Annotated in this window: 195 protein-coding genes, 1 tRNA gene and 1 pseudogene (1 of these 197 running past the window's edge); 93 read left to right on the forward strand and 104 right to left on the reverse strand. The window is 63.6% G+C overall.

Annotation, left to right across the window (positions count from 1 at the left end):
* The 7 genes from AB7C87_RS12900 to AB7C87_RS12930 form a co-directional block, all read right to left on the reverse strand.
* A protein-coding gene (locus AB7C87_RS12900) for a cbb3-type cytochrome c oxidase subunit I (RefSeq protein WP_369729882.1) crosses the window boundary here: on the reverse strand, positions 1-102 show its 5' end (the start). It extends 2,355 nt beyond the left edge of the window; the window shows 102 of its 2,457 coding nt (coding positions 1-102); it begins with the start codon at positions 100-102; the stop codon falls past the left edge of the window.
* 115 nt (positions 103-217) lie between these two features.
* On the reverse strand, positions 218-1,252 hold the full coding sequence (gene phnE, locus AB7C87_RS12905; protein WP_369729883.1) for a phosphonate ABC transporter, permease protein PhnE: 1,035 nt from the start codon (positions 1,250-1,252) through the stop codon (positions 218-220).
* Positions 1,249-2,097, reverse strand: coding sequence for a phosphonate ABC transporter ATP-binding protein (phnC, locus tag AB7C87_RS12910; RefSeq protein ID WP_369729884.1), 849 nt, complete (start codon positions 2,095-2,097; stop codon positions 1,249-1,251). The genes phnE (AB7C87_RS12905) and phnC (AB7C87_RS12910) overlap by 4 nt, the downstream gene beginning before the upstream one ends.
* A 17-nt stretch (positions 2,098-2,114) precedes the next feature.
* Positions 2,115-3,185, reverse strand: a complete 1,071-nt coding sequence (locus AB7C87_RS12915; protein WP_369729885.1) for a PhnD/SsuA/transferrin family substrate-binding protein — start codon at positions 3,183-3,185, stop codon at positions 2,115-2,117.
* A gap of 291 nt (positions 3,186-3,476) precedes the next feature.
* Complete coding sequence (locus AB7C87_RS12920) at positions 3,477-4,181, reverse strand: cupredoxin domain-containing protein (protein ID WP_369729886.1); 705 nt, start codon at positions 4,179-4,181, stop codon at positions 3,477-3,479.
* Between the two features lie 254 nt (positions 4,182-4,435).
* On the reverse strand, positions 4,436-6,889 hold the full coding sequence (gene ppk1 / locus AB7C87_RS12925; protein WP_369729887.1) for a polyphosphate kinase 1: 2,454 nt from the start codon (positions 6,887-6,889) through the stop codon (positions 4,436-4,438).
* A gap of 15 nt (positions 6,890-6,904) precedes the next feature.
* The gene (locus AB7C87_RS12930) at positions 6,905-7,573 is read right to left on the reverse strand and encodes a metallophosphoesterase family protein (protein WP_369729888.1); all 669 of its coding nucleotides are present in this window, start codon (positions 7,571-7,573) and stop codon (positions 6,905-6,907) included.
* Between the two features lie 685 nt (positions 7,574-8,258).
* Here AB7C87_RS12930 and phnD (AB7C87_RS12935) point away from each other — a divergent pair.
* From phnD (AB7C87_RS12935) to phnE (AB7C87_RS12950), 4 genes are all read left to right on the forward strand, one after another.
* Positions 8,259-9,263, forward strand: coding sequence for a phosphate/phosphite/phosphonate ABC transporter substrate-binding protein (gene phnD, locus AB7C87_RS12935; protein ID WP_369729889.1), 1,005 nt, complete (start codon positions 8,259-8,261; stop codon positions 9,261-9,263).
* 771 nt (positions 9,264-10,034) lie between these two features.
* The gene (gene phnC, locus AB7C87_RS12940) at positions 10,035-10,823 is read left to right on the forward strand and encodes a phosphonate ABC transporter ATP-binding protein (protein WP_369729890.1); all 789 of its coding nucleotides are present in this window, start codon (positions 10,035-10,037) and stop codon (positions 10,821-10,823) included.
* A 1-nt stretch (position 10,824) separates the two neighbouring features.
* A complete protein-coding gene (gene phnE / locus AB7C87_RS12945; protein ID WP_369729891.1) occupies positions 10,825-11,643 on the forward strand; it encodes a phosphonate ABC transporter, permease protein PhnE in 819 nt (272 codons plus the stop codon).
* Positions 11,643-12,437: a phosphonate ABC transporter, permease protein PhnE gene (gene phnE / locus AB7C87_RS12950; protein WP_369729892.1), complete on the forward strand. Its 795-nt coding sequence runs from the start codon at positions 11,643-11,645 to the stop codon at positions 12,435-12,437. Before phnE (AB7C87_RS12945) ends, phnE (AB7C87_RS12950) begins: the two co-directional genes overlap by 1 nt.
* 498 nt (positions 12,438-12,935) lie before the next feature.
* On the opposite strand, the gene AB7C87_RS12955 is transcribed toward phnE (AB7C87_RS12950), so the two are convergent.
* From AB7C87_RS12955 to AB7C87_RS12965, 3 genes are all read right to left on the reverse strand, one after another.
* Positions 12,936-13,259: a hypothetical protein gene (locus AB7C87_RS12955; protein ID WP_369729893.1), complete on the reverse strand. Its 324-nt coding sequence runs from the start codon at positions 13,257-13,259 to the stop codon at positions 12,936-12,938.
* Between the two features lie 251 nt (positions 13,260-13,510).
* Positions 13,511-14,353 carry a phosphonate ABC transporter ATP-binding protein gene (phnC, locus tag AB7C87_RS12960; RefSeq protein ID WP_369729894.1) on the reverse strand — a complete coding sequence of 281 codons (843 nt, stop codon included), beginning with the start codon at positions 14,351-14,353 and terminating at the stop codon, positions 13,511-13,513.
* Between the two features lie 712 nt (positions 14,354-15,065).
* Positions 15,066-15,677 carry a histidine phosphatase family protein gene (locus tag AB7C87_RS12965; RefSeq protein ID WP_369729895.1) on the reverse strand — a complete coding sequence of 204 codons (612 nt, stop codon included), beginning with the start codon at positions 15,675-15,677 and terminating at the stop codon, positions 15,066-15,068.
* A gap of 168 nt (positions 15,678-15,845) precedes the next feature.
* Here AB7C87_RS12965 and phnD (AB7C87_RS12970) point away from each other — a divergent pair, with 168 nt between their 5' ends.
* Both phnD (AB7C87_RS12970) and phnE (AB7C87_RS12975) read left to right on the forward strand, forming a co-directional pair.
* Positions 15,846-17,054, forward strand: coding sequence for a phosphate/phosphite/phosphonate ABC transporter substrate-binding protein (gene phnD, locus AB7C87_RS12970; protein ID WP_369729896.1), 1,209 nt, complete (start codon positions 15,846-15,848; stop codon positions 17,052-17,054).
* A gap of 27 nt (positions 17,055-17,081) precedes the next feature.
* Entirely contained in the window at positions 17,082-18,731 is a 1,650-nt protein-coding gene (phnE, locus tag AB7C87_RS12975; protein WP_369729897.1) for a phosphonate ABC transporter, permease protein PhnE, read from the forward strand.
* A gap of 357 nt (positions 18,732-19,088) precedes the next feature.
* Here the strand turns inward: phnE (AB7C87_RS12975) and AB7C87_RS12980 are convergent, their stop codons facing one another.
* From AB7C87_RS12980 to phnG, 9 genes are all read right to left on the reverse strand, one after another.
* Entirely contained in the window at positions 19,089-19,874 is a 786-nt protein-coding gene (locus tag AB7C87_RS12980; protein WP_369729898.1) for an HpcH/HpaI aldolase family protein, read from the reverse strand.
* Between the two features lie 1,013 nt (positions 19,875-20,887).
* Positions 20,888-21,661, reverse strand: coding sequence for a sugar phosphate isomerase/epimerase family protein (locus tag AB7C87_RS12985; protein ID WP_369729899.1), 774 nt, complete (start codon positions 21,659-21,661; stop codon positions 20,888-20,890).
* On the reverse strand, positions 21,658-22,821 hold the full coding sequence (locus tag AB7C87_RS12990; protein ID WP_369729900.1) for an alpha-D-ribose 1-methylphosphonate 5-triphosphate diphosphatase: 1,164 nt from the start codon (positions 22,819-22,821) through the stop codon (positions 21,658-21,660). The genes AB7C87_RS12985 and AB7C87_RS12990 overlap by 4 nt, the downstream gene beginning before the upstream one ends.
* Positions 22,818-23,576 (reverse strand): phosphonate C-P lyase system protein PhnL, encoded by a 759-nt coding sequence (locus AB7C87_RS12995; protein ID WP_369729901.1) that lies wholly within the window; start codon positions 23,574-23,576, stop codon positions 22,818-22,820. The genes AB7C87_RS12990 and AB7C87_RS12995 overlap by 4 nt, the downstream gene beginning before the upstream one ends.
* 53 nt (positions 23,577-23,629) lie before the next feature.
* Positions 23,630-24,499, reverse strand: a complete 870-nt coding sequence (locus AB7C87_RS13000; protein WP_369729902.1) for an ATP-binding cassette domain-containing protein — start codon at positions 24,497-24,499, stop codon at positions 23,630-23,632.
* Positions 24,496-25,632: an alpha-D-ribose 1-methylphosphonate 5-phosphate C-P-lyase PhnJ gene (locus tag AB7C87_RS13005; RefSeq protein WP_369729903.1), complete on the reverse strand. Its 1,137-nt coding sequence runs from the start codon at positions 25,630-25,632 to the stop codon at positions 24,496-24,498. The genes AB7C87_RS13000 and AB7C87_RS13005 overlap by 4 nt, the downstream gene beginning before the upstream one ends.
* On the reverse strand, positions 25,625-26,716 hold the full coding sequence (locus tag AB7C87_RS13010; RefSeq protein WP_369729904.1) for a carbon-phosphorus lyase complex subunit PhnI: 1,092 nt from the start codon (positions 26,714-26,716) through the stop codon (positions 25,625-25,627). Before AB7C87_RS13010 ends, AB7C87_RS13005 begins: the two co-directional genes overlap by 8 nt.
* Complete coding sequence (phnH, locus tag AB7C87_RS13015) at positions 26,716-27,270, reverse strand: phosphonate C-P lyase system protein PhnH (protein ID WP_369729905.1); 555 nt, start codon at positions 27,268-27,270, stop codon at positions 26,716-26,718. Before phnH ends, AB7C87_RS13010 begins: the two co-directional genes overlap by 1 nt.
* Positions 27,267-27,710, reverse strand: a complete 444-nt coding sequence (phnG, locus tag AB7C87_RS13020; RefSeq protein WP_369729906.1) for a phosphonate C-P lyase system protein PhnG — start codon at positions 27,708-27,710, stop codon at positions 27,267-27,269. Before phnG ends, phnH begins: the two co-directional genes overlap by 4 nt.
* A 393-nt stretch (positions 27,711-28,103) precedes the next feature.
* On the opposite strand from phnG, the gene AB7C87_RS13025 reads away from it, so the two are divergent.
* Positions 28,104-28,742 (forward strand): DapH/DapD/GlmU-related protein, encoded by a 639-nt coding sequence (locus AB7C87_RS13025; protein WP_369729907.1) that lies wholly within the window; start codon positions 28,104-28,106, stop codon positions 28,740-28,742.
* Positions 28,743-28,946: 204 nt separating this feature from the next.
* Here AB7C87_RS13025 and AB7C87_RS13030 read toward each other — a convergent pair whose 3' ends face one another.
* Entirely contained in the window at positions 28,947-29,813 is an 867-nt protein-coding gene (locus AB7C87_RS13030; protein ID WP_369729908.1) for a PhoU family transcriptional regulator, read from the reverse strand.
* A 194-nt stretch (positions 29,814-30,007) separates the two neighbouring features.
* Between AB7C87_RS13030 and AB7C87_RS13035 the strand changes: the two genes are divergently transcribed.
* Positions 30,008-31,012 carry a PhoU domain-containing protein gene (locus tag AB7C87_RS13035; protein ID WP_369729909.1) on the forward strand — a complete coding sequence of 335 codons (1,005 nt, stop codon included), beginning with the start codon at positions 30,008-30,010 and terminating at the stop codon, positions 31,010-31,012.
* 120 nt (positions 31,013-31,132) lie between these two features.
* Here the strand turns inward: AB7C87_RS13035 and AB7C87_RS13040 are convergent, their stop codons facing one another.
* From AB7C87_RS13040 to AB7C87_RS13065, 6 genes are all read right to left on the reverse strand, one after another.
* On the reverse strand, positions 31,133-32,146 hold the full coding sequence (locus AB7C87_RS13040) for a PhoU domain-containing protein (RefSeq protein ID WP_369729910.1): 1,014 nt from the start codon (positions 32,144-32,146) through the stop codon (positions 31,133-31,135).
* Positions 32,147-32,209: 63 nt separating this feature from the next.
* Entirely contained in the window at positions 32,210-32,869 is a 660-nt protein-coding gene (gene phoU, locus AB7C87_RS13045) for a phosphate signaling complex protein PhoU (RefSeq protein ID WP_369729911.1), read from the reverse strand.
* A 3-nt stretch (positions 32,870-32,872) separates the two neighbouring features.
* Positions 32,873-33,703, reverse strand: a complete 831-nt coding sequence (gene pstB / locus AB7C87_RS13050) for a phosphate ABC transporter ATP-binding protein PstB (RefSeq protein ID WP_369729912.1) — start codon at positions 33,701-33,703, stop codon at positions 32,873-32,875.
* Position 33,704: 1 nt separating this feature from the next.
* Entirely contained in the window at positions 33,705-34,610 is a 906-nt protein-coding gene (pstA, locus tag AB7C87_RS13055) for a phosphate ABC transporter permease PstA (RefSeq protein WP_369729913.1), read from the reverse strand.
* Positions 34,610-35,614 (reverse strand): phosphate ABC transporter permease subunit PstC, encoded by a 1,005-nt coding sequence (gene pstC, locus AB7C87_RS13060; protein ID WP_369729914.1) that lies wholly within the window; start codon positions 35,612-35,614, stop codon positions 34,610-34,612. Before pstC ends, pstA begins: the two co-directional genes overlap by 1 nt.
* A gap of 15 nt (positions 35,615-35,629) precedes the next feature.
* The gene (locus tag AB7C87_RS13065) at positions 35,630-36,682 is read right to left on the reverse strand and encodes a PstS family phosphate ABC transporter substrate-binding protein (protein WP_369729915.1); all 1,053 of its coding nucleotides are present in this window, start codon (positions 36,680-36,682) and stop codon (positions 35,630-35,632) included.
* A 393-nt stretch (positions 36,683-37,075) separates the two neighbouring features.
* Here AB7C87_RS13065 and AB7C87_RS13070 point away from each other — a divergent pair, with 393 nt between their 5' ends.
* Positions 37,076-38,071, forward strand: a complete 996-nt coding sequence (locus AB7C87_RS13070; RefSeq protein WP_369729916.1) for a PhoU domain-containing protein — start codon at positions 37,076-37,078, stop codon at positions 38,069-38,071.
* A 265-nt stretch (positions 38,072-38,336) separates the two neighbouring features.
* Here the strand turns inward: AB7C87_RS13070 and AB7C87_RS13075 are convergent, their stop codons facing one another.
* Together AB7C87_RS13075 and AB7C87_RS13080 are read right to left on the reverse strand one after the other, a co-directional pair.
* The gene (locus AB7C87_RS13075) at positions 38,337-39,806 is read right to left on the reverse strand and encodes an eIF2B alpha/beta/delta subunit family protein (protein WP_369729917.1); all 1,470 of its coding nucleotides are present in this window, start codon (positions 39,804-39,806) and stop codon (positions 38,337-38,339) included.
* A 184-nt stretch (positions 39,807-39,990) separates the two neighbouring features.
* Positions 39,991-40,671: a hypothetical protein gene (locus tag AB7C87_RS13080; RefSeq protein ID WP_369729918.1), complete on the reverse strand. Its 681-nt coding sequence runs from the start codon at positions 40,669-40,671 to the stop codon at positions 39,991-39,993.
* A 272-nt stretch (positions 40,672-40,943) separates the two neighbouring features.
* On the opposite strand from AB7C87_RS13080, the gene AB7C87_RS13085 reads away from it, so the two are divergent.
* The 6 genes from AB7C87_RS13085 (at position 40,944) to AB7C87_RS13110 (ending at position 48,192) form a co-directional block, all read left to right on the forward strand.
* Positions 40,944-43,031, forward strand: a complete 2,088-nt coding sequence (locus tag AB7C87_RS13085; RefSeq protein ID WP_369730070.1) for a hydantoinase/oxoprolinase family protein — start codon at positions 40,944-40,946, stop codon at positions 43,029-43,031.
* Positions 43,028-44,689, forward strand: coding sequence for a hydantoinase B/oxoprolinase family protein (locus tag AB7C87_RS13090; protein WP_369729919.1), 1,662 nt, complete (start codon positions 43,028-43,030; stop codon positions 44,687-44,689). The genes AB7C87_RS13085 and AB7C87_RS13090 overlap by 4 nt, the downstream gene beginning before the upstream one ends.
* Positions 44,690-44,794: 105 nt before the next feature.
* The gene (locus AB7C87_RS13095; protein ID WP_369729920.1) at positions 44,795-45,361 is read left to right on the forward strand and encodes a TlpA family protein disulfide reductase; all 567 of its coding nucleotides are present in this window, start codon (positions 44,795-44,797) and stop codon (positions 45,359-45,361) included.
* Entirely contained in the window at positions 45,358-46,029 is a 672-nt protein-coding gene (locus tag AB7C87_RS13100; protein WP_369729921.1) for a cytochrome c biogenesis protein CcdA, read from the forward strand. The genes AB7C87_RS13095 and AB7C87_RS13100 overlap by 4 nt, the downstream gene beginning before the upstream one ends.
* 171 nt (positions 46,030-46,200) lie before the next feature.
* Positions 46,201-46,971, forward strand: a complete 771-nt coding sequence (locus AB7C87_RS13105) for a coenzyme F420-0:L-glutamate ligase (protein WP_369729922.1) — start codon at positions 46,201-46,203, stop codon at positions 46,969-46,971.
* 228 nt (positions 46,972-47,199) lie between these two features.
* Entirely contained in the window at positions 47,200-48,192 is a 993-nt protein-coding gene (locus AB7C87_RS13110) for a 5,10-methylenetetrahydromethanopterin reductase (protein ID WP_369729923.1), read from the forward strand.
* 105 nt (positions 48,193-48,297) lie between these two features.
* Here AB7C87_RS13110 and AB7C87_RS13115 read toward each other — a convergent pair whose 3' ends face one another.
* A complete protein-coding gene (locus AB7C87_RS13115; protein ID WP_369729924.1) occupies positions 48,298-48,492 on the reverse strand; it encodes a DUF8024 family protein in 195 nt (64 codons plus the stop codon).
* Between the two features lie 86 nt (positions 48,493-48,578).
* Here AB7C87_RS13115 and AB7C87_RS13120 point away from each other — a divergent pair, with 86 nt between their 5' ends.
* From AB7C87_RS13120 to yciH, 6 genes are all read left to right on the forward strand, one after another.
* The gene (locus tag AB7C87_RS13120) at positions 48,579-48,842 is read left to right on the forward strand and encodes a DUF7573 domain-containing protein (RefSeq protein WP_369729925.1); all 264 of its coding nucleotides are present in this window, start codon (positions 48,579-48,581) and stop codon (positions 48,840-48,842) included.
* Positions 48,843-48,966: 124 nt separating this feature from the next.
* Positions 48,967-49,161, forward strand: coding sequence for a cold-shock protein (locus AB7C87_RS13125; RefSeq protein WP_124194573.1), 195 nt, complete (start codon positions 48,967-48,969; stop codon positions 49,159-49,161).
* Between the two features lie 253 nt (positions 49,162-49,414).
* Complete coding sequence (locus tag AB7C87_RS13130) at positions 49,415-50,389, forward strand: AAA family ATPase (RefSeq protein ID WP_369729926.1); 975 nt, start codon at positions 49,415-49,417, stop codon at positions 50,387-50,389.
* Between the two features lie 28 nt (positions 50,390-50,417).
* Positions 50,418-51,497 carry a DUF58 domain-containing protein gene (locus AB7C87_RS13135; protein WP_369729927.1) on the forward strand — a complete coding sequence of 360 codons (1,080 nt, stop codon included), beginning with the start codon at positions 50,418-50,420 and terminating at the stop codon, positions 51,495-51,497.
* Complete coding sequence (locus AB7C87_RS13140) at positions 51,494-53,806, forward strand: transglutaminase TgpA family protein (RefSeq protein ID WP_369729928.1); 2,313 nt, start codon at positions 51,494-51,496, stop codon at positions 53,804-53,806. Before AB7C87_RS13135 ends, AB7C87_RS13140 begins: the two co-directional genes overlap by 4 nt.
* A gap of 231 nt (positions 53,807-54,037) precedes the next feature.
* The gene (gene yciH, locus AB7C87_RS13145) at positions 54,038-54,331 is read left to right on the forward strand and encodes a stress response translation initiation inhibitor YciH (protein WP_149080772.1); all 294 of its coding nucleotides are present in this window, start codon (positions 54,038-54,040) and stop codon (positions 54,329-54,331) included.
* A gap of 94 nt (positions 54,332-54,425) precedes the next feature.
* Here the strand turns inward: yciH and AB7C87_RS13150 are convergent, their stop codons facing one another.
* The 5 genes from AB7C87_RS13150 to AB7C87_RS13170 all read right to left on the reverse strand — a co-directional run bounded on the left by AB7C87_RS13150 (position 54,426) and on the right by AB7C87_RS13170 (position 59,349).
* Positions 54,426-54,791, reverse strand: a complete 366-nt coding sequence (locus tag AB7C87_RS13150; RefSeq protein WP_369729929.1) for a rhodanese-like domain-containing protein — start codon at positions 54,789-54,791, stop codon at positions 54,426-54,428.
* 461 nt (positions 54,792-55,252) lie between these two features.
* A complete protein-coding gene (locus AB7C87_RS13155; RefSeq protein ID WP_369729930.1) occupies positions 55,253-56,020 on the reverse strand; it encodes an ABC transporter ATP-binding protein in 768 nt (255 codons plus the stop codon).
* A 2-nt stretch (positions 56,021-56,022) separates the two neighbouring features.
* Positions 56,023-57,099 (reverse strand): FecCD family ABC transporter permease, encoded by a 1,077-nt coding sequence (locus AB7C87_RS13160; RefSeq protein WP_369729931.1) that lies wholly within the window; start codon positions 57,097-57,099, stop codon positions 56,023-56,025.
* A 64-nt stretch (positions 57,100-57,163) separates the two neighbouring features.
* Positions 57,164-58,276 carry an ABC transporter substrate-binding protein gene (locus tag AB7C87_RS13165; protein WP_369729932.1) on the reverse strand — a complete coding sequence of 371 codons (1,113 nt, stop codon included), beginning with the start codon at positions 58,274-58,276 and terminating at the stop codon, positions 57,164-57,166.
* A 95-nt stretch (positions 58,277-58,371) separates the two neighbouring features.
* Complete coding sequence (locus tag AB7C87_RS13170) at positions 58,372-59,349, reverse strand: NAD(P)/FAD-dependent oxidoreductase (RefSeq protein ID WP_369729933.1); 978 nt, start codon at positions 59,347-59,349, stop codon at positions 58,372-58,374.
* 361 nt (positions 59,350-59,710) lie between these two features.
* On the opposite strand from AB7C87_RS13170, the gene AB7C87_RS13175 reads away from it, so the two are divergent.
* Both AB7C87_RS13175 and AB7C87_RS13180 read left to right on the forward strand, forming a co-directional pair.
* A complete protein-coding gene (locus AB7C87_RS13175; RefSeq protein ID WP_369730071.1) occupies positions 59,711-59,950 on the forward strand; it encodes a ribbon-helix-helix domain-containing protein in 240 nt (79 codons plus the stop codon).
* A 10-nt stretch (positions 59,951-59,960) separates the two neighbouring features.
* Positions 59,961-60,257 (forward strand): type II toxin-antitoxin system RelE family toxin, encoded by a 297-nt coding sequence (locus AB7C87_RS13180; RefSeq protein WP_369729934.1) that lies wholly within the window; start codon positions 59,961-59,963, stop codon positions 60,255-60,257.
* Between the two features lie 89 nt (positions 60,258-60,346).
* Here the strand turns inward: AB7C87_RS13180 and AB7C87_RS13185 are convergent, their stop codons facing one another.
* The 6 genes from AB7C87_RS13185 to AB7C87_RS13210 all read right to left on the reverse strand — a co-directional run bounded on the left by AB7C87_RS13185 (position 60,347) and on the right by AB7C87_RS13210 (position 64,834).
* Positions 60,347-60,565: a HalOD1 output domain-containing protein gene (locus AB7C87_RS13185; RefSeq protein ID WP_369729935.1), complete on the reverse strand. Its 219-nt coding sequence runs from the start codon at positions 60,563-60,565 to the stop codon at positions 60,347-60,349.
* 729 nt (positions 60,566-61,294) lie between these two features.
* Positions 61,295-61,864 carry a hypothetical protein gene (locus tag AB7C87_RS13190; RefSeq protein WP_369729936.1) on the reverse strand — a complete coding sequence of 190 codons (570 nt, stop codon included), beginning with the start codon at positions 61,862-61,864 and terminating at the stop codon, positions 61,295-61,297.
* Positions 61,861-62,235, reverse strand: coding sequence for a hypothetical protein (locus tag AB7C87_RS13195; protein ID WP_369729937.1), 375 nt, complete (start codon positions 62,233-62,235; stop codon positions 61,861-61,863). The genes AB7C87_RS13190 and AB7C87_RS13195 overlap by 4 nt, the downstream gene beginning before the upstream one ends.
* A 115-nt stretch (positions 62,236-62,350) precedes the next feature.
* Positions 62,351-62,947 (reverse strand): uracil-DNA glycosylase, encoded by a 597-nt coding sequence (locus AB7C87_RS13200; RefSeq protein ID WP_369729938.1) that lies wholly within the window; start codon positions 62,945-62,947, stop codon positions 62,351-62,353.
* Positions 62,948-63,092: 145 nt separating this feature from the next.
* Positions 63,093-63,539, reverse strand: coding sequence for a DUF7344 domain-containing protein (locus tag AB7C87_RS13205; protein WP_369729939.1), 447 nt, complete (start codon positions 63,537-63,539; stop codon positions 63,093-63,095).
* A gap of 365 nt (positions 63,540-63,904) precedes the next feature.
* Positions 63,905-64,834: a twin-arginine translocation signal domain-containing protein gene (locus AB7C87_RS13210; protein WP_369729940.1), complete on the reverse strand. Its 930-nt coding sequence runs from the start codon at positions 64,832-64,834 to the stop codon at positions 63,905-63,907.
* A gap of 533 nt (positions 64,835-65,367) precedes the next feature.
* Here AB7C87_RS13210 and AB7C87_RS13215 point away from each other — a divergent pair.
* Positions 65,368-65,441 (forward strand) — tRNA-Phe (locus AB7C87_RS13215).
* Positions 65,442-65,722: 281 nt separating this feature from the next.
* Here AB7C87_RS13215 and AB7C87_RS13220 read toward each other — a convergent pair.
* Positions 65,723-66,409, reverse strand: a complete 687-nt coding sequence (locus AB7C87_RS13220; RefSeq protein WP_369729941.1) for an SOUL family heme-binding protein — start codon at positions 66,407-66,409, stop codon at positions 65,723-65,725.
* 185 nt (positions 66,410-66,594) lie between these two features.
* Positions 66,595-67,341 carry a type IV pilin N-terminal domain-containing protein gene (locus AB7C87_RS13225; RefSeq protein WP_369729942.1) on the reverse strand — a complete coding sequence of 249 codons (747 nt, stop codon included), beginning with the start codon at positions 67,339-67,341 and terminating at the stop codon, positions 66,595-66,597.
* Positions 67,342-67,614: 273 nt separating this feature from the next.
* Here AB7C87_RS13225 and AB7C87_RS13230 point away from each other — a divergent pair, with 273 nt between their 5' ends.
* The 3 genes from AB7C87_RS13230 (at position 67,615) to AB7C87_RS13240 (ending at position 70,026) form a co-directional block, all read left to right on the forward strand.
* Positions 67,615-68,121, forward strand: coding sequence for a DedA family protein (locus AB7C87_RS13230; protein ID WP_369729943.1), 507 nt, complete (start codon positions 67,615-67,617; stop codon positions 68,119-68,121).
* A 214-nt stretch (positions 68,122-68,335) separates the two neighbouring features.
* A complete protein-coding gene (locus AB7C87_RS13235; protein WP_369729944.1) occupies positions 68,336-69,049 on the forward strand; it encodes a hypothetical protein in 714 nt (237 codons plus the stop codon).
* Positions 69,050-69,258: 209 nt separating this feature from the next.
* Complete coding sequence (locus AB7C87_RS13240; RefSeq protein WP_369729945.1) at positions 69,259-70,026, forward strand: hypothetical protein; 768 nt, start codon at positions 69,259-69,261, stop codon at positions 70,024-70,026.
* A gap of 200 nt (positions 70,027-70,226) precedes the next feature.
* Here the strand turns inward: AB7C87_RS13240 and AB7C87_RS13245 are convergent, their stop codons facing one another.
* Complete coding sequence (locus tag AB7C87_RS13245; RefSeq protein ID WP_369729946.1) at positions 70,227-71,567, reverse strand: outer membrane protein assembly factor BamB family protein; 1,341 nt, start codon at positions 71,565-71,567, stop codon at positions 70,227-70,229.
* An 869-nt stretch (positions 71,568-72,436) separates the two neighbouring features.
* On the opposite strand from AB7C87_RS13245, the gene AB7C87_RS13250 reads away from it, so the two are divergent.
* The 6 genes from AB7C87_RS13250 to AB7C87_RS13275 all read left to right on the forward strand — a co-directional run bounded on the left by AB7C87_RS13250 (position 72,437) and on the right by AB7C87_RS13275 (position 76,485).
* Positions 72,437-73,069 (forward strand): PH domain-containing protein, encoded by a 633-nt coding sequence (locus AB7C87_RS13250; protein ID WP_369729947.1) that lies wholly within the window; start codon positions 72,437-72,439, stop codon positions 73,067-73,069.
* A gap of 184 nt (positions 73,070-73,253) precedes the next feature.
* Positions 73,254-73,511 (forward strand): DUF8593 domain-containing protein, encoded by a 258-nt coding sequence (locus tag AB7C87_RS13255; protein ID WP_369729948.1) that lies wholly within the window; start codon positions 73,254-73,256, stop codon positions 73,509-73,511.
* 84 nt (positions 73,512-73,595) lie between these two features.
* Positions 73,596-74,261: a class I SAM-dependent methyltransferase gene (locus AB7C87_RS13260; RefSeq protein ID WP_369729949.1), complete on the forward strand. Its 666-nt coding sequence runs from the start codon at positions 73,596-73,598 to the stop codon at positions 74,259-74,261.
* A 98-nt stretch (positions 74,262-74,359) separates the two neighbouring features.
* On the forward strand, positions 74,360-75,541 hold the full coding sequence (gene cofG, locus AB7C87_RS13265; RefSeq protein ID WP_369729950.1) for a 7,8-didemethyl-8-hydroxy-5-deazariboflavin synthase subunit CofG: 1,182 nt from the start codon (positions 74,360-74,362) through the stop codon (positions 75,539-75,541).
* A gap of 159 nt (positions 75,542-75,700) precedes the next feature.
* Entirely contained in the window at positions 75,701-75,829 is a 129-nt protein-coding gene (locus AB7C87_RS13270; protein ID WP_369729951.1) for a hypothetical protein, read from the forward strand.
* Between the two features lie 104 nt (positions 75,830-75,933).
* Entirely contained in the window at positions 75,934-76,485 is a 552-nt protein-coding gene (locus tag AB7C87_RS13275) for a hypothetical protein (RefSeq protein ID WP_369729952.1), read from the forward strand.
* Positions 76,486-76,900: 415 nt separating this feature from the next.
* Here the strand turns inward: AB7C87_RS13275 and AB7C87_RS13280 are convergent, their stop codons facing one another.
* The 3 genes from AB7C87_RS13280 to serS form a co-directional block, all read right to left on the reverse strand.
* The gene (locus tag AB7C87_RS13280) at positions 76,901-77,926 is read right to left on the reverse strand and encodes an AI-2E family transporter (RefSeq protein ID WP_369729953.1); all 1,026 of its coding nucleotides are present in this window, start codon (positions 77,924-77,926) and stop codon (positions 76,901-76,903) included.
* A 440-nt stretch (positions 77,927-78,366) separates the two neighbouring features.
* Positions 78,367-78,663: a DUF5518 domain-containing protein gene (locus tag AB7C87_RS13285; protein ID WP_369729954.1), complete on the reverse strand. Its 297-nt coding sequence runs from the start codon at positions 78,661-78,663 to the stop codon at positions 78,367-78,369.
* Positions 78,664-78,863: 200 nt separating this feature from the next.
* Positions 78,864-80,243, reverse strand: coding sequence for a serine--tRNA ligase (serS, locus tag AB7C87_RS13290; protein ID WP_369729955.1), 1,380 nt, complete (start codon positions 80,241-80,243; stop codon positions 78,864-78,866).
* Between the two features lie 155 nt (positions 80,244-80,398).
* Here serS and AB7C87_RS13295 point away from each other — a divergent pair, with 155 nt between their 5' ends.
* The 6 genes from AB7C87_RS13295 to AB7C87_RS13320 all read left to right on the forward strand — a co-directional run bounded on the left by AB7C87_RS13295 (position 80,399) and on the right by AB7C87_RS13320 (position 86,487).
* Complete coding sequence (locus AB7C87_RS13295) at positions 80,399-81,607, forward strand: potassium channel family protein (protein WP_369729956.1); 1,209 nt, start codon at positions 80,399-80,401, stop codon at positions 81,605-81,607.
* Between the two features lie 195 nt (positions 81,608-81,802).
* Positions 81,803-83,029, forward strand: a complete 1,227-nt coding sequence (locus tag AB7C87_RS13300) for a carboxylate--amine ligase (protein ID WP_369729957.1) — start codon at positions 81,803-81,805, stop codon at positions 83,027-83,029.
* A 35-nt stretch (positions 83,030-83,064) separates the two neighbouring features.
* Positions 83,065-84,303, forward strand: coding sequence for a YyaL domain-containing protein (locus AB7C87_RS13305; protein WP_369729958.1), 1,239 nt, complete (start codon positions 83,065-83,067; stop codon positions 84,301-84,303).
* 131 nt (positions 84,304-84,434) lie between these two features.
* On the forward strand, positions 84,435-85,451 hold the full coding sequence (locus AB7C87_RS13310) for a GNAT family N-acetyltransferase (RefSeq protein WP_369729959.1): 1,017 nt from the start codon (positions 84,435-84,437) through the stop codon (positions 85,449-85,451).
* Between the two features lie 241 nt (positions 85,452-85,692).
* Positions 85,693-85,950 carry a hypothetical protein gene (locus AB7C87_RS13315; protein ID WP_369729960.1) on the forward strand — a complete coding sequence of 86 codons (258 nt, stop codon included), beginning with the start codon at positions 85,693-85,695 and terminating at the stop codon, positions 85,948-85,950.
* Positions 85,951-86,289: 339 nt separating this feature from the next.
* Positions 86,290-86,487 carry a hypothetical protein gene (locus AB7C87_RS13320; protein ID WP_369729961.1) on the forward strand — a complete coding sequence of 66 codons (198 nt, stop codon included), beginning with the start codon at positions 86,290-86,292 and terminating at the stop codon, positions 86,485-86,487.
* A gap of 31 nt (positions 86,488-86,518) precedes the next feature.
* Here the strand turns inward: AB7C87_RS13320 and AB7C87_RS13325 are convergent, their stop codons facing one another.
* From AB7C87_RS13325 to AB7C87_RS13330, 3 genes are all read right to left on the reverse strand, one after another.
* Positions 86,519-87,280 (reverse strand): DNA alkylation repair protein, encoded by a 762-nt coding sequence (locus tag AB7C87_RS13325; RefSeq protein ID WP_369729962.1) that lies wholly within the window; start codon positions 87,278-87,280, stop codon positions 86,519-86,521.
* Between the two features lie 26 nt (positions 87,281-87,306).
* A complete protein-coding gene (locus AB7C87_RS24255) occupies positions 87,307-87,630 on the reverse strand; it encodes a DUF8011 family protein (RefSeq protein WP_502260423.1) in 324 nt (107 codons plus the stop codon).
* A 91-nt stretch (positions 87,631-87,721) separates the two neighbouring features.
* Positions 87,722-88,576: a proline dehydrogenase family protein gene (locus AB7C87_RS13330; protein ID WP_369729963.1), complete on the reverse strand. Its 855-nt coding sequence runs from the start codon at positions 88,574-88,576 to the stop codon at positions 87,722-87,724.
* A gap of 194 nt (positions 88,577-88,770) precedes the next feature.
* Between AB7C87_RS13330 and AB7C87_RS13335 the strand changes: the two genes are divergently transcribed.
* Positions 88,771-89,550, forward strand: coding sequence for an endonuclease/exonuclease/phosphatase family protein (locus AB7C87_RS13335; protein WP_369729964.1), 780 nt, complete (start codon positions 88,771-88,773; stop codon positions 89,548-89,550).
* A gap of 141 nt (positions 89,551-89,691) precedes the next feature.
* Positions 89,692-90,348: a phospholipase D family protein gene (locus AB7C87_RS13340; protein WP_369729965.1), complete on the forward strand. Its 657-nt coding sequence runs from the start codon at positions 89,692-89,694 to the stop codon at positions 90,346-90,348.
* A gap of 57 nt (positions 90,349-90,405) precedes the next feature.
* Here AB7C87_RS13340 and AB7C87_RS13345 read toward each other — a convergent pair whose 3' ends face one another.
* On the reverse strand, positions 90,406-90,987 hold the full coding sequence (locus AB7C87_RS13345; protein ID WP_369729966.1) for a magnesium transporter: 582 nt from the start codon (positions 90,985-90,987) through the stop codon (positions 90,406-90,408).
* The gene (locus tag AB7C87_RS13350; RefSeq protein ID WP_369729967.1) at positions 90,987-91,556 is read right to left on the reverse strand and encodes a magnesium transporter; all 570 of its coding nucleotides are present in this window, start codon (positions 91,554-91,556) and stop codon (positions 90,987-90,989) included. Before AB7C87_RS13350 ends, AB7C87_RS13345 begins: the two co-directional genes overlap by 1 nt.
* A 189-nt stretch (positions 91,557-91,745) precedes the next feature.
* On the opposite strand from AB7C87_RS13350, the gene AB7C87_RS13355 reads away from it, so the two are divergent.
* From AB7C87_RS13355 to AB7C87_RS13370, 4 genes are all read left to right on the forward strand, one after another.
* Complete coding sequence (locus AB7C87_RS13355) at positions 91,746-91,913, forward strand: hypothetical protein (RefSeq protein WP_369729968.1); 168 nt, start codon at positions 91,746-91,748, stop codon at positions 91,911-91,913.
* A complete protein-coding gene (gene mgtE / locus AB7C87_RS13360; protein WP_369729969.1) occupies positions 91,900-92,931 on the forward strand; it encodes a magnesium transporter in 1,032 nt (343 codons plus the stop codon). The genes AB7C87_RS13355 and mgtE overlap by 14 nt, the downstream gene beginning before the upstream one ends.
* Positions 92,932-92,993: 62 nt before the next feature.
* Positions 92,994-93,440, forward strand: a complete 447-nt coding sequence (locus AB7C87_RS13365; RefSeq protein WP_369729970.1) for a universal stress protein — start codon at positions 92,994-92,996, stop codon at positions 93,438-93,440.
* Positions 93,441-93,463: 23 nt separating this feature from the next.
* The gene (locus AB7C87_RS13370; RefSeq protein ID WP_369729971.1) at positions 93,464-93,937 is read left to right on the forward strand and encodes a hypothetical protein; all 474 of its coding nucleotides are present in this window, start codon (positions 93,464-93,466) and stop codon (positions 93,935-93,937) included.
* Positions 93,938-94,008: 71 nt separating this feature from the next.
* Here AB7C87_RS13370 and AB7C87_RS13375 read toward each other — a convergent pair whose 3' ends face one another.
* On the reverse strand, positions 94,009-94,401 hold the full coding sequence (locus tag AB7C87_RS13375) for a fluoride efflux transporter FluC (RefSeq protein ID WP_369730072.1): 393 nt from the start codon (positions 94,399-94,401) through the stop codon (positions 94,009-94,011).
* A gap of 38 nt (positions 94,402-94,439) precedes the next feature.
* Entirely contained in the window at positions 94,440-94,868 is a 429-nt protein-coding gene (locus AB7C87_RS13380; RefSeq protein ID WP_369729972.1) for a fluoride efflux transporter FluC, read from the reverse strand.
* A gap of 255 nt (positions 94,869-95,123) precedes the next feature.
* Here AB7C87_RS13380 and AB7C87_RS13385 point away from each other — a divergent pair, with 255 nt between their 5' ends.
* Together AB7C87_RS13385 and AB7C87_RS13390 are read left to right on the forward strand one after the other, a co-directional pair.
* The gene (locus AB7C87_RS13385; protein ID WP_369729973.1) at positions 95,124-96,032 is read left to right on the forward strand and encodes a cation diffusion facilitator family transporter; all 909 of its coding nucleotides are present in this window, start codon (positions 95,124-95,126) and stop codon (positions 96,030-96,032) included.
* Positions 96,033-96,406: 374 nt separating this feature from the next.
* On the forward strand, positions 96,407-97,498 hold the full coding sequence (locus AB7C87_RS13390) for a methyltransferase domain-containing protein (RefSeq protein WP_369729974.1): 1,092 nt from the start codon (positions 96,407-96,409) through the stop codon (positions 97,496-97,498).
* Between the two features lie 49 nt (positions 97,499-97,547).
* Here the strand turns inward: AB7C87_RS13390 and AB7C87_RS13395 are convergent, their stop codons facing one another.
* Entirely contained in the window at positions 97,548-98,732 is a 1,185-nt protein-coding gene (locus AB7C87_RS13395; RefSeq protein WP_369729975.1) for a sensor histidine kinase, read from the reverse strand.
* A 310-nt stretch (positions 98,733-99,042) separates the two neighbouring features.
* Here AB7C87_RS13395 and AB7C87_RS13400 point away from each other — a divergent pair, with 310 nt between their 5' ends.
* The 4 genes from AB7C87_RS13400 (at position 99,043) to AB7C87_RS13415 (ending at position 103,565) form a co-directional block, all read left to right on the forward strand.
* Positions 99,043-99,963 (forward strand): MBL fold metallo-hydrolase, encoded by a 921-nt coding sequence (locus AB7C87_RS13400; RefSeq protein WP_369729976.1) that lies wholly within the window; start codon positions 99,043-99,045, stop codon positions 99,961-99,963.
* 323 nt (positions 99,964-100,286) lie between these two features.
* Positions 100,287-102,278: an AMP-dependent synthetase/ligase gene (locus AB7C87_RS13405; protein ID WP_369729977.1), complete on the forward strand. Its 1,992-nt coding sequence runs from the start codon at positions 100,287-100,289 to the stop codon at positions 102,276-102,278.
* Positions 102,279-102,404: 126 nt separating this feature from the next.
* Positions 102,405-103,064, forward strand: coding sequence for a helix-turn-helix domain-containing protein (locus AB7C87_RS13410; RefSeq protein WP_369729978.1), 660 nt, complete (start codon positions 102,405-102,407; stop codon positions 103,062-103,064).
* 195 nt (positions 103,065-103,259) lie between these two features.
* Positions 103,260-103,565 (forward strand): HalOD1 output domain-containing protein, encoded by a 306-nt coding sequence (locus tag AB7C87_RS13415; protein WP_369729979.1) that lies wholly within the window; start codon positions 103,260-103,262, stop codon positions 103,563-103,565.
* Positions 103,566-103,779: 214 nt separating this feature from the next.
* On the opposite strand, the gene AB7C87_RS13420 is transcribed toward AB7C87_RS13415, so the two are convergent.
* The 5 genes from AB7C87_RS13420 to AB7C87_RS13435 all read right to left on the reverse strand — a co-directional run bounded on the left by AB7C87_RS13420 (position 103,780) and on the right by AB7C87_RS13435 (position 110,051).
* Positions 103,780-104,478: a DUF8159 domain-containing protein gene (locus AB7C87_RS13420; RefSeq protein ID WP_369729980.1), complete on the reverse strand. Its 699-nt coding sequence runs from the start codon at positions 104,476-104,478 to the stop codon at positions 103,780-103,782.
* 264 nt (positions 104,479-104,742) lie between these two features.
* Positions 104,743-106,635 carry a hypothetical protein gene (locus AB7C87_RS13425; RefSeq protein WP_369729981.1) on the reverse strand — a complete coding sequence of 631 codons (1,893 nt, stop codon included), beginning with the start codon at positions 106,633-106,635 and terminating at the stop codon, positions 104,743-104,745.
* Between the two features lie 295 nt (positions 106,636-106,930).
* A complete protein-coding gene (locus tag AB7C87_RS13430; protein WP_369729982.1) occupies positions 106,931-108,781 on the reverse strand; it encodes a hypothetical protein in 1,851 nt (616 codons plus the stop codon).
* Positions 108,782-109,055: 274 nt separating this feature from the next.
* Positions 109,056-109,175, reverse strand: a complete 120-nt coding sequence (locus tag AB7C87_RS24260) for a DUF7564 family protein (protein ID WP_502260430.1) — start codon at positions 109,173-109,175, stop codon at positions 109,056-109,058.
* A gap of 195 nt (positions 109,176-109,370) precedes the next feature.
* Positions 109,371-110,051 carry a hypothetical protein gene (locus tag AB7C87_RS13435; RefSeq protein WP_369729983.1) on the reverse strand — a complete coding sequence of 227 codons (681 nt, stop codon included), beginning with the start codon at positions 110,049-110,051 and terminating at the stop codon, positions 109,371-109,373.
* A gap of 158 nt (positions 110,052-110,209) precedes the next feature.
* Here AB7C87_RS13435 and AB7C87_RS13440 point away from each other — a divergent pair, with 158 nt between their 5' ends.
* Positions 110,210-111,295, forward strand: a complete 1,086-nt coding sequence (locus AB7C87_RS13440; RefSeq protein ID WP_369729984.1) for a DUF4352 domain-containing protein — start codon at positions 110,210-110,212, stop codon at positions 111,293-111,295.
* Between the two features lie 66 nt (positions 111,296-111,361).
* Here the strand turns inward: AB7C87_RS13440 and AB7C87_RS13445 are convergent, their stop codons facing one another.
* A complete protein-coding gene (locus AB7C87_RS13445) occupies positions 111,362-111,538 on the reverse strand; it encodes a hypothetical protein (RefSeq protein WP_369729985.1) in 177 nt (58 codons plus the stop codon).
* A gap of 215 nt (positions 111,539-111,753) precedes the next feature.
* Entirely contained in the window at positions 111,754-114,270 is a 2,517-nt protein-coding gene (locus tag AB7C87_RS13450; protein WP_369729986.1) for a bacterio-opsin activator domain-containing protein, read from the reverse strand.
* Between the two features lie 261 nt (positions 114,271-114,531).
* On the opposite strand from AB7C87_RS13450, the gene AB7C87_RS13455 reads away from it, so the two are divergent.
* Positions 114,532-117,063: a S8 family serine peptidase gene (locus AB7C87_RS13455; protein ID WP_369729987.1), complete on the forward strand. Its 2,532-nt coding sequence runs from the start codon at positions 114,532-114,534 to the stop codon at positions 117,061-117,063.
* 167 nt (positions 117,064-117,230) lie between these two features.
* Here the strand turns inward: AB7C87_RS13455 and AB7C87_RS13460 are convergent, their stop codons facing one another.
* The 3 genes from AB7C87_RS13460 to AB7C87_RS13470 all read right to left on the reverse strand — a co-directional run bounded on the left by AB7C87_RS13460 (position 117,231) and on the right by AB7C87_RS13470 (position 121,498).
* Positions 117,231-117,398 carry a hypothetical protein gene (locus tag AB7C87_RS13460; RefSeq protein ID WP_369729988.1) on the reverse strand — a complete coding sequence of 56 codons (168 nt, stop codon included), beginning with the start codon at positions 117,396-117,398 and terminating at the stop codon, positions 117,231-117,233.
* A 341-nt stretch (positions 117,399-117,739) separates the two neighbouring features.
* Positions 117,740-117,913, reverse strand: a complete 174-nt coding sequence (locus AB7C87_RS13465) for a DUF7331 family protein (protein ID WP_369729989.1) — start codon at positions 117,911-117,913, stop codon at positions 117,740-117,742.
* Positions 117,914-118,216: 303 nt separating this feature from the next.
* Positions 118,217-121,498 carry a bacterio-opsin activator domain-containing protein gene (locus AB7C87_RS13470; RefSeq protein ID WP_369729990.1) on the reverse strand — a complete coding sequence of 1,094 codons (3,282 nt, stop codon included), beginning with the start codon at positions 121,496-121,498 and terminating at the stop codon, positions 118,217-118,219.
* 283 nt (positions 121,499-121,781) lie between these two features.
* Between AB7C87_RS13470 and AB7C87_RS13475 the strand changes: the two genes are divergently transcribed.
* Positions 121,782-122,231, forward strand: a complete 450-nt coding sequence (locus tag AB7C87_RS13475; protein ID WP_369729991.1) for a DUF5790 family protein — start codon at positions 121,782-121,784, stop codon at positions 122,229-122,231.
* 27 nt (positions 122,232-122,258) lie between these two features.
* On the opposite strand, the gene AB7C87_RS13480 is transcribed toward AB7C87_RS13475, so the two are convergent.
* A complete protein-coding gene (locus tag AB7C87_RS13480; RefSeq protein WP_369729992.1) occupies positions 122,259-122,996 on the reverse strand; it encodes a creatininase family protein in 738 nt (245 codons plus the stop codon).
* Positions 122,997-123,217: 221 nt separating this feature from the next.
* On the opposite strand from AB7C87_RS13480, the gene AB7C87_RS13485 reads away from it, so the two are divergent.
* Complete coding sequence (locus tag AB7C87_RS13485) at positions 123,218-123,562, forward strand: DUF5789 family protein (protein WP_369729993.1); 345 nt, start codon at positions 123,218-123,220, stop codon at positions 123,560-123,562.
* Here the strand turns inward: AB7C87_RS13485 and AB7C87_RS13490 are convergent.
* On the reverse strand, positions 123,559-123,792 hold the full coding sequence (locus AB7C87_RS13490; RefSeq protein ID WP_369729994.1) for a hypothetical protein: 234 nt from the start codon (positions 123,790-123,792) through the stop codon (positions 123,559-123,561). The genes AB7C87_RS13485 and AB7C87_RS13490 overlap by 4 nt on opposite strands.
* Entirely contained in the window at positions 123,789-124,208 is a 420-nt protein-coding gene (locus tag AB7C87_RS13495; RefSeq protein WP_369729995.1) for an HIT family protein, read from the reverse strand. The genes AB7C87_RS13490 and AB7C87_RS13495 overlap by 4 nt, the downstream gene beginning before the upstream one ends.
* A 469-nt stretch (positions 124,209-124,677) precedes the next feature.
* On the opposite strand from AB7C87_RS13495, the gene AB7C87_RS13500 reads away from it, so the two are divergent.
* Positions 124,678-124,806, forward strand: a complete 129-nt coding sequence (locus tag AB7C87_RS13500; RefSeq protein ID WP_369729996.1) for a hypothetical protein — start codon at positions 124,678-124,680, stop codon at positions 124,804-124,806.
* On the forward strand, positions 124,803-126,062 hold the full coding sequence (locus AB7C87_RS13505) for an MgtC/SapB family protein (RefSeq protein ID WP_369729997.1): 1,260 nt from the start codon (positions 124,803-124,805) through the stop codon (positions 126,060-126,062). Before AB7C87_RS13500 ends, AB7C87_RS13505 begins: the two co-directional genes overlap by 4 nt.
* A 58-nt stretch (positions 126,063-126,120) precedes the next feature.
* Here AB7C87_RS13505 and AB7C87_RS13510 read toward each other — a convergent pair whose 3' ends face one another.
* Positions 126,121-126,876 carry a metallophosphoesterase family protein gene (locus AB7C87_RS13510; protein ID WP_369729998.1) on the reverse strand — a complete coding sequence of 252 codons (756 nt, stop codon included), beginning with the start codon at positions 126,874-126,876 and terminating at the stop codon, positions 126,121-126,123.
* 84 nt (positions 126,877-126,960) lie between these two features.
* Positions 126,961-127,731 carry a uracil-DNA glycosylase gene (locus tag AB7C87_RS13515; protein WP_369729999.1) on the reverse strand — a complete coding sequence of 257 codons (771 nt, stop codon included), beginning with the start codon at positions 127,729-127,731 and terminating at the stop codon, positions 126,961-126,963.
* A gap of 114 nt (positions 127,732-127,845) precedes the next feature.
* Between AB7C87_RS13515 and AB7C87_RS13520 the strand changes: the two genes are divergently transcribed.
* The 4 genes from AB7C87_RS13520 to AB7C87_RS13535 all read left to right on the forward strand — a co-directional run bounded on the left by AB7C87_RS13520 (position 127,846) and on the right by AB7C87_RS13535 (position 135,680).
* Positions 127,846-128,088, forward strand: a complete 243-nt coding sequence (locus tag AB7C87_RS13520; protein WP_369730000.1) for a DUF8151 family protein — start codon at positions 127,846-127,848, stop codon at positions 128,086-128,088.
* A 113-nt stretch (positions 128,089-128,201) separates the two neighbouring features.
* The gene (gene ileS / locus AB7C87_RS13525) at positions 128,202-131,414 is read left to right on the forward strand and encodes an isoleucine--tRNA ligase (RefSeq protein ID WP_369730001.1); all 3,213 of its coding nucleotides are present in this window, start codon (positions 128,202-128,204) and stop codon (positions 131,412-131,414) included.
* A 119-nt stretch (positions 131,415-131,533) separates the two neighbouring features.
* Complete coding sequence (locus AB7C87_RS13530) at positions 131,534-133,123, forward strand: tryptophan 7-halogenase (protein ID WP_369730002.1); 1,590 nt, start codon at positions 131,534-131,536, stop codon at positions 133,121-133,123.
* A gap of 496 nt (positions 133,124-133,619) precedes the next feature.
* Positions 133,620-135,680, forward strand: coding sequence for a CARDB domain-containing protein (locus tag AB7C87_RS13535; protein WP_369730003.1), 2,061 nt, complete (start codon positions 133,620-133,622; stop codon positions 135,678-135,680).
* 56 nt (positions 135,681-135,736) lie between these two features.
* Here AB7C87_RS13535 and AB7C87_RS13540 read toward each other — a convergent pair whose 3' ends face one another.
* The 3 genes from AB7C87_RS13540 to AB7C87_RS13550 form a co-directional block, all read right to left on the reverse strand.
* Complete coding sequence (locus AB7C87_RS13540) at positions 135,737-136,270, reverse strand: heme NO-binding domain-containing protein (RefSeq protein WP_369730004.1); 534 nt, start codon at positions 136,268-136,270, stop codon at positions 135,737-135,739.
* A 149-nt stretch (positions 136,271-136,419) separates the two neighbouring features.
* On the reverse strand, positions 136,420-137,271 hold the full coding sequence (locus tag AB7C87_RS13545; protein ID WP_369730005.1) for a ribose-phosphate diphosphokinase: 852 nt from the start codon (positions 137,269-137,271) through the stop codon (positions 136,420-136,422).
* Positions 137,272-137,434: 163 nt separating this feature from the next.
* Positions 137,435-138,304 (reverse strand): HVO_0234 family beta-propeller protein, encoded by an 870-nt coding sequence (locus tag AB7C87_RS13550; protein ID WP_369730006.1) that lies wholly within the window; start codon positions 138,302-138,304, stop codon positions 137,435-137,437.
* 114 nt (positions 138,305-138,418) lie between these two features.
* Between AB7C87_RS13550 and glmM the strand changes: the two genes are divergently transcribed.
* Complete coding sequence (gene glmM, locus AB7C87_RS13555) at positions 138,419-139,783, forward strand: phosphoglucosamine mutase (RefSeq protein ID WP_369730007.1); 1,365 nt, start codon at positions 138,419-138,421, stop codon at positions 139,781-139,783.
* Positions 139,784-139,925: 142 nt separating this feature from the next.
* Here the strand turns inward: glmM and AB7C87_RS13560 are convergent, their stop codons facing one another.
* On the reverse strand, positions 139,926-140,408 hold the full coding sequence (locus AB7C87_RS13560; protein WP_369730008.1) for a hypothetical protein: 483 nt from the start codon (positions 140,406-140,408) through the stop codon (positions 139,926-139,928).
* 293 nt (positions 140,409-140,701) lie between these two features.
* Here AB7C87_RS13560 and AB7C87_RS13565 point away from each other — a divergent pair, with 293 nt between their 5' ends.
* The 3 genes from AB7C87_RS13565 (at position 140,702) to AB7C87_RS13575 (ending at position 143,462) form a co-directional block, all read left to right on the forward strand.
* The gene (locus AB7C87_RS13565; RefSeq protein ID WP_369730009.1) at positions 140,702-141,832 is read left to right on the forward strand and encodes a DUF7972 family membrane protein; all 1,131 of its coding nucleotides are present in this window, start codon (positions 140,702-140,704) and stop codon (positions 141,830-141,832) included.
* Between the two features lie 256 nt (positions 141,833-142,088).
* A complete protein-coding gene (locus AB7C87_RS13570; protein WP_369730010.1) occupies positions 142,089-142,232 on the forward strand; it encodes a DUF2080 family transposase-associated protein in 144 nt (47 codons plus the stop codon).
* Entirely contained in the window at positions 142,233-143,462 is a 1,230-nt protein-coding gene (locus AB7C87_RS13575; protein WP_369730011.1) for an RNA-guided endonuclease InsQ/TnpB family protein, read from the forward strand.
* 893 nt (positions 143,463-144,355) lie between these two features.
* Here the strand turns inward: AB7C87_RS13575 and AB7C87_RS13580 are convergent.
* Both AB7C87_RS13580 and AB7C87_RS13585 read right to left on the reverse strand, forming a co-directional pair.
* Positions 144,356-144,865 carry an HPP family protein gene (locus tag AB7C87_RS13580; RefSeq protein WP_369730012.1) on the reverse strand — a complete coding sequence of 170 codons (510 nt, stop codon included), beginning with the start codon at positions 144,863-144,865 and terminating at the stop codon, positions 144,356-144,358.
* A 166-nt stretch (positions 144,866-145,031) separates the two neighbouring features.
* A complete protein-coding gene (locus AB7C87_RS13585; protein WP_369730013.1) occupies positions 145,032-145,445 on the reverse strand; it encodes a universal stress protein in 414 nt (137 codons plus the stop codon).
* A 384-nt stretch (positions 145,446-145,829) separates the two neighbouring features.
* On the opposite strand from AB7C87_RS13585, the gene AB7C87_RS13590 reads away from it, so the two are divergent.
* The 4 genes from AB7C87_RS13590 (at position 145,830) to AB7C87_RS13605 (ending at position 147,223) form a co-directional block, all read left to right on the forward strand.
* Positions 145,830-146,009, forward strand: coding sequence for a hypothetical protein (locus AB7C87_RS13590; protein WP_369730014.1), 180 nt, complete (start codon positions 145,830-145,832; stop codon positions 146,007-146,009).
* Positions 145,963-146,178: a HalOD1 output domain-containing protein gene (locus AB7C87_RS13595; RefSeq protein WP_369730015.1), complete on the forward strand. Its 216-nt coding sequence runs from the start codon at positions 145,963-145,965 to the stop codon at positions 146,176-146,178. The genes AB7C87_RS13590 and AB7C87_RS13595 overlap by 47 nt, the downstream gene beginning before the upstream one ends.
* 89 nt (positions 146,179-146,267) lie before the next feature.
* Positions 146,268-146,660 (forward strand): hypothetical protein, encoded by a 393-nt coding sequence (locus AB7C87_RS13600; protein WP_369730016.1) that lies wholly within the window; start codon positions 146,268-146,270, stop codon positions 146,658-146,660.
* A gap of 2 nt (positions 146,661-146,662) precedes the next feature.
* A complete protein-coding gene (locus AB7C87_RS13605; protein WP_369730017.1) occupies positions 146,663-147,223 on the forward strand; it encodes a hypothetical protein in 561 nt (186 codons plus the stop codon).
* Between the two features lie 48 nt (positions 147,224-147,271).
* On the opposite strand, the gene AB7C87_RS13610 is transcribed toward AB7C87_RS13605, so the two are convergent.
* Positions 147,272-149,050: a site-2 protease family protein gene (locus AB7C87_RS13610; protein ID WP_369730018.1), complete on the reverse strand. Its 1,779-nt coding sequence runs from the start codon at positions 149,048-149,050 to the stop codon at positions 147,272-147,274.
* A gap of 234 nt (positions 149,051-149,284) precedes the next feature.
* Between AB7C87_RS13610 and AB7C87_RS13615 the strand changes: the two genes are divergently transcribed.
* Both AB7C87_RS13615 and AB7C87_RS13620 read left to right on the forward strand, forming a co-directional pair.
* Positions 149,285-149,698: a DUF2178 domain-containing protein gene (locus tag AB7C87_RS13615; RefSeq protein WP_369730019.1), complete on the forward strand. Its 414-nt coding sequence runs from the start codon at positions 149,285-149,287 to the stop codon at positions 149,696-149,698.
* Positions 149,699-149,926: a helix-turn-helix transcriptional regulator gene (locus AB7C87_RS13620; RefSeq protein ID WP_369730020.1), complete on the forward strand. Its 228-nt coding sequence runs from the start codon at positions 149,699-149,701 to the stop codon at positions 149,924-149,926.
* Positions 149,927-150,052: 126 nt separating this feature from the next.
* Here AB7C87_RS13620 and AB7C87_RS13625 read toward each other — a convergent pair whose 3' ends face one another.
* From AB7C87_RS13625 to AB7C87_RS13650, 6 genes are all read right to left on the reverse strand, one after another.
* Positions 150,053-151,246, reverse strand: coding sequence for a DUF7118 family protein (locus AB7C87_RS13625; protein ID WP_369730021.1), 1,194 nt, complete (start codon positions 151,244-151,246; stop codon positions 150,053-150,055).
* A gap of 2 nt (positions 151,247-151,248) precedes the next feature.
* Positions 151,249-151,620, reverse strand: coding sequence for a phosphoribosyl-AMP cyclohydrolase (gene hisI / locus AB7C87_RS13630; protein ID WP_369730022.1), 372 nt, complete (start codon positions 151,618-151,620; stop codon positions 151,249-151,251).
* Positions 151,621-151,727: 107 nt separating this feature from the next.
* Entirely contained in the window at positions 151,728-152,405 is a 678-nt protein-coding gene (locus AB7C87_RS13635) for a hypothetical protein (RefSeq protein WP_369730023.1), read from the reverse strand.
* A gap of 92 nt (positions 152,406-152,497) precedes the next feature.
* Positions 152,498-152,698 (reverse strand): DUF7534 family protein, encoded by a 201-nt coding sequence (locus AB7C87_RS13640; RefSeq protein ID WP_369730024.1) that lies wholly within the window; start codon positions 152,696-152,698, stop codon positions 152,498-152,500.
* Between the two features lie 45 nt (positions 152,699-152,743).
* A complete protein-coding gene (locus AB7C87_RS13645; protein WP_369730025.1) occupies positions 152,744-153,934 on the reverse strand; it encodes an inorganic phosphate transporter in 1,191 nt (396 codons plus the stop codon).
* A gap of 276 nt (positions 153,935-154,210) precedes the next feature.
* On the reverse strand, positions 154,211-154,936 hold the full coding sequence (locus AB7C87_RS13650; protein ID WP_369730026.1) for a DUF5828 family protein: 726 nt from the start codon (positions 154,934-154,936) through the stop codon (positions 154,211-154,213).
* Between the two features lie 97 nt (positions 154,937-155,033).
* Here AB7C87_RS13650 and upp point away from each other — a divergent pair, with 97 nt between their 5' ends.
* On the forward strand, positions 155,034-155,711 hold the full coding sequence (gene upp / locus AB7C87_RS13655) for a uracil phosphoribosyltransferase (RefSeq protein ID WP_369730073.1): 678 nt from the start codon (positions 155,034-155,036) through the stop codon (positions 155,709-155,711).
* Between the two features lie 102 nt (positions 155,712-155,813).
* Positions 155,814-156,200, forward strand: a complete 387-nt coding sequence (locus AB7C87_RS13660) for a cupin domain-containing protein (RefSeq protein WP_369730027.1) — start codon at positions 155,814-155,816, stop codon at positions 156,198-156,200.
* Between the two features lie 78 nt (positions 156,201-156,278).
* On the opposite strand, the gene AB7C87_RS13665 is transcribed toward AB7C87_RS13660, so the two are convergent.
* The 3 genes from AB7C87_RS13665 to AB7C87_RS13675 all read right to left on the reverse strand — a co-directional run bounded on the left by AB7C87_RS13665 (position 156,279) and on the right by AB7C87_RS13675 (position 159,265).
* A complete protein-coding gene (locus AB7C87_RS13665) occupies positions 156,279-156,479 on the reverse strand; it encodes a YgaP family membrane protein (RefSeq protein ID WP_369730028.1) in 201 nt (66 codons plus the stop codon).
* 80 nt (positions 156,480-156,559) lie between these two features.
* Positions 156,560-158,788 (reverse strand): S9 family peptidase, encoded by a 2,229-nt coding sequence (locus tag AB7C87_RS13670; protein WP_369730029.1) that lies wholly within the window; start codon positions 158,786-158,788, stop codon positions 156,560-156,562.
* 72 nt (positions 158,789-158,860) lie between these two features.
* On the reverse strand, positions 158,861-159,265 hold the full coding sequence (locus AB7C87_RS13675) for a hypothetical protein (RefSeq protein ID WP_369730030.1): 405 nt from the start codon (positions 159,263-159,265) through the stop codon (positions 158,861-158,863).
* Positions 159,266-159,403: 138 nt separating this feature from the next.
* Here AB7C87_RS13675 and AB7C87_RS13680 point away from each other — a divergent pair, with 138 nt between their 5' ends.
* The 3 genes from AB7C87_RS13680 to AB7C87_RS13690 all read left to right on the forward strand — a co-directional run bounded on the left by AB7C87_RS13680 (position 159,404) and on the right by AB7C87_RS13690 (position 160,956).
* A complete protein-coding gene (locus AB7C87_RS13680) occupies positions 159,404-159,814 on the forward strand; it encodes a GNAT family N-acetyltransferase (protein ID WP_369730031.1) in 411 nt (136 codons plus the stop codon).
* Positions 159,815-159,895: 81 nt separating this feature from the next.
* Entirely contained in the window at positions 159,896-160,267 is a 372-nt protein-coding gene (locus AB7C87_RS13685) for a DUF7857 domain-containing protein (protein WP_369730032.1), read from the forward strand.
* Entirely contained in the window at positions 160,264-160,956 is a 693-nt protein-coding gene (locus tag AB7C87_RS13690; RefSeq protein ID WP_369730033.1) for a MinD/ParA family ATP-binding protein, read from the forward strand. The genes AB7C87_RS13685 and AB7C87_RS13690 overlap by 4 nt, the downstream gene beginning before the upstream one ends.
* Before the next feature lie 87 nt (positions 160,957-161,043).
* Here AB7C87_RS13690 and AB7C87_RS13695 read toward each other — a convergent pair whose 3' ends face one another.
* The gene (locus tag AB7C87_RS13695; RefSeq protein ID WP_369730034.1) at positions 161,044-162,330 is read right to left on the reverse strand and encodes a DUF7125 family protein; all 1,287 of its coding nucleotides are present in this window, start codon (positions 162,328-162,330) and stop codon (positions 161,044-161,046) included.
* A gap of 135 nt (positions 162,331-162,465) precedes the next feature.
* Between AB7C87_RS13695 and AB7C87_RS13700 the strand changes: the two genes are divergently transcribed.
* Positions 162,466-162,732: a DUF7553 family protein gene (locus tag AB7C87_RS13700; protein WP_369730035.1), complete on the forward strand. Its 267-nt coding sequence runs from the start codon at positions 162,466-162,468 to the stop codon at positions 162,730-162,732.
* A 97-nt stretch (positions 162,733-162,829) separates the two neighbouring features.
* Here AB7C87_RS13700 and AB7C87_RS13705 read toward each other — a convergent pair whose 3' ends face one another.
* The 3 genes from AB7C87_RS13705 to AB7C87_RS13715 all read right to left on the reverse strand — a co-directional run bounded on the left by AB7C87_RS13705 (position 162,830) and on the right by AB7C87_RS13715 (position 166,452).
* The gene (locus AB7C87_RS13705; RefSeq protein ID WP_369730036.1) at positions 162,830-163,960 is read right to left on the reverse strand and encodes an ORC1-type DNA replication protein; all 1,131 of its coding nucleotides are present in this window, start codon (positions 163,958-163,960) and stop codon (positions 162,830-162,832) included.
* A gap of 130 nt (positions 163,961-164,090) precedes the next feature.
* The gene (locus tag AB7C87_RS13710; protein WP_369730037.1) at positions 164,091-164,258 is read right to left on the reverse strand and encodes a DUF1059 domain-containing protein; all 168 of its coding nucleotides are present in this window, start codon (positions 164,256-164,258) and stop codon (positions 164,091-164,093) included.
* Positions 164,259-164,376: 118 nt separating this feature from the next.
* The gene (locus tag AB7C87_RS13715) at positions 164,377-166,452 is read right to left on the reverse strand and encodes a MutS-related protein (protein ID WP_369730038.1); all 2,076 of its coding nucleotides are present in this window, start codon (positions 166,450-166,452) and stop codon (positions 164,377-164,379) included.
* A 78-nt stretch (positions 166,453-166,530) separates the two neighbouring features.
* Here AB7C87_RS13715 and AB7C87_RS13720 point away from each other — a divergent pair, with 78 nt between their 5' ends.
* From AB7C87_RS13720 to AB7C87_RS13745, 6 genes are all read left to right on the forward strand, one after another.
* Positions 166,531-168,147 (forward strand): SagB/ThcOx family dehydrogenase, encoded by a 1,617-nt coding sequence (locus AB7C87_RS13720; protein WP_369730039.1) that lies wholly within the window; start codon positions 166,531-166,533, stop codon positions 168,145-168,147.
* A gap of 76 nt (positions 168,148-168,223) precedes the next feature.
* The gene (locus tag AB7C87_RS13725) at positions 168,224-168,673 is read left to right on the forward strand and encodes a hypothetical protein (protein ID WP_149080188.1); all 450 of its coding nucleotides are present in this window, start codon (positions 168,224-168,226) and stop codon (positions 168,671-168,673) included.
* A 226-nt stretch (positions 168,674-168,899) separates the two neighbouring features.
* Positions 168,900-169,397: a hypothetical protein gene (locus AB7C87_RS13730; protein ID WP_149080187.1), complete on the forward strand. Its 498-nt coding sequence runs from the start codon at positions 168,900-168,902 to the stop codon at positions 169,395-169,397.
* Positions 169,398-169,580: 183 nt separating this feature from the next.
* Positions 169,581-169,805, forward strand: a complete 225-nt coding sequence (locus tag AB7C87_RS13735) for a hypothetical protein (RefSeq protein WP_369730040.1) — start codon at positions 169,581-169,583, stop codon at positions 169,803-169,805.
* A gap of 205 nt (positions 169,806-170,010) precedes the next feature.
* Positions 170,011-171,522, forward strand: coding sequence for an ABC transporter substrate-binding protein (locus AB7C87_RS13740; protein WP_369730041.1), 1,512 nt, complete (start codon positions 170,011-170,013; stop codon positions 171,520-171,522).
* Positions 171,523-171,700: 178 nt separating this feature from the next.
* Entirely contained in the window at positions 171,701-172,372 is a 672-nt protein-coding gene (locus AB7C87_RS13745) for a type 1 glutamine amidotransferase (protein WP_369730042.1), read from the forward strand.
* A 31-nt stretch (positions 172,373-172,403) separates the two neighbouring features.
* Here the strand turns inward: AB7C87_RS13745 and cmk are convergent, their stop codons facing one another.
* The 4 genes from cmk to AB7C87_RS13765 form a co-directional block, all read right to left on the reverse strand.
* Positions 172,404-172,982, reverse strand: coding sequence for a (d)CMP kinase (gene cmk, locus AB7C87_RS13750; RefSeq protein ID WP_369730043.1), 579 nt, complete (start codon positions 172,980-172,982; stop codon positions 172,404-172,406).
* An 87-nt stretch (positions 172,983-173,069) separates the two neighbouring features.
* A complete protein-coding gene (locus AB7C87_RS13755) occupies positions 173,070-173,849 on the reverse strand; it encodes an MOSC domain-containing protein (protein WP_369730044.1) in 780 nt (259 codons plus the stop codon).
* 194 nt (positions 173,850-174,043) lie between these two features.
* On the reverse strand, positions 174,044-175,531 hold the full coding sequence (locus AB7C87_RS13760) for an NAD(P)/FAD-dependent oxidoreductase (protein ID WP_369730045.1): 1,488 nt from the start codon (positions 175,529-175,531) through the stop codon (positions 174,044-174,046).
* 159 nt (positions 175,532-175,690) lie between these two features.
* The gene (locus AB7C87_RS13765; protein WP_369730046.1) at positions 175,691-176,680 is read right to left on the reverse strand and encodes an aldo/keto reductase; all 990 of its coding nucleotides are present in this window, start codon (positions 176,678-176,680) and stop codon (positions 175,691-175,693) included.
* Between the two features lie 235 nt (positions 176,681-176,915).
* Here AB7C87_RS13765 and AB7C87_RS13770 point away from each other — a divergent pair, with 235 nt between their 5' ends.
* From AB7C87_RS13770 to AB7C87_RS13780, 3 genes are all read left to right on the forward strand, one after another.
* A complete protein-coding gene (locus AB7C87_RS13770; RefSeq protein ID WP_369730047.1) occupies positions 176,916-177,242 on the forward strand; it encodes a DUF5789 family protein in 327 nt (108 codons plus the stop codon).
* Between the two features lie 29 nt (positions 177,243-177,271).
* Complete coding sequence (locus AB7C87_RS13775) at positions 177,272-177,856, forward strand: YciE/YciF ferroxidase family protein (RefSeq protein WP_369730048.1); 585 nt, start codon at positions 177,272-177,274, stop codon at positions 177,854-177,856.
* Positions 177,857-177,929: 73 nt separating this feature from the next.
* Positions 177,930-178,424, forward strand: coding sequence for a YciE/YciF ferroxidase family protein (locus AB7C87_RS13780; protein WP_369730049.1), 495 nt, complete (start codon positions 177,930-177,932; stop codon positions 178,422-178,424).
* Between the two features lie 64 nt (positions 178,425-178,488).
* On the opposite strand, the gene AB7C87_RS13785 is transcribed toward AB7C87_RS13780, so the two are convergent.
* Both AB7C87_RS13785 and AB7C87_RS13790 read right to left on the reverse strand, forming a co-directional pair.
* Positions 178,489-179,418, reverse strand: a complete 930-nt coding sequence (locus AB7C87_RS13785) for an ABC transporter permease (protein ID WP_369730050.1) — start codon at positions 179,416-179,418, stop codon at positions 178,489-178,491.
* Between the two features lie 155 nt (positions 179,419-179,573).
* Positions 179,574-180,143 (reverse strand): DUF6789 family protein, encoded by a 570-nt coding sequence (locus AB7C87_RS13790; RefSeq protein ID WP_369730051.1) that lies wholly within the window; start codon positions 180,141-180,143, stop codon positions 179,574-179,576.
* A gap of 171 nt (positions 180,144-180,314) precedes the next feature.
* Here AB7C87_RS13790 and AB7C87_RS13795 point away from each other — a divergent pair, with 171 nt between their 5' ends.
* The 4 genes from AB7C87_RS13795 to AB7C87_RS13810 all read left to right on the forward strand — a co-directional run bounded on the left by AB7C87_RS13795 (position 180,315) and on the right by AB7C87_RS13810 (position 183,387).
* Positions 180,315-180,464: a hypothetical protein gene (locus AB7C87_RS13795; RefSeq protein ID WP_369730052.1), complete on the forward strand. Its 150-nt coding sequence runs from the start codon at positions 180,315-180,317 to the stop codon at positions 180,462-180,464.
* The gene (locus AB7C87_RS13800; RefSeq protein WP_369730053.1) at positions 180,461-181,432 is read left to right on the forward strand and encodes a Gfo/Idh/MocA family protein; all 972 of its coding nucleotides are present in this window, start codon (positions 180,461-180,463) and stop codon (positions 181,430-181,432) included. The genes AB7C87_RS13795 and AB7C87_RS13800 overlap by 4 nt, the downstream gene beginning before the upstream one ends.
* Before the next feature lie 219 nt (positions 181,433-181,651).
* A complete protein-coding gene (larE, locus tag AB7C87_RS13805) occupies positions 181,652-182,512 on the forward strand; it encodes an ATP-dependent sacrificial sulfur transferase LarE (RefSeq protein ID WP_369730054.1) in 861 nt (286 codons plus the stop codon).
* A gap of 518 nt (positions 182,513-183,030) precedes the next feature.
* Complete coding sequence (locus AB7C87_RS13810) at positions 183,031-183,387, forward strand: hypothetical protein (protein ID WP_369730055.1); 357 nt, start codon at positions 183,031-183,033, stop codon at positions 183,385-183,387.
* A gap of 140 nt (positions 183,388-183,527) precedes the next feature.
* Here the strand turns inward: AB7C87_RS13810 and AB7C87_RS13815 are convergent, their stop codons facing one another.
* From AB7C87_RS13815 to tatC, 5 genes are all read right to left on the reverse strand, one after another.
* A complete protein-coding gene (locus AB7C87_RS13815) occupies positions 183,528-183,662 on the reverse strand; it encodes a hypothetical protein (RefSeq protein WP_369730056.1) in 135 nt (44 codons plus the stop codon).
* A 79-nt stretch (positions 183,663-183,741) separates the two neighbouring features.
* Positions 183,742-185,508, reverse strand: coding sequence for a nitrite/sulfite reductase (locus AB7C87_RS13820; RefSeq protein ID WP_369730057.1), 1,767 nt, complete (start codon positions 185,506-185,508; stop codon positions 183,742-183,744).
* A gap of 336 nt (positions 185,509-185,844) precedes the next feature.
* Positions 185,845-187,194 (reverse strand): MFS transporter, encoded by a 1,350-nt coding sequence (locus AB7C87_RS13825; RefSeq protein ID WP_369730058.1) that lies wholly within the window; start codon positions 187,192-187,194, stop codon positions 185,845-185,847.
* Positions 187,195-187,623: 429 nt separating this feature from the next.
* A complete protein-coding gene (nasA, locus tag AB7C87_RS13830; protein WP_369730059.1) occupies positions 187,624-189,810 on the reverse strand; it encodes an assimilatory nitrate reductase NasA in 2,187 nt (728 codons plus the stop codon).
* A gap of 298 nt (positions 189,811-190,108) precedes the next feature.
* Entirely contained in the window at positions 190,109-191,161 is a 1,053-nt protein-coding gene (gene tatC, locus AB7C87_RS13835; protein ID WP_369730060.1) for a twin-arginine translocase subunit TatC, read from the reverse strand.
* A 149-nt stretch (positions 191,162-191,310) separates the two neighbouring features.
* Here tatC and AB7C87_RS13840 point away from each other — a divergent pair, with 149 nt between their 5' ends.
* Together AB7C87_RS13840 and AB7C87_RS13845 are read left to right on the forward strand one after the other, a co-directional pair.
* On the forward strand, positions 191,311-193,641 hold the full coding sequence (locus AB7C87_RS13840; RefSeq protein WP_369730061.1) for a twin-arginine translocase subunit TatC: 2,331 nt from the start codon (positions 191,311-191,313) through the stop codon (positions 193,639-193,641).
* 84 nt (positions 193,642-193,725) lie between these two features.
* Positions 193,726-193,902 (forward strand): ribbon-helix-helix domain-containing protein, encoded by a 177-nt coding sequence (locus tag AB7C87_RS13845; protein ID WP_369730062.1) that lies wholly within the window; start codon positions 193,726-193,728, stop codon positions 193,900-193,902.
* Positions 193,903-194,072: 170 nt separating this feature from the next.
* On the opposite strand, the gene AB7C87_RS13850 is transcribed toward AB7C87_RS13845, so the two are convergent.
* From AB7C87_RS13850 to AB7C87_RS13865, 4 genes and pseudogenes are all read right to left on the reverse strand, one after another.
* Positions 194,073-194,906: a 23S rRNA (uridine(2552)-2'-O)-methyltransferase gene (locus AB7C87_RS13850; protein WP_369730063.1), complete on the reverse strand. Its 834-nt coding sequence runs from the start codon at positions 194,904-194,906 to the stop codon at positions 194,073-194,075.
* 199 nt (positions 194,907-195,105) lie between these two features.
* Positions 195,106-195,453, reverse strand: coding sequence for a type II toxin-antitoxin system PemK/MazF family toxin (locus AB7C87_RS13855; RefSeq protein ID WP_369730064.1), 348 nt, complete (start codon positions 195,451-195,453; stop codon positions 195,106-195,108).
* Positions 195,454-195,456: 3 nt separating this feature from the next.
* Positions 195,457-195,852, reverse strand: coding sequence for a winged helix-turn-helix domain-containing protein (locus AB7C87_RS13860; RefSeq protein WP_369730065.1), 396 nt, complete (start codon positions 195,850-195,852; stop codon positions 195,457-195,459).
* Positions 195,853-195,885: 33 nt separating this feature from the next.
* A pseudogene (locus AB7C87_RS13865) lies at positions 195,886-196,089 on the reverse strand (hypothetical protein); the annotation flags it as partial.
* A gap of 174 nt (positions 196,090-196,263) precedes the next feature.
* On the opposite strand from AB7C87_RS13865, the gene AB7C87_RS13870 reads away from it, so the two are divergent.
* On the forward strand, positions 196,264-196,701 hold the full coding sequence (locus AB7C87_RS13870) for an acyl-CoA thioesterase (protein ID WP_369730066.1): 438 nt from the start codon (positions 196,264-196,266) through the stop codon (positions 196,699-196,701).
* The last annotated feature ends 235 nt before the right edge of the window (positions 196,702-196,936 follow it).

The raw sequence follows: 196,936 nt of genomic DNA on the forward strand, positions 1-196,936 counted from the left end.
AAACGTGAACATCGCCGTCACGAGGTACAACACCCCGATGTCCTTGTGGTTCGTCGTGACGAGCCACCGTTTGACCGACGTCACGGGCGGAAGGTCGCTCATGTCACCCAGGCGTACGTCGACGGTGCACGAAGAAGCGCAACCTGCACTGGCAACGTCCTTGTCGAGGTGGGCTCCCCTCGAGTTCGGAACGGTGGTTCGAGTCGATCACCAGAGATCACTTCGAGAGCGACTCGACGAGCCGTCGTGGCAACCCGACGATCAGCTCTCGAAGCCCCATCGGCTCCTCGTCCGCCCGGAGCCGTGCTCGCGTCCGCTGGCTGAACAGTTCGACCGAGATGATCAACAGGAAGATACAGAGCAGCGTCGCCATCGCGTTGGTGAACTGGAACAACCCCTGCTGGACGTCGAGGATCTGGCCGAGGCCGCCGGCGCCGATGACGCCGAGCGAGACCGCGATCCGGACGTTGATCTCGAAGATGTAGAGCGTCCAGGCGATGTAGGGCGTCGTCACCTGGCTCAACATGCCGAACGTGATCGTCTGCGGGCGGTTCGCGCCCGTCGTCTCCATCGCCTCGATCGGCCCGTCGGAAATCTCCTCGAGTTCGTCAGTAAAGAGCCGGCCGAGGTTGCCGATCGTGTCGATCGCGATCGCGAGCGTCGCGGCGGCGGGACCGAGCCCTGCCAAGGGGATCAATATCAACGCCCAGACGAGCGCCGGAATCGAGCGGATCGCCGACATCGTCCCGCGGAAGACGAAGTTGAGCGGGAACGGCGTCACGCGCTCGGAGCCGAGGATGCCGAACAATAATGCGAGCGGAAAGCCGAGTATCGTCCCCGCGAGCCCCATCGCGAGGGTGATCCCGGCCTGTCCGAACACCGAGAACATCCCCAGTTCGTCGACGAAGAACGCGACCGGGTCGGTGAGGAGCAGACGGCCGACGTCGGGATCGAACAACAGCTGTCGTTCGGAGATGAACGCCCAGTACTGTGCGACGTCCAGAAACGGGATGACGCCGAAGTACAGCGTGATCGGGAAGAAATCCCGTAACGACTCGGCGAAAAACGAGAGGTTGTACTCCTCGCCGAACATACCGACGGCGGAAAGTGCCTGTACGAACAGGAAGCCGACGACGCCGACGAGCATCACCACCCCGACGGCTCGACGGCGGCGCGCGGCGCGGATTCGGTCGTACTGATCGACGACGCGTTCCGGCCAGCCGCCGCGATCGGTTCGGTGTTCGTCGCTCACGGGTCCGCCCCCTCCGACGCGCCGACGGCGGGCGTTCTCTCGCCGGTGGCGCTCCGATCGTTCGAGGGGCGGGTTCTCCCCTCGTCGGCCCCGCCATCGCCGTCCGTCCGAGCGAACATTCCGTCGGTGTCGACGTCGCCGTAAATCTCGTCGATGACGTCCATCGTGAACTCCTCGCGGTAGCCGTCGAACACCTTCCGTCCGTCCCGGAGGCCGATGAACCGCTGGCCGAACTTGCGTGCGAGATTGACCTGATGGAGGCTGATGAGCGCCGTCAGATCGCGTTCGGTCGCCGCCTCCTGCAGATAGCGCATTACCTGCTGTGCGCTTCCGGGATCCAGGCTCGCGACCGGCTCGTCCGCCAGCAAGACGTTCGGGCGCTGGACCAGCGCACGGGCGATGCCGACGCGCTGTTGCTGGCCGCCGCTCATCCGACGGGCCTTCTGCTGGGCCTCCTCGAGTAAGCCGACCGTGTCGAGTGCGTCGAGCGCTCGGTACTTCTCCTCGGAAGCGTGAAGCTGGAGGAGACTCTCGACGTACCGACTCCGGTGTAAGGCGCCGGTGAGCGCGTTCGAGAACGCGCTCATGTTGTCGATGATGTTGTGTTGCTGGAAGATCATCGCGACGTCCTCGCGGGGTTCGGTCACGGACTGACCGTCGAGGCGAACCGCTCCGCTGGTAGGCTCCGTCAGCCCGTTCAGACACCGCAACAGCGTCGACTTGCCCGATCCGGAGACGCCGAGGACGACGACGAACTCGCCGCCGGGTATCTCGAACGAGACGTCCTCGAGTGCGACGGTGTCGCCAAACTCCTTCGTCAATCCGTCAGCTATGAGCCTGCTCATGTGAAAAAACGGTTCGATCAGGAGATGTCCTCGAACTCGAGGCCGAGTTCCTCGAGGACGTCCTCGATCGGTTCGTAATCCTCGTGAGTGCCGGGTTCGACGCCGTCGAACCACAGTTCCTCGCCGTCGTAACTATCCCCGTGTGCGAGGTCTTCGGGTTCGACGCTCAAGATCGCCTCCTCGATCTCCTCGCGGATCGGGTCGTTCCAGTCGGCACGGGCCATAAGCGGCGCCCGCGGGATGGGATCGGAGACCGCGAGCAACTGGAGTTCCGGCTCCTCGGAGCCGGCGCCGTCGTACTCGGAGGAGATTTCGACGAACTCGGGGGAGTGTTCGTCGAACTGTTCCTGGGGAACGTGGGGTGCCGTCGAGAACGCGCCGGTGGTCGCCGCCGCGATCGACGGGTTCTCGATCAGTTGATCCCGGGCGGTCGAGTGATCGGAGTACCGCGGGGTGAAATCGACCGGATCGCCGTCTGGCGCGGTTCCGGTATCGAGCCCCGCGCGGCTGAGCACCGTCATCGGGACGAGCGTCCCCGACACCGACATCGTATCACCCATCGCGATCTCCTCGCCCTCGAGGTCCGCGAGTTCCTCGATGTCGCTGTCGGGCGTGGTCGTGATGAGCGAGAAGTACTGCGCGGAGCCGAAGGCGACGCGCATCCCGATCACGTCGGCGATCTCGCGAGCCGCCACGGCCGCCGACGGCGAGGTGTCGGCGAGTTCGCCGGATCCCCGGCGAAGTTCCTGAATCGTCGCCGTGTAGCTGGCCGCTCGCGTCGTCTCGATCGCGACGTCGACTTCGGACTCGATGTACTCGAAAAATGGCTGGTACTGGGCCTCGACGTCGACGTCGGCTTCCGCCGGGTTGAGAATCCAGTCGATTTCGGTCGTCTCCTCGACCGATCCCGCGGTCGCACCCGACGCTTCCCCACCGGAATCGTCGCCACCGTTGCCGTTACCACCGTTTCCGCCGCTCGCGTCGCCGTTTTCGTCGTCCAGACAGCCGGCCGCAACACCCACACCGAGTACGCCGCTGGTTGCCAGAAACCGTCGTCGGGTACTCGTCGATGCTGATTGGTTTTCCATCCTCGTTCGTGGAGTCGATGCGGTTCGAACAACACTGTTTATAATATTGATACGAACTGGGCCGGGCCAGTACGTTCCGTTCCATAGGCACACGTATCTCTCCGAAGACTGCAACCGGTACGCACTCACGTCCGAACGGACCGGCGACTCGTCTCGAGAGAGGAAATCGGTAACGTCGAGGCAGAACCCGTCGACGCCGGGGTCCCGGCCGCGAGCGAACGAGAAGGTCTCGAGGGTGGGATGATCGGCGGCGAACGAAACGGCCGGGTTCAGCGGAGCTGTCGTAACCGATCAGCCCGGACAGCCGCAATCGTCGGATGCCGCGACGAGCAGCGATCGGGTCCGTTCGTTCAGGTCGCCGAGGGCGACCCGTACCCGGTCGGGATAGTCGTCGGGCGCGGTCAGCGCGGGTTCGTCCGCCGGATCCGGACGCCCGACGACGAGCCGGCCGAACAGGAACTCCTCGTGGCGCGTACAGAGGTAATCGTAGACCCCCTCACGGTCGAATGCCCGCTCGAATCGTTCACCCTCCTCGAGAGCGGCGCTCCGCCAGTTCGTGGCGCCGACCGGTGTTCGTCGGCCGATCGGGACGACGTCGTGTCGGCCGCGGTCGTCGCGGTTGATCCACGTGACGCGCCCGCCCGGTTTCAGCCAGACGAGCTGAGGATCGAATCGAACGTCGTCCTCGCGGACAATTTCGACCGTCCGCTCTGTGGCCATCTCGGAGAGAGCGGCCGAACGGGACTGTGATCCGCCGGAGCGTTCGGACGTGTCGTCCCCGCCGCTGTTCGAGGCGGCCCTCGAGTCGATCGCGGACTCCGTCTCGGTGTCGGATCGCTCCGCCGGAGCGCCCGCGAGACAGCCGGCGATCGGGACCGAAACGACGAGACCGACACTCGAGAGTACTTCCCGTCGCCCCGGTCTCGCCGTCACCGACGGAGCGGGCGACCGCTCGTCGCGACTTGACTCACTCGACTCGTCCCAATTCTCCGCCATCAGTGGCTACTCGACGCGTGTCCTGAATAACCCTGCTAGTAGTGATACGTCGTGGTGGAAACACCACAATAGCGAACACAGTCGACGTTGTGCGAACGTCACGCACAGTACCGTCGTCGACTGGCCCCGCTTCTCGAGCGTTTGCGTTTCCGATCGACGGACTCTGCCGGGGTTTCGATCGCCCACGGACAATCGGGTCGGGAGCGACGACGAGAGTTCTGGAAACGACGACGAGAACGAACCACCGGAGACGGTCACTCCTCTCCGAGCCAGTCCCGGCGTCGGGAACGCCGATCACGGGCCGCGTGCATGAACGTCTCGTGGGCGTCGTACTCCGCGCCGTCGCTCGCGGGACGACACCGTTCGTAGGTGCCGTCCGAGCACATCCGCCACCTGTTCGCCGTATCGCGGAGCAAGGTTTCGAGGATTCCCTCGAGCGTCTCGCACAGCCGTGGATCCTCGATCGGCGCGACGGCCTCGACGCGGTTGTCGAGGTTTCGCGACATCCAGTCGGCCGAACCGATGAAGTACCGCTCCTCGCCACCCGCTCGGAAGTAGAACACGCGGGAGTGCTCGAGGAACCGACCGACGACGCTGTAGACGTCGATCGTTTCGCTGACCGCCTCGAGTCCGGGCCGGAGTCGACAGATGTCGCGGACAATCAGATCGACGTCGACGCCGGCCATCGACGCCCGGTAGAGTTCGCGGATGATCGCCGGATCCTCCAAGCGATTCATCTTGGCGACGATGCGTGCGTCTTCGCCGTTTCGGGCGCGCTCAGCCTCCTCGCGCACGAGGTCGACAAACCGTTCGCGCATGTTACCCGGCGCGATGAGCAGTTTGCGGTACTCGCGGTGCATCGAGTGACCCGTAAAGTAGTTGAACAGCCTGACGAGGTCCTGGCCGACGTCCCGATCCGCGGTCAGCAGACCGAGGTCCTCGTACCGTTTTGCGGTCTCGGAGTGGTAGTTGCCGGTACCGACGTGAGAGTACAGCCACACGCCGTCGTCCCCCCTACGAACGACAAGTGACGTCTTCGTGTGGGTCTTGTAACCGATCGTTCCGTAGGCGACGTGGATCCCCTCCTCCTCGAGTTTCTTTGCCCACTCGAGGTTGTTCTTCTCGTCGAAGCGAGCTTTGAGTTCGACCATCACCGCGACCTGCTTGCCGTTCCGGGCGGCTTCGATCAGGCTCTCGATCACCTGCGAGTCGCTCGCGGTCCGGTAGATCGCCGCCTTGATCGCCAGTACGTCCGGATCGTTCGCCGCCTCCTCGAGAAACCGCTGGACGGTCCCCTCGAAGGAGTGATACGGGTGGTGGACGAGTACGTCTCCCTCCGAGACGACGTCGAAGACGCTCCGCCCGTCCTCGCGCCCACCCAGTCGGGGGTGTGGCTGTGGCGTCCAGTCGGAAAGGCGCAGGTCGTCGCGCTCGAGGTCGACCAGTTCGTCGAAATCCCGATAATCGAGCGGCCCCGCGAGCCGGAACACCTCCCGGTCGCCGAGGTCGAGTTCGTCCGTGAGGATGTCGAGGATCGCCCCGGGCGCCTCGGGTTCGATCTCGAGTCGCACCGCCGTGGCGAACCGTCGCTCTTCCAGAACTTCCTCGATCATCTCGATGAGATCCTCGGCGACCTCCTCGTTGCGCCGGACCTCGGCGTTGCGGGTCACGCGAAAGAGGGCGGTGTCGACCACTTCGACGTCGGGAAACAACAGATCGAGGTTCTCACGCACCACGTCCTCGAGGAGAACGTACCGGGCGTCGTCGTCGATTTCGACGAACCGAACCTGGTTGCGCGGGATCTTCACCCGAGAGAACGTGTACTCCGCGTCGGGACGCTCCCGCGTGAGGACGGCGAGTGAGAGGCTCTGATTCGAGATGAACGGGAACGGATGCGCCGGATCGAACGTCAGCGGGGTGAGCGTCGGCAGGACAGAGCTCTCGAAGTGGTCGCGAACGTCAGTTCGTTCGTCCGACGAGAGGTCGTCGTACTCGACGAGTTCGATCCCCGCGTCGGCGAGCGCTGGTCGGATCTCCTCGCGGTAACACGCACTCTGTCGGTCGAACAGCGAGCGCGCCTCAGTCAGGACCTCCTCCCACTGCTCCGCCGGTGTTCGACCATCCGGCGTTGCGTCCGTCACTCCGGCGGCGATCTGTTGTTTCAACCCGCCGACCCGCTTGCGGAAGAACTCGTCGAGATTACGGGTGAGAATCGCGAGGAACTTCACTCGCTCGAGCAGGGGGTTCGATTCGTCGGTCACCTCGTGGAGCACCCGACGCTGAAAGGCGAGTTCGCTCAGTTCGCGATTGAGGTAGTACTCGGGTGCCGAGAGATCGACCTCGCTCTCGGGAGTCACCGCCTTCGCTTCGGTTGGCGCGTCCTCGGTCGTGGGCGACGTGGTGGCGTCTTCGCCGCCGGAAGCATCGAAGCGAAACGCGATCGAATCGGTCGGCTCGTCCGATGGAACGGGTTCGTTCTCGTCCGAAGACTCGGCCTGAACGTCGCGTTTCGCTCCGGTGACCGGCGCGGTCTCGTCCGCTAATTCGCGTCCGTCCGTCACGCGGCATCCGTTCGCTCGCTCGACTCCACCGTCGTCGCTGGTCGATTCATCGTCGAATCGATCACTCCCAGCGCTGGCGGCATCCCCCGATCGATCCGATTCATCGTTGTCCGAGCCATCCTCGTCGGATTGACTGTCGCTGCCCATCGATTTCGACCCCCGCTAGCGCCCCTCCACGGGGACGAATTTGTCGTCGGATCGGCTCGTATGTTCCGTCGTCGAAACGGTGACAAACCGTTCGCGGCGGACGTCGTAGGCGGTCAGATACCCGCCGTAAACACAGCCGGTATCGAGACCGACAGCCCACTCACACTCGAGTGGTTCCTCGAGGACTGTGTGACCGAAAAACACCCGCGGCGGCCCCTCGTATGCGTCGAACCAGAACGGGCCGTCGTAGCCGTCTCCGTTCGGAGAGCGCATCGTCAGCACGTCCCGACCCGAGTGCGACGTGAGCGGCCGGCTCGGATCGACGCCGCCGTGGACGACGAGCCCACCGTCCCACGAAATCGCGAGCGGGAGCGACTCGACGTACCGGTACTCGGCCGACCCGAACTCCGACAGCCCGGCTTCGCCCTCGAGGAGTTTCTGTTCGTTGTTGCCACGGACCGAACACAGCGTCGGCGATCGTCGAACGCGCTCGAGAACGGCGACGCTCTCGGGGCCTTTGCGGACGAGGTCACCGACGAAGATCGCGAGGTCGTTCTCGCCGAGGTCGAGCGTCTCGAGCAACTGCTCGAGCGCGTCGAGACAGCCGTGGACGTCGCCGACGACGTAGACGTCGTCGTACGACTCGAGGTCGATGCGCCGGTGATCGAACGGGACGGAATACATTGACGCGGGTGGAGTGGCGGTCACGAATCGTTCGAGAACGTGTTCGAAGACGGACTGATAAGCCGTTTATATGTTCTGGACGTACGGCTACGTAGCGGCGTATAGCGAAACGTATCCGACAGAACGGCCAGTAGTCGTGTCGAGCCTTCTCCGGTGGGACGGATCCGACAGGGGCAGTCCTCCTATCTCGAGGCGCCGACGTCCGACGGACCGGTTCGGTGGTAAGCGCCGGTGAATCACGAGACCGCCGACCTGGACAGAGATTGACGAGGATCGACCGATTCGGACGTCGTTTGGAGCTACGTGGAGGACTGGACCGGTACAGCGGACACAGTCGAACCCGGACAGATACGTGCCGGTCGGTAGGGTCAAGAGCGAGTGTGCGCAAAACGACGGTGATTGTGTGACTCCCCATTCGATGCGTTCTGCACAATATACCCAATAGCAGGCTTCATTAGCTCGAATTGCGGGTATTTCGATGATGCCTCACGAACCTCGGTCAGACTCGAATCGATCGCGACGAGCGTTCCTCCTGACGGGCGCCGCGACGGCGATCACAGTCGCCGGCTGTACAGAATCGGACGGTACTGGTGGCACGGAACTATATGAGAGTGACTCACAAGCGGAATCTTCCGAGGCCGGGGCTGGGCTCGGGAGAGGAGAGATTGGCGAAATCGACGATCCGATGCTCTCCGACGAGTTCGATTCCGTCGACCCTGCGTGGAATGACAACAACTACCTCGGCAGAGTCGTCGACGAGTCCGGATTCCACAGAGGGACACTCGACGACCTCGAGGCGATGTGGGAGCTGGACGTCGACGAACCGGCGAACGGTGACCCGGTGACGGAAACGCCCGACGACCCTGCGGAGTGGTTGGATCCCGACGTGATCACGTTCGTCGATAATCCGGACGAAACGAGAGCACCCACCTACGACGACGATATGGAACCGTTGAGAGAGCGAATGGAAGCCGAAACCGGAAAAGAAATCGAGTTTATGACTGTCAGTTCGTACGCAGCAACGGTTGAAGCCCTGCGGGCAAGACAGGCACACGCTGGCGCTGTTCCTGCGGGATCGGTCCCGTGGGCCGCCAATCTCGCGGATTACGTCCCGGTCGCCACCAGGATCAGTGGTGACGACTTCGGGTATCGGTTGTACGCTCTCACCCGCGCAGATATGAACGACATCCAGTCAGTCGAGGATTTCGCGGGGAGGAACATCGCCCACGCGGATCCGGGATCCAACTCCGGCCACCAGGCGCCATCGGCGTTCTTCGACGACTTTTTCGGCGTCACAGCCGGCGAAGATTACGAGATCGAGTTTTCGGGCGGACACGATCAGTCCGTCCGAGGGATCGGTTTCGGGGACTACGAAGCCGGGCCGGTGTGTAGTACGTGTATGGAAAATACGATCGAACACACCGACGAACTCGAGTGGGACGATTTCAAGATCGTCTGGGCGAGCGAGCCGTTCGTCGGCGGCAACTGGGGATTGGTCGCCGATCTCCATCCGGACATCAAAGAGGGCCTCGAGCGGGCGTGGCTCGAAACGGACTGGGACGAGACGGGTGTCGTCGATTTGCCACACGGTTGGACTGACGCCGTCGAGATCGATTACAAGCGCCACTATCACAACATTCTGGTCACGCAAGCGTACTTGGATACCGAGTACGAGACGGGAGAGCTCTGAACGGTTCGAACGCGCCGGTAGTAGGCTGGGCCGGATGACGTTCACGGACGCTGTTCGAGCGTACGACGACGGCAGCGATCGGTGGCACCGGCCCGTCGTGAAATCGACGACCAGTTGAACACTCACGGATCCTCCGGTGAAGTCGATGTCGGGCGTCGCCGAATGGCGATCGGTCCGTTCGTCGAAGGTCGGTCGTTTTTGGAATCGTGTCCGCCAGTGAGACGGGGTACACACGACGGAGGCGAAGTCATCCAGTACTGGACCGCCAGAGAAACCGGAGACATTCATCGAACTGGACCGGTATATAGTAATCGTCGAAGCGATATACTCACTGCTCACACTCGAGCGGGAGTACAAGTGGCTACTACACGTCATTTCACACCTGATCGCCAGACGAAAAGCGCGGTTCGGAGCGTGCGCGGTTCGAAGCGAACGGAGTGAGCGAGAACCGCGGGAATGCGAACGGGGAGGAACGACCCGTGAGTTCGGCGATCAGTGTGTCAATCGTTGCAGTTGGTACGATATAGTGTCCTCAGTGGAGACTGAACTGGTACGTGGTAGATAGTAGTTGCTACGTCGAGGGCAGTTAGTGCAGTGGTAATTCTGCAGGATCCGGATCGGTCATTTGCTACAATATACCCAATAGCAGGCTTCATTAGCCCGAGAACACCGGGTATAGGTGATGGTTCGTGAACCTCGATCCCGGTCAAGGACCGGCCCGTCCGTATCCCGTCCGAAAAACGCGCTAACGTGAACTAATCAGACAGATCAATGCTCGAAACACACGACCTTCGAAAGGTGTACCCGACCGGCGACGAAGCGTTGACAGGTATCTCGACGACGATCGACGGCCAGGAGTTCGTCGCGATGATCGGCCCAAGCGGCGCCGGAAAGAGTACGTTCGTCAGGTGTATCAACCGACTGACCGAGCCGACGTCCGGAACCGTCGAACTGGACGGCACCGACCTGACTGCGCTGTCGAGTGCCGGATTACGAGACACCAGACGGAACATCGGAATGATCTTCCAAGAGTACAACCTCGTCGAACGCCTGACCGTGATGGAGAACGTCCTCTCCGGTCGGCTGGGCTACGTCTCGAACTGGGCGGCGTTCAGGCGACAGTTCCCACAGGAAGACGTCGAACTCGCCTACGAGATCCTCGAGCTCGTCGGACTCGACGGAATGGAGAACAAACGCGCGGACGAACTCTCCGGCGGACAGCGCCAGCGCGTCGGGATCGCCCGCGCGGTCGTCCAGAACCCGAAGATCCTCCTCGCGGACGAGCCGACCTCGAGTCTCGATCCGGAGACTTCCCACGACGTGATGGAACTGCTGACCGACATCGCTACCGACCACGACATACCGGTGTTGATCAACATCCACGAGGTCGACCTCGCCGTCGGGTACGCAGACCGGATTCTCGGGCTACACGACGGCGACCTCGTCTTCGACGGCCCGCCGGAGGAACTCACCGACGAGGCCCACGGGGTCATCTACCGCGGTGAGGAGCCGGCAACGACCGAGGCCAAACGGGCGATTCCCGCCGGCGGGAGACGATAAGATGGCCGCGGATATCGGGCGGAATCGATCGACGTGGCGTCGTCCGACGGCATTCCACAACCGGCAGGTGAAGTGGGGGGTGTACGTGGCCCTCGCCGCATTTCTGGCGTGGTCGCTCTGGGGGATACTCGCCGGCGTCGGACTGTCGCGGTTTACCGACGGTCTCGGGTACGGTCTGGCGCTCCTGCAGACGATGTACCCGCCGCGAACGGAATCGGAGGCGTTGATCCGACTCGGCGACCGGTTGCTCGAGTCCGTCGCGATGGCGATGGTGGCGACGGTTCTCGGCGTGACGATCAGCGTTCCGATCGCATTCGGTGCGTCACAGAATCTGGTTTCGCGTCCGATCTATCTGTTCAGCCGGACGATCATCAGCATCTCGCGTGCGATCGATGGGTTGATCGTCGCGATCATCGCAGTGATGGCGTTCGGGTTCGGACCGCTGGCCGGGATCATCGCGATCAGCTTCAAAACGGTCGGCTTCTTCTCGAAGTTGCTCTCCGAAGACGTCGAGGACATCGATATGGGTGCGATCGAGAGCGTCGAGGCGACAGGCGCGAGTCGGTTTCAAACGCTCGTCTACGGCGTCGTTCCACAGATCGTCCCACGGTTCGTCGGGCTGACGGTCTACCGCTGGGACATTAACATCCGCGCGTCGGCGATCATCGGCATCGTCGGCGCGGGCGGGATCGGACAGCTACTTATGACGGCGTACAGTCGCTACGAGTTCGATTACGTCGCCTCGATCCTCCTCGGGATCGTTCTAGTCGTCCTAGTCGCCGAGTACGTAAGCGCCATCGTCCGACGGAGGGTCCAGTGATGTCGGTCGAATCGATCACGTGGGAACGCCACGACCGGCGAGCTCGACTGTTCCGGTTCGCGTTCGGTCTCGGGAGTCTCATCGTCGTGATCGCCTCGTGGCAGTACCTCGAGCTCGACATTCGTGACTTCGGCGGTGCAACGGCGGCGTTCGCAGACCTCGCGACGCGAATGTTCCCACCTCACGTGGCGTATACGCCGGAGATCGTCTCCCCCCTGATCGAGACCGTACACATCGCCGCCGTCGGGACGATGGTGGCGTTCGTGCTCTCGATTCCCGTCGCGTACCTCTCGGCGGAGAATCTGACACCGAATCGGCTCACGTACACACTCGGCAAGGTGATAGTCACCGTGTCCCGATCCGTCCACACGATCATCTGGGCGTTGTTCTTCGTCATAATGTTCGGTCCAGGCGCGCTCGCGGGCGCGATCGCGATCGCGGTCCGCTCCGTCGGCTTCCTCGGCAAACTGCTCGGCGAGGAACTCGAGGAGATCGACGCCGGCCAGCAGGAGGCGATCGCGGCGACGGGCGCGAGTCGATTCAAGACGCTGCTGTACGGGGTCGTTCCCCAGATCAAACCGGCACTGGTCGGGCTAACAATCTACCGCTGGGACATCAACGTTCGCGGCGCGACGATTCTCGGATTCGTCGGTGCGGGCGGCATCGGCGTCCAGTTGTACACCGCTGTCGACTCCTTCGCCTGGCGGACGGTCGCGATCATCGTCCTCGCGATTCTCCTCGTCGTCATCTTGAGCGAGGGGGTGTCGGCATACGCCCGGACGAAAGTTCGATAGCCGATTCGGTTGGATACATAAATTTGGCTTTCATTCAGGTTTCAGTCCGCACACCACACATATCACGTATTGCCGTTCGGTGGCTGCGGTAATTCGAGTTGCAGTCGGCGTCTCGTTCTACTCGGTAGTTCTGACCAAATATTGGGAGACATTATCATATCAGTCAGCAATATCTCTCAACGACATTATTTTAATTCAGTTAGTCAGTTTCAGAATTTGTCACAAACGACACCATTTTGGCGGAAGGGTTTTACTGACCCACCAAATAATGCGGTAAAATCGTTCTTTCAGGGGAAATTACCCTAACAACACACATTAGTTCTTTGATAGTCTCTACGATAATCTCGTTCAGAACTAGTTGCAGAATTATGATATATAGGAATTAGCATCAAACTATAACTATAATATGGAATGGAGCTAACGATACTAACAGTGGCTGAGAAGGTTGCAGTTTCAGTCGGTTCCGACAACTGTGTTAGCGCCACACATGTCGAGTCTCTATTCGTTCCGCGTATCGTCGTACCATTTGTACTCAACGTCTTTCCAGTCTTCTGTATACTCGGGAATCCATCCGACTGCCCCAGCGCACTCAGGAACCCACGGTAGGTCAGCGTCTTCAACCGGTGCGAACGTGTACGTATTCATTGCAAACGCCGCAACGTCTTCGACGGAAATCGAACCGCTCGAGCACCACTGTGCCCACTCCTTGGCGATTCGAAACGAACCGACCCCGCCGAGGAGATACTTCGGGAGGGATTCGTGTCTCGCACAGATTATTACCTCGACAGACGAACATTTCTCGCTTTTACCAACGAAATTCACGTAATTCTGGACGAGTGGATCGATGTAATCGTGTTGTGGGTCGATGCTCGAGTACGAGCGAGAGTGGGGAACGGTGAGGACGACTTCGGAGAGGATTTCACCCGAGTCGTCGGCTACTCGATCGACCGAGTTGACGCTGATTTCCGGTCGTTGTTTTTCGTAGGACCGGTGGACTGTTTCCCGAATTCCTCCCAGTTTTTCGGACATTGACATTTTTCCTTTCGAACCGATCGTGCGTCGATCGATCCCCATCACTGTTTGTTTTCGGCCACTCGACGAACGACATCTCCGTCGAACGAACGATCGTCCGACGCTGGACCGGCGATATCGGCCGCTCGCCCCGGCGCGTCTGGAGACTGTTCACCTCGGTATATCACTCCTTTTGCCTGCTCGCCGAGTTCCTCGGGCGGACCTTCGAAGACGAGCTCGCCGTCGTGTAATCCGACGATTCGATCGGAAAACTCCTCGGCGAGTGGGACCTCGTGGATGTTGATTAGAATCGGAATATCCTCGGTTTTACCGATCGTCCGCAGCAGTTCCATTACCGTCGCCGATGTCTCGGGATCCAAACTGCTCGTTGGTTCATCTGCGAGGATCAGTTTCGGTCGCTGGAGAATCGCTCGAGCGATACCGACACGCTGTCGTTGTCCTCCTGAGAGTTCACTGGCTCTATTGTTTTCGAACCCGTGCATACCGACGATGTCGAGTACCTCGTACGCACGCTCTATATCCTCCTGTTCGAACCGCCTCGTGAACGATTTCCACTTCGAGGTGTACCCCAATCGGCCGGAGAGAACGTTTTCCATCACCGTCAGCCGCTCGAAGAGATTGTATTCCTGAAATATCATTCCAACGTTTCGTCTCTCCTTTCGCAACTCCTTCTTGGAGAGTCCCGTTATCTCCACCCCATCGAGTACGACCTTCCCTCCGGTCGGTTCTACCAATCTATTGATGCACCTGACGAACGTGCTTTTGCCGGCCCCACTGGGGCCGATCATCGCGACGATCTCGTTCCCCGTCAAATCCGCACTGACCCCTTTCAGCGCCTCGTCGCCGGTATCGTACGTTTTAGAAAGCTCCTCAACATCGAGCATATCCGTTCCGTCGGAGTGGCCGTATTTATGCGTTGTTATGATACATATCCCGAAATACTGACTCCTCCCTTCTGTACTATACTGCCCCTCATTGCTATAGAGAATAGCTTAGGAAACTGGTATGTACTTTTATCTCCCGGTCGTTACAACTATACCGATTCACAGATTCATTGCCGATCAATCTCGCGAGTATAGTAACGACCGAAACGATTCAGACACTGATCCCGAGTCGTCTGGCGATCAGGTGTGCATTGACGTTCAGTGGCTGTATAACTGCTGGGGAGAGTGCGGTGTGCGGTTACATCGACACAGTGTCCCACAGACCGCATCGTGGGGTTTCCGTCCCGATTTTTCGGTACGACCGCGACCGCACAGCGGTTGCACCGGCAATGATTTACAGCGACTTCTATCAGTGATCCTCCCAGTCTGGCCGGTTCTCTCTCAGAAATACGTATATCAGGCACAGTACAATGTTTACCGGTACGATAAACGAAACTACCGTCCACAGTTCGGTTCGAGGAGTCCACGAGGAGTGCGTTTGCACGTACTGGGTATCGAGATAGATCGAAACTGGTAACGCCAACCACACAATGACGAACGCGACGCCGAACGACTGGGGCCACCAATCCTGATACCAGAGTACGATCAGAAGTATCCAGAGATTGGTCGATCCCCAGACAAGATAGTACGTCTTGTTTTTCTTCATGCTGTATTAGACGTGATTTTCCGGCGTCTTCCGGAGGTGAGCCGTGTCATTAAGTGACCGGACGCACCACGAACCATCGAACTCCAGACGGTTGACCCCTGTGTTACTCTGTGTCAGTTTGTATCCAAACCGTGGCGTTCCAGCGATGAACTGCGAAAGTAACGATCTGTTCACCGACCCGTGGGCGACGACGAGTATCCGCTCACCCGAATGGCTTCGTGCGAGCTCCTCGAGTGTGGGCAGAGTTCTCTCCACGACGTCGTAGCAATCTTCGCCTCCCGTCGGCTTGAATTCACTCTTCGTTACCTCTCGTGCGGTGAGCATCTCCTCTCGTTTCTTGCGACTGCATCCCTCTAGTTCCCCATAACTCCGCTCTTTGAGCGTCGGAACCGTCGTGACTGCCAGCTCGTGTGGTGTCGAAATAATCTCGGCGGTCCGGTGTGAACGTTGTAATGGACTCGAGTAAATCGCCCTAACGTCAATCCCCCGTAACTCGTCCGCGAGGGCTCTCGCCTGTGCAATTCCAGTCTCGTTGAGTGGGATATTGAGGCGCCCCTGAAGAACACCATCGAGATTGTACTGCGTTTCGCCGTGTCTCACGAGGAGAACGTCGGTCATGTGGAAGGGCGGCAACTCCAGATACTTAAATCGTCCATCTCCCTTCTCCCCTGATCAACGGATGACTACTGAGAGATACCGAACGGGTAGAACTAGACCAGTCTCGATAGTATCGGTATTGCTGACTCTTAGCAACCCCTATTATGTGATCGACCTATCGAACTCACGATGTCAGAGGATGAATTAGATCCGTTGTTGAATCGACGAACATATCTCACGGGAATCGGTGCAACCGGTGCGTTTGCGGTTATGGCTGGCTGTCTGTCAGACGACGATGGTGATGCGGGATCGGGTGGCAACAATGGGGGTAGCGGCGGCAACGGCGGAACGAGTAGCAACGGCGAGACGGACAGCAGTCAGGGATTCGAGTCGTTCCCCTCGTACCCGTTCGACGATTTCGACCTTCTAGCATTCAACGAACTGATGCCACAGCGGACTGATACACTGATCGACAACAACCTCAATTATGCGATGGAAACCGAGTTGGACGCCCTCGAGCCTCGAGACGAGCCGGCACACGGTGACGCACCGATGCCGATTCCGGAAGACGAAGACGAGTGGGTAGAGCCGGATACGCTGCAGATAAGCTATTCAGCCGGCGAAGACGCACAGGCGATTTTCACCGAGGCGTTCGATCCAATTCTCGAGAACATCGAAGAGGAAACGGGTATTCCAGCGGAGTTCGCGGTTCTCGACAACCCGGCCGCAGTCGTCGAAGCGATGCGCCAGGGTCGGATTCACGCGGGTACCGCTTCTGCAGGGACTGTTCCGTACCTAGTGAACATCGGCCGCGGGCGCCCCATCGCAACGGGTGTTCAAGACGGGTTGGCCGGCTACCGGATTTTTGCAATCGCTGACGTCGATGACGACGATATGCAACATCTCGGTGACTTCGCCGGAAAGGATATCGCCCACGCTCACGAGACGTCGAACTCCGGTCACCTGGCGCCGCTGGCACTGTTCCCTGACGCCGAGCCTCACTCGTTAGTGCCGGGCGAGGATTACGAGATTCATTTCGCAGGTGATCACCAGTCAGCTGCGAGAGGAATTCTAGCCGGCGATTACGATGGGAGTCCGAACGCATCCAGTTCGTTCGGACGCGCCGTATTAGACGGCGCCCTCGATGGGGCGGATTTCAGGGCAGTCTACATCTCTCCGATGTTCCTCTCCAATCCGACCTGTCTCTACCACGCGTTAGCGCCCGACATTCAGGACGGCATCAGACGGGCGTATCTAGAGTACGATTACGAAGGAACGGTCTGGGACGAGATGACTGAATTCAATAACTTCATCGAGTTCGATTACGCGACGCATCACCACGCCGTGCTGATGATTCACAGAGCTAACGATATTCAGTACGATATCGAAGACATATAGGTCGGTTTTGGAGGTATTTTATCAGTTATGTCTCAAGAGGACGCTCAATCGAAATGGAGACGACCGACGGTTTTCCCCAGTCATCAAATCAAATATACAATCTATCTGCTCGCGATAGGCTTCGTCCTCTGGAGTGTCTGGGAAGTCAGACCCGGAGTTCACCGAGTCATCTGGGGTCTGCAGGACCAACTCCCGTTTTTCATCGAGAATTCGTTTCCACCAGACTTCTCACCAGACGCTCGAGATCGGATTATGCGAGAAACGATAGAGACGATTGGGATGGCGATCGTCGCGACCATACTTGGTGTGATCGTCTCGACGCCGATTGCGCTGATGGGCGCGAACAATATCTCTCCACCCCGTGTACGACGTCTCGGACGTGGTATCATCGCCGTCTCGAGAGGATTCCACTCCCTGATCGTGGCGATTATCGTCGTCGCCGCCGTCGGTGTCGGCGTGTTGGCCGGGATCATCACGCTGGTGATCGCGACGATCGGTTGGTTCGGAAAGCTCCTCGCGGACGATATCGAGGATATCGATTTCGGTCAAGTCGAAGCCGCTCGCGCAACAGGTGCGAGTCGGAGTCAGGCGTTTATCTACGGGATCTTGCCACAGATCACTCCTCGTTTTACCGCCCTCAGCGTCTACCGGTGGGACGTCAACCTCCGTTCGGCGACGATCATCGGTATCGTGGGTGCGGGTGGAATCGGACAGAGTCTGGTGACGGCGTTCGACCGATACGACTTCCAGTTCGCGTGGGCTATTATTCTCACCATCCTGGCCCTCGTCCTGCTGGGTGAGTTGCTTAGCCTTCTTGTTCGACGCCGTATCGACCGGGGACCACAGCGTCCGTCGAACCTCAACGCGCTTCGCCGATCGGGGGCGTGGACTCGGTTTTCACGGGTGGAAAAGCTCAAGCAGTACTCTCTCGGTGTGTTTTTGCTTCTAATCTTCGCTCTCTCGTATAGGTCACTAGATATGTCGTACACATATGTCTGGTCAGCCCCGACAGCGATGGCGGATCTCTTCGGTCGAATGCTTCCACCGGAGACCGCGCCCGTCTTTCTCACAGGGTTGATCGGACCGACTATCTCGACGATCAACATCGCGATAATCGGCACCGTCTTGGGTATCGTTCTCTCGTTCCCCGTGGCCTACCTCGCTGCGGAGCCGACGACTCCAAATAATTCGACGTATCTGTTCGGCAAGTTTCTCATCTCGGCCGCACGGTCGGTCAACGTCATCATCTGGGTTCTCGTCTTGGTCGCAATCTTCGGTCCGGGCCCGTTCGCGGGCTTTCTGGCCGTCGGTATCAGATCTGTCGGATTTCTGGGTAAACTTACCGCGGAGGCGATCGAGGAGGTTGATTTCGCCGAGGTGGAGGCGGCCGTCGCGCTCGGTGCGTCCAAATTCGAGGTAATCGTCTACGGGATCGTCCCACAGATTAAACCGGCTTTCATCGGCATCGCGACCTATCGATGGGATACGAACATCAGGGCGTCGACGATCGTCGGATTCGTCGGTGGCGGCGGCATCGGAGTCGAACTGAGTTCGACGATCGGGACGTTCCAGTGGGCCCAGGCGATGACGATACTGCTCGTGATTATCTCGCTCGTTCTGATCAGCGAAGCCGTCTCTTCGTACGCCCGGTCGCTGGTGATGGACTCTCCGTCTTGATTTTCACTCCCTGTACTCCCCGTTCTCGAACTCGTTGCTCGACCCTGTGATACTACTATTCTCACCTGCGATACCACCGTGATCGAACTGAAAGCGAGCGTCGTTGAGGAGATCGGCCGGTTCGTCTTCGAAACTGTACTGGAGGTATCGAGACGGTAGCGGAGTCCGGACGAAACTATATATCGAACGTCGTGGCACAGTTTGTCACTGATTGTATTTACAGAGGTATGACTGTAATCATAGAGGTGGGTAATGAGAGTACAACGCCATCCGTACCGGTCGATCCGAACAGCGAAGACAAGGTCGGTTTCGCTGCCACCCTCTCGCGTACACTCTACTCGCGAAATCGGTTCTGTGTTACGGAGATCTCGTAGACGGATCGTCGACGCCCGCTGTGAAGTCCTCGACGGCCGTTCGCATGAATTTTACGTCGGCGCCGAGGAGGAAAAACTGAAACCCCCTCTCGATCCGTTCGTTCAACAATTGGGGTGTTCGTCCGGCGATGCCTGGAATGACATTGTTGTTCAGGGCGGCCCGCAACACTTCGTCGACCGACGCTTTGACGTCCGGATGATCTTTTTCTCCGAGGACGTCTAACGACGCTGCGAGATCGTTTTCTCCGACGAATCCGACGTCCACGCCGGGGACGGAAAATATCTCCTCGACGTTATCGATTCCCGTTTTCGATTCGATCTGTACGGTTAGAAACGTCCGCTCGTTGGCGCTCTTCCAGTGATCTTGGAACTCGTTTCCGTAGTCGTTCGCCCGAGTCGTTCCGGCGACTCCTCGAGAGCCGAGCGGGGGAATTTTGCAGGCCTCGACGACCTGTTTTGCATCAGCTTCGGTTTCGACTCCCGGAACGATGATCCCTTCAGCACCCGTGTCGAGAGCGTGTTTTGCTCCGCCGGCTATCGCAGCATCCACCGATGGGAGCCGAACGATTGGCGACGCCTTCGGCGCGATGGCACGAACGAGCGATTCCATCCGCTCCGGCGATACCGGCGCGTGTTCCATATCGATCGCAATCCAATCGAGAGCTGTCGAAGAGAGTGCTTCAGCAGCCCGTGGGCTTCCAGAGAACAACCAGGCCCCAACTGCGATTCCGCCACGCTCGAGACGACTCTGTACCGAGGGGTCTTGCATGACGCGTATCGCTTTTGGCCAGTTGTATAATATCCTTTCGTCGCACGTTCCCCATTCCTATGGAACGTTGATATTTATCAAAGAGATTACCATTCCGAACACGAAATGCCTCTGCCACCCGTCTGCAGTACAGTAACAACTGATACGGTTTACTGTAAGTCGTTTCCGGCGCAACCGCGACCCGGAGGCGGTTGCGCCGGTAAATCGGTACAGGAATCCGTATGAAACGGGGCATACACTGATCGCCGAACTGTCTGGAGATTGGGTGTGCAACGACGGCCAGTGACTACTATAAGATCGTGTAACTGTTCGGACACTACACCATTGAATAGTGCTACAAAGATACATTACTGAGTGGCAATTTCGGCGCTCGATTTCACCGGAATGGGCAGTGACCGACGTCGGCTCACATTGCCGGTTTGGCAAACGGATCGATCAACGTAACGGATTTGGACATTGAGAATGGGGCGGGTGAGCTCCGTTCATAGCCCGTAGAGAGAAGTGAGCTTTTGAGCCGACCGCGTTTCTCGGTTACGTCGGGATGGATTTCGTGGATGGATCGATTCCGCCCTGTCCGTATATATCGGAATTAGATCCTAGTTCTTAGTCACACTGTATTGCGTCATGTGAACAACACAGCGCACCCAAATTATAGTCGCCACTGAACGTCATTGTACACCCGACCGCCAAATGAATCGTCGATCAGAGCGTACATCGTTTCTGGTACTACTATAACGGCCATCCGTTAGTTACGGACTGAAAAACGTTCGTAGCTGACCGTGTACGGCACGTTTTGGTCGGAATAAATCACAGATTTGTCGTCCGCATTCGTACTCACGGATCATCACATTCCACCGCACGACACTCTCAGATCCGTTCCACGAGTCATCACATATCGTGAGGAATCATCCTCGAGTGACACCGGCGTTCGCGTCTCGAAAGAGCCTTCGAGTGGACTTCGGTGGGCGGATCCGCCCACCGAAGTCCACTCGAGAACGCCGTCGACGGGACAGTTACGACAGAGTCGTCGACTCCTCGAGACAGCGCTCGACGTCGGGGACCCGTTTCATCTCGAAGACGTTGTACGGCGCGTCGACGTACTCGCAGATCGGTTCGAAGTCGGCGAGCGGTTCGTGGCGGTCTTCGACGCCGTCGTTGTCGTGGAGGTGAACGACGTGAATCCGGTCTGCGAACCGGTCGGCGAACGTCCGCCAGTCGAAGCCATTGACCCGCGCGTGGCCGACGTCGAGGGTGACGCCGAGGGCGTCGTCAACGTCGACGGACTCGAGCATCGCCGCCAGGTCGTCGGGCGAGGTGGTGTGGCGCTCGTTCGAGTCGGACTGGGGTTGGTTCTCGAGACACAGCGGGACGTCGACCTCCGCGGCGTAGCGCGCACACTCCGCGAGCGACCGTCGGGCGGCGTCCCGTGCGCGCTCACGGACGTACTCCGGATACCGGTACGGGACGGAACCGCCGTGGACGACGACGGCACCCGCACCCGCCGTTGCCGCCGCCTCGAGCGTCGAGTTGACCTGCTCGACGGCGGCAACGCGGGAGTCCTCGTTGAAACTCCCGGGGTTCCAGTCGCGAAACGGGGCGTGGTAGGTGACGGTGACGTCGTAGGCGTCGCTTCGCTCGGCAACGGTCTCGGGGTCCGGCGCGTCCGGGTGGCCGTGGACGTACTCCATCTTGAGTTCGACGTGTTCTAAGCCGCAGTCGACGACGTACTCACAGAAGCGATCGAACGTCCAGTCGAACCGGACGTCCATCGCCGCACCGACTCTCATCTGTCGCCTCCGGTTCGGTACACCGGCGAGCCGTCGACGAACGCCCACTCGACGACCGGGGTCGGGTCGGCGTCGACGACGAGCAGGTCGGCTCTCGCGCCCGATTCGATCCGGCCGCGATCCTCGAGACCGACGGCGGCCGCGGGTGTGGCGGTGAGGCGGGCGACCCGTTCGTATAACGGCTCGCCGGTGTCGACGAACGCGGCGGCCAGCATCGACGGCGGGTGGTAGTCGGCGACGAGCACGTCGACGAGACCCTCGTCGATCGCCGCTCGAGAGCCGAGATTGCCCCACTGGCTCTCGCCCCGAACGAGATTTGGCGCGCCCATCACGGTCGTCACGTCGAGTTCGTCAGCCCGCTGTGCGGCGCCCATCGTGATCGGAAACTCGCTGATGCCGACGCCGCGGTCGGCGATGCGTTCGACTTCGGCCGCACTCTCGTCGTCGTGGGAGGCCACAGGAATCCCGGCGTTTTGTGCCCGATCGACGATGCGGTCGATGTTATCACGGAGGAACTCGTGATCGATCTCGCCGGCCTCTTCGACGCGCCGCTTCGCGCGTTCGTACGCGTCCTCACCTCTCCCTTTATGATACGAGAGGTAGTTTTCGATCTCCCTGAACTGGCCCTTTCCCGGAATGTGCGTCATCACCGAGACGAGATCCGGAACCCCGCGATCGATCACCTCGGCGACGGCTTCGACCGCCGTCTCGTCGCTGATCTCACACCGGGCGTGGATCCGATGATCGCCGAGGACCGTCTCAGTCGTTTCGATCGCATCGATCAGTTCGGCCGCCAGCTCCGGCGACCGATCCTTGTCGGGGTTCTCCCGGAACGACAGCGCGTGGAACTTCGTCGTGATCCCCGCGGCCACGTTCGAGCGGTCGACCGACGTCACCGCGATCGGCATCCGCATTCGCGCACCGGAGCGCGGGAACAGGTGGTTCTCGACGTCGTCGCCGTGTAAGTCGACGATGCCGGGCATGACGACCCTGCCGGCCGCGTCGATCGTCGTCTCGGCGGCCGACTCGAGACCCTCCTCGACGACCTGGATGCGCCCGTCCTCGATCACGACACCGCCCTCGACGACCGCGTCCGGGGTGACGATCCGGCCGTTCTCGATCGCGAGCCGACCGGTCGCCCGCTCCTCGAGCCGGCTCATCGAACTCCCTCCAGGTAGGCGTCGACGTCTACGGTGTCGACGACGGATCCGTCGTCGAGGACGAGCACGCGGTCGGCGAGCGTCGCGACGACGTCGGGGTTGTGGAAGACGCCGACCATGGTGGTTCCGTCCGCGAGCGACGACCGAAGCAAGTCGACGGCGGCCGCGCGCGTCTCGGGGTCGAGCGCGCTCGTCGGCTCGTCGAGTAACAGCAAGCTGGGTTCGGTCGCGAGCGCCTTCGCGAGGTTGACCCGTTGGCGCTCGCCGCCGGAGAAGGTGGCCGGATACGCCTTCCACAGCTCGGGTGGGAGTTCGAGGGCGGCGAGCAGTTCGCGGGCTCGGTCCCGCGCTTCGTCGTCCGAGACGCCGGCCTCCCGGAGCGGCCGCGAGACGATATCCAGTGCGGACACTCGCGGAATCTCCTCGAGGAACTGCGAGACGTAGCCGATTTCGCCCTCGCGAAGCGCCAGGACGGTCCGTTCCGAACAGCTCGCCAAGTCGACGACGTCGCCGTCGTCGGTCGCGTAGCGGACGGCGCCGCCGGTCGGTTCGTAGCTTCGGTAGAGACACTTCAACAGCGAGGACTTCCCCGAGCCGGACTCGCCGACGACGGCGAGGAACTCGCCGTCTCGGATCGTCGCGCTTACGTCTTCGAGGCCGACGACGGTGGTGTTCGAGAGGACGTGCATCTCGAAGCGTTTCGAGAGCGAGTCGATCGACAGCTGTGCGGTTTCTGGGTGGTGTGTCGTGGTCATTGAATTCGGTGGTCGAAGGTCGGATTGTGGGTCGCTCGAGCGGGAGCCGCCGATCAGAGGATCGAGTTGATCAGCGTCTGGGTGTACTCGTGGTGTGGATCCTCGAGGATGCGGTCGGTGAGGCCGGATTCGACGATTCGGCCGTGGCGCATGACGAGGGTTCGGTCGGCGAGCAGTCGGATGACGCCGAGGTCGTGGCTGACGACGATCGTCGAGACGTCCTCCTCGCGCTGAATCTCGCGGAACATGTCGAGGACGCGGGCCTGGACGCTCACGTCGAGGCCGGTGGTCGGTTCGTCGAGGACGATCAGGCCGGGCCCGTTGGCGATCGCCTTCGCGATCTGGACGCGTCGTTGCATCCCCCCGCTGTAGGTGCTGGTCGGATCGTCCATCCGGTCGACCGGCACCTCCGTCGCCTCGAACAGCTCCGTCAGGCGTTCGCGGACGTCGCCGTAGTGACGCCAGCCCGCGGCGAGCAGTTTCTCCGCGACGTTGCCGCCGCCGGTAAACGAGAGCGTCAGTCCGTTGCGGATGTGCTGGTGGACCAGCCCGATCTCCTCGTGGCAGAGCCGATGGCGTTGCTGATAATCCGCCTCGAGCAGGTTCCCCTCGAACCCGGCGTAGTCGACCGTGCCGGCGGTCGCCTCGAGTTGGAGTGCGAGAATCTCGGCCAGACTCGACTTCCCGGAGCCGGACTCCCCGACGATGCCGAGCACTTCGCCGCGGTGTAACTCGAGGTCGGCGTCGGCGACGGCGACGATCGTTCCGCAGGTCGGACACTGGTTGGTGCCCGCGTCGTCGCCGGTCAGTTCGACGCAGTCGCCACACGAACTCCCGTACTGTTTTTCGATCCCGCGGGCCCGGAGAACGACGTCGTCGGCTTCCGAGTCAGGGAACGGTTCGACTCGAGCCGGGCCGCTCATCGACCCTCACCTCCGTCGCTCGCGGCGTCGACGACCGGCTCCTCGAGGCGTTCCCAGCCGACGTCTCGATCGACGTGATGAGCTTTCTCGATCGAGGGATCGCGCTGTCGTTTCTCGCAGAAGCTCGTGTCGTTGCAGGCGTACAGCCGCTTTCCGTCGTCGGTTTCGACCTCCGTGCGGTACGTATCGGTACTCCCACAGAGCGCACACGCCTCGGGGAAGCGCTCGCGCTGGAAGCGCTTGTCCTCGAACGCGAGCGGTTCGACGTCGGTGTGTGGCGGAACCGCGTAGATGCGGGCCTCCCGGCCGGCGGCGAACAGAAAGAGCGTTTCGGCCCGATGGAGCTTCGGGGTGTCCCAGCGCGGGATCGGCGACGGCGACATCAGGTATCGACCGTTCACCAACACCGGGTAGGCCGCGCCGATCTGGATCTCGTCCCACTCGACGACGTTCTCGTACAGCGAGACCCACATCTTCGAGTAGTTCTGGTGGGCGTGACGACGCCGGTTGCGGTCGTCGCTCCCGTCGACCGTCCGAAGCGGGTCGGTCGTCGGCACCTGCAAGACGAGGATCTGTTCGTCGGTGAGCACCTCCTCGGGGATGCGGTGGCGCGTCTGGATGATCGACGCCGCGGTCGTATCCCTCGTCGGCTCGACGTTCGCGGTCGTCTCGGCGAGTCGCCGGATGTTGGCCGCATTGACCGACTCGTCGCTCCCCTGATCGATCACCTTGAACGTGTCGTCGGGGCCGAGCAACGAGAGCGAGACCTGTATGCCGCCGGTCCCCCAGCCCCGAGCCAGGGGCATCTCGCGGGAGGCAAAGGGCACCTGGTGGCCGGGGATCGCGATCGCCTTCAGGGTCGCGCGGCGTACCTCGCGTTTGGTGTGCTCGTCGAGGTAGGCGTAGTTGTAGCCCTCGATCCCCGCCGACTCGACCCCCTCGAGGAGGCCGTCGACGGACTCCGGGGCGACGCCGGGCGAACTGGGGGCCGGCTCCGACACGCCGCCGTCGGACTCGAGTCCCTCGCACGTCTCGTCTTCGGCCTCGGTCTCCGCGGCGGTCGGCGACTCCTCGGCGTCGACTCCGTCGCCGGTTCGGAGAGCGTCGTCGTCGAATTCTCCCCGATCAGTCATCGCCGCTCACCTCCGTCGCCGCGGGCGAGTCGCCACCGTCCGCCGTCCGTTCACGAATCGCTCGAATTCGGTCGAGCGTGCTCTGGAACGTCACGTAGTGGGGGAGTTTCAGGTGTTCGATGAAGCCGAACGAGTCGACGCCGTCGACGACCTGACAGACGAACTCGGTGTCGTGGACGGGCTCGTCGCCCTCGAGTTGGGTCGACGCGTCGAGGATCGACATGCCGATCACCTTGCGCTCGTTGCGCCCGAAGACGAGGCCGTAACCGAAGGAAAACTGGGCGTCGTCTCGCTTTTCGTACTCGGGGACGACGGACTCGCACTCGGAGACCTCGACGCTCGTCACTTCGACCGGGTCGCCGGTGTAGGGGTGTTCGATCCGGACCGGAAGCGAGCCGACGCGGACCTCGCCGAGGGTGGGATGGACCGACCCGTACCCCCGCAGGGTGCTGTAGCCGAGTGCCGTAATCGCACCCGTCTCACCGCGGGCGAGTTCCTGTAAGATTGCCGACCGCGGGGCCGGATAGACGAGCGGTTCGCGCGTCGTGTCGTAGACCTCGCCGTCGTCCTCGGCGGACGGTTCCGCGAGGAGTCCTTCCGCTCGCAGGATCTCCAGTACGTTGTGCAACGATTCGGGCTCGTCCAACTCGAGGTCCCAGTCGGCCGTCGGATCGTCCCCGCCGTCGAGGTCGAAATCCAGCAACCGCTGGGTGTAATCTTTCGTCGCGCCGAGGATCTGGCCGCCGGGGACGTCCTTGTACGCCGGCGAGACCCGCCTGGTGGCGAACATCTCGTCGGACGAAACGGGAACGCTGTCGTCCCAGCGCTCGAGCGTCGACCGGTAGGCGCGGAGCAGAAACGAGGCCTCGACGGTGTCGCCCTGGGCCTGTTTCAGCGCGCGGGCGGCGAGTTTCGGCGCGTAGAGTCCGCCCTCGCTCATCACCTGCCCGACGAGCCGGCCGAACTGCTCGTCGATCTGGTCGATCGAGACCGGGTCGGATTCGCCTTCGGTGCGTCGTTTCTCGAAGAGCTGTTCGGCGCGCTCGATGACCTCCTCGCCGGCCTCGACGGCGACGTACCCCATCAGCGCACCTCCGTATCGACGCTACGCGGGAGTCCGACGATCGCCCGGTCGGCGGCGAGAACCACGTCGACGCCGCGCGGGAAGTCGACGGTGAGCCCCTCGAGCGCCGCGAGTTCGTCCGCGGTCAGTCCGTCGACGCCGAACGTCCGTTCGCCGGGGACGCCCGGACCGGAGACGGCGACGCCCAGCCGGCTCGCCGCGGAATCCTCCCGGAGCGCGTCGACGCGGTAGACGATCGACGCGCCGTCGCTCGGCTCCTTGAGCGTCCCGCGGGACACCGCCTCGAGGTCGACGGCACCGGCTCCGTCGACGTGGACGACGTCGGCGTCGGCGACGGCCGCTCGCTCGAGGCGACCCTCGCTCGAGAGCGCGTCCGCGACGGGGTCGTCTTCGGTGTAGAGGCCGACCTCGTGATCGACGAGCGTCGCGAGGACGGCGCGGTCGGCCGGCGCGGTCGGCGTCGACTGGATCGTTCCGGGCCTGGCGGTCGCGTCGACGAGCGCACGGAACGTCGCGCGCACGTCCCCGACCGGGTCGATGTCGAGGGCCCTCACAGCTCGCCCTCCATGCTCTCGAACTCGACCGCGGTCGCGGTGCTCTCCGCCCACTGTCGCTTTCGGCGTTGCTCGCCCTCGAGTCGCGTCTCGGTCAGCGCCGAGGCGAGCCGGTCGGCTTCGGGGTGGTCGGCTTCGATCGCCGCGTCGACGATCGCGCCGGCGACCGCGGGTGCCTCGGCCCGCCCGGCGACCATCGCGAACCCCCGTTCGCCCGCGAGTTCGACCTCCGCCCCGGTTACGAGGACCTCGCCGAGGTTGAAGACGTCGGCGTGGACGGGATCGCGAACCCGCTGCATCACGAGCTGTGGCTTCGGCGCCTGGCGGATCTCGACCGTCGTCTCGCCGTCGAGGACGAGTTCGGCCAGTTCGACCAGCGCGGCGCCCTCACAGGCGGCGATCAGTTCGAACCGATCCGATCTGTGTCGTGGATCTTCCATTCGGTCGGTCGGAGCTGTCGTCGGTGCATAACCGCTTAGAGGGTAATGTCCGGACGACTGTGGAGTCTCGCCGATCGCCCGCCGGGACGGGCGGCGGTCCGGACTCGAGTGACCCGCTCGAAACGGATCGGAACGGTCCGTAGCGGACAGTAGATCACGCGAGGACGACCGACTGCCATCGACGACTACCGCTCTGCGGCGGTTGACGCTGGCCGCGGGGGCGCCGTCGATCGCCGTACAGCGTTCCGACCGCTGCTCGAGCCACGAGAGACGTCGGTCGGGACCGTCCGTACTTTCCGGAGGAAACGAACGTGCCGGCTCCGACTCGAGTGGGGTTCGGGCCGGGTCGAGCGGTCCCGATGTGTGCGAGCCGCGCCATCGATTTCCATCACTATGTACGAGATAGCCGAACACGACGGATTCCAGTCGAAACCGATGACCGAAGAGCCGACGATCCACCCGAGCGCGACCGTCAGGGAGAGTCGCCTCGGCGCATGGACGCAGATCGGCGAACACGTTCGAATGCGCGAATCGACGTTCGACGACTACAGCTACATCGTCAGGCAGGGCTCGGTCGCGAACGCCACGGTCGGGAAGTTCTGTTCGATCGCATCGTTCGTCCGGTTGAACCCCGGAAATCACCCGACGGACAGGCCGACCCAACACCACCTCACCTACCGACGCCGACAGTACGGCCTCGACGACGCGGACGAGGAGGCCTTTTTCGAGTGGCGACGCGACCAGCCCGTAACCGTCGAACACGACGTCTGGATCGGCCACGGGGCGACGGTGATGCCGGACGTCGAGATCGGCACCGGCGCGGTCGTCGGCGCCGGCGCGGTCGTCACGCGCGACGTCGAACCCTACTCGATGGTCGCCGGCGTCCCGGCCGAACCGATCGGTCGGCGCTTCGACCGCGAAACCGCAGACCGGATCGAAGCGACGGAGTGGTGGCACTGGTCGCGCTCGGAACTCGAGGAAGCGTTCGAGGCGCTTACGGATCTCGAGACGTTCCTCACCGAGCACGCCTGATACGGTTTGCTGTACCGATTTACCGGTGCGACTGCAGGACGGGTCGCGGTCGCACCGGAAATGACTGACAGCAGACCGTATGAGCGCCCAACGTCGTTCGTCTCATAGGAGTTATCGTAGAAGTTCAGAGTTTCTCGCTGACGATCCGGGAGACGGCGCAGAAGGCCCGGCTTCGAGACCGCCGGGAGGCTACGATAACTCCTATCAGCTAACGGTCAGCGGAAACCGCTGATCCAGTCCGGTGTGCAAGCGGACGGCGATTTCGGCGGCGGAGACCCAGTAGTGGAGACACCGCTCGAGCGTTCGGATGATGCCGACGACGGAGCCGTACACCGCCGGATCGTACGCCGTGACGAGTTCGAACAGTTCGTCTAACGTTCGGTGGACCTCCCGTTCGAGATCGTAGAGGGCGTCGACGCACTCGAGATTCGCCTCGAAAAAGATCGTCCCGAAGTGGTCGTTGATCCGCTGGCCGTCCTCGAACACCGTCTCGATCCGGTCGCAGATAATTCCTCGCGGGAGCGTCTCGGTCGTTTCGATCGCGTTTTCGATGAAACACGCTCTGTCGCCGACGATCTCCATGTTCTGAGCGATCCTCGCGAGGTCGGCGACCACGCGATTTCCCGGCCAGTCGCTTCTGATCGTCAGCGTCTTCAGTTCCTTCAGGACGACCTCGTACCGTTCGTTCACCAGCGGCTCGAGCGTCGTCGCCGCGGGGTCGGGCGTCCCTTCGGCGAACGTCGCGCTCGCCGCATCGTACTGTCGTCTCGTCACGTCGTCGAGCTGTTCGAACAACTCGAGGAGGGCGGCGCTTCGGTCGTCGTCCGGTCCGAACGTCGTCACCGTGACGGCGTGTTCGTACATCGCGGCCCGGTCGACGACGTACCCCTTCCGAATCAGGCCGTTTCGTTTCAACTCCTGAACGATTTCGGAGATGTAGTGTTCGGACAGATCGGTCTCCTCGGCGAGTCTGCGCTTGGTTTCGGGGGCACACCGGTCGACGGCTTCGACCACGTCGCGTATCGCGCCGAAGCGAGTGTTCGCATCCCAGTCTCCGTCGTGAAAGCCCATAGCCCGGCTGATCACTCCGGCGACAAAACGTCAGGGTACGTATCCTGCAGACGAGTACGGAGAGATACGTACCGAACTGATCGGTCCGTATCCAGTTCGATCGACCGGGGGTTTTCCCATCGAGTAACGACGATTAAACAGTCCGCTATAGCGGTCATATAAGCGGTTATCGGGGTTCGCTGGGAGCGTCGCGTATGGAAACGCGCAAAGTACAGCTATCCGGCGGAACGACGTATACGGTTTCGCTTCCCAAACAGTGGGCGGACGAGCACAACATCGATTCGGGATCGGTGCTCTATCTCTATCCCGACGATCGCTCCCTGTTGCTCGAGACGGTCGACGACGGGAGCGAGAGAGCGAAAACGGCCCGGATCGACATCAGTCAACAGGACGAACAGCCGATCAGGCAGTCGATTAGAGCCGCTTATCTCGCCGGTTACGACGAGATTACCTTACTCGACCACGGCGGGGAGACGGGCAGACGACGCCACGTGGTGACGACCGCAGTGGATCGACTCTGCGGTCTCGAGATCATCGAGGGGACCGAGAACACGATCACGCTCCGAAACCTCCTCGACAGCGACACGATCTCCGTTCGAAAGAGCACGCTACGCCTCCAGTTGATCACGCTCGCGATGTTTCGCGACGCCGTCAAGGCGATCGTCGACTCCGACGTCGAACTCGCCTCGCAGGTCAGCGACCGAACGTCGGAGGCCGACAAACACTTCTCGTTGATCGAACGCCAGTTCCGCCGGAGCCTCTCCGACCTCCAAGAGGCGGACCGACTCGGTTGCTCCCGAGTCGAACTGTTCGGCTACTACCGAGCCGCGACTCACCTGGACCGGATCGCTGGCTGCGCGACGAGCATGGCCGAACACGTCGACCAGTTTCAGACGCCGCTTCCGGCGACGTTCTCGAGAGCGTTCCAAGAGCGTGCAAGCGAGACGAAACACCTCCAGGAGCGAGCCTGTAACACCGTCTTTCGAACGTCCGAAAGCGCAGAATCTCACGCGATTGTGCGCGATTGTACTCGCCAGCGAGAGGCGATCGATGTCGAGCGAGAGCGGCTGTTCGACCACGAGGACTCCTCGGTGGCCTCGAGCGTAAACAGTCTCTTCGACTACCTCGATCGGACGGTGAGAAACGCGCGGGCGATCGCCGAGGTCGGAGTCCGGATCACGATCGACGACGCACACTGATCGAGCGACCGGTCACGCTCGAGACGCCAGCCGATCGCTCCGGAGAAGAGGATTTTCGCGCGTCGACGACCGGTACGACCAGTACCGGTCTCCGATTCGCGATCGGGAGTGAAACGACAGTCACCGACTCCGAGAGCCTTCGACCGTCGATTCCACGGTCGCGTCCGCGATCGCGAGACCGTGTTCGGTCGTCTGTCGGAGCCGCTGGATTACCGTTCCGTACAGGTAGCCCTCCGGGACGTCCCGCTCGGCCAGCCGGTCGTCGAACGTTGCGATTCGATCGCGTGCGGTCGCGGCCGCCTCGATGACTCGAGCCTGCTCTCCGTCGAAAGCGTGTTCGACCACGGAACGGGTCTGTGCGCCGATCGCCTCGATCTCTGGCGCGAACTCGTCGTCCGCGGGGCCGGAGCGTTTCGTCGCCGCCGCCGCAATCTCCGTGGCGTCGTCGGCGATCCGCTCGAGTTCGTCGGCGACCCGGTACTCGCGAAACGCAGACGTCCGGTCCGTCTCGAGGTGGTTGATCTCGCGGACGTCCTCCAGTCCACGATGAACGCCCCGGCTGACGAACGCGAACAGTCTGTCGACGTCGTCGTCGCGGTCGATCACTCGCCGGGCGAGGTCGGCGTCGCCGCGACAGAAGCTCTCGATCGCGTCCTCGTACATCTCGAGCGTGAGCTGGCGAATCTGTGCGAGAGTCTGGGGGAGCGATACCTCGCTGGCGTCGAGGACGTTCGTCACCGTCATCGTCTCGTCGGTAGCGGTCTGAATCGCGACGCCGACGAGGCGCCCGATCGAGCGCTCGAGCCGCCGGCGTGAGTCGGGCTCGAGGCGCTCGAGACCGGTGATCGTGATTCGATCACAGCCCTCGACGTAGGCGACTTCGACCCGCCGTCGAACGGTTTCGCCGTCGAGATCGGCGGCGTCGACGGTGACCGGCTGGGTGCGATCTGTGACCGTCTCGGCCGCCGCGATCAGTCGATCCTCGTGGGGGTAGAGATACATCGACGCTCCGGATTCGAGGTCCTGGGCCCGCGCCCACTCTTTTGGCAACGAGACGACGAACGTCGAGTTTCCGGCGAGCTGTACCTTCCGCTCGACCGGCTCGTACTCGGCTGGGTGCTCTCCGTTGCTCATCAGTCGTTCGAACCGCCGATGTGTTCGGCCGTCATCGGTCGATCAACTCGTCGTTTTCGATCATCAGTAGATCAGTTCGTCGTCGTTCTCGACCATGTACAGCGTTCGAGCGGCAATATTCACCGCGTGGTCGCCCACTCGCTCGAGATCGCGAATCGTCAACAGCATTCGCGAAACTTCCTCGAGGAGGTCGTCGTCGACGGCGTCGGTTTCGACGAGATCCCGGGCGACGATGCGACTCGCACGGCCACAGAGTTCGTCGATTTCGTCGTCGGTTGCGGCGATCCCGTAGGTGGCGTCGGCATCGTTCGTCGCGTACGCCCGCATGGCGTCTTCGACCAGCAACACGATTTCGGTGCCGATGTGGACGACGTCGATATCGGGGTAGCGATCCCGGTCGCCTCGCTTCGCGTACTCGGCTAAGTTGACCGCGAGGTCGGCGATTCGCTCGAGGTCGGTGATGATTTTGAACGACGAGGCGATAAACCGGAGGTCGCCTGCAACCGGCTGTTGGAGCGCAAAGAGGTCGATACACTCTCCCTCGAGGTCGAGATATAGTTCGTTTACTTCGTGATCACCCGCGATCACGCGATTCGCGAGCGCGGCGTCGGTCGTCTCGTAGGCCTCGAGTGCCCGGCGCAGGCGCTGACAGACGACGTCGCTCATCTCGAGGACGTCCTCGCGGAGTTGCTCCAGCTGTTCTTGGTACTCGATTCGCGCCATGGATCAGCCGAACTTGCCGGTGATGTAGTCTTCGACGCGGTCGTCGGCCGGGTCCTCGAAGATACTCGCGGTGTCGTCGAATTCGACGAGTTCGCCGCCGGTGAGAAACACTGCGGTCTTATCGGAGATTCGGGCGGCCTGTTGCATGTTGTGGGTGACGATGACGACCGTGTACTCCTCGACGAGTCCGTCGATCAGATCCTCGATCTTCGACGCCGCGACGGGGTCGAGCGCGCTCGTCGGCTCGTCCATTAGGATGACCTCGGGGTCGGTCGCGATCGCCCGCGCGATACAGAGACGCTGTTGTTGCCCGCCCGAGAGGTCGAGCCCGCTCGAGTCAAGTTTGCCCTCGACTTCGTCCCAGAGGGCCGCGCCACGCAGGGCCTGTTCGACGGCGTCGTCGAGGTCGACACCGGCGGCTTTTCCCTGGACGCGCAGGCCGTAGGCGACGTTGTCGTAGATCGACTTGGGAAACGGGTTCGGTTTCTGGAACACCTGGCCGATCTTTCGCCGTAGTGCGACCGGATCGACGTCGTCGTCGTAGACGTTCTTCCCGTGGAAGTAGAGGTCGCCGTCGACATTGCAGGCGTCGATCTGGTCGTTCATCCGGTTGATCGACCGCAGGAACGTCGACTTCCCACAGCCCGACGGGCCGATCATCGCGGTCACCTTGTGCTCGGGAATCTCGATCGAGACGTCGGTAAGCGCTTGATCCTGGCCGTAGTAGACGTCGAGGCTTCTGGCCTCGAGGACGGTCTCGTCCGGTCGGCTTTCCCGTTCGGTATTCGATGTCTGCACCTCGGTTTCGATCAGTGATTCGTTGGATGTTGCCATGTCAAATCTCCGTTTCGTATCTGTTTCGCACGTAGATCGCGATCCCGTTCATCGCGAGCAGGATGACGAGCAAGACGGCGATCCCGAGCGCGGCGAGGACGTGGAAGTGATCCTGGAAGTTGAACGCCCACTCGAAGATCGTCACCGTCATCGCCGTGATTCGATCGAACGGTCCGCCGGGGACGTGTCGAGCACCGACCAGCGCACCGACCATGAGCAGGGGAGCCGTCTCGCCGATCGCACGGGCGAGCGCCAGAATCGTTCCCGTCATGATCCCCGGGACCGCAGCCGGGAGAACGACGTTGCGGATCGTCTGCCACTCCGTGGCGCCGATGGCCTGTGAACCGGCACGAACGCTGTCAGGAACCGCACGAAGCGCCTCCATCGCCGACACGATAATGATCGGCATCACGAGCAGTGCGAGCGCGATCGCGCCGACGAGAATGATTCGTCCCATATCCGGTGGCCCGTTGACCAACAGCCCGAGACAGACGAGCCCGTAGACGACGGACGGAACGCCGGCCAGATTCGCGAGGTTCGCCTCGATCAACCGCGTCAGTCGGTTGTCCGGGGCGAACTCCTCGAGATAGATCGCTGCGCCGACGCCGACGAAGAAGGCAATCAGCGCAGTGAAGATGATCAGCCAGATCGAACCCATCATCGCGGCGTAGAATCCGGCGCGCTCGGGGTTGACCGATCCGACGCTGGTCAGGAAGTGACCGAGGCTCGTCTCGTACACCGTGATCGCGCGCGTCGCTTCCCAGATGACGTCACCGATCAGGAACGCGAGGGCGACGAGGCCGATGATCGACGAGACGAAACACAGTCCCATGAACGCCCGATTTTTCGTGTGCTCCCAACTGAGATCGAGTTCGGTAAACGGCGCGTCTTCGGTTTCTGCGCCCATTACTGGTATTCCTCCCTGTATCGCTGTTTGAGTCGGTCGTTGAGCAGATTCATCGCGAGCGTCATCACGAACAGCGCGAGCCCGACGGCGAACAGGCTCTGATATCTGATGCTTCCGATAACTGCCTCACCGCGTGCGGCGTCGACCATGTACGCGGTCATCGTCTGGATCTCGACGAACGGGTTGAGGGTGATCTGCGCCGTGAACCCCGCGGCCAGGACGACGGCCATCGTCTCCCCGATCGCTCGAGAGATCGCGAGGATGTACGCGGCGAACACGCCCGATACCGATGCGGGAAGCACGATGCGTGTCGATACCTGGTACTTCGTCGCACCGAGGGCGTAGGCCCCGTTTCGCAACTCGTCGGGCACCGAGTTCATCGCGTCTTCGCTGATCGACGCGACGATCGGAATTGTCATGATCCCGACTACCAGTGCGCCAGCAGCGGCGTTCGTCGCTCGCGTCTGCTGGCCGAACAGTTCGGCGATCGGCTGGATCAGCCACGGCGTGAGAAACGAGATGGCGAAAAAACCGTAGACGATCGTCGGGACGCCGGCGAGGATCTCGAGTCCCGGTTTCAGGTATTTTCGGACGTTGCTACTGGCGTACTCCGAGAGGTATAGCGCGGTCAACGTCCCGATCGGAATCGAGACGAACGCCGCGCCCACGGTGATAAGCAACGTTCCCCATACCAGCGGCAAGATCCAGTGACCCGGGTTGATCGCGTGCGTCGGGTCCCAGTGAGTGCCGGCGAAGAACTCGGTGAACGTCACTCGTTGCCCGATCTCGGCGCCTTCGACCAGCCCGAGGAGGATCCCGGTAAACCGACGATCGAAGAAAAAGTGCGTCGCTTCGTTGAACAGTACCCAAAAGATCGCCAGCGTCGTTACGACCGTGATCGACGTACAGACAAAAAGCACGCCCCGGACGAGCGAATTGCGCCGCTGATCGCCGTCGACTCGCTCGTCGGTGAACGTTATTTTCGAATCAGTATCGGTACTCATTGGTTTGGGCTTCAGTTACAGGAGATCGTCCAGTTTGTCGTGATTCTCCTCTAGCACGTCGGTAGGGGCACCGAAGAAGCCGGCCTCGGGGGCGATGCTCTGGACGTTGTCGAAGTAGTATCGAGCGAACTCGATGACTTCCTCTCGGTCGAAGGATTCGTTGTTGTAGAACGTAAACAGCGGCCGCGTCAGCGGCGTGTAATCGCCGGCGTTAATGTGCTCGTCGAGGGGTTCGTACGCCTCGTCCTCGCCGCGGTCTCGAATCGCCGCGGCTTCGACGCTATCCTGATTTTCGAGCCAGTAGCTGTGGCCACCGAAGCCGATGGCGTACTGGTTCTGGGAGACGCCGTCGACGATGGCGATCGTCTCCTGGCGCATCGTGATGTCGTCCTGGCGGACGTTTCCGGCCTGGCCGGTGAGCGCTTCCGTGAAGTAATCGAACGTCCCGGAGTCGGTGTCCCGGCTCCAGACGTCGATCGGTTCGTCGGGCCACTCCGAGCGAACGTCGCTCCACGTCTCGACGCTGGACTCGAACTCGTAGATCGCCTCGAGTTCGTCGACTGTGAGGTAGTCGACCCAGTCGTTGTCAGGGTGGAGGTAGACGGTCAGTGCGTCCTGTCCGACTGTGAACCGGGTGTACTCGATTCCGTTCTCGTCGGCTCGTGCTAGCTCGTCGTCAGCGATGTCTCGACTCGCGTTCTGGATGTCGGTGTCGCCCTGCGTGAACTCCTGGAAACCGGCACCCGTACCGGGGCCACGAACTTCGACGACCACTTCCGGATATTCCTGCTCGAACGCCTCGCCGACTGCGTCGGTTAGCGGACGAACCGTGTTCGATCCGGAGGCCTGGATCGCCCCGGAGAGATCGCCGTTTCCGCCGTTTTCGCCGCCGTTGCCGCCGTTGCCGCCGTTGCCGCCGTTGCCGCCGTTGTCGCCGTTGCCGCCGTTTCCGCCATCATCGCTACTGCACCCAGCGACGCCGATGATCCCCGCCGTCGCGCCGATAGCTACGAACTTCCGCCTCGATACCCCACCGAAACCGGTTCGACCGGACTGGTTGTCCGTCATCGAATAGACGACGATCGAACGCGAACAAGTAGGCTTCTAATATCTATATATCCGAATACTGCGCACGATATGGAGCTATGTACCGAACAGTATATCTACCATTACTGATCGAACCCAGAATGCCCACAGAAGCATTTAACGGGACTATTGGAGAGTTTCGCGGTGAGAAGTGGTAACGACGAAACGATATCGAAATACCCCCCTGGGTCGAGGCCATCCCCACACTATTGACTTCTATATACCCATACGTTTGCGAGAGTTTCTCCACATAATTCGTTTTTGATGCGCCTACTGCACCATAACGCACTATTTCGAGGTCGAAGGTCGAGGTCGTAACTGGCTGACTCTATAGATTAAGACATATTTATATGCAATCCGCAGTAAGCGCGCTACATGGAGACCCGAAAGGTCCAGGTGACCGGCGGATCGACGTACACCGTTTCGCTCCCGAAGACGTGGGCGACGGAAAACGACGTCAGCAGCGGAACCACCGTCGAAATCTACTCGGAGGAGGATACGTTGCTGGTGACGCCGAAAAGTGACGTTACCCACCAGGAAGGGGTACTCGACGTCTCGAGCCTGGCGGACGAACAACTGATCCGGGCCGTGATGACGATGTACGTCAGCGGGTTCGACGTCATCACGCTCGAGGCGGGGCGCATTACGACCGACCAGCGCCGAGCGATCCGGAGCGCGATCCAGGGACTGATCGGGGTCGAAATCGTCGAGGAGGGATCGGATCGCGTCGTCGTCCAGGACTTACTCGACTCCTCGGAGCTGTCGATCGTCAACGCCGTCACCCGGATGCGACTCATCGCGGCGTCGATGCTCGAGGACGCGGTGACCGCACTCGTCGAAAACGACGACGATATCGCTCGCGACGTCGTCGAACGCGACGACGACGTCGATCGCCTCTGGCTAGTCGTCTCCCGAATCTTCCGGGCAACGCTCAGGTCCCCCCGCGCCGCCGAGGAACTCGGCGTCCACCGCGAGGACTGTTTCGACTACCACTCGAGCGCCCGCCAACTCGAGCGGATCGCCGACCACGCAGTCAAGATCGCCCAGCTCGCGCGCAAACTCGAAGAGCTCCCCGAGGAGGTCGCCGACGCCCTCCGCGACCTTCACGGGGACGTCGCGAGCGTCGTCGAGAAGTCGATGGACGCGCTGTTCGCCGAGGAGGCCGATCGGGCGACCGACCTCGGACACGCTGCTCTCGAGTCCGTCCTCGAGATCGACGAACACACGCGGCGGATCGACGATCTGTTGCGCGACCTCGATTCGGTAGAGGCGCAATCGCTCGGACTCATCCTCGATTCGCTCTCGCGGAGCGCCGACTACGGTGGTAACGTCGCCGAGACGGCACTCCAGAAGGCCGCGCCGCGCCCGTAGCGTCTTCCTAGACGACTGGCGGGAGGGGTTTCAGGACAGGGACGTCGTTCGAAACGGCGGCTCGGGAAAATCCCTCGTCACACGGGGCTCGGTGGGGGTAACTCTTCGTCACTGCCGCCACCGCCAGATAGCGCCCGGAAGGGTTTCGATCTGTCGTTTCGCGTCCCGGATCGAATTTCGGCGCGTCGCTCCCTCGAGTGGATTCCAGTCCGGGGATTCCTCGAGTCGGTTCCGGTGCGTCGAGAACGCAGTCTCTCGATCGCCATTACCGACTCTCGGTTACGTCACCATCCGCTCGCCAGTCCTCGAGTTCGCGCAACGTCGTCGCGACCGCGCTCACGTCCGCGGGTTCGAGCGCCCCGCGTTCGGTGGCGAACTCGCTCACGCAGTCTCCAGGCGTCACGTCGAACGTCGGATTGTGGACGTCGATGGCGGCGTCGCCGTCGTACACCGCCGTTCGGTCGCCGGACTCGAGGTTTACCTCCTCGCGCGTCGAGACCTTGTCGGTCGCGGCGACGACGGTGACGGGAACGCCCTCTCGAGCGGCCGCGATCGAGATTGCCCGCGTTCCGGTCTTGTTTACCACCGAGCCATCGGGGAGGATCGTATCCGCGCCGACGACGACGCGGTCGATCGACTCGGTTGCGAGGACGGACGCGGCGGCCGCGTCGGTGTGGATCGTCACCGGACAGTCGACGGTCGGATCGGTCGCCAGCGCCTCGGCGACGGCGACGCCCTCGCGTGCCGGCCGCGATTCGGCGACGAACAGCCGCGACGGGTTTCCGGCACGGAGCGCCTCGAGAACGGTCCCGGATCGTGAGAGCGTCAGGACCCGGCCACCGATGCGTTCGCCCGCGGTCACCGCGGCGTCGGCGTCCGCCGCGAGCGCTCGATCGATCGCCTCCCGCGTCGACTCGAGGACTGCTCTCGCGTCCCGACGGTCCGATCCATCGACTCCAGCGATGCCCTCCGAATCGCGTTCCTCGCTGCCTTCGTCGTGGGCCGCGTCGATCCCGGCCGCAGTCGCCATCGCGCGATTCACCCGATTCCGGAGAACCGCCATCGCGGGACGCGCCCGGAGCAGACGCGTCGCGAGTTCGGCGAGTTCGTCCCACTCCTCGTCCGGGTCCGTGTCGAACTCGGCCCGCTCGGCGACGAGCAGTCCCGCCCGATCCCGGAGGACCTCGAGTGTGCGGATCGAAAGGTGGGCCGCGCCGTGATCGTCGTCCGCGGCGATCGATCGAACCGTCGGTGCGACCCGCTCGTAGGCCGTCCAGAGCTTCGGCACCGGCTCGAGGTCGCTCGAATCGTCCGAATCGACGCCCGAGGGGGGCGCGACGAGTTCGGTCGGGTCGATCCACTCGAGCGCGTCGTGTTCCTCGCCAAGTTCGATCTCCCGATCGTCGTCGACGTCGAACAGGTACGGGTGGACGACCCACTCTCGACTCGGCTCGAGGTCGTCGTCTTCGAACCGGACGGGCCGTCCCGACCGGACGAACGCGAGATCGTCGGCCTCGAGGCCGGTCTCCTCGCGGATCTCGACGCGGACCTGTCCGTCGGGATCCCCCTCGGCGAAGCCGGAGACGCCACCCCACTGGCCCGCGTAGGTGCCGACCGCGTCGCTCCGTCGTAACAGCAGTATCCGGCCCCGATCTCGAAGAAAGGCAGTGACGACGTGGCTCTCTTCGGCCTCGTCGTTCCCGCTTTGGTCCTCGCGTGCTGGATCGCCACTCATACGCCGACGAACGGTCGCCGCGAGGGAATCGCTTTCGGGATTCGACGTTGGATCCCCTGCCTACGGGGGAATGGCAATCCTCGAAGAGAAGGGCGATCCTATCCGACACGCACGTACCGTCTCGAGCGAACTCGATTCACAACGGCCTTACGAAAGCATCTTCGCTCGGATATGCAGATGAACGTTACGCCCGAACGCCGTCGATATCGACCAACGCGTACCCAGCCGTTTCCTCCCTCCTGGCGATCGCTCGCTCCTGGCGCTCGAGGTGGTCGTCGATCGTCGCGATCGGCGTCGGGGAATCGTTCGGCGGGAGGTCCATGATGAACCCGCCGAACATGAACAGCGCTCGTTCGTACTCGCGGGCGTCGCCGTCGGGACAGGTTCGACGGAACGCTCGACAGAACGCCGCGTACTGGTCCGTGCTGTGACTCGCCGCCGCGTACAGCTGTCCGTCCTCGTCTCGGAGTCGCCAGAGGTAGACGTACGCGTTCCAGACCCGCCGATCGTAGATCGGGAACGTCGCCGAGTACCGGTCGGGGTCGCTCGCCGCCAGGTGGAGGAGAAACGCCGGCGTGACGAGGCCGTTCGGGCCGATAACGTCCTCCTCGACCAGGTGGTCGGAGAGCGACTCGATCGCATCCTGCGGACGCTCCTCGAGATAGTCGTCCCAATCCACCCCTTCGATCGTCGGTGCGATCTCCTCGAACGGGATACTCCGATTCAGCCCCTTCCACTCCCAGAGCTTCTCGGCCCGGTCGACCACTCGAGGAGACGCGATTCCCACCGAATACTGCTCGGCGTAGTCGGTGTAGACGCGATACAGGGACGACCAGTACTCGACGTTGAGCGGCGGATTCGACATGCCGGGAAACTGACTCGAGCGTACATCAATCAACCCCTTTCGTGCGGTCGTGGGGGACTCTGTGGGTTCGACGCCCTAGCCACGTCCGCGTTCGTTCGAGTCACCTCGCGGACTCGCATATTCCCCATTCCCGATTCCGTGAATTATACTCGGGTGGGGTGCGAGTGACCCCGTATGAACGCCGCGCGACGATCATCGAACCGACGACCACCGAGACCGTCCGTTCCCCGGAGACCGAGTGGATGGAGGCCAACGCCGGGGATTCGATCGCCATGACGGACTCGAGCCCGCGCGAATCGAATGACGACAACTCGAACCAGGGCGATCGAGCGCTCCCGGCGCCGGGTGTTGACGGCGCCACGCGAATCGGGGTCGACGTCGGCGGCACGTTCACCGACGTCGCGCTCTCGGTCGGCGGCCGACTCCTCACCGCGAAGGTCCCGACGACCGACGAGCAACACGTCGGCGTCCTCGAGGGAATCGAGAAGGCCTGCGACGAGGCGGGGATCGACCCGACCGAGATCGAGGAGTTCGCCCACGCGATGACGGTCTCGGTCAACGCCCTCCTCGAGCGCGGCGGCGCGAAGACCGCCCTCGTCACGACGGCGGGGTTCCGCGACGTCCTCGAGATCGGCCGTCAGGACCGCCCGAGCCTGTACGACCTCGAAGCCGAGAAGCCAGAGCCGCTGGTCCCACGAGAGCTACGCTTCGAGGTCGACGAGCGGACGACGGTCGACGGCGTCGAACAGACCGTCAGCGACGCCGAGGTGCGGGTGCTCGCGGAGACGCTTCGCAAGCGCGACGTCGAGGCCGTTGCGATCTGTCTGCTCCACGCCTACGCTGACTCGTCGAACGAGCGGGCGGTCGCCGAGATCCTGCGCGAGCACCTCGAGGTGCCGGTTTCGGCGTCTCACGAGGTGCTCGCGGAGTTCCGTGAGTTCGAGCGGACGTCGACGACGGCGGTCGACGCCTACGTGCGCCCGGCGATCGACCGCTACGTCGGCCGGCTGGTCGAGGAGGCCGACGAGGCGGGGCTGCCGGCGCCGTGGATCATGCAGGCGAACGGCGGTATCGCCGACCCGGAGGCGGTCCGCGAGCGCGCGGTCACGACGACACTCTCAGGGCCGGCGGCGGGCGTCGTCGGCGCGGCCGCGACGGTCGACGAGACCGACGTCGAGGGGCTGGTCACGTTCGATATGGGTGGCACCTCGAGCGACGTGAGTCTGGTCCGGGACGGCCGTGCCGAGCGGACGACCGACGCCGAGATCGACGGCCTCCCGATCAGGACGCCGATGGTCGACGTCAACACCGTCGGCGCGGGCGGCGGTTCGATCGCCTGGGTCGACGACGGCGGTGCGTTGCGCGTCGGACCGCACTCGGCGGGTGCCGACCCCGGCCCCGCCTGCTACGGCCGCGGCGGGACCGAACCGACCGTCACCGACGCGAACGTCGTGTTGGGCTACATCGGCCCCGAGACCGCACTCGGCGGCGAGATGACTCTCGACGTCGAGGCCGCCCACGAGGCCGTAGAACGGTTGGCCGACGAGGCGGGCCTCGAGGGCGCACTCGAGGCCGCCCACGGCGTCTACCGGGTGGCGAACGCGACGATGACCCGGACGATCCGCTCGGTGACCGTCGAGCGCGGTCACGACCCCCGCGAGTTCGCGCTCGTCGCGTTCGGCGGCGCGGGGCCGATGCACGCCGCGGCGCTGGCCGAGTCGCTCGAGATCGACCGCGTCGTCGTCCCCCGGCCGAGCGGCGTCCTCTCGGCGTTTGGCCTGCTCGCGGCCGACGAAAGCTACGACGCCGCACGGACGGTCGGCCTCACGCTGTCGGACGCGAATCCCGCGGAGTTGGAGGAGACCTACGACGACCTCGTCGCGAACGTGCTCTCGGATGCTTCTGATCCCGATCGGGCGACCGTCGAACGGGCGGTAGACTGCCGCTACGCCGGGCAGAGCTTCGAACTGACCGTTCCGGTCGACGAGGGGTTCGATCCCGCGGCCGTCGAGGAGCGGTTCCACGAGGCCCACGATCGGGCCCACGGTTACGCGACCGACGAGGCCGTCGAGGTGGTCACGCTCCGCGCGACGGCGACCGTTCCCGGAACGGATCCCGGCGTCGACCACGACGGCGACGGCGGCGCGCTCGTCGGCACTCGAGAGGTCCACTTCTCCGAGACCGGCGCCTGGGGGACGACCGTCTACGACCGCGACCGCCTCGAGGCGGGAACGACGCTGTCTGGACCGGCGATCTTAGAACAGGCCGAGAGTACGACCGTCGTCCCGCCGCGGTGGAATGGAGAGATCGGCGTCGACGGAACCCTCGTCATGAGCCGAGCCGGAGGTGAGAGACGATGACGGACTCGAACACACCCGATTCCGGCAATGAGAGCGCGGACGCGGCCGACTCGAGCGGGGAGACGACGACCGAAATCGATCCCGTCACGCTCGAGGTACTTCGCAACCAACTCGAGGGGGTCGCCGAGGAGATGGGACGGACGCTGATTCGGAGTGCGTACTCGCCGAACATCAAGGAGCGCCGGGACTGCTCGACGGCGCTGTTCGACGCCCGGGGACGGATGATCGCACAGGCCGAACACATCCCGGTCCACCTGGGAGCGATGCCGGCGGCCGTCGACGCCATCCGCGAGCACGACCCGCGCCCGGGCGACGTCTTCGTGCTCAACGATCCGTTCACCGGCGGGACGCACCTGCCGGACGTGACGATGGTCTCGCCGCTGGCACCAGCGGCCGACGCCGAGGAGGGCGGAGCGGACCCGGACGAGGCGATCGAGATCGTCGGCTACGCCGTCTCGCGCGCTCACCACGCCGACGTCGGCGGCGCGACGCCGGGGAGTATGCCGGCGAACTCCCGGGAGATCTACCAGGAGGGACTACGACTCCCGCCGACCCGTCTCGTCGCCGACGGCGAGGTTCGCGAGGACGTGCAAGCGCTGTTGCTCGCGAACGTCCGCAACCCACGGGAGCGCCGGGCGGACCTCCGGGCACAGCTCGCGGCGAACCGACGCGCCGAAACCAGACTCGTCGCCCTGTTCGACGAGCACGGCCGCGAGACCGTCCGCGCCGGCTTCGACGCCGTCATCGACTACTCGCGCGAGCGGATCGAACGCGAGATCGAGGCGTTACCGGACGGCACCTACGAGGCGACCGACGTCCTCGAGGGTGACGGCGTCACTGACGAGGATATCGAGATCGCAGTGACGGTGACCATCGACGGGACGACGATCGACGTCGACTTCGAGGGAACGGCCGCCCAGCTCGAGGGGAACCTGAACGCCCCGCTCGCGGTGGCGACGAGCGCGGTCTACTTCGTCGTTCGGTGTCTCACTGACCCCGAGATCCCACCGAATCAGGGCTGTTACGAGCCGGTGACGGTTCGTGCGCCCGAGGGTTCGTTGCTCGATCCTCGGCCGCCGGCGGCCGTCGTCGGCGGCAACGTCGAGACCAGCCAGCGAGTCACCGACGTCGTCTTCGCGGCGTTGGCCGCGGCCGCGCCAGATCGCGTCCCCGCTCAGGGCCAGGGGACGATGAATAACCTGACGATCGGCGGCCGCGACGGCTCGTTTACCTACTACGAGACGATCGGCGGCGGCTTCGGCGCCCGCCCCGACCGCGACGGAATGGACGGCGTCCAGGTCGGGATGACGAACACGCTCAACACCCCGATCGAGGCACTCGAGGCGGAGTACCCGCTCCGGGTCGAACGCTACACCCTCCGGCCGGGAAGCGGCGGTCGCGGCCGGTTCCGCGGCGGGCTCGGCCTCGAGCGATCGGTCACCCTCGAGACCGACGCCACCGTCTCCCTGCTCACGGAGCGGCGTCGACACGGCCCGCAAGGGGTTGCAGGCGGCGAGGACGGCGATCCCGGCAAGAACCTGATCGACGGCGAGTCGGTGCCGGCGAAGACGACCGTCGACGTCGAGGCGGGGACGACGGTGACGGTCCTGACGCCCGGCGGCGGCGGTCACGGCGATCCGGACGGCGACGAGGAATAACTGCCGTTTACAGACGCCGGACGTCACTGACCGACGGCGAGCCGGCTGTGCGCGAAGGGCGCACAGTCGCACACCTATTTTGTGCTCGCGCGATACGTTTCAGCCATGACTCAGCCGTCGACCCGTCGTGTCCTCCTCGCGGCCGCCGGTAGTTCGCTCGCCCTCGCGGGCTGTCTCGAGGACGGGGCCAACCCCGACGATACCGAAACCGACGACGCGTCGGCGGGCGGCTCCGAAGAGGTGACGGACTGGCAGGAAACCATGCTCGAGGACGTCACGACCGGCGAGTCGTTTACGATCGCGAGCGTCGATCGGCCGGTCGTCGTCCACACATTCGCGCCGTTCTGTCCGACCTGTAACCGCCAGCAAGAGGAAATCGCCGACAGCTACGGAGATCTCGGCGACGACGTACAGTTCGTCGATCTCGTGATCGACGGCAACGACGATCCCGAGGACGTCAGGAATCACGCCGAGGAAAACGGCTACGAGTGGGCGTTCGGCGCCGCACCGGAGCCGTTCACCGAGGCGCTGGTCGACGAGTTCGGACGGGAGATTTCGGTCCACGCCCAGTCGCCGCTGGTCGTCGTCTGTCCGGACGGGACGACCGGAACGGTCGAGAAGGTCGCACAGTCGAGTGAGATCCGAAGCGGGATCGACGACACCTGCGGATGACGCTGTCGGGACTCCTCGAGCACTTCTTGCTCGGCGTCGCGACGCCGTTGACCGCGGCCTGCGTGATCCCGCTCTACCCGGCGTTTATCGCCTACCTCGCGAGCGCCGACGGCGCGAAACGGCGACGACCGGTCGCGGTGCTCGGCGTCCTCGTCGTCGCCGGCGTCCTCGCGTTCATGGCCGCCGTCGGGCTCGTGTTCACCTACCTCCTCCAGGAGTCGGTCAACAGGGTCGTCGCGGACGTCTCGCCGATCGCGTTCGCCGCCCTCGCGGTCGTCGGTGCCGTCTTGCTCGTCGACCCGGGCGGGTTCTCCAGGTTCCCGACGCTCGAGCCGCCACAGTCGCGCTACCCCGCGCTTTCGGCGTTCAGCTACGGCTTCTTCTTCGGCGCGATCGTCCTCCCCTGTAATCCGGCGACCATCTCGCTGTTTTTCGCGCGGACGCCGGTGCTGTATGACACCCACGCGGAGAGCATGCTCGGCTTTCTCGCGTTCGGCCTGGGCATCGGCGCGCCGTTGCTAGCGTTTGCGCTCGTTTCCGAGCCGTTCGGCCGAAGAATCACGCGGACGCTCGCCCGGTACAGCGGTCCGATCAACCGGGGGACCGGGGCGGTACTGCTCGCGGTCGCGGGCTACTACCTTCTCTTCGTCTTCGACGTCGTCCCCTGATACGGGTTGTTCCAACGGTTTCCCGGCGTAACTGCCGTCCGGATCGCAGTTGTGCCGGACGTGGCGTACAGCAGGCCGTACGTCTTGGCAGACCGTCACGAGTTCCGACGACTCCTGGCCAACGTTGTCCGCTGACGGTGCGCTTTTCACGTCGCTATCCCACTCTCCGGTATGGAACTCGAGCCAGTGCGGGATCTCCCCGAGATCCGCGTCGGCGACGACCTCGCCGGCCTGATCGCGGACCGGGCCGCTCTCGAACCCGGCGACGTGGTGACCGTCGCGAGCACGGTCGTCTCGAAGGCGGAGGGACGGACGGCGGATCTGGACGACTATCCGGTCAGCGCCCGTGCGCGGGAACTCGCCGCCAGAATCGAGGAGATTGCGGGCGAGACGAAGGATCCGCGGTTCGCACAGGCGGTCCTCGAGGAGAGCACCGAACTGTTGATCGAGGCGCCGTTTTTGCTCACCGAGACGCGTTTCGGCCACATCTGCGTCAACGCGGGGATCGACCGGTCGAACGTGCCGGATCACGACTTGCTTCTGTTGCCCAAACGGCCCGACCGGAGCGCCGAACGGATCCGGTCGGGACTCGAGGAGCGCGGCGTCGACGACGTCGCCGTGATCGTCACGGACACCTGCGGGCGGCCGTTCCGCCACGGCCAGCGCGGGGTCGCGCTCGGCTGGGCCGGCATCCACGCGAGTCGCGACTGGCGCGGCGAACCCGACCGCGACGGTCGGGAACTCGGCGTCACCGTCCAGTCGGTCGTCGACGAACTCTCCTCGGCCGCCAATCTCGTCGCCGGCGAGGGTGCCGGCGGGACGCCCGCCGTCGTCGTCCGCGGCTGGGAGTTCGGCGACCTCGAGGGGAGCGACGAACTGTTCAGATCCGTCGAGGACGACCTCGTTCGGCAGGCGCTTCGCGGGTGGGAGTTCGACCGCTGATCTCCGAACCTCCGTCGGCGGCGATCCGGGTCGCGATTTCGAGCGCTCGGGCCGCGGGTGTGCCGCCGATGCGTACGGGCCGAACCATCCCTAATCGCGAGTCCTCGTCTCGCCAGCTATCTCCGGTGACGGTGGGCTTTTTACGCCACTGCCCGACCCTGCGAGTATGAACCGACACGCGGCTCGTGATCGCCTCGAGCGCCGTCTCGAGACCGGAGGGGACGACCGATGACCGGCGTCGAACCGACCTGGGGGATCGAACTCACTCCCGAACACGACCTCGAGCGCGTCGCCGGGCTGGCGGCGCTCGCCGAGGAGGAAGGGTTCGACGTCGCGTTCGCGAGCAGTCACTACTTCAACCGCGACCCGTTCGTGGCGCTCTCGCGGATGGCCGAGGCGACCGAGGACGTTCGACTGGGGCCGGGCGTCGTCAACCCCTACGAGATCCACCCCGTGAAACTCGCCGCGCAGACGGCGACGATCGACGAGGTGAGCGACGGACGGGCCGTCTTCGGCGTCGGCGCCGGCGATCGCTCCACGCTCGCGACACTCGGCGTCGACCAGGATCGACCGCTTCGACGCGTCCTCGAGACGTTCGACGTCGCACGCGACCTCTGGGCCGGCGAGACCGTCACCCACGAGGGGACGTTCACCGCACGCGACGCCTCGCTCAATCTCGACCCCGTCGACGTTCCCGTCTACGTCGGTGCCCAGGGGCCACACATGCTCCGAATGAGCGCGAAACACGCCGACGGCGTGCTGATCAACGCCGCCCATCCCCGGGACCTCGAGTGGGCCGCCGGACAGATCGAGCAGGGACTCGCCGACCGATCCGACGACCGCGGGGAGTTCGAGGCGCTCGCGTTCGCGAGCGTCAGCGTCGCCGGCGACGAAGAGGCGGCCCGCGAGGCCGCGCGACCGCCGGTCGCGTTCATCGTCGGCGGCGCGGCCGAACCGGTCCTCGAGCGCCACGACGTCGACCGCGAGGCGGCGAGTGCGGTAAGCGACGCCTTAGAGCGTGGCGACCTCTCCGAGGCGTTCGGCCACGTGACACCCGAGATGATCGACGCGTTCTGCATCGCGGGGACCACCGAGACGGTGGCGGACCAGTTCGAGGCGATCCTCGAGTCCGTCGACGGAATCGTCGTCGGCTCGCCGCTTGGCCCGGATCTCGAGGACGCCGTCGAACGCGCAAGCGACGCGCTCACGCGGGTATCCTGATACGTCTGCTGTCAGTCATTTCCGGTGTAACCGCGACCGGTCCTGCGAGACCACCGGTAAATCGGTACAGCAAACCGTATGAATCGGAGAAAACGCGATTCGACGTTAGCTCGAGGTGACGAGACTGCCGGCGGCACCGAGGGTCAACGCGCCGAAGACGCCGAGGGTGAAGACGACGAGGATCGTTCCGACGAGGACGAGCAACGGTGCAAGACCGTCGCCCATCGCGACGTCGGTGAAGAGTTCGTTCATCTCGACGATGTTGTCCACGATGACGTTCAACGCTGCGGCGGATTCCATAGGCGGAGGTTGTCGTCGGTGGTACTTGGCCGTGCCGGTCTCGGACAGTCGAACCGTATAAACCGTTCTCGTGCGTACCCTCGCGTGTGACCGAGGACGCGACGCTCTCGACGTTCGGGGTCGACTCCAGCGACGGCGAGGACGACGACTCGAGTTCCGACGGCTCCGAATCCGACGGTTCGAAAGCCAAGACTCGAAAATCCGACGGTTCGGAATCCGACGACGAGTCGCCGACGTCGCTGTCGACGTACGCCTGGGGACCGCACGTCTGCCGGCAGTGTGACGCCGAGAGCACGCGAGTTTGGCGGGACGGAGAGGGGGTCGTCTGTCCCGACTGTAAGGAGTGGTAGTCTCCCACCTGTAAGGGGTCGTAGTTCCCGACCTTCGGGACGATCGATCGAGGTCGAACTCGAGCGAAAACGCGGAACAACCCCCCGAACATTTATATCTTCGTCGTGGTTTTATTGACTTGCAATGGCGAAAGGTACGGTCGCATTCTTCAACGACACTGGCGGTTACGGGTTCATCGAGAGCGAGGATTCGGACGAGGACGTGTTCTTCCACATGGAAGACGTCGGCGGTCCCGACCTAGAAGAGGGGCAGGAAGTCGAATTCGATATCGAGCAGGCCGACAAAGGCCCGCGCGCAACCAACGTCGAACGACTCTGAGTGCCAGGTAAGTGGTATCGTTTTCCGACTGTCGTCCCGACCAGCGACCGCACCGCCGGTTCGACATTCTCCCGACGTGTGGACGCGAGTAAGGGAGTATTCTTTTGACCGTCCGTCCCCTACGACCAACGAATCGACGGATCCGATGGCACTGACTGCGGTTCACTTCGATGATACAACGCATATGTTTGCCAGCGCCTGAGAACGGACGACTGACGATGAATCGTAGCCGGATACACCCTCCACGTGATCGATGACCGACGTCGACCCGACATCCAACACGACCGACGAACCGCCCGTCGACCCGCTTTCCGTCTCGAGCGTCGCGACCCTCTGTGAGGAACTCGCGGCGAACGTCGCCCGCGTCATCGTCGGCCACGACGACGTCGTCGAACACGTCGTCACCGCCATCCTCGGACGCGGGCACGTGTTGCTCGAGGACGTTCCCGGCGTCGGCAAGACGATGCTCGCCCGATCGATCGCGACGTCGATCGACTGCTCGTTTCGTCGCGTCCAGTTTACCCCCGATCTCCTCCCCTCGGACGTGACCGGCGTCAACGTCTTCGACCAGCGCAACCGGGAGTTCGAGTTCCAGCCCGGCCCCGTCTTCGGCAACATCGTCCTCGGCGACGAGATCAATCGCGCGCCGCCGAAGACCCAGACGGCGTTGCTCGAGGCCATGGAGGAAAATCAGGTCACCGTCGACGGCGAGACCCGCGGCCTGCCCGATCCGTTCACGGTGATCGCCACGCAAAACGCCGTCGAGCCGAACCGCACGTACGACCTCCCGCTGGCCGAACTCGACCGATTTATGAAGAAACTCCGGCTCGGCTACCCCGACCCCGAGGAGGAACACGAGATTCTCGATCGCACCGTCGGCCACCACCCGATCGAGTCACTCGAGCCCGTCACCGACCGCGAGACGGTCGTCCGCGCCCGAGAAACGGTTACCGGCGTCCGCGTCGAGGAGCCGGTCCGGGCGTACGCGACCCGACTCGCGGGCTACACCCGCGAGAACGCAGAGGTCGGCGCGAGTCCCCGTGGGACGATCTCGCTTCTCCGGGCCGCCCAGGCACGAGCCGTCACCGACGGCCGCGAGTACGTCATCCCCGACGACGTCAAAGTGGAGGCCCCGGTCGCGTTGAGCCACCGGATCCGAACGGTCGACCGCGACCGCGACGGCCGCACCATCGTCGAAAACGCCCTCGAGCGAGTCCCCATCGAGTAACGAGAACGTCCCGCGAGTACCGAGAGCCATGAGATTCACGATCCGCGGCTGGACCGCCGTCGCCGTCGTCGCGTTCGCACTCGCGATGAGCTGGCAGTACGGTCCCCGGTCGCTAAACGCCGTGGTCGTCCCGATTGCAATCGTGACGGTCGCGGCGCTGGTGACGACCGCCCGGATCGATCCGCCCACCGTCGAGGGGGCCGCCGTCGCCGACGGGTTCGTCGGCGAGACGCGCACGGTCGAACGGACGATCGAGAGTCCGCAGACGGCGTCGGGAACGATCCGCGCGACCGTCGGCGAGGGACTCTCCGCGACGGAGTCGCCCACGCTCGAGACGACTCTCGACTCCGACGCCCAGACCCGCTTCGACTACGACCTCTCCCTCGAGAGCCGCGGCGAACACGACGTCGGAGGACTCGAGATCACCGTCACCGACGTGCTCGGGCTGGTCGAACGCCGCTTCGAGTACGAGTCGAGCGAAACGGTCGTCGTCTATCCGCGGGTGTACGGACTCGAGGGCCGCGACGCCGGGCGGTTGACTGCCACGGCGGTAGCCGCGAGTCGAACCGACCGCGGGGAGTTCGACGGTCTCCGGGAGTATCGTCGCGGCGACCCGCTTCGAGACGTCCACTGGAAGTCCGCCGCGAAACGCCCCGACGAGGAGCTGTTCGTGACCGAGTACGCCGATCACGGGGATCACAGCGCGATCACGGTCGCCGCGTCGGCACCGCCAGGTCACGAGGACGAACTGGCGAGTACCACCGCGAGCGTCGTCGTCCACCTGCTCGAGGCAAGCCTCGACGTCGGCCTCGAACTCCCGAATGCGACTCGACCGCCCGGCTCGGGGCCGGGCCACCGGCGAACGCTACTCGCGACGCTTGCCGTCGCCGAATCCGGACGCCTCCAGGATCGGATTCGGGCGGACGCCGACGTGGTGATCGACGCCGCCGGCGCGGAGCCGACCGTCGTCGTCGCCGGTGAAGAGATCCCCTTCGACCGGCTCCGCGGCGAGGAGAACGCCGGCGGTTCCGGCGAGTCCCTCGAGCGAGCGAGCGATGACGAACGCGCCGACCGTCACGGAGACGGTTCGCGGGGGGTGGCCGCGTGAGCACGAATCACGGTTCCGGCTCCGGGAGCCGGACGATGCGCCTGGACGCCGACGGAACGATCGGGCCGACCGCGTTTCGCCTCCTCGCGCTCGGATGCGTCCTGATCCTGACGGCGTCGTACGTGAGCGTGTTGCTCGACGTAACGCGCGTCGTCGGCGGGACGCAAACGCTGTTCGCGCTCGTCGGTTCGATGTTGGTCGTGGCGACGGTCCTGGCTCGCGCGATTCGCCCACGAACCGCGACGGCGGCGGCGATCGTCGCCGGCGCCGTCGGCTTCGCGTACTACCTCGAGACCAGCGGGCTGGGCGTGGGCGTGATCGTCTCGGGGACCGGTCCGCTCCTCGACGACGTGCTGACGCTCGCGACCGGCATGCCGTTGCTCCGGATGATCGAGGCTGGCGTCTGGACGCTCGCGTTCGTGCCCGCACCCGTCTTCCTCTCGTGGTATCTCGCCGTCCGGGGCCGGTACGCCTCGAGTGCCGTTCCCGGCGGCGCGGCGTTGCTGTTTCTCGTCCTGACCGGCGACGCGGGGACGGCGGTTACCTTGATCGGGACGCTTGGCGCGATCGGCACGGTCGGCTTCGGCGAACTCGAACGCCGCGGCGGATCGGTCGCCCAGGCGGACCTGATCGCCGTCCTCTTCGCGCTCATCGTCGCGCTCTCGCTTTCGGTTACGTTCGTGCCCGCCGGGCCGGCGAACCCGACGACCGCGGGCGGAGCGAGCGACGGCACGCTCGAGGGGACGATCGACTCGGCGTCCGAGCGGTCGGGTATCTCGGGTCAGGTCGACCTCTCACCCGAGGTCCGGTTTACCGTCGAATCTGACCGGCCGTCGTACTGGCGGACCGGGATCTACGACCGGTTTACGGGCGACGAGTGGGTGCGAACGGGGACGGAGACTCCGCTCGAGGACGACGACGCCATCACCACTCCACCGGGGCCGACCCAGCACCACCATCACGTGGTCACGGCGGAGACGGAACTCGGCGTCATGCCCGCCGTCCCGGAGCCGGCGGCGATCGAGGGAGATATCGTCGATCACACGGAGGTCTCGAGACACGGTCACGTCCACCCGACGACGACGCTGATGGAAGGTGACACCTACGCCGTCGAGAGCGCGGTCGTCACCCCCCAGCCGGGGGACCTCCGGGAGGCGGGAACCGACTACCCCGACGAGATTCGTGAACACTATCTCCAGCGCCCCGAGGAAACCTCGAGCGAGTTCGAGGAACGAACCGCCGAGATAACGGCCGGTGCGGAGACGCCGTACGAGAAGGCGGTCGCGATCGAACGCCACCTGCGGAGCTCCAAGGAGTACTCACTCGACGTCGAACAGCCCGAGGGCAACGTCGCCGAGGAGTTCCTCCTCGAGATGGACGAAGGGTACTGCGTCTACTTCGCGACGGCGATGACCCAGATGCTCCGAGCCGAAGACGTCCCCGCGCGGTACGTAACCGGCTACACGAGCGGCGAGCAGGTCGACGACGACGAGTACGTCGTCCGCGGGCTAGACGCCCACGCCTGGGTCGAAGTCTACTTCCCGGAGACGGGCTGGGTCGCGTTCGAACCGACTCCCAGTAGCGAGCGGGACTCGGTCCACGAGGAACACCTCGAGGAGGCCCAGGAAGACGAACGCGAAGACGCCGACGAACCCGACGACGAGCCGATCGAAGCGCCCGATGACGACGAACACGAAGACGACGCCGACGAGCACGAAGACGAAGCGACCGACGAGTCGATCCCCGAGGAGGACGACGAGCCACCGGCGAACGACTCCCAGTCCGATCAGGAGGGGCCGGCATCGACCCCGCCAGGCGGCCAGCAGGGCCCGATCGACACCTCGACCGACGACGGCGAGGACGACCGCGAACTGTCGCCGCCGGTCGCGATCACGCGCGAGCTACTGACGATCACGGCCGTCTTGCTGGTCGGTCTGGTCGCCGGCGTCCATCGGGCAGGTGTGGTCGCAGGCGCCCGACGTACGGTCGGGCTGTTCTGGCACGGACGCCGCCGTGATCCCGCGAGTGACGCCGAGCGAGCGTACCGCCGGCTCGAGGCACTCCTCGCTCGCGAGTATCGCCCGCGCCGCGCCGACGAGTCGGCGCGTGAGTATATTTCGGCACTCGAGGCTCGACCCGGCGGAGACGTCGCGAGCGACCTGCAGGTTCGGACGGTCCTCGAGTGTTACGAACGGGCGGTCTACGGCGGGGGCGTCGACCGCGAGGACGCCGACGAGGCGATCCGAATCGTCGATCGGCTGGTCCGGAACCGCCTTCCGGTGATCGGCGGTTCGTCGACCGACCGCTGAGAGGTGTACTCTGTGATGGGGTGAGAGCGGTTTCCCGATCCATCCACGGGTGTATCGTGAATGGACTGGCGCCGACGTACGGCGAATCGTCCGAGGGGCCATTTCCCGTCGGTTCGGGACACGTAGACCGACGGCGAACCCGAGCACGTCAACGTTCGTTCAAAAAGAACCGCACGACGGCGCGTAGGTCCCGATAGTGTTTAATATGCCCCTTTCGTACGGACGAACGTAATGTCGGAAGTCTGCTCGACGTGCGGGCTGCCCGAGGAACTCTGCGTCTGCGAGGACGTGGCCAAGGGTCAACAGCAACTCACCATCCGCATTGACGAGCGCAGATACGGAAAAGAGGTAACGATTATCGAAGGATTCGATCCGAAGGACGTCGATCTCGACAGTCTGTCGTCGGATCTCAAGTCCAAGTTCGCCTGTGGTGGGACGGTCGAGGACAGCCACATCGAACTTCAGGGCAATCACACCGGCCGCATCGAAGATTTCCTTCGGGATCGCGGCTTCAACGTCGCATGAGCCCGCGATGATCTGAAACGACTTCCGAACCCGACTCCGCGAACCGACACCACCACCGTTTCTTCGACGACCAATCAACCAGCGCTCGCGCTGATCAGAACGGAGAGTCCGAACTCGCGGCCTCGTCTACCGGCGATTCCTCGCGAACCAGCCCGTATTGCATTCCGTACTCCTCGAGTCCGCCGGCCATGCTCTCGACTCGAGCGTCGGCGCTTCCCTCGTAGGAGCCGATGAGTTTCGCCGCCTGAACGCTCGCCTTCCCGTGCGGGCAGACGGTGACGATCCGATCCGCGTCCTCGAACTCGTCGATGCGAGCCGTGAGTTCGTTGAACGGAACGTTTTCGCTTTCGGGGATGTGACTGCGCTCGAAGCTTCGTTCGTCCCGAATATCGACGATCCGAACGTCCGCGTCGTCCTCGAGAAGTTCCTTGACCTCCGCCGTCGAGATTTCGCCGTCCATTATCGGCGCTTTCGGACTCGGACGGAATAAGGACACGGGTCGGACTCGAGGTGTGGGAGAGTGGGACCTCGAGGAGAGAGGACGGTGTGTGGTTCGAGGAGAAGGGACGAAATGGGACTCGAGGACTCTGTTGAGATCCTTAGTGAGTGTGAGGATTCAGCCGACCGTGCTGGTATATATAACGCAAATGTCGTACGAACTGAGAGCAATCTACGGGAGGCAGTGATCGGTCAGTAGCGGCGAAGGATGTAATGGGGTAATCGAAACGTGCTTGACAGCTATCAGGTATGACGTGCAGAATAGAAAGTTTCCGGATGTTGGTCAGACAGAATAGCATCGAGCCAATCTATTTAAGACCGTCTAAGCAAGGCCCTACTATAGTAGCCACTGAAAGTCAATGCACATCCGATCGCCAGACGGATCGGCGATCGGTGTGTGAATCGTATCAGTGCTACTATACTTTAACTACGTGCTTTTGTGCTTGGAATAAGTAACCGGTGGGAATCCGTCTGTTCGATGTGAACGTTTACATCGTACGTTTCCTCGAGTATCCCTTCCGAAAGAACATCAACGTCGCCACTCGCCACGACGGAGCCATCGTCCAAGACTACGACCGAATCGGCGAATCTGAGCACGTGATTAAGATCATGAATAACCAGAAGTGCAGTCAGTCCGTCCTTGACCTGCTGACGAACGATGTCGAGTACTTGAAGCTGATGTTTAATGTCGAGGTTACTCGTCGGTTCATCCAACAGCAGGATATCAGGCTTGGCCGCAAGTGCACGAGCAATCGTCGCCTTCTGACGCTGACCGCCGCTTAGCTCAGCAATATCTCGCATTGCCAAAGACTGGAGATCGAGGCTATCGAGTAGGTTCGAAACAATCGAGATATCCTCCTCGCTGGCCCGCCAGTCGATGTACGGCTTCCGCCCAAGAAGGATGAAGTCGAACACCGTTGATTCGAAGCCGCTCGCGGCATTTTGTGGCACGTACCCGATACGACGGGAAATATCACGCCGACTAAGATCTGTAAGCGGATCTCCGCAGACGTGAACGTCACCGGAGTCTGGCTCAGCCAGTCCGTTAACACACTTGAGCAGCGTCGATTTTCCTGCTCCGTTTGGACCGATAAGAGCCATCAACTCACCGCGATCAGCACTCACGGAGATGTCTGTGAGTATCTCTGTCGAACCGTACGAGAACGAAATGTCTGTGATTTTAACTGTCATAGTTACCAGTGCTCTCTGTTTCGGCGCACAATCAGATAGAAGAAAAACGGTACCCCGAGAAACGCTGTCATGATCCCGACCGGGATAACCTCCGGTGAGATGACCGTCCGAGACACTGCATCAGCTCCGGCAAGCAAGATACCCCCAAGAAACAGTGACGCTGGGATGAGGTACCGATGGTCACCACCGATGAGCATCCGGGCAATATGCGGTGCGACGAGTCCAATGAATCCAATCGTGCCGAGAAACGCAATCGTGACACCAGTCACGAGCGCCGCAACGATCATCCCCAGTACCCGGATTCTAAACGTGTCGACTCCGAGGCTCCGGGCAACGTCACCCCCCTGCAACAGGGCGTTGAGATCCCACGATAGCCGATACGCGATCAACGTCAGTGGAGCCGCAACCGCAATCACGATCAGTACCTGGCTCCACGTCACCGCCTCGAGGCTGCCAAACATCCAGAAAACCGTTGCGGCAATGGCCTCCTCGGAACCAACGTACTGCAACAACGATGTCGACGCAGAAAAAAAGTACGTCATCGCAATTCCGGCAAGGATCATCGTCGCGGGCGAAGCGCTGCGATATCGAACCAGCCCGAAAATAACGAAAGCGGGGACCAGTGACATCACGAAGGCATTCACAGCGACAAACCAGCGACTCGGGGCGCCAGTCATTCCAACGACGGTCACACCGAGGATAATTGCGAGTGAGGCTCCAAAGGAGGCTGCTGAGCCGATGCCGAGTGTGAACGGACTCGCGAGCGGATTCTTGAGGATGGCCTGCAAGAGAACGCCCGCCATTGCCAGCGATGCACCGGCGACAAGCGCCATCACGACGCGAGGAAGCCGCAGTGTTACGGCAATCTCGGCACGTGTCTCGGAAAGCCCAGATTGGACGGGAATGTATCGTTCGAGCACCGCAAAGAGCGCTTCAGGCAAGGATATATCGGCGGCGCCGGCACTGAGTGCGGCCAATCCCGTTGCAACTGTAAGGATAGCAAACCCACCCAGATAAGCCAGTTTTCGCGATGTGGAGCGCCGATATTCGTTGATGATCTCTGCGTGTGCTGTGTCCATTCGCTCTCCCTGCGCGCCCATCTCAACGTCATCCGTCTTTCCCGTCTCAGTTGGTGAAGACATGCTACTCGATCGATGGATAGAGATAGGTTCCGCGGAACTCCGTTCCGAGCCACTCCTCGTGGTACTGTTCGTTTACCGCGACAGGGTCGAGGTCGTCGAACAGTTCGGGGTAGAACAACTTCGCGAGATACAGCACCCCCAGCCAGTTTTTGTCACCCGACATGAGCGCATAGTCAACGAGATAGACTTCGTCGTTTTGCCACGCAGAGATGAGGTCGCTCTCGGAACGGTCGAGTATCATCTCCTTGTGAGTGGCGGCGATCGCCGCTTCGTCATCGCCAGTCCAACCAAGCGGGCGCGCACCACCGGGAGCGTTCTCCTTGATCGCAACGTCTGGATCGAGTTCGATGATTCGTTCGGGATCGACACTTATCTGTCTGAACTCCGCAAGCTGTTCCTCCGATGCGAACTCCTTCATCACGTTGTGTCCACCAGCAACCTCGATCGGTTCGTCGTGTTGTACCTCCCACGGGTCGTAATCACGTTCGTATAAGACCGAAACCCGCTCGTCGGAGCTGAGAGACGAGACCCCGTCTTCGACGCGGGAGAGTTGCTCTTCGCGCCACTCGAGGAAGTCGTTGAATCCCCCCTCTTCGTCCAGAACCTCCTCCAAGAGTTGCATCCAACTGGGGTCTAGACCCCTGTCATCGATACCGATGACCGAGATATCGAACTCGGCGAACTGTTCCTGGAGGCTGTCCAGTTCGTCGACTGCGTTCTCTCCGCCTTCCCGGTTGAACAGAAGGTCCGGTTCCAGGTCGGCTATCTTTTCGATGTTCATGTTCGGCCCGCCACCGATTACCGGAACATCCCGCATTTTCGGAAACGCTTCGCTTGTATCGCCTGAGGTAATGCCGATGACTTTGTTCTGGACACCGAGGATAGTAAACGTCCAAAGAATCGTCGGCGAGTACGAAGCGACCGTTTCGACGGTCTCGGGGACTGTAACCTCCCGCCCGAAATGGTCCACGATCGTCCGGTTGCTGTCTGAGCCAGTGAAATCCCTCCCCAGGCAGCCAGCGGTTGTCGACCCCAGTGCAAGTCCCCCAAGCCCTGCAAGAACTCGCCGCCTCGATCTGTCGGCTTTGCTTACCACGTTCGATCTTGCAGACATCTCATTGTTCGTAACCTCCAATTCAGTTCCAGTCGTGTCTGCTCGGTCCAGTACTGTTCGATCCGAATCGTTTGTTGTATGATCGTGCCCCATAATCAGATCGATGAAGGTGCGGCATCCGGTTCGATGCGCTCATCGTACACTGTCCGTAGCACCTCGGTGTCGAGATGCTGTGCAAGCTGATACTGTGCCTCGCGCTTCATTTTCTTGACTTGCTCCAGGGAAACGTACATTTCCAGAGTATCGGCGACAACATCGTCGATGATATCCGACACGGGGTGATCGTTCGCTACCAGTTCGTCTTCGTCGAGTGCCTTCGGCAACTCCTCAAGGATCGTCTCACGCCAGTGCTGAGATGGCGAATAGTTTCCTCTCGATTTCGGAGGACACCAATCGAACCACTTCGCAACATCATCCCAATAGCCGTCTTCACGACGGCTATCTGCGACGACCTGTCGGCCGACCATTGCGCCGTGGCCAGCCGAAATCTGTACTTGGTCGCCGACACCTGCAAGCGGTCCAGCGGCGTAAAGACCACCAATCGGTGTCTTTCCACTATCTTCGACAACCCCCGAGGCAAATCGTGTTCGTTCGTGACCGTGTGGGCAAAACCGAGCTTCGTATGGTTCCAGGAGCGTTCCATCTCTGTCGAGTGGTTCGAGGAACGAGACATCAGCCTTCGATGTACAGACGACCCGCTCGGCGTTCACACAGTTTCCTTCATTAGTTTCGACCTCGAAAACGTTGGATTCAGACCGAACTGCTGTGACCAGTTGGCTGTTTAACACACAACCAGCCCGTTCGACTTGGTTCTGGATTATCTCGAGGTATCTGTCGGTGCTGATACCTGCTGGGTACCCTAGGTAATTTTCGAGAAACGCACAGTGTTTGAGCGATGATGGGCCACGGTCAAGGATGCAGGTTACTAATCCGGCGCGAGCCGTGAACATCCCGACGGCACAGCCTGTTGGGCCCCCTCCGACAATAACGACATCGAAGCTCCTTTTATCTGAACTCGAACGTTCCGCTCTGGTACTCTCGTAATTGGAGGAGTCCAAATTCTCTTTTGACACAGTATTCGTAGATATTATGCTAATTAAAAGGAAATTCTGGTCTATTCGGCGAATGGACTACACAACATCTGCTGCCTGTATATCACCGATTGCACCGTCCGCGATCGAGTCGACGGCGTACTGAAAACGAATCGTGGGAGTTGATCGGCTGGCAGTACCGATTAGCGTACCCTTACTAGTTGTTGCAAATACGACTTCTTTATTCAGCAACCACCATACATATTTCGAGAGATATATTGAAAAAGAAGGTAGATCGGTCATTGGTGTGGTCAGCGACCGGGGAGTGAGCAACAAGTTATTGAGTACCACCCACGTACCACGTTACAGGAGTACGAACGTGGGAGACAACGGCGACGGGGACATGGTGAAGTTGGACGTGAAGGTCCCGAAGCGGCTTCTCGAAGAGATCGACGAATTAGCCGAGGAACTGGAGTACACCAACCGCTCGGAGTTCGTCCGTGAGGTGCTTCGCGACACCACGGAGCCGATTCTGACGCCCGGCGCGCAGGAGGGCGTCTCGGAGGGCTACTCGGACGTGGCAGCGGGACGTACGATGTCCACGGACGAGGCCCGCGAACGCCTCGGCATCGATCAGGACTGAGGGCCGAACAGTGGCTCACGGGGTCGTTCTGACGGAGACGTTGGTCAAAACGTTGGAACAGTTCGAGACGGAGGACGCCGAGCGGATCATCACCAAGCTGGAGGACATCGGCGACTTCCCGGACCATTTCCTCGACCGGTTGAAGAACCATCCCGGCTACAAGCGTCGAGTCGGTAACCTCCGCGTGCTGATCGATTGGGACAAGGACAACGAAGTGATCGACGCCATCGACGCCTTCGAGCGGAAGAAGGAGTACCGCGAACTCGGTAAGTATCGGGAGGTATGGGGGTCGTGGCGGGATGAGTAGCAGGTGACACACTGTGGCGAAGGAGAAAGACGAGCCGACCGAATCTCGGTCGGTGTTGCTGAATACAATCGGCGTGTTTTCAACTACTGTTACTCGTTCTCCCCGATCACCGCCACCTCGAGCGATCCGGATTCGATCACAACCTCGTACCCCTCGTACTCGAAGCGGACGGTGACGTCGGCGGGAGACTCGAGGAGCGAGACCAGCGCCTCGGTATCGACGCTCTCGTACAGCGGCGGGAGCGCCGTCCGCTCACAGCCTTCACGGGCCGCGATTCGAGCGAGTGCCGTAGCGAGTGCTGGGTGCATCGTGATCGGGAGTGAATTCGATGATCGTCGTCTCGAACGCCGATTCGCAGTCGGGGCAGACTACCGTGGCGTCGGTCTGTGCCGTGCGAACGTCGGTACCACAGTCGCAGTGGATGGTGAGTTTCCTGACCATGTGTCTTCGTATGGCCCGACGTAGCGGCAAGCACCCAGCTAGCAAACCAGAGCGCGTGAAACTGATCCGACCGAACGGACGCGGGGCTCTGGTTCGGCGAAACGTCGGCAGGTCTTTATTTCACCGACGTGAAGCATGGTTTGCTCCCGCTACGCGGGGGCGTGTGTGAGCCGGAGTCCAGGCGCCAACCTATGCACTCCGGCTCAGCGCACTTTCGTGCGCATTCATTGGGTACGCAATCATTCGTAAAGAACGTTAGGATACTAACCAGTTGGGCACGTTCAGATTTGTTCTACGGTGGCATGGGGGTGAGAACACTACGAAAGCCCCTGCCCGCGTCCAGTCGAAGGACTCGCTGTGCGCGTTCCCTTCGGTCACGTGCTTGCTTCGTCCGTCTTCCCGGACGCGGGCAGCCCCTTTCATTCCCACCCCGCGGTGGTCTGACCGGCCAGCCGACACGGGTGGGAACGAAAGGGGCAGATCCGATCGACCGAACCGGGAGCTTTCGTGGTGACCGAAATGGGCGAGAGTCACGTTCAGTCGTTCACAACCGACCGCAAAAACGAGACACGCGACGCCGGCGTACCGTCGCGGAACTACGACAGGCGCTCGAGCAACTGCGTCACGTAGGGACTGTTCTCCCAACTGCGATGTGATCCGATGGCGGTGATGAGCGTACGTGCCGTCTCGACTGTCATGTGGCCGTTGCGTGCATACTCACGAATGAGCCGAGGAGTTGGGACGATCCGTGGGCCCTGGAGCGTCGCGTGGACGAGCGCGAAATTCGTGCCGCCGAACTCGTCGGTCAGAAATCCATCGACGTCGAGTGCGTTTGCGAGCACGATCCCGTCGGTTTCGCCGTCGTCGAGGCCAAATGTCGGACGTGGGTCGGGCGTCTCGGCTCCCTCGTACGGATCGACGACCGTATAGTACTCGCGTGCCGCGAGGACGGCGGTGGCTGCACTCCCGTGTACGTCCGGATACTGTGCGATATCCTCGAGTTCGGAGACGACTTCTGGCGGAACGGAGACGACACACGACGTGAGGAGATACTGGAGGGGATCCGGGGACGTTTCGGTGTCGTAAGCGGTGTCAGCACGGGGAACGGCGAGACTGACGAGTGCGCTCGTATCGGCGACGACAGTCCGTAACTGCGGCTCGCTCATCGCTTTCCGGCGTCGGTGTCGTCGGTGGAGACCATCGTATCCCCATCGTAGACGTCGACGTCGTCGTCCGGTTGGGCGATATCGAGCGGTTCGCCCTCGAGATCCGCTTTGAGGAGGCGGAGCCGCTGGGCCGTTTCGGCGCCGACGAGTTGGGTGACCGTCTCGAACTCCAGTTGATCGTCGTAATACTTCGTCGCGACCAGTTCCTGGAACGTCTCGCTTTCGGCGGTTTCCTCGAGGTACTCGCGGATCGCTTCGACGAGGAGGTCGGTTCGATCCTTGTCGAAGAGATCCGCAATCGCGTCGAGGCGCTCGACGAGATACTGCGGCGACTGAAAGTGAACCCGGCGGGGGTCGTCACTCGCGCTCATTGTATGTGCACGTTCTGCACACAGACTGTTAGTGGTTTCGCCGGATACGAACAGTTCGGCTCGGTGATGCGCACTCGAGGCGGTTTCCACTCGACGAATTGAGCCCGAATCCTCTTCAGAACCCATCCAGCCGCGTCTGCCCGCTTCCGTCGTCACCGACGTCGGCCAGGTCCGCGGCTCGCTCGAGCGCGTCGGCGAACGTCTCCTCCTGGCTCCGATCGTACAGCGTCGCGGCCGGATGGACACAGATCAACAGCCGCCGGGGAGTTCCTTCGATGCGGACGTCCTCGAGCGTGCCCGCCTCTTTCGTGACCGCGACCGATCGCTCGAGGAGGTGTTCGCTCGGAACCTTGCCGAGGGTGACGATGACCTCCGGATCGAGACGGTCGAGTTCGGCCTCGAGGTAGCCCCGGCAGTTCGCGAGTTCGTCTTTGGTCGGGTCGCGATTCTCGGGAGGGCGACACCGAACGCAGTTAGTGATTCGAACGCGTTCGCGCTCGAGGCCGACGATCCGGAGTTGGTCGTCCAGGACGGTACCGCTTCGGCCGACGAACGGCTCGCCCTCGGCGTCCTCGTTCGCACCTGGTCCTTCGCCGACGAACACCACGTCGGCGTCCTCGGGGCCGGTTCCGTTGACGATCTGGCTCCGCGAGTCGACCAGCGCCGGACAGCGGGTGCACTCGGTGACACGGAGGTCTTCCATCGATCCCATACCGGTGGGTCAGGTGGGCGACTACTACGTCTTTCGGGTCGAGAGAACAGTGGCGGGCATGGGGTCGTCGAACGGCGACGGGGAGCCAGACGGGACGGGCATAATCCGAAACTATCGGCGTCGAGCCTGCACCTGCCGGGAGTAGTCAGTGCTTGAGACGCGCCACGTTCTCGCGAATCTGGCTGAAAAAGCCATCACCGGACTCGGTTTCGAGTGCGGCGTGAAGCCGCGAGTTTTCGGGTTCGTCGCGGATGACGATGCGGAGATACGGCTCGAGTTGCTCGTAGTTGTCCGCGAGTACGACCGTGTGGTTGTTCTCGTCGTGGTCGACGACGCCGGCGTCTGCCAGTTTCGGAACGTGGCACTGGACCGACGAGACGTAGACGCTCTTGTACTCGTTTTTCGCGACCTCCTCGGGCGGAACGTCGTGTTCCCAGCCGGCGATTTGCTCGGCGAGTTTCGAGAGTTCGATCGGTCCATCCTGTCCGCGAAGCGCGTAAAGCAGGTACCGTCGACGCCGATTTGCAAGCAACTCGAGGATGGTATCCGCCGAGAGCTCACGGCCGTCCTGACTCGAGGTAAGGGCACCCATAACAGAGTATTACCCGCCGACGCGGAAAAGGGTGTCTTGAATATCCGAATATCCAACAGGCGGCCGTTACACCACCTGAACCGAGGATGTAGTCCGAGCGTTACTAATCAGATATTGGGTTTTCGAACGGCCGACATTCGTATTCGTACGAACTGCTATCGGACGGTCTACTGGAAGTCGTTTTCGGTGGAGCCGCGACAATCCGGCGGCCGACCGGTAGATCGATCCCCTCTCATACGGTTTACTGTAAGCCATTTCCGGTGCGACCGCGACCCATCCTGCGGTCGTGCCGGTAAATCGGTACAGCAAACCGTATCAGTCCACCGTCGATTCGAAACTGGCGGGCGACCAGCGACCGATGTCGATCAGCTCGTCCAGTAGGTCATCGGCGGATCCGGCCGCCCGATGAAACAAATACTGGTGAACCCGTACTGTTCGATGACTTCAGTGGCTTTCTCGGCGTTTTCCTTCTCGTCGAATACGAGGAGTCCAACGTGTCCCGAACTGATCCGCCAGCGGTTGCCGCTGACCTCGTCGATCTGTACGTTCGAGGGATCGATTCCGATACAGTCTTCGCCTCCGTCGACGGGTCCTGAAGCGGACGGTGCGTCTCCGTCTGTGAGCCAGTAGGTCATCGACGGATCCGGCCGCCCGATGAAACAAATACTGGTGAACCCGTACTGTTCGATGACTTCAGTGGCTTTCTCGGCGTTTTCCTTCTCGTCGAATACGAGGAGTCCAACGTGTCCCGAACTGATCCGCCAGCGGTTGCCGCTGACCTCGTCGATCTGTACGTTCGAGGGATCGAACCCGATGCGGTCTTCACTGAACGACAGCTCGAGGTCCTTACTCTCGTCGTCCTCGTCATCCGCGTCGTCGTCTTCACCTGCGTCGTCCTCGTCATCCGTGTCGTCGTCTTCACCTGCGTCGTCGTCGTCACCAGCGCCATCTTCGTCATCCGCGTCGTCATCCTCACTCGGGTCATCTGCATCGTCCTTGCTCCCCGCGTCGCCCCCGTCATCAGCGCCATCTCCGTCAGTTGGGTCCTCGACGTCACCGTCGTCAGTGAAATCCGGATCATCGCTGGAATCGTCGGTAGAATCAGAACTACCACCGGAATCGGTGCTGGGACTAGCGTCGCCACTTGCCTCTGCATCGTCCGAATCGCTGGAGATCGTGATTTCGATATCCTCGTCGAGACAGCCGGCCAGCGCGGTCGCCCCCGAAGCCACGACCGCCGTCCGGAGGACCGAGCGTCGGGTCGGCTCTCGATCGGATCCGTCACCGTCAGACATGACACATCCCTCGCGCGTCTGCTGTCACCGCCTCACTCGAGTGACGTTCCAGTGTGGCCCCCGACACCTCGGATTGCGTATCGCTTGCGACGTCGGTCACTCCATCGGCGCTTTCGCCCGAACTGCCCCAATCGATTGCCTCCTCCGAACCCCCCGTACGCCCGGCAATACCGACGACCGTCCCCGCAGAGGACAGTCGGAAACACTGCCGTCGTCGAATCCGTAAATCCATGGGAGAATACTGGAGAGGTGTTATATAAATTGAGAGTTACCTCGAACACAGTTGCGAGATTATATCGAAGTGACCCACATTGTGTCGATCGTATAACTGTTCGGCTCGCTCGAGGCGGCCGACTCGATCATAATCGACAGTATGCAAATCGGTGAAACGTTTCACTCCGCTCGCACTCGAGCACCAGGGAGGACGGCAGAACACGACTGCGCTATGACGACTTTTCGTACGTGTGTGAACGAGTCGGATGCCGCCCTCGATTCGAAATCCTTTTTTAGACGATCGACCGAGGTAGAGATGCGCCGCCTTAGCTCAGACTGGGAGAGCACTCGACTGAAGATCGAGCTGTCCCCGGTTCAAATCCGGGAGGCGGCATGTTTCAAACCGGTGAGCGTAGCGAACCGGTGTAGAAACTGCCAACGATCGGATTTGAACGAGACTGAGGTTCTTCGAGCGAAACGAGCAGGTTCTCAAGCGTCGTTCACAATCCGGGAGGCGGCATTTCTCTCGCGAACAATCCGCGAGCGAGAGCAATTCTCGAGAGGCGCCATCCGTGCGATTTCCGGTCGGGAACTGTCCGTATTCGACTCGGCCGTTCAACTCCGGGGCAACACGTTTCTGCGGATGACGCTCAAACCGGCGCCACGGGTGAACAGTCAGAACCCGCCGTGTGTCTCGACTTCCACGGCGACCTCGTTTCGCCGGAGAAACGGCAACGCCCAGGGAGCGTCGTACCCCATGAAAAACGGCTTACCGGCGAGGGGGACGCCGGCCGTCTCGAGCGTCTCGAGCAACTGTTCGGTTTCGCGAGCAACTCGGGTGTCCGTGGGCCGCCACGAGAACCCCCCGACGGCGAGCGTTCGCTCGGGAATTTCGAGGACTGCCACGTCGTCGCTGGTGGGTCGTGGAGCCGAGTTCGCGTCGTACTCTGGGGGGAGGTAAAACGCCATTCGGACCTCGTCACCACCGCGGCCCCGGCTGGTTTCGACGGGCGCGGTCATCGGGATCGCCCGTCCGATGGGCCCGACCTCGACCGGCGCAGTCATCTCGGTCGACGTTCCGGGGTCGCCCACTTCGACTGGGGCGGTCATCGAGAGTTCCTCACCGCCGTCGTTCGCACCGCTGAGATATCGAAACAACCGACCGAACGCGGCGTTATCGGAGGAGGCGGTCGTCTCGACGACGGCCTGCTCGGGGTACCGGCGGAGTTCGACATCGCCGACGTGAGCGACGACCGTATACGGAACGGTTTCGGTCGTATAGCGCTGGTAGAGCGTCCAGACGCCGGCGGCGGCCAGTGCGCTCCCGGCCACGCCCGCGACGATGGCGGAGTTGCGGACCATACGAACGTTTCGGCTGGACCGTCGATAGATCTTGCTCCAAACCGAGGGTCGAACGCTTGGTGAGTCGGTCGGGATCGTGGTATCGATCGGAGGCTCCGACGATCTCGGGCGGCTGTGGAACCGAACGGCCCGCCATCGTGTACCTCCGACGGCGCCGTCCGAGTGAAACCGGACGAACGCGACGGCTAGACGGCGAATCCACGAAGTTGTGTGTTCCAGCCGAGCCCAGAGCGCCACAGGAGCGTCCCGTTCGTGTCGTTGGGGAGATCTACCGACACCGCGTCGCCGGCGCTTACGCCTTCCGAGGAACCGGCGAGGTCCTCCCAAGAGTCGATGGTCGTTTGGTCGAGCGTCGGCCGCCGAACTTCCTCACGTTCCGGGCCGTAACACACGAACAGGTCGGTCGGGTCAACCGTTTCTCCGCCGTCGTGGGTGAGGGTTACGGTCGTCGTACTCGAGCCAATCTCCGAGTCGAAGTCGATATCGAAGCTCGCATCGGGTGGACTGATGCCGTCGAATCGATCGACGTCGGGGGTTTCTGTGCTCCCGTCTCGCTCGAAACGATCCAGTCTCACGCGAAGGATGGGCATCTGGTTGTCCCACGTCGATCGCTTGCTGAGGGAGACGTCCCCGCTCACGCAGTCGCCGAGTTCCAGTCGATCCGTGTCGAACTCGTACTCGAGGCCGGTCGAGATCCGGGCGACCCCCGTCGGATCCTCGAGGATCAACCCGCGCACGGAGAACGCGACGATCGTTCCGCGGACCGAAAGCCGAGGCGCCGTCATACCCGGTTCGTCGACGAACGCCATCGCGTCCTCGAACGTGGTTTCGTCTCCGGTCGGTTCGCAGTCGGTGCTGTCGAGCGCTCCGAGACAGCCGGCGAGTCCGGTGGTTCCCGCACCGATCGAAACAAGGACGGTTCGTCGATTCATACCACAGTTTTCGACGGTTCTCACAAGTGAGTTACTAACATAATATTAGCACGGAAACTGTGGGGGATCGAGATGGATCCGTCCCGTGCCGTCCCGACCGGGCTCAAGCGAGAGTCCCCAGTGTGACGGTTTACACACCGATTGCACAGCGTCGGTTCGATCGGGTGTGCAGTGAGGGTCAGTGGCTCCGATACGGTGGAAATACTCCGTCGGCGCGATCTGCGCCGATACGTGACGTTATCCCGTTTCGCACCAAATAGTTTGAAACACCGAATGCTTGACGCGCTCGTCGACGCGGTGCTCGCTTTCCTTCTGTACGCAGGCCCTCCTGCCCTGTTCGTGTTATTCCTGCTGAAGGGTGCGTTCGTCGGGAAACCGATCCCCACGACGGTGATCCTTCCCGGATACGTGCTTGCGATCTCCGCGAGTCGCGTCGAAACCGCGGGAGTCATCCTCGTCTCGAGCGTCGGCTACGTCACCGGCCAACTGCTCGTCTACTACCTCGCACGGCGCGAAGGACTGTCGTCGATCCAGTCGTCGTCGCGAATTCATATCCCGCCCGGCCGGGTCGACCAGGCGGAACGGTGGCTCGAGCAGTACGGCGGCATCGGCGTGTTCGTCACTAACTTCGTTCCGTATCTTCGCGGACTGATCTTCATTCCGGCAGGGATAGCGCGCTACCCGGTTTTGCCACTCGTGTTCTTTGCGTTTACGTCGACGGTGATCTATCATACGACGATCGTCGCCGTCGCGATTGGGGCAGTGCGGATGATATTCTAGTACCCGACCGCCGGTAATCTCGCGTAAACGGTCTCGCGTCGCCGATTCGAACGCAAGCAACGACACTTCCGTGGCCGCCGATCCGACGCGAAAAACGAGCGACTCGTTCGTGTCGGTGGCTCGATATCGGAGAGGTCGATCTTACGTTCGGGTAATTCACGCCGTTACGACGAGGTTAGCTGAACGATATGTCGGCGAGAGAGAACAGTACCGCGTGGACCAACATGTACGAACTCGCCGAGGCCTACTGATCGCCGGCTCGGCGACGGTAGTTACCGTACTGGCAGGCTGTACCGGAGGAGACGACGACGCCGATACTGGAACCGAAACCGCCGAACCGGAGCAGGGTTCGGACCAGAGCGACGATAGCCCCTGGGATGTCGAGACGCCCGACGATCCGGCGTTTCTCGCCAACCCTGACGTCGTTGGTCCCTCCGACGAGGCGAGTTACGTTCTCGCGACGACGATCAGGGACCACGGAGAGATCGACGAGTACGAACGCTTCGAGGTCACCGTCGAACGCGTCGCGTTGCACACGGCCGACGGCGACGACGTGACTGTGCCCGTAGACGTCACCGTCGATCTCACCGCGTACGAGGTCGGACCGGTCGGGGACGTCGTCACCCTCGCCTGGGACGTCGGGATCCCCGCCGACACCTACACGTCGCTGACCCTCGAGACGACGCCCAACGAGATCCTCCACGAGGCCGACGGCGACGTTGCCGGCGCGTTCGCGGAACCGCCCACTGCCGAGTTTTCGGCCGACGACGGCGCCGAGGTTTTCGACGACGGCGCGTTGCGAACGCAGATGGAACTCGAGGTCAGGTACGATTCAGCGAGCGGGACGCCGACGTTCGAGGAATCGCTTGCGGTGAACACCAACACCATGGATTCGATCGTTCTGGACCCGAGTGAGTACGAAAACTGATGGACGGACGATTCGACCGAATGCCCGTCGTGGCGAGCCGTAGCGGAACGGCACCACCCCTCCAGGAGGGGTGGGCAGAGGTGGGCACAACGGCCAGTGCCTGAACGCCCTATCTCGATCGTCCCACCCCTCGGGATTACAATCGAGTAATCTACGAGGTAAATGAAGGCTAACCTGAACGTTAGGAACGCCGAGACGGAGAGGGACGTATGGATTCCTCGAAGGAGGCGACGGTGGATCGATTGACGGACAGACGATCGCTGATACAGGCGTGTGGCGTGGTCGGCGTTGCCGCCGTCGCTGGGTGTCTCGGCGACGACGAAACCAATGCAAGCGACGGCGCTCGTCCCGACGATGAGGCCGACACGAGCGCGGGAGACGGTGCCGAGGCCGACCACTCTGACGACGCGAGCGCGGGCGCAAACGGCGGCGAGTCGATTCGACTCGAGTCCGAAGACGGATGGGCGACGCCGCACGACGGCGTCGAGATACCGGACGATCCGGGGACGGCAATACTGAAAATCGGCGGCGAGACGGTGGAGTTAGCCGGGATTGCAAACGGCGGCGAGCTATCCGAAGGAGACGTCCCCACGACCGGGGCGGAACAGTTCGAACTTCAGGGCACGTTCCGTGACGGCGAGTATCGTGACTACGGACTCGAGGTCAACGTCACGCGTGTGCTCGGCGTTGAAGACACGGCAGGGAGATGGGCAGAGTCGGATTCGTTCGGCCTCACCCGAAGCGACGGCATTCGGCTCGGGAACGTCATCTACCGGCTGTACGAGGACGGTCGCCTTGCGGACGCCGAGATCGCTGGCGAACTCGACGGGCGGCGTTTTACTGACGAGCCGTTCGTTCACGTCGATCGGGACGGTATTCTGACAGTCGTCGAAGAGATCGACAGCCACGAAGACGAGTCCCTCGACGGGCGATTCGAGTTCGGTGCACGGCTTCCGGATGGCTGGAACGAACGCTAGCGAGGGAAGACACTGCGGTGAGAGCGAAGCGAGTCGACTTCAGCTCTCGAGTCGCGATCATCGCTATCCCGTCTCCCTCGAGCGGATTGGATAGCCGTTGTCAGTGTGGACGTCCGTTCGCGACGTCGGTGCCTGGAGAGTCAGCGGGTCCGGGAGCGACGACACAAACGGACAGCGCCGGGCGTCGCGTTACGTGGCTCTCAACGCTGTCGATCGGCCGACGATCGACGGGCTAGCAGATACGACACGCCACCGATTCCCGCGAGCGTGCCGACGATACCCGGACCAGGTAAGCCGTCGTCGTCGGCGCCCCCTCCACCCGAGCTTGCGCCGTCGGTTGTGCCAGTCGCTCCGTCGTCGCCGGATCCGTCCCTCGAGTCGCGTTCCTGCTCGATCTCTTCGAGCGACGGTCTGTCGGCTGCCGCGGCGGTTTCGGCCCAGTCGTCGTGGTGACCGAGCGTTCCGTACTGCATCCGCGTCCCCGTTCCCGACTCGGAGATGCCGGCATCGACCGCGTAGACGGTAGTGTCGTTGACGAAGTAGACGACGCCGTCGACGACGGTCGGTGATGGGGCGTAGTTGATGTTGCCGATCGGTGTCTCGGTGTCGAACCGCCACGAAGTCTCACCCGTGTGTGCATCGAGCGCGTAGAGATAGCCGTCGTCGCTGAAGACGAAGACGGTTCCGCCCGCGACGGTCGGGGACGAGCGGACCTTGTCGCCGGTTCCCGTCGACTCGCGTGCGTCGTCCGTCACGTCGGCCGTCCACTGTTCTTCCCCGTCGTCCGCGCCAACGGCGTACAGGTAGCCCTCCCAGTCACCGATATAGACGATTCCGTCCGCGACGGTCGGCGAGGAACTGACCGTCGTCGACTCGAGGGGAAACTCCCAGGTTAGCTGTCCGTCGCCGGCATCGACCGCGAGGAGCCGCCCGTTGGATTCGCCGACGAACACGGTTCCGTCCGCAACGGTCGGTGACGATCGAATCGGGCCGTCGGCCTCGAACACCCACTCCTCCTCGCCCGTCTCGGCGTCGAGCGCGTAGAGGCGGTCGTCGGTACAGCCGACGTAGACGGTCCCGTCCGCAACGAGCGGCGTCGACTCGACCCCGTCGCCGGTTTCGAAGAGCCACTCTCGTTCGGCGGTCCACGCGTCCAGTGCGTAGACGACGCCGTCGTCGCTTCCGAGATAGATCGTCCCGTCGTAGACGACCGGCTGAGTGCTGGGAGCGTGTTCCATATCGACGCTGTACAGCCGTTCGTTGTTCGTCGCATCGTAGGCTTCCACTGCGGCGTCGCCGCCATCCTGGGCGACGAAGACGACGTCGTTGACGACGCTCACCGCGTTGATCGGGCGCCCCTGAAAGATTGCCTCGTCGTGATCGCCAGTGCCCGCATCGATCACGTGAAGGCGGTGGCTCGGCTGATCGGACATCCCGACGTACACGACGCCGTCGACGACCGTCGGGGCGGTTCGTGCCCGTTCGTCGGCTTCGTACGTCCACTCGAGCGAGCCACCGTCGGCGGCCCCATCGAAACTCACGTTCGTCGCACCCGCGAAACCGGTTCCGAGTGTGGAGACGCCCGCAATCGTTGCCCCTACTCCCGCACTAGCCCTGAGGAGGGTCCGCCGAGTCGTACCGGAGGGGCGCTGATGGTCGCCTGCCGTCGCCACGTTCGTCGGTCTTCCGGAGTGGGTTCGACCCGAAACGTTCCGCGCCGGGTGCTCGTGATCGCTCCCGTTCCGGAAATGTCGTCGCATATCGGCGTATTGGCCACCACGTACTTTGCATTCAGCTGAGAGGAAAGTAATCGGCGAACTCACGCTCGGGTAACTCCCTCGGAGGGATGTTGGAAGGCGGTACCGTCGAAACCACGATCCACCTCTGCTGTTACGATGAACCGGTACAACAACCCCTATCAGTCGGTTTTTTCGGCCCCACAGTTCGTTCGGTCGCCATTCGTCTCCCGAATCCGACGATTTCGCGTGTCGAATCACGGTCTCGACGCCCTCGAGCGGTTCGGTCAGGTCTGACGGAACAGAGCCGTCCCGAAAACCGACCGGTGTGTCGGACGAATAATGATTTTTTCATAGATAGTAATGGGATTAGAGACTTACCGCGAGGGCAGTCGGGAGGTTACACCAAAGTAACCTTAGTCGATCGGCTCGAGGTTTCAACAGCAATCGGGCAGTCGGATCGCGCCGATGGCGGCAAAGGCCAGAAAGGAGCCGTTTTACCCACCTATATCGAGATTTCGTAGCGATACTAGATCAGAATTATTCGGAGTCGAAGGAAATATCGTCGGTGTAATTATCAAGAGGAGTATCGTTCCAGTGTTCGCCCCCACCAGCACCATAGTATCTGAATTATTACACAGGATATATTATGTTTGAGTTTGAGAATTTTTGGTATGGGAGCGAGTCCAGAAATGAGGGAAGCACAGCAAACGTTAGAAGAGACGGAGCCGTGTCGGGGGTTGAAAACTCAGGTTCCGCCGGACGAAGAGATTCAGTGGGTTGCCAAACAGGACTTACGGACGGCCTGGTTTAGCCTCATCTTGCACAAACTGAAGACTGTCGCGATCATGTTCATCTTCGGAATCGCCGCCGCGGTCTTCGCGATAGGTGCGTTGGATGGGATTCTCTGGGGATTTCTCGCGTTTCTCGCCGTTGGAATCGTCGCTCCGATCGGGTGGATCGGTTACAAATACTACTACCTGAAAAACACCACCATCGAATACGCGGCCACGGACCAACAGTTCATCGAGTACAAGGAGACGCCGTCGACGACGAGAAGCGAAAGTCTTCCCGTCAACCGTGCCAAGGATGCGTCCTATAGTCAGGACCGGTGGGACAAGTACCTCGATACCGGAAATATCTACGTTCAGGGGATCGGCAGAGCTGGTAGTATAACGATCAAAGACGTCCCGCATTCGGAAGCAGTCCACCGGATGATCCAACAACAGATCGCGAACTCGGAGCAAGTCGACGACATGGGCGGGATGCAACAACGAAACGCCCGGCAGGGGAACGCGGTACACTGAGGCGGTCTGCCCTGACTGATCGCCGGTCGATCACTCGGCGATGCGTGATCGACCGGTAACGACTCATAGCAGTCCGTATGAGACTCCCCTCGAGTGAAGCAGACGCCTCGGTCGGCCTCTCCTCACCCGCACTTTCGAAGAAACCAATAGTTACTTAGCGACGAACACTCCTTGTTCGGATACCATGTCAGTCCTCTCGACGGAAGACGAAGGGAAGTTTCTGATGGACGTCAGGGGCGAACAGATCGGGATCGTCACCGAGATCGACCCAATCGAGCAGGTCGCCTACGTCGACCCCGAGCCGACCCTTACCAACGCGTGGATCCAGAGTCTCGGTCGCGGCGGCGCCGGCGAAGACGACCTCGAGATTCCGGCCGATAACATCGAGACGATCACCGACTCCGAGGTTCGCGTCGATGCGGACCTCAGTAGCGAAGCCTGATTCCGAGAACGCGGATCCGGCGACCGACGGCAGAACCCGTGTGATCGGTTCCAAAGCCGGAACTGACCGTTTCTCTCCAGATCGATGTCGAAAAGCGAAATTCGGTTTCATCCGACGGTCGCCGCCCTCTACGATCCGGTCCAGATTTACTTCGAGCGGTTCCAAGCGCCCGCACACCGGACGTACTTGGCGGACGGTCTCGAGGGTTCGGTTCTCGAAATCGGCGTCGGAACCGGAGCGATGGTTCCCTACTACGACTCGGAGAGCGATCCGGCGGTCGACGTCTACGGCGTCGAACCTGACCCCGGCATGTGGCGACGGGCTCAGGCTACCGTCGCGGAACACGACGTCACGATGACCGTGATCAGCGGCCGCGGTGAGACGCTCCCGTTTGCGGACGAGACGTTCGATTACGTGATCGAGAGCGGACTGTTCTGTTCCGTCCCGTCGATCGACGCCGTCCTCGAGGAGATCGCTCGCGTCCTGAAACCCGACGGCGAGTTTCGGTTCTTCGATCACGTCCGGTCCGAGGGACTCGTCGGCCGGAGCCAGGACGCGCTGACGCCGCTGTGGCGCCAAATTGGCGGCAACTGTCACCTCGATCGAACGATCCTGAAGACACTCGAGGAGAGCGAGTTCGTCCGGGTCGAGTCCGCTGAACGGCGTCAGGTGGGTCACTGGCCGATCAGGACGTTCGTTCGGGGCATCGCGACGCCGGCGGACATCGGGACCGATACCGAGACGAACTGAACGTCTCGAGCGTAACGACTCGGGACGAACCCGATTCGGAACGTCCAGCGGACTCGAGAAGTAAGCGCTTATATGGACGGAGACGACAGTGCGAGCCAATGATCCCCGGCGCGGCCGAGTACGGTGTCGACGTCGCGATCGCCGAGGAGGCGATCGACGACCTGCTGGCGGTCGGGCCCGCCAACGTCGAGACGCCGTCGGAACTCACCTTCGCGCGGAACGTCTTCGTGCCGTTGACGACCGCGTGTCGGTACACCTGTACCTACTGTACCTACTTCGATCCGCCGGGACAGGCCTCGTTGCTCAGCCTCGAGGAGGTACGCGAGATCTGTCGCCAGGGCGCCGACGCCGGCTGTACGGAGGCGCTGTTCACCTTCGGCGACGATCCGGACGACCGCTACACGGAGATCCACGCCCAACTCGAGGAGTGGGGCCACGACTCGATCCACACCTACCTCCGCGACGCGTGTGAGGTCGCACTCGAGGAAGGGGTACTCCCGCACGCGAATCCGGGCGACCAGACGATCGAGCAAATGGCGGAAGTCGCTGACGTCAACGCCAGCATGGGCGTGATGCTCGAGTCGACAGCCGCGGTCGACGCCCACGCGGGCCCGCGTCGGAAGGAGCCGGGTCAGCGCCTCCGGACGATCGAAAACGCGGGAAAACTCGACGTGGCCTTCACGACGGGCATTCTCGTCGGCATCGGTGAGACGTGGCGCGACCGCGCCGAGAGCCTGCTCGCAATCTGTGAGATGCACGAGCGCTACGATCACGTCCAGGAGGTGATCGTCCAGCCGGTGGTAGACAACGAGCGGTGGTCAGGCGGGACGCCCGACGTGGAGACGATGCGGCGGGTGACGGCGATGGCCCGCGCCGCCTTGCCCGAGGAGGTGTCGGTGCAGGTGCCGCCGAACCTCGCACCCGCGCGGGAGCTGATCGACTGTGGCGTCGACGACTTGGGTGGCGTCTCACCCGTGACCGACGACCACATCAACCCCGAGTACGCGTGGCCGGCCCTGCGTGAACTCGAGGAGATCGCCGACCACGCGGGGGTTCCGCTGGGCGAGCGCCTGCCGGTGTACGAGCGATTCCTGCCGTCGGATCTGCGGACGGATGGCTTCGACGGCGTGCCGGCGGCGGGGACTGGCGGTGGGGCGGCCGGCATCTCGAGTGACAGCGAGCCCGAGCGCGAGTGGATCTCGCCATCGATCCGAGCCGCACTGACGGCCGACGACGAGGCCGGCCGACGGTATCGTGACGTACTCGAGTCGGTCGGGTGACGGCCCACACGCCATTCAAGAGACACTTGCAGACTCGTGAATCGCATTTCACGAGCGGTATAGGAGGAATGCCCCGGGGCTTGACCTCGAGACGATTCACGGCGTGGCGAAGACGATTCGCGTCCCGACGAGTTTCACGCCTGGGTTAGCGCGCACAACGTGGAGGGAGAGACCATGTTCGAAACGCTTCGGCGGTTGACTCGAGAGCCGGATCCGGAAGCCCTGACTGGAATCGTGTCGACGGACGAGGTGGAAGACGCACGAAATGCGGCCGCGCGGTTCGGATGACGTGACGAGAAGCGGCTGACTCGAGCCCGTTATCGTTCGTCCGATGAACCGAGAGATCGTCGTTAGGGACCAGCGCTATCCCCGCCGGGAGCCAAGTCTAGTGTATGAAACTCGCACACGTACAGCTACTCGAGGAGTTCGGTACGCGGTCGCTCGTCGTCCACGGGATCATGGTGATCGCGTTCGCAAACGCCGTGCTGGCCGGGTTGTTCGTCGGCGGGGAGATCGGTCTCGTCTCGTTCGTCGCCTTGCTCAACCTCACCGCCGGGTTGTGGGTCGCCCACTCGATTCACTCGCTCGGGAACGTCGGGCCGGACGCCGACTACCGAGGTGTGATCAACGAGTTGTTCGAGACGGACGGGGGTACCGAGGACGGATTCGACACCGGCCGGTTCGGTCGCCTGCTCGCGCTGATCGCGGCCGTAACCGCTATCGCGCTCCTGACGTCTGCACAGGTGCTCTCGGGAGCGATCTTTTCGATCGCCGTCGTCGCCGTCGGCGCGGTCGCGGTCGTGACCGCGATCGTCGGCTTCCTCATCGCGCTCGGGGCGGCCTACGACGACGCGGAGCGGGCGGCGGCCGCCGACGCCGCTGGCGTCCCTGACTCCATCGACTCCGACGGCGTTGCCTCCGGGGAACAGTATAGCAACAACTAAAACGGGTTACACACTGATAGCCGATCCGTCTGGCGATCAGGTGTGCAATAACGTGCGGTGGCTACTATAGTACCCCTGACAGACTGACTGGGTTGTAAACCAACAAATATCCCGACCCAGCGGCGTGATGCTGTGGGAAATCGTTCGACAGATCTTCGACCTGTCGTGATCAGGCGAGACCTTCGGTCTCGCGGAGCTTTGCACCGCTCAGTGGCGTCTCAAGCTAGAACTGCTGAGCGAAATCATGCGGTGGGTGTCGATTTCGCTCAGCAGTTCTAGCTTGGGAGGGTACTCAGTCACGAGAGTGCTTGCTCTGGCGGGTGATTTCACCGTCGTCGGGCTGTGCCCGACTGATTGAGGGATCTTCGATCCCTCTCCGTTCACGGCGAAGACGAGATCACGACTCCGCTCCTCGCTACTCGGCCGGTACTGGCTCGGGATACTCCCGAACCCAAATGTCGATAATCAGTTTCATCATCCCGAGGACGATCGGGCCAATAAAGAGGCCGACAAAACCGAAGAGCGCGATCCCGCCAAAAATTCCGATGATCGTAATGACTGGACTGAGTTGGGTTCCCCGCCGCATGACAATCGGCCGAAGAATATTATCTACTGTACTGATGATGAGCGCGCCGAAGGCCAGCAATACGATTGCGGGAATAGGACGGCCAACGGCGAACAGATAGATCGATCCGGGAACCCAGACGATCGAGGCACCGACGAGCGGAATCATCGCCGCGACGAACGTCGTCACGATCCAGAAGACGACGTTTCCAAGGCCGAGAACGAGGAACACAGTGCCGAGCAAGACTGCTTGTACTGCGGCAACAGCGGCAGTACCAACCAGCGAGTTGTGGATCAGCAGATCGGTCCCCTCGAGCAGTTCCTCGCGAACCTCGGGCTCGAGCGGTAAGACGGTTCGAACCCAGGCAAGAGCTTGGTCGCCGTCTTTGAGCAAGTAGAACAAGACGAAAAATAGGATGGTGAACCCGATAAAAAGCTCTGGCAGTCCCCCGACGATACTGAAGAGGTTTCCAGCGAGGCCTCGCGCACCCGTTCTGACGACGCTACTGAACGCATCCTGGAGGGCTGCGAGATCGACCTGAACGCCGAACCGTTCCGCAATGACGTCGTCGATTTGGGAGATATCTTCGGGGTCGAACGCTGTAAAGAGTTGTCGGGCCTGATTCGCCGCAACGCCGAGGATGACGACGATTGGAAGGACGATCAGAAAGAGTCCGATGAGAATCGACAGGGCGGCAGACAGTGTTGCACCGAATCGTTGTAAAAGCCGATTGTTGATGGGAGAGAGCGTGTAAGCGAGGATGACGCCGATCAGAATCCAGGTGACAAACGGTAAGACAATCAGTACGGATATCAGTCCGACGAAAACCGAGATCAGCAGGAAGAACCGTTTCGAACGCTTCGATTCGACACTCATCTTTTCATGAACTGCATCCGGTAGTGGTTCCGTCGGCGAAACTGGACCTTCTGACTGTTATAGACCCGTGAGTGACACGACGAATCAAAGTACTCCCTAGAAGCTATTATAAGCGGTTCGTGGCATCGGTGACACTCATCGGTCGATGATCGTCTGTTAAAATCGATATGAGCCGTCAGTGGGTGCGAGTCCCCATCGGTTCCCGAGCAATCCGTCGATCTTTCGCCCACGAACCGATTGTGCCACCCATGGCGCGGGAAACGGCGATAGTAACAACTGAAACGATTCACACACTGATCGCCGAGCTCACGGGTCACGTTCGTTCCCCGTTCGCTTTCCCGCGGTTCTCGCTCACTTCGAACCGCGCTCGCTCCGAACCGCACTTTTCGTCTGGCGATCAGGTGTGCAAGACCTGCAGTGGCTCCTATAGAACGCGAGCGTCAGCAGGCCGAGGACGAGCATGCTGAACGATGCGACGAGCCCCGGAAAAACAGGACCGCAAGCGTTGCGAGGACGAATACAATGAACGAGTCCAAAACGGTGGCGATCCCACCGTGGGCCGCGTCGGAGCTGATCGTCCCGAAAGCGAGGTATCCGGCAATGAGGCCAATGAGAACGCTGGTTCCACCCCAGTCCAAGAGAACGACCGAGGCCCCCGAGTCGACGTAGACGAGACCACTAATGAACCGTAACACGAGCGTTACGGCGAATCCAGCTATGACCGCGGCCCAGCTCACCGATATGGTCGGTCGTTAACAATCTGACGAGAAATGTGGATCTCGTTTCGCGCGATTCGAATAGTCTGACCGGACGGACGGGCTGTTTGTTACGATAGATGGAAAATTACTGAGGTGTTAGAGAACCCAACGAAATGTAGGCGTTCCCTGCAGGCCATTTTCAACTACTGGTAAGGGAAAATGAACGTTCCGTCGTCGACTTACTCGCGCTCGCCCGCGCCCAGCGCCGCCTCGCCGACCTTTTCGTGGCCCTCGATGACTTCTTTCCCACCCATGTACGGGCGAAGCGGTTCGGGGATCGTCACCGTGCCGTCCTCGTTCTGGTAGTACTCGAGAATCGCGACCATCACCCGCGGGAGTGCGAGCCCGGAGGCGTTTAAGGTGTGCAGATACTCCGCCGACTCGTGGCGCTCGGGTCGGTAGCGCAGGCCGGCGCGTCTGGCCTGGAAGTCCTCGAAATTCGAGGCGCTCGAGACCTCGAGCCAGCGCCCGCCCGCCTCGGGACCGTCCTCGAAGTCGTCGCCGGGTGCCCAGACCTCGATGTCGTAGGTCTTCGCGGAGGCGAAGGTGAGATCGCCGGTACAGAGTTCGAGGATGCGATAGGGGAGTCCGAGTCGCTGGAGGACCGCTTCGGCTTCCTCGAGCAAGCCCTCGAGGCGGTCGTAGCTCTCCTCGGGTTCGACGAAGTTGACGAGTTCGACCTTGTTGAACTGGTGGACGCGGACGATGCCGCGGGTTTCGGTGCCGTGCTCGCCGGCTTCTCGCCGGAAGTTCGGCGTGTAGGCCTGGTGTTTCAGCGGTAGATCGTCTTTGAGGAGGATCTCGTTTGCGTACATGTTGGTGACGGGAACCTCCGCGGTGGGACAGAGCCAGAGGTCCTCGTCGTCGTACGCTTCCTCGTTGTCGCCGCCGAGGCGGTAGGCGTCGTCGGCGAACTTCGGGAGCTGACCGGTTCCCCGCATCGACGCGCTCTTGACCGGGATCGGCGGGAAGAGGTCGACGTAGTCCTGCTCGCGATGGACGTCCATCATGAACTGGACCAACGCGTGCTCGAGTCGGGCGCCGTCACCTTTGAGGAAGTAGAACCCGGAGCCGGTCGTCTTCGCGGCGCGTTCTTCGTCGATGACGTCGAGATCCTCGCCGAGTTCGTAGTGGGGAACGACCTCGTCGGGGAGTTCGCGCAGGTCGTCGAAGCCCCAGCGTCGATCCTCGACGTTGTGTCGTTCCTCGAGCCCGAGCGGGACGCTCTCGTGGGGGACGTTCGGAACCTCGAGGAGGCGTTCCTGAAGTTCGTCCCGAAGCTCGTCGGCCTCGGCCTCGACGGCGTCGATCTCGTCTTTGAGATCTCGGGATCGGTCGATCGCTTCCTCGCGCTTTTCTTCGTTCCCTTCGGCGACGAACTCGCCGATCTTCTGGGTGATCTGGTTGCGGTCGTGTCGGAGGTCGTCGCCGCGGGCTTTCAGCTCACGCCACCGTTCGTCGATCTCGAGGATCCCGTCCAAGTCGACGTCCGCACCCCGGTTCTCGAGGGCGTCGCGTACCTCGTCGGGATTCTCGCGCAGGTAGGTCCGGTCGAGCATTTGCCGGGAATTCATTGTGCCCGGGCAAAACCGTGTCGGAAGGCGTCGTTCGACGACGAACCGTGCCATCGGTTCTTCGGACCGGTGAGACGTGATCCGTCGACCCGCGACGACGCGGGAAACGTTTTTTTCGACGCGGGACGCTGGTTTCGAGTATGGACCCGCTCGAGGGCGAAGCGTCGTCGGTATCGGTCGAGTACGAGCCCGTGAGTGTCAAGGATATTCTCGTCGAGATGAAAGACACCGCAGAGCTGTTGATCGACCTCTCGTATTCGGCGGTGTTACACCGCAACGAGGACCTTGCGAGGGAGGTGCTTCGCCTCGAAGAGCGAATGGACGTCCTCGAGCTCAAGGGTCGGATGAGTCTGATGATGGCGGTTCGCAACCCCGACGACGCCGAACAGCTCGCGCCCGTACTTGGCATCGTCACCGCGGCCGACGACATCAGCGACGCCGCCGGCGACATCGCCAAAATCGTCTTAGAGGAGATGGGACTGCCGGAGGCGATGCGCGCGGCGCTTCCCGAGGCAACCGAAACGCTCGTCCGGGGCGTCGTCGACGCCGATTCGACGTACGCAAACCGGACGCTCGCCGAGATCGATCTGGAGTCCGAGACCGGCGTCCGCGTCATCGCGCTTCGACGGGGCGACGACTGGTTGCTCAACCCCGGTCCGGAGACGACGATCGAGCCGGACGACGTCGCGTTCCTGCGCGGACCGGATCCGGCGATAGAAGACGTATACGAGGAACTAGCCGGAGATTCCTACGAGTTGCCGGTCGTCGACGCACCCGACGTCGACGATCTCGAGCGCGCCGTCGACACGATCGTCCACATGAAGAATCTCTCGGAACTCGCGGTCGACCTCGCGTACAGTAGCGTCCTGTTCGATAGCGAGAATCTCGCCAAAGAGGTCAGAAATCTCGAGGTCGAAGTCGACGCCCTCGAGTCGCGCTTCGAGGCGTGGACGCTCCGGGCGGCCGCGGACGCCGAGGATCCGATCGCGCTTCGCGGGCTGATCCGCCTCGGAAACAGTACGGAGGTGATCAGTGATGCGGCAGTCGACATCACCGAAGGCGTCCTTCGCGACCTCGACGTTCACCCGGTCGTCCAGCTCGCGGTCCAGGAGAGCGACGAGATCATCACGAGCGTCGAAGTCGAAGCGGGAAGTGACCTCGACGGCACCGCGGTTATCAGCGGCGTCCCCGACGCGGAATCGACCATGTCGGTGATCGCCATCCGCCGGCCGGGCGACGGCTGGCTCCTCGTCGGCGATTCGGACGTGGAACTTCAGGCCGGTGACGTCCTCATCTCGAAGGGAACCCGCACGGCCGGCGAAGCGTTCGACGCGCTTTCGGCGGCGTGACCTCCGATTTTCGCCCCAGGGCCGTACCCACGCCCGACCGCTCGAGTGCGGGTCCACAGACTTCTCGACGTCTCACCACGATGGGACGGAAACTCCACGAGAACGGTGACGTTTCGTCTCGCAGGTCGAACGTAACCCCGGGGAGAACACCATAGCGATCGGATACTTTTCACCCTCCTCGGAGGGGCCACTGTCATGGATTCGGACGGGCCGACTGTGCTGGTACTCGACGGCGATTACGATACGTCGCTGGTGATCGCGAGGGAGCTAACCGAGGATCTCGAGGCGACGGTGGTCGGAACGGGGACGATGCGACACAGCCGGCTTCTTCGGTCGACGTATTGCGATTACGTCGCGGTCGTCCCGCCGCCGGACGATCCCGCCTACGCCGACGCAGTACTTGGGGTGATTCGGTCGGCTCGCCCCGACGTGGTCTTGCCGGTCGGCTACGAATCGATGGCGAGCGTCGACGGGATTCGATCGGCGATCCCCGACGGGGTTTCGCTGTGTCTCCCGCCGTCGGATTCGATCCGGATCGCCGTCGACAAGGCGGCGACGCTCCGACAGGGGCGGCAACTCGGGATCGAAACGCCGACGGATTACTCGCGGCGCGTGGCGGACCTCGCGGCAGATGGCCGGTCGGACGTCTCGGGCCACCTCCCGTTTCCGGTGTTCCTCAAGGCACGACGGGAGAACGGGTCGGCGACCACGGCACCCGTCTCCGATCCCGACGCGTTCTGGGAGACCTACGACCGGATCGCGGCGGACGCGCCGCGCGGTGACGTCCTCGTCCAGGAGTACGTCGACGGCTCGGATTCGACGTACGGCTGTGGCGTGCTCTGTTTCGACAACGCGGTCGAACTGTCGTGTGTCCACGAGGAACTCCGGTCGGTGCCACGCCACGGCGGGAGCGGAACCCACCTCCGCCTCGAGCCGGAGGAGTCGGTCACTCGGGACGCAACGCGCCTGCTCACGACGATCGGCTGGGACGGCGTCGCCCTCGTCGAGTTCAAGCGACGGGCCGACGGAACGTTCGTCCTCATGGAGATCAACCCGAAGTTCTGGGCCTCCTACGCACTCGCCAGTCGCTTTGGCTATCGGTTTGCCTCGACCATCGTCGCAGATTGTCTCGATCTGGCCGTCGAGACGCCCGTCGGCTCGCCGACCCAGCACGGCGAGATGGTGTTTCCGCTCCGCGAGTTGCAGTTCCAACTCGAGAACCGAGCGGAAGCCTCCCTCTCCGAGTACGCGGCGACCGTCTGCAAGCGAACCGCGGCCTGGGACGTCGACCGCCGGGATCTGGGTGCCTGGCTGGTTCCGCCGGTTTCGTTCCTGGCGAAGCTTCCAACTATCGACGTTCCGTCCCCGACGAGAGAGAGCGAATCGACCGTACGGGACGAACGCAGGGGGATCGAGGCGTGAGCCGGTTCTCGAGTCTCTCTCGGCTCGGCCGGTCAGTGGATCACGACGCCGGCGGCGAGCGAGTCGATGCCGGGAGCCGCGAGGCGCTCGAGTCGGACCCGTACTACTGGCTCTGTCGAGACACGCTCCGCTATGCGAGCGAACGCGAGTACACCGGCTGGGACTACGCCGACGGGCTCAGTAGCGCCCTCGTTCGGTCGCTCCCGTTCGAACACCGGTACCTGAACCTCGCCGTCCAGGAGACGATCAAGCGCGCGCCGGTCAACCTCCGCCCGCTGTTTCTGGTCGAACAGCGTCGCAACTACAAGGGGGTGGCCCTGTTCGCGCTCGCGAACCTCGAACTCTACGCGCTGACCGGCGAGGCAGAGTACGCCCGCGAGGCCGAAGAACTACTCGAGTGGCTACTCGCCGAGACGAACGACTGGTGTTCGGGCTTCGGCGGCGCCGGCCACCGCCACCCGTTACAGGATCTCTCGAGTGCGACCGCGTCGACGCCGGGGGAAGTTTCCGGGGTCGTGTCGACGGCGTACGCCGTCCGGGCGTTGCTCCGTGGAGCCGACGTTCTCTCCGAACCCCGGTACGCCGACGTCGCACGGACCGCCCGCGAGTTCGTGTTCGAGGATCTGGCGTACACGGAAATCGACGAGGGCGCCCGGATCAACTACACCGCTTCGCGGGACGGCTCGGCCGGCGGCGACTCCTACACCCTGAACGCGAACGCGATCGGCGCTCGCCTCTTACTCGAGTTAGCCGATCGGTTCGACGACCGACGCTCGCTCGAGGCGGCGACGGCGATCCTCGACTACGTCGCGAGCACGCAGACGGCCGTCGGCGGCTGGATGTACACCGACCCGCCGACGGCTTCGCACCTGTCGATGGACAGCTTCCACAACGGGTTCATCCTCGAGTCGTTCCTTCGGTACCAGAAAGTCACTGGTGAAGATCGGTACGCGACGACGCTCGAGCGCGGCCTCGAGTTCTACCGCGAGCGGCTGTTCGACGGCGGTGCACCGCGCTGGGACGAATCGAGTACGTACCCCAGAGACGTCCACGCGGCCGCACAGGGGATCGTCCTCTTTGCCGAACTGGGCGACCTCGAGACGGCCCGCCGGATCGTCGACTGGACGCGCGAGGAACTCCACGCCGGCGGCGGCCAGTTCTACTACCAGAAACGCCGGTTGTACACGAAGCGCTTTACCCTAATGCGATGGTGTCAGGCCTGGATGGCATTTTCGCTCTCCCGGTATCTTCGGCGACGGCGCGAACTCGAGTGACAGGTCGGTGGGTGATCGAGCGCACCGTCGACTCGAGCCCATTTCGATCGCCGCCTCGAGACGTGTAAGGCGGCTGTACTCTCGGAAGCCCGTTCGTAATTATGGTGACGTCTCCCGAACCGCTGGCGTAGATGGGGCTCGACGTTCGTCACGTAGACAGTATCGAGGCGGTCAACCGAAATCAGTGGAACAACGTCGTCGACCAGTCGGATCTCAGCTGCGTCTACCACCGCTACGAGTGGCTCCGGGCGGTCGAGGAGGGGCTCTCCCACGAGCCGAAACACCTCGTGGTCTCGAAAAGCGGGAACCCAATCGCCGTCTTTCCGAACTTCGTCACCGACCTCGGGCGAATCAACCGGCTGAGTTCGATCAGGCCCGGCTACGGCGGCCCGGTGACGATGACCGACGAGGAGGAGGCGCTCGAGTTGCTCCTCGATTCGGTTGAGGCCCTCTGTACGGGCCGAATCCTCTTCGACGAGATCAGGGCGTACGACCAGAACTACGTCCGCTATCACGAACTGCTCGAGGCGAAGGGCTACCGGCCGACGATCCTCACCTGTCGGTTCACGCTCGACCTCTCGCTCGGCTGGGAGACGCTGTTCTCCGAGATGGACAGCGAACGTAGGCGGGGGATCAGACGCGGCCACGACTACGACTTCGAGGTCGTCGAAGAGGATCTCGACGGGTCGACGTTAGAGGATTTCTACCGCGATTACGCGGCGGTGGCCGACCGCGTCGGTCTCCCGACGCATCCGCGGTCCTTTTTCAGGGAACTGCACGAATTCGACGATCGGATCGTGGTGTTCTCGCTTCGCGTCGACGGCCGAACGCGGGGCAGGTACATGTACCTGTTAGACGAGGAGCAGTCGACGCTCCAGCACCTCTTTACGGCCGTCACGGAGGACCACTTCGAGTATCACGCCCCGGAACTGCTCCACGAACACGCGATCAAGTGGGGGATCGAGGAGGGGTACGACACCTACGAACTGCGCGGGTCGCCGCCGGATTTCCGAAACGGCGTCTTCCGGTTCAAGGAGTACTTCGGCGCGGAGACGATTCCGCTGCTGGTCTACGAGCGCGGCCACCCCGCCCCCGCGTTACCGGTATTGAACGCCGGGCGGACGATTTCGAGACGGCTCGAGTCCTGATATCGGCGGAGTCTCGGTGCCTGCTCTCGAGAACCGACCTGCCAGGCGGTGGCGGTCGACCGATAGCTCGAGCGAGTCCCGCGAATGGTCACGTCCTAGCGTCGCCGACGGTTGCGGTGCGCTGATCGTCCCCTCACCCATCGCTCTACCACGGTAGGCGATCGCGACCGGTTGCCTACGCGGCTTCTGAACCGCTTTATTCCACACAAGGTTTATAGGAGTGTTAACGTCTCGTCCGGATATGGAAGATGAGCGCGAGCAGTCCGAAAAAGCGACGCTGGAGATGACCGAGCAAGATCTTCACCGCATCGTTCAGGATGCCGTGGAGAACGCAATGTTGAATCTCGTCATATTTGCGCTCGTGCTCGGTTTCGCGGCCATACTGATCTGGTACGGAGGACAAATGGCCCTCACGATGGCTGACCCGTTCTCCACACTACTCGGGATCGCACAAGTGCTCCTCGGGTTTGGACTGATGATCTGGATCTCGAAGAAGTAGTGCGAGAGCAACAACCGCAACAATTCACACACGAAATCCACACATACCAAACCGTACGTTATCCGCGCCGTTCGATCGACCTCGGCGACGTCACCGCTTCCACGACGGCTCACTGTCAATAGTTTCGGGAAATCGCCAATAGATATAGTTCACTCAACGCAATAGTTCGTCCTGGAAGTCATTGTCTCAATCGGTCGCGAGGGGCATGCGCTGAAATGCCCCGGGTGCTGGAACCACCCGAGACGTGGCTTCCACCGTGCGGCCGAAGCCATGATTGCGTATCCGCTCGCGGGACATAAACGTCCTGCACGAGAAACCGCCCGACTGCGTCGGGGAGCGATGCGTCTCGAGGCGTCGTTCTACGGATTCGTCACTCGAGAGACGACTCGCTGGGGGATGACCGACGGACCGCGACCCGTCTCGAGGGTCGAGCCGTCGGCAGGGGACGACGATGCGTCTCGCCGCGTTCGCTCGAGCGGCCCGCGCTCTCTCGAGGCGTACCCGCGCGTTCCCGCCGATCTTTCTATCCACCAGTGAGGTGTGAAAAACAGGACGAGAGAGTGACATCCTACAACGTCGTGCGGAACTCCTCCCTGTCGTCCCACTGGTCGACGCGTTCCCGGACTGCCGCGTCTTTTTCGAACAACGACCGTAGCGATGACGCAACTGCCCGCCGGACTCGGTATTCGTCGTCATCAGACAGCCGGTATGCGAGGGTGAGTGCGTGCTCGTTTTCCCGTCCGTAGGCACCCCCGATTGCCTTGGCGACGTTCCACCTCGTCCGCACGTTTTCGGAGTCGATCCACCGGTCTAGATACGTTCGCCCGACTGCTGGGTCCTTGTTTGCGACGAAACTCACGGCGAATCCGCCACAGCTTTTCTGTACGTAGTCGTTCGAATCCGACACCAGATGATCGAGAATCTGGAGCGCCGGATCGACGTGGTTCGCAGAGACCCCCATTAGGCCGACCTCACAGGCTCGACGAACGTAGTTATCGTCGTGTTCGACCCACTCGTACCAGGTCTGCTCGACCTGCTCGAACGAGTGGGCGTTGGCGTATTTGAGTGCCATCGCGACGCGCTCTCGGACGCGCCAGCTTTCGCTCCGCGAAACCTCCTCGAGGTAGTCGAGTCGTTCCGGCAGTTCGTCCTCGGCGACCGCCTTTCGGGCCCAGGCTTCGACTTTGAACGCCGCCTCGTCCGGATCTGTCGCCTCGAGCGTCTCGATATCTTCCCACCCGTGGTCACGGTAGTACCGATCCGCCAGTTCACGGATCTCCGGGAGGCCACAGCTATTCAGATCCTGGTCCATCGTTTTCTGCTCGTTCATCGCACTGACCAGTAACAATTCCGCTGTTAGTGAAGTACAGATAGTTGGGAAAGGAAGTACAGTGCCACCAGGGAGGCGAACCCGATCCTCCCAATTCGGAGGGCGGCGGCCAACCGCTGGCGCCGTTTGGGAAGCAATTCGGGTACACCCACCAATACCCACAGTATCCCCAGAAGAAGGCTCGCGACTGACAGGAGGCCGTGATCGTCGCCCGCGTAGGCGTACAGCCCGAAAAAAACGAGACCGACGGCAACGCAGCTCACTCCGGTTCCCAATCCAGCGGGTTCGCTGAACAACCTCGCTTTCACTCGTTCCGTCGCTGACTGGTTGGTTGACACGAGATAGCTCATCCGAGACTGCCCACTCACATATGATTTTCCACTGAATCGTCGTGGACGAATGTATTGTACGGGAGCGAGTTGGCAAGCCCGTCTTCGGCCGTCACGACACCCGACCGCCGGGAATCACCGTCTCGCCGACCGCTCGAGCGGCGACGCCGAGATTCCGCTTTCCACGGTTGAGGACCCAGCGCTTCCAGCGCTCGCCGTAGGGGACGAACTGTGCGACGTCGTGTTCGCGTGCCAGGTCACGCTGGGCGGCCGGCCGGACACCCATCAACATCTGAATCTGGAAGTCGGTGCCGTGGCGGCGTCCGAGCGCCTGTGCGTACTCGATCATCGCGGGGTCGTGAGTCGCGACGGCGACGGCGTCCTCACGCCGTTTGAACGCCCGCTCGAGCAGATCCCGGTACGCCCGGTCCCGTCGCTCGGGATCCGTGTACGCGATGGCCTCGGGGCGAGGGTACGCACCGCCCTTGACGAGTCGCAGGGCCGCGTCGGTATCGACGAGCCGATCGAGATCCTCTCGGGTGCGATAGAGGTCCGCCTGCAGGCAGACGCCGATCCCGTCGCCGTCGGCCGCGACGAGGTCGACGGCCGCCTCGAGCGTCACCTCGACGGTGCCGTGTTCTTCCATGTCGAGCCAGACGAAGACCCCGCGGTCGCGAGCGCGTGAGACGATCCCCTCGAGTTCGGTTCGAAAGAGGGATTCGTCCAGATCGAGTCCGAGCTGGGTCGGCTTGACCGAAATCGCGGCCTCACCCTCGAGGGTGGCGAGGCGGTCGGCGAGCGCACGATACTCCGCGGCGTCGGCCCGGACGCTCGCCCGGTCGTCGTGGTGGGAGCCGAGCAGGTTCAGCAGTGGGACGACTCCCTGGCGGTCTAACCGGCGGGCACACTCGAGTGCCTCGATCGCTCTCTCGCCGGCGACGAAGCGGTTCGCGACGGGCGGGATCATAGCGAACGAACCAGCCTCGAGCGGTTAGTTAGGGGGCCGTTTCGGTTCGCTGTCCCGGTCGACCTCGACGAACACCGTACCGGAACCGTTCTGCGACACCACGCCGAATGTGAACAATCAGCACGAAGGAAAATTTATAGTCCACCACCCCTCAGTCAGGCCAACCGAGTCGTCGGTACCGGACTCGAGTTCCAATGAAGATCCTCACCTGCAACGCCGGCTATCTGCTCGGATACGGGAACGTCCTCGGAGGCTACGTCCCGCCACCGGTCGGGGCGGTCCTCGGGGATGCCGAAGTCGAGCGCCGAAAACTCGAGCAACTCGCGTCGGTCATCGACCGCGAGCGACCCGACGTGGTGTCGCTCCTCGAGGTCGACCGTGGCTCACATCGAACCGTCACCGACTGTCAGTTTCGAACCATCCTCGAGTCGCTCCGGGAGCGAGGGCTCTCCTACGGCGGCGAGGTCGCCAACAAGTACGGCAACGGGGGAGTCGTCGAGTCGGTGCCGTTTTTCGGTCACCTCGCGAACGCGGTTCTCTCGCGGTCGGAACGCCCGACGACGGCACACTATCTCTCGGCCGGCCGCAAGCGCCTCGTCCTCGAGGTCGAACTCGCGGCCGACACCCTCCTGTTCGCCGTCCACCTCTCGCTCGGTACCCGAAGCAGAGCCCGGCAGTTCCGCGAGCTAGCGGAGTTGATCGAGCGACGAGCCGGAAGCCGTGACGTGATCGTGACGGGTGATTTCAACACCTTCGACGAGACCGGCGAACTGGCCGAGTTCGCAGGTCGGACGGAACTCGAGCTCCGCGTTCCCGGCGAAACCATTCCGAAGCGACCGCTGGACGACTACCTCGTGGCCTCGCGAACGCTCGATCTGTTCCTGTGTTCGCCGACGGTCTCCGTCGAGCGCTGTGACGTCCTCGACGTCCAACTGTCCGACCATCGACCGATCGTCCTCGAGACGAACGGGTGACCGGTCGGTCCCAGGACGATCGAAACTCGATGGGCGCTCGAGGCGAAACCAACGTTGGTGAATGAGTTCGGGAGAGGTTCCTGTTAGATTAGCAATAAATTACACCCTCAATTCAATATCCCCGGAAGAATAGAACGCGTGATGAGCGAAGTCGAAGTCGAGCCCTCCCTCGGACTACTGAGTACGAACGGCATCGGCCGTCGGATACAGGAGGGGCTGACGGAGCTGTTCGGCGGTAACGGAACGGTGTATCTCGTCAGCGGCTACTTTACGTATCAGGGATACCGCTCGATCCGAGCGGACGTCGTCTCGTTTCTCGAGCGCTCTCGGGACAACGAACTGGTCGTCATCGTCGGTCCCGCCTCCGATCAGTTTTCACCGCGAATCGCGTACGACCTCTGGACGCTCGACGACCACGATCAGGTACAGTTGTACAAGCAATCGCGCGGTCTCCACGCGAAACTCTATCTCAGAGATGGGCCGAACCCGACGTGTATCATCGGGTCCGCGAACATCACGCAGGTCGCCTTCGAGTACAACGTCGAGTTGAACCTCCAGCTGACGCGGGAGCGTCCCGATCACCCGGACATCGAGCCGTTTCTCGAGTGGCTCGAGGAGATCATCGCAACGTCGAAGCCGTTGCGTCGGCGTGACCTCTTTCCCCCGGTTCTCGTCGGCAGTTCGTTTGTCAACTGGTCGAACAAAGCTCGATTGCTCCCGATGCGCAACGTCGTCCTTCGCGTGATCCCCATCCTGTTGTTGCTGTTCGTACTCGCCGGGTTGTTTCGACTCGTCTAGTTCGAATCCCGTTCACCGCTCGAGGACCGAAAGTCGACGGCTCCCCCGCGAGAGCGATCAGAACCCGAGGACGAGCGCCGACACGCCGATGAAGATGACCATGCCGAAGACGTCGACGACGTTGGTGACGATCGGAATCGTCGTGTCGTCGGGGTCGATCCCCAGCCGATAGGAGCCGTAGGTGGCGAGGAAGCTGAAGACGACCGCGATGACGGCGACGGACATCCCGCTGACCAGCGAGATCACCAGTAACTGCGAGAGCGGGAGCGGCGAACCGATGACGATGCCGAGCCCGTAGGCGCCGATCGCGAGGGCGGTAAAGATCGTCACCGCGAGCGCGAGAATGGCCGCGATGTTCGCCCACAGCACGCGATCCGTCGGATCGAGTTCGGTCGTCCCCAGGTGAAAGCGCGTCGAGAGTCGGGAACTCAAGATCGCGCCGAGGTTGCCGCCCATGTCGACCATCGTCGGCACCATCACGGCGAGGATCGCGTACTGGCTGAGCAGTTCCTCGGCGCCCTCGAGGGTGATGCCGGCCCAGAGGACGATGATCGAGAGGACGATCAACAATGGGAACATGTTCCCGACGATGCGTTTCCAGTTCCACGTCCCGAGCGAGCCAGCGCCGGTGACGACCATCAGACCATCACCTCGACGAACCCGATCGAGAACAGCATGAACACCATGCCGAAGATGTCACCGAGCGTGGTGACGATCGGTCCGACGAGGTTGTCGGGGTCGTAGCCGAACTTGTACCCAGCGAAGATCAACGCGAGTAGACCGAAGATCAACACGACCGACGTCAGCGCGCCGGCGACCAACATAATACCGACGAGTTCGTACAGCGCCGCGACGTCCCAGCCGAGGACGAGCAGGGCGAGCCAGGTGATGATGCCGATGACGATCGAGATGCCGATCCCGTTGACGAACGAGGCGAGGACGGCGTTGACGAGTCGCTCGTCCCGCGAAAACCGCGGTTCGATCAACCCCTGGTGGAGCCCGCTCGCAATGCGTCCGCCCAGCGCACCGTAGACGTTCCCGCGGGTCGCGAGAAACACCGGGACCATTACGAGCAAGCCGGGAAATCGCTCGACGCTTTCGATCATGCCCTCGAGGACGAGGCCAGCGAACAGTCCACCGCCGAGTGCGATGAGCAAGACCGGAAGCGATTCCCGATAGATCGACCAGAAATTACGCCGAACGCTCATACGGGTGAATCACCCAGTCGACTGTTAAGTTTACCGGGACCGCTCATCCCGGTTCGGGCCGAACTGGCCGAACCGTTCGGAATTCTGAAGAGTCTAATTCGATCGTGTGTACGGCTAACGTGCGAGTAAAACTCATTATTAGTATCAAAGGAAAACAGATTTTAGAGGAACCTAATGACGAGAACGTGCATGCTGTATAGTAATTACAGCGATCGACTCAGTATCGATACGACGATCACCGATGGAGGCTACGAGCGCGGCCCCAGTCTCGAGGAACTGATTCTCGACTTGCTCGAAGGCGAGTTCGCAGGCGTCATCCGGTCCCACAGCCGGGGTGAGGTGTATGGGGGCTGCTGAACAGGAGTTCCACGCGGATCGCGTCGGCGAGGTGACCGACGACGAGTACGTCGCGGTCACCCAGGATACGTTCGTCGGAATGGCGATCGACGAGTTCCGCGCGTTCGAACCGAGACGCGACGAAACGACCGTCTACTATCTGTACGTCGTCGACAACTCCGACCGACTTGTCGGCGTCATGTCCCTGCGGGAACTGCTCAACGCACCCGAAGACGACGTCGTGGAAGATCACATGGTGACCGACCTCCTCACGCTCGACGCCGACGCCGATCCCGAGTACGCGGCCGACGAGATGGCCGGTCGGGACTTCTCGGCCCTCCCGGTCGTCGACGACGACGGCGTGCTCGTCGGCGTCTTGCGGACCGACGACATGCTCGAGGTCGTCGAAGAGGAGGCGACCGAGGACATCTTGAAGAGCGCGGGCTTTTCGTTCACCGACGTCGAACAGTCCCGAAGTTCGGCGATTCTCGAGTCGTCGATTCCACGCATTCTCCGATTGCGGCTCCCGTGGCTGATCGTCGCGCTGGCGGGCGGGTTGCTCGCCGGCGGCGTCATCGACTACCACGAGGAAACGCTCGAAGGCGTCGTCGCGCTCGCCTTCTTCGTCCCAGTGATCATGGACATGGGCGGTAACGTCGGCACGCAGGCGTCGACCATCTTCGTTCGCGGCCTCGCGCTCGGACACATCGACGACCGAAACGCGATGAAACACTTCGCTCGAGAGGGATTCATCGGGCTCATCATCGGGCTCATCATCGGCGGCATCGGCGCGGGTGCGGCGTACGTCTGGCAGAGAAACGAGCCGTACGCGACCGAACTGTCGATCGTCGTCTTCGTCGGCCTCGTCGCCGTCTGCGTCGTCGCCTCGATCGTCGGCTACGTCATCCCGTGGATCATGAACAAACTCGGCTTCGACCCCGCGGCCGCATCCGATCCGCTGATCACGACCGTCAAGGACGTGACCGCGCTACTGATCTACTTCGGCCTCGCGGCGGTGTTGCTGGCTGAACTGCTCTGAGCGCGGGCGATCGCGAATCGAGCCCCACCTACTTTTTTCTCGCCGGCCGTCATTTCCCTCGTATGAGTCGGAACGTTCTCGTTCCCGTCGATGGATCCGCAGCCGCAGAGGCGGCCCTCGAGCACGCACGCGAACAGTTCCCGGACGCGACGGTGACCCTTCTGTACGTCGTGAATCCGATGGCCGACTACAGCCGGCAACGCGCGTATCCCGGATACACGGACGACGACGAGTACTCGAGCGAACGGGAGAAAGGCGAGGCGGTGCTCGAGTCGGCGGCCGATCGTCTCCCGGCGAGTGTGGACGTCGAAACCGAACTCGTCGCCGGCGACCCGACGCGGGCGATCGTCGACTATAGCGAGGAACACGACGTCGACCACGTCGTCATCGGCAGTCACGGACGCGAGGGAGTCGCACGCTATCTGCTGGGGAGCGTCGCGGAGGCGGTCGTTCGTCGGTCGGTCCCGCCGGTGACGGTCGTCCGTCCGCGAGATCGATACCGAAATTAGACGGCGGCGTCTAGTCAGTGAAAATGAACGTGTCGCGCCGCTCGGTCCTCGGCCTCCTCAGCACTGGTTCCCTCGCCGGAATCGCGGGGTGTTCGGTCGTCGACCAGACGTTTTCCCTCCGCCAACTGGTGCTCGCGAACGAAGCGAACGACGAACGCGCCGTCGACCTCCTCGTCGACGCGGATGGTACGCTGGTCCACTGGGCGACAGAGACGATTCCACCCGCAGACGGGACACTACCCGGAACCGTCCAGATCGGCTGTACCTGGCCGATCGACGTCCCGAGTTATCGGCTATCGGCCCGGCTGGACGGCGAATCGGAGTGGGAAAGCTGGGAGATCAGCGGGGGGACGGTCCACGACGACGGCGAACTCTGTCGGCGGATCACGATCGACGAGGACGGCGAGATCACCGAGCAATCGATCACGCCGTGTCCGAGCGATCCGTCCGGCCTCGAGGCGATCGAGTTCACGTGTGACGATCGGTCGGCCAGATAACCACCTCGAACGCCCGTCACTCGAGCGGTCAGTATTCGTCTCGAACGCCCGTCACTCGAGCGGGGAACCTCTCAAAACGTGGCGGCGACGACGAGCCAGGCGACGCCGATTCCCGCGAGCGAAAGCGCGAGGTTGCCCGCCGCGTTCGCGACCGCGAGCCGGCGGTCGCCGCGTTCGTACAGCTGGACCGTCTCGACGGAAAACGAGGAGAACGTCGTGAACGCGCCGCAGGCGCCGATCCCGAGCAACTGAATCGTCGACTCGCCGGCGCCGGCGAAGATCGCCAGCGCGAAGACGAAACTGCCGATCACGTTCACCGCGAGCGTCGGCCACGGGAACCGCTCGCTCGAGAGGCGGAGATAGACGCCGTGGCGCAACACGGCGCCGATGGCGCCGCCGGTGCCGACGACGTGGGCGGGTTCGGGATCGAACGTGACGGTCTCCGAGAGAAGCGGGATCGCCACGAGGCCGGCGACGAACGCGTCGACAACGCCACCGAAGATCACGTCGTCTCACCCCCGCTGTCCGCAGTCGTGGTCGAGCCGCCGGTTACCCGGCGTGCGAGCGCTCGGCTCGCGAGAACACCCGCGAACCCGAGTCCGTAGTTACCCACGACGATGGCGACGAGCACGAGCGGTTCCGCGGGGCCTGCGGTGATCCCAGTCTGGATCGCGAACGTGCTATAGGTGGTCAGTGAGGAGAGAAATCCGGTCGTAAAGACGATCCGCGATTTGCGGTCGACGAGGCCGGTGTACTGGGCCTCGTAGACGACGAATCCGAGCGCGAAACTGCCGAGGACGTTGACGAGCAAGACGGCCAGGACGTCCGGAAAGACGCCGAGTGCGAAAAATCGGAGGTTGGCGCCGGCGAAACCGCCGATGGCGATCAGTGCGAGCGTCTCGAGTCGAACGAGGGGGTGGTCGTCTGCCATGGCTGGTGGTCACAGGGACCGTCAGCCGCCTGCGGGGTCGGACCGGAACCGTCGACGCGGCGAGCGTCGAGGCGACGAGCCGCCACCGAGGGAGTCGGCAGTTGGGTCGGGCGGGCCCCATCGCCCGGATACCGCGGGGTTCTCGAGGAGGCGGTATGAGGATTTCGGAACGCGAACCGAACGGGTCGGATCCGAGTTCCGAATTCGTCGTGACGAAGGAAAAGACCCAAGTTTAGACTGACTCTAAACTGAGGCATGGTCGACGACGTCGCGGACGGGAGGGGCGGATTCGTTCGAGCCTCGTGGGCGAACGTTCTCGGCAACGCGGCGAAGATTCTCGTCGAGGGAGCGGTCGGACTCGCCTTCGGAAGCGTCGCCCTGGTCGCGGACGCGGCACACTCCGTGGCCGACCTCGTCGCGAGTATCGTCGTCCTCGTCTGGGGTCGAAGCTCCTTCGAGGAGCCGGACGACACCCACCCACACGGCCACGACCGAATCGAGCCGCTGACGGCGCTGTTCGTCGGTGCGGTCATCGCGGTACTCGGGCTGTTGTTGTTCTACGAATCCGTCCAGGGACTCGTCTTCCCGGATCCACCCGCGGCTAGCCCGCTGTTGCTCGGCGCGCTCGGCTTCGCGATCGCCGACATGTACCTCGTCTACCGCTATACGGAACTGGTCAACACCGAAATCGGCTCGACCGCACTCGAGGCGCTCGCGACGGACTGTCTGAACGACATCTACACCTCGTTCGCGGCGGTCGTCGGCGTCGTGGGCGTCCTGTTGGGCCACCCGGTGCTTGATCCCCTCGCCGGCGCACTCGTCAGCGTCCTGGTCGTCTATCAGGGCGTCGAGATCGGCCGCGAGAACGTCGAGTACCTCACCGGCGCCGCCGCGGACATCGACCAGCGCACCGAAATCACGGAAACGCTCCGGGACCACCCCGCCGTCGAAGGCGTCCACGATCTGACCGTCTTCTACGACGGCACCGTCCTCGAGGTCGAGGTCCACGTCGAGGTCGACGGCGACATGCCGTTCCGTCGGGCCCACGACATCGAGTCCGATCTCGTCGATCGGCTGCGGGCGGTAGAGGACGTCGGAGATGCACACGTCCACCTCGATCCGTCCGGTATCGGCGAGTGGAAAGATCAGAGTGATGGACGGTAACGAGTACCGGTCGGCCTCGACCAGGTCCGTTACCGAGTGGACTGTACGGTTTACTGTCGGTCATTTCCGGCAGACCGCGACCCTGACGGCGGTCTCATCGGCAAATCGCCACAGGAATCCGTATGAGACGTCGGGACGAAATTCTGCAAGGAAAAGTAGGGACAGATCGACGTGACGCCCCGGTAAAATTAATAACACCACCTGATTTTATAACAACTAGAGAGGCACGACGGCAGAGAAGCGCTGATTCGTCGGGACGGGCGTGAATGTGGTCGATCGACGGCGGTATCAGCCCCAAACGATGGTACCAAACCAACGCGTCTGGCATACGCCGTAGGCCCGTCCGAGAAACGAGTCATCAACACAACCGATACATGACCGACCCATCACGAGCGAGCAACGACGTCGAGACGACGATCACGACGAGTTTCACCGCCCCCGGAACGCCCGCAGAGGTCTTCGAGACGACGCTCGAGGAACTCGAGACCGACCTTCGCCGCCGGGGACTGCACCTCGAGGCGGGCCCGGACGGACGGATCGTCGAGGACGATTTCGAGGTCGGCCGGGTCGACGTTTGGGAGCCCGGCGAGGCCGTCGTCGTCGAGTGGCATCCGACGTCCTGGGAGCCGGCGGCGACGACCGAACTCTCCCTCGCGTTCGAAGCGCTCGAGGACGGGACGCGGGTGACGGTCGAACACCGCGGCTGGGGGCGAGGGATCGACGATCCGACCGACCTCGTCGGCTGGTGTGCCGGCGAACTCGTCGCGCCGTTGCTCGAGTCGACGGCGCCCGATGCGTTCGGCGACTGGCTGACCGACCGCCAGGCACGGGTCCCCGCCGGGGAGAACGCCCGCGAGACCTACAGCGAACCGCAGTATCACTATCCGGCCTTTCACCTCCTCGTCGAGGAGCTCTCGCTGACGCCGGAGGACCGCCTGCTCGAGGTCGGCTGTGGCGGCGGCGCGTTCCTCGAGTTGGCCCTCGAGAGCGGCTGTCGGGCCGCCGCGATCGACCACAGTGCGGAGATGGTCGACGTCGCCCGGCGGACCAACCGCGAGGCGGTCGAGGAAGGGCGACTTCGGATCGAGGAGGCCGACGCCGAGGCACTCCCCTTCGACGACGAGACGTTTACCTGTGCGACGATGGCGAAGGTCCTCGGCCTCCTTCCGGACCCCGTGGCCGCCCTCTCGGAACTCCACCGCGTGCTCGAACCCGGCGGCCGAATCGTCCTCGAGGGGAGCGATCCCGAACTCGAGGGGACGGTCGCCGCTCCGGAACCGCTCGCGTCCCGGCTTTCGTTCTACGACAGCGACGACCTCGAGGCGCTGGCTCGGGACGCCGGCTTCGAAGCGGTCGAGATCGTCCGACAAACGCTCGAACCGTACGCCGAGGAGGCGGACATTCCCGAGGACCACCGATCGCTGTTCGAGTATCGCGCCAGAGTGCTCCGTGCCAGCAAACAGTAGTCGAGCGACGGTATGGCCGGCGAAACCGCCGATCACGGGTCAGATCGGGTTACGATCGATCGAGGGCCGGTTCGCTCGGCTGGACCGCTCCTCGAGACGGGGCGCCGGTTTCCGCGGTCTTGGTTCGGTCGGTGTGATCCGGCGGGCGTGAGAGCGTGACGACCACGGTCGTCCCCTGTGGGCCGGTGTCAGCGAGTTCGACGGCACCACCGTATCTGTCCGCCAGGATTCGGACGAGATAGAGGCCGAGTCCGTGATTTCTCGATTTTCGGTCGAACAGCGACCCGTGCCACTGTTCCGGGATACCCGGGCCGTCGTCGGCGATGGCGACGGCCACCGTCTCCGCCGACGTCTCGACGCTCAGATCGACGTGAGGGGTCCCCGAATCGTTGTGGACGATCGCGTTCTCGAGGAGGTTTTCGAAAATCCGTTCGATGCCGGCGTTGCCGACGACGACGGCGGAGTCAGGGAGCCTCGCGTCGATTTCGGCGTCCGCGTACTGGTCCCGAGCGGCCGAAACCGTTCGCTCGAGCAGTTCCGCGAGATCGGTCGTCGACGTCCGCTCGGGACACTCGTTGGCGTCGAGCAACAGTCGAACGTCCTCGATGACGGCCGTGAGCGCGTCGCTCTCCTGATTGATGGCCTCGAGTCGCGTTCGCGTTCGGTCGTCTCGGCCGTCGTCGATGAGCATCGCCGCGTGCCCGCGGACGATCTGGACGCTGTTGAGCACCTCGTGTCGCAGGAGATCGTTCAGATAGCGGAGGAGTTCGCGCTCGTGTTCGAGCCGGTCGGCGTGGGCGGCGGTGGCGGCCGCATCGACCTCGCGGCGGATCGCCCTGGCCTCGAGAATGGCGACCGTGAATCCGCCGGCCACACCAGCGGTGGCCGCGAGCTGAAACCAGGCGAGTGTCCGGAGGGAACCGGGAGGCGAAAGGAGAACGGCCGCGAACCCGGCGACGAGCGCCGAACCGACGAGGCCGGCGAAACACCAGCCGGCGATTCGCCGATATCGGCCTGGGCCGACGGCGCCGCGCTCGAGTCGCCATCCACCCCAGAGTAGCCACAAAGCACAGATCCCGATCGCACCGGCGCCGAGTGTAACGGCGGCGTCGAGCGTCGTTCGAAACGCGACGAACCAGGACAGAACGACCGCAACGGAGAGCCCACCGACTGCGCTAACGGCGTACGGGAGGCCGTGTTCGATCGGTCGGCGGGCCGACGGTTCTCCGGTCATCTCGAGGATGGCGGTCCGCACGGTACAGGGAGCGGACGTTTCTACCGCCCTTCACAGACCGAAACGTGAAGTTTGTACCGACTTGTCACAGGCTGACACGGGACGATGCGTGGCGACCAGACTAACGCGAGTGGGGTCGCCGTACCCACTCGAAGAAAAATCGGTGAATCGTGACCGCTCAGAGACGGGTCGGTACGTCACGACAGTTCGGAGACGGGTCGGTACGTCACGGCCGCTCGGAGACGGGCGGTCGATCCGGAAGATCGATGCGTACGTCAGGATTTAGTCCCTTCGGCGACGGCCTACTGGTATGGAGCCTGGTTCCGTCCGAGCGGTTACGACCGGCGACTGTACGGACCTCTACTACCTCGATACCGGGATGTACGACACCGACGGCTACGGCGCCGTCTACGTCCTCGACGACGACCGCCCCGCCGTCATCGAGACCGGCATCGGCACCAACCACGAGCGCATCCTCGAAGCGCTCTCGGAGATCGGCATCGCTCGCGACGAACTGGCGGTGATCGCGGTGACTCACGTCCATCTGGACCACGCCGGTGGCGCGGGCTTTCTCGCACGAACGTATCCGAATGCGGACGTCTACGTTCCGGCGACGGGCGCCCGTCACCTCGTCGATCCCTCGGCGCTGGTCGCCGGGACGAAAGCCGCCGTCGGCGACCAGTGGGAGTTCTACACCGACCCCGAGCCGGTCCCGGAGGATCGCATCGTCGAAATCGACGACGGCGACGTGATCGACCTCGGGGACCACGAACTGCGCGTCCACGAGGCGCCCGGCCACGCCTTCCACCAGGTCGTCTTCGAAGACCCCGAAAACGACGCCGTCTTCACCGGCGACGCCGCGGGTCTCTGGGTTCCCGAGCGCGAGCGGATCGTCGAGACCTCTCCGCCCGCCGACTTCGACCTCGAGGAGTGTCTCGCCGACCTCGAGACGATCGCCGAGATCGACCCCGACGTGCTCTGTTACACCCACTTCGGTCCCCGCGAGGTCGGCGACGACCTCGAGTGCGCCTTGGCGGAGTACGCGACCGTCCTCGAGGAGTGGGTCGCCGACGTCGAGGCGGCTCGCGCCGACCTCGGCGACGACGAGGCGGTGATCGAACGGTTCGCGTCGTCGGCCGACCTCGGCGACGTCTGGACCGAACGTAAAGCCAGCGCCGAGGCGGCGATGAACGCCCGCGGCGTGCTCGGCTACCTCGACGACCGGGAGTGATCGCTCGAGCCGAACGGCTCGACGCCGCCAGTGGCGAGGCCGACGACCTCGCCGATGGGCCCGGTGTCGAGTCGGGTCGGAGCGTGATGACGTCGCCGGTGCGTCCGAGTCGGGTGGTGACATCGAGGGTGAACGACGTCACTGGTGGCGTCGAGATCGGACGATTCGGCCCATTCGACGTCTGGAAACGTCGGTTTTCGCCCGGTAATCTCTGCCTATCTTCGTCGGATTGGTACCCATCTCTCGATCGGGGCAATAAACGGCGTTGACTGGGTTCCAAGTTTCATCACGTTTTATCGTACGGGACCCATTCACATACGGGTATGGACTGGCGGGAGGCAGAACGCGAGTACGACGACGAGGTGATCCGCGAGACGACGCTCGGGCGGATGTTCGAGGAGGCCGCCGACCGACACACCAACCGACCGGCCCAGCGGTACAAGGGCGGCGTCTACGATCGGTCACTAACCGACGACGTCGTTCCGGCCGCGACGCCCGGGACGTTCCGGACGCTCTCCTACGCCGAAATGCGCGGGATCGTCAGGACGCTCGCGGCGGGGTTTCGCGACCTCGGTCTCGAGGGCGGCGACCGGGTCGGCCTCTTCGCCGACACCAGAATGGAGTGGGCACAGTGTGATTTCGCCCTGCTCTGTGCTGGCGGCGTCGTGACGACCGTCTACACCGGCTCGTCGCCCGATCAGGTCCGATACCTGCTCGCAGACCCCGACGCCTCCGGCGTCGTCCTCGAGAACGAGGCGCTCCTCGAGACGGTCCTCGAGGTCGAAGACGATCTCGACCTCGAGTTCATCGTCTCGATGGACGAACTCGAGGGGTACGACGACCGCGAGGACGTGGTGACCCTCGGCGAACTCCACGAACGCGGCGAAGAAGCCATCGACCTCGAGACGTATCAGGAGTGGGTCGACGAGCCAGCGATGGACGATCTGGCGAGTTTGATCTACACGAGCGGGACGACGGGACAGCCAAAGGGCGTCAAGCTCACCCATCGCAACTTCCGGTCGAACGTCAACCAGATTCGCAAACGGTACGGACCGCGTCCGGACAAAGACGACGGCCTGCCCGCGATCGACGAGGACGTCCGGTCGGTCTCGTATCTGCCGCTGGCACACGTCTTCGAGCGGACTGCCGGTCACTTTACGCTCTTTGCAAGCGGTGCCTGCGTCGCCTACGCCGAAGATCCCGATACGCTTCAGGAGGACTTCGAAGCGGTGGGGCCGAATACGGCGACGAGCGTGCCCCGCGTCTACGAGAAAATCTACGACGCGATCCGCGAGCAGGCCAGCGAGTCGTCGGTCAAACAGCGGATCTTCGAGTGGGCGACGGGTGTCGGCGTCGAGTATCAGCGAGCGGAGTCGCCCGGTCCGGTGCTCTCGGCCAAGCAGTCGATCGCCGACAGACTGGTCTTCTCGACGGTTCGCGAGACGCTGGGTGGAAACATCGAACTCCTGATCAGCGGCGGTGGAAGCCTCTCGCCCGAACTCTGTCGGCTCTACCACGCCATGGGACTGCCGATCTACGAGGGGTACGGCCTGACCGAGACCGCACCGGTCGTCTCGGTCAACCCGCCGGAGGAGCCCAAGATCGGGACGATCGGGCCGCCGCTTCCAGGCGTCGAGATCGAGATCGACGAGAGCGTCGTCGACCAGGCGGCGTTCGACGATCCCGGCGAGGTCGGCGAACTCCTCGTCCGCGGCCCGAACGTCGCCGACGGCTACTGGAACAACCCCGCCGCGACCGACCGCGCCTTTACGTCCGGAATCCGCGCCAGTGACGGGGGAGAGGTAGCCGAACGAACCGGCGACGGCCAGTGGTTTCGCACTGGCGACGTCGTCCATCGCCGCGACGACGACTACCTCGAGTTCCGCGAGCGGACGAAACAGATCCTCGTCCTCTCGACGGGCAAGAACGTCGCGCCGGGGCCGATCGAGGATGCCTTCGCCGCGAGCGAGGTCGTCGAGCAGTGCATGGTCGTCGGTGACGAACGGAAGTTCGTCGGCGCGTTGCTCGTCCCGAACACGGATCACGTTCGGGAGTGGGCCGAAGGCGAGGGGGTCGACCTCCCCGAGGATCCGGCGGCGCTCTGTGACGACGAACGCGTCCGCGAGTACGTCGGCGAGGAAGTCGACCGCGTCAACGAGGAGTTCGAACGCCACGAGACGATCAAGCGGTTCGAACTCGTCCCGCGGGAATTCACCGAGGAAAACGACATGCTCACGCCGACGATGAAGAAGAAACGCCGCGTCATCATGGACCGGTTCGACGATCGGGTCGAACGACTGTACGACGAACAGTGACTATCGGCGACATCGACGATCGCTAACTATCGAGGCGGCATCGACGAGCAGTAACCGTCGAGGCGACATTTCGGTCGGTGAGCGCCAGCGTGTAATATATCTCTCAGGGTTCCGTACTGTGACCGAATGACGTTTATCGCGGAGTTCTCGATCCAGGCGACGGAGTTCTCGTTCGGTGCCGTCCTCGAGGATCACGACGACCTCGTGATCGAGTTCGAGAGCGTCGTCCCGACCCACCACGGACTGATGCCGTTCGTGTTCGTCTGGGACGGCGGCGGGAATCCGGAGATCGAAGACGAGATTCGCGCCGATCCGGCGATCGACGAAATCGACGAGATCGATCGATTCGACGACGGCGTCCTCTACCGGATCCGGTGGAACGATTCGGTCGAAGGGTTGGCGAGTGCGATACGGGAGTCGAGGGCGACGCTGATCGAGGCGGTCGGCTCCGACGACCGGTGGACGTTCGAGATCCGCTTTCGTGAGCAAGACCGGATCGAACGATTCCAGGAACTCGTCCGGGAGTACGACATCGACCTCCACCTCGAGCGCCTCTCGACGGAACTCGAGGTCGACCCGAGTATGGAGTACGACCTGACCGAAAAGCAACACGAGACGCTCGTAACCGCGTTCGAGGCCGGATTTTTCGAGAATCCAAAACGGTCGACGCTCGACGATCTGGGAACGGAACTTGGCGTCTCGGATGCGGCAGTGACCGGCCGGCTTCGACGCGGAATGGCGAATCTCCTCTCGCAGACGCTGATGCGACGGGAGGGCGAACAGTAACGTCGTTATGTCGAATATCGATCCCGAGAGGGCGTTCCGAATCCTCCGGAATCGGACCGATAGCGCCGGAACGATCGTGCCGATTCGAGCGCCGAGAGACGGGACCCCCACTTGAACATCTAAACTCACTAACGCGTCGGTTCAGGGGGTTCGGTCCGATACGTACGCACAACGGGGGTCCGCCCGGAGACACCAATGAACGAACACGAACGCGAACGAGACGGGTCGGAAAACGTCGTCGTCCGCGTCTCGGTCGGAGAGCACGAACAGCCATCGATCGCCGTCGTCCGAGCGCTCGAGGAAGCGTCCGGCGACGATGCAACCGAGATGCGCCCGTTGTTCGACGTCCTGTCACCGGAATCGCTCGATCGATTGTTCGACGATACGAACACGACGGTTCGGCGCGGAACGGTTCGGTTTCCGGTGGACGACTTCGTCGTTCGCGTCGTCGATGGAACACACGTCGAACTCCGAGAACGGGGCGAAAAGACGGAGGCCTGAGACGGTCTGTTGGGAATCATTTCCGGCGCAACCGCGACTCGGACAGTTGCACCGAGACATCGGCACAGCAAACCGTATGAAACGGGTTACCGTCCCAAGGAACAGTCAACCCTGGCCGGTCGGTGACTGATCGACCGACAGCAGTTCGGACGAGTCGTCGGAAACGCGTTCTCACCGAAAGCATCTTTTCGCCGAGCCCCGGCCTGGCACGCGGTCAGTCGTCGGTACCATCCTCGCTGTCTCGATCCTCCCCTTCGTCTGGCCCATCATCGTCCCCCTGCTGTTCGCCCTCGTCGTCGCCGGCTTCCTGTTGCTCGTCCCCGTTATCACCGTCTTCGTCATCACCATCCTCCTCGTCGCCGTCTCCTTCGGTCGAATCGTCTCCCTGCCCTTCGTCATCGGCCTGGTTCGAGACGAACGTCTCCCCGATACGGACGAGCAACTCGCGCCACTCGAGCGATTCCTCGAGGTAGGCCTCGACCCACTCCGTTTCGATGGTAAACGAGTCCAGAGCCTCGCCGTCGTCGGGGTGGTAGGCGATGGCCTCGAGCCACGCGGCCGACAGCCCGTCTTCGACCACGGTCGTGTACCGATCCGCGATCAGTTCGATCTCGGCGGCGACGTCGTCCTCGCCCGCCCCGGTCGCGTCGTATCCGAGTTCGAGTCCATCGTCGTTGCGGTCGACGGCCACGCGGTCGAACCCGGCGTCCTCGAGTTCGGATACGAGCCAGTCGACGAGTTCGTCGTCGCGCTCGTCGGCGGATCGCTCCTCGAGTTCGCCATCCTCGTCCGACTCGGTCGTCCCCTCGTCGGTGTCAGCTTCCTCCTCCGTACCGCCCGCGTCGGAACCGGATCCGGCACAACCCGCGACGATCACACCGCCGACGGCGGTCAAGAACATTCGGCGTCTCATATCCTTTCTCGGAGAGACATCGTTGTCAAGAGGCGACGAACGATCGCCGTCAACGGGGAAGATACGGGGCAAAATCGGCGGCGGCCCGTCTCGAGTACCGGTCGAAAATTTCGACCGCCTCGTGGCTGTGGTGGTCGACTTATAGTAACAACTGCAACTATTTACACACTGATCGCCGACACGTCTGGCGATCAGGTGTGCAATGACTTGCAGTGGCTACTATAGTTACCGCGAAAAATCCGGGGATGGTCTGTGGTCGGTCGTCTAGCCGAGCACCTGCGAGACGGCGTTGTCGATCGCCGCGGCGACACTCGAGATGACGCTCTCGGGTTCCGCGTCGTCGTCATCGTCGTCATCGTCATCATCGTCGTCGGAGTCGGCGTGGCCGCAGTTGGAGTCGTAGGACTCCTCGAAGCTACTCTCGTCGTCGATGCTCTGTGAACTCTCGCTCTCGGAGTCGGTGTCGGAGTCGCTTCGGGTACTCTCTCGCGTGTCGCTGTCGCTTTCGCTGTCGCTTTGCTCGAGGGTACTCTCGCTCTCGCTGTCGTCGACGCTCTCGGATCGGTCGCTCTCGGTGAGCGAGGAGTCGCTGTCTTCGTCACTGCTCGACTCGGTTTCGACGTCCATGTTCTCGACGGTGTCGACGCCGGTGTCGCTCTCGCTTTCCGTGTCGAGTCCGGAGTCGGTGCTCTCCGTGCGGTCGCTCTCGGTCAACTCGCTTTCGTTCGTCTGGGTGCTCTGGTCGTTCTCGCTGACCGTGCGGTCGCTCGAGGTTTCGCTTTCATCGAACTGACTGCTCTCACGGTCGTCGTCACTGTCGGTCGTCTCGAGCGTGCTGTCGGTCTGTTCGCTCTCGGACTCGCTGGCGTCGCTCTCGCGGTCGTCGAACTCCGCGTCGCTCTGGGAGAGATCGCTCGCCGACTCGCTCTCGTCGACCTCGCTCTCGTCGACCTCGCTCTCGGATCCGCCGCGGTCGCTCTGTGAGGCGTCGAAGTCGGAATCGACGCTCTCGGCGCGGTCGCTGTCACTCTCGGAACTCGAGCGGTCGCTCTGGGTGAGAGTGTTCTCGCTGGCGTCGCGCTCGGATTCGTCGAAGGCGCTCTCGCTCACGTCGCGGTCGCTCGAGCTCACTTCGTGGTCGCTCTCCTCGCTTTCGTCGACCTCGGAGTCGCTCTCGCTGTCGATTCGGTCGAACGTATCGAGGTCGTTCTCTCCGCGGTCGCTCTCGTCGCGTTCGTCGACTTCGGAGTCGCTCTCGCTCTCGGAAAGCTCACTCTCTTCGCTCTCGCTCTCGTCGTGGTCGCTCTCTTCCTCGTCGAGATCGGTTTCGCTGACGTCGCGTTCGCTCGCGGTCGTGTCGCTCTCGTCGAGGTCGGTTTCGTCTTCGTCGCTCTCGCTTTCGCTCACGTCGACCGAACTCGAGGCGCTCTCGCTCACGTCGAGGTCGGAGTCGTCGTAGTCGACGTCGCGCTCGCTGTAGTCGCTCTCGCTCGCCTCGGACGTGTCGTCGCTCTCTTCAGTGTCGCTCGACTGCTCGAACGTGCTCGCACCGCTTTCCTCGGAGTCGCTCTCGCTGGCACTCGAGTCGGCCTCGTCGTGCGTGCTGTCGGAGCTGGATTCGCTCTCGTCGCTCTCGCTGACCGAGCGGTCGACGTCGCTTTCGTCTTCGTCGATCTGTACGTCCGCGTCGTCGACTTCGCTCTGGCTTTCGGTGCGGTCGCTCTCGTCGAGGTCGCTGACGTCGCGTTCGGTCTGGGAGCTGGATCGCTCGTCGCGGTCGTTCTCCTCGAACGTACTCTCGTCGCGTTCGGCGTCGCTGTCACTCGCGCTGTCGCTTTCACTTTCCTCGCGGTCGCTCTCGTCGAGGACGCTCGAGGAGTCGCTCTCGGTGTCGCTTTCGCTTATTTCGGAGTCGCTCGAGTGTTCGCGGTCGTCGCTACTCGTTCGCTCTCGCTCGCTACTGCTTTCTTGTTCGCTTTCCTCCTCGTCTTCCGTCGAAGCCGTGCTTTCGTCGACGGTCTCTCCTTCGTCACACCGATCGTCAACCTGCATGGTAGCGGCCTGACCGGAACTCGCACCCGCGAGCCCGCTCACGCCGGCCACACCCGACACCATCAGGAGGGCAACCAGTGTGATCGCTAGTAGTTTCTGACTCATGCTGTTCTCGGAACCTATTCCGTAGGCCACCGTTCTCTCCGCGTGTGTCCATCAAAAACCGGAGACGAAGCCTCGGGGAGATACGGGAGCGATAGCGTCCTCCCGGGCCGATCGACCGACGAACGACACGTCGTGATCGCCGTCGGATTCGTTCTCGCGGAACCGGCGTCGCGATCCGGCTGAAGCCGTCGGCAGAACTCGTCTCACCATTCCGATCCGTCTGGCGATCGGGTGTACAAGACCTGCAGTGGCTACTATCGTTCGATGGCAAAAAACAGTACAGCACGAACCGTCCTCACTCGAGTTCGCTGACGTCGACGTCGAAGCTCCCCTCGTCGTTCTGGACGAGGATCCCCTTGCGCTCGAGTTCCTCGACGCTGTCGCCGGTGACGATCAACCGCTCGGAGATCGTCTCGCAGTCGGAGTCGGTCGTCTGTTCGCGCTCGGTCTGATCGCGTTCGCTCTGGGAGCGGTCGCGCTCGCTGTCGGAATCCGTCTCGCTCCGGTCGCTGTCGCGCGTCTCGAGCCCGCGTTCGTGTTCGCTGACGTCTCGCTCGTGTTCGCGCTCGCTCTCGTCGTCGCGCTCGCTTCGGTCGCGCTCGCTCGCGTCACGCTCGCTGTCGTGCTCGCTTTCTCGCTCGCGCTCGGTGTCGATATCCTCTCGTTGGTCGGTCCCCGTATCGCGTTCGCGCTCGGTATCGAGTTCGGACGCCGTCCGTTCGTCGCGGTCGCGTTCGCTCTCCGTTCGCTCGTCGGAGTACGTGCTTCCGTCGCGTTCGCTCTCCGCGCGTTCTCGGTCGTTCTCCCGTTCGCTTCGATCACTCTCGGCTCGCTCGTCGTCGCTGTCGGCCGTCTCGAGGGTGCTCTCCTGTCTGTCGCTGTCGGCCTCGTCGTACTCCCGCTCGCTCTCGTCGCGCTCGCTCTCGTCGTGTGCGCGCTCATCGTCGGTCGTGCTCGCCTCGCGCTCGCTATCCTCAACCTCGCTCTCTGCGCCATGTCGGGCCTGCTCGCTCTCCTCGAGTGCCGACTCGAACTGTTCGCTCAGAAACGCCACACTCGAGAACGCGCTTCGGTCTCGCTCGCTCTCCTCGCGGTCGCCCTCCTCGTGCTCGCTTTCGGAACGCTCGGACTCGCCGGTCTCGCGTTCCGCTTCGGTTTCGGCCTCCTCGCTCTCCTCGCTCGACTCGTGGCGCTCGTCGTCGCGATCGAACCTGTCCTCGTCGATCCGATCCGACGCGGCGTCGCTCTCGGTCGTCTCGCGTTCGTCGGTCGCCTCCGCGTCGCGTTCACTCTCGCGTTCGTCGCTCTCGCGTTCGGTTTCCTCGCGGTCGTGTTCGTCGGATTCGGCCTCGTCGACCTCGTGTTCGTCCACACTCTCCTCGCCGTCCTCGGATTCGATCGACTGCGCGTCGTGCTCGCTGGTCTCTCGGTCGAGGTCGTCGTAGTCGACGGCGCGCTCGCTGTAGTCGCGTTCACGTTCGTCCGTCGTCGACTCGCGCTCGTCGGTTTCGCGGTCGCGTTCGCTTCCCTCGCGTTCGCTCTCGGCCGACTCGCCGTCGCTCGCGCTCGAGTCGGACTCGCTGTGCGTGCTGTCCGAACTCGATTCGGCCGCCTCGTGTTCGTCGACGGCGGACTCGCCCTCGCGTTCGGCTTCCTCGCGGTCGACGTCCGTATCGTCGATCTCGTGTTCGGCAAGGTCGCGCTCGCTCTCGGCGAGATCGCGCTCGTCGCGCTCGCTGTGGGCGTCGCGGTGTTCGTCGCGGTCGTTCACCTCGTACTCGCTCCCGTCGCGGTCGTACTCGCCCGCTCGTTCGCTGTCGCTCGCACTCGCCTCGCGTTCGCTTTCGTCGAGTGCGTACGATCCCTCTCGTTCACTGTCTCGCTCGCTCCTGTCGTGTTCGCGTTCGTTCTCCCGGTGGTCGTTGTTCGATCGGTCGCGTTCGCTCTCGCTCTGGCTCTCGCTCTCGTCGAGTTCGCTCGTGACGTCGACGTTCTCGTCGAGCTGTTCTGTCACGTCACAGCGCTCGTCGTCGAGCGTGTAGACGACGGTCTGATCGTCGCCGACGGTGACGACTCCGGTCGCGGCGACGACGCCGCCGACGATCAGCAACGCGGCCAACGCGACGACTCCAAGTTGATCTATCATGGGTCTCGGTACGTCTGTCGCCGATCCGCCGGTCACCCGATCGTCGGTCGGACCGGTCTCTAGACTGTCCGGTGTTCACCGCTCACGCTCAAAAGGGGGAGACGAAGGGACGGGAAGGATCGGCCCGAACGCCGGTGGTCCGGCCGGTATCGGGGCCTCCGACCGGGAGAGAAGAGGCCACTCGCGATGGCTGGAGCCGTTACAATCCCAGCCGAACGTGGCGAGGGCCACCCACCTGCGGTGTCGTTCACCGGTCAGTGATGTCGTTCGCCAGTCAACGGCGCCGCTCGCTGGGGGTCTCCCGACAGCTCGGACAGTAGTAGCCGTGGTACGGATCCCCCCGCTCGTAGGCGGATCCGCAGTCGATACACGGTGCGTTAGCGTGGGATGACATCGTTTCGTGCGTACGTGCCGGTAGCCGGCGAAACCCCTTGTAGAGCCGGTGGCCGAACGCGTCGATCCGGGAACGACGTTCGCCGATCGAGTCGGACGACGGTCAGTCGACTCTCCGCCGAATTGCCGCCTCGGCCCTGGGACGGACACCCGGGCGGAGGCGCGATCGGACCGATACCGACCCCCGGCGGCCACCTCACCCGCCGGATTCGACGACGACCTCGAGGTCGTCGCCGGCTCCGTCCCGCGCGTCGTCGACGGATTCGACGCCCTCGAGGACGTGCTCGGTCGGGTCGACGGGCTCGCCGTCGACGGTCACCGAAATTTCATCCCCCGAATCGGTCGAGAACGTCTCGTCGCCGACGGCGAATCTGTCTTCCGAAAGCTCCATCCCGAGCGTCTCGAGGGCGTACTCGACCGTCACGTCCTCACAGTGGACGTGCCAGACGTCGGCGTTGTCGTACGCGTGGAAGTGGAAACAGCCGTCACGCTCGAGATAATTCGGGTCGTCGAAGTCGACGACGGTCCCGTCGTACTCGACGTGGATCGTCCCGTGTTCGTGGGTTGGAGCCGACGTGTCGGGTTCGACGGCGGCGGAACTTGGCGTCTCGTCCGTTCCGAGTACCACCAGCCCGTAGCCGAGGGCGAGTGCCACGAGGACCGCGACGACGCCCGCGTAGAGGAGCACCGTTCGCCCGTTCGCAGTATCGTCGGCTCCTCGGCTCGAGGCGGTGTCGACTCCTCGGCTCGAGGCAGTGTCGACTCCGAGCCGACGCCGGTCGATTCGACCCAGTTCGTCGCGGTGTACGCGCTCTATGTGGCGGTCGTACGCCGCCTCGGGGACGGGCTCGCCGCAGTACGGACAGCGTTCTGTCATCGGATCTCACCTGCGAGAGGCCGCGGATAAAAAAGAAGACTGGTCGAACGATCGGGGCGGTCCTTCGCCCCACGCGAGACACCGCTTGCACGCGTTTCTCCCCGTTCTTCCGGCACCGTTCACCCACCGTACTTGAGCCGTGGCGACCGCTTTCGACCATGGACGCTGTGGACCGCCGAACGTATCTCGCCGTTCTCGCTGGCGGGACGCTCGTCCTCGCCGGCTGTTCCGGCGAGGAAGAGGAACGCGAGGACCCGTCGCGGGAGGACTCAGACGAGGGCGAATCGAGCGTCGACGAAGACGAAACGAACGGCGAGGGCGGCGAAAACGGCGAGAACGGAGAGCGCGAAGAGACCGAGGATGACGAGAGCGAAGCGGCCGACCGGGAGATCGGAGAGCGCATCGAGATCGACGAGTTCGCCGCCGTCGTCGCCGATTTCGATCGCGTCGAGGAGTTCCGTCCGAGCGGGATAGACGACGATTCGCTCGAGCCCGACGACGTACTCGAAGCGAGCGACGGATCGGCGTTCGCCGTCGTCGACGTTGCCGTCCAGTACCACGGCGACGAACCGGTCGTCGACGTCGACGAGTCGCTGGCGGTCGCGCTGGTGGACGACGACGGCGAGGAGTACGAGCGGATCGAGGCGTCCGACGAGTGGTCGTTCGACCCGACGGTCGCACGACTCGCACCCGGCGAGGTCGTCCGCGGGGAGCTCGGATTCGAGATCGACGACGCGGCGGACGAGTTGGTGCTTTCGCTCGAGTCGACGGTGGCAGACGACGTCGTACTCGTCGACCTCGAGTCGGCGGTCGGCGAGGATTCGGCGACGGTTCTCGAGCAAGAGTTAACCGACGTCGCCGGCGTCGGGAGCCAGGTCGAGGCCGCGGACGTCGAAATCACGGTCGCGAGCCTCCAACAGGGGAACAACCTCGGCGGGTTCATGCAGTCCGAGGAGGGGTACGATCTCGTCGCGCTGGGAATCGTTCTCGAGAACGAAAGCGGCGGCGAACGTACCCTTTCGACGGATCAGGCGCAACTCGCCGACGAGTTCGGGCGTCGGTACCCGGAGGATCCGGGAGCGCTACGGGCGCTCGAAGGGTTCGACGAGGCCGTCGTCGACGACGGCGAAGAGTACGACGGGAGCGTCGCGTACCAGGTCGAAGAGGGCGTCGGTGCGCTGTACTGGGCGTTCGACCTCGACGCGTGGGACGAAAATCGTCGGCTGTTCTGGACGGTTCGGTGATCGGGACAGCGCTCGATCGGTCGGTGGTCGCGCCCGTTTCGGGTGGTTCGATGCTCGCCGACGCGATCACCGGAGCGCATTGTCGACGCGAAGCGCGTTCGTCTCCTCCGTCTCGTAGGCGGCCATGATGAGCCCGACGACTTCGGGGTTCGAGGGCTCGTAGCCGAGTTGCTGTTCCATACTGTGTTTGATCTCCTCGAATCGGTCGCTCTTGGATCCGTATAGTTTGATGTGTGATGTCATTGATATCAGGGCGTACGATCGCCGATCGGCGAACGACCGACGACGTCCGACTCGCCCGAGTGGAGGAACGCTACCGGTTGTCGAGAGTTATCCGCCTATGTAGTTGGATCCGGTTGAACCGAGGTCCATCGGTGGGTGCCGACCCGCGCCCGCGTCGGTCGCTCCCGATCCGTCACACTTGCCGTGTTACTTCCCGATCCGTCACGCCTGCCGTGTCACTCAAGGCCGTCCGATTCGTCGCCAAGAACCATCGCCAGCAGTTTCCGCTGGGCGACTCGCAGGTGGTGGTTGAACGTCGGCTGGCTGATCCCGAGTATCTCGGCGACGGCGTCGCCGGTGGTCTCGCGTGGGATATCGAAGTAGCCGCTCGCGAACGCCGTCTCGAGTGCCTCGAGCTGTCTGTCGGTCAGTTGGTCCTCGAGGTCGTCGAGAAAGCCGTACTCCGTGTACGCGACGTACTCGCGGTCCTGTCGGCGGACCAGCGTCGAATCCGGGTAGAGCCGAGAAACGACGTCGACGAACTCGCGGACGCTCGTGTCCTCGGGGATGGTGACGACGAGGCGGCCGGCGGCCTCGGTCGCGTCGATCGTCCGTACCACAGCGCCGTACTCGAGCAGGTGGGCGACGACGCTGTCTTCGGTGAGCGTACACTCGAACAGCCGCCGGTCGTCGCGTTCGGAGACGAGGCGAGTGTCGGCCACCGCCGGCGATCGGTTCGCCAACTCGAGGATCGTCTCGGCGGAGGCGCCCTCGATCGTAAAGAAGCCACGAATCGAGCCGTCCGGGCGCGCGACGACGGCTTCGAACTCGACCGTACACCCCGTCTCCTGGGCCCACTCGAGAAACTGGATCCCGGGATCGCGGACGCGAAACTCGAGGTCGATCCCGTCGCGGTCGAGGAGCGCGGATTTCGTCTCGAGTGCGCGGATCGCGGTCCCCACCCACTCGCCGACGTCTCCGAGGAGTTCGCGTTCGTCGTCGTCGAAGGCGTCCGGTCGATCGCTGTAGACCGCCAGCCCGCCGTAGGCCCGCTCTCGAAAGACGAGCGGAACCGCGACGACGGAGCGATATCCTCGCGCGATCGCGTCCCGTCGCCAGGACGCGTCGGTGGCCTCGCCGGTTAGCCGGCGAACTGACTGTACGTCGAGACGTTCGATCGTGCGGGCCATCGGCTCGCCATCCGCGAGGAGGGCGTTGGCGTCCGTCTCGAGGGCCTCGAGGTAGCGCTTCTCGGACCCCGCCCAGGCTCGATCCCGGACCTCCTCGCTCACCTCGTCGACGTCTGCGATCCTGACGAGCGCGTAGCGGTCGGTCGCCGCGATCGCCTCGCAGAGACGACCCTCGAGTTCGTCTCGCGTCCAGGCGGTTCCGATTACGCGGGCGACGCGACGGACGAGGTCGACCGTGTCGGCGAGTCGATCCGTCGTCGACGCGGCGTCCTCGACTCGCCTTCGACACGCCTCGAGGCGGTGTTGGTCCTCGAGGCGGTCGAGTAACGCGCCACCGATCGCGCCGGCGAGGCGGATCAGCGCGTGATCGAGCGGTGCCAACTCGTCGCCACGCGCCGCTCCGGCGGCGAGGATGCCGTGGGACCCGACTGGGACGACGATCCCCCGCGCCCGCCTCGGATCCTCCACCGGACCGGCGGGGCGTGGGAGGAGATCGGCAACGAGAACGGATTCCCGTTCGATCAGTGCGAGCCAGGCCGGCGTCGATTCCTCGTCGTACGCCAGCGTCTCGTTCCCGACCTCGAGCGACGACGAGGCCGACCGGCGACGGAGCAGGTCGTCCGCGTCGTCGTAGAGGTAGACGCTCGCGCCGACGAGTTCGCGGTCGTTGCCGACCGCGTCGACGACGGCGTCGCAGACGTCCTCGCTCGTCGTCGGTTCCGCCCCCGTTTCTGTAAGCCCCTGGAGTTCCCGAATTCGACGCTCGACACCCAGGGTTTCCGATCCGGTGTCGGCCGACGCGGCGGCTCGTTCCGCCCGATCGGCGAGTTCGAAGACCGTACAGACGACTCGATCCGGCCCCGTTCGGGCGAGTCGAACGAGCGCTGGGATCGTCTCCCCGTCGCGTCGACGGACGGTCGCCTCCTCGATCGCGCTCTCACGGGAGCGAAGGCCCTCCGCGGTGTGCTCGAGTCGTGGCGTCTCCTCGTCCGCGAACACCGCGGTCCAGGATGTGCCGACGAGTTCCGCCCGCTCGTATCCGGTCAACCGGGCGAAACTCGCGCCGACGGCGACGAACGACAATGCCTGGTCGAGCAAACACGTGCCGTCCGTGACGTCGACGGGCGGCCCCGCCCGCTCCCCGTCCGCGTCTTTCGACGCGACCCACGCCGTGATCGTCGCGGCGATCCGACGGTAGGACGTGGGAGTTCGATCCGCCCGCAGGTAATCGGTCGCGCCGCCGGCGAGGGCGTCGCCAACGACGTCGTCGATTCGTTCCTCGGAGAAGACGACGTAGGGGAGTTGCGGGTGGGACTCGTGTACCGCTCGCAGGAGTTCGAGGTCCCCACGTTCACCCGGGCGCACCGCCGCGACGACGCAGTCGACCGTCTCGAGCGAGCGAAAGACGTCCTCGGAACGGGACGCGACGGTGACGTCGATCCCGTATTCGTCTTCGAAGACGGCTCTGACGTCGTCGGTCGACTCCCCGTCCGGGTCGACGAACAGGAGTCGAATCGCCGCGTCCGGCCCCCACCAATCCCGCGTCGGCGTCGTTCGACTCATCTGTGTTCACCTCGGTTCGGAGATCCGCGACACTCCTCGAAAGAGGGTCCTCGAACGGAGAAAGACGAAGCCAACGGACGTCACCGGCCTCGGCCCCGTGGGCCGACGGTCGTCGCCACGCTCGACCGACGTACGTCGGCGTCCGCTTGGGGGGCGATCGTATCCGACCCTATTCCTATCGTACCGACCCGATCGGACGGGCTATTCACGGAGCGCGAACGACTTTAGCGATCTCTCCACGAGGCCCAGTGGAAGAACGTTATGACCGAACAGGGAAGTTCCTCCCCGATCGACGAACCGTCGACGACAATCGACCGCGACCGCCTCTCGAGGCGCGGACTCCTCGGAACGATCGGCGGCGGACTCGCCGGTGCGCTCGCCGCGACCACCGCCGCCGGAGACGAGGGACGGTCGGCCGACGGTCCGGACGCCGCGAACGACCCCGACTCGGACGGGGAGGAACGACTCGAGCGGTACGTCGTCGGTCTCGAGCCGGGGACGTCGACCGCGAGCGTCGTCACCGACGGACGTCGGTTGCACCGATCGCTCGACCTCGCCTCGGGCGGCCGAGTCGTCGTCGGGGCGTTCGACGACGAAACCCGGCGGGAACTCGCGGACCGATCGGACGTCAGGTACGTCGAACGCGATCACCTGCGACGACCGTCGGTTCGCACGGCCACCACGGAAGCGGTCGATCTGACCGACGGACAACACTCGCCGTGGGGGATCGAACGGATCGGCGCCACCGAGTTCCACGGCAGCGCCGAGACGAACGCCGCGTCGGTCGCCGTCCTCGACTCCGGCGTCGATCCCGACCACGAGAGCCTCGAGGTGGCCGACGGCGAGGCGTTCACCGACTGCGAGTCGCTCTCCTGTACGGCCGATTGGGACGACGAAACCGGCCACGGCACCCACTGTGCGGGCACCGTCGGCGCACTCGACAACGGCGCCGGCGTCGTCGGCGCCTACCCCGGAGCGGACATCTACGCACTCAAGGTGCTCGCGGGCGACGGCTCGGGTTACGACTCCGACATCGCCGCCGCCATCGAGTGGTGTGCGGACAACGACGTCGACGTCGTCAATCTGAGCCTCGGTGGGAGCGACGAGGCCAAGGTGCTCGAGGATGCGGTGGCCTACGCCTACGAACGAGGGGTGCTCGTCGTCGCGGCGGCGGGCAACGACGGCGAACTCGGCGGTATCGACTACCCCGCCGGCTACGACGAGTGTATCGCCGTCGGGGCGACCGACGATCGCGACGAGGTACCGGAGTGGTCGGCACGCGGCGACGGCGTCGAACTCGTCGCTCCCGGCGAGGACGTGCTGTCGACAAAACCCGACGACGAGTACGTCTCCCTCAGCGGGACGTCGATGTCGACCCCCCACGTCGCGGCCATCGGCGCTCAGTTGATGAGTCGAGGGCTCCCGAACGCCGAAGACACGGCGGACGTCGACGATCCCGGCGGCGTCCGCGGACACCTGAGAGCGACCGCAGAGGACCTCGGCTACGACGACGACGAACAGGGGTACGGACTCCTCAACGCCTTCGACGCGCTCGAGGAACTCGACCCCGTCGTCACCGAGGACGTGACCGATGTCAGGGCGACGACCGCGACGCTCAACGGCTCGCTCGGCACGATCGAGGACGGGTCGGTTTCCGTCGGCTTCCAGTGGCGCGAATCGGACGGCGGCGAGTGGGTCGAAACCGACCGCGAGTCCCTCGAGGGGGCAGGCGAGTTCGCGACGACCGTCGACGGGTTGGCACCCGACACCGCGTACGACGTCCGGGCGGTGCTCGACGACGGCGAGGAATCGGCGGCGAACGTCGTGACGTTCGAGACGGGGCTCGCCGACCTCGCCGTCGACACCGAGGCGGTCGACGCGATCGACCACCGGACGATCGAAGTCGCCGGCGAACTCGCGGGAGTGGGCGACGCAGACGCCGTCGACGCGTTCTGCCGAGTCCGGCGCGACCCGGACGACGACTGGGAGCGAACGGAGCCCCAATCTCTCGAGTCGATCGGTCCGTTCGAGGCGGAGATCACGGGTCTCGAGCCCGGAACCGAATACGAGGTCGAGGCGGTCGCCGAGGACGAAAGCGGCGATCGCGCCGTCGGAGATCCACTCGCAGTCGAGACCGATCCGGAGCCGGGTCTGCCCTCGATCGAGCGGTTCGACCTCGAAGACGACAGCACCGGACAGTTCGTTCGGTGTCGCGTCCGCTGGAGCGTCTCGGATCGCGACGGGGCGCTCGAACTCGTGGAGACGGAGCTGCGCTATGCGGACGGCGACGAGCGACTCCACCGCGTCGCGTCCGAACTCGAGGGAGGCGAGGAAAGCGGCATCCACACCCTCAGAAACAGCGATCGACTCGAGGGGGCGGGCGAGGAGTACGAGGTGACGATCGCGGTCACCGACGCGGAGGGGAACGTCACCGAGGAGACCGAACAGCTCTCGCTCGACGAGCGCTCTCCCGCGCCGAGTATCGATCGGTTCGAGGTTTCAGAAGACGATTTCCTCGGGACCCCCGAGGCGGTCGTCGAATGGGCGGTCTCCGACGAGGGCGGCGAACTGGACGGAGTCGAACTCGAGTTGTGTCCCGCCGACGACTCCGAGGTCGTCGACGCCACGAGTTCGATGGCCAGCGGTGAGGAGGCCACGGGATCGGACTCACTCCGTACAGCGGACGAGGTCGAGGACGAGACGGCCTACGACGTCACGATTCGGGCAACCGACTACTTCGAACAGACGAGCGAGGAGACGACGCGGGTGACCTTCGACGATCCAGGCGAGTAACCGTCGGCAGGAAAACGATGCGGTGATCTTCGGCGACGAAACCGGCGAGTAACCGTCGGCGAGAAAACGATGTGGCTACCCGTCGGCGACGAGGCGTGCGCCAGTCCGTTCGGGAGCGGAAACCGACGGCTCGAGCTCCGGCGGCGAGCGACCGGATATCGGATCGGTCACCGCCCCTCGTACTCGAGGAGCGTTCCATCGGCGTCGATCCCCGCCATCAGCAGTCCGAGGACCTCCGGATTGCTCAGCTCGTAGCCCATCCGCTCGCTCAACTCGAGTTTAACCTCCTCGAACCGTTCGGCTTTCGTCCCGTGAAGTTTGATGTGTGTCGTCATGCGTCGGCCAGTCGTCCGTCGTTTACTCGTCGGTGTTCACCGTCCGTTTCGATTCGATCGGCGATCTACCGACCGTCCGTGAGCGCCGTTTTCGCCGTGGCGTCGGACCGGTCGGCGTCTCCGTCGGTTCCGGCGTCCCGGCGGTATCGCGGGTGTGCCGGGAGACCGAGACAGCGGACCGTTCCGACGAATCGTCACGCCGACGGTGGGGTTGTCCGGCCCCACCGACCGTCGATGGAAAGGGAGCGTCGTACGTAAACCCCGGTCGAAACAGCGATGCGCCTCGGGAAGGGAAGCGAACGTTCGTCCCGGCCCACCCTCGCCGTGTACCATCGACGGATTCACGGCGCGTTCCGGAGCGAAACTGCGTACGTCGAACTGATCCAGGCCGCCTGCGTCTCCTCGTCGTAGATCGTCACTCGGCCGTCGCCCTCGATGCGGGCGACGATGGTCGACGGAACGGTCGGCGCGTCCGGGTCCGAACGCGAATCAGGTGGTGCATCGTGTGCTGGCATGGTTGCGGGCGTCCGATGATCTCCGGCGGCGTTCCCCAACCGGGATCACGTCTACGCCATATCCACTCGTAGGGTAGCCGAACGCATCCATCGTGTGCCGAGTCACCTCGCTCGTCCCGACCGACGTACGTCGTCGCCACCCCAACCCCGAGTACGTTGTTTCCATCCCAACCCCGAGTACGTCGTCGCCACCCTTACCCGTAATCGACCTCGCGGCGACTCTCCGCTATCATCGTCGACCGCGGAAATACGCCCCGTCCTCCTCGCCGACCTCGGAATTACATCCTCCTCGTCGACTGTTGGTTACTCGCCGTTGCCGTCGCGTCCGGCCCGCGACGACGCGCCGACCGTCCCGCCTTCGCCTTCCCGCCGCTCGTCGAGAAAGGCCGAAAGGAGGCTCCAGACTCCTTTGCGGAGGTGCTGATGGAGCGTCGACGAGGAGATTCCCATCGACTCGGCGAGTTCCTCGGCAGTGATCGATCGCGGCCAGTCGTAGTAGCCGGAGACGTACGCCGATTCGATCGCCGAACGCTGTTTCTCAGTAAGGCGCTGTTCGACCGCCCGCCGGAACTCGCCGGCGGTCTGAATCGGCCGATCGTGTTCGCGCTTTGCCACCAGTTCGACGCCGTCGAACGCCTCCTCGAGCGACGAGACGAGTCGACGCACGTTCGCGGTCTGTGGCGCCTCGAGGACGAGCCGCGCCTCGCCGGCGACGACGTCCGCCGATCGCAGGGTCGCCCCGGCGTGTAAAGCGACGTGCACCGCGGACGTCGACGCGAGCGTCTGCAGGAGAAACCGCTCCGATTCCTCCCCGAGAACGCGAGCGTCCTCGATCGCATCCGCCTCCGCGGCCGCCGAGAGCACCGACGCCGGATCGGCGCCACGAACTGCGTGATAATTGAGTACCGTACCTGCCTCGAGCGGGACCGAGCGTTCGAACCGAAACTCGCAGTCGAGATCGGACGAAGCCCGGTGGTAGAAGTCCGATCGATCGGTTATCGCGAACTCGAGTTCGACCACGGAATCCGAGAGCAACAGCTTCCTGTTGCCGATCGCGTTGATCGCGAAGCCAGCGACCTTGCCGAGCGATTCGAACCCGAGAAACGTCTCCTCTCCGAAAGCGTCCTCCGCTGTGCTGTTGACCACCAACACGCCGAACAGTCGATCGCCGTACGTAAGCGGTATCGCCGCCGTCGACCTGGCCGCCTCGACCGCCTCCGCGGCCGCTCCGTCTCGTCGCTCCTCGAGTTGGTAGTGTCTGACGGCCTCGATCGATCCCGTCTCGATCGCCCGCTCGACCGATCCGTGCCCGATGCTCGAGATCGCCATCTCGCCGATCGCCTCGAAGTCCCGCTCGGCGATACCCGATCCCGCACGCGTCGTGACTCGGTCCGTGCTGGTCTCGACGTCGCCGATCCACGCGCTGTGGTACAGTTCCGAGTTCGCGAGGTGATCACAGATCGTCTGCTCGAGTTCCTCGCGCGTCGTCGCTTCCGTTAGCCGCCGTCCGATCTCCTGAATCAGCCTGTTGATTCGGTTGTGCGTCTCGAGGTGGTCACGCTGTTGGCGCACCTCGCGTTCGTGGGATCTGAGCAGACGGACTCGCTGGGCTCGAGCCAGTGCCGTCCTGACGTTGACCGACAGCATCTCCGCGAGGTGGACGTCCCGGTCCCCGAACGTCTCGCCGCCCGGGACGACGACGCTGAACACGCCGTAGGACCCCATCGGCACGTGAAAGCTCGAGTAGCCGGTCGCCGACCAGTTCGACGGCTCCGAGGGGACCCGGTAGACGACCGTCTCCGCCTCCCGAAACGCGTGACCGGCGAGCGTCGCCTCGAGATCGTAGGCCGTCCGCGTCTCGAGCAGGGCCTCGGCGTCCGGCGTGAGCGCGACGCACTCGAGACGCTGTGCGTCGTCGTCGAACAGACGAAGGCACGCGATATTCAGCGCCAGAACCTCCTCGAGCGCCTCGATACCGATTCGACAGATCTCCTCCCGATCGTCCGCCCGTATCAGCTTCCGTGCGACGTCGTTGAGCGCCTCGAGCTGGCGTTTCTGTCGCGTTCGTTCGGTGACGTCCCGGGCGATACACACCGCGGAGCCATCCTCGAGCGTCGAGAGCGAAATTTCGAGAGCAATCGCCTCGCCCGTCCTCGAGCGTCCGGTCGCCTCACCGCGCCAGGATCCACGCTCGGCGATGACCGGCAGGACCTCCGATTCGTACCGTTCGATCTCGTCTCGGTCGAACAGCTGTCGCCAGCTTCGTCCGACGAGCGCGTCGGGTTCGTCGTAGCCGAACAGCTCCGAGTAGACTCGATTGACGTACGTAAACAGTCCGTCCTCGTTCGTGATCGCGATCCCGTCGATGGTCGCGTCGACCACCGCGGCCCGCTGGTGAGCGAGTCGGGTCTCCGACACCCGATGGAGGGCCGTACGCGCTCGCTCGGCGAGCGTCTCCACTCGCTCTCGAACCGACTCGTCCAGATCGTCGTCGGTCGAGCCGACAGTCAGGACGCCGTACGCTCCGAGCGGGACGACCAGACGCTGTCGGACGGCGCCCTCAGAACGCGCCCCGTTCTCGAGTGCGTCGTCCCCGTCGACGACTGTCGCCGTCCCTTCCGCGTAGGCCGCCGTCTCGGCCGCGGTCGGTTCGCGGTCGCTCGAGTGATCGTCACTCGCCGCCACTACCCGAAGGCCGTTGCTCGTCTCGTCGGCGATCCATACCGCTACCGGCGACCGATCGAGCACCGACTCGACGAGATCCACCGTGAGCCGTCCGATCGCCGTCGCCGACTCGGCGGCCTCGAACTCCTCGTCGTAGGCGTCCCAGTTCGGACCCGACGCTTCGTGGACGGTCACGAGCGCGTGTGGCCGTCCCGACAGTTCGACCGTCGACGCCGAGATTCGTGCGTCGACGGTATCACCGCGTTTCGTCCGGTAGGCGATCCAACCGAGACGCGCCGCTCCCTCCTCGACCGTCCGATCGACGAACGTTCGAAAGTCGTCCGCGTGTGCCGGGTGGAGCGTCGCCGGCTCGAGAGGGGCGGCCTCCTCTCCGTATCCGACCAGATCGCGAAACCGATCGTTCCAGGCCGTGATCGTCTCAGACCGCGCATCGACGACAGCGGCGGCGTCGGGTGTGTGATCAAGAAACGAACGGATTCCCCCCGGCGCTCCGTCGGACTCCCCCTCGTCGGTCGACCGTTCCCGGAAGCTGGTGACGAACGACTCCCGATCTGCATCCACCGTCTTCACGCCGGCAACGACGGGTACCCGTTGTCCATCTTCACGACGAAACGATAGCTCGGCGGTTGCGGTCGGGTCAGACTCGACCTCGCGTTCGAGCGTGGCGAACGCCCGCGACTGATCGGCCGGGATCAACTCCTCGAGCGAGCACTCGAGCAAACCGCCAGGCTCGTAGCCCAACAACTCCTCTGCGGCGCGGTTCGCGAAGACGATGGCTCCGTCCGACTCGAACCCGACGACCCCCTCCGTGATCGCGGCGGTCGCCGCCTCGAGAAACCCATCGTCGACTCGCGGTGAACTGATACCCATCCCACCAGTATCGACGATCTCCACCGTCATAAATACGACACGAATACTAATTAAAATATGTTTCCGATCGGAACGGAACGTGGGGAGATACTGTCTTTCTGTCCGTTGTTATCGTAGCCACTGCAAGTCATCGCACACCTGACCGCCATAGTGATCGGCGATCAGTGTGTACGTCGTTGCAGTTGTTACGATATCACCGACGACCTCCCTTTCGAATTCACTCACCCGTTCGGTCGAGAACGAATCGCTCGAGCGCGATTTCACTTTCACTTTCGGGCGACCTTTTAACCTCGATCCCCGTGAAGGGAACGTCATGAGCCAAGCGACCTTCGGCGACGACGACCTGTTCGGGGAGGCGGCAAGCGAGATGCGCGAGGACGTCGAATCCTCGCTCGAGGAGGGCTGGGACGCCCTTCCGGCGGCCGACGACGTCTGGGAGACCGACGCGGACAACGTGTTGGGCGTGTTGAACGGGCTCAACTCCGCGCTCGATGTCGGCGACGCCGAAGATCACCTCCGCGATGCGAAAAAGTGGTTCACGATGGGCCAACGCGCCGACGCGTTCGACGACGCCGAGGACCTAGAGGAGGAGATCACCGACCTCGAGGACGCGATCACGGACATCGCCGACGCGAGCGAACAGGTGAGCGACCTCACGTCGACGATTCCGACGCTGCGGGGCACCCTCGAGGACGCCGGCGCCGACGCGGCCGACGAGACCGACGACGAGGAGGGCGAAGACGAAGCCGAAGACGAGGAGTAACCGTCCCGAGGGATCACCGCATCTCGATCACCGTCGCTCGGGGCGCGTGACGTCCCGGTCGGCGATGGCCTCGAGGAGCCGGACCAGCGATTCACTCGCCAACTCGAGGAGCTCCGCCCCCCGTCGTTCGTCCCCGTCGGTCGGATCGCCGACGACGCCGTTTTCCGCGAACTCGGCGGTATCGTACGCCAGGTTCGTCCCGCTCGTCCACTCGCCCCAGCCGTCGGCGGCGCCGTCTTTCACGTCCGCAACCCTCTCCTCGAAGACGAGTTCCGGCGCACAGTGACGCAGGAGTGCCGTCTCGAGCGGGCCGGCGTGACCCATATCGGCGCCGTGGTCGCCGACCGCCTCGAACCAGGTGAACGGGACGGCGTACGCCGCCCCGCTTCTCGTGAGTTGGGCACCGACCTCCCGGAGGGCGTCGACGTTGCCGCCGTGGCCGTTGACGATCACGACGCGATCGAAGCCGTGGGAGGCCAGGCTCTCGACCGACTCGCGGACGTACCGTCGAAACGTTTCGGCGGAGACCCACATCGTCCCGGGAAACTGGCGGTGTTCCTCGGCGATCCCGACCGGAATCGCCGGCGCTCGAATAATGTCGCGGTCGATCCGCTCGAGGGCGGCGTCGGCGACCGCCTCCGCGGTGGCGACGTCGGTACCGAGTGAGGCGTGGGGGCCGTGTTGTTCCGTACTCCCGACGGGGACGACCGCGAGGTCCGTCTCGCAGTCGCCGACGTCCGTCCACGTCGCGGCGCGCAGATCCATGGGCGAGTACTCCGGCCGAATCGACAAGAAGCCGTCGGTGATCGTGGCCTGTCGACGTCGTTCGTCACCGTCGGTGATCGCGACCTCTCGACGTCGCCTCGAGTCGTGGTTGGCACCGACTGTTCCGCAATCTATGGGATGGGGCGCGGGTCAAACCGCGGTACCCGGAGATGGCGCACGCAGGGTCAACCGGTTTCCGTTCGTGTACGCAATCACCGAGTATGACCGACGACGACCGCGAACTCGGCGTCGAACTCGGTGAGATTCGGGACTCACTCGAGAGCCAGGAGTATCCCGTCAGTCAGGACGAACTGTTCGAGGAACACGGCGGCGAGGAGATCGATATGGGAGAAGAGACCGCAACGCTCGAGGAACTGCTCGAGCCGTTGAACGAAGACGAGTATCGTTCGTACGACGAGGTCGAGCAGGCGATCATGAACATGGTGGGCGACGACGCGATCGGACGCAAGAACTACAGCGACCGGACCCCGCCGGCGGCGGGCGAGCAACGCCAGGACGAGGGAGCGCCGGATCAGGAGGGACAGCGCGAACAGGAGTCGTTCTAGGACCAACCGATCGTCCGCTCGTAAAGCGCCACGAGCACGGTCCAGAACAGGACGAACGACGCGCCGACGACGACGAGTGCGAGCCACGGCGTTCCCGTTCCCGTCGGCGGGCCGGTCGTGAGCAACGCGAGGGTGCCCACGAACAGAACGAAGCAGGTGAAGACGCTCCCGAACTCGAGGGTCGTGGCGACGGGATGGTCGCGAAACTGCGCGCGGAGGGCAGCGATCATGCGCGGGACTCGATGTCGTCGGCGATCGAATCGAGTTCGCCGTCTGCGAGGTCCGGCCGGTCGCCGGCGATCGCGTGGATCGGGCCGCCGCCGTCGCCGGCAAAGCGCGGAACGAGATGGCAGTGAACGTGTGGAACTTCCTGGCCGGCGGCTTCGCCGTTGTTGAACGCGACCGTCGTCGCGTCGGCGTCGACCGCCTCCTCGACGGCCGGAACGAGCCGATGGATCGTCGCGTACAGATCCGTAGCGACGTCGTCCGGCACGTCGTTCAGCCGCTCGTACTCGTCTCTGGGAATCACCAGCGTGTGTCCCGGTGCGAGCGGGTTGGCGTCGAGAAACGCAACCGTCGTCTCGTCTTCGTACACGATTCTGGCGGGGATCTCACCCTCGACGATCTGGCTGAAGATCGTACTCATAGCCGTGTGTGTGTCGGCCCGCGGTAAGAAGGTTACTCGAGTCACCACGGGGCAATCACACACCCACCACGGAGTAGGCGTGTGGTTTCGACCCTCGTCGGCGCCCAACTATATTGAGTATGTAATACTATATAGTCAAACCATGACAACAATTCACATCAGTAAATGTTATGCGTCCGTGGTCTCTCTGTCGAAGGTATGTCGATCACCCGAACGCGTCCGAGACGGATCGTCTCGGCAGGGAGTGGTTCAGGTCCAGCGATCGTCGCCGAACGCCTGTGGAGCGAGAGTAATAGCGCCGGAGCCGGCACCGACGACGGAAAGAAACGTAAACGCCGCACGGAAACCCCTCGAATCTGCCTTCTCAGTCTCGAATCTTCGGGCCGGGGTTCGCCCCGAATCTGTCACACCAATAGCGAGGCCTCGAGCCGGGGAGCGGATTCGTCGGCTCATTCGTGGGTGATCGGACGTGGGTGAGCCGGCGTTCGAGAGCCCGCCCGCGGCGTCGGAACTCGATCCGGATCGCGTGATCGATTCGAATCGGCGGACTCGAGGCGATCGTCTCACGACCGAACGCACCGGAGGTGAGACGCGGTGATCGAGACCGGCGTCGAGAGCGCGCTGTTGACCGAGATCGACACGACGGTCGCAAACCTCGTCATCGCGACGCTTCTCGGACTCTTTCTGGGCCTCGAGCGCGAGTGGTCCCAGAAGACCGCAGGTATCAGGACGTTCGCACTGATCAGCCTGCTCGGAGCCGTCTTCGTCATCGTCGACTACGACGGGTTGCTCCTCATCGGCGGCGTCTTGATCATCGCACACGCCGTGTTGCTGGCGGTCCGAACGTTCCTTCAGGAAGAACACGAGGGGCTCTCGCTGACGACGTCGGTCTCGATGCTGGTCGCCTACAGCATCGGGGTCCTCGTCGGCCTCGAGTTCTACATCGAGGGGGTAACCGTCGCCGTCATGTCCTCGCTGTTGCTCGTCTTGAAGCGTGAACTCCACGAGTTCGCGTGGGGGCTGTCGAAAGAGGAGGTCCGATCGGCGACCGAGTTCGTCGTCCTCGCGTTCGTCATCTACCCCCTCCTACCCGACGAGACGATGGGGCCGTGGAACGCGATCCAGCCGCGAGTCATCTGGATCCTGGTGATCGCCATCAGCGCCATCGGTTTCGTCAACTACATTCTCGTCAAACGCTACGAGGGCCGTGGGATCGCCTTTACCGGCTTTTTCGGCGGCCTCGTCAACTCGACGGCCGTCATCGCCGAGATGGCTAAACGCGCCACCCGTGATCCGTCGCTGACCGGTCTCGCCGTCGGCGCAATCTTGCTCGCGAACGCGGCGATGGCGCTTCGAAATGCCTTCGTCGTCGCCGTGTTCATCCCCTCGGAAATCGTGACCGTCGGCTTACCGCTCGGCGCGATTGCGGTCACCGGCGTCCTCCTGTCGATGGTTACGAGCGACTGGGGAGCGGACCTCGAGACTGATCTCCAGTCTCCGTTTAGCCTGCGAAACGCGCTGACGTTCGGCGGGCTGTTTCTGGTCGTCTTGCTGGCGTCGGCGGGAGCCCAGGAGTTTCTGGGCGCAGGCGGGTTCATCGCGACGACGTTCTTCGCCGGCCTCGTCTCCTCGGGAACTGCGGCGACGACGGCGGTCACCCTCGTCAGCACCGGCCAGATCACCCCCGAAACGGGAGTGCTCGGGGTCATCGCCGGGACGACCGCCTCGATTAGCGTGAAGGTATTTTTCGCCGCAACCATCGAACGATCGCTAATCAAGCCCGTCGTGATCTACAACCTCGTACTCATCTGCGTCGGCGTCGGCTTCGGCGTCGTCTCGATTTTCGTCCTCTGAGCGCTCGAGACGACGCGTCGATTCCGTCGCCTCGTCGTTCCTCCGATCTGCATCGATCTCAGAACTCGTACCGTCTGACGAGTTCGTCCTCGAGTTTGACCGTGACGTCGACGGTGTCTTCGATCACGACCTCCGCGTACGTGCCGGTGATCGGTCTCTCCCGAGTCTCCTTGCTGAAGGCGTTGAGCGTGACGTGTTCGACGCCGCGATAGTTCGTCAGCACGTTCTCGTGGGTGTGACCGTTGATCACGCCCCTGACCAATTTGGGATCTAACGCGTCGATGACTCGCTTTTTGTTACCACAGAAGGCGCGTTCGGGAAACGTCGACCACCAGTAGGAGTTCGAGACGTCGTAGTAGTGGATCGGATGGTGGACGAAGATGGTAAACGGCTCACCTGCGGCCGTCTCCTCGCGGAGCATCGAAAGCTGGTCGTCGGTCACCTCGCCGCGCGCGCCGTCGAGCCACGGCGACGACGTGTTCAGAAAGACCAGTTTCTCGCCGCCGATTCGCTGGCTACCCCACAGTTCGTTGCCGAACAGCTCCTCGAGCCGGTCGTGTGAGAGCGTCTCGGAGTCGTGGTTGCCGGCGAGAAACCGAACGGGGCAGTCGAACGCGAGCGTCTCGGCGACGAGTTCGACGTGCTCGGCGTCCGTTCGCTCGTCTTCCTCCTCGATGACGTCCCCGAGCGCGACGACCAGATCCGGATCGAACCGCCGGAGGTGGGAGGCGGTCGACTCGAGCAGATCCCGGATCTCGGATCGATGAGCGCTTCGCATGTGGATGTCGGGAATCACGCCGATACGCGCGGACATGGGACAACGTGTCGTGGTCGAGACGATCAACCCTTCGGTCGATCGGCCCTCTCGACGCCTGGGTCCGGAGTCGCGACCCGCCTGTTATCCATCGGGCGGCGTCGTGCAGAGCCGGTCGAGCGTCTCGCCGATCGCCGCGAGGTATTCCTCCGGCTCGTAGCCGAGGCGGCCGATCCAGACGTCCTGGTAAGATGGGTGAACGACGGGAACGAGGTGGACGCCGAGAGTTTCACAGCGGATCGGCTCGAGGACGGTCTCGAGGAAGCCCTCGAGTTCACGACCCTCTGCGGCGAGAACGGTTGCGGTCGCGTGTTTGCCGGTCGCGAGTACCACCTCGGGATCGACGAGGTCGAGTTCGGCAAGCAGGTGCGTCCGGCAGTTATCCCCTTCCTCGGGTGTTGGCTCTCGGTTGTTCGAGGCGTCGTCCGAATCGGCCGGATAACACTTGACCGCGTTGGTGTAGTAGGCGTCGTCGTAGCCCACGCGCTCGAGCATCCGTCGGATCCGCCGGCCCGAGTGACGCGAGGTGTAGGCCTTGCCGGTCCAGTTACCGCCCTGCCAGCGGTCCGCCTCGGGGTTGCCGTAGCCGGGTGCCTCGCCGACCACGACGACGTCCGCCTCGAGCGAGCCGGTCCCCCACGAGATGCACTCGCGGGCGTCCTCGAGGGCAGGGCAACGGTCGCAGTCGGCCTCGAGGACGTGACGGGAGTCGGGAAACGCCGGCTCGGACGGGCGCCGATCGGCGTCTGCGTCCGGGCCGGAGTCTGCGACCGCGTCGACGTCCGCGTCCGGGCCGGAGTCTGCGACCGCGTCGACGTCCGCGTCCGGGCCGTGATCGGCATCGGAGGGAGTCATACTTGGAAATTGGTTTCGAGTCGGTTAGGCGAGTCGGTTCGGCGAACGGCCGACGGCCGCGACCGTTCGACGGAGGGACAAGTTTACGTCCATCGAGTCGCTTCTCGAGGGTATATGCCATCGGCCGCACCGGAACTACTCGCAGAACTGCTTCCCTTACTCGCGTACACGCTGCTCGCCGCCGTCCTGACTGCCGGCGGCCTCGCCGCGGAGTACGCGAGCCTCCAGCACCTCGGGGCCGGCCAGACGATGAGTGCGCTGTGGCTCGCCGCGATCGGTGCCGTCTTGCTCTACGCTGGCCTCTACGGGATCGGCTACGGGAAAGTCCTCTCCCGACTGCTCGCCTCGAGTCGGTGATCGACGCCGATCGAACCGGTTCTCGAGCGATCGACGGCCGCCTCGAGCACGCTCCCGTCGGACGCTAGCACAGGACCGATTCCCCTTTACTCTCGGAGCGAATCACCTCACGTATGGACAGGTTCGCCGATGTCGACGACCAGTACGATCCGCACGAACTCGAGGGGCGGATCTTCGACTACTGGGACGACGTCGACGCCTACGAGCAGACGGTCGAGCACCGATCGGACGGTGAAACCTACTTCTTCGTCGACGGCCCGCCGTACACCTCCGGCTCCGCACACATGGGGACCACCTGGAACAAGTCCCTCAAGGACGTCTACCTCCGATTTCTGCGGATGCAAGGGTACGACGTCACGGACCGACCGGGCTACGACATGCACGGCCTCCCGATCGAGACCCGCGTCGAGGAACGGCTGGGCTTCGAGAACAAGAAGGACATCGAGGAGTTCGGCGAGGAGAACTTCATCCAGGAGTGTAAGGAGTACGCCGACGAACAACTCGAGGGCCTGCAGTCTGACTTCCAGGATTTCGGCGTCTGGATGGACTGGGACGACCCCTACAGAACGGTGTCGCCCGAGTACATGGAAGCCGCCTGGTGGGGCTTTTCGAAGGCCGCCGAGCGCGGCCTCGTCGAAAAAGGAAAGCGGTCGATCTCGTGGTGTCCCCGGTGTGAAACCGGGCTGGCGAACAACGAAGTCGAGTACGACGACGTCGAGGACCCCTCGATCTACGTTAAATTCGACCTCGCCGATCGCGAGGGATCGATCGTCATCTGGACGACCACGCCGTGGACGATTCCCGCGAACACGTTCGTCGCCGTCGACGAGGAAGGCGACTACGTCGGCGTTCGTGCCGAAAAAGACGGTGAGGAGGAACTGCTGTACGTCGCCGAGGCCAAACACGAGGAGGTCCTCACGGAAGGGCGCTACGAGGACTACGAGGTGGTCGAAGAACTGACCGGCGAGGAGCTGATCGGCTGGTCCTACGGACACCCACTCGCTGAGGAGGTCCCCGACCACGTCGACGGCGAGGGAACCCTCGAGGTCTACGCCGGGGACTACGTCGACACCCACGGTGACGGCACCGGACTGGTTCACTCCGCACCTGGCCACGGTGAAGAGGACTTCGAGCGCGGCCGGGAACTCGGTTTCGAGCCGTTCTGTCCCGTCGGGGAAGACGGCACCTACACCGAGGAGGGCGGAAAGTACGCCGGCCAGTTCGTCAAAGACGCTAACGAGGAGATCATCGCCGACCTCGAGAGCGAGGGTGCGATGCTCGCCTCGGGAGCGACCGACCACAGCTACGGCCACTGCTGGCGGTGTGATACGGGCATCATCCAGGTCGTCACCGACCAGTGGTTCATCACGATCACGGACGTCAAAGACGAACTGCTCGACAATATCGAGGACAGCGAGTGGCACCCCGACTGGGCCCGCGACAACCGGTTCCGGGACTTCGTCGAGGACGCGCCGGACTGGAACGTCTCCCGCCAGCGCTACTGGGGCATTCCGCTTCCCGTCTGGACGCCCGAAGACCGTGACGACGACCAGGACCGCATCGTCATCGGTGACCGCGAGGAGCTCGCCGAACGGGTCGATCAGAATATCGATCCCGAGACGGTCGACCTCCACAAGGACACCGTCGACGACCTGACGATCACCGAGGACGGCACCACCTACACGCGCGTTCCCGACGTCTTCGACGTCTGGCTCGACTCTTCCGTGGCGTCGTGGGGCACCCTGAACTTCCCCGCGGACGACGGCAAGTTCGACGAACTCTGGCCCGCCGACCTCATCCTCGAGGCCCACGACCAGACCCGTGGCTGGTTCTGGTCCCAGCTCGGGATGGGCACCGCGGCACTGGGCGAGAGCCCCTACGAGCAGGTGTTGATGCACGGCCACGCGCTCATGCCCGACGGCCGCGCGATGAGCAAGTCCAGGGACATCCTCGTCGATCCCCACGAGGCGATTTCCCGCCACGGCCGGGACGTCATGCGACTGTTCTTGCTGTCGAACAACCCTCAGGGCGACGACATGCGCTTCTCCTGGGACGGCATGCAGACGATGGAGAATCACCTCCGGACGCTGTGGAACGTCTTCCGGTTCCCGCTTCCATACATGCGGTTAGACGGGTTCGATCCGGAGGTGACGACCCTCGAGGACGTGGACGAACACCTCGAGCCTCTCGACGAGTGGATCCTCGCTCGCCTCCAGTCGACGAAAGCCGAGATGACCGCCGAACTCGAGGCGTTCCGTCAGGACCGTGCGCTCGAGGCGCTACTCGAGTTCGTCGTCGAGGACGTCTCGCGCTTTTACATCCAGGCGGTCCGCGAACGCATGTGGGAAGAAGAGGACAGCGCCTCGAAGGAGGCCGCCTACGCGACGATCTATCGCGTCCTCCGCGAGACGGTCGTCCTGCTCGCGCCGTACGCCCCGTTCGTCAGTGAGGAGATCTACGAAACCCTCACCGGCGACGGCGGCCACGACACCGTCCACATGGAAGACTGGCCCGCGGTCGAGGAGTACTGGGTCGACGAGCAACTCGAGACGGACGTGGAGCACCTGCGTGCGATCGAGGAGGCGGGTGCGAACGCTCGCCAGCAGGCCGGCCGGAAGCTCCGCTGGCCTGTCCCGCGCGTCGTGGTTGCGGCGGACGACGACCGCGTCGTCGAGGCTGTCGAGCGCCACACCGATCTGCTCGCAGAGCGGCTCAACGCCCGCGGGATCGAACTCGTCTCCGCCGAGGACCGCTGGGAGGAACTCGCCTACAGCGCCGAAGCCGACATGAGCGAACTCGGACCCGCCTTCGGCGGTCGCGCCGGCGAGGTGATGAACGCGCTCAACGAGGCTCGTATCGACGAACCGAACCTCGAGGCGCTCGAGGACGCCGTCGGGGACGTCCTCGAGGACGACGACGAATTGACCGAGGAGATGGTCTCCTTCGTCACCGAGACGCCAGAGGAGATTGCCGGGACCGCGTTCGGTCTCGACGGCGACGACCACGGTGTGGTCTACGTCGACGCCTCGCTGACCGAGGACATCGAAAGCGAGGGGTACGCCCGCGAGGTTATCCGTCGGGTCCAAGAGATGCGCAAGGATCTCGAACTCGACGTCGAACAGCGGATCACACTCGACCTCGAGATCGACGACGATCGCGTTGCCGCCCTCGTTCGAGACCGCGAAGCCCTGGTCCGCGAGGAGGTTCGTGCCGACGAGATCGGCGACCTCGAGGACGGGGACGGCCACCACAAGGAGTGGGACGTCGATGGCGTGACGATGTCGATCACGATCGAGCCGTTGGCAGCTGCGGAAGCGTCGGACTGATCCGGGGAGCGAAGCAAACCGGTTCGCGGACCGGGAGACGGCGGCGACCGCAATAGCTTCCGGCCGGCGTAGTCGTTGAGTTTATAACTGGTTCGTGCCTTCCATTCTCACACAATAGTATGAACAATGGTGATGATAACAGGCGGATCGAATCGATCGGCGTCGTCGGTGGTGGGGACTCCGGACTTCTCACGGCGCTCGCTCTCGAGATGGGGCTCGACGAGGTGGAGATTTTCGTCGTCGACGACTTCGATCAATCCGTTCCGGAGGTCGGCAAGAGCACCCTCCAGTTCCTGCAGACGTTTCTTCACGATCGCCTCGAGATCACGCCGACCCGACTGATCGAGGAGGTGAAACTCGGGTTCAAGACGACGGTCTACCTGAAAGACTGGTGTGGGAAGGAGTTCCATAGCCCACTGGGGAAGCCGCTCCCGACGGTTCGACAGGTCGAGATGGACAACTGGGTCGATCCGACGGTCGATGGGGAGGGGTTGACCGCGGAGAACGAACCGGTGTTCGACGAGTTCTACTACCGATATCACGAGGACGAGTATACGACGGTGTACAACGAACTCGCCGAGACGACGGGGAAGTCGCCGATGGTGATCGACTCCCAGGACGTCTTCAACATTCGGAAGGGGCTTCCGGACGCCTCCTATCACTTCAATTCACAGAGCTTCAACCAGTTTCTCCGGACGGTCTGTGCGGAACGGGACGTCGAGTTGATCGACGACCGGATTACCGAGGTAACGGCTGCTGACGGACGGATCGAACGAATCGAAGGTGACGAGGGTGCCTACGATGCGGATCTCTACGTCGACGCGTCGGGGTTCAGACGGGTGTTGATGGACGAACTCGAGGTGTCCGTACGCGAGTTCGACCTCCCGGTCGATTCGGCGGTCGTCGCGACGACGCCGCTGGATCTCTCGGAGATCGACTCGGCGACGATCGTCACGACCGGTGAGGCGGGCTGGTTCTGGCAGATCGACACGGTCGACGTTCGCGATATGGGGTACGTCTACTCCTCCGAACACATCTCCGACGAGGATGCCCTCGCCGAGTTCCTCGAGCGGCGATCGGAGGATATCGAACCCGACGAGGTGCGTCGCTATCGCTTCGACTCGGGCGTTCTCGAGACGCCGTGGGTCGGCAACTGCGTCGCGGTCGGGAACGCGGTCGGCTTCGTCGAACCGCTCCAGTCGACGGCGTTGACGACCTCGGCCAGGCTCGCCGATCGGCTCGCGACGTTCATCGGGATGCACGGCCGGGTCAACCATCAGGGGCTTCGGGAGCTGTTCAACGAGACGACGCTCGCGACCTGGGGAGAAATCTACGACTTCGTGAGCCTCTACTACAAGTACAATTCGGGGACGACGGCGTTCTGGGAGGACGCCCGCGAGGTCAACCCCGGTCCGATCCAGCAGGTCGAAACCTACCGGGCGTCGGGGTTCTGTGCCCCCCAGACGCGGGCGGCGCTGACGCGAACCGGAACCGACCTCAACAATTACTACCTGTACTATCTCGTTTTGAAGGGGCTCGGAGTCGAATCGGAGTTCTACGAGAACCTCGAGTACGACCCCGATCCGGCGGTCGTCGAACAGGTCGAAGAGTACACCGACTCCGTCCACGAACGGGTCGATGATTTCCTCAGTTACGAGGAGTTCTACCACGCGTTCCATCCGGGCTTCGACGACTATAGTAGCCACTGAGAGTCACTGCACACCCGATCGCCAGACGAAAAGCGCGGTTCGGAGTGTGCGCGGTTCGGAGTGAGCGCGGTTCGGAGCGTGCGCGGTTCGGAGCGAACGGAGTGAGCGAGAACCGCGGGAAAGCGAACGGGGAGGGACGAACCGTGAGCGAACGAAGTCGTTCGAACGACCAGCGGTCGTTCGTGATGACGAAAATCTTCGATTTTCGAACCATGAGCGAGAACCGCGGAACGGCGAACGGGGAACGCAGTGACCCGTGAGCTCGGCGATCGGTGTGTACATCGTTTCAGTTGTTACTATAGCGGGATTGTTGGATGTCGCTTTCGTGAGCCCGAGACCCGGCCCGTAGTCTTCCCGGAACCGACGTTTCGAAGACCGTCTGCTCGGAGTTGAGCCGGCCGGTTTCGAGACCCGATTTCACGCCCACATCGTTTCAATTATCTAGAGAGTTCGGATATCACAACAGTCATGCCGATCGGCTGACCTAGCGTCTGTGATGACTCATCGGTTCGCCGTCTTCGCATTCGTCGTGTTGCTGGTCGGGTCGCTCCCGGCCGGTGTCGCCGGTGTGGCCCTCGATGCTGGCGGTACGCCATCTCACGTCGTCGAGTCCGCGGCCGCCTCAAGTGACGACTCCGAGGACGTTCTCCACCGGACGACGACCCTCCGACATCTCCCCGACCAACCGGGGACGTTCGAGACCGAGAAGCGGTTCCAGGTTCCCGATCCCGTCGTCGACCTCGAGATCGGCCTGGATAGCCGGGCCGAGATCGAATCGGTCGACGGGTTCGAAGCAGTCGGCGACGCGACGCTCCGGTGGACCGGCGAGACGGACGAACCGGTCGTCCGGTTTACCATGCCGGCGAATCGAACGGGTGACGTCGGTCATCACGCGACCGACGACGGACGAATGCACGACCGGACGGGAACCGCGGACGGCTACAGCTTCGTCGACACGGGCGAATGGGGGATCGTCCAGGTTCCCGGAATCGATATCACGCTCCGCCAGACCGAGTCCGTCGGCCACGACGAGACGGTGACGGTCGACGGTCCGGGTGCGACCGGCGGCGACATCGCCTTCTTCGGCGAGGTCGTCGAACACCGGACGGTGTTTCGCGGGGAGACGATCAGGTTGATCGTCCCCGAGGCGGCTGATCTCGAGGAGGAGCCGGCTGACGTTCTCGAGACGCTCGCGTACGCGAGCCAACGACTCGACGTCGGAGCCGCGGGCGAGGAGACGTTCGTCGTCGCCGTTCCGACCGACGCCGACTGGGGGCCCGAAGGGCTCCAGTACGGCGAGGGCGACGCCTGGGTCGTCGCCGACGCCTCACTCGAGGATTCGGGGAACGTCTGGATTCACGAGTACGTCCACGTTCGCCAGGGCTACGACGACGTCGACTCGGACGTTCCCACGGGAACCGAGTGGCTGGTCGAGGCACAGGCGGAGTACTACGCCGGCCTCCTCTCGTTCGAACGGGGTTTGATCGAGTTCGACGAGTTCAGCCGCCACCTCGAGGCAGGCGAGCGATCGCCGTACGCCGACGGCGTTCTCGTCGATCCCAACTCCTGGGATGACGACCGAACTGACTACGTGAAAGGTCGACTCGTCTACGGCGAGATCGATCGAACGCTTCGCCTCGAGACCGACGGCGACCGCACGCTCGTCGATGTCTTCCGACTGATGAACGCTCACGAGGGCTCGCTGACTGAGACCGAGTTCCTCGCGTTGCTCGAGGACGTGGGTGGCTCCGAGACGCGATCGGTCGCCGAACGCTACACGCGGACGCCCGAGACGCCGACGATGTGGACTCAACGAGATCACGGCGACGCATTCGATCGACAGGGAGCGACCTTCGAGTACGGGTTCGGCGACGAATCGATCGACGTCGCCGGCGACTCCTGGGCGGCCGACTACGCCGACGGAGAGACGATCGCGGTCCCCGTCGACGAGCGCGTGACCGTCCCCGTGACCGCCGAGAACGTCGGGGACCGGGACGGGACCGCCGACGCGACGCTCGAGGTCGACGGCGAAGTCGTCGACTACAGCCACGCGCGGCTGGCCCCCGGTGAGCGAACGACCGAACGACTCGGCTGGACGCCGACGGAACCCGGCACGTACGACCTCCGCGTCGGCACCGAGCGTCTGACCGTCCTCGTGCGCCCGCCCTCGAGCGTCGCCGTCTCGGACCTCTCGGTCGATCCCGAAACGGTCGAACCCGGCGAGACGGTAACGATGACGGCGACCGTCGAGAGCGCCGACGCCCGACCCGCGGCCGCGTCGCTCGAGGTTCGAACGTACGACGGCGTCGTCGACCGCCACCTGGTCGGCGTCGACCCGGGCGAGTCCGAAACCCTCGAGACGGAACTCAGCTTCGACGACGAGGGGCGCTACGAGATCGCGATCGGCGACGTCTCGACGATGGCGACCGTCTCCGAGGCATCGACGGCGCTCGAGGTCGATTCGATTCCAGGCTTCGGCGTGAGCGCGGCGCTCGTCGCTTTGGTCATCGCCGCGGTCGTGGGCGTCACAGACCGGTACCGTCGCCGGTCAGGATAACGTCGTCTCCGTTTTCGTCGTTTTCGTCGTTTTCGTCGTTTTCGTCGTTCTGTCCGTCACTCGAGTCGAACCCGGAACGTACAGACGCCTTCTGCGTCGTCCCGATCCTCGACGACGACGACGGCCGCATCAGTATCGAACTCGGCGACGACCCCCTCCAGAACGCCGTGAGCGACGTCGGGATACCAGCGTGGGGAGCGGTAGGTGACGAGGACGTCTTCGCCCTCGCGTTTCGTCGAGAGATCGGGAACCGACGTCTCGTCGGCCGCGGCGTCGACCGCGTTCGTGATCGACTCGAGGCTCTCGAGCAGGTCCGAAAGCGCCCAGTCGGCCCGAACGTGGGCGTTGAACGTCGACAGGAACGCGGGGGCGAGCATCCGCCCGAACGAGCGCTCGATCTGGGGGCGCTCCTGGACGGCGACGGCCGACAGCGTCTCGAGGATCACCTCGAACTCCTCGTCGTCGTAGTGAGAGACCGGCAGGTAAAGCGACGGCTCGAGGCCGGCCCGGTCGACGATCGCGTTCCAGGAGGCCTCGTCCGCGCGCTCGACGACGTACTCCTTCAGCGTCTTGTGGACGATTCCGTGCATCCGTGTGTGTCGGTGACACGTCCGAGCGTCGCAAGGTGGTCGGGGGATCGGTTCGGTCGTACGTACACCAGCGTCTCGCCGTTACTTAACACTGTGACATTTTTCCGTCCGCGGTCGACGAAAGTGAAACGAAGGTGACGGGAGAGCGGTTACAGTCGGTCGGCGAGCACCGGCGCGACCGAGACGGCGCTCGCTCCCCGCTCGAGCGTGTCAGTCCCGTAGATTGTCTCGACGCCCGCACGAGAGAGTTTCGCGTACGCGTTTCGGGCCAGGAGCGGATGGACACAGGTGACGAAGACGCGGCCGACGCCCCGCTCGCGGAGGACGGCGACCGCCTCGCTCATCGTCGATCCAGTCGCGATGATGTCGTCGGCAACGACCACGTCCCGGCCGGCGACGTCGACGTCGCTCGGCGAGATCTCGACCTCGGTGCCGGAGTGGCGCGTCTTCTCGAAGTAGTCCGTCTCGCCGCCGCCGTAGGCGTCCCGGACGGTCTCCGCGAGGGAGATCGCACCCGCGTCGGGCGAGAGAAAAACCGGATCGACGAGATCGCCCGGGAGCGGGTCCGCGAGTCGGCCCGCCGCGTCGACCGCCGTCGCCGAGGGCTCGAAGAACTCACAGACGGCCCCCTCGTGGGGATTGACGGTGAGGACGCGATCCGCGCCGGTCGAGATCGCGCGGGCGACCGCCCGGGCGGAGACCGGCTCGCCCGATTCGAAGGCTTCGTCCTGTCGTCCGTACCCCATATAGGGCAAGACCGTGACGACCTCGTCGATGCCGGCCTCGCGAACGGCGTCCTGTAAGAGCAACAACTCGAGGTGAGCGTCACTCGAGACGGTCGACGCGACGACGATCGCTCGCGTACGGTCCTCGATCCCGGGGACGGACGCGAACAGTTCGCCGTCGGGAAAGCGGTCGTACTCGACGGGCGCGATCGGTTCCTCGAGTTCCCGCGCGAGCGCCGCCGAAAGCGCCTGCGACGCGGATCCACTGACGATCATACTCGAGCCCACAGCGCGCGGGGTAAAACGGGTTTTCGTTCCGTCCCGCAGGAGCGGGGTTTCGTTCCGTCTCGCAGGAGCGAGGTTTCGCTCTGTCTCGTAGGAGCGAGGTTGCCGCTCTGTCCCGCAGGAGCGCCCGGGTTTCGCCGGCCGATCCGTCCGCTCACTCCGACGGTCGGGTCGCCACGACGGCGACTCCTGTGACGTCGCGAACGCCGAGGGCGTGTCGACGCCAACTGTCGGCTCCGGCGTTCTCCGTCGCGACGAGAAACGTTCCGTCCTCGGTGACGGCGTACACCGCCTCGCCGTAGTCGACGTCGACGATTCGACCGTCAGGGGAAGCGACTTCGGCCCACTCCCCGCCGTCGAATGCGTAGGCGGCATCCGCAGAGACGGCGTACGCACGTTCCGAGCGCGCCGACGAACCGTCGGACGCCACGGCGACCGCCTCGAACGAGCCCTCGAGTTCCGTCATCCAGCCGTTTCCGAGCCTGTAGAGACCGTCCGCGGTCGCGACGAGCGGTGTGCCAGACGCGTCGACGTCACGCGCGTCGGGCAATCCGGCGTGTGCGAGCCCGCCGTCGTGAACCCGGTAGACGCCGTCGGCGGTCGCGACGAAGTCGCCGTCGATCGCTCGAACTGGCGTACTCACCCTCTCCTCGAGATCCGTCCACTCGCCGTCGGTGCTCCGGCGAGCGACCCGTCCCCCGGCGTCGGCGGCCAGCATCGTCCTCCCGTCGTAGCCGACGGCGACCGCCGGACCGAATCCAGTGTCGACGAACGCTCCGTCGGAACCTCCGTCGTCGTCTATTCCGGTTCCTCCCTCGAGGGCGCGGACGTCCTCGTCGGTCGCGACCGCGACCGAGTCGGCGCTCGCGGCGACGTCCCGCGCGTCACAGCGCTCACAGAGCCCGAACTCGCCGACCGCGTCGCCGGCGATTCGGACCCGGACGACGCCGATCGAACTCGTGACGTAGGCTTCGAGCGCTCCCGATCGATCGCCGTAGACGCGTTTTTCCTCGATCGAGTCCATACGTAGACTCTCGCGTGCGCGAGCCGAAAACGTTCCGTCTCCACATCTGCTGGCTCGTCGTCTCACCCGTCGGCTTCGGAATCCCTTTGGGGGATCCGGTCGGACTAGGAGTCGATGGAAGTGTTCGGATCGAGCGGGACACGGGGTGTCGCGAACGAGGAGCTGACGCCCGCGTTCGTCCTGCGGGTCGCGAAAGCGGCGGGGACGGCCTGGGGGGTCGACCGGGTGGCGATCGCGCGCGATACGCGCTACACCGGTCGGATGCTGGCCGATGCGGCCGCGAGCGGGCTCGCGAGCACCGGTACCGACATCGACCGACTGGGGACGGTCCCGACGCCGGGCGCGCAGTACTACGCCGAGCGAGAGGGCGTCCCGGTGATCGTCGTCACAGCCTCGCACAACCCTCCACAGTACAACGGAATCAAGCTCGTCGGCGCGGACGGCGTCGAGCTCGCCGTCTCCGATCTCGAGCGAATCGAAGGGACGTTGCTCGCGGAAGGGTTCGCGGTCGCGCCCTGGGACGAGACGGGACGCGTCCGGACCGTCGAGGGCGTCACCCGCGAGTACGTCGACGAACTGCTTGCCTCGGTCGACCGGGAGTCGATCGCCGACGCCGAGTTGACCGTCGCGCTCGACCCCGGTCACGGCGCGGGCTCGGTGACGAGCCCCGAGTTCTTCCGCGAGTTGGGCTGTCGGGTCGTCACCGTCAACGGACAGCCCGACGGCCACTTCCCCGGTCGCGATCCGGAACCAGTCGTCGACAACCTCGAAGACCTCGGCCGGCTCGTCCGGGCAACCGACGCCGACGTCGGCATCGCCCACGACGGCGACGCCGACCGGGCAATCTTCTTCGACGAAAACGGTGAGTACGTCGAGGGCGATGCCACCCTCGCCGCGCTGGCCGCGGCCGAACTCGAGGCCGGAGACACGGCGGTATCGGCGGTCAACGTCTCCCAACGACTCGTCGACGTCGTCACCGAAATCGGCGCGGAACTCGAGTTGACGCCGATCGGCTCGACCAATATCATCACCCGCATCGAGGAACTCGAGGCGGCCGACGAGCGGGTGCCGATCGCGGGCGAGGGCAACGGCGGGATCTTCTTCCCCCGGTATCGCCTCTCCCGGGACGGTGCGTTCACGGCGGCACGGTTCCTCGAACTCGTCGCCGAGCGGCCGGTCAGCGAGATCGTTTCCCCGTACGACGGCTACGCCAACGTGCGCCGGAACGTCGGGTACGAATCGACGGCCGAGCGCGACGCGATGCTCGATGCGGCCGCGAATCACGCGAAATCCGCCGAAGCAGAACTCAACACTCGCGACGGCTACCGCCTCGACTACGGCGACGCGTGGGTGCTCGCCCGCCCCTCCGGCACCGAACCGCTCGTTCGGGTCTACGCCGAGGCCCGCGACGAAGACCGCGCCGCGGAACTCGCCGACGGGATGTACGAGACGTTGACCAAATCGAAAACCGACACCTGATCGACGATCGGGGCCGTTTTCCGATGGAGTGAACGGATCCCACTGGTTCGGTCCGCCCTGATCTCCGGTCGCTCGAGACGATTCCGCAAGCGGCAATCGACGTTCTCTGCCCGATCCGTAGGTCGACGGAGGTCAGTCAGGATTAGGAACGGACGATCTCGAGAAATCGTTTTCCGTCGCTCGTCATCCCGGCGTACGGTCCGGTCGGGTACGTCATCGGGACGGTGGTCAGGATCGCACGGAAGAGTTCGCTGTAGAAGATAGCCGTCAACACGAACGAGAGCGGCCCGCTGACGCCACGGCTCACCATCCAGAGAGTCGAGACGATCACCACGGTCACGACCGGACCGGCCAGAACGGAGATCGCCCGGACGGGGCTCGAGTGGTGCCGTTCCGACCGACAGCGCCCGTACAGCATCAGTTTCCACACGCCGTCGAAACCGACCGTCATCGTCAACGGCCCGAAACCGACCGTTCGCCCCGAATCACTTCCGATCGTGATGTGGGTGGTGCCGCCCGCGAGAAGGATCGGAACAGCGTGTGCAAGTTCGTGGAGAAAAAGCGCGGTAACGACGCCGACGACGATGCCGACTGGTATCAGCAGAAACCAGGCCACCTCGAGCATTGACAGAATTTCCTGTTGGCGAACCATAAATTTACACAATCCGGGTTCTGCCCAGTTCGGTCCGTTCGAGACCAGGACTCAGGATCAGATCAGTCCGTTCGAGATTCGGTCCCAGACTGTGTGAGACACTCGAGGGGGCGAGAGCGACCGCTGAACGGACTCCGATCGCCGTCGGAACGGGCGCTTCGATCTGCCTGCAGTAGCTCTTTCCGTCCGTTCGTCGTCTCTCGGAGACGAACCGTGAGCACCGATTCTGCGATCGACTGTCGCCGCCTCGAGCACGCGCGAACGCGATGACGACGTCCGGGGCGAACAATCCCGGCCCCGGGACGACCGAGGCCGACGCGTCCGGAGCAGCCGATGCTGACGCAGCAGAGGTAGCAGATCCCGACGACGATCCGCCGGCCTCCCAGCCGGATCCACTGGTCGGCGGCGGGTCGATCTGGGACAACCTGCTACACTGGGTCTATCTCGACGGGGACCGACGCGTGTTGACGGCGGCGTTACTGGTCGGCGTCTTCGGCGCGAGTCTGGCGCTCATCGCCGCGGACCTGATCACACCCGCGGAGGCCGGCGACATAACGGCTATTTCGGCGGCGCTCGTCGGCGGCATGCTCCCGTTCATCACCGTCGTTCTCGCGATCAACCAGCTGATCCTCTCCGAGGAGTTCGGCACGACCGGGGCGTTCTTCGAGCGACTCGAGGAGACCCGCGACTACCGGCGGTCGATCGAGAATCACACCGGCTACCGACCGAGTCCGGCCGAGCCGTCGGCGTTTCTGCGGGTGTTGATCGAGTCGAAACGCCGGACCGCACTCGGGCTGAAGAACGTCTGTGCGGACGGACCACCCGAGCTACGGGCGGCCGTCGACGACTACGTCGCGACGACGGAACCCCGAGACATCGATGCCATCGATACCCTCGAGGACGCGACGTTCGGCACCTTCGACGTGATCGCGGTTATCATCCACTACAACGATCCCTGGCAACTCCAGGAGGTCCGACAGATCCGCGAGATTCACTACCACGACCTCCCCGAAGCCGCCGAGAACCAACTCGACCGACTCGAGGATTTGCTTCGGGACATCCACGTCGCCCGCCAGTACTTCAAGACCGTTCACATGCAACAGGAGTTGGCCGACCTCTCGAAGATCCTGCTGTACGTCGGGTTTCCGACGCTATTGGGGGGTGCGTTCGTCATCGTGGCCTACGGCAACCTACTGGCGCTCGAGTTCCACCCGTACGTCTACGTCGTCGTCGTGAGCGCGACGATCACGGCGCTGTTCAGCCCGTTCGCCGTCCTGCTCGCGTACGTCCTCCGGATCGCAACGGTCGCCCGGCGGACGGCCGCGGACTTCGGGCCGTTCGTCCTCCAGCAACAGGTGCCGACGGAAGAGACCGAAACCAGCGACGCTGGTGAGTGACTATAGTAGCCACTGCACGTCGTTGCACACCTGATCGCCAGACGTATCGGCGACCAGTGTGGGAATCGTTGCAGTTGTTACCTAAAAATCAGGCGCTAATGCCCCGTCCTCAAGGAGCAACGCAGGGAGCGAAGCGACCGAGTAGCGCAGTAGGGCGGGGATACAGCGCCGTCATCGTCTCACATATACTCTGCAACGATAGGCCTACAGGCCAACCAACACGTTTATCAGCCCCGACAATGTATATACATCGTACATGGACCAGTTCACAATCAACGGCCACGAAGTCGTGAACGGAGACGTGAAAGCCACCGGCAACGGTGCTCACGTCTACGTCCCGAAACGCTGGCGTGGTGCGGACGTGAAAGTCGTCCGCACATCCGACCCCAACGACGAATAGATGAACTACAACTACAGGTATCGACTGAACCCGTCCGACGACATCCGCGAGCAGTTAGCGTGGACTGTCGATACCTGTAGGCAGGTCTACAACCATTTCCTCCACCGTCTCAATAGACACGACGATACATCGTCGTACTCCGAGCAGAAGCGTCTGCCGGACTTGAAAGACTGGTGGACTGACCTACAAGACGTTCACTCGAAGGTACTTCAGAAAGTCGTCCAGCGGTTGTACGATAACCTCTCGACGCTCAAAGGTCGGAAGCAAAACGGCTACAGCGTCGGGGAATTGAAGTGGAAAGCACCGGGGGAGTACCAATCGTCCACCTACAGTCAGTCCGGCTTCAAACTCAAAAACACGAGTGGTCGGACTCGACTATGGCTCTCGAAGATTGGTGACATTCCCATCACGTTCCACCGCGACCTGCCCGACGACGCCGAAATCAAGACCGTCACGGTCAAACGTGAACCCACCGGCAAGTGGTACGCCATCCTCGGCGTCGAAACGCCTGACGACCCGCCCGAGAAGCCCGACGAAGTGACTGACGCAGTTGGTATCGACGTGGGAATCCTGAAATACGTCCACGACACCGATGGAATCGCTGTCGAATCGCCGGACCTCTCGGATGAACGTGAGCGGTTGGAACGCGCCCAACGCAACCTCTCGCGGAAAGAACACGGGTCGAACAACTGGAAAGAACAGCGCAAGACGGTCGCTCGACGCCACGCCGATTTGAAGCGCAAGCGCCGAGACTTCTTGCACAAACTCTCGGCGTACTACGCCTGCGAGTACGACCTTGTAGCGGTCGAGGACTTGGACGCGAAGGGTCTGGTCGAACTACCGGGCAACTCTCGGAACCGTGCCGGGGCCTCGTGGGGAACGTTCCTCCGAATGCTCGAATACAAGTGCGAGCGGGAAGGAACGCACTTCGTCACCGTGGACCCCCGAGGCACGACCAAAGAGTGCGCGTCGTGTGGCGTCGAGACGGACAAACCGTTGTGGGTGCGTGAGCATTCGTGTCCGTCGTGTGGGTTCGAGGCGGACAGGGACGCGAATGCGTCGTGGAACATCCTTTCTCGCGGTCTCGAACAAGTAGGGACGGGCTGTCCCGAATCAACGCCTGTGGAGACTGCGCTCCCTACGGACACCGATTCGGTGTCTGCAAAGCGCGTCGTGGAAACAGGAAGCCCCACCCTCAAGGAGCGAACCGCGTCAGCGGTGAGCGAGTAGGGTGGGGAGGAAGTCACTATAGCACCGCCGCTATCCACCCGGTCGTGATTCGTCATCACTCGAGTGCCAGGAGCGGTCTCGAGACGCGTTCATCCGACGAGTCCGTCTACGAAACCGTTGACTGGACCATGACCAGGTGTATAACGCCAGTGTACGTCGCCGAACTGCGGTGGCGCGCGCTGTCGAGCGGTCGAGTGACGACGAGACCGCTCGAGGAAGCGCGCGAGGGATGAGCGACCGGAGAGCGAATCGGCTGGGGAGGATGTGGTCTCCCTGTTGCCACGAGAGCAAAACGGTTCTTCGTCACGACAACTCCGGTGGGCGGCCCCATCGATACACTCCCTCTTGATCGCTGTGAACGGTTCTCCGACACGCACCGATCAGTCACAGGCGATTACTTCTTCTATCGAATCGGGATGGATTTGCACCGTCGGAAAACACAGGGGGTCCTCGTTCGAATATTCCACCGTCTCACGTTGGTCGGTAGAAGAGTCGATATCGATCAGATACTCTTCGCCGACCTCAAACTGTCCACGGAATGATACGCCAGCTGTACTTCCGTTTCGTTCGAGTTCGATCTCATCTTCGAGGATTGTATTTTCGTCGTCCTCGACGCGAACGTGAACACTGATCGCCGGCCCCGCGTGGTTTTCGATTCGAAAATCGATATCCTCCGACGAGCCACCCTGATTTCCGCCCCCGGATTCAGTAGTATCTCCATCGAGACAGCCAGCAATCGCCATCGGTAGCCCAGTACAGAGAGTACCCAAGACACAGCGACGGTTACAAGACATTCGAATCCACGTTGAATTTTACTGACAATAAATGTACTTACCTCTTCTGCGATCGACGAGCCGTTGTTTTGCTCCCTCGCCGCGTTACCCTCGGTCGAATCAGGACCGAAGGAGTCGCTCGTACCGCGCGCCGATCCGTTCCGTCGCGAGCAGGAGACGGTGACAGGCGAGGAGGACGGCGACCGCGAGGACGATCAACGCGCCCTCGAGCGGCGTCGCGAGCAGGCCGAGGGCGACGATCAGCGTCGTCGCACACGCCGGCGGGTGACGGGTGTCGGTCGCGAGCATCCCGCCCGCCGTCAGCGTCGTCGCGAGAACGCCGCTGGCGGCGAGTCGAAGTCCCTCGAGCGAACCGGGATCGGTCGCCACGACCATCGAGACGCCGCCCGCGAGCAGGTAGTACGATAGCAATCCGGCGACGACGCCGATCGCGTGACCGCCGATCACCCGCCGCGGGGCGGTCGCGTCGCTGTCCTGGAACAACGCGAGGACGAACGCCGAGGGGCCGAGGCTCGGAAAGAGAACGGGAAGCCCCGAGAGCCACGCGAGAACCGCGGTCGTCGAGATCAGGATGCCGGTGTGGATCGTCGTCCCCGTCCGGTCGTCCATGGCCGTTCGTTCGCCAGTAGCGTGGAAAACCGTGGTGTTTCGCCACGCGACTCGAGACCGTCCGTCGTGGCCTCCGGCGACGCTTCTGCGATCCGTCGACGCGTCCGTCGTGACTCCCGACGATGTGTCTGCGAACCGTCGCCCCGTCCGTCGGAACTCTCACTGATTACGGAACGATCGTCACGGGAACCGTCGATCGCCGTGCTACCGCCTCCGCGACGCTCCCGAGTAGCACTCTCGAGACGCCAGCCCGCCCCTCGCTTCCCATTACGATGCCGTCGACGCCCGCCTCGTCGGCGTACTCGAGGATCGCCGCGGCCGTTGTTCCCTCGATCACTTCCGTCTCGAGCGCTCGGTCGTGATCGTCGGCGATCGCCCGCACATCCGCGAAGAAGTCGGGTTCGGCGTCGTCGGTCGCGTTCGAGTCGTCCGTCGCCGATCCACCGCCGTAGCCCGTCTCGAGTTCGTCGACGGCGTGGACCACCGTCACCTCGGCGTTGGGGATGACGGTGAGCGCGTACTCGAGGGCGGCGCGGGCGGGATCGGAGTCGTCCATCGGGACGAGCAGGTGTCGGGTCATGATCGGAAATTGGCGGGCGATCGTGGAAAACGCTCCGGCGCTGTTCGGATAAGACGATTGGTCAACTGCCCATCGCCAACGGTCAGTATCCTAACGTTCTTTAGGTTGGTTGAATAACGTATAGGCGCGCACGTAAAGTGCGCTGAGCCGGAGCGAAAGGCTCCAACCAACACTCCGGCTCACGCTGGCCCCCGCGTCGCGGGAGCAATCAACCATTGACGTCGGCGAAATAAAGACCTGCCGACGTGTCGCCGAACCAGTACCACGCGTTCGGTTAACCGGACTCGTCTCGCGCGTTCGGTCAATCGGACCAGTTTCGCGGGTTCCTGGTTCTCGAGTTCGGTTGTTCTCCGCCGCGTCGGGCCTCGAGACAGAGAGCTACGCATGGCAACGAAACTCACGATACACTGCGACTGTGGCACCGACGTCCGAACGGAGACGACCGACGGGACGATCGCCTGTCCCGACTGCAAATCGGTGTTCGAGACGACGATCATCGAACTCACAACCGACCACAATGCATCGCACACTCGCTACGGTACTCGCTCGTGTCGCGGCCCGTGAGGGCTGTCGCGGGACGGCGCTCCCGCCGCTGTACGAGCACGTGGACACCGATGCGCTCGTCTCGCTCCTCGAGTCGGACGCCGAGGTTACGATCCGCTTCGAGTACGAGGGGTATCGCGTCGTGATCGAAACCGGGCCGCTCGAGGTGGTGGTTGACGAGGGAGGGTGATCGCTCGCCGGTCGATTGCGTAGCCGATCCCACCACTTCCACTCGAATCGAGGAGTAGCCTTATTCGTGTGTAGGAGTTACACACGAGTATGGCGCCGGAGGAGAAAACCCGGGTCGATTTCAACGCCCCTGCGTCGCTCGTCAAGCGAGCGGATGCGATCGCCGATCTTCTCGACGTCTCCCGGACGCACCTCCTCATCGAGGCACTTCGGGACGAAATCGAAGACCTCGCTGCCGACGACGAATTTCGGCGGCTGATCGGCGACGCGTACTACGCCGGAGAGATCGATTTCGATACCGTCGAATCGATTCTCGGCACGGAAGCGGCGATGCGGATGAAATTCCTCCGCGCATCGCTGAACCGCGATCCGCCCGAACCGCAGATCGAACGCGACCAGCCGTCGGCAGCGGAGTTCTACGAGGGCGAGGTTCCCGTGTGGACGCCGACCGACGAGGCGGCCGACCGGGAATCGCGCGAGTAGCGATGACCGACGAACCCATCATCGTCGTCGATACGAACGTCCTCCTCAATCTCGCAACGCCGGTCGTCGACGCGCGCTCTCGGGCCCCGACCGGCGAAGATCCGCTCAAAACCGTCCTTTTCGGGTACGACGTGCACGTCCCCTCGAGCGTCCTCGCCGAAGTGAGCGAAGCGCAGGGGAATGGTGATCTCCTGTCGGCGGCCGCGGATCTGGTTTTTCGGGCGTCTCACCACCTTACCACACACGAGGTCGAGACCCAAACCGACGAGCCACTCGAGTTCGGGCTCGATCCCGGCGAGTCACACGGTATTTGGCTCGCAAACGAACTCGGCGCCGCCATGTTCGTCACTGACGAGTTCAACACGACGAACTATCTCTTCGTTTCTCTGGCGCTCGAGGATCGGAACACCCTGTTCACGACCCCGCACGTTCTGTGTCTGCTGGCCGAGCGAGGCACCCTCGACACGCAGTACGTACACTCGGCACTGACGTACTACGTCGAGACGAAACAGTGGGATGCCCAGTACGTCTCTCAACTACGGAGCGAGTACCTTTCTAGCTAACTCGATCGCCGCTCGAGGACACCTACAGCCACAGCTTCGACCCACTGCTCAGGTCCCGAGTACCATCGGTCCGAACAGCATCACGACGACCGAGATGAGGACGACGGCACTCGAAACCGCCGTCACCGCCGCCGCGGCCGTTCCCGGTGTCGACACCGGGAGCCTCGAGGCCACCCCCTCGGCGTTCGTCCGTACCAGCCGCCCGCCGTCGAGCGGGTAGACCGGCAGGCAGTTGAAAAAGCCAAGCAGGAGGCTGATCCAGCCGGTCCAGTAGAGGACGGTCGCGAGGACGAAGACGACGCCGCCGACCGCCGAGAGCGGTCCCGTGACGGCGTAGACCGCGGTCGCCTCGCCGACGAAGCCGCCGAAGTTCTCCGAAGCGAGACCGATCGCACCCGCAAAGGGGAGAAAGGCGATCGTCAGCAGTCGATCGAGCGGCGTGTTCGTGATCGTCGCCGGCTCCGACCCGCTCAACACGCCGAGGTGTTCGTCAGTTGGATAGGGTTCGATCCCGAGGTCGGTGACGGCAATTCCACCGGCGCCGGCGGCCGGATAGACGCCGAGGTGTGCACCGTCGCCGTCCGTCGACTCGCCGAGCGTCACGCGATACTCCTCGAGGCCGTCGTCGGTGTAGAGCCCGACGATGACGGTCTCGCCTGGACTCGCCGCTTCGAGCGCCGCGAACAGGTCTTCGTGGTCGGTCATCCGCTCGCCGTCGATCGACGTGACGACGCCCGGTTCGCCGGTCGGGGCGCCGGCGTCCGCCAGCGGGCCGTCCTCGACGACGCTCGCGACGTACGTTCCCGCGACGAACGTCTCCGCTCGCTCCACACCGTCGGAATCGACCGTCGTGACCGCCACGGTCGGCTCGTCCGCCGCCTCGAGCGCCTCCCGAAACGCCGCTTCCGCCCGGACCGGCGTCCCGTCGACCGCGGCGATTTCGGTCCCGGGCTCGAGTGCGTTCGGACCTGCCCCGGGCGCGGCGCGGACGACGACCGCGCGCTCGAGTGTCACTGACTCACCCTCGGCACGCTCGAGGGAGACGGTTTCATCAGCGTCTGCGAGTTCCGCACGGACCTCCGCCTCGTCTTCGACCGGCGTCCCGTCGACCGCCGTGATCACGTCGCCGCGCTCGAGACCGGCGTCGGCGGCGGGCGTCCCGGGGACGACGGTGCCCACTGCTAGCCCGGGGACGGCGGCGACCGACGCCGAGACGAGCGCCATCAGGACCAACGCGCAGACGATCGCCAGCACGAGGTTGACCGTCACGCCGGCGGCGTAGATCCGGTTGCGGGCGGCCGTCGAGACGCTCCGCTCGTCGCCGCCCATGTCGACGTACGCTCCGAACGGGACGAGCGCGAGAAAGATCACGCCCATCGACCGCACGTCGACGTCCTCGACGCGAGCCAGTAACGCGTGACCGAGTTCGTGGACGGCGACGCCCGCGAACAGCCCGAAGACGATCTCCGGTGTGGCCGACAACGGCAGGAAATCGTTGACCCCCGGCACCGCGAGGACGTTTCGAGGACGGTTCACCTCGGTCGCGACCTCGCGAGTAAGTGCGGCGTATCCCGCGAAAACCACCATCACGAACGAGACCGCAACCAGCGCGAACGAGACGAAGACGCCGGCGTCTGCAATCCGTCGCCAGAGGCGGCGGCGAGTGGCGAGTCGGTCGAGCACCGACGGAGTGGCCTCCGTCTCGAAGGTCACCATCGGCCCACGAATCCGGATCCAGCCGGGGAGTCGCCCCCACGCGGCCAGTGCCATCGCCACCGCGGTGTACGCGAGGAGACCGACGCCGACGAGGAGAACCGTCTCTCTCATATTAGTTTCGAGAACAAACGGTTCGATAGTATTGGTTTCGGTTCGACGAGCGACCGCGAACCGCATCGGTGGCGCATCGCCCCACGATCGACTCGAGTCGACCCGGAACGCACTCTCACCCCCTAAAACACACTCGAGAGCCGAACAGTACGGCGATCCGACGACTGGGCAGATTTATACTGGAGTGTAAAGTGTGCTTTACTGTAAAGGGTGTTTTACACCCGGCTGCCGACCATGACCGAACGACTCACTGTGAGCGACTACAGCCCGAAAACGTACCGGAGAGCATCGAACGCGAGCTACCTCGCCGGGATCGCCGCGCTCCTCGCGGGATTCGTCGTTGGCCGACCCCTAGTCGGACTCGGCGCCTACACGGCAGGGTTCGTCGTCGGCGCGGCGATTCCGTACCTGGCCTCGAGGCCGGTGTACGACGAACGGGACGAACAGCTTACGGCTCGCGCGAGCGAACTCGTGTTGACCGGACTTGCCTACGGCGGACTGGTGGTCTTCGTCGGCCTCTTTGCCGCGGAGTTGGCCGGCTACTACAACTGGAGCACCGAACTCTGGGCGGTGTTCTGGGCGTTCTGTGCGTTCTGGCTCGTCTGGGGCGGTACGTACACGTACGTCCGGATTCGAGCAACGCCGTAGATGCGAAACGATCTTCGCGAACGCCGCGAGCGGGCAGAATTGAGTCAGGCAGATCTCGCCGCGGCCGTCGACGTTACTCGTCAAACGATCAACGCGATCGAACGAGAACGGTACGATCCCTCGCTCGAGTTGGCGTTCGAACTCGCCGCCTACTTCGACTGTGCGATCGAGGAGATCTTCGAACCGTCGGAGATCACCGCGGGAAATGGGGCCGGTGCGGAGGACTGACGTGAATTGTGTCCGCGGTACCGAAATCACCGGGCTGGTGGCAGTTTCGGACCCGGCAGACGCCACGCCGTGCGAGAGATCGGACGGCCACTACCGGATCGGACACAGTAAAAGTGGAACGCGCCGTCAGATCGGATCGTCGACCTCAAGGGCCGCCCCGAGTTGCCTGCGTTCGGTCCGCAACGCCTCGAGTTCGTCCTCGATACGACCGTCGGCGAGACGGTCGCGCTCCTCGGGAGTGAGCTTGACGACCGCTTGGGCCGCGGTCTGGAGCCGATCGTAGTCGGGATCGTAGGTGAGCTGTCGAACGGTCCGAAGTGCGGCGACGGTCTCCTCGTCGCCGACGCGGGCGGCAAACGGACGGATCTCCCGCGTCGCCCGGCGCAGGATCGCGGCTTCGGCGGGCGGCCACTCGACGGTCAACGGCTCGGCGTCGATCCCGTCGAGGAAGGTCCGTTGGGTCGCCACGCGGCGTTTGAGGACGTCAGCGTCCTCCACGTAGTGGGAAAGTTTCGAACGCGAGTAGTCCGCGTACTCGAGCAACTCGGGGATCGTGTACTCGCCGTCGGAACTCTCGCGGACGTACTCCCGCAGGTCCTCGGGCGGCCGCTCGAAGGCGACGAACGGGTACCAGCGACTTCGCTCGAGGAGGGCGAACACCTCTCGGGCCGAGGCCTCGAGGCGGTACTCGCCGAAGGCCTCGCTGATCGCCTCGTTGTAGCGCTCGATCGGCTCGCGTAGTCGGTCGACCGGGGCATCGAGGTCGACCGTCGATAGCTCGAGTAACCGTTCGCGATCGTCGATCTCGTCGTCGATCTCGCGGAACCGTTTGCTCGCTTCCGTCCGGGCCTCGGCCAGCGCTTCGCGTGCGCGCTCGCGATCGTCGATCAACTCGGCGTACTGGGAGGCGGGCTCGAGGGCGGCGTGTGCCCGTTCGAAGTCCGACTCGCTCAGCCGGCGCTTGTCGATCGCGTCGAGTGCGTCCTCGAAGGCGTCGCGTCCCTCCAGATCGTCGGGTAACCCGTCGACGAGCGCGGCGAACTGTCCCTCGAGTTGAACGTACGCCTTGAAGTTCTCGCGGCCGGTTCCGGTCGCCCGGTCGACGTACGTATCGAGCAGATCCGTCGCAGTCCGGTAGGCGTCGGACGCGCCTTCGACCGCTTCGGTCGCATTCTCGACGTCCCGACCGGCGTGGTCGTCGATCACGCGTTCCGCTCGTTCGAGTCGCTCGCGGGCCGCCTCGAGTTCCGCGAGCGGCGTCGACTCGCCCCGATCGCCGTCGCTGGCGTTCGATCCGGGCGAATGGGCGCGTTCGCTCATGGCTACTCCTCGTACACCGCGTCCGGATCGAACACCATCTCGCCGACGTTCTCGCCCTCGATCGTCCGGTAGAAACACGACTTGTGTCCCGTGTGACACGCGCCGCCTTCCTGGTCGACGACGTAGAGGACGGTGTCGGCGTCGCAGTCGACCCGGACCTCGTGGACCGACTGGACGTGACCGCTCGTCTTCCCTTTCTCCCACAGCTCCTCGCGGCTCCGTGAGTAGTAGTGCGCTCGCCCCGTCTCGCGGGTTCGCTCGAGCGCCTCGGGAGAGACGTAGGCGAGCATCAACACCTCGCCCGTCTCGGCGTCCTGTGCGACGGCGGGCACCAGCCCATTCTCACCGAAGTCGATGGCAATTCCGTCGTCCATATCGGGACGGATGTTCGTCGAGGCGATAGGTCTTTTGCCGGTTACAAATCCGGCCGCCGATCACCGGCCCGCCCCGCGCACTCGACTGTCGGGACGCAGTGTGGCGATCACCGACTCGAGTCGACGGCGGTTTCGACCTCAGCCGCAATCGTCGGTGGGACGACGAGACGCCGCGGTCCGGGGACGTACTCCCCGCCCGGCTGTGCATAGCGCAGGTTGAGGACGGTCACGCCGCCGACCTCCCAGACGGAGACGCCGTCGATCGTCTCGAGGTCGATCGCCTGTTCGGGATCGAAGAGATAGATCGTCCCCTCGTTCCGGTCGAACGCACCGGCCGATCGGAGAAACGAGGAGAGGACGAGCGCGACGAACGCGAACGGGATCAGAAGCGTCGCCGCGGCCGTAAACGGACTGGAACCGAGCGGTCCCAACGCGCCGGTTCCTTCCGCGATCCGACCGGCCAGCATCAGCGCCACGATGATCCCAGCCATGACGAACGTCCCGACGGCGGCGTCCACCGCACGCCCCGTCGAGTCCCTGGCGACCGCAATCGCGAGGACCGTAACCGCGAGCGCGCCGACGAGAGCGAGGATGATCGGCCGAAGTTGCGGCCAGGCCTGTCCGATCAGGTCGTACACCCGCCAGACGATGACGACGGAAATCGCCGCGAAGAACGTGCCGACGCCGAGCGACCAGCAGAGTCGAACGGCCGTCGACGTAGAGCCGTCGCGTCGCCACTGGATCGTACCCGGATCGTTCGGGTTCACCGACGCATCCGCTGCCATATCGGATTTCGGATCCGATCGGGTAAAGACCGTTCGATCTCAGCCGATCGGATATCGACAACGACTCGAGCGAACGACCTCGAGCGAACCGATCACGCGTTCGACCCGAGACGCTCGAGTCCGCCCCGGTAAACGAGTACGTACGAGGCGACCGGGGAAAGCACCACCAGCGGGAGTGCGACGACGATCAACGAGAACGGATCGGGAGGGGTTACGGCCGTCGCGATCACGAGCGCCACCGCACACAGCGCGAGCGTCGCCGTGACGAATCGCAGAAAGTCACTCGAGTCCATACGAACTGTACCGACAGCAATCGGATGTGTGTTGCGGTGAACACGTCAGAACAGAAGCGTATCGAACGCAAGAAAGCCGACATACGAGATGACGATCGAACCGGCAAGCGAGAGCACCCACGCGAGCACCGTATACCCCATCTTGCGCGCGCTGACGCCGCCGCCGGCACCCGCCGCGGCGTAACCGCTTCCGATGATCGAACTGACGATGATCTCGTTGAACGAGACGGGGATGCCAAAGAGGACGGCCGTCTGGGCGATGATGAACGAGGGGATGAGCGCCGCGATCGAGCGTCGCGGACCCAGCGAGGAGTAGTCTTGTGAGATTGCCTTGATCATCCGGGGTGCGCCGGTCCACGACCCCAGTAAGAGGCCGAAGCCGCCGCCGAGCAACAGGGCGATCAGGGGGAGACCCACGTCACCGGACAGCGGAATCAGCGGCCCGATCGCCAGTCCGACCTGACTGCCGCCCGCAGAGAAGGCGACCAGGCCGCCCAGTATCAACAGGAAGTGACGCTCGCCGCGTTCGATCCCCCCCTCGAGGTCGACCGCGATCGCTCCGCCCCAGATCGCCGCCATCACGGCCGTCGCGGCGACGACGCCGACGAGATCGGACACGGGAAGCCAGGCGCCGGTCGCCTGTGCGATCGAGGCGCCGCCCTCGGGCGGCCCGAGCACGGCGAACTCGATGTTGGCGATGAGCACGCCGACGAGCGCCGCGAGACCGATGATGAGATACTGCTCGGAGATCGGTTCGGCCCGGAGCGTTCTGGCAATGGCGTATGCGAGTCCGCCGCCGACGAACGGCGTCAGGATCCACAGGGTGGCGATCTCGGCGTACTTCGGCCAGGCCGGATCGCCACCCATCGCGAGGCCGACGCCGACCACCGCCCCAGTTACCGTAAACGCCGTCGCTATCGGATACCCCGCGAAGACGCCGATCGCGACTAGGACGGCCGCAATCACCAGCGCGATCGTCGCCGCCATCGGCGACAGCGTGACCCCGCCGATCAGCTCCGTTCCCACGGCTTCGGAGACGTTCGCACCCTGTAACACCGCGCCCGCGAAGCCGAGAATGCCGACTAAAAATCCGGCTCGCATCACCGAGATCGCGTTGGCCCCGACCGCGGGCGCAAACGGCGTCGAACCACTCGAGCCGGCGCCGATCGCCCAGGCCATAAACAGGCTGGCCAGCGCGGCGACCAGAAACGTCGCGACCGTCGCGATCTCGACCATCTACGGCGACGTACTGGCGGGGTCTACAAGTGTGTGCCGACCTGTACTCGTCGGCCGCCGTCTCGACTCGAGGGGAGCCACGGCGAACGCAGGAACGTTCGAAGGCGGGCCGTGACGTCTACAACCGGCCGAATGTGGCCGTGACGTCCGCAATCAGTTCGAACGCGGGCCCTAACGCCTACAATCAGTTCGAACGCGAGCCGTGGCGGACGCCATCGAATCGAACGCGAGTCGGGTAGACGCTCTCTGATCGTGAATCGTCCGCGACGGGCGGCCTCAGTTCGTCGTCGACCGCGAGTTGTTCTCCGGCTCCGGCGGCGGTTCGGCTCCCTCGATCGCCTCGGCCGCGTCGGTGTCTTTCTCGACCTCGACGTGCCAGCGGTCGATCTCGTCGTCGTACTCCGCGAGTCGATCGGAAACGTCGTCTTTGAGGTCGTCGTCGTTGACGTTGACCTCGAAGACGAACCGTTCGCCGTTCTCCCCGCCGTTTCGCGTCGACTGCTGGATGTTCGCGCTGACGAGTTCGTTGTCGAAGTAGTACGGCGCAAGCTGGGTCATCACGTTCTGGTAGACGGTGTCCTCGACCCGTCGCAACGCCTTTCGCCCCGCCGAGTCGGCCGCCCGTGCGACGTAGTCGATCGACTCCTTCCAGTTGTCGACCGCCGCGTCGGGGTCGTCCTCCTCGAGTTGTTCGTAGGACTCCGAGAGCTTCTCGCCGGCGGTCTTGATGTCCTCGTCGGGTTCCTTGCCGGCTTTCTCACCTTTCCCCTCCTCGACGCTCGCCTGGTCGGACGTCTTCTCGCTGACGTCGGACTCGAGGGTTTCGTGGGCTTTCGGCCGCCACTCGTCCCACTCGTCGAACGCGCGGGCGAGACGCGCTTCCCTGTCTCGGTCCGGATCGTCGACGCCGTGTTCCCGGAGCGCCTGCGTGATGCGTTCGCCGTGTTCGACGACGTCGCCCCAATCGCCGCGGATCTTGAATCCCGAGATGCTCTCTTCCATTCGGCTGGCCGGTCCGTACGGTGCGGATCGGTATAAACTTCTTCGCCGACGGATGGCGATCGATAACGTGAACTATCCGGCGAAAGCCTGTACGAGTATGCCGATCGAGAACCGGGAAAACGCGTATCTCATCACGCACGCACTGGCGAAAGACACGCTCTCGCGCATCCGCGACGTCGAAACCGAACAGGTCAGCTTCCGAAAGGGGCTCGTCAAACTCGGGCGAATCTGTGGCTACGAGATCATCGACGGTCGAATGGAGACGGAATACGTCGAGATCGAGACGCCACTCGAGCCGACGATGGGCGAGCGCGTCCGCGGGCTGGACGACGTCGTCATCATCAACGTGTTGCGCGCCGCGACGCCGTTCGTCGAGGGTCTACTGAAGGCGTTCCCCCGGGCGAGACAGGGCGTCATCAGCGCGAGCCGCGACGAGGAGGCCGGCCGAGGGGAGGACGGCTCGTTCCCGATCACGGTCGACTACGTCAAACTGCCCGAGATCCACGAGGAGGATACGGTGATCGTCGCCGATCCGATGCTCGCGACGGGAAGTACCATGTGTACGGTGCTCGATCACGTCGTCGAAAACGCCGTCGAGCCGGAGAACCTAATCGTCCTCTCGGCGGTCTCGGCGCCCGACGGACTGCTTCGGGTCTCCGAATCCGTCCCCGAAGCGGACCTGCTTACGGTCTCGATCGACGACTACCTCGACGAGGACGGGTTCATCGTTCCGGGGCTTGGCGACGCCGGCGACCGGGCGTTCCGGACGACCTGAGACGGAGTGGACTCGAGACGAGCGAGGACGAGCCGGAATTGGGCGGATCGACTCGAGATCACAGACACGCCGTTTTTTGCACACAGCGTGTAAGTATCACGCATGGACTACGCAGTCGTCGATCCGGACGACCTCGAGCCCGAAGACGGCAGACCCTGTGAACTCAGGCGGCTGGGCGAGCACGCAGGTCTCGAGCAACTCGCGCTCAACTACTTTCGCGCGAAACCGGGCGAGCAGATCCCGCTCGCCTACCACTCCCACGAGATTCAAGAGGAGGCGTTCGTCGTCCAGTCGGGCGTGCTTCACGTGGAGACTCCGGAAGGGGAGTTTACGGTTCCGACGGGAGCGACGTTTACCGCACAGCCAGGGGCACCACATCGGGCGCACAACCCCGACGACGCCGAGAGTGTAGTCGAGGTGATCGCGCTCGGGGCACCCGCCGTCGACGGCGATGCCGTCCGATACGATCCCGGCGAAGAAGTGCGCTGAGTGTCCGTTCCGACCGATTGCAGGGCAGAATCCGATCGGAGCATCCGTCCGGATGGCGTGTCTCGGTTCGGTCGGCGATCAGTCGGTCCCGCAGGTGTCGATCCCGAACACCGCGCTGACCGGACACCGCTGGATGACCGCCGTCGCGAAGAGATCGCTCCCACAGAGAAACGCGACGGTTCCGATCGTCCGATCGCGGTTTCGGTATCCGAACGTGAGCAACGTCGCACCGATGACGAACCGAAGCGGCCGATCGAGGCCGCCGACGTTCTTGTCCATAGCTGTCGATCCGCCTCGAGCGCCGTAGTGGTTGTCCCGTCGTTCACGAACTGCAACTGGCCGACGGCCCCCTTGGCGTCTCAGACCGAGTCGCCTTCCGACGAACCGCCGCCCGACAGCTCCGAGAGACCGTCCCGACGGTCGCACTCGAGTGCGGGCGTCGCCTCGCGGTGGTCGGAGTAGCCGTCGAACCAGCGGACGATCCGCTCGATCCGATCGACGACGTGGGCCGGCTCGCCCGACCGAGAGAGTTCGTGGCCCTCCCGCGGGTAGCGGACGAGTCGGGTGTCGACGCCGTGTTTTTGCAAGCCGAGGTAGAACAGTTCCGCGGTGTTCGCGGGCGTTCGGTAGTCCCGATCCGAGTGCATCACGAGCGTCGGCGTCTCGACGTCGGGGACGCTCGAAACCGGCGATTGCTCCCAGAGAAAGTCGGGTTCCTCCCAGGGCGTGGTGTCGAAATCACCCTCGAGGAGCTGAAACGCGTCCGTCGAGCCGTAAAACCCCGTGAGGTCGTAGACGCCGCGTTGGGCGACTGCGGCCCGGAACCGGTCGGTGTGGCCGACCGCCCACGCGGTCATGAACCCGCCGAAGCTACCGCCGGTGACGAACACCTCGGAATCGTCGACGTACTCGCGCTCACAGACCGTCTCGACGCCGGCGAGGACGTCCGTCAGGGTGACCTCACCCCAGTCGCGGTCGATCGCAGTCGCGTGTTCCTCGCCGTAGCCGGTCGACCCTCGCGGGTTACACCAGAAGACGACGTACCCGCGTGCGGCGAGCGTCTGGAACTCGTGCCACATCGTACCCGCGGTCGTCCACTGGGCGTGGGGTCCGCCGTGGATCTCGACGACCAGCGGGTACGTCTCGCCGGGCGAGGCGTCGGCGTCGAACGCAGGTGGCGTGAGGAGCCAACCCTGAATCCGACGAGTATCGGCCTCGTCGTCGGTCTCGTCGCGTTCGTCGAGCGCCCGCTCGCCGTCCGCTGACTCGTCGGCGACGTCGAACCACACCTCCTCGGGCCGACGGACCGCCCGGCCGTCGAGGTAGTCGCCGTTCACTCGAGTCAGCCGGTGGGTCTCGGCGCCGCGACGGGTCGTCACGAAGACGTCGCCGGGATGGTCCCACTCGCTCTGGACGACCGCGACGGCGTCGCGCCCGACCGAAAAGTCCTCGACGGTGACGCCCTCGCCGTAGATTCGGGTCGGCTCCTCGCTCGCGTCGCCCGGCACCGACCAGAGCACCCGCGAGCCCGTATCGGGGGTCGTAAAGTAGAGGGTCTCGCCGTCCGGCGTCCACTCGAACCGACAGCGGTGACCGATCGTCCGGTCCAGCGGTTCGGTCGGCGTCGTCTCCGCTCCGGTCTCGCGGTCGTGGACGCGGATCTCCGTCTGGCGCATCGAGGCGCGCTCCTCGGGGGTGTACTCGAAGGCAACTCGGCCGTCGGCCGTCGCCTCGAGTCCCGAGAGCCAGCCAGTCGTTTCGGTGAACGCCGCCGTCTCGTCGCGCTCTCCGTCGTGTTCGACGAGTTCGTAGGTCAGCGAGTCGTCCGGCCGGTCGCCGACCTTGCTCGCGTAGTAGATCGTTCGGTCGTCTCCCCAGGTGGGGAGGACGTAATCGGCGTCGCCCTCGGTCAGACGGGTGATCGAACTGCCGCTGATTTCACCAGCGCTCCCGCGGCCGTCGCGTTCGCCACTGTCAGCGTCGTTCCCGTCTCCATCGTCGTGGACGGCGCGCGCGCCGGTCGACCCGACCTCGGCCTCGAGCGCCCGCTCGACGTCGAGGACGTAGACGTGGCGACGCCGGCCGTCGGCGTACTCGGTGTCCGCGCGGTAGATCATCCGGTCGATCACGCGGGGGTCCGGCGGTTCGAACTCGTAGTCGGGATCGACGGCGTGGTCCCTGCCGGTCTCGCGATCGGCAGCCGTCACGCGCTGGGAGAACAGCAGGCGAGTGCCGTCCGGGCTCCACTCGAGGTCGTCGACGCCGCCGACGACCGCCGTCACCCGTCGCGCTTCGCCGCCGTCGGTCGGGAGGACCCAGATCTGCTCGCGGTCGTCCTCGCCGCGCGTGCTGGTGAACGCCAGCCGATCGCCGTCGGGACTCCACCGCGGCTGACTGTCGACGCCGTTCGCGGCGGTAAACTGGGTCGCCTCGTCGCCGCCGACCGGAACGACGTGGATCGTCGCGGTCGTCGTCGAGGCGTCTTCGGCCGTTCGCTCGACGAACGCGACCCGTTCGCCGTCCGGGGAGAGCTGTGGATCGTCGGGGTGTACGATCTCGAGGGCGTCGACCGCCCGAATTCCGTTCATACCGACACACACCGTGGGTCGTCCGAAAGCGTTTTCGACGATCGGTTGTCGGGGGCGATTTCCCCGTGGAGATCACTGACGGTTGACGATGCCGACGTTGAGCGCCGCGTTCGAACACGAGAACTGTCGGAGGGTCCCGGTATACCACAGCGTCCGCGACTCCCCGCCCGGAACGTAGACGTCCGCACTCGAGGGGAGTCCGATCGTACTCGAGACGTACCGCTGGTCGGAGACCTGCCCGCTGACCTCGACCGTCACTCGTCCGCTCGATCCTGGACACGCCCGTACCGTTACCGCGCCGGTCGACCAGTCCTCGAGGGTCAGTTCCTCGTCGCGACAGCCCCGCGTCTGGACAGCTCCGTCGTCCTGTGCCGATGCCGTTCCCGCGAGTCCAACCGCACCCGCGAGCGCGCCGAGCAACGCGCGCCGGGGTGTGTTCGGTCCACCAGCCGCTCGGAAGCGATCTAGCGCGTTCATTGCTAGCACCACTCGAAGCTCCGACACCGAGAACCAAGTATTCCGTTTCCGATTTCTCGAACCGGTCTCACGACGAACGAATGGGAGTCGGTACCAGACCACGAGGGAGTTTTTTACGCGACCGTACGACGAGGGGATATGGACGTACGAGAGCTGACAGAACCGGACGAGCGCCGCGAGGCGATTCCGACCCTTCGACAGCTGTGGACCGACCGGGCGCCGGCAGAGGTTCTCGAGTGGACCGGCGAGGAGGAGTACCGGCTGGTCGGCGGCTTCCTCGAGGGCGAGTTGATCGCCGTCGCCGGCGTCGTCGTTACGGACGTCCTCCACCACACCACTCACGCGTGGCTCTCCGACCTCGTCGTCGACGAAACACACCGCGGCGAGGGACACGGAACCGACCTTCTCTCCCACCTCGAGGGATGGGCCGCCGGCCGAGACTGCACTCACCTGGCGCTTGCCTCCCCGCTCGAGAAAACGAGCACGCACCGATTCTACGCGAAACAGGGGTACGAGAAGTGGGGATACGTCATCGAGACCGAGCTGTGATCGCTCGCGTTCGGCCGAAGAATCGCTCTCGAGCGCGCCGTGAGCCGCGGGTTTAAGGCGGATCGGGAGGCCAGGCCGGGCATGGTCGAACTCGAGACGGAGACGGATCGCCGCGGCGGCGTCACGCTCGTGAGGGGCGTCCTCACCAATACACGAACGACGAAACAGCTCGTTCGACTCTCGAGCCGCCTCGACGGACCGACGTGGCCGCCACGGAGAGACGGAACCAGAGTGGCGGAGTGGACCGACGGATGCTGGGAAGGTGTCGTCGATCCGGGCCGGCGTCGCGGGTTCGGGTTCGCGACGCCGGCCGAGCCGATTCCGGAACCGGTCGAACTCCGCGCCGCGAGGCGAGCGGACGACGGCGAGCGTCGAACTCCGGCGGCGGTACTCGCCAGTCTCGAGGATCACGCGCCGTCTCGGCGGACCGTCGGCTCCCCCGTCGACGGATGATCGTCGCGGTCGCCGGCGGCAAAGGTGGCGTCGGCAAGTCGACGGTCACACTCAACCTCGCCCGCGAACTCGAGGGGGTCGCCGTCGACGCCGACCTCTCGACGGCCGACCTTCCCGGAGGCGATGGACCGGGACTCCACGAGGTGCTCGCCGGGCGGGCCGATCCGATCGACGCGGTCGAGCGGGTCGGGTCGGTACGAATCCTCTCGTGCGGACGAACGCTCGCCGGCGCGCGGGCCGCCGACGTCTCCGAATTAGAGCGCGTACTCGATCGAATCGAGCGCGAATACGCCCACGTCGTCGTCGACTGTCCGGCCGGTCTCGCGCGTGACGTCGGCACCGTCCTCCACTGTGCAGACGTCACGGTCCTCGTGACGACCCCGGAAAAATCGGCGCTGACCGACGCATTTCGAACGCGAGAACTCGCATTCGATCTCGAGTCGCCGGTCGCCACTGTCGTCCTCAATCGCTCGAGCGCCGAAAGCGAGCGGATCACGGACCGCGTCGAGGCGACGTTCCAGGCGCCCGTTACGGTGCTGGCCGAGCGATCGTCGATCGAAGACGCCCGCCGCGTCGAGAAACCCGTTCGCGACGTCCGACCGAAGGCGGCGGTACTCGAGACGTTCGAGCGCGTCGCTCGGACGATCGAGCAGTGTGGCCGATCACGGATCGGATCCGGTCGGACCTGACGACGCTATCGACTTCGATCGATTCTCAGTCAGTACAGTCTTCAGAGGATCTACCGCCCGTTACCGGATTCCGGTCATCTGGTGGCGCTACCGAATCTCTGCCGGCTCGATCCGAACGTCCGTCGCGGATCGGCCGAGGTCGAGGTCGACCGTCTCGGTAAACCGCCGCTCTCGCAGTTTCGGAAGCGAAATGGCGTGTTCGACGCCGCCGGTCGTCCCACCGGTGAAGGTTCGAAGCCTCGCAACGGCGTCGACCAGCTGTATCGTCGTCGACCGATTGTCGGGAGCGGGCTCCGAGAGACAGTGGAGCACGGCGAGGCCACCCGCGTTTGCGATTTCGTCGACGAGCGCGTTCAGAAACTCGAGGTAGGCCTCGTGGTCGGTCCGTTCGAGCGGATCCATCGAGTCGACGACGAGGTTCGCACCGTCGGGGAGCTTCGCGATCAGCTCCGTGGCGTCCTCGAGTCGGTTCTCCCCGGTGACGCGCCGAATCGTCGGCGTGGCGCCGTCGGCCGTCGACGCGAATCCGCGTTCGACGTTCCGTTTCGACCGGGTCGTCGTCAGATAGAGCGTCCCCCGCGTCTTCGCGACGTCCGTGAGGAGGTGTTCGGACTGGCTCGCCGGATCGGCGGTCAACGCGACGACCGAACCGGTGGAAACGCCACCACCGAGTGCCGTATCGAGCGGGCGGATCCCGGTCGGGAGGAAATCCTGGTCGGATTCGACGTTACGGCGGGGCATTTCGGCGGGTTCGTCGCCACGCAGTGTGCCGGCGACGGCGTCGAACGCCTCGCGGACCGCATCGGCCGCGAGGGGGTCGTCGCGCTCGGGGATCGTCCCGAGGACGGGCACCCCGAGGCTCGATTCGACCGCACCGGTCACGCCGTCGCTTCTCGTCACGACGGCGCCGGCGATGGGGACGTCGAGTCGACGAGCCATCTCGATCGTTCGCCGCGATGCCCGCCGGCTCCGTTCGGTGTTCGTGGTGACGACGACGACCTGGTCGGCGCCACAGAGCGGATCGGTGACGTCGGGCCCAGCACCCGACGGACAGTCGAGGAGGACGCGTGCGTCCACGCGATCGAGGCGATCGAACGCCGCCTCGAGGTCGATTCGATCCGACGATTTGGGGGCGGTGAGGACGCCGGCGTCGCCCGCGCCCGGAAGGGGCTGTACCGACGAACCGACGTCGTCGTCAGCGGCGTCCGCGAGCGTCGGCGTTCGGTCGACGTCGGCGACGACGTGGACGTTCGGGAGCTGGCGGTCCGCGTCGACGGCGAGCGTCCGCTCTCCCGCGCGGGCGAACGCCTCGGCGAGCCCGACCGTTACCGTCGTCTTTCCACATCCTCCTTTCGCACCGGCGATAGCGATCATGCCGCCACTGGCCGCGCCTTTCCTTTTGAATGTGCGGCCGCGTTTCGGAGGCGGTTCGGCTGTCGTCGGCCGCTCGATTCCGACGTGGCTCGTGTCCGCCCAACCGTTATGAACGCGGTCGTGGTCGATCCGGGTATGTCCCAGGAATTGAGACAGGCCCGATCCGAACTCGAGGACGCGGTCGAACGGGCGGACGACGACGTACGCGAGGACCTCCGCGAGACGGCCGCCGCGTTCGCCGAGTACGCCTCCGACGACGCTACCCCGGATCACGCCGTCTTCGACGAGCACCTCAACACGCTTCGGCAAGCCCGCGAGCGAGCCACCGGCGACGTCGAGACGCGAATCGACAGCGCACTCGAGCGTGCCGAGGAGTACCGCCAGGGGATCGAACAGGCCTGATACGGTTTACTGTCAGTCATTTCCGGCGCAACCGCCGCCCGGGTCGTGGTTGCGCCGGTAAATCGTTACAGGAACCCGTATGAGACGGTCTGGCACGTTACTCGAGGCGATCCAACACCGCGTCGCGTTCGTAAGACAGCGACAGCGATCGCGAGCGACCGCGCCCGTCGACCTCGGCGTACTCGGCGTCGATCAGCCCGAGCTGGTCGAGTTTGTTGACGATCTCGGAGTAGCGCGTGTAGCCGAGGTCGGTCCGTTCGTGGAACGTCTCGTAGACGTCGCCGGCCTGGTCGCCGTCGCGGTGGGCGATCACCTCGAGCAGCGTGCGTTCGGTGTCGGCGAGTCCCGACAGCGACCGCGAGAGGTTGATGTACTTCGACTTCTCGTAGGCCTCCTCGACGTCCTGGCGTTCGACGGTGCGGCTCGCGCGCATCTCGGCGTTCAGCCCGGCCCGCCGGAGCAGGTCGATGCCGACCCGGAGGTCGCCGCTGTCCGCGGTGAGTTCGGCGACGTACTCGAGGGTCTCCCGCGAGATGACGCCGTCGTTGAATCCGCGTCTGACCCGTTCGTCGAGAATGTCGACGATCTCGGGTCCGTCGTAGACGGGAAAGTAGACGTCCTCAGGTCGAAAGACACTCTGGACGCGTGAGTCGAGTTCGTCGATCACGTCGAGGGAAGGATCGGAAGAGACGACGATGACGCCGATTTTCGCGCCCGGGTGTTCCTCGTGGGCGCGCAACAGCGAGTACAGCGTATCCGACGCTTCGTTCTCGTAGAAGAGGTAGTTGACGTCGTCGAGTGCGACGACCAACACTTTATCTTCCTCGACGAGTTTCTCGGCAATCTGGCCGAAGAGCTTCTTGAACGAGATTCCCGACGAGGGCGGCTCGTAGTCGAACGTCCCCTCGAACAGCCGCGAGAACACCGAGTACCGGGTGGCGTTGACCTGACAGTTGACGCGAATCGTCCGAATCTCGCTGGTTTGGGCGCCGATTTCGTCGAACAGCTTCTGAATCGAGGTGGTCTTGCCGGTTCCCGGCGGCCCCCGGACCATCACGTTCAGCGGCCGCGAACCACGAACTGCCGGACGCAACGCGTAGGTCAGGCTCTCGGTCTGGCTCTCGCGATGTTTGAACGTCTCGGGGACGTAATCGATCTCGAAGACGTGCTCGTTTCTGAACACGGACTCGTCCCACGATAACATCCCCCCTTCGGGGTCGTCTGCCATCACTTTCACCACGCTGTCCAAGCTACTTAGTTGTTCGCAGGGTACACGTCACAGGCGGTTTGCTGTACCGATTTATGGCACACCCATTCTGGCTCGCGGTTGCGCCGGAACTGACGGACAACGGACCCTATCAGGCGAGTTCAGCCTGCTCGATTCCGCGCTCGACGTCGACCGGATCGATCCGTCCGTTGTGGACCGTCCGAACGTGGGCCCGAACGAGCCGTCGCACCTCTTCGCTGGAGCTCGAGCGAATCAGAAACTCGCAGTTCTGATTCGAGCACTCGAATTGGTATGGCATATCACGACATTCGTTTGGGACCACCGTAGAACTTGTAGCTTGCACAGCCCGGTGTCCGATTCGTCGCGTCACTCGAATCATGCGGCCCGCGAGTCACCCGAACCGTACGGTCCGGGAGTCACTCGAACTTCTCGAGCAATCGGTCGTAAAACCGAGGTGGCGACTCGCCAGGAACCGCGCCGCCGTTGGCGGCGACGCCGTCGGCTTCGGTCGCCAGCTTCTCGACGATCAACTCGGGCGTCGACCGGGCGAGGTGGTCTTTGACCGGCGAGCGGTTCACCTCGAGCTCGCCGTCGACCAGCCCGACGGCCTCGATGCCGTCGACGGCCACGTCGAAGTCGGCCATCTCGCGGATCTCGCCCGCGAGGTGGGAGACGAACACCGCCGTCGCACCGTTGTCCGAAAGCGCCTCGAGGATGCCGGCGATGATCTTCGCGGAGGCACCGGGCTCGGTGATGCTCTCGAGTTCGTCGACAAGGACGAGCGAGCCCGCACCGCGTTCGGCGAGCGTGGCGAACTCCCGGACGGTCGACTCGAACGCGCCCGCGTCGAGGGTACCCTGGGTCTTCGCGTGGTAGTGGAGCGCGTCGAACCGGCGCAGGCGCACCCGATCGGCGGGGACGGGAAGCCCCATATGTGCGAGAACGACGACGCTCGCGACCAGATCGAGCGTGGAGGTCTTTCCGCCGCTGTTGACCCCCGATAGCAGGGTGACGCCCGACACCTCGTAGTCGACGGGATCGATCGCCGACCGCGGCTCGTCGAGCATCGGCGAGCGCCCGCTCTCGATTTCGAACCCGGCGTCGGCGTCGAAACGCTCGTCGTGGGCCGTTTCCCCATCCCACGATTCGCCGTCCGAATTCCAGACGAACGCGGGCATCGTACAGTCGAAGTCGGCGGCAAATCGGGCGACCGCGAGTTCGACGTCGAGCTCGAGGGCATCCCGAACGAGCTGGCGGACGGCCCCGCGCTGGTCGGCGAGATCTGCCGCGAGATCGCGTTTGAGCCGCCCGGCTCGGCGTTCTTTCGTGGCGGTCAACTCCTCGCGTAGCCGAGAGAGGGGCTCGTCCTCCCGTTCGACCGGAAACGTGGGCTCGTCGCCGAAGATCCGGCGGGCGATCTCTGCTTCGCCCTGGTCGAGCGAGAGCGCCTCGATCAGGTGCTCGCGGGCGGCGTCGACGGCCGCCGCGTACTCGTCTGCGAGCTCTCGCGAGAGAAGCGAGTCGATACCCGCGCCGCGTTCGACCAGCGAGAGCAGGTCCGACCCCTCGATCGTCACGTCCTCCTCGCGGATCGCCTCGCGGAGGTGGTCGTTCGCGACGCTCTCGGCCGTGCCGACCGCCGCGTCGAGGTCGTCGACCGCAATCGCAAGCCGATCGAGTTCCTCGTCGCCCGCGACGGTGCCGTCGCCTTCGAGTCGCGACAGGGCGTCCTCGAGCGCGTCGAGGTCACACTCGGTTGCCATTCCGGCCGCCCGATGGACGGCGACGGCCGCCACGATGGGGTCGCGGTTTCGCGCGAAAAAGGCGAGCGGGCGCTCGGGGACGATTTCGGCCGGGTTCTCGAGCGCGTCGGGTCTGACCCGGACGTCGCCCTCGACGGTGACGCCCGCAAACGACTCGTCGATGGCGATCACCGTCGAATACCCGCGCGCGAGTTCGGCCAGACCCTGGGCGTCCTCGACGACCTCCACCGAGAGTTCCGGGATCGCCTCGCGAGCCTCGCTGTACCGTTCGGCGTCGGTCGTCGCCAAACAGCGTTCGCGGACGCGGACGTCGCCCGGACTTTCGAGCGGTTCGACGCCCGCGAGCGCCTCGAGAACGGTCTCGTCGGGATCGCGCTCGATGGCGTCCGCCGCGAACGCGCGCGCCTCCTCGATCCGCGAGCGACGCGAACTCGGGTAGAACGTCTCGAGGCGCTGGGCGGCGTAGTCGGTGACCGTCCGCTCGGCGAGAAGGGCGAGTAAGTCCCGGTAGATCTCGCGGGCGCGGTCGGTCGCGAGGAAGCCGCCGGGATCGTCGTGTTCGTGCCGGATCGCGCCGCGGGCGATCCTGGCCGCTCGTCCCTGAGGGATTCCCGGCGCGCTCGCGATCGTCGCCACGTCGCCGGCCCGCAGGGCACCTTCGGGGTCGTCGAGTTCGGCCAGCGATCGGGCCGTCTTCTCGCCGACGCCCGGAATCGACTCGAGATCCATCTTCTCAGACGCGGTATCAAACCGGAGCGAGAAAAAGTTCCCGCCCCGCTTTTCCCGCTCGGCGTACTACCACCGGACGTGTCAACTGACGCACCAGATTGCCACGAACGGACGAAACATTCGCCGGAGAGCGTCCGCTCGGGCGGTCGCGGACTGAACTTCGAGAACAAGCCGACGCCGTACAAGGCGTACGTCGACCGACCCGCGGTCGCAATGGTAGACCGGATTCGGCCGCCACAGCAGTCGGCGCTGTCGACGATCGCCGAACCGTCGGCGGACGGCGCCACGGGGGAAAGAACGGCCGGCGATGACACTCGAGCGCGAATCCCCGACCTCGAGGCGCTCACGACCCTGTGTTACTACGCGGCGGGCGTCACGAAGACGATCGACCGTCGCGGCCGCTCGATTCCGTTTCGTGCCGCGGCGACGACCGGTGCGCTCTATCACGTCGACCTGTACGTCGTCTGTGCCGACATCGATGGTCTCGCCGCCGGCGTCTACCACTTCGATCCCCGGACGCTGTCGCTCGACGTCCTTCGGGAAGGCGAGTACCGGAGCGTCCTCGCGGCGGCGACGAACCACGATGGCGTCGCGGATGCTCCGCTGTCGGTGGTCACGACCTCGACCTGGTGGCGAAACGCCTGGAAGTACGGCGATCGGACGTTTCGTCACGCATTCTGGGACTCGGGGACGACGCTCGCGAACCTGTTGTCCGTCGCCCACGCCCTCGAGTATCGCGCCGAAATCGTCACCGGCTTCGCCGACGAGCCGGTCGCCCAACTGCTGGGAGTCGATCCAACCCGCGAGGCACCACTCGAGATCGTTCCGATCGGTGCTGGCGGGGGCACACCCTCGAGTGCCGATAGGCCGTTCGTCGAACCCATCGAGCCCGAAACCGAACCGCTCTCGCCGAACGAACGGGAGTTCCCGCTGATCCACGACGCATGGGCGGCCGGAACGCTCGCAGACGGTGACGCCGCCGAATCGTGGCGTTTCGGGGCCTCCGCGGACGGAGTCGAAACGAGAGGCACTCGAGAGCCCGGCGGCGGCGAGCGCGTGGCACTCGATCCGGTCGACCACGAGACGGCCTCGAGTCGCCCGCTCCACCGGACGATCCGGCGTCGCGGCTCCTGTCGGGAGTACGTTCGCGAGCCGATCAGCTTCCGGAAGCTGTCGACCGTGCTCGATCGCGCCGTTCGCGGGGTTCCGATGGACGTTCCGCGCGGCGGCATACTCGAGGACAGCGCCGACGGAGACGGCACGGACGGCGATCGTCCGCCGCTCTCGTTCGTCGACGCCTACGTGATCGCAAACGGTGTCTCCGGGCTCGAGTCCGGGACGTATCACTACCATCCCGCCGCGGGTGAACTCGAGTTACTCCGAGCGGGAGAGTTCCGCCGCGAGGCGAGTCATCTCGCACTGGATCAACGTCTGGGTGGCGACGCTGCCGCCTGTATCTACTTCCTCGCGGATCTCGAGGCGGTCGTCGATGCCTACGGCGACCGGGGATATCGGGTCGCACAGCTCGAGGCGGCCGTTACCGCGGGTCGGCTCTACCTCGGGACCTACGCCCACCGGCGCCTCGGCGGCACCGGATTGACGTTCTACGACGACCTCGTCGCCGACTTCTTCGCACCCCGGAGCGACGGACAGACGCCGATGTTCCTCTATACGATCGGGCGGCCAGCCCCATAGTCCAGTTACTGAACTGTACTTATGTTACTGAACGGTACTTATATTCGATCAGGCGATAGCGGGTTGTATACGACTAATGGCGAGTAAAACCAATAGCAGTTCCTCGTTGGTCAGGGAATTCGTGCTCGTGGCTATCGAGATTCTAAGCGTCCTTCCAATCGTGCTTTCTGCTGGAGTTGTCGTATTTCTGTCGCTGGATGGGGGGATGGCTGTATTAGACAGGGTGTTTTTCGTATACGTCAGTCTCGTTTGGACAGCAATCGGTGCGATCACTATTCTCGTCGTGGCTGGTGTGTCGACGATTCGGTACGTCCTCGACGGCGTTACCGTGAATCGGCTCGTCGTCGGGTTCCTGCTCGTATTTATTGGAGGGTTCCTGCTCATCGCACTCGCTGTACAGGGGTACTTCGACCAGAGTACGGTACGGGGTCTGATTTACGCTGGGGGGGTTCTGGTTATCGGTTCGTCGGTGGGCGTCACTATCCACGTGCTGGTCCAGGCTGTGAGGATGCTAGCAGAGTTGTGATCGTCGCACCGTCGTTCGACGGAGCACCTGCTCATACGGTTTACTGTAAGTCATTTCCGGCGCAACCGCGACCCGGGCGGTGGTTGCGCCGGTAAATCGTTACAGTAATCCGTATCAGATACCCGTTCGGAGACCGACTCCGATGATTCACCTGTCCCACAGTGCGTAGGGATCCCTGTCTCTGACGATCGTTTCGTGTATCGTATCTCTTATCGATACTACTATTATGTCTGATGAAAAGACCTCGATACGAATTTTCGTGGCTGTAAGTACCAGCTTCCGTTCGGTGGTGTCGGAACCGTTGCTCCGGGCCGTTGAAACTGTGAGCGTGCTCCCGATCGTGGTTCTCGCTGGCGTTGCCGTATTCCAAGTTGTCTACAGTGATCCGGATCCACAAGCCGGTCTGGTATTTGCAGCCGTCATTATCGTCTGGCCGTTTCTCAGTTCGGTCATCGTTTTGCTACTGGGTTGTGTTTCGCTGATCCGGTACGTCCACGATTTCACCGTGAGTAAACTCCTCGTGGCCTTACTGTGCTTCCACACGATTCTGGCGCTGTACGTAATTTTCATGTTCTCCGCTGGTTTTGCCATCGGAGAGAGCGAGTCCGGTGTACTCGTTCCGCTCGGACTCGTCATCGGCTCGTCGATCGCTTTCACTGTGTGCGTGTTGCTCCAGGCTGCCAGAACGATCGTCAGTGGATGTGCCTCGTTCATCCGCTCGTGAACGGGTATCCATGGTACGGTTGCTCGAGGACTCCAAGCGTACCCAGTCCAGCCGTGTTCACCGTGTACACGGTAGCAATCGAAACGGAGTACACACCGATCGGAGTCTCAGCCGAGACGATCGTCCGCGAGTCCTTGCGGGATACGGCGGTGGCGTTATCCCGTCGGCGAGGCAAGGACAGGTATGGTACTCAAACGACTACTCGGCTCGAAAGCGACGCGATCACTCACCGTCGTCTCGGTGCTCACGGAGGCGAAACGGGCGTTCGCCCGCGGACGTCGAACACGCGGGCTCCTGTTGCTCGGCGTCGCCGCAATGGCCTGGAAGTGGACGGTCATCGGCCTGCTCGCACAGGGGCTCGTCGGCGTGCTTCGACGCGGCGGCTCGAGCGCCTCGAGTTCGGCGTAATTACTTTGTCCCAACGACAACGGTAGTGACATCCTCGTCCGCCCTAAACAGTAGACGCCGGGGTTTCCTCACTACCGAAAGATGGATCCGAGAGTGTACGTATTGTGTCCCACGTTTTATTAAATTCTTTTTCAAAATAACAAACCTTATCAAATGTGTATTCACAGTTATTGTCGTGATTCGGCACAGTTCACGGAGAAGGGTATTGGGAACTATCGCAGCCGGAACGGGGGTTCTCGCAGGGTGTACAGCAGGTGATGAACGGGACGAGACCCGTGTGCTCCGGATCAGCAAGTCGTTCACCGAGGATAGCCTCGATCCGATCACGGCATCCTGGTTCTCGCGCTGGATCGGCTTACACGAGTGTCTCGTTCGTATCGACGACGATCTCGAACTCTCACCAGGACTGGCGACGGAGTGGGACACCGATCGCGGGGAATCGTGGCAGATCGAGCTTCGCCGAGACGTCTCGTTTCACGACGGACAGGAACTCGATGCCGATGCCGTACAATGGTCGTTGAACAGAGCCTTCTCGGATCCGAGATCGTTCGTCGAGTCCGTACCCATCGAGTCGATCACGGCGACGGATACGCACTCGCTGACGATCGATCTCGAGCGACCGTTCACACCACTTCCGGCCTACCTCGCGCACAACGCGGCGGCGATCGTCGCACCACAGTCGACCGAAGACGATGGGGCCATCGAGCCAGTGTTCACGGGCCCGTTCGAGGTCGAGTCGTGGACGCCGGGTGAAGCAATCATCGCCGTGAGAAACGAGGAATACTACGGTTCGCTACCCGAAATCGACCGGATCGAGTTCGAGGTCGTTCTCGACGGAAAGACTCGCGAGCTAAAACTCCTAAACGAAGAACTCGACACGGTCTGGACCCAACCGATCTCGTCCGTCCCCGCGTTCGAAGACGATTCCGATACGGACGTCCACTTTCAACCACGGACACAGACCCGTTGTCTGGCGTTCAACACGGATTCAGGTCCGTTCGCGGAGACACACGTCCGCCGGGCCGCAGCGCACGCTCTTGACGGGGAATCCAACGTTTCGAACGTTCTCGACGGAATCGGATCGGCCGGTGTCGGTCCGTGGCCGCCGTCGATCTACTGGGCGAACGACGAGCTCGAACCGTACGAGTTCGATCCGGAGAAAGCTGCGACCCTTCTCGACAGCGCGGGGTGGGAGTTGGACGACGACGACGTCCGGTACCGAGACGGAACGCCCCTCGAGATCACCTTCTACACGTACCCGACGAGGGCGAACTTTCGAACGCTCGCGGAAGCGATGCAGGCGCAACTCGAGAACGTCGGATTCGACGTCGACCTCGTGTTGACGGAGTGGGCGGCGATGATGGACGCGAAACAGCTGGGTGAGTTCGACGTGTCGATGGAAGCGAGAACCACGTTCGCGTATCCACCCGATCCGGAAAACCTCGCCGTACTCTACCACTCCGAGGATTCGTACATGGATACCGGATATCGAAACGACACGGTCGACGATCTGCTGGAGCAGGGACGAACGACGGCGGACCGAGAGGAGCGAAAGCAGCTATACGACCAAGTACAGTCCATCGTAATGGACGATCTTCCGATCAGCTATCAGAGCTACATAACGATCGTCCACGGAACCCGATCGAACGTTCGAAACTTCGAGCCGACGCATCCGGTCGGCAATCAGTACCTTCTCGAAGGAGTCTCGATCGAGTGAACGACTACTCGTCGAACTCCGCCACGTCTCTCGTGTTCGTCCGCCAGTTCGTCGATTACGTCCTCGATTCGCTCGACCGTCTCGTCGTCCAGATATTGGACGAGCACTCGAGTCCGCTACCGGGATCGACAAACGCTCGCCGGTAGCGTTTTTCCGCCGCGGACCGTAGATCGCACCGATGACAGCGCCGACGCTGGTCGTCGTCCGCAACGAGGTCGACCCCGACTGTGCGTACCACTGCGACGCCCTCGCGAGTAACGTCTCCGACGCTCTCGAGGTCGACTACCCCGTGGGCGAACGGCCGGATCTCGAGGACGTCGACGGCGTGATCCTCACCGGGAGCACGGCAGGCGTCTACGAACGCGACGATCGTCCCTGGATCGACGAGCAGGAGGAACTCGTCCGGGAACTCCTCGATCGCGAGATCCCGACACTGGGCGTCTGTTTCGGCCACCAAGTCGTCAACACGGCACTCGGTGGCACCGTCGAGCACGTCGGCATCACCTGCCAGCCGGTCGCAGTCGAGTTCGCCGACGATCCGCTGTTCGAGGGCGTCGAACCGATCGTTCCCGCCGCCCACGGCGACGTCGTGACCGAGCCCGCCGAGAAGATGGACGTGATCGCCTCGGCCGACTACTACCCGGCGTTCGCCACCCGCCACCGCGAGGCGCCGCTGTGGACCGTCCAGTTCCACCCCGAGTTCACCGCCGACCACCGCGACCGCCTCGAGTCCGAGTTCGACTGGACCGAAGACGAGTACGGGTTCGAGGCGATGAACGCGACGCAGGTCTTCGAGAACTTCGAGCGACTCGTCGCCGAGCGGGTGGCCACTGCGGAGACGCGCCAGTAGCTCCGCAGTTGGGACGATGACCGCTCGCCGGCTACGTCTCCCGATACGTGTGTTCGACGCCGCGAACGTCTTCGATCGCCGCCCGCACCGCCTGAAACGTCGCGTTCTCCGAGAGCGTTCCCGTATCGATCACGAGGTCGTACACCGAAAGATCGGCGAGGTCGATCCCGTAGTACTCCCGGTACCGGTCGGCGTCGCTTCGCTCGCGCTCGCGAAGTTCCGCCGGCGTCTCCGTCCGGTCGTCTAGCCTGTCAGCGCGAACCTCGAGCGACGCGTCGAGCCACACCGACAGCGTCGCGCGGCCGTCCGCGTGCCAACCCGCGAGTCGGGATTCGACGACCAGTCCTTCGCCCGCAGGCTCTCGCGCCCCCTCGAGGTGGGCATCGATGACCGCCTCGAGACGGCGATCGAGTTCGCGATCGATCGAGGGGTCCGACTCGGCGACGGCGGTGAACTCGGCGACGGACATATCGCGCTCGTCGGCGAGTTCTCTGAAGACGTCGCCCCCGTTCAGGACCTCGTAGCCGTACGCCATCGAGAGCAGTTCGGAACACGTCGTCGTTCCGGCCGCGGGCGGCCCGGACAGGGTGATCAGTGGCGCGCGACCCATGCTGGCTTTACGCGGTCGTTACCGTTATTTTTTCTTATTGATACGCGGTGGCGTGGCGAGAGCAAAGAGAAGGACTTCGGCTCGCGTTCACTCGTCTTCGATTGCAACCGAATCGTCGACGCGGAGTCGTTTCCCGCGGTCGGTCTCTGGAGTCCGCGCGATGATCATCAGCGTGTAGTAGTGGTCGAAGGCGTCGGCGTCGGCCCACGCCGGAAACGTTTCGCGGCGCTTCTCGACGAATCGCTCCTGAAACTCCTCGAGGGGGTCGCCCGTGTCCGGATCTCGGGCGGGAACGACGCATCGGCCACAGGGCGTTACGCCCTCGAGTCGGACGTCGCCGGCCTCGAGCGCCGGCGCGTCTTCGCCGACGATTCGGTCCTCCCAGAACGCGGGCACGTCCGAAATCTCGACGTTCGCGCGGAGCCGTCGCCGCGCGCCGTCGACGGACATCCCGTCGAACCACGAGGCCACCTCGCGGAGGGAGGCGGTGCTGATCACGGACGGCCCCATCTCGCGGCGGTCGACGAAGCCGAGCGAGCGGTCGCGCTCGAGCGTCAACTCCTCGTCGAAGTAGTCGCCGAACCACGATTCGGCCCGTCCGCGGTCGGTATCCGACTCGAGGTCGAAGCGCCGAGTATCGTCGTCGGGCGTCTCGACGACGAGTTCTCGGGTATCGGGGTCGAAGTCCGTCGAGAGTTCGTGGATCCGCGGCGTCCGCTTCCCGTTGACGACCTCGCCGTCGGCGTCGAACAGGGCGAACTCGCGGTCGTACGAAAGCGTCCCGCCCTCGAGGACGGTCGCCTCCTCGAGGTCGGTGCCGTCGAGTCCCTTGACCGGATAGACGGTGAGCCGGTCGATTCGTGCCATCGGCTGAGTTTTGCCGGTCGGCGCACGTATAGTTACTCGTTCGGGCGAATTCGCACGTACGCGAGACGGACGAGACGACGGCGATCGAGTTCGGCCGCCGAGCTCGACGTTCGCGAGAACCGACACCCGAGATCACGTTCCTCGAGAAAACCGCACAACCGAAAATCGCCGGAGCCGACTGACAGCAGTCCGTCTCAGTACTTGTACTCGCTGGGGGAGAGCTCGAGGGCGTCGTAGAACGCCCGGTCGATTCGGTCGCGATCCGAGCGCCACGCGTCGAACGCGGCTCGATCCGCCGGGTAGGCGTCGTACTGTCGTTCGTACTCGGAGACGTAGCGGTGTGTCGTTCTAACCCCGCGGACGGCGTCGTACAGCTCTCCCGTACGTACGCCGAGTCGGTCGAAGGTGCCCCGGCGATACTCCGCGACGAAGTTCTTCAGCACGCCGGTAGCCACGAGCACCTTGCTCGAGAGGCTATCGACCTCTCGGGCGGTGCCGACGATCTCCCGAAGCTCCGCCTCGGGGAGCAACGCGGTGACGGCCCGGAGGACGTTTACGTCGATCGAACTCGCGGCGACGTTGTAGGCGTCCCACGAGGCGAGTTTCACGGCTTCGCCGTGCTCGCGGTACAGCCAGCGGTTGTGCTCCCAGAGACCGTCCTCGGAGACGTCGCCGTCTTCGATAGCCTGGACGGCGGCGCGACCGGCGGAGTAGCCGGAGTAGGCCGCCCCGCGGATGCCTTTGCCCGTGATCGGGTGGGTCGTCCCCGCCGCGCCGCCCGCGGCCAGGTAGCCGGGCGCGACCATCGAATCCAGCGGCCGACGGAGCGCGATCGACGACCCGAGCTTGTTTTTTGCGTCGAAGCGCTCGGCGACGTCCGCATCCTGAAACTCGGGGCGGTTCTCGACGTCGCGGCGCAGGCGGTCGACGAGCGGAATCGGCTCCTTGTTCATCTGAAATCCCAATCCGACGTTGATCTGCGTCGGCGTTCGCGGGAAGTACCAGATGTACCCCAGTTCCTCGAGCGGTTTCCCGACGATTGCGTCGTGATACGATACCGGCTCCTCGGTCTCGATGATCTCGCGGTAGGCCGACCCGAAGTGGGTGTAGTGGGGCATCTCGAACGTCGGGTCGCCGGGCGTATCGAGCCCTTCGAAGTCGGCCAGATCCTGCAGGATCGACTGTGCGCCCGCGGCGTCGATCAACACGTCACACTCGTAGGTGACCGGCTCGCCCCGTCGAATCGCCTCGACACCGGTGACGCGGCCGTTCTGGTTCACCTCGTTGACCACCGTATCGTAGTGTTGCTCGACGCCGCAGTCGGCGGCCTGCTCGAGCAGTCGCTGGCCGAACTCGTAGCGGTCGACGACGTTACTGCCCGTCTCGTAGGGCAACACCTTTCGGACGTCGAGTTGCTCGTCCCAGTACTCGATCCGGTCGATGTTGTTGTCGACGAGTACCGACTCGTCGTCGGCGATCGCGTCCATATCGATGGGTCCCGGATAGTTGCTCGGGTTCCTGGGGCTCTTGATCGCGTCGCCACAGGCGATGAACCCGCCCCGTTCACGTGATTTACGCTCCAGTTGGACGACGTCGAGTCCCGCGGCCGCAGCGGTTGCCGCCGCAAAACAGCCCGCTATCCCGCCCCCGACGACGACCACGTCGTGTTGGTTGTCCCCCATTGGGTGCCATCTATGGGTTCAAAAATGGGGAACCTAACTCTTGCTCTTGCGGTGAAGCCGACGAAGCGCATGCCCGACCGAACGCAACAGATCGCGAGAGCGCGTCGGACGGTCGACGTCCCCGCTCGACACGACGAGGTGATCGGGTTCGTACCGGTCTCACCAGCGGTGGTGGACGTGCTCGGAGATGAACTCCTCGTAGACGTCCCTGACAGCGCCGTGGACGCGATTGGGAAGCGAGTCGAGATCGGAGACGGCGGCGTTAGTTCGGACGTGTTCCGGTGACGTGGTTCCGGGGATAACCGTCGAGACGGCCTCGTGGTCGAGAATCCACCGGAGCGTCAGCTCGGCCATCGTCAGCCCCTCCGGGACGTGAGACTCGAGGGCCTCGACGGCGTCGTGGCCCGTCTCGTATGGAACGCCGGCAAACGTCTCGCCGACGTCGAACGCCTCGCCTTCGCGGTTGAAATTGCGGTGGTCGTTCTCGGGGAACGACTGGTCGCGCTCGAGCGCACCGGTCAACAGCCCCGAGGCATAGGGGACGCGGACGATCACGCCGACGTCTTCCCTGCGAGCGCGCTCGAAAAACAGCTCCTTCGGGCGCTGTCGAAACGGGTTGAAGATGATCTGGACGGTGTCGATCACGTCGTACTCGATCGCCTTGAGCGCCTCCTCGACGCGCTCGACGCTCACGCCGGCGTTGTCGATCCGCCCCTCTTCGACGAACCGCTCGAGGGCCTCGACCGTCGAGGGCTGGTAGTAGGCTTCCGTCGGCGGGCAGTGCAACTGGAGGAGGTCGAGCGTCTCCTGGCCGAGATATTCGCGACTCCGGTCGACGAACGGCGAGAGGTCGTCGTAGGCGTAGCCCTCGGCCACGTGTGGATCGAGGCGCCGACCCGCTTTGGTTGCGACGAAGACGTCGTCGGAGGCATCGCGTTCCTCGAGGACGTGGCCGATGTGGCGCTCGCTTCGGCCATCGCCGTAGACGTCTGCCGTGTCGATGAAGTCGATTCCGGCGTCGAGAGCGGCCCCGACGACTTCTCGTCCGGTTTCGTCCGAGACCTCGCCCCAGGAGCCGCCGACGTTCCACGTGCCGAGGCCGACCGCCGAAACCTCGCGTCCGGTCGAACCCAGTCGTCGATAGTTCATGTGCGATCGTTCTGCCGAACCGCCGTATGCCTTGGCCTGGAGGCAACTCGTCGATCCGGCCTCCCCGACTGAATTTACCCACGGGCAGTCTCCCCGACCGAATTTGCCCGCGGGCAGTCTCTCCGAAGAGAAAGCACCCGACGTCGGGGTCTCGAGGGGGAATACGTCGGTATAGGACGAGAGTCGTCACCTGCAAGCTATACTACTTTCTCACCCATCCCGGTAGGGATGGTCGATGAGCCAGCCCGACGATGCAGACGAGATCAAATCGATCGAGATCGGTTCGGTGAGCCAGCTCTTCGTGGAGACGACGTTTCCGACGACCACAGAGGAGGTGCTCGCCGAGTTCGCTGACGTCGACGTCGTCTATCCGCGCGAATCGGACACGTTGCGAACGATTCTCGAGACCTCCGGCCACGAGACCTACGAGAGTCGAAGCGAACTCGAGTTAGCCGTCCTGAACGGCGTCAGGCGGGATGCCGTCGGTCGGCCGCGATACAGCGACCGCGGAGACAGCCCACACGACACCGACGAACAGATCCGCACGCAACAGTCGTTCTGACCGACGTTCGACAATTTAATCGCAGATCCATGAGTACCACAGACGCGACGCCACGGAACGTGCTGACAGCACAACTGGAACGGCTCTACTACGTCGAGCGGACGCTTCGGTCCGAACTCGAGACGCTCTCGGCCGACGTCGCGGTCGACACGCTAGACGACGTTCGCGTCCTCGAGTGTCGCGAACAGCTCCAGTACGCACTCGACGCCCACCGCGAGGAATCCGACCGTCACGTCGAGCGAATCGAACGGGCGTTCGACATCCTCGACGAGGAACCCGACACGCGACGCGTTTCGGAACTGGACGGGGTGATCGCCGACAAGGAGAAGTTCAACAACGTCGTCCTGAACGACGGACTGCGCCCGCTTTACTACATCGAGACGACGCTGAAACTCGAGGCGATCGAGTGTACGATCTACGAGCGGACGATGGCGCTCGCCCGCACCCTCGAGACGAACGACGCCGATGAGGTCCTCGACGCACTCCAGGAGAACTACGACGACGAACGGGAGCTACGGAGGGAGATCGATACACTCGCCGAGAGCGAGTCCGTCGAGACGCTCCTCGCCGCAAACCCCGTCGAAGAGACGGACCGCGCGTCGCTCGACCGATGATCTCGAGCAACGGGCCGACCTGGGGCATCGACCGACGATCGACTACACAGCGGATCGGAATCGAGAACACGTCATGAACATCGAAGGACTCGAGGATCTGTTCGGATACCAGCTACAGCACGCTTACTACGTCGAACGCGCCCACGTCGAACTGCTCGCGGAGATGGCCGACGACGCGTCGAACGACGACGTCCGCGATCGATTCGTCACACACCGCGATCGGACCGAAACGCAGATCGAGCGCCTCGAGCGCGTTTTCGGGGCGCTTGGGAGACGACCCCGGGCGAACCGGTCGGGAACTGCCGACGGCCTCGCCGACTCGCGGCGATCGCCGCCGGACGCCGACGACCAGATCGTTCCCGACGACCTCGAGCGGGCCCTGCTCGCCGAGCGACTCGAGATCCGTTCCTACGAGTCGTTGCTCAGGCTCGCCGGCCGACTCGCCTACGCAGACGACATCGTCGAACCGCTCGAGGCGAACCTCGCGGAGGAACGCGAGGCGCTGGCGGAACTCGAGGATCTCGAGGACGAAGTCGCCATCGAGGAGCTACTCAGGCCCGGCGCGTAACGGTCGCCACGATCTCAGGACCGCCGGCGCGTAACGGTCGCCACGAGTCGAATCGAGGTCGCGTTCAGACGATGCCCGTAATGAAGGCGATCCCCATGCCGACGAGGACGATCGCCGTGATCGTCGGCAGATAGGGGGTGAGACGCTCGATTCGTTTCTGGTGGCGTTCGTACCCCACGACCAACAACAGCGTCGGGGCAACGATCGCGACGATGACGGCAAGCGAGTAGACGAGCATCAACTCGAGGCAGGCCGCCGTTCCGACGCAGATCGCCAGGATCTGTATCGGCTCTTCGTGTGCGAACCCGAGCAAGAGCGCCGTCGTTCCGAGCGCCATCAGGCCACGTTCGGCGTGTTCCTCGCTTAGGTGCTGGTGGCCGCCACCTGGAAGCGTGCCGCGAATGCGTGCGAGCAGTCCCCTGCCGTTGCCGGCACGGGCCTCGTGGCGGTTGCCGCCGTCGGTGTGGTGAGGGCTGGCGACGTGAGCGTGCTCGTCCCGGGTGTGTTCGTCGTGGCGATGGCCGTCGTGGTGGACGTCGTCGTCCGCAGCGTCGTGATCGCGGTGGGCGATGTGGCTGTGATCGTGTCCGTCACCGTGGTCGTCGTGACTGTGATCGTGTCCGTCACCGCGACCGTGACCGTAGTCGTCGTGCCCGTGTTCGGAGTGTTCGTCACCGTGGTCGTCGTGGCCGTGAGCGTGTCCGCCGTTGCGATACTCGTGAATCCCCAGCAGGATCAGCAACGTTCCGGCGACGTACCCGAGCCACGGCCCCTCCGCGAACGCGGCGAAGGCGCTGAACCAGAAGTACGCGAGAACGAGGGCGATACTGCTCACGAGATGGCCGATCCCGAGAATCAACGCCGCGAGGAGGCCGTACAGCAGGCGGCGGTCGCGGTTGAGCGCGTACGTCGCCGCGATCGGCCACCCGTGGTCGGGCAAGACGCCGTGGATGAATCCGATGAGAACGACGCCAGCCACGAGTCCCAGATCCATACCAAAATCCCAGCGCTCGGGCTTCTTACGGGTTGTTATGAGGGGAACCGGGAGTTCGTAATACCGTTACTAAGTGTTGCCAACTGGCCGAGCGACAGTAGCAACAGATTCCTCCCGTCAGCGCTCGCGTTGTGAATTCGAAAGCGGCTTCGAATCTAGTTTCCGTCGTCGTACTCGTACTCGTCTTCGGGATCCTCTACGCCTTCCGTCCGGGAGCCGACCCAGGCGCCGAGGGAGAGTCCGTACACGAGGTGACCGGCGTGAAACAGCGCGAGTTCGTCGTTCTCGAGACGGACGCCGAGCAGTTCTTTCAGCATGATCTGAGAGCCGAACGCGGAGAGCGCCATCCCGTAAACCGATCCCCAAACGAGTCCTCGCTGTTCGGCTTCGATCGATCGTTCGGCATCGAGAAGGGCGAACAGCGCGCCGAAGATCGCCCCGGCCTGGACGCCGTAGAGGACGTGCAACGCGAGTCCGGCGATCGGATGATCATCGGGATCGCCGCCGGAGACGTACTGCGCCCAGAAGTTCGCCGACGGCGGCAGGGATCGCATGATCGGCAGGCGAAACGCGGTCATAATCAGCGTCGCGATGAATCCCGCCTGCAACCCGCGAACGGTGGCTCGAGCCGCGTGTTCGGCGCGTGATTCCGCCTCGATACTCGGGGGAGGGTCGTCGGCTCCGCTCGACGAGGCCAGTCGTCGTAATCGGTCGGGTACGGACATGTGGTCTCGAGGACCGATCTACCACGGACCTCGACTTAACCGTCGGGGTGTGAGACGGAACGCGATCGGTCATCACTGGTGTGTGGCGGACGGCCGAGAGCGTCCAACGCGTGATACGGATTCCTGTACCGATGTCCCGGCGGTGAGTCGAACCGTGTGAGACGAGTCTCGGTGGAGGAGTACAGCGAGTCCACCGTTGCAACCGCCGCCCCGATCTACCGGCGCAACCGCCCCTGGGTCGTGGTTGTGCCGGAACTGACGGACAGTAAACCGTATGAGACACGGGATATTTACTACGGCTCCGAGAACGACCCCTCATGAAATTCGGACTGCTCAGTACGGCTGGAATCGCTCGAAAGTCGTTTCTCCCGGCGGTCGAGTCGACCGACCACGAGGTGACTGCGGTCGCCTCCCGCGACGTCGAACGCGCTCGGTCGTTCGCCACAGACCACTCGATCCCGACCACGTACGACGGCTACGAGGCGCTGTTCGACGACGCCGACGTCGATGCGGTGTACATTCCGCTTCCGAACGGGCTTCACGCGGAGTGGACGAAACGAGCGGCCGACGCCGGTATCGACGTCCTCTGTGAGAAGCCCCTGGCCGTCGACGCCGAACAAGCTCGCGAGGTCGTCGACTACTGTGCGGACCGCGACGTAACGCTGATGGAGGCGTTCATGTACCGCTATCACCCCCGAACCGAGCGCGCGGTCGAACTCGCCGACGAGGAACTCGAGGGCGTCTGTTCGGCGACCGCATCGTTCAAGTTTCCGCTGTTCGACCAGCCGGGAGACATTCGCCTCTCGCCGGATCTCGCGGGTGGGAGCCTGATGGACGTCGGCTGTTATGCCGTCTCCGCGGTTCGACAGTTTCTGGGCGAACCCGACCGAGCGTACGCGTTCGCGGCCGACTCGAAAAACACAGGTGTCGACACCGAACTCGCGGGGGTCCTCGAGTACGAAAGCGGCGCGTCTGCACGCGTGGCCTGCGGATTCGACACGCAGATGGTCCAGCGCTACCGCGTGGAAGGGAAAAACGGGTGGGTCGAGGCCCGGGACGCGTTCAACCCCTCGAGCCAATCGGTCGAACTCGAGTACCGGATCGACGGCCGCCACGCCGTCGAGACGTTCGATCCGGTCGACCAGTATCGACTCGAGGTAGCGGAGTTCGTCGCGAGCGTCGACGAGGGGCGCGAACCCCGAACTGGCGGTTCGGAGGCGATCGCGAACATGAGAGTTATCGATGCGCTCTACCGGAGCGCCGAGAGCGAGCGATCGGTCGCGGTCTGATCGGAGCACTCAGCAACCGTCCAACTGAGACGGTTTGCTGTAACGATGTTCCGGCGGTGAGTCGAACCGTGTGAGACGAATCTCGGTGGAGGAGTGCAGCGAGTCCACCGTTGCAACTGCCGCCGGGTCGCGGTTTGCCGGAACTGACTGACAGCAGACCGTATGAATGCGGGCGGCTGGGACAACGTACTTTTGCACGTTCGGTCCGAACGGAGGGCTATGACGACGGTCGAGCGAAAACTCGAGGCGGCGCGGGCCGATCTCGCGAGCCACGACGGCGTACTGATCGCGTTCTCCGGCGGGGTGGACTCGAGCGCGGTGGCCGCGATCGCCCACGACGCGTTAGGCGACGATGCGATCGCCTGTACCGCTCGGAGCGAGACCCTCCCCGAGGCCGAACTCGAGGACGCCAGACGGGTCGCCGAGGAGATCGGCATCCGCCACGAGATCGTCTCCTTCTCCGAACTCGAAAGCGACCAGTTCGTCGAGAACGACGACGACAGGTGTTATCACTGCCGGACGATGCGACTCGGAGAAATGCTCGAGACGGCCCGCGAGTTCGGCGTCGAGACGGTCTGTGACGGGACTAACGCCGACGATCCCGGCGCGGGTCACCGTCCCGGCCTCCAGGCCGTCGAGGAACTCGAGATTCACTCGCCGCTTTTAGCCCACGACGTCTCGAAAGCGGAGGTTCGAGAGATCGCCGATCACTACGGGCTCTCGGTCGCCGATAAGCCCTCGATGGCCTGTCTCTCCTCGCGAATTCCGACGGGGCTCGAGGTCACCGAGGAACGACTCACGCGCGTCGAACGCGCCGAGGCGTTGTTACGCCAGTGGGGGTTCGACCAGTTCCGGGTGCGCGACCACGACGGGCTCGCCCGGATCGAGGTCTCACCCGCGGAACTCGAGCGAGCGCTCGAACTCGAGTTCGTCGAAACCGTCCGCGAGGAGCTGTCGAATCTCGGGTTCGACCACGTCACGCTCGACCTCCACGGCTACCGTACCGGGAGCGTGAGCCCGGAGAGCGCCGATCCCGTCGTCGAAGACGTCTTCGCCACTCGATCCGAAACCGACGATTGAGACGGGGTCCTGTACCGATGTCCCGGCGGTGAGTCGAACCGTGCGAGACGAGTCTCGGTGGAAGGAGTGCAGCGAGTCCACCGTTGCAACCGCCGCCCCGATCTACCGGCGCAACCGCCGCCCGGGTCGCGGTTGCGCCGGAGATGACTGACAGTAAACCGTATGAGACGGATTTCGAACTGTTTACCGGGGAACCCGGACGCGTCTGTGGTCTCTCCGGTATTGATTTACAGCGGAGCGTATGAAACGGCCCAGTGGCCCGACCGACCGGCACAGATCACGGGGCGGACGCGGCCGCGCTGAAATCGGCCGACCGCAGTCTGTCCAGCAGGCCAGTGTGGCTCCGATGGAAGCGACCTCTCCGATCGTTCGGAACGGAGGAATGGACGCGAGCATTCATCCAGAATATAACCAAATTACGGGCAGGAAACCCACCATTGAGGGGATTGCTGAACCAACGTCCGGGAATATTGCACAATGCGATACGAACGTGACTCTCGGATTGGTATACCAGACCGATGGACGCCGACGTGCCGCCCGAGTGGGACACCGAAGCGTGTCGGACGTACACCCCCGCCGACACGAACCGAGAGATGCAGTATCGAACGTATCGTCACGTCTCGGGTGACCTCCGCCTGAAAGTCGCTCCGGCCTCTCTCGACGGCGACGAGCATCCGGGTTACGCGCTGACGGCGACCTGTTACCCCGGCCTCGAGTTTGCCGAGACGATCCAGGTCAGGACCGTCCTGACCTTCGAGCGGTGTGAACGCATCACCCGGAAGTTCATGGACCTCTTCGCCGCTAGCTACGACGGCCCGGGGTCGCTCGAGGACGCCGTCGACTACGCCTACGAACGGACCAGAGATCACCGGTGATCCGGCGGGCGACGCCGACCAGATCCGGTCGTCGATCCGTTATTCGCCGAGATTGAGCAAACGCGACGCGTTTGCGATGGTCGGCGAGTCGACGACTGAACGAGCGAGGCGACGTGAAGGAGGGACTCATCGGGAGGGCGCTATTCGTCGCTACCGTCCTCGGAATGACGGGAGTCCCGTTTTCGAGGATACCAGACGTGAACGCCGTAGAAGTACGCTATCGCCGGTATCGCCGCAACGAGGACAAAGAGAATCAATACAACCGTCTCGATCATAACGCCTGAATAGTTCGGAAAGCATAAAAATTTGAGAGAAGGCGCGCGTGAGCGAAAGTCGAAACTGGCCGTGAATCCGTCAGTCGTCCGAGGGGGCGGCCGAGTCGATCGCGGCCGCCGCGGACTCGGTTTCGGCGAACGGATACCACGATTGCTTGGCGTCGGCCATGTACGGCGCCTCGAAGTCGGTCTCCTCCGGTTCACAGAACTCGACGAGCTGTTCGGTCCCCGTCGCCTCGACCCACTGGCGGAACGTCTGTCCGTCCTCGCGGTGGGCCGCAAACGCCTCGAGCAAGTTCTTGATCGCACCGGGTGCCTCGTCGGCGGGCACGCGCTGTTGGACCCACTCGACGAACGAGGGAGTCTCGCCGACGCCGCCGCCGACGCCGATGTCGAACGCCTCGACCATCTCGTTGTTCTTGCGGGCGCGCATCCCCTGTAAGCCGATGTCGGCGGTCATCGCCTGGCCGCAGTCGGCCGTACAGCCGGAGTAGTGCATTTTGATCCGTTCGACGTCGTCGGGGAGGTCGACGTTCTTGTTCAGCCAGCGAAGCATGCGGGCCATCCGCCCTTTCGTCTCGGTCAGCGCTATCGAGCAGAACTCCGTGCCGGTACACGCCATCGCGCCGCGCTCGAACGCGCTGGGTTCGGGCGGATACTCGGCGAGCAGGGGTTCGGCGAGCAGGTCTGCGACATCGTCCTCGTGGACGTCGACGACGACGGGGTTCTGCCGGCGGGTGAGCCGGAGTTCGCCGGAGCCGTACTCGTCCGCCAGATCGGCGAGTTCGATCGCGTCTTCGGCGGGTAGCCGACCGATCGGAACGGAGAGACCGACGTAGTTCAGCCCGTCCTGTTTCTGGTCGTGGACGCCGACGTGGTCGTGTTTGCCCTCGTCGACGGACTTGCCGGCGTTGTACGTGTACTCCCCGCGGAAGTCTTCGCCCGCGGTGTGGAGGTCGATATCGACGTACTCCTCCTGGAGCGTCTCGCGGATCTTTTCCATGCCCCAGTCCTCGGCGAAAAACCGCGAGCGATTCTTCGAACGGTTCTGGCGGCCCCCGTAGTCGTGGTAGAGTTCGACGAAACCGCGACAGACCTCGTAGGCGTTCTCCGGACGGACGAAAATGTCGAGTGACGTCGCCGCCCGGGGCTTTCGACCGCCGAGTCCGCCGCCGACGCGGACGTTGAACCCCTTGACCGTCTCCTCCTCGATCTCCTTTCGCGCGGGCTCGAACCCGACGTCGTTGAGCGAGTCCTGCGCACAGCCCGATTTCGTCCCCGTAATGGAGATGTTGAACTTTCGGGGCATGTTACAGAGCGCGTCGTCGCCGCGGATCTCCTCCTCGAAGCGCTCGAGCAGGGGACCGGTTTCGACGTACTCCTCGACTTTGCCGTGGAGAGCGGAACCGGAGATGTTGCGCATCGTGTCGCCGCCGGCCGACCGGGAGTGGACGCCCACCGACTCGAGTTTCTCCCAGATTTCGGGAACGTCCTCGAGTGTGAGCCAGTGAAGCTGGATCGACTGGCGCGTGGTGAGGTCGATCCAGCCGTTGCCGAACTCGGGGTTCTCGACGGGACCCGTCGCGTAGTCGCGAGCGACCTCGGCGATCGCACGAAGCTGTCCGGGCGCTAAGACGCCGCTGGCGTTGGTTAACCGCATCATGAAGTACGACTCCTGGCCGTCGCGCTGGTGGAACAGTCCCCAGAACTTGAACCGAGTGAACCAGGTGTCGCGTTCGTCCTCGGGAATCGCCTCGTAGCCACCGTTTTCGGCGAACTCGAGGATGTGCTCGCGAACCTCGTCGCCGTAGCAGTCCGCTTTCTGTTCTTCTTTCTTATGCACCATCGCAGATCACCTCACTCCCGACCGAACAAACCGATACGAACAGGCGCGATTTGCTTCCAAACATCTCGTAATTCACGTTTTGTAGCCACGAGTCTAAACCATATAACGGTATTCGTTTACAAAACAGCTATTTTTCCCCACTTTTGAAAGTGTGCGTGGAATGTACAATGGGATATGGACTGTACTAGGACGTATGCAGCAACTGTGGGCGGGACCACGGCGCGATCGTTCGACTGGTGGTGAGGGCCAGTTTCGGGGGCCGATAGCGCTCGGTAGCCTCCCAGGGGACAGATCCAGAAGAAAGGCGACGGTACTCCGGGCGAGTTCCGAGAACGATCAGTCGTCGGCCGGCACCGGAGTGCCCGACGGAACGGCCGTCGACTCCGATCGGTACAGACTGGTCGCGAGGCCGAGCGAGAGGAGGCCGAGGAGAAGGTAGATGACGAACCCGGTCGCGTAACCGGTGACGCCCTGGACGTCGACGATTAGCCCGAGTATCGGCGGAACGACGAACCCGCCGAACGCCCCGAGCCCGCCGACGAGTCCGGACGCACCGCCGACGGCTTCAGGAACGTACTGGGGGAGCAACTGGTAGATGGCCGCGCTGGCGATTCCCAGCCCGGCACCGAGAGCGACTGTCGCGACGATCGCGGTGTAGAGATCCGAGGTGACCATGAGGACGAGCGTCGAGAGCACCACGAGTCCGAAACTCGCCATCGTCGTCTCCTCGCCGCCGAATCGGTCGCTTACCGCGCCGCCCGAGGCGCGAAACAGTGCCGACAGGAGCGTAAACGTGAGCGCACTCACGACCCCAGCCATTCGCAGGTCCAGCCCGTGGAAGTTATACCAGTAGACGGGAAACCACGTCGTGAGCGCGAGGTAGCCGCCGAAGGAGACGAAGAACATCCCGGTGAGCATCCACGAGCGACGAATCTTCGCCGCTTTGCGAATCGACTCCATCGCGTCTCCGCTCGGGAACAACTCCTGTCCGTTCTCCTCGGCTCGGGCTCTGGCCTCGTCAGCCTCGAGGCCGCGTTTGCGATACTGGAAGTACGGCGAGTCGACGGCGAGGACGACGAAGACGATCGTCCCGAACAACAAGAAGACGAACCAGGCGGCGTACGTACCCGTGAGTCCGACCGCCCCCAGCGCGAACGGCGAGACGATCGTAAAGAGACCGGGGGACGTCGTGCCGAGCCCGGCGAAAATTGCGAGCATCGTCCCGCGACGGTCGGCGGAGTACCAGTACGCGGTGTCGGTGATCCCGACGGAGTACGCGGCGATCCCACAGCCGCTCAGTGAACCGAACAGGAAGATCAACGGATAGTGGACGATCGTCAACCCGTTCGGGTACGCCGTTGTCAGGATGGCGAGCAACCCGGCCATGCCGACGACGGAGAGTCCGAGCAGGATCGCAAACGGCTTCTTCGAACCGACGCTGTCGGCCCACGCGCTGAACGGAATGCGAAGTAACGACCCCGTCAGCTGTGGTGCGGCGACGAGAAGACCGAGCATGACGCCTGAGAGCCCGAGCAACTCCTCGAACTCAGTTGCGACGGGACCGTAGACGACGACGCCGGCGAATCCGACGAAATAACCGAACGTCAGGATCGTAAGCGCACGACGGGGAGTACCGCGAATACTGGAGTCGCCGGCCGGTGACTCCCGGCGTGAGATCTCGCTCATGGTTCGACGGAGCCCCGCGCCGACACTGGGTGCGTCGACGGACGATCATACGCCGATGCGAAATATTGCAACCCGAACGTGTTGTATTTCACACCTTTTGTCCACGTTATTGATCCGTAAAACCATATTCGTTTACAATTTGGGAAGGAGACATACAATTCGTCGATGGACGGAGCATCTTCAATCAAATATGGACGATATTAGGACGTTTATTCGGAGAAATCGACCCGAATTTGTACTGTTTCAACGTCGGTCGCAGGTTGTGACGGAGGAACAGGCGTCGACTTCACCGACGGGCCGACAGTATCAGCGCAAACGGTGTGTACACCGATCGCACAGCTCACGGGTCGTCGCTCCCGTTCGCCCGTCCGCGGATTCGAGTGACGCGAGAGCCGCGCTTCCATCGCGCGATCGAGTGCGTACAGACGTTCAGCTACTGTACGCACTCGCGTCGGCGATCGGACTGTGCTCGCGTTCCGCCGGCGCCTCGAGTCGAACCGCACACTGTTTGAAATTCGGCTCCTTCGAGCGCGGATCGACGTCGGGGAGCGTGAGATCGTTGACGTCGGGATGATGAATCGGAAGCCAGACCACGCCGTCGGGGATCGACTCGTCGGACTCGACGCGGACCGTGAGGGCGGCCCGTCGCGAGACGACCCGACCGTATCGGTCGCCGCGGTCGTCACCGGAGAGCGCGTCGAACGTCGACGAGTCCACGCCGAGTTCCCCGGCCAAGGCGACGGCCGTCGCGGGGCTGACGCGGGCGACCGGCGGTTCGTCCGCCCGAGTTCTGACACCAGTGTTGTACGCATCCGGCCGCCGGGCGGTCGTCAACGTAAGCGGGTACGACTCGTCGACGGGCTCGGGTAACGGTCGCGCCTGGCCCGTCGAGAAGCGCGCGCGACCGGAGGGGGTCGGGAACGACCACGATTCGACGTGAGTGCTGTCGCCATCGTCACCGGTATCGTCGTCCGTCCCCTCCGCTCGCGCACCCCCGCCCTCGTAGTAGCGGTAGTCGACGGAGACGTCCGGCTTCGGTGCCGGCCACCGAACCGCGCCCTCCGCCTCGAGACGGCCGTAGCTGATCCCCGAGAGATCCGCGGGCGTGCCGGCAGTCAGCGCCGCCAGTTCGTCGAACGTCGCCTCCGGTTCCGGAGAGTCCTCGAACAGGCCGGGCGTGACCCGGTCGGCGAGTTCGCCGATCAACTCGAGGTCGGTTTTGACTCCCGTCGGCGTCTCCGTCGCCGCTCGAACTCGGGAGACCGTTCGCTCCATGTTGGTCGTCGTTCCCTCGGACTCGCCCCAGGTCGCCGCCGGCAGGACGACGTCGGCGAATTCGACCGTCTCACTGTCGAAGGCGTCCTGGACGACGAGGAAGGCGTCCTCGAGTCGGTCCGCGACGCGAGTGGCGTCGGGCATTCCGGCGACGGGGTTGGTCGCCACCGCGTAGACCGCTTCGATCCCGTCGTCGACCGCCTCGACGATCCCGACCGGCCCCGGTCCCGGCTCGTCCGGCAGTCTAGAGACGGAAACGCCCCACGTTTCCGCGACCGCCGCTCGGTGGATCGGATCGTCGAACGGACGATGGCCGGGCCAGGTCCCCTTCGACGAGCAGACACGCGTCCCCATCGAGTTCGCCTGACCGGTCAGCGAGAACGGACCGGAGCCGGGCCGGAGGTTACCGGTCGCCAAACAGAGATCGACCAGCGCGCCCGCCCCCGCTGTACCGTTGACGCTCTGGTTGATCCCCATCCCCCAGTAGACGAGCGTCGGCGATTCGAGCGCCGCGGCCAGTCGATCGACGTCCGCCATCGAGACGCCGGCGCGTTCGGCGGCCGCGGCCGCGTCCGGAAGCCGAGCGCGCAGGTCGTCGAACCCGTCGGTTGCCTCGGCGACGAACGACTCGTCGACCCGGTCGGTCTCGATTACGCGGGCCAGGACGGCTCGAGCGAGTGCGAGGTCCCCACCCGGCTCGAGCGGGACGTGATGATCCGCGACCTCGACTGTCTCGCTCTCGATTGGATCGACAACGATCAGTTCGGAGTTCTCGTCGTCGGAAGAGTGGTTTATCCACCGGAACAACACCGGATGGGCCGCGGCCGGGTTCGCACCCCAGACCAAATGGGTCTCGGCCTCAGGGACGTCGTCGTACGTCGGCGGCGGCGCGTCGCTGCCGAAGGCGTCGTAGTAGGCGGTGACGGCGGAGGCCATACACAGCGTCGTGTTCGCGTCGTAGTACCGCGTCCCGAACCCGCCGCGGGCGAGTTTGCCAAGCGCGTAGGCCGCCTCGTTCGTCTGTTGGCCGCTCCCGAGGACGGCGACGCTATCGGGGCCGTTCTCGAGGGCGGTGTCGAGGCCTTCAGCGGCGCGCTCGAGAGCCGTTTCCCAGGTCGTCGCCACGAGTTCGCCGTCGCGACGGACGAGCGGCCGAGTGAGCCACTCGCCGTCCGGATCGGCGGTCTCGCTGATCCCCCGCTGGCAGGCGAGTCCATTGTTGACCGGGTGAGCGGCATCGCCACGGACGACGTCGAGCCCGTAGCCCTGCTCGACCGGGCGCTGGACGTGTCCGCAACCGACGGCACACCGCATACAGGTCGTCGGCACGAGATCGGTCACCGCGACCACCTCGAGCGGCGACGAACGAGAGAGGCGTGTGATTTACAATCACAACACACAGCAGAGATTTTCTCCAACATCATCCGATATTCCACGTAGTGAGAGAACATTCGAGCGTACTAAACCATAACCATTTACATATGCCCATATTCTGTGCACGAATCTGTCGCTTCGACAAATATGGGGATGGATGAGGGACAGTATAAGGGAGTAAAACTCCGATCAGCCGACTGGAAGTAGACGAACAGCAACGGGACTCGATCGGCCCTCGAGAGTATCGTAGCCGATCGAGAACGAACTACTCTCGGCCGACCCACTTCAGGATCAGGAGCGTCCCCTCGAACAGACAGATCATCGTGATCGCAACGAGGATCGGCGCCATTCCGGTCGGATCGAACGCGAACATAAACGAGAGGCCGAGAAAGCCCGCCCAGAAGTACAGCCGCTTGTCGGCGAGCCACCGTCGCGTCGTCACGCCCATCATGATCGCGAGCATGATGAAAAGCGGGATCTGGAAGACGATCGCGAGGAGACCGGTGAGCGTGATGATCATGTCGAACGTCTCGCCGAGAGCGTACGCGATCCCCGCGCTTCCCTCCGCGTAGAACGTAAAGTACTGAAAGAGGATCGGCAAGACGAGCACGTACGAAAACAGCATGCCGACGCCCGCCAGAACGACGCTCGTCGGTACAGCCGCCAGGTAGTACTTTCGCTCGTTAGGGTACAACCCGGGACGCATGAACTGGTAACACTCCCAGACGAACACCGGAAGACCCACCATGAGACCCAGTAACGCCGAGAGCTTGATCCGAGTGAGCCACAGCTCGAGTGGGTGATAGACGTGTGGCGGTGGCACCTGGTCGATCTCGTAGGGAAAGACGTTGAGCCAGACGTACTCGATGGCCTGGGAGGCAAACAGCAGACCGAGCGCGGTCCCGGCACACGCAAAGAGCAAGACCTTGGCGAACCGGAGGACCATCTCCTCGATGTGGTCCGCAAGCGGCATCTCCTGGTCGTCCGGCGGCGTCGAGATACCGCCGACGTCCTCGTCCGGGTCCGGATACTCCGGATCGCCCGATTCTGGCTCGTGACCGCCGACGACGCCTTCGCCGTCGGTCTCGAGTGGCGGTTCCTCGTCCGCTCCCGTCGACTCCTCCGGCGCGTCTTCCGCTCCTGTCGACTCCTCCGCTTCCGCCGCATCCTCCACGGCATCTTCCGCTCCCGTCGACTCCTCCGTCTCTATTGGCTCGTCCGCGTTCGCATCCGTATCCGAATGCGGCCGCTCGTCGGGGGTCTCGCGTGGCTCTTCGGGAGTATCCAGGTCCCCCTTCTCCGGCGGCTCCTCCGACATCTATCGAGATATAGATAGGCCGCCGGTTATAGGCCTTTTTCTTACGAGCACCGGGAGAGAGTGACAAGGCGGAGGCGATCAGTTCGCCCGAACCCCCGTTTCCTACTCGAAAGGTTGATAACCGGATGTCAGTTACCCAGAGACAGGATATGAGTTCTGCCGTCGGCGAGGATACCGTCCAGACCGTCGCGGCGGGTCGGGAAACCCTCGGTACGCTGCTCTCGAGCGCGCAGACGCATCTTCAGAAGGTGTTCATCGTCTTCGTGATCGGCTTTATCGGCACCTTCTACGCCCTGCGAATCTGGATCTGGGACTTCCTCGAGGCGACGGCGACCGCCGAGATGGAGCCCTACGTCGCCGATTCGACGGATCTCATCACTCGAACGCCGTTCGAAGTCATCCTGTTACAGGCCAAGATCGGTATCTTCGTCGGGATACTCGTCGCGATCCCTGCCTTGCTCTATCTTTCCCGGAAAGCGTTGCGCCGGCGCGGGTACGACAGCGTCGTTCCGATCTCGAAGCTGTATCTGGCCGGCTTCGCCGCGAGTTCGTTCGTCCTGTTCTGTGGCGGCGTCATCTACGCCTACGGGATCTTCTTTCCCTACGCCTTCGACTTCCTGGCGTCGAACGCCGTCAGCGCGGGCGTCAAACCCAGCTTCGGTATCACGGAGTTTACCGAGTTCATCGCGCTGTTGACGCTGTCGTTCGGCCTCGCCGCCCAGCTTCCGTTGCTCATGGGCGTGCTTTCCTACACCGAAATCATCCCCTACGAGACGTTCCGCGACAAGTGGCGCCACGCAGTCGTGGGCGTCACCGTCTTCGGCGCGCTGTTTTCCCCGCCGGATCCGTTTACGCTCATCATGTGGGCGATGCCGATGGTCGCGCTGTACATCTTCAGCCTCGGTCTCGCCAAGGTCGTCACGAACGTGCGCCGACGCGGCGCCGCCGAGACGGACGGAACCGGTGCCGGACACATCAAACGACTCATCATCCGGTTCGTCGCCATTCTGACCGTCACCGCCGTCGCCACCGCATCCGTCGTCAATCAGGGCGGCTTCCAGTACATGGAAGAGTCCATCTACCCGCTGTTCCCCGCGATCGTTCGCCCCGACGACGGCGGCACCCTCGAGGCGGTTGCCATCGAGTACGGCCTGCTCGGCGACGTCGCGGTCGGGGTCGCCATCGCGGCCGGCGTCGGTCTCGTGCTCTTGCTCGGCTACACGATCCGCGTGTTGCAGGCGCCGGTCTACCCCCGCGAGGACGACATTCGCCAGGCCGACGACCCCGAGGACGTCGACTTCGAGACGCTCGCGGCCGACGACGTCGAGGAGGTGCCCGCACCGGTCTTTCTCGCGATGGAAGAAGAGGAGGCCCTCGAATACTCCCGAGAGGCGATGTACGACGACGACCGGGAGAAGGCGAAAGCGATCTTGAACCGATTCGACACGCTCCAGGCGGAAGCCGCCGAATCGGAGGCGGCCGGCGACTCGGACGCCGGTACCGGGAGTTCCGACGGATCGACCTCGAGCGCACAAGCCGACGAGGACGATAGCGTCTTCGCGAGTACCGCCGCTGGAATGCTCGATCCGTTCACCGACGAGGAGACGACTGAGGACGACATCGGCGGCTACGCCTACGATATCGCGTTCGTCTTCAACAGCCTGACGTCGAAGATGTTCCGCATCGTCGGCCTGTTTATGCTCGTCATGGGCGGGACCTTCTTCTGGCTCTACAGCGGCGGTCTCGGCCGGGTGCTCGAGACGTTCCTGGCCCGCGTTCCGGACGAAGTCCTTCAGGAGGTCGCGCTCCGTAACGGCGTCGATCCCGTCGGTCTGACGTTCCAGGAACTCGTCATGCAGATGGACATCGTCATCGCGCTCCATCCGGTTGAGGTCCTCATCTTCGAGGTGAAGGTGAGCGTGCTGGCGGCGATCGTCGCCGTCCTCCCGTTGGTGTTGTACTACGCCTGGCCGGCGCTAAAAGAGCGCGGACTGGTCTACGGCGACCGGCGCATCTTCGTCGTCTGGGGCGGCTCACTGCTGGGTGGGTTCGCGTTCGGGACCTACCTCGGGTTCTTCTGGATCGCGCCGGCAGTCATCTCCTATCTCGTCTCCGACGCGATCACCAACGGGATGGTCGTCTCCTACCGCATCAGCAGTTTCTTCTGGCTCGTCATCTTCACGACCGTCGGTATCGGATTCCTCTTCAACATCATCGTCACGATGGCGCTCTTTCACGTCGGCGGCATCGTCAGCTACCGGTCGATGCTCGCTCACTGGCGTCCAGTCGTCGTCGGCGTCTTCGCCGTCGCGGCGATCGCGAGCCCGAAGGGAATCCTCACGATGTTGCTGTTCGCCATCCCCATCGCGCTGACGTACGTTATCGGGCTCGCCGTCCTCTACGTGCTCACGGCCGGCGGCCGACTGTTCGGCGGCAGCGGCGGCGGACCGACGATCGACGACGGGTTGCTCGGACGGTGAACTGATCTTCTCGCCACGTCGTTCGATGCCGCCGCCGTCCTCGAGACGGGGCGAATTAAGCACCTCGCGTTCGAATCCCCCGCTATGCCCAAAATCAGCGTTGAGATCCCACAGGAACTGCTCGACGACCTCGACGCCCACGTCGGCGACGACGGCAAGTACGTCAACAGAAGCGACGCCATCCGCGCCTCGATCCGCAAGAACCTCGATATCTTAGACGAGATCGATGCGCGACACAATCGCCTCGAGACCGAAGAGTAACGGACGCCGTCAGCCGGACGGTCCACGGCGTCATACGGTTTCCTGTCAGTCAGTTCCGGCGCAACCGCCGCCCGGGTCGCGGTTGCAACGGTGGACTCGCTGCACTCCTCCACCGAGACTCGTCTCACACGGTTCGACTCACCGCCGGGACATCGGGACAGGAATCCGTATCAGTCCCGGTCGATCCGCTGGGCGAACCCGAAGTTCGGCTTGACGTCTTCGACGCGGACCGAAACGGTCTCTCCCGCCTCGGTCGCCGGGACGAACAGCCGGTAGCCCTCGACGGAAGCGATACCGTCGCCCTCGCTCCCGACGTCGACGATCTCGACCTCGAGTTCGTCTCCTTCCTCGAGGGGTGCGGTGATACGCCCCTTTCCGATGAGATAGATCTCGGAGGACTCCTGGCGCGAGGCGTCCGGGCTCGTCGCCCGAACGTATTTGAACTCCTCCTCGAGATCTTCGCGAAACGCGTCGACGTCCGGCCCGTCGAAGACCTTCACGACGAAGTCACCGTCCGAATCGAGCAATTCGAGTGCCGTCTCGAACGCCTGGCGCGCGAGGTGGAGCGATCGGGCCTGGTCGAGCGAGTACTCGCCGGAGACGTTCGGCGCCATGTCGGAGACGACGGCGTCGACCGGGCCGCCGGCTCGAGGGGCCGACTCCCCGTCGTCACCCTCGTCGACCGCTCCGCCCGCGGCTTCGACGACGCGCTCTCGCGTTCGGTCCTGGGTCATGTCGCCGCGAATCGTCTCGATGCGATCGGCGAGATCGTCGTCCTCGAGGTCTTTGATGCGCTGGAGGTCGACGCCGATCACCGTTCCGTGGGGACCGACCTTCTCGGCCGCCACCTGGAGCCACCCGCCGGGGGCGGCCCCGAGGTCGACGACGATGTCGCCCCCGGAGATCACGTTCTCGAGGTCGTCTAACTGTTTGAGCTTGTAGGCCGCCCGACTGCGGTAGCCCTGCTGTTTCGCCTTGTTGTAGTACTGATCGCGCCCGGTCATGGGGACGTCACCGGATCTGGCGATCCGTATCGACCGCGGATCGTCGGCGAATTCGCGTTCATACACAGTGTGACGCGGTCGACCCGGAAAGACTCGTCGGATGAGAAGTCAGCCGTTTCAAAAACGTGGTTCTTGCAGACACTCGGAACGGATCCGGTGATCGACCTCGTGTTGCGACAGTAGCTACTGAAAATCGTTGCTACTCGACCGTAGACGGATCTAGATACGATAGCAAGGCTTCCGCAACTCGCCCCGAAAATTCGTCTGAGACCGTACCCTGCATCCCGACAATGTGCGTCTCGTCTTTCAGCGTCGCCACCGACCACGGAAGGACGTAACTCTGCGTCCGAGGTTCACCACGAGCCCACGCACCGCTCGGCACTTCGAAACTTCCAGGATGATGCGACTGTGTGGTGAATGCGACCGTGATCGACTCTTCATCGGAATACGGGAGTTTCTCCGCCGACACGACCAACCACGGTCGCGGATTCCCACCGCCTGATTTGAACGGATCGGGAGCCCACACGACGTCGCCTCGTTCGGCCATCGCCTAGGCCCCCTCGCTATCGTCCTCGTCGAGTTCGTCGATCGGATCGACTGCGGTTTCCATCCACTCGTCGACTTCCTCGTCGGAGAAGCCGCCATCGATATCGTCGGCCGTCGTGGCACCGAGTAATCCGGCGGAGACCGTAGCGTGTTCGGCGTCGGCGATCTTCCAGTAGCGGCCGCGGTGCTCGACCAACCCGCGCCGTTCAAGTCGCTTGAGCGTCGGGCCGACGCTCCCTCGTGGTACATCGACGGCGTCGACGATCTCGCGCTGGCGGAACGCCGTGTCGGCGTTCTCGAGGAGGAACCGATAGATCCTCCCCTGTGTCGTGTCGGGTGTGAGGTCAGTGGTGGGGGTATCCTCGTCGATCGTCCGGAACTCGTCCTCTGGAATCGGCATTGTGTATCAGTTTGTATCGTTCAGTATTAATCCTTATCGGTGGTCGCGACGCTGACTCTGCAGGTGGACGTAGACGACGAGAGACTCCTCCCCCAACGACGAGGGCACCATTACGTACCGGGTCAGCAAGCGGTGAACCCGCCGCTCGAACGTCGACTCGACGTTCCAGCCCGCGTCTCGAGCCGCCTCGGCCCAAGGTCGGTCGGCGACGACGGCCCGCCAGGCGAGCCTCCGCGAGCGATAGTGTGGTGGCTCGTCGAGGTCAAACGTGGCGAGGATATCGGGCCTCCCGTTGAGGAGTCTCCAGCCCCGCGGGGGCCCTGTTCCAGTTCGATCCGGATTCACGAAATTCGGTGATCGCGTTCCCGGAGAGCGGGTGTTTTCTTCACGCTCTCGAGCGAACGCGTTCGTATGCCAACCGTCCTCGAGACGCAGATTCGAAACCGATTTCGCGTTCAGCCGAACCACGCGAACAACAACGACACTCTTCACGGCGGGAATCTCATGAAATGGCTCGACGAGGTCGCCGCCATGTCGGCGATGCGCTTTGCGGGCGAGACCTGCGTCACCGCGCAGGTGAACGAACTCGACTTCGAACGTCCAATTGGAATCGGCGACACGGCACTGGTCGAGGCCTACGTCTACGGTGCAGGCCGGACGAGCGTCGACGTCGCGCTTCGGGCGTGGCGCGAGGAGCCTCGAACCGGGGAGGCTGAGAAGACCACCGAATCCTCGTTTACCTTCGTCGCGATCGACGAAGACAACGCGCCAGTTCCCGTCCCTGACCTGACCGTCGAGAGCGACGAGGGCGAACGGCTTCGCGACCGGGCGCTCGAGGCGAACTACTGACCGTGGACTGCGGTCGGACGCTTCGTTACCGGGCGATCGAACTGGCATATCGTAGCCACTGAACGTCATTGCACACCCAATCGCCAGACGAAAAGCGCGGTTCGGAGCGTGCGCGGTTCGGAGCGTACGCGGTTCGGAGCGTGCGCGGTTCGGAGCGTGCGCGGTTCGGAGCGAGCGCGGTTCGGAGCGAGCGCGGTTCGGAGCGAGCGCGGTTCGGAGCGAACGGAGTGAGCGA

Origin of the sequence: Natrarchaeobius versutus (genome assembly GCF_041205745.1) — an archaeon.
GTDB classification, from domain to species: domain Archaea; phylum Halobacteriota; class Halobacteria; order Halobacteriales; family Natrialbaceae; genus Natrarchaeobius; species Natrarchaeobius versutus.

Excerpts from the sequence above, each read along its gene's own strand:
- AB7C87_RS13625 (WP_369730021.1), bottom strand. The coding sequence starts at position 151,246 with ATGAGCGAACGCGCCCATTCGCCCGGATCGAACGCCAGCGACGGCGAT.
- AB7C87_RS13380 (WP_369729972.1), bottom strand. The coding sequence starts at position 94,868 with ATGGCAGACGACCACCCCCTCGTTCGACTCGAGACGCTCGCACTGATC.
- AB7C87_RS13410 (WP_369729978.1), top strand. The coding sequence starts at position 102,405 with ATGACGTTTATCGCGGAGTTCTCGATCCAGGCGACGGAGTTCTCGTTC.
- AB7C87_RS12985 (WP_369729899.1), bottom strand. The coding sequence starts at position 21,661 with ATGAGAGTCGGTGCGGCGATGGACGTCCGGTTCGACTGGACGTTCGAT.
- AB7C87_RS13225 (WP_369729942.1), bottom strand. The coding sequence starts at position 67,341 with ATGAATCGACGAACCGTCCTTGTTTCGATCGGTGCGGGAACCACCGGA.
- AB7C87_RS13330 (WP_369729963.1), bottom strand. The coding sequence starts at position 88,576 with ATGATCCCGCCCGTCGCGAACCGCTTCGTCGCCGGCGAGAGAGCGATC.
- AB7C87_RS13430 (WP_369729982.1), bottom strand. The coding sequence starts at position 108,781 with ATGATAGATCAACTTGGAGTCGTCGCGTTGGCCGCGTTGCTGATCGTC.
- AB7C87_RS13660 (WP_369730027.1), top strand. The coding sequence starts at position 155,814 with ATGGACTACGCAGTCGTCGATCCGGACGACCTCGAGCCCGAAGACGGC.
- AB7C87_RS13185 (WP_369729935.1), bottom strand. The coding sequence starts at position 60,565 with ATGCACCCAGCACTCGCTACGGCACTCGCTCGAATCGCGGCCCGTGAA.
- AB7C87_RS13610 (WP_369730018.1), bottom strand. The coding sequence starts at position 149,050 with ATGAGAGAGACGGTTCTCCTCGTCGGCGTCGGTCTCCTCGCGTACACC.
- AB7C87_RS13370 (WP_369729971.1), top strand. The coding sequence starts at position 93,464 with ATGAACGTGTCGCGCCGCTCGGTCCTCGGCCTCCTCAGCACTGGTTCC.
- AB7C87_RS13850 (WP_369730063.1), bottom strand. The coding sequence starts at position 194,906 with ATGACCGGGCGCGATCAGTACTACAACAAGGCGAAACAGCAGGGCTAC.
- AB7C87_RS13715 (WP_369730038.1), bottom strand. The coding sequence starts at position 166,452 with ATGGATCTCGAGTCGATTCCGGGCGTCGGCGAGAAGACGGCCCGATCG.
- AB7C87_RS13535 (WP_369730003.1), top strand. The coding sequence starts at position 133,620 with ATGACTCATCGGTTCGCCGTCTTCGCATTCGTCGTGTTGCTGGTCGGG.
- AB7C87_RS13175 (WP_369730071.1), top strand. The coding sequence starts at position 59,711 with ATGGTGAAGTTGGACGTGAAGGTCCCGAAGCGGCTTCTCGAAGAGATC.
- AB7C87_RS12920 (WP_369729886.1), bottom strand. The coding sequence starts at position 4,181 with ATGGCGGAGAATTGGGACGAGTCGAGTGAGTCAAGTCGCGACGAGCGG.
- AB7C87_RS13860 (WP_369730065.1), bottom strand. The coding sequence starts at position 195,852 with ATGCCGATTCCAGAGGACGAGTTCCGGACGATCGACGAGGATACCCCC.
- AB7C87_RS13445 (WP_369729985.1), bottom strand. The coding sequence starts at position 111,538 with ATGACATCACACATCAAACTATACGGATCCAAGAGCGACCGATTCGAG.
- yciH (WP_149080772.1), top strand. The coding sequence starts at position 54,038 with ATGTCGGAAGTCTGCTCGACGTGCGGGCTGCCCGAGGAACTCTGCGTC.
- AB7C87_RS13090 (WP_369729919.1), top strand. The coding sequence starts at position 43,028 with ATGACGGACTCGAACACACCCGATTCCGGCAATGAGAGCGCGGACGCG.
- AB7C87_RS13200 (WP_369729938.1), bottom strand. The coding sequence starts at position 62,947 with ATGGGATCGATGGAAGACCTCCGTGTCACCGAGTGCACCCGCTGTCCG.
- AB7C87_RS13570 (WP_369730010.1), top strand. The coding sequence starts at position 142,089 with ATGGACCAGTTCACAATCAACGGCCACGAAGTCGTGAACGGAGACGTG.
- AB7C87_RS12980 (WP_369729898.1), bottom strand. The coding sequence starts at position 19,874 with ATGCAAGACCCCTCGGTACAGAGTCGTCTCGAGCGTGGCGGAATCGCA.
- phnE (WP_369729892.1), top strand. The coding sequence starts at position 11,643 with ATGTCGGTCGAATCGATCACGTGGGAACGCCACGACCGGCGAGCTCGA.
- AB7C87_RS12915 (WP_369729885.1), bottom strand. The coding sequence starts at position 3,185 with ATGGAAAACCAATCAGCATCGACGAGTACCCGACGACGGTTTCTGGCA.
- AB7C87_RS13345 (WP_369729966.1), bottom strand. The coding sequence starts at position 90,987 with ATGGTCGTCACCGGCGCTGGCTCGCTCGGGACGTGGAACTGGAAACGC.
- AB7C87_RS13460 (WP_369729988.1), bottom strand. The coding sequence starts at position 117,398 with ATGACGACACACATCAAACTTCACGGGACGAAAGCCGAACGGTTCGAG.
- AB7C87_RS13105 (WP_369729922.1), top strand. The coding sequence starts at position 46,201 with ATGGAACTCGAGCCAGTGCGGGATCTCCCCGAGATCCGCGTCGGCGAC.
- upp (WP_369730073.1), top strand. The coding sequence starts at position 155,034 with ATGCCGATCGAGAACCGGGAAAACGCGTATCTCATCACGCACGCACTG.
- AB7C87_RS13300 (WP_369729957.1), top strand. The coding sequence starts at position 81,803 with ATGGATTCGGACGGGCCGACTGTGCTGGTACTCGACGGCGATTACGAT.
- phnD (WP_369729889.1), top strand. The coding sequence starts at position 8,259 with ATGCTCTCCGACGAGTTCGATTCCGTCGACCCTGCGTGGAATGACAAC.
- glmM (WP_369730007.1), top strand. The coding sequence starts at position 138,419 with ATGGAAGTGTTCGGATCGAGCGGGACACGGGGTGTCGCGAACGAGGAG.
- AB7C87_RS13320 (WP_369729961.1), top strand. The coding sequence starts at position 86,290 with ATGCGTCTCGAGGCGTCGTTCTACGGATTCGTCACTCGAGAGACGACT.
- AB7C87_RS13760 (WP_369730045.1), bottom strand. The coding sequence starts at position 175,531 with ATGGGGGACAACCAACACGACGTGGTCGTCGTCGGGGGCGGGATAGCG.
- AB7C87_RS13605 (WP_369730017.1), top strand. The coding sequence starts at position 146,663 with ATGACCGACGAACCCATCATCGTCGTCGATACGAACGTCCTCCTCAAT.
- AB7C87_RS13280 (WP_369729953.1), bottom strand. The coding sequence starts at position 77,926 with ATGAGTGTCGAATCGAAGCGTTCGAAACGGTTCTTCCTGCTGATCTCG.
- phnC (WP_369729894.1), bottom strand. The coding sequence starts at position 14,353 with ATGCTCGATGTTGAGGAGCTTTCTAAAACGTACGATACCGGCGACGAG.
- AB7C87_RS13540 (WP_369730004.1), bottom strand. The coding sequence starts at position 136,270 with ATGCACGGAATCGTCCACAAGACGCTGAAGGAGTACGTCGTCGAGCGC.
- phnE (WP_369729897.1), top strand. The coding sequence starts at position 17,082 with ATGTCTCAAGAGGACGCTCAATCGAAATGGAGACGACCGACGGTTTTC.
- phnC (WP_369729884.1), bottom strand. The coding sequence starts at position 2,097 with ATGAGCAGGCTCATAGCTGACGGATTGACGAAGGAGTTTGGCGACACC.
- AB7C87_RS13275 (WP_369729952.1), top strand. The coding sequence starts at position 75,934 with ATGAAACTCGCACACGTACAGCTACTCGAGGAGTTCGGTACGCGGTCG.
- AB7C87_RS13470 (WP_369729990.1), bottom strand. The coding sequence starts at position 121,498 with ATGACGGTGGAGATCGTCGATACTGGTGGGATGGGTATCAGTTCACCG.
- pstB (WP_369729912.1), bottom strand. The coding sequence starts at position 33,703 with ATGGCAACATCCAACGAATCACTGATCGAAACCGAGGTGCAGACATCG.
- AB7C87_RS13425 (WP_369729981.1), bottom strand. The coding sequence starts at position 106,635 with ATGAGTCAGAAACTACTAGCGATCACACTGGTTGCCCTCCTGATGGTG.
- ileS (WP_369730001.1), top strand. The coding sequence starts at position 128,202 with ATGGACAGGTTCGCCGATGTCGACGACCAGTACGATCCGCACGAACTC.
- AB7C87_RS13790 (WP_369730051.1), bottom strand. The coding sequence starts at position 180,143 with ATGTCCGTACCCGACCGATTACGACGACTGGCCTCGTCGAGCGGAGCC.
- AB7C87_RS13745 (WP_369730042.1), top strand. The coding sequence starts at position 171,701 with ATGACAGCGCCGACGCTGGTCGTCGTCCGCAACGAGGTCGACCCCGAC.
- AB7C87_RS13510 (WP_369729998.1), bottom strand. The coding sequence starts at position 126,876 with ATGTCCGCGCGTATCGGCGTGATTCCCGACATCCACATGCGAAGCGCT.
- AB7C87_RS13545 (WP_369730005.1), bottom strand. The coding sequence starts at position 137,271 with ATGATCGTCAGTGGATCCGCGTCGCAGGCGCTTTCGGCGGCGCTCGCG.
- AB7C87_RS13730 (WP_149080187.1), top strand. The coding sequence starts at position 168,900 with ATGTCTGATGAAAAGACCTCGATACGAATTTTCGTGGCTGTAAGTACC.
- AB7C87_RS13030 (WP_369729908.1), bottom strand. The coding sequence starts at position 29,813 with ATGGGCTTTCACGACGGAGACTGGGATGCGAACACTCGCTTCGGCGCG.
- AB7C87_RS13775 (WP_369730048.1), top strand. The coding sequence starts at position 177,272 with ATGAGTACCACAGACGCGACGCCACGGAACGTGCTGACAGCACAACTG.
- AB7C87_RS13580 (WP_369730012.1), bottom strand. The coding sequence starts at position 144,865 with ATGGACGACCGGACGGGGACGACGATCCACACCGGCATCCTGATCTCG.
- AB7C87_RS12965 (WP_369729895.1), bottom strand. The coding sequence starts at position 15,677 with ATGACCGACGTTCTCCTCGTGAGACACGGCGAAACGCAGTACAATCTC.
- AB7C87_RS13710 (WP_369730037.1), bottom strand. The coding sequence starts at position 164,258 with ATGCCATACCAATTCGAGTGCTCGAATCAGAACTGCGAGTTTCTGATT.
- AB7C87_RS13005 (WP_369729903.1), bottom strand. The coding sequence starts at position 25,632 with ATGACTGATCGGGGAGAATTCGACGACGACGCTCTCCGAACCGGCGAC.
- phnG (WP_369729906.1), bottom strand. The coding sequence starts at position 27,710 with ATGGAAGATCCACGACACAGATCGGATCGGTTCGAACTGATCGCCGCC.
- AB7C87_RS13240 (WP_369729945.1), top strand. The coding sequence starts at position 69,259 with ATGGATTCCTCGAAGGAGGCGACGGTGGATCGATTGACGGACAGACGA.
- AB7C87_RS13070 (WP_369729916.1), top strand. The coding sequence starts at position 37,076 with ATGGAGACCCGAAAGGTCCAGGTGACCGGCGGATCGACGTACACCGTT.
- AB7C87_RS13520 (WP_369730000.1), top strand. The coding sequence starts at position 127,846 with ATGCCATCGGCCGCACCGGAACTACTCGCAGAACTGCTTCCCTTACTC.
- AB7C87_RS13165 (WP_369729932.1), bottom strand. The coding sequence starts at position 58,276 with ATGTCTGCAAGATCGAACGTGGTAAGCAAAGCCGACAGATCGAGGCGG.
- cofG (WP_369729950.1), top strand. The coding sequence starts at position 74,360 with ATGATCCCCGGCGCGGCCGAGTACGGTGTCGACGTCGCGATCGCCGAG.
- AB7C87_RS13530 (WP_369730002.1), top strand. The coding sequence starts at position 131,534 with ATGAACAATGGTGATGATAACAGGCGGATCGAATCGATCGGCGTCGTC.
- AB7C87_RS12930 (WP_369729888.1), bottom strand. The coding sequence starts at position 7,573 with ATGTATTCCGTCCCGTTCGATCACCGGCGCATCGACCTCGAGTCGTAC.
- AB7C87_RS13690 (WP_369730033.1), top strand. The coding sequence starts at position 160,264 with ATGATCGTCGCGGTCGCCGGCGGCAAAGGTGGCGTCGGCAAGTCGACG.
- AB7C87_RS13095 (WP_369729920.1), top strand. The coding sequence starts at position 44,795 with ATGACTCAGCCGTCGACCCGTCGTGTCCTCCTCGCGGCCGCCGGTAGT.
- AB7C87_RS13495 (WP_369729995.1), bottom strand. The coding sequence starts at position 124,208 with ATGAGTACGATCTTCAGCCAGATCGTCGAGGGTGAGATCCCCGCCAGA.
- AB7C87_RS13515 (WP_369729999.1), bottom strand. The coding sequence starts at position 127,731 with ATGACTCCCTCCGATGCCGATCACGGCCCGGACGCGGACGTCGACGCG.
- AB7C87_RS13550 (WP_369730006.1), bottom strand. The coding sequence starts at position 138,304 with ATGGACTCGATCGAGGAAAAACGCGTCTACGGCGATCGATCGGGAGCG.
- AB7C87_RS13085 (WP_369730070.1), top strand. The coding sequence starts at position 40,944 with ATGACGGACTCGAGCCCGCGCGAATCGAATGACGACAACTCGAACCAG.
- AB7C87_RS13025 (WP_369729907.1), top strand. The coding sequence starts at position 28,104 with ATGTACGAGATAGCCGAACACGACGGATTCCAGTCGAAACCGATGACC.
- AB7C87_RS13250 (WP_369729947.1), top strand. The coding sequence starts at position 72,437 with ATGGGAGCGAGTCCAGAAATGAGGGAAGCACAGCAAACGTTAGAAGAG.
- AB7C87_RS13855 (WP_369730064.1), bottom strand. The coding sequence starts at position 195,453 with ATGGCCGAACGAGGCGACGTCGTGTGGGCTCCCGATCCGTTCAAATCA.
- AB7C87_RS13620 (WP_369730020.1), top strand. The coding sequence starts at position 149,699 with ATGCGAAACGATCTTCGCGAACGCCGCGAGCGGGCAGAATTGAGTCAG.
- AB7C87_RS13780 (WP_369730049.1), top strand. The coding sequence starts at position 177,930 with ATGAACATCGAAGGACTCGAGGATCTGTTCGGATACCAGCTACAGCAC.
- AB7C87_RS13355 (WP_369729968.1), top strand. The coding sequence starts at position 91,746 with ATGCTGTATAGTAATTACAGCGATCGACTCAGTATCGATACGACGATC.
- AB7C87_RS13465 (WP_369729989.1), bottom strand. The coding sequence starts at position 117,913 with ATGCCAGCACACGATGCACCACCTGATTCGCGTTCGGACCCGGACGCG.
- AB7C87_RS13635 (WP_369730023.1), bottom strand. The coding sequence starts at position 152,405 with ATGGCAGCGGATGCGTCGGTGAACCCGAACGATCCGGGTACGATCCAG.
- AB7C87_RS13485 (WP_369729993.1), top strand. The coding sequence starts at position 123,218 with ATGACCGACGACGACCGCGAACTCGGCGTCGAACTCGGTGAGATTCGG.
- AB7C87_RS13150 (WP_369729929.1), bottom strand. The coding sequence starts at position 54,791 with ATGGACGGCGAAATCTCGACGGCGGAGGTCAAGGAACTTCTCGAGGAC.
- AB7C87_RS13600 (WP_369730016.1), top strand. The coding sequence starts at position 146,268 with ATGGCGCCGGAGGAGAAAACCCGGGTCGATTTCAACGCCCCTGCGTCG.
- AB7C87_RS24260 (WP_502260430.1), bottom strand. The coding sequence starts at position 109,175 with ATGTCATCCCACGCTAACGCACCGTGTATCGACTGCGGATCCGCCTAC.
- AB7C87_RS13400 (WP_369729976.1), top strand. The coding sequence starts at position 99,043 with ATGGAGCCTGGTTCCGTCCGAGCGGTTACGACCGGCGACTGTACGGAC.
- AB7C87_RS13670 (WP_369730029.1), bottom strand. The coding sequence starts at position 158,788 with ATGAACGGAATTCGGGCGGTCGACGCCCTCGAGATCGTACACCCCGAC.
- pstA (WP_369729913.1), bottom strand. The coding sequence starts at position 34,610 with ATGGGCGCAGAAACCGAAGACGCGCCGTTTACCGAACTCGATCTCAGT.
- AB7C87_RS13755 (WP_369730044.1), bottom strand. The coding sequence starts at position 173,849 with ATGGCACGAATCGACCGGCTCACCGTCTATCCGGTCAAGGGACTCGAC.
- AB7C87_RS13650 (WP_369730026.1), bottom strand. The coding sequence starts at position 154,936 with ATGGAAGAGAGCATCTCGGGATTCAAGATCCGCGGCGATTGGGGCGAC.
- AB7C87_RS13770 (WP_369730047.1), top strand. The coding sequence starts at position 176,916 with ATGAGCCAGCCCGACGATGCAGACGAGATCAAATCGATCGAGATCGGT.
- AB7C87_RS13035 (WP_369729909.1), top strand. The coding sequence starts at position 30,008 with ATGGAAACGCGCAAAGTACAGCTATCCGGCGGAACGACGTATACGGTT.
- ppk1 (WP_369729887.1), bottom strand. The coding sequence starts at position 6,889 with ATGGGCAGCGACAGTCAATCCGACGAGGATGGCTCGGACAACGATGAA.
- AB7C87_RS13665 (WP_369730028.1), bottom strand. The coding sequence starts at position 156,479 with ATGGACAAGAACGTCGGCGGCCTCGATCGGCCGCTTCGGTTCGTCATC.
- AB7C87_RS13680 (WP_369730031.1), top strand. The coding sequence starts at position 159,404 with ATGGACGTACGAGAGCTGACAGAACCGGACGAGCGCCGCGAGGCGATT.
- AB7C87_RS13640 (WP_369730024.1), bottom strand. The coding sequence starts at position 152,698 with ATGGACTCGAGTGACTTTCTGCGATTCGTCACGGCGACGCTCGCGCTG.
- AB7C87_RS13490 (WP_369729994.1), bottom strand. The coding sequence starts at position 123,792 with ATGATCGCTGCCCTCCGCGCGCAGTTTCGCGACCATCCCGTCGCCACG.
- AB7C87_RS13100 (WP_369729921.1), top strand. The coding sequence starts at position 45,358 with ATGACGCTGTCGGGACTCCTCGAGCACTTCTTGCTCGGCGTCGCGACG.
- AB7C87_RS13310 (WP_369729959.1), top strand. The coding sequence starts at position 84,435 with ATGGGGCTCGACGTTCGTCACGTAGACAGTATCGAGGCGGTCAACCGA.
- phoU (WP_369729911.1), bottom strand. The coding sequence starts at position 32,869 with ATGGCGCGAATCGAGTACCAAGAACAGCTGGAGCAACTCCGCGAGGAC.
- AB7C87_RS13560 (WP_369730008.1), bottom strand. The coding sequence starts at position 140,408 with ATGCTCGAGGTGGCCTGGTTTCTGCTGATACCAGTCGGCATCGTCGTC.
- AB7C87_RS13455 (WP_369729987.1), top strand. The coding sequence starts at position 114,532 with ATGACCGAACAGGGAAGTTCCTCCCCGATCGACGAACCGTCGACGACA.
- AB7C87_RS13575 (WP_369730011.1), top strand. The coding sequence starts at position 142,233 with ATGAACTACAACTACAGGTATCGACTGAACCCGTCCGACGACATCCGC.
- AB7C87_RS13685 (WP_369730032.1), top strand. The coding sequence starts at position 159,896 with ATGGTCGAACTCGAGACGGAGACGGATCGCCGCGGCGGCGTCACGCTC.
- AB7C87_RS13325 (WP_369729962.1), bottom strand. The coding sequence starts at position 87,280 with ATGAACGAGCAGAAAACGATGGACCAGGATCTGAATAGCTGTGGCCTC.
- AB7C87_RS13590 (WP_369730014.1), top strand. The coding sequence starts at position 145,830 with ATGGCAACGAAACTCACGATACACTGCGACTGTGGCACCGACGTCCGA.
- AB7C87_RS13365 (WP_369729970.1), top strand. The coding sequence starts at position 92,994 with ATGAGTCGGAACGTTCTCGTTCCCGTCGATGGATCCGCAGCCGCAGAG.
- AB7C87_RS13160 (WP_369729931.1), bottom strand. The coding sequence starts at position 57,099 with ATGGACACAGCACACGCAGAGATCATCAACGAATATCGGCGCTCCACA.
- AB7C87_RS13000 (WP_369729902.1), bottom strand. The coding sequence starts at position 24,499 with ATGAGCGGCCCGGCTCGAGTCGAACCGTTCCCTGACTCGGAAGCCGAC.
- AB7C87_RS13725 (WP_149080188.1), top strand. The coding sequence starts at position 168,224 with ATGGCGAGTAAAACCAATAGCAGTTCCTCGTTGGTCAGGGAATTCGTG.
- AB7C87_RS13870 (WP_369730066.1), top strand. The coding sequence starts at position 196,264 with ATGCCAACCGTCCTCGAGACGCAGATTCGAAACCGATTTCGCGTTCAG.
- AB7C87_RS13840 (WP_369730061.1), top strand. The coding sequence starts at position 191,311 with ATGAGTTCTGCCGTCGGCGAGGATACCGTCCAGACCGTCGCGGCGGGT.
- AB7C87_RS13645 (WP_369730025.1), bottom strand. The coding sequence starts at position 153,934 with ATGGTCGAGATCGCGACGGTCGCGACGTTTCTGGTCGCCGCGCTGGCC.
- AB7C87_RS13130 (WP_369729926.1), top strand. The coding sequence starts at position 49,415 with ATGACCGACGTCGACCCGACATCCAACACGACCGACGAACCGCCCGTC.
- AB7C87_RS13415 (WP_369729979.1), top strand. The coding sequence starts at position 103,260 with ATGAACGAACACGAACGCGAACGAGACGGGTCGGAAAACGTCGTCGTC.
- AB7C87_RS13115 (WP_369729924.1), bottom strand. The coding sequence starts at position 48,492 with ATGGAATCCGCCGCAGCGTTGAACGTCATCGTGGACAACATCGTCGAG.
- AB7C87_RS12990 (WP_369729900.1), bottom strand. The coding sequence starts at position 22,821 with ATGAGCCGGCTCGAGGAGCGGGCGACCGGTCGGCTCGCGATCGAGAAC.
- AB7C87_RS13825 (WP_369730058.1), bottom strand. The coding sequence starts at position 187,194 with ATGAGCGAGATCTCACGCCGGGAGTCACCGGCCGGCGACTCCAGTATT.
- AB7C87_RS13220 (WP_369729941.1), bottom strand. The coding sequence starts at position 66,409 with ATGGTCCGCAACTCCGCCATCGTCGCGGGCGTGGCCGGGAGCGCACTG.
- AB7C87_RS13210 (WP_369729940.1), bottom strand. The coding sequence starts at position 64,834 with ATGTCTGACGGTGACGGATCCGATCGAGAGCCGACCCGACGCTCGGTC.
- AB7C87_RS13190 (WP_369729936.1), bottom strand. The coding sequence starts at position 61,864 with ATGAGCGAGCCGCAGTTACGGACTGTCGTCGCCGATACGAGCGCACTC.
- AB7C87_RS13205 (WP_369729939.1), bottom strand. The coding sequence starts at position 63,539 with ATGGGTGCCCTTACCTCGAGTCAGGACGGCCGTGAGCTCTCGGCGGAT.
- AB7C87_RS13815 (WP_369730056.1), bottom strand. The coding sequence starts at position 183,662 with ATGATCGAGACGGTTGTATTGATTCTCTTTGTCCTCGTTGCGGCGATA.
- AB7C87_RS13595 (WP_369730015.1), top strand. The coding sequence starts at position 145,963 with ATGCATCGCACACTCGCTACGGTACTCGCTCGTGTCGCGGCCCGTGAG.
- AB7C87_RS13800 (WP_369730053.1), top strand. The coding sequence starts at position 180,461 with ATGAAATTCGGACTGCTCAGTACGGCTGGAATCGCTCGAAAGTCGTTT.
- AB7C87_RS13405 (WP_369729977.1), top strand. The coding sequence starts at position 100,287 with ATGGACTGGCGGGAGGCAGAACGCGAGTACGACGACGAGGTGATCCGC.
- AB7C87_RS13450 (WP_369729986.1), bottom strand. The coding sequence starts at position 114,270 with ATGAGTCGAACGACGCCGACGCGGGATTGGTGGGGGCCGGACGCGGCG.
- AB7C87_RS13395 (WP_369729975.1), bottom strand. The coding sequence starts at position 98,732 with ATGACCGGAGAACCGTCGGCCCGCCGACCGATCGAACACGGCCTCCCG.
- phnC (WP_369729890.1), top strand. The coding sequence starts at position 10,035 with ATGCTCGAAACACACGACCTTCGAAAGGTGTACCCGACCGGCGACGAA.
- AB7C87_RS12995 (WP_369729901.1), bottom strand. The coding sequence starts at position 23,576 with ATGACCACGACACACCACCCAGAAACCGCACAGCTGTCGATCGACTCG.
- AB7C87_RS13040 (WP_369729910.1), bottom strand. The coding sequence starts at position 32,146 with ATGAGCAACGGAGAGCACCCAGCCGAGTACGAGCCGGTCGAGCGGAAG.
- AB7C87_RS13350 (WP_369729967.1), bottom strand. The coding sequence starts at position 91,556 with ATGAGCGTTCGGCGTAATTTCTGGTCGATCTATCGGGAATCGCTTCCG.
- AB7C87_RS13700 (WP_369730035.1), top strand. The coding sequence starts at position 162,466 with ATGTCCCAGGAATTGAGACAGGCCCGATCCGAACTCGAGGACGCGGTC.
- AB7C87_RS13335 (WP_369729964.1), top strand. The coding sequence starts at position 88,771 with ATGAAGATCCTCACCTGCAACGCCGGCTATCTGCTCGGATACGGGAAC.
- AB7C87_RS13675 (WP_369730030.1), bottom strand. The coding sequence starts at position 159,265 with ATGAACGCGCTAGATCGCTTCCGAGCGGCTGGTGGACCGAACACACCC.
- AB7C87_RS13155 (WP_369729930.1), bottom strand. The coding sequence starts at position 56,020 with ATGACAGTTAAAATCACAGACATTTCGTTCTCGTACGGTTCGACAGAG.
- AB7C87_RS13135 (WP_369729927.1), top strand. The coding sequence starts at position 50,418 with ATGAGATTCACGATCCGCGGCTGGACCGCCGTCGCCGTCGTCGCGTTC.
- AB7C87_RS13230 (WP_369729943.1), top strand. The coding sequence starts at position 67,615 with ATGCTTGACGCGCTCGTCGACGCGGTGCTCGCTTTCCTTCTGTACGCA.
- cmk (WP_369730043.1), bottom strand. The coding sequence starts at position 172,982 with ATGGGTCGCGCGCCACTGATCACCCTGTCCGGGCCGCCCGCGGCCGGA.
- phnE (WP_369729891.1), top strand. The coding sequence starts at position 10,825 with ATGGCCGCGGATATCGGGCGGAATCGATCGACGTGGCGTCGTCCGACG.
- AB7C87_RS13110 (WP_369729923.1), top strand. The coding sequence starts at position 47,200 with ATGACCGGCGTCGAACCGACCTGGGGGATCGAACTCACTCCCGAACAC.
- AB7C87_RS13820 (WP_369730057.1), bottom strand. The coding sequence starts at position 185,508 with ATGGTGCATAAGAAAGAAGAACAGAAAGCGGACTGCTACGGCGACGAG.
- AB7C87_RS13080 (WP_369729918.1), bottom strand. The coding sequence starts at position 40,671 with ATGTCGAATCCGCCGCTCAACGTCGAGTACTGGTCGTCCCTGTATCGC.
- serS (WP_369729955.1), bottom strand. The coding sequence starts at position 80,243 with ATGCTCGACCGGACCTACCTGCGCGAGAATCCCGACGAGGTACGCGAC.
- AB7C87_RS13810 (WP_369730055.1), top strand. The coding sequence starts at position 183,031 with ATGGACGCCGACGTGCCGCCCGAGTGGGACACCGAAGCGTGTCGGACG.
- AB7C87_RS13705 (WP_369730036.1), bottom strand. The coding sequence starts at position 163,960 with ATGGCAGACGACCCCGAAGGGGGGATGTTATCGTGGGACGAGTCCGTG.
- AB7C87_RS13295 (WP_369729956.1), top strand. The coding sequence starts at position 80,399 with ATGGACCCGCTCGAGGGCGAAGCGTCGTCGGTATCGGTCGAGTACGAG.
- AB7C87_RS13565 (WP_369730009.1), top strand. The coding sequence starts at position 140,702 with ATGACGACGTCCGGGGCGAACAATCCCGGCCCCGGGACGACCGAGGCC.
- AB7C87_RS13420 (WP_369729980.1), bottom strand. The coding sequence starts at position 104,478 with ATGAGACGCCGAATGTTCTTGACCGCCGTCGGCGGTGTGATCGTCGCG.
- AB7C87_RS13845 (WP_369730062.1), top strand. The coding sequence starts at position 193,726 with ATGCCCAAAATCAGCGTTGAGATCCCACAGGAACTGCTCGACGACCTC.
- pstC (WP_369729914.1), bottom strand. The coding sequence starts at position 35,614 with ATGAGTACCGATACTGATTCGAAAATAACGTTCACCGACGAGCGAGTC.
- AB7C87_RS13255 (WP_369729948.1), top strand. The coding sequence starts at position 73,254 with ATGTCAGTCCTCTCGACGGAAGACGAAGGGAAGTTTCTGATGGACGTC.
- AB7C87_RS13075 (WP_369729917.1), bottom strand. The coding sequence starts at position 39,806 with ATGAGTGGCGATCCAGCACGCGAGGACCAAAGCGGGAACGACGAGGCC.
- AB7C87_RS13475 (WP_369729991.1), top strand. The coding sequence starts at position 121,782 with ATGAGCCAAGCGACCTTCGGCGACGACGACCTGTTCGGGGAGGCGGCA.
- AB7C87_RS13125 (WP_124194573.1), top strand. The coding sequence starts at position 48,967 with ATGGCGAAAGGTACGGTCGCATTCTTCAACGACACTGGCGGTTACGGG.
- AB7C87_RS13695 (WP_369730034.1), bottom strand. The coding sequence starts at position 162,330 with ATGATCGCTATCGCCGGTGCGAAAGGAGGATGTGGAAAGACGACGGTA.
- AB7C87_RS13480 (WP_369729992.1), bottom strand. The coding sequence starts at position 122,996 with ATGGATCTGCGCGCCGCGACGTGGACGGACGTCGGCGACTGCGAGACG.
- AB7C87_RS13765 (WP_369730046.1), bottom strand. The coding sequence starts at position 176,680 with ATGAACTATCGACGACTGGGTTCGACCGGACGCGAGGTTTCGGCGGTC.
- AB7C87_RS24255 (WP_502260423.1), bottom strand. The coding sequence starts at position 87,630 with ATGAGCTATCTCGTGTCAACCAACCAGTCAGCGACGGAACGAGTGAAA.
- tatC (WP_369730060.1), bottom strand. The coding sequence starts at position 191,161 with ATGTCGGAGGAGCCGCCGGAGAAGGGGGACCTGGATACTCCCGAAGAG.
- AB7C87_RS13065 (WP_369729915.1), bottom strand. The coding sequence starts at position 36,682 with ATGACGGACAACCAGTCCGGTCGAACCGGTTTCGGTGGGGTATCGAGG.
- AB7C87_RS13315 (WP_369729960.1), top strand. The coding sequence starts at position 85,693 with ATGGAAGATGAGCGCGAGCAGTCCGAAAAAGCGACGCTGGAGATGACC.
- AB7C87_RS13340 (WP_369729965.1), top strand. The coding sequence starts at position 89,692 with ATGAGCGAAGTCGAAGTCGAGCCCTCCCTCGGACTACTGAGTACGAAC.
- phnD (WP_369729896.1), top strand. The coding sequence starts at position 15,846 with ATGTCAGAGGATGAATTAGATCCGTTGTTGAATCGACGAACATATCTC.
- mgtE (WP_369729969.1), top strand. The coding sequence starts at position 91,900 with ATGGGGGCTGCTGAACAGGAGTTCCACGCGGATCGCGTCGGCGAGGTG.
- AB7C87_RS13585 (WP_369730013.1), bottom strand. The coding sequence starts at position 145,445 with ATGACCCGACACCTGCTCGTCCCGATGGACGACTCCGATCCCGCCCGC.
- AB7C87_RS13390 (WP_369729974.1), top strand. The coding sequence starts at position 96,407 with ATGACCGACCCATCACGAGCGAGCAACGACGTCGAGACGACGATCACG.
- AB7C87_RS13195 (WP_369729937.1), bottom strand. The coding sequence starts at position 62,235 with ATGAGCGCGAGTGACGACCCCCGCCGGGTTCACTTTCAGTCGCCGCAG.
- AB7C87_RS13735 (WP_369730040.1), top strand. The coding sequence starts at position 169,581 with ATGGTACTCAAACGACTACTCGGCTCGAAAGCGACGCGATCACTCACC.
- hisI (WP_369730022.1), bottom strand. The coding sequence starts at position 151,620 with ATGGACGACGGAATTGCCATCGACTTCGGTGAGAATGGGCTGGTGCCC.
- AB7C87_RS13385 (WP_369729973.1), top strand. The coding sequence starts at position 95,124 with ATGGTCGACGACGTCGCGGACGGGAGGGGCGGATTCGTTCGAGCCTCG.
- AB7C87_RS13010 (WP_369729904.1), bottom strand. The coding sequence starts at position 26,716 with ATGGGGTACGTCGCCGTCGAGGCCGGCGAGGAGGTCATCGAGCGCGCC.
- AB7C87_RS13435 (WP_369729983.1), bottom strand. The coding sequence starts at position 110,051 with ATGACAGAACGCTGTCCGTACTGCGGCGAGCCCGTCCCCGAGGCGGCG.
- AB7C87_RS13440 (WP_369729984.1), top strand. The coding sequence starts at position 110,210 with ATGGACGCTGTGGACCGCCGAACGTATCTCGCCGTTCTCGCTGGCGGG.
- AB7C87_RS13615 (WP_369730019.1), top strand. The coding sequence starts at position 149,285 with ATGACCGAACGACTCACTGTGAGCGACTACAGCCCGAAAACGTACCGG.
- larE (WP_369730054.1), top strand. The coding sequence starts at position 181,652 with ATGACGACGGTCGAGCGAAAACTCGAGGCGGCGCGGGCCGATCTCGCG.
- AB7C87_RS13785 (WP_369730050.1), bottom strand. The coding sequence starts at position 179,418 with ATGGATCTGGGACTCGTGGCTGGCGTCGTTCTCATCGGATTCATCCAC.
- AB7C87_RS13260 (WP_369729949.1), top strand. The coding sequence starts at position 73,596 with ATGTCGAAAAGCGAAATTCGGTTTCATCCGACGGTCGCCGCCCTCTAC.